A 230686-nucleotide genomic window follows, 5' to 3' on the forward strand; every position below is an offset into this window, starting at 1 on the left:
TGAAGTATAACCTGTGTAGTAGCTATCAGTTGATTCGCTATATATTATGTAGGTATAAAACATATCTAAATAAAAAAGCCCTTGCAGAAAACCGCAAGGGCTAACGAATTTTAGAGTCTGCTCAACGAAGCTCTTTTGAGCGTAGTTGAGCGGGAGACCGGAGTCGAACCGGCGACCTTCTCGTTGGCAACGAGATGCTCTACCGCTGAGCTACTCCCGCTAATATGTCAAATCCTTAAAAAGTTTTTAAACTGTCCTCTGTATCTTTTATGTGAGAGGATCCCGCTTTTCAAAGAGTCCCAAATATAAGGCATTCCCCCTATATATATCAAGAGCAATTAACTATTTTTTGTAAAACTTTTGGAAACCATAACCCTAAAGAACAATGGTCTCTGATCGCTTGGGACCTTTCGATAAAATAGTCAGTTTTACTCCTAAATAATCTTCTATAAACTGCAGATATTCTTTCGCCGCTTTTGGAAATTCCTCAACAGTATTGTAGTTATCCAAAGATTTATTCCAGCCAGACATCGTCTTAAAAACCGGCTCAATATTATCGATATCAGGCAGATCCAACGGAAAGACATCCGTTTCTTTACCATCGATGCGATAGGAAGTGCACAATTTGATCTCCTCAAAATCGTCCAGAATATCGAGCTTGGTTAACGTAAGCTCGTTCATACCGTTTAAGCGAACCGCATATTTTAGGGCGACTAAATCAATCCAGCCACAGCGGCGGGGGCGTCCTGTCGTGGCTCCAAACTCTTGACCAGCTTCGCGTAACTTTTCACCGGCATCATTCGTCAATTCTGTTGGAAACGGTCCGTTACCAACGCGTGTACAATATGCTTTGGTAATACCCATCACTTTATCGACGGCTGTAGGCGGAATAGCTGAACCGGTACAAGCTCCACCCGATGTAGGACAGGAAGAAGTTACAAAAGGATAGGTTCCGTGGTCGACATCCAGCAAACTACCCTGGGCCCCTTCGAGTAAAATCTCATCATCGTTTTCAATTGCATCATGCAACAAGGCAGAGGTATTGGTAACATACGGCCGTAACGTATCGGCGGCTTCCAGCAGATCCTCTATAATGGGCTCAGCCTCAATGGGATCGTGTTTATACACATGCTGTAAAGCCTCGTTAATATCTGCAATATTATCCTGTACTTTTTTGCGCAATGCTTTTGGATGTGAAAGATCCGACATGCGAATTCCCACTCGGGATACCTTACTCACATAAGCCGGACCAATACCTCGTCCCGTAGTACCAATAGCATCGTCACCGCGGTGCTCCTCTTTAACCTGATCCAGCAGCTGGTGGTACGGAAGAATTACATGAGCGGAGCTACTAATCTTCAACCGATTTTTGATACTCCCCCCGATAGCTTCCACTTCTTTGATCTCCTCGAGTAACGAAAACGGATCAACTACTACTCCATTACCGATAATACAAGTAGCATCACCATTAAAAATACCCGACGGAATTAGATGCAATACAATCTTTTTGTCATCAAACTCAAGGGTGTGCCCCGCATTGGCTCCTCCCTGATACCGGACGACGTAATCGGCATCTTTGCTAAGCAGATCAACAATTTTTCCTTTTCCTTCATCGCCCCACTGGGCTCCTACAACAACACGAATGGCCATAATATCTATTTGACATAAAAAAAGGGGTGAACAGTCACCCCTTTCCTAAATTAAATTTAAAATATATTACTCTTCCTCTTTGGAATTGCCGTATGATTTCACCGCTTCTTCAAGCGACTTAAAGTGCTTAAAAACAGTGATCAACTTGGTAACAACCAACAGACTTTCAATTTTATCAGTTGCATTTGCGATACGCAAATCACCGTCTGCTTTACGCATCGTTGTGAGTCCACCAATAAGCATTCCCAAGCCCGAAGAGTTCATAAATTTAACTTTGCCCAAATCGGCAACAACATTCGTTTGATCCTCTTCGATCAGCTCGTGAAGCTTCTCATTGAGTTTAACAGCATCAGGGCCACCCATCACATTGCCCTTAAATTCAATTACAACACAATTATATCGTTCCGTTACATTAAAATTCATTTGGTTGCTCCAAAGTGATTAATATTAGGAGTTAAAATTTAAGCTTTTTCTTTATAGCGTTGAATTTCAATAACTGCTGAACTTGCTACAAATAACGAACTGTATGTACCAATTATAACGCCCAGCATCAATGCAAAGGAAAAGCCTTTAAGAACTTCACCGCCAAATATAAATAGAATGGTTACCACAAAAAAGGTAGTCACTGAGGTAATTACGGTACGACTCAACGTATCGTTCAAGCTCTTATTAACCATCTCATCGTGATCCATCGTTTTATACAGCAAGCTGTTTTCCCTAATACGGTCGAACACTACTACCGTATCGTTAAGTGAATAACCCACAATTGTTAAGAAGGCGGCAATAATCGACTGATCCATTTGCAAACTAAACGGTACAATATCCGACAGGAATGTAAATATCCCCACAACAATTAATACATCGTGAAACAATGCTGCCACGGCACCGGCTGAATAGGTCCAGTTTTTAAACCGGATAAGTATATAGATAAAGATCACGATCAGGGCAAAAATGATAGCATTTAATGCCCCCCGTCTAAGATCATCAGCAAAGCGAGCCCCTACAATATCCGTTTTAATAACGGTATTTGGATTGTCCGGATACACCTCCGACATCTTATCGGTAATGAGTGTTTGTACCTCCGAAATATCCTTCGGATTATCCGTTCGGATCAACACTTCTTCTGGTGATCCATAAAGCTTTACTACCGGGGTGCCATCTAACGGCTCGGTAAGTTCTGAACGGATATCGATTACATCAACCGGCTGCTCAAACTTAAGGACGAACTCTTTACCGCCCTTGAAATCAATACCATACTGTAGCCCTTTGGTTAAGATTCCAAAAATGGAAGCCACAAGTAAAATGCCAGAAACGTAATAACCAATCTTGTGAGCTTTTAGAAAGTCAAAATCAGGATTTTCAAACCATCTCATAATTAAAGTCCCTTTTTATAAATATTAAATTTCTTTTTTAACCGAAGCTGATTTCTGCGGATTTGTCGCGCGTCAGGTAATCTACAATAACGCGGGTAATCACAATCGCGCTAAATAATGATGCCACAATACCGGCCATCAGCGTAACCGCAAACCCTTTAATAGGTCCAACTCCAAAGCTATAGAGAATGATACCTACGAAAAATGTCGTGATATTTGCATCCATAATCGCACTCATGGCATTGGAATAACCGCCCTCAACAGCGGCACGAATCGTCTTACCGGCCCGTTGCTCTTCTCTGATCCTGTCAAATATCAGCACGTTGGCATCCACGGCCATACCAATGGTAAGTACAATACCCGCAATACCGGGTAATGTGAGTGTTGCCTTAAAGGCCGCCAAGATACCCAGTATAAAGATGATATTGAGCATTAACGCAAGGTCAGCGATAGCACCACCGGTTCTGTAATAAACCATCATAAAGAGGGCTACAATAATCAATCCAATAACCGTTGAGTAAAATCCTGCCTGAATTGATTCTTCACCAAGGGTAGCACCAACCGTGCGCTCCTCGACAATATCAAGCGGAGCAGGGAGAGCACCCGAAAGTAATATGTTAACAAGGTCTTCGGCTTCGGTGACACTTCCCAATCCCGAAATGGAAGAACGTCCGTTAGAAATTTTTGTCTCTACATTGGGATAGGAATACACGTATCCATCAAGAACAATTGCAATAGGCTTACCAATATTTGCCCCGGTAATGCGTGCCCAGCGTCGGGCACCTTCGGCGTTCATGTTCATCGATACTCGGGGCTGATTGGTAGCCTGATCAAAATTAACACTGGCTTCAGAAATGACATCTCCGGTCAGCTCTACTTCTGATCGAACACCGATCAGCTCAAATAATTCCTGTCCCTGTTCGGTTTCCGTAAAGGGTGTAGCTCCCCACATTAGCTCAACATTTCGGGGCATCAGCTCCTGCACTTCAGGACGCTGTAATAATTCATTCACCCGAGCAGTATCTCTACCGGTAGTATATCCAAAGGTATAAGGATTCTGACCCCGTGGGTTTAACACTTCAAGCAATGGATTCTGAGTTGCCCTCTGTTCAACGGTATCTGTAGTATCTGATGAAACCTGGTCGTAATAGCTTACCACACGATCTTTTGCGTTGCTGATTTGGTCCGGCTCTCCTACTAATCTAAATTCAAGACGTGCCGTACCCTTCAACAAATCACGAATACGCTGTTTATTAGATACCCCCGGAAGTTCAACCACAACGCGGTTATTTCCTTGTTTAAAAATTGCGGGTTCAGTTACTCCATAACGGTCAACACGCGATCGAATAATTTCCATCGCCCTGTCTACCGCTGATTCCCGCTGTTGAACTAAATACTGCCGTATTTCCTCATTTGTTGATCTCCGCGTGATATTTTCGGTATCAGAGCGATAGTAACGACTTAATCGACCATCCGGATTACGCTCTTCAAACAGCTGAACCATCTCCTCAATAAAATCGGTATCATTTTCGAGCGCACGCTGCTTAGCATCATCAATTACATTAATGAGTGTTGTATCAGCATTTTCGCCCGCTAACTCTTTTAGAAATTGTGCCGTACCAACTTCCAGTGTAACGTGCATACCGCCCTGCAGATCAAGCCCCAGCGACAATGAGTTCTGACGCAACTCTTGCAAACGTTGTGCATTTTCTTCTACATATTCAGCGCGCTCGGCTTCCGGCAAATCTTCAATATAATTTTGCTCCAACGTATTAACCACTGTCGGCCACAAATAATAGATAGTAAGCGCCAGAAAGGCGACAATAAATCCTATTTTAGTTCCATTACCTTTCATAATAAATCATTTTAAAAAATTAAGAATAGAATTTCGTTAAACTGTGAGATACTCGCTCATGCGAGAGATCACTAAAGAACAGAATATCCATGCTCAATTATGGAGCACCGATAGCAATCCCCTCGGTCATCTGTTGCATTGCCATCGTAAAAAACGCTCCAACATCGGCTGTCAAAACACCGATATCCCACAAGTATTCAGGGGTAAGTGATACGGTAGCCGCTGACCCTATCGCTCCCTTTTGATCAAGAACAACAGAAATTAAAGCTTTCGTAACTGACGGAATAGGAATCCCAGCCATAGCGTTACCGGTTTGAAATTGACTCCACTCAATTAGCAACAGCTGATAGAAGTGCATAGAAGCTGTTGATTCCGCAAAAGAAAAATCAAAGTTCTCATTGTTACTTTTTACAAACTGAGAAGCTTCTTTTATAAACTCATTCAAATCACCGGCTGACTTCCGAAGATCATCCAGTTCTTTTTGCAACCCAATACCATCAGAAGCTTTTACTTTGGTATCCAACCAACTCGCAAAGGCCTGCGACGAACGATTTACCTGAACCTGTTGCACCATATACAAGCCAATGCCTGTACATATCACAGCAATTACAGAAATACGAATGATATATGTGCGGAGTCGATTCATCAGTGGCAGAAAATAGGGAGAATGTAAGAACGGGACAAACCTTTTTCTGCTTTCCTAAAATCTCTTCAAAAAAAGCTCTATCGAGTAAAGAACCTACTAAATTATTGCTCCAGCCCCGGCTGATGCTTCCGAAAAAACATATCGTCAAGCCAGCCATAAAATATGGTAAGTATTATCGCGGCAAAGGTAGCAAACAAAATATTGCTCGAAAGAGGCATCTGCGAATAAAGCACACTTTCAAACAGCACTGTTATCAATATGCTCAGAACAACACAAATTGACAGACACTTTGCGAAAAAACTCATATAAACCTCCGATTTTTGTTAGAAGGATGTACGATATTATGTCGAAAGTAATTCAAGCTGCCAAATTTTTCGCGGATAACCTTATCTTCGATATACTTTTACGTTGCCGTCACTCTCTCTTGCTCCTCACGATCAAACTCTTCTTTTAGATACTGGCCCGTAAAACTGTCTTCCATCCGGGCAACCTCTTCAGGCGTTCCCTCGGCAATAATTTCTCCGCCACCGACACCGCCTTCAGGTCCCAGATCGATAATCCAGTCTGCCGCTTTGATGAGATCGAGATTATGCTCGATAACAATTACAGTATTTCCTTTGTCCACCAACTGCTGTACCACATCCACAAGCATACGCACATCCTGGAAATGTAATCCAGTTGTGGGCTCATCCAAAATATAAAGTGTATCGCCCGTGCCCACTTTGGCAAGTTCCCGAGCAAGTTTAATACGTTGCGCTTCACCGCCACTAAGCGTAGTACTGGGCTGACCCAATCGCAGATAGCCGAGCCCGACATCAACGAGCGTACCTAATATTCGATTAATAGCAGGTACCGAATCAAAGAACTCGTGCGCTTCACTGACCGACATATTTAGTACATCGGATATATTCTTGCCCTTGTAATAAATCTCGAGCGTTTCCCGGTTATAGCGTTTACCGTTACATGTTTCGCAGTCCACATACACATCCGGCAGAAAATTCATTTCAATCTTGCGAACACCATCACCATTACAAGATTCACATCGACCGCCCTTCACATTGAATGAAAATCGCCCCTGATCATATCCCCGAATTTTGGATTCCGGCAGCTCGGCAAAAAGCTTTCGGATATGATCAAAAACCTTGGTATAAGTGCCTGGATTTGAGCGCGGCGTGCGTCCGATCGGACTTTGATCCACAGAAATAATCTTATCCAGATTATCGATTCCATGCACTTCATCAAACGGAAGCGGAACCGATTTCGAGTTATAAAACTCCGTCGAAAGGATCGGCTCCAGCGTCTGGTTGATCAGTGAACTCTTTCCGCTACCACTTACGCCCGTAACGCAAATAAACTTACCGAGCGGTATATCCACATCCACTTCTTTTAGATTGTGTCCTCGCGCTCCTTCGAGTTCAACTGATTTTCCATTCCCTTCGCGACGGTCATCCGGATAAGGAACACTTTCCTCATCTTTCAAAAACTTGGCCGTCATCGAATCAGGATCGAGATCTTCAGGCTTGCCCTCGGTAACAATTTCTCCGCCGTATTCACCGGCACCGGGTCCCATATCGATCACGTAGTCAGCCGATTCAATGGTTTCGCGGTCGTGCTCTACCACAATCACACTGTTCCCCAGATCGCGAAGTGTTTCAAGCGAATTAATCAGTTTAATATTATCGCGCTGATGGAGACCAATACTGGGCTCATCCAAAATATAGAGCACGCCAACCAGCTGGGTGCCAATCTGGGTAGCCAGACGAATGCGCTGTGCTTCGCCGCCGCTAAGCGATTGTGCTTCGCGATCCAGCGTCAGGTAATTCAGCCCGACGTTAAGCAGGAAATCTACCCGATCGCGCACTTCTTTTAGTACCTGGCTGCCTATTTTTTGCTGACGCTCGGTAAGATCCAGATTGTTAATAGTATTCCGCAGCGTCGTAATATCCATCTTTACCAAATCATCAATGGTATAGCCATCAATACGATACGAAAGGGCCTCCTTATTTAGCCGACCGCCGTCGCATTCGGGGCAGTCAATTTTACTCATAAATGCCTTGGCCTTGTCGCGCTGCTTATTGGAGCTGCTCTCTTCATACTTTTCATAGATCATATCCCGCAATCCCTTGAAGGAGTGCTTGTATGTGACGTTATCATCGCGAAAATCGTAACTGACATCGTACTTAGTATCACCGCCCCCCTCAAAAAGCAGATCCATTTGCTCGTCGGTAAATTCCTTGATCGGCGTTTCAAAATCGAGTCCCGCCGAATCGAGTACCGCCTTTATCTGCTTGAAAGCAAAAATATCACGGGGCTCTCCAAAATACCGAATAGCTCCCTCCTCGATCGTTTGTTCTTTATTGGGGATCACCAAGTCGCGATTTACATCATAGGTATAGCCCAATCCATCACAATGTTGACAGGCACCGTAGGGAGAGTTAAAAGAAAACATATTGGGAGCGGGATCTTCGTACGCCAACCCGCTTTCGGGGTCAAAGAGATTCTGTGAATAGAGATGATCTTTAAATTCGACCTCCCCGTCTTCTTCTTTGGGAACGGCTAAAATTACATTACCCTCGGCCATCTCAAGTGCCAGTCGTACGCTCTCAGCAATACGTTTCTCACTCTTTTCATTAATCACAAAACGATCCACTACCACTTCAATATCGTGCTTCTTGTAGCGATCCACCTTCATATCCTCTTCGAGATCCAGGAATTCACCATCCACGCGGACTTGTACAAATCCCTGCTTCATCGTCTGCTCAAAAAGCTCTCTATAATGCCCTTTTCGTCCCCGTACCACAGGTGCCAGACAATAAGCCTTGGTACCCTCGGGCATACCCATAATGGTAGACACAACCTGATCGGCCGTCTGCTTTTCCATCTTATTCCCTGACTTCCACGAATAAGGTACGCCAACACGGGCATAGAGTAGCCGCAGGAAATCATAAATTTCGGTAACAGTACCCACCGTTGATCGCGGATTCCGGTTCGTTGTTTTCTGATCGATAGAGATCACCGGAGAAAGTCCGTCAATAAAATCAACTTCGGGCCGCTCCATCATCCCCAAAAACTGTCGGGCATAAGCAGAAAGGGATTCCAAAAATCGACGTTGGCCTTCGGCATAAATAGTATCAAAGGCCAACGATGATTTTCCCGAACCGGAAATACCGGTAATCACGACAAGTTCCTCGCGGGGTATATTAACATCTATATTTTGCAGATTGTGTTCGCGCGCACCGCGAATAACTATATTTTCTCGCAAAGGTAATCCAAATTTTTGGGTTCAATAAAACTTTAAAAGATAAGGATAAATCGTATCTTTTGAAGCCTACATTTGAAACTTATTTTTACTTTCGAAAACCAGAGTAGATAACGGAAAATACTGGCATTTCATTCATTAACTTATGCAGCAGCTTTCTATCGATTTAGCAGCTCTTTTCAAGTTTAGTTTTCAGCAGTACAAATCGTATGCGTCTTTTATTATTGGGGCTGTTCTCACCTTTATTGTTTTGGCCGTAGTTCCGCAGATTTACTTTATGATGCGAGCGCCCGAGAATCCCACTATGCAAACACAGTTTTTTTCGTTTTTATTAACGGCCGTTCAGCTGTTCTTAAGCCTTGGTTTTACTAAATTGATGCTAATGCTTGTACAAGATGCGTATGTTACCGTGGCGGATATGTTCAATAACTTTCGCATCTTTCTCAGTTATTTTGTTGCCAGCTTTATATACGGGCTGGCCGTTTCCATGGGATTGTTCTTACTTATTGCCCCGGGTATCTGGATCGCTATCCGATTTCAGTTCTTTCCCTATTTTATCATTGAAAACGGCGACTCTTCATTTACGGCTCTCCAGAAGAGTTATAATTTGTCACAAGACCTCCTCTTGGAACTCTTTGTGTTCGGAGTTGCAGTGGTATTTCTGAATCTTATAGGGGCCCTGCTGCTTGGAGTAGGTGTGATTTTTACCTATCCCTTAACAACAATGGCTACCGCTATCATCTACAGAAGCTTAATTGAGGAATCAGATACCATCCCTGCCAGCTCCTACCAAACCTGATAGGCTGGACTGTCCTTATAAAAAAGGAACATAGCTTCGCCATCAGAGTTATACAATAACAGACCATTTAACTAAAAAATTAGCAAAATATTACTATGCCAAGGATGATTTGGAAGGGCATTATTGTAGCCGGAATTGCCATATTTTTGACATCATGCAAAGCATCAGAACCTGCAGAGTCTGCCGAAGATTATTTATACCCCTATTTGGAAAATCAGGAGGTGGGCTTTTTAGATAGTACCCTTGAGAAGGAAATTGATCCCCAATTTAAGTTTGTTAACAACAGAATATGGCCTCACACCTTTTCCGAAGGATTAGCAGCCGTTAATTTTTTAGGGACAATTGGTTACATCGATCGGAGTGGAGATATCACCATCGAACCGCAGTTTGATTATGCCCAAGAGTTCAAAAATGGTGCAGCTTTAGTCCAAGATCACGGACAATACGGGTTTATCAACCGGGATGGTGATTACATTATTGAACCTCAATACCAAAACGCCGGTAATTTTAGCAATGGTCTGGCCCCGGTTCAACAGCACAAGAAAAGCAACTGGGGATATATTAATCAAAAGGGAGAGTTCGAAATCCAGCCTCAGTTCGAAATGGCGACTCCTTTCAGTGAAAGTCTGGCCCTTATACAAACGTCAGAACACAAGGAATGGGGATATATAAATCCCTCAGGTGAAATAGTGATCCCCGCAAAATATGAGCGGGCCAAATCATTTTCCGAGGGATTCGCACCGGTACAGTTGGGATATAAACAATGGGGCTACATAAACAAAAACGGTGCTGTCATCATAGATTCAAAATTTTTAGAAGCCCAACCGTTTTCTGAGAATAAAGCAGTTATTGCCATGCCGGTTGATAATAAAAACCTGCAGCAAAAAAAATACGGGTATATCAACAGGCAAGGCGATATTATCATTGAACCTATCTATGAAAAGGCCTTTTCATTTCATGAAGGACGAGCAAAAATTAAAGCTAACGGCAAATATGGATTCATTAATAAACGTGGGCAACTAATTGCAGATCCCATATATGATAACGCCTGGAATTTTAAAGGTGGGTTTGCCATGGTTAAGCTGGGCGAAAAGTACGGCTATATTAACAGGGACGGTGTTTTTGTACTGGAACCAATCAGCTAAAAGATTGGTTATTAGTCCTATCACAAGATTTAACACTCTATAACTTCTGACGATTGCTCCTATCCGTAATTTTCGGTAACCTTAGAGGTTTTATTAGAAGGACAAATAATCGCTCAAGAATTAAATGTACTCCAAAAAATCAGTGACCCCAGAAGCAGTAAATCCCAAAGACTGGTCTCCCCAATCCTGGAAAAAATTTCCGGTTAAACAACTTCCGAAATACCCGGACCAGGCAGCACTGGAGCAGGCTTATAATGAGTTACAAAACAACCCTCCCTTAATTACTTCTTGGGAAGTCGAAGCCCTGAAGAAAAAGCTGGCTGATGTCAGTGCAGGAAACGGTTTCTTGTTACAGGGTGGCGATTGCGCTGAAAGTTTTGCGGATTGTAAATCCCCCAAAATTGTGAACCTGCTCAAGGTTTTACTTCAGATGAGTTTCATTCTCATCCATGAGATGGAGACCTCTGTTGTACGGGTAGGACGTATTGCAGGCCAATATGCAAAACCGAGGTCACGTGATTATGAAATTGTTGACGGAGAAAAAATACACAACTATCGCGGTGATCTGATCAACAGTATTACTCCCACCGAAGAAGCGCGTAAGCCAGACCCCAAACGATTAATTGAGGGATATAACAAGGCTGCGCTTACACTCAACTTCTTGCGAGCACTCTCGGATGAAGGCTTTGCCGATCTGCATCACCCGGAGTACTGGGAACTCGATTTCATGAAAGAAAACGAGTACTACAAAGAGTATGAGGCCATGGTAAACTCCATACAGAAGGCAGTTAACTTTATGGAGACTATTACGCCTAATGAATTTAGCACGACCCAAAAAATTAATATTTATACCTCGCACGAAGGATTGAATTTATATTACGATTCGGCCCAAACTCAGCAAGTTCCTCGTCGTGAAGGCTGGTATAACCTAAGTGCCCACATGGTGTGGCTTGGAAACAGAACACGTGATCTGGGCGGCGCTCATGTAGAATACCTGCGGGGCATTCGCAATCCGATTGGAATTAAAATTGGCCCAAATTATGATCTGGATCATACCCTGAAATTGATTGAGCGACTGAACCCCACACACGAACAAGGGAAAATTGTGCTGATTACCCGCTTTGGAAAAGATGAGGTAGAAAACAGACTTCCCGATCTCATCAAAAATATTAAACATGAGGGCATGCCGGTAGTTTGGAGCTGCGATCCTATGCACGGCAATACGTTTAAGACAGATGAAAACGTCAAAACTCGTAATTTTGATGCCATTGTATCTGAAATCCGAAAGACCTTTGCTATTCACCGCGACCTGGGCAGCTATCTGGGCGGGGTGCACTTAGAACTTACCGGTGATAATGTTACCGAATGTGTAGGCGGTGCCAATGGTCTGCACGAGGGACAGCTTCACAAAAATTACGAAACCTATTGTGATCCACGTCTTAATTATCAGCAGAGTTTAGAAATAGCTTTCCTTATTGCTAAGGAATGGAATCAAAGCTACGGATAAATCTTGGCTATTTGTGAATAGTTATTCGGATTACTCCAAATAACGAATCTCCGAGGAACCATTCACAGAAATATTCTGCCACAAATACAGCGGGGCTGACGGTTTGACTAAGCTGTCTGTGACATTTTTTTCTTACCTGCTGACATCTCTGAAATTTTCGCGCCCCACTATGGCTGAATGACAGGCTTTTTTTACTTATAAGCCCTTGGTACAGCTCTTGCAGCTATAAAAGTGAGTTTGACTCAACAAATATTTTCAACAAAACTCACTTACGAGGTGTCTATTATGACTTTAATGAGATATTCCAAACCCAATAGAAACGCACTGGACAAAAACTTTTCAGACATCATGGATGAATTTTTCAATGATGTTGTAAACGATCAGCGCGGTAATTTTGTGCCCAGTATCGATATATCCGAAACAGAAAATCAGTTTTTAATTACCGCTGAACTTCCAGGTATGAATAAAGATGATATTACCATCAGCCTGGAAAACAGCCGATTGGCAATAAGCGGTGAACGTAGTTTCGAGAATGAAGAAAAAGGCAAAACATTCCATCGCGTTGAGACGAAGTACGGTTCTTTCGAACGCTCTTTCCAACTCCCGGACAATGTTGATGAGGAAAGTATTTCAGCAACCTACGAGAACGGATTGCTAAATATCAGCATTGACAAGAGTGAAGACAAAGTGAAGAAACAAATTCAAATTAGCTAACCGCAGCTAATAAATGATTCCCAATCCCGCGGAAGCTGTGATGAAACACAGCTTCCGCTTCTTTTTCCGATCAGTAACACAATAATTTACTACTCTCATATGTTTATTGAACTGTCATAAATTCAAACATTATTAATCTTGATCTAAACTGAGTTCATTATGGAAAAAATTCGTTCCTCTAATTTGCTATGGGCTTTTTTAGCTGTACTGATTGTTGGTTTTTATACTGTTGATTTACCGACAAACAATGCATCGGTACTTTCATTGCCTGGTTTTTCCTCCGATAAAAAAGTGAAGCAATCGGAAACGCCTCCCTCCAAAACCATTGGCAAACTGAATGATGCCATTGTTGATATCGCTGATAAATCAAAACAAGCGGTCGTAACCGTTAAAGTAACGCAAAAGGTAGAAGCGCGACCAAATCCTTTAAGCCAATTTTTTGGGAATCCGCGTCAACAACCTCAGGAATATCAACGGCGTGGACAAGGTTCCGGTGTTATTGTCTCTAACAAAGGACATATCTTGACAAACAACCACGTTGTAGAAAATGCCAGTGAGGTGGAAGTACAACTCTTCAATGATAAACGATATGATGCTGAAGTCATTGGTTCCGATCCTCTTACTGATATAGCGGTATTAAAAATTGATGCTGAAGAACTGAGTGTCGTAAAACTTGGAAACAGTGAACAATTACGAGTGGGTGAAATGGTATTAGCTATCGGTAGTCCACTTCAAGCAAGTCTGGCACACTCAGTATCTATGGGTATTGTATCAGCCAAAGGACGTTCAGTCGGCATTATCGAACAAGGAGCTGGATATGAAAATTTTATTCAAACTGATGCCGCCATTAATCCTGGAAATTCTGGTGGTGCTCTTGTGAATATGGATGGCGAATTAATTGGCATTAATACAGCTATTGCTTCACGCTCCGGCGGCAGTGACGGTATTGGCTTTGCTGTTCCAATCGATATTGCTAAAAACGTAATGAAGTCAATCATCGAAAATGGACGCGTTGTCCGGGGCTATCTTGGTATTCAAATGGGCGGTGAAGTGGATGCTACTATGGCAAAAGCACTCGGCCTTGACGAGGCTTACGGAATTATAGTTGGCAGCGTACCCGAAGACGGACCTGCAGCAAAAGCTGGTCTTCAGGAAGATGATATCATTCAAACGATCAATGGTGAACCAGTTCGGAGCTGGAGCTCACTGCGTACATCTATCGGTACCTCTCCTCCCGGCACTGATGTAAAACTTGAGATAATTAGGGACGAAGAAAAACAAACTATTACAGTTACATTGGGAGAACAACCCGAAGAAATGATGTCTGCTATGCAGCCGGGTCAGTCTTCAGAGCCTAATATGGAAAAGAAACTCGGCTTTAAAGTTGAAGAACTTACGCCACGTATTGCTCAGGAGCTCGAGCTCAGTCAAAATCAAGATGGCGTTGTGGTTGCTCAAATTTCCCGGCAAAGCGAAGCATACCGACAAGGGTTGCGTCGTGGCCATGTAATTACAGAAGTTAATCGTAGTTCAATCAGCAATAAACGAGATTTTATTGGTGCCATGAATAATATTGTTGAAAAAGAGAAAGAGGTGGCTTTGCTTCGCGTACTTTCGCCCAACGGCAATAGCCAACTTATCGCTTTTGAACTCTAACAGTTTAGCACAATCCCTGATAAAAAGCCCTCCGGTTCGCCGGAGGGCTTTTTTTATGACAAGCTGACGAGGTTCATCCTAATTTTTGACAAAACGTTAGCTTTTGGATTGTGGCACCTTATTTGCTCTATTATTAATGAAATTGAAGAAAAAGATCTATAATGGCACAATTTCATTATGGAATATAAAAACTACTACGACATACTCGGTGTTAGCAAAAATGCCTCTCAGGATGAAATAAAAAAGGCATACCGTAAGAAGGCGGCAAAATATCACCCTGATAAAAACCCGGACGACCCCTCGGCAGAAGAAAAGTTTAAGGAAGTCGGGGAAGCTTATGAGGTACTTAAAGACCCCGAAAAGCGTAAGCTGTATGACAAAGTTGGTAAAGACTGGAAAAAGTATCAGCGTGCGGGCGGATCTGCCGATGGGTTCAACTGGCAAGATTATGCCCGTCAACAAAGCCAAGGACGAGGTGGTTTTAGCGGCCAGCAAAGCTACCAAACAAACTTTGATTTGAATGACCTGTTTGGAGGGGGCGCTCAAAATCGAGGACGAAGCGGTGGCAGGGGCGGTGGATTTTCAAGCTTCTTTGAAACTATCTTCGGAGGCGGTGGAAATCCCTTTGAACAAGCCCAACAACAACGGTCACAAGGGCGACGATATCAGAGTAATACCCGACGAAAAACAAATAACGGGAAGCAAAATATTAAGGCCAATGTAACAATTTCACTCCAAGAGGCCTACGAAGGAACATCACGAACCCTGCGTGTTGGCGGAGAAAAAATGAAAGTAAAAATACCTGCCGGCATTGAAGACGGTCAACGCCTGAAATTAAAAGGCAAAGGCAATAGTGCACTTTCCAAAGGGTCTCGAGGAGATCTCTATTTAACCATAAACATTGATATACCTGAAGGATACGAACGCAAGGGCAGTAACATTTACTATGATCACCCCATTGATCTTTACACTGCCGTGCTGGGTGGAGAAACCGTGGTAAATACGCTGGCTGGGAAAGCCAAGCTAAATATCCCTGCCGGAACATCGAGTGGCAAACTACTCCGATTGAATGGTATGGGCATGTCTAAATTTAAAAACCCATCCAACAAAGGCGATTTATTTGTTCGTATCCAGATACAAGTGCCTGAAAAGCTCTCCAAGAAAGAAAAAGAATTATTCAAGAAACTGGCGGACAGTAAATAAATATTAATACAGATTTCGATTAAAGTAATAACGTACTCCCACGCTGGCACTCCAGCTCAACCTGCGCCGATTTAATTGATTACCGGTTTGATCGTCTCCCTGGTGTGATAGTTGTGAATTCACGTTAACATTCAATGCAAGGCTATTCTCCAAGAAGTAGCTAAGGCTAGAATTCATCAAAACTCGATTATACCATTCCGATATTTCTAACGGTTCTTGCACTACACTCGTTGTTTCTTCAATCTTAGCTCGGCCATAGACATTACGTATCGCCGATCGAAATAAGAAGCGGTCTGTCACATTCCAGAGCCAATTCGCTTCAATTCCAGCGGAAAAATATCTTTGTGTTGCCACAACAGTATTTCGATCTCCTAATGGGTAACTTAGTGTAACATCACCAACCAAGCCCCATTGCTGATTCAGGGATGAGTTATGATACCAGCGCCCATTTATAAATCCGGCAATTTCTTTACTAATGTAAACATCGCGGTTAACCGGATCAATTGGGCTCATCGACTCCTCGGTGCGTTCCAAATCATTCGAATAGTTAAATTCGGCACCTCCCATCAGCTCCCATCCCTCCAATCGGGTTCCAAGAGCTTCATTAAGCACGTCTGTTAAATAAAGCATATCAAAAGTATCTAATGTGCTTAAATCCACATTGGTTTGCTGATCCATATCGCCCCAAAAATGTTTGGAAGGTCGATCATACCGCTGCTGATACCCTTGGTAACGAGTCATATGGTCTGCAGCAGATAAAATATCTTGTTCACTAAAAAATAAGCTACTATTTAAGGCCCCTGCCCTTTCCTTTAATCGTATCGCCCTAATAACTGGATTTACATTACGGACTCTTCCTATTCCTACCCCAAACTTCGGAGTAACCCGAAAGTTACGATCATAGATAAGTCGCTTGTCAGTTAATATCTCATTGTCTTTAGTCTCATCTTTCGTACTGCTGTAATCAAATCGAAACGCTCCTTCACCAAAAATAAAGACCTCGCTATTTATATATTCCCGAATATTGCCAACGATATTAGCCTCCGTCCCAAAACGGTTCAAGGTCTCTTTATTTTCTGTATCAGAAAAATCATTTCTGGACTTAAACAACTGATCTCTATAAGAGAGGTCCAGTGATGTATTGAGGTGTAAAATTCGGGCTTCTGACTCTCTGAATAAGTCATACCTTGGATTAAAAGCGGTGTTAACTTGGTTATTAAACGATTCGTTCCCAAAGTTTTTTGAATCACTTCCTGAATTAGCAGCATCTATATCAAAATAAAAGTTTGAATACCCCCAATCGGGAAGTCGGTAATCCAATAGTGGTTCAATATTTTCGGAGTCTGAAAAACCGACCGTCTGCTGGGCAGAAACAATTCCGACCGGGAACATTAAAAGGATAATACCTGTAATAAATTTCTTCATATTGAAAATATTTTGGTTGGTGTACAATCAACAAATAACAAAACCAATTGCCACTTTCGATAACATATTCATGCTATTAGAATCTTCTTAAACCTATAAGAGGAAATGGGTTATTGCTATTTTTCTTACTCAGCAATAGGCTTTTTTTCGAAATCCCGAAAATTAACATAGATCGATATAAGCAGCGCCATAAAAAAGAGAATCGCTGTTGCGGTATCCACTAACGCTGTACTGAAATCCAATCCCGTCAACAGCTCCACCAAAAACTCAATATAGGAAGTTGGCATCTCGGTGTATCCCAGCTCGCGACGCACCTGCCAGTGCCAATCGGTGCACGGACAGTATCCGAATCCGTACCAAATTCCCAGAATAAACCACGAAAATGCCGTAAACAGTAATGTGGCAAGGTTCCATCGACGGGTCGCCTTCCAGATCCATCCAAAAAGATTAAACAGGATAAGTACGGTGTGGAAGATGATAAAACCAATATCGAGCAAAATATACATCTCAAGAAAATGATGTTAAAAGTCCCAAAAGCATTTACCTTTCTTCTAAAAAGTAGTGATATTCATCTGCCTACAAAACTTTAATACAACTGTTTTAAATTATGGTTTTTATTTTCCTGATTGCTGCCCTCCTGTTCGTTCCCGCAGATGATCTCACAAATAATAATTTATGGGGTCAAAACGGCCATCGCATCGTGGGCGATGTTGCAGCCGATTATCTGACGCCCGAAGCCCGCGAAGAGATTGATCGGGTACTCGGACATGAATCGATGGCTATTGCCAGCACATGGATGGATAAAATAAAATCAGATCCAGCCTATGATCACACGCATGACTGGCACTGGGTCACCATTCCCAATGGGATGAAATATGAAGAAACAGAAAAAAATCCCAATGGCGATCTAATTAATTCCATTCGAACGTTTATTGAGGAGCTTAAAAGCGACAGCCTCTCCGCCAAAGAAGAAAAGAAAAAACTGCGAATGCTTATTCACCTTGTTGGGGATATCCATCAACCCCTGCATGTAGGCAATGGTAAAGATCGCGGTGGAAATGAAACTAAGGTCGAATGGTTTTATGAGGACTCGAATATTCATCGCGTGTGGGACAGTGAGATGATCGACGACACGCAATTAAGCTATACTGAATTTTCTGCAGCGATAAACCATCCTTCCGATCAACAGATTGAAAACTGGCAAGACAAGAGTGTCCTGGACTGGGCATACGAAGCCATGGAACTACGCGCTCAGGTCTATGATCTCCCTGAGGACCGAGAAATCGGCTATGAGTACCAGTACGAAAACCGCGATCTGCTGGATCGCCAATTACTCAAAGGCGGCGTTCGACTGGCAGGCATACTCAACGAGATTTATAGCAGTGATTAGTATTCAACTGGGTTGCAAGGATACGCCACGCCGTATCCTTACAGCTTCCCATTTTACTTTCACCCTTGTTCCGTACCTCCGGTGCGGAACGATATAAAAAGTGTGACTCATAAAATCTACCCAAACACCTCTTCAATCACATCTTCGTGGACCGCAATATCTCCCTCGCTCCAAAGTACAAAGCGAATGAGTGAGACGTATTCCAAGTCACCAACTTGTTCCAGAACTGTTTGAAAAGCAACGCGAGCGGCATCTTTCATCGGATATCCAAATGCACCGGTTGAAATTGCCGGAAATGCAATGCTCTCGATTTGATGATCTTCGGCAAGATCAAGCGCATTTGAATAACAGTTTGCAAGTAATTTCTCCTCCGGTTTGTCCCTTCCATAGACCGGACCCAAACAGTGAATAATGTAGTTGTTCGGCAAATTATGTCCGCCAGAAATAACCGCTTCACCCGGCTCTATTGGTGCCATCGAACGTGTTTGCTCGGTAAGTTCAGGTCCGGCGGCTCGATGGATAGCCCCCGCTACTCCACCGCCAATTCGCAATTCGGCATTTGCTGCATTTACTACTGCATCTACATCCGGCTGATTAGCAATATCTCCTCGCTTTAGCTCAATTGTTGTTCCTGATTGCTTTGCTTCTCTCATAGTCTTTTCAATCTATTCATATTAGCTTTTCAAAACACGAAATGCATGATTCAAATTCAATCAATACATGGGCATATTTATATAAATATAACTTCGCAAAACAATATCCTGACAACCAACTGCCAAACAGACTCCATCCTAATTCTAAATGACAGTTTCACTACCATAATTACAGTAACCGGCAAAAAGCGTCATATTAAAGAGCAAGAACACTGAAATTTAGGCATATTTTGGGGTTCGGTACGGTATTGGCTTTTATAATAGTGAAATAAATAAACAAAGAATTTTCACTAAGTAACTATCTATTATGAACTTAGATAAACTTACACTCAAAGCGCAGGAGGCCATGCAGGCAGCGGTAGAATTGGCTTCTGGAAATAATCATCAGGCCATAAGTCCCACGCACTTGCTCATGGCCTTTCTGTCGGATTCCGACAACGTCATCAACACGATTTTAAATAAACTTGGCGTGCGGATTCCACAATTAAAAACAGAACTCGAACAACGTATAGACAAGCTGCCGGTTGTAAAAGGAGCTTCGGTTTCGGGCCAGTATCTGTCAAATGATTCGAAAGAAGTTTTTGATAACGCCCAGAAATCGGCCGACAATTTAGGCGACGAATATATAAGCTCTGAGCACGTGCTTATTGGAATACTGGAATCAAAAGGCGAAGCCGGCAACCTGCTAAAACAAAATGGCGTAGCCAAAGATGATATCCTTAAAGTGCTTGAAGACGTCCGCGGATCACAGAAAGTAGACGATCCCAATGCCGAAAGTCGCTACAATGCCCTTAAAAAATATGGACGTGATCTGAATGAGCAGGCCGAAAAGAATAAGCTTGATCCGGTAATTGGTCGCGACCAGGAAATCCGGCGTATCATGCAGATTCTATCGCGTCGTACCAAAAACAATCCCGTTCTGATTGGAGAGGCCGGAGTTGGTAAAACGGCTATTGCCGAGGGACTCGCCTTGCGTATCAACAAGGGAGATGTGCCCGAAAGCCTTAAAACCAAGCGTATTGTAGCTCTCGATATGGGCGCCTTGATGGCCGGAACCAAATTCCGTGGTGAGTTTGAAGAACGACTCAAAGCCATTGTTAACGAAGTTCAGGAATCTGAAGGAGAAATCATTCTCTTTATTGATGAGATTCACACCCTCGTCGGAGCCGGTGCTACCGAAGGTGCCATGGACGCGGCTAACATTCTGAAACCATCACTGGCTCGCGGTGAGCTTCATGCCATCGGTGCTACCACGCTGGATGAATATCGCAAGCATATCGAGAAAGACCGTGCTTTGGAGCGACGAATGCAGAAAGTCTTGATTAATGAACCTTCTGTTGAAGATACGGTTTCGATCCTCCGTGGCCTACAAGAACGATATGAGCTCCATCATGGCGTTAAAATTCGGGATGAAGCACTGGTTGCCGCAGCTGAACTCTCACACCGTTACATCAGTGAGCGGTTCCTTCCAGATAAAGCTATTGACTTAATTGACGAAGCGGCTTCTCGCTTGCGATTGGAAATTGACTCGATGCCTGAAGAGCTTGATCAGATTGAACGACAAATTCGTCAGCTTGAAATTGAACGTGAGGGTCTTAAACGAGATCAGAACGATGAAAAAATTGAAAATATTGAGAAAGAGCTCGCTGATCTGGAAGAAACACGCAGCACCATGCGTAACCAGTGGGATACCGAACGCGACCTTATCAAGAAAACGCGTGATCTGAAGAAAGCTATTGAAACGGCTCGCAATGAGGCTGAAAAAGCCGAACGGGAAGGCAAGTACGACAAGGTTGCCGAGTTACGCTATGGTACCATCAATCAGCTTGAAAACGATCTGGAAGAAACCCAGAAAAAGCTCGAAGAGGTACAGGAAGGCCGCGCCATGCTGAAAGAGGAAGTCGAATACGAAGATATTGCTGATATCGTCTCGCGATGGACTGGTATCCCTGTGCGCAAAATGCTGCAAAGTGAACGTGAAAAGCTGGTGCATCTTGAAGAAGAACTGCATAAACGTGTAGTGGGACAAGATCCCGCTGTAGAAACGGTATCAAACGCGGTACGTCGTTCACGCGCGGGACTCCAGGATGCCCAACGTCCTATCGGCTCGTTTTTCTTCCTCGGATCCACGGGGGTCGGTAAGACTGAGCTTGCACGATCACTGGCTGATTTCCTCTTTAATGATGAGGACGCCATGGTCCGCATCGACATGAGCGAGTACATGGAGCGTCACAGCGTCAGTCGACTGGTCGGTGCCCCTCCCGGATATGTGGGATATGACGAAGGGGGTCAACTTACCGAGGCCGTACGACGTAAACCATACTCGGTAATCTTGCTGGATGAGATCGAAAAAGCACATGCCGATGTATTTAACATGTTGCTGCAAGTGCTCGATGAAGGTCGCCTCACCGACAACAAAGGCGTGACTGTTGACTTCACGAACACGATTATTATCATGACCAGCAATATTGGTTCGCACCTTATTTCAGATAAAATTGAAGAAACGGGCGGTGAATTTACGGATAAAGTCTACAGCAAGTTACAAGATCAGCTGATGGAACAACTGAAGAAACAGATTCGTCCGGAGTTCCTGAACCGAGTGGATGATGTAATCGTTTTTCACCCGCTGGCGAAAGAACACATCCGCGAAATTGTGGATATCCAACTTCGACGCGTACACAAGATGCTGGACCAAAAAGACATCAAGCTGTCGGTAGCTGATAACGTTAAAGACTGGCTGGCCGAACGCGGTTACGATCCCGTTTATGGCGCACGTCCACTCAAGCGCCTAATCCAAACAGAAATTATCGACGAGTTGGCTACCGAGCTGCTGAAGCGCGAAGAAGAAGGTAAAACACACTTCGAAGCAACCATCAGCAAAGACGGTGAAAACATCGAATTTGCTGAAGTTTATGAAGATGCCGAAGCCTGGGCAGGATAATTTAGATGACCGTTAACAATCTGGCTGCGTACCTCTGGTGCGCAGCCTTTTAAATTTACTGATTGTTGCTATGGTATAAACCTACCGTCCAGCACCAGAAGTACGGGACGAGATAGAAAATTATACAGATTAACTGCCTCTCTCTGGTAGCGTACCTCTGGTGCGCTACCCTCCTCAACGACGAAAACAAGTAATTTCTAAGCAAGTTTCTTGATCAAGATAATTGCAAATCGATGAGTATTCCCATTTCAACATATCATCAACGTAACCTGCTATAACCGGATTTTTATGAATGTACTCAATTTTTTGAAGCATCATTTTGTCGCCAACTATCTGCTTCGGATGGAATCCGTTTTGCCAAAATTGGTATTCAGACCTATTAGAGATAGAATCCTTTACAACAAAACTTTGTAACAGGTCTTGTTTTGCAGTTTTCTTAAGATAGTCTATGATTTCTCTCGCTGTATAGGATTTAAACAGTCTGACTTTTTTAGATAAATTTTCTCCTGAAGCGATAAAATGAATATGATCCTTCATAATGACATATGCATAAATAGCAACTTGACGCTCTTTTTGTAGAAACATAAATCCATCAAGGATCATCCGGGCAACTTCATGTATATCAAATACTGGTACCCAACCTACGACTGAAGAAGTCATAAAGTAGGGGTACCGCTTTTCATATATTTTATAGCGACTTCTTCCCATTCGGTCTTATCTAATTATATATTTATAAGTAAGACCCGAATAATAGAATTATCTTACAAAATTATTTCATGAAATACGTCCCGAACCAGAGGTACGGGACGAGATCAAAGATTACATATTCATTTGCGCCAATTCGGTTCCGCCCCGGAGGTACGGCACGAGATTTAGAGACAAGGTAGAATACGGAACAGAACGAGAGAAATTAATAATTCAAGCTGGCTGCGTACCTCAGATTTGTAGCCTTTTATATCTCAGCATAGAAACCTATTTCAATAATACCATCTTCTGAATAATCGCCTGATCTTCAAATTCAAGTCGGCAAAAATAGACTCCCGACGCATAACCGGAGGCATTCCAGCTTTCGGAATGGCTATCAGCCTCATAAAATTGATCAGTCACCTCATTGACTTTCCGTCCAGCAATATCCCAGATTGTTATTTGAACATTACCAGCTTTTTCAAGGCTAAAATTAATAGTCGTTGATTCTGAAAATGGATTGGGATAATTGCTCTCCAAGACAAGTTCCCCTTCTGTGTCTGCCGCCTCACCAACTTTGGCATCCACATTTTCGCGGACTTCTGGCAGACGCACGTAAAGATTTTCTCCCGGACATAAGGTACTGCATCCATCTCGGTGCCCACTGATTGTATGTAAGTTTAGTCCACTCGACGAATGATATTCCCGAGCAGAGGGATCGATATTTTTCTCATCGGACTTCCATGCCAACAGCTCCTCAAGGTTTCCCAGAGCTTCCAAAGAAGGACTGGTTTCCTCAAAATTCCCCAGCAGGGCAACGCCCATCGTATTTGAATTAGTGCCACAAAAATGAGCTCCTTGCACCTCATCATCGCCATTGATCCATCCGCGCCCCTGATAAATAACCCCAATCGGATCGATCAGCCAATTATAACCGATATCGCTCCAGCCATTGGTATTAACATGATAATCCCAGATGCTTCGCACCACTGCCGGCCAATCAGACGAGCTGTTAGTACCTGCCGTGTGATGGACAATCTGATGGGTGACATCCGTTCGCGAAACCGATCCGCTTGGATCCTGACCATCCGGACAATCCCAATCTGAGCGAGTTGCATAATCGGGCATGGGATAATCTTCGATTTCTGACTTATTGTGCCGTGGCTGCTGAGATGCTGTTTCTTCCAACGCTTGGAGCGTTTCTGCTGAAGTAGCACCCGGACTGGTAAATGAGAGACGCATTGAACGAAGCAATGAAGAACTCCCTGCGTCATCTATCACAACCCTAAATTGTATGCTTCTTGTATTTTTAGGTAAATACTGTAACCTCCCTACTACAGTATCTTGATGGATCGTAAGATGCTCATCCCTGTGAACTGTCATCCATTCCGACCACTGTTGATAATCTGTGGAGGAGCGTATTTGTAATTGAATATCATCGGACTCCTTTTCGGCCAGCTCCTGTATCAACCGACTACCAACCGCCAAAAATGGGGTGATCCCCTCCACAGGAACTACAATTTCATCAGAAACAAGTATTGCTTGTTGATCAACATCAGCTGCCTGAATCCCTTGGACCGTTTGATTAGCATTATCAACAGATTTTAACTTTTGGGTAGTTCCAAAATCAAAATTGATATACTCAGTTTTAATTTTTGAGGAATCTTCAGCCAAACCGGATTGGTTAGAATTTGCCTGTAGAGCGTCTGCCCCCATAGGCAAAAAAAATATTACTATAAAGCAGAAAAATACTTGGCGTACTAAATCCATATATAAACGGGCCTTTTAAGGATCGTTAAAACGATCATACCTTTTAATGATGCATCCGCTTAGATATTCCGATTGTTCTTCCTCTGGCTGGAACGACAAAAAAATCAAAGCGTTTCTTGGAATACCTATTTATCATCAGCCGCTCAACAAGTTCTCCGGATTCAAACTCTTCAAATCATCCACGATAAACTCGCGTCCCTCACGAATTTTTTCACCATCAAGATACACATCCGCACCTATACACACTAAGTCCCAGTGGATATTGCTCTCATTACCGTTGGGGGCAATCTCATAATCATTACCGAGCGTCAGGTGATTTGACCCGTAAATCTTCTCATCAAACAGGATATCATACATCGGCTCTTCAATGACGGGATTCAAACCAAAGCTGAACTCCCCGAACTGACGTGCCCCTGCATCGGTATCCAAAATATCTTCGAGCGCCTCGTTATTTGAAGAATCGGAATCAATCACCACACCGTCGCGAACTTCCAGCTTTACGTACTCAAACGGCTTGCCCTGGTATACGCTGGGAGCATAGGTAATATGTCCGTTTACGGATGACAGAATCGGTGACGAAAATAGCTCCCCGTCAGGAATATTACGCTTGCCAAAGCAGGGGATCCAGGTTTGATCCTTGACCGAAAATTCGATGTCGGTCCCTTCTCCTTCAAGACGAATCATATCCGTTTCTTCGAGTCTGGCTTGGAGAGGCTCCATGGCTTCTGCCAATTCCGTGTAATCTAACAGACAGGCTTTGTAGTAAAACTCTCGAAATCGCTGGGTTGGCATCTTGGCGTTCATAGCAAAAGCCTCCGACGGATAACGCAGCACTACCCAGTTGGTATTATTGACGCGCTCTTTATAATGTACGGGATCTACAAAATGATCGGCATACGCCTTGTTGGCTTTTTTGCTGACATCAGCCTGCTCGTAAATATTGAGCGCCGCGCGAACCCCCACAAAAGCATCCATCTTTTTCATGAGTGGAAGCTGATCGTTTTCAGCCTGTCCCTTCCAAAACTTCTTGTCTCCGGTTTCTACCAGCATGCGACGAATTTCAGTGTCCTCTATCTGCACATAGGGATTCACCTCCATCTCCCGGGCATGCTCTACCAGCGCTCTGAGCAAACCAATACCATTTAACCCCACCAACTGCAGCATCACATTTTGTCCTTTTTCTAACTCACAGCTAAATTCTAAAATCTTCTTCGCTAATTGACGATCTTCGTTTGAATACATATCTCTATTATTATATTTACTTTCTTTTTTTAATCTGTTCTATCAAAATGTACTGTAGTCCTAAAACAAGTTCAGGATGACACTTTTTCAAAAACGGCATCCCTCACTACTAAAACTAATAATCGTAATTCCATCGCAGATCCACTCCCTGCCGAATATTATTTCCCTGACGCAGAATCAACTTCAGATCTTCTCGAAGCATATACTCCAGCAAGAATCCCGTATCCGGTGTTGAACCCGTTATAACGTTTTGGATTGCAAAGAATACTTTGGGATTCAAATACCAACCGGTCGTTATCGAAGTACCGGTTTCTCCACCAGCACGGGTATTGTCAATCTTTACCACATCGATACCCAATCGCTGAGTCGCAAGAGCTTCCACCCGATCCAAAAGGACATCCAGAGCAACGTCAGCGGCCGTTGTATTACTCCCTGAGCTGGCCACCACCTGTTTCCAGGAATCCAGTGCATAAAAAGGCTGTCCAAATAACGTATAGCTTATAATATTTTCAAGCTCCATCGGGGGTTGACTCTCATACCTGAACTTGGGGTCCTCAACCGTACCTTCAATGATATACCAAATGACAATATCTTCCTGTGTTTGTGGGGGTTCATATTTAGTCCGAATCTGGAGTCCGGGATTCTCTGGGTTCCCGCTAAACGTTACAACGCCCTCTTCAAGATTAAATCGTTTTCCAAAAGGACGCGCATATCCATTGGGGGCACTCATATCCCCAAAAAGCTCCAGATCACTTCCGCTTTTTTTAACTAAATCCAACACCCCGTCTAACTCAAGTTCCATTTCGAGGTAGCGTTTATTCTGGATAAAAAACCGCCGATTAAACCCAACATCCATATCCAAGGCCAGAGAATCATAAATACTAAACGATGACGTTCCCTGATCTTCAGAATCCAACTGCACGCTTTCAACTGATTTTTCCCCAAAATTATCCAACTTAATAAAACCAGTCAGAAAATCTAGACTCCCGGATACTCTTGGACTTGTAACTGTTCCCTGTGTCCGGGCATTAAGATCTATTACGGCATTATACTCAGAGGTATTAGCCACCCGAAAATTCTGAGCATTTACCTTAATATCCATCTCCCCCGGAATCAGTTCTTCCAGGGCAATCGTGCCATCCGCCCGAATATTACCGCCTCCACTCTGTGCTGAGAGCTTTGAAATCCTGATTTCGTTCGGAGCAAAATTAACCGTCGTGGCAACATTATCCACCGTAATTCCAGCCGGCACCAAACGGAACCTTCCCCCTTTTAGTTCCAGATTCCCATCTGTTTTTAAATCTTCCATCGCCCCTTTTACTTGTACAGTCCCATCAAGCCTGCCCCTCACTTCTCTTAACAGCAACGGATCTATAAAATCATTCAGCGCCCTCAAGTTGAACTCATTCGTCTCTATATCGACAGCAATATGATCCTTCTGCTGCGGCAAGTCTACCTGTAAGGTTTTCATATCGATGAACAACGGGAAACGGGCACTAATTTGTGCTACGCGCTGCTTCAGCGACATCACCGAAGCATCCAGTGAAAGTTCCTCATCAATGTGTTGGTAATTTGCACCGGCCGTTATAGAATCGATGGCCACTCCTGATAATACCGCATCTTTCAGGGTCACATCGGCATCAAACTCAGGATCACCGGCCGTACCACCGAGCGTTCCCCAAAATGAAAGAAGACCATTCGTTTCTGTATCTTTCATTCCGCCCAAAAGTGATTGAAAACGCTCAATTGAAATATCGCGCATTCTCAAATCGCCTGATACCGATTCTTCAAAAAAGGTGTCATCAAACGTTTCGGGATCACCTAATTTAAAGGGTAAATCAGCATATCCATTGATAAGTTCATCATCTTCATCATTGAGCGTTAATGTGCCTTTCATCCGCTCTTCGGCAATATCAGCAGTGAGTGATAACGAATCAAAATCCGCCCCCTCAAAATAAATCTCTGATAAGAGCACATCACCTGTTGCCTGCAAGTCGGTTCCCTGTCGATCGATATTAAATTTCCCGGACAACATACCCTCAAAAAAGGCCTCTCCCCACAAGCTGTTCTGAATTGCAGCTGTATTCAGATCATTGACCTCAACAAAGCCACGTTGTTCATCCATGCTAATTAATGGCAAACCAACTTCCATAAATGCTCCATCCCCGGAAGAAATGCGCAACGTATCTACGTGCAAACTGTCATTCTGATACCACACCTCAAAAGACTCTTCGAGAGTTAGCGTACGATAACTGCTGATCAAATTTAATTCACTGGTATTTATTCTGATGGAATCTGTTGCCACCTTATAGGTTCCCGACTGCTCGATACGACCCTCCAAGGGACTTGAAAGCTGTAAGTCGTACTGGCCCTTAGCAATCCCTTCCCCATAATCGCCCTGTGTTTTAAGACTCAAATCCTGGAGCTGAATGCCTGAAAACATCGGTTCCTGTAGGTTTAGATCGGTTAGGTAAAGCAACGTTTCCCCTACATTGATATCTACCGAACCTTGAACGCGTTCAGCTATAAAAAGCGAATCGTATGCAACCTCATTCACATCCAATTTACCCAAAAACCGTAATCCTTCCTTCTCAAAGGGGCTTAAAGTCCCCGTAATATCGCCTGCTGCCTGCACCTCTTCAGCATTTGCCAAAGGGGCCATAGACGATAAATCCTTAAGCTGCAGATCTAAAAATAATTGGTTGTTCACATTATACAGGTCCAGCATATTCAACTGGAGACTAAATGCTCCATCCGCAATACCACTTTGCATCCGCGCACTGTCAACAGTTACAACGCTGTCTCGTACCGAAAAATCAGCAAATACCGAATCGACTCTCTCCCCATTTATAATCGAAGAATCGACCTCCACTGTTGATTGGAGCTGCATATTTGCGGGATCGAACCCAGTTCCCTTTCCGGTGACGGATCCATTTATCGACGTGCTGAAATTCTGTTCCCCTAAAAATGGGCGCAAATCTAATTGTTCCGTCTTCAACTGGTATTCATACGACGGTGTTGTTGTCATCTCCCGAAGCGAAGCAACCAATTCAATGTGTCCGTCATAAAAGTTCATGGCCCCATCTGCTGTGAAATGATTGCTGCTAATCCGGCCACTCACTTCCGAATTTGTGATATCATGGCCCAACATCATTCCCTGCTGCATGGAGAAAGTATACTCCCATGGTTCCTTCTGGGGATACCAATCCCGCCCCTCAAACGTCAAACTAAAACTTAAATTTCCGGCATAGGTCGTATCTTGCACCCAGTGACCCGGATTTATCTTTTTACCCAGAATATTGCCTTGTACCGAAGGCTGTTCCGACCAAATATCCCGGGCCGATAGATCGGCCTCCACCCGTTGCTGTTCTTCAACAGCTTCCACTCTCAAGGCAAGGGATTGGTTTTCGATTGTCGCATTACCCGAAAGCTTTTGCAGCCTATAAGGATTGCCTGCAATCTCAGATGCCGCAAACGACAATTCCCCGGATGTCTTTGTCAAATCAGCAATATTTACCTGACCGTTAAAAGAACCATCTAACTTTTGTAAATGCGGATAAGTCGTATCTGCTAATAGTGTTGCCAGATCTATTGATTCGGCGGTGGCAGTAACCTGCTCTACAATGAACTCAGACTGCCATGCAACACGGCTGTTCATTTCGAACGATCGTATTCCTTCTCCCTCTATAGAAAGTCCAAGGTCAAACTGCTCTGGATTTCCTCGTGCCGAAAACGTTACGTCCAAGTCTTCCCGAACGGGATAGTTTTCCACAATATCTACCATGTCCGACCAATATATTGGAGTAGACGCAATACCAAATTGAAGACTGGTATCAGCTAAATTAGCATAACCATTGGCTTCAATAACCGACTGCCCTGTTGCCAACACCAGCTTTTCGAGTGTCAGGTTTTGCTCGTTAGCCGAAGCTGATGCTTGTACATCCAGAGAGTGTCCCAAGTCAACTTCAGTGAGATTTAAATTAAAGTCACGCAGATCTACCTCATAGGCACTCCCATCATATCCAATACTACTGACAATATTCATTTGGCTAATCTCATAACTTGATCCCAATGGCAGGCTGTCAGATTTAATTGAAACAGTCCCGTTATCCAAAACAAAATTTGAAACGTGAAAGGGTATCATTGCTGACTCTGTTGTATCGGATGATTCGTCAATCATCTGCTCAATATTCCAACCTTCGGCATCCTGTTGCACATTTAATACAGGTCGATAAATCCCCAGATCAGTAACCTCAATTTTTCCGCCCAATAAAGCCCAAATATTGTACGTAGCATGTACAGAATCGATTTGTGCGATAGTATCTTCTTGAGTTACCGTAATTTGAGATAGCGTAATATCCGTCCATAAATCTCCCGACAGTTTTTCTATGGACAGTTCTGCATTGAGCTGTTCGTTTGCTGTTGAAATGAGTGTACTGCGAACCCAATCCTGAATAAAAGCTGTTTTTAAGGATAGGCGCAGAACCAATCCAAGTACAACAATAGATAAACAAAGCCAAAGCAAACGTTTGCCCCAGCGTTTAAAAATGCTATTTCTGTCAGTCTGCTGATCCATTTAAAATGCCTGTCCTATGCTAAAATGAATACCTATACGATTCCATACACTGCCATGGTTCGTTCCCTGGTAAATATCTAAATCCTGATCGGTAGGATTAAGTTTATATCCGATATCAACTCTTACAGGTCCCAACGGGGATTGATAACGAAGTCCGCCACCTACTCCAAATTGCAGGGGACGTTGACGAATACGGGCAAACGTTTCCCAGATTTGCCCTCCATCCAAAAAGGCAGCCATCCCAAGCCCATTAATTAAAAATCCTAACTCCTGGCGAAGTTCCATATTGAATCCAAGCATGGCCCTGCCCCCCAAGGGAACGTACTCATCGAACCCGCTACTGTCGACCCGCACCCTTTTGGGTCCCAATTCATGACGATACCACCCCCGTACCGAATTCGTTCCTCCCAGATAAAAACGAATATTACTGGGTAAAGAATCCGAAGAAGTGTGGTGGAGCCCCCCTCCTTGTACTCGCGTAGCTAATATCGTTGAACTCGAGAGCCTGGTAAAGCGACGGATATCTGCAGACGCTTTTTGAAAGTTAAATGTGGCGAATCCAAAAAATCCCGAGGATTCAAGATAGGGCTGTATCACCCATCCTTCCTGCTGGCGGCCATAACCCTGGCTGTAATAACCGGTTAATTGTAATGATGACAGATCGTACTCCAGTGTTGTATCGGGCAAACTAATATCCCTTTTCCTTGACAACTCCTGGTTTTTAGTGAACTCATACGAGGCCGAGGCCGTCAAATTCTGACTGTATTGATAAATAAAACTATTGGTGACACCCGCACGCAACAGCTCATAATTACTCTCTAACAAATGCTGGCCAAAAGGAGATATAATGAAACTACTTTTGGTATTGAATACATAAGGAAATTGGTACCCAATATTTGCGTACTGCTCAATAAATGAACCCCTTGCCGTCATACTAAAGCGATGTCCGCGATGAGCTACATTCCGATGGGTCCAGCTGGCTTGTCCTCGAAATTTGTCTTCAAGTCCAAATCCCCCCAATAGCTCAACTGAACGCTGCTCATTTTCACGAATACGCATCAGTAAATTCAGCGTAGAATCTTGCGGCTGATCGGGAATGCTAATCGTAGCAAACCGAAATAAATGATGATTAAAGAGCTCTTGTTGCGCCTCCTGTAGCTTCTTAAGACTATATAATTCGCCCCTTTGCAATGCTGCTTCACGCAATACATAATCCTTATCAACTGTTTCAATGCCCTCAACTTCTATCGAGTCTATATATGTTCGTGGCCCTAAATCTACCTGTATCGACACATCTGTAGAAAGGGCTGAAGTATCAATAGCTGCCTCAATATTCACATCCACATATGCGTACCCCAAATTCTTTATTACATCCGAAAATTGTCCCACCACCTCAGGTTCTTTTATCATCTCAAACCGGTTGCCTTGTTGATAAGGATGCTTATTTTGCACTCGGGTAAAAGAAGAGTTATCCCGAACCTGCCTTACATTTTCATCGCCCCCTTCAATCAGGTACTCAACATTCCGTATTCGGATGGGATTATTTTCCTCTATCGTAAAAACTACTTCTTTTTTCCACTCTTTACCCTTTGACTCAATACGATATCCGACCTCAATATTTATAAATCCCCGTCGCTGATAATAATTACGAAGTCGAATTACATCTCGTTTAACATCATTTTCATTTAACTCAAACCCGGTTTTATCCCAAAACTTCAGTTTTTCTCCAATTCCCGGAGACTCTGTAGCAATCTGGTTCTTCAGCACCATCGCGGTATATGTGGTATTACCCTCAAAAGAAATACTCCATACCTGGGGGGTTCTCCCAGAATCATCCGACACATCCTGGGCAACGGCTAATGTGATACCTCCCAAAACCATTAGCATGATAGTACATATATATTTCAACAGGCCAAGTAGCCGCACGCAAATCTTGTTTAAAGGATTGAAAGAGTGAGTCTTAAGATATGATCAAAAAAAGCTAAACAATAATAAAATTCATCTAACCATTAATAAAGAAGTTTAAAAAGATTGCTAAATATCCAATAGTGATTTTAAGTATTTTGAATCGTACTTTCGATCTCTGAGCAAAAGACAACAATTTATTTTCTATGGCAAATCGCATACACACATTTTATTCGGTTCTTGTTTTCCTGCTAATATTACTCCTTTGGGGATGCTCAACCTCCGAGGAGTTTTCGGGCTATTCCTACGATCCGGAAGGCGTTACCGAAACTACGGATAAAGAAACAAACCCCCATTATACACGCGTTATTGGCGTTAATGACGGAAAAATTTGGGTGAGCAATGATTTTTCGGGCGCACGCATGAACGACTTTTATCAGGTTAACGACTCGCTATATCGTGTCACCATCAAACCCGAGCACAACGAAATCAATAACAGTCCCTGGTACGCGTTTCAAATCTGGAGCACTGAACCGGATACCATCAAATTACAGCTGGATTACGAACATGGCAATCATCGATACCTTCCAAAACTCAGCAAAGATGGTGACAACTGGCAATCCATCGACAGTACCAGCTTTTCAACTGATACAACGGAAGGAACCGCTACGTTGACACTCAACCTCAAAGAGGAACCGCTCTGGGTATCAGCACAAGAATTATTTACTTGGGATAAATATAAACCGTGGCTCGACTCGCTGGCTCAAAAATCATTTATAACGCCAGACACCGTCGGCCGTTCGCACAACAACCTTCCAATTATCAAACTAAACATCAGCGAAACAAATACCGATGATCCGCGCGGGGTGATGATCATTACCGGACGCCTGCATCCCCCTGAAGTGACCGGGGCACTTGGGACAGAAGCATTTATTAATGAACTTGCTTCCGATACTGAACTGGCTAAAAAATTCAGGGATAATTTTGAAATATGGGCCTACCCGTTTGCAAATCCTGACGGTGTACAGCAAGGCCACTGGCGCTATAATGCTCGCGGTGTAGATCTCAATCGCGACTGGGAGCACTTCAATCAGCCGGAAACACGTGCTATTCGTAATGATCTGCTTACCCTTAAAAATGATAGTCTTCGCAAAGTGTATTACGGCATAGACTTTCACTCTACGGATGAAAATATTTTCTATCCTATTAATCGCGAAGAAGAAACCTTTCCCGACGATTTCACTTACCAGTGGATCGACTCTCTAAAACAGGAATTTCCCGAATATCCTATTGAAGTAGAACCTTTTCCGCCTAATTCACCCATCACCAAAAACTGGATTTTTCACACTTTCGGGGCCGATGCGGTGACCTATGAAATAAGCGATAACGCACCCCGCGACAGCATGCATACGGTTACCCGTGAAAGCGCTCGGATAATCATGAAGCAATTACTTGAAGAGAAGAAAGAGCATTAACTCCCGAAAATGTTAAAGCTTTTGAAGCGCGGGAAGCTTATTCAAATACAACAACATCTCATGCTGAACTTGTCGTGTCTCGACCATTCGGGATTTCAGTATCTGTCAGACCCTGAAACGAGTTCAGGGTGACACGTGATGTGCATTATCACTTCTTTACATTTACTTAGTATACAGTAATGAGACGGGCACACCGAGTCATTACAAGTTTTCTAAACTCTCCTATGTACGTAATGATAAAAGACATCACCATATAATATTGTTCATGATTTCTTTATCTTCGTTTGCTATAATCTGCATTGCTAAATAATGGGAGTTTAAGTCTCCTCTAACAAATCGAACTTTTTACAGAAATCGATGGCACATTCGCACGACCACGGACATCACCACCACGGCAAAGACCAAACCGAAGGACGTCTGTGGATTTCTATCATCCTCAATTTTATTATTACCGTTGCTGAATTTATCGGTGGAATTATATCCGGCAGTCTGGCGCTTCTTTCCGATGCACTCCACAATCTGAATGATACCACCTCGCTCGGCATAAGCCTCGTCGCCCGGAAAATTTCTAAAAAAGAAGCCAATCGCGAAAAAACGTTTGGCTATAAGCGCGCAGAAATTATTGGGGCTTTTGTCAACCTCGTTACCCTCGTCATTATCGCCCTCTACTTGGTCAAAGAAGGTATAGAGCGATTCTACAACCCACAGCCCATCGACGGCATGGTGATGTTTATCGTTGCCATTATTGGCCTGATCGGCAATGTTATCACCGCTATTCTGCTGTACCGCGATTCCACCGAAAACCTAAATCTCCGCAGTGCCTATATCCATATCCTGTCGGATGCCTTTTCATCGGTAGGCGTTATTATTGCCGGTGTACTAATCCTTTGGTATCAACTATATATTATCGATACCATCCTTACGCTCATCATTGCCGGCTACATTCTCTGGCACAGCTACTATATGCTGCGACAAACCATCAACATTTTAATGGAAAGCACTCCCGCCAATATCGAAATCCCCAATGTGCAACAGGCTATGACCAGTATCAGTGGCGTGCTCGACATTCATCACCTGCACGTTTGGCGACTCGACGAACAAAACATCCTCTTAGAAAGCCACGTCGTGATTGACGAAGAAAATATGGGCCAGATGGAAGCCATTAAATCAGCGCTGAAAGATCTACTAAGTACCGATTTTGATATCCACCACTCCACCCTCGAATTCGAATTTGAACCCTGCGAAGAACACCACGAAAGTCCCTGCAACTAAACATCCGGTCAATCTAACTATGAGTCCTACTCTCAAATCGCTACTTGTTTCGCTTCTCATCATCGCAACCTTCACCGCATGCGGCCCCGATACGCTGTACGACCTCAGTGGCGACACCTTTCAACTCCGTAACTCCGACAGCACCCAAGTCAATTTTCCCGGTGACTTTAAAGGAGACATCTCACTCGTCACCTTCATCTACACCAACTGTCCTGACGTGTGCCCCGTTATCACTGCTAACATGACCAATATCCAGCGTGCGCTCGACGATACCTCCGGAGTCAACTTCATCGAAATCTCCTTCGACCCCAAACGCGATAGCCCGTCCACCCTCAAAGAATACCGAGATTTATACGAACTCAATGAACAGTTTACCATGCTCACCAGTCACCCGAACGACAGCGACGTGCTGCTCGATAAGCTCGATATCGTCGCCGAAAAAGCCATTATCGATTCACTCGGCCACGACAGCACAAACTACGCCATGCGCCACTCCAACACCCTTTACCTGATGGACCGTGACGGCTACATCCGCACCGAATACCCCGCGCACCGCGTCACCCCCGAACATGTTAAAGATGACATCAATTACCTCCGATCAGAATGAAATCAATAACTCACTTTCTGCTAATTTTACTATCCGGCTGCTTACTGTTTTTTGGATGTAGTTCTGAGTCGAATTCTTCGAACGAATCCGACTCCAAAAAAGAAGTCGTTCTCGGAAAAATAGCCCTCGACAACGCCTGGGCACGTCCCGGTTCACAACAAGGCAAAAGCGCTGCATACCTGCGCATCTCCAACGGCACCGCCTCCACAGATACGCTACTTTCATTTAGCAGTAATGCCGCCGAAAGCGTCGAACTTCACAAATCCATTGAAAATGATGACGGCACTACCAGCATGCAACCCGCTGATGAGCAAGTTATTCCATCCGGAGAAAAGCTTCATATTGAACCCGGCGGGCTCCACCTTATGCTTACCAACTTAAAAAGAGATATGGCCGTAGGCGACTCCCTCCAAATTACCTTAGAATTTGCCCGTGCCGGTACCGTGACCACCACCGCCCCGGTACAGATACAGAATTAAAATACCTACCCAAACCAGCAGCTGAACTTGCCCTCTGATGCGTAGAAATCCCAAGGGATGGCATCACTGTAATACATTACATAAATTTGCCTTGGCGATGGAGTTCGCCTTCAACCGCTCCGGCCACCATCGTAGCTGATGACTCCTGTTAACATAGAAGTTCCGTGTCACCCTGAACTTGTTTCAAGGTCTGGCAGATGCTGAAACAAGCTCAGCATGACACCTTACTTAATAAGAATTAATCTTACAGGAGTTATCACATGCTACAATCCATATTAGCAGTCGGCGCCGGCGGATTCTTTGGAAGCATTTTCCGCTACCTTATTAGTCATTATATAACCATCAGCGCCCAATCCACTTTTCCCTTCGGTACGCTCACCGTTAATCTTGCGGGTTCCTTTTTGATCGGAATCATTATTGCGTCTGCGCTCGAAGGAAATCTAAACAAATCCATGCGCCTTCTTTTAGCCACCGGTTTCTGCGGTGGATTTACAACCTTCTCTTCCTTTTCTTACGAATTCTTTTCTCTCCTGCAGCACGAACAAACCGGCTATGCCTTTTTGTACGCCGTGGCCAGCTTTGTATTGGGATTAGCTTTTGTTTGGCTGGGCTTTTCGCTGGTAAAAGTCTAATAAAAAGAACAAAGGCACGATCGGACGTTTGTTCTATACATTGCTAACAGTAATGATATGAGAAAATTGAAACGAGACTCAACCTCCATCCATCGACTAAAAAAACACTTACCCCTGTAAATAGCGCCAATGTCCAATCTTGCTGTTATCAACCGCCTCAAAACCAAATAAAGTCAACCCGAAAAAAATAACATTGTTTTAAAACAACTTTGGTTTTCATTTTTTACTTTAAACGCGCAGCAAAAATACACAGTCAAAAGAATAAATTATGTCAAACTCTGATAACAGCAGTTCTCGAAACGGCATCTCTCGGCGCCAGTTTTTAAAATCCAGTGCTCTTTCAAGTTTGGGACTTGGCACCTTTATGCTGGGTGGGTGCGACACGAACAGTCAAAGCTTCCAGGATAGAGGAGAAGCTAAAAATGTAATTTTCATGGTCAGCGACGGCATGAGCGCAGGCACATTCAATATGGGCGATCTGATCAAAAGGAGGCAGTTCGGAAATCTCAGTCACTGGGTTGATCTCTACAACTCTGACCGGAAGTTCCATCGCGGAATAATGGATATGGCCTCCCTCAATTCTCCGGTAACGGGTTCTGCTGCAGCTGCTTCCTCGTGGGGATGCGGTCATCGTATCAATAACCAAGCTGTAAATACAGGACCGAATGGCGAGGAATATAAACCCATTAACCAAATTTTTAAGGATGCCGGCAAGAAAACAGGACTGGTAACAACTACACGCATCACCCATGCTACACCTGCTGGATTTTCAGTCAGTATCGATTCCCGCGGTAAAGAAGATCAGATTGCCAAAAAATACCTGCAGCGGGAATATGACTTAATGCTGGGCGGCGGTGCACGACATTTCAAGGCCGATAGCCGTGATGACGGACAAGATTTGATTTCAAAATTTTCTGACAAGAACTACACCATTGCCCGTACCAAGCAAGAACTTAGCGAAGCTTCTGTAGATAGTCGGTTATTAGGGCTCTTTTATGATAGCCACCTCCCTTATACCATTGATCATCAAACAATTGATGAACATCAGAAAAATATCCCTAACTTAGCCGAAATGACGGATAAAGCTCTGCAGCACCTCGAGAATCAAAACGGTTTTATTTTACAGGTCGAAGGCGGACGTGTCGATCACGGAGCTCACACCAATGATGCTGCAGGGATGCTCTACGACCAGGTTGCATTTGACGACGCCGTTAAAGTTGCGCTCGATTTTGTGGATCAACGAGATGATACGCTGCTTATCATCACTACTGATCACGGAAATGCTAATCCAGCTCTTAACGCCGCCGGTGATGGCTATAATGATTCCGGCCCATTTTTTGATCGCCTTCAGGATTTTCGACACTCAAACAACTGGATCTTATCCGAATTGGATGAAAATAGCTCCGTTGCAGACATTCGTGAGCGTGTCGAATACGCTACGCAATTGGGCATCGAAAAAGAAGAAGCCCAGACACTGCGAAAGGCCCTCAACGGAAACCTGGAAACTATTTACGATATCAAAAACTATCCGTCCAGCGTTCTCGGATCTATTTTAGCTAATTATACCAGCGTTAGTTTTACCAGTGGAGGTCACACAAGCGATTATGTAGAACTTGCTGCATTGGGCCCGGGTATAGAAAACCTGGATCATTTTACGCGCAATACCGAACTTTTTGATCTTATGGTAAATGCTGCCGGAGTGAATGCAAATATGGCGATAGCATAAGAAAAAGGTTAGCTATAACTAATAGTTTCACATTAAATATCTTCAAAAGATCCTTCGCATCTTTTATCCGAGGTTGCTACACCTCTCATATTAAAAATGATGCTATAATGAATAGAATCAAATGCGTAGGTCGCCATTTTAGGAATTATATTATATCTGATAACCTAAAAGTAACTTTTCCGGTAATTGTGGAATTAGAATTTTGTAAAATAATTTAAATCTATCTGTGTTATAATAAGCTATGGTGACATCAATTATCAATAGGTAAAGAGCAGCATCTTTAATACCTTTATAATTAATTTTATCGGTATCTAAACAACAAACTGCCAAATGATTAACGCCATAAAGCATATTTTCTTTTTTGTGCTTATTTTTGCTGTTGGCAGTGCTATATCCCAGCAAAATATTGCCCAATTGGGTAATATTGGCAGTTCTGAATCAGGTTCAAAAACGCTTTGTCAACAACTTACCAACGGAAGCATTGCAAATCCTTCCGGAGACATTGACTCACTTTTTAAAAACGTGTCTAAATCGAATGCCGATGACGCACAGCCCAAAACTATTACGAGCTGTAATTCTCTGCTGAATATTCTTCCCACAAAAAACAATTTTTCTTTCAGCCCCGGAGAACAACCAATAAATATTGGCTTTTATAATGCCGTACGCTCCTCTCTAATATTTGTATTTCAAGAGCCCGACCCTCCTCGGCTCGGTTGATCCTTTCTGGCTTTCCAGCCCCTTTTCGATAAATTTTTCAAAAGAACACATCCAGCTGGATAGATATTATCCCTGTATCTTTAAGATCAACCTTAACTATGACGTATTTAAAACAACATAAAAAGCTAATCCCATTACTTGCAGTAGCTATACTGCTCGGTATTGCCGGCTATGATTTACTCAGCGAACAACAGGAAAATGCTGCAATCGTTAATTCCCGAAAAATGATTGATCCCTCAACCATAAGCGGCCGAGCAGCCTGTGAGGTTCCCATTCCGGATATTTCAAAACGAGCACAGTCTGAACAACCTGCCTTCGAGGCAAAAGGAATTTCCAACTAACTATTGTATTACTGATTATGAATTTCTCTCGATTTTCAACACATATATTTTTCATTATTCCATTAGCTTTTTCACTAATTGCATGCGGCACCCCAGACGAACAGGCCTCTGCTGATAACGCACAATCATCCGCAGAACAAACAGCCAGCCCCCAGAACTCATCCCAACAGGAATTTAAAGAGGCTCCCGATTTCACCCTTGAAACAATGGAGGGTACCTCCTTTACTTTATCCGATCAACGAGGAAAAGTTATCGTTCTCAACTTTTGGGCAACGTGGTGTGCACCTTGCCGCAAAGAAATCCCCGACTTTATTGAGCTCCACAAAAAAATGAAAGATGACGGAGTACTTTTTGCCGGTATTTCTGTTGATGAAGAAGGCTGGGATGCCGTTCGTCCCTTTGCCAATGATCTGGATATCAATTATCCTATCATGGTCGATAACGGTAGCATATCAAACGAGTATGGACCTATTCGGGCAATCCCAACAACGTTTATAATCAACAAAAAGGGACAAGTAGAATATGTAGCGCCCGGAATGGTTACGAAAGAAAAACTACAGCCTATACTTGAAAAGTTGGCTAATAGATAATTCTATTTAAATACCGGTTAAAACCTATTTACCCTATGAAGTTTAAAACAATCAGACAACTACTTACTACTTTTCTTCTCGTTGCCCTTACCTTTTTTCCTGCTCTTTTACAGGCTCAATCATTTGGAAATCCGGGCGGTTCGGGCGGCACAATTGATAAAGTTTCAGTTGAGGTGATTCCCGGCCAAGAAACCGTCACGGCGGGATCAGAAGTAGCGTTTGCCATCGCCATGGATATCGACGACGGATGGCACTTGAATGCACACAATCCCCCGCTCGATTACCTGATAGGCGTAGAGCTGAAGATGGAAAGCAGTGACCGGGCTATTGTTTCAGAGATTCAGTACCCCAAACCACTGCAGAAGAAATTCAACTTTGCAGAAGAAATTCTGGATGTCTATGAAGGAACATCGCATGTACTTTTAAAAGCAAAAAGCAGTAGTAATCTGGAGAAGGGTACTTATTCGCTTAAAGGTGAATTTACGATCCAGGCCTGCAGCGACGAGGTTTGTCTGCCTCCAAACGATGTTGAACTCGAATTTCCGTTTACCGTAGGTGAAGAGAACATTCCGGCCAACACCGATCTTTTTAGTGATCTCGAGTCTAACCAAGGGGCGGTTTCGCAAGGTAGTGCTAATGAAATTGCTTCGATGTTTAGTGAGCAAGGAGCCATTTGGGCTTTTTTAAGTATTTTCTTGATCGGACTTGCACTTAATTTAACTCCTTGTGTGTACCCCATGATGTCGGTAACTATTTCCCTTTTTGGCGGTACATCAGATAAGAAAACTACCTCAACAGCCCGTACATTTTCTCGCGCATTGGTCTATGTACTTGGTATCGTTTCGATGTATAGCGTGCTGGGAGTGATAGCTGCCTATACCGGCGATCTTTTCGGTAGTTGGATGCAGAGTCCCTGGGTTCTCGGAGGTATCGGCGTTCTCATCCTGCTGCTTTCGCTCAGCATGTTTGGTCTTTATGAGCTGCAACCTCCGGCCTGGATGATGCAAAAGCTCGGTAAAACGCAGCAAACTACCGGCTATATCGGTCACTTTTTATCTGGTTTACTGGTAGGTGTTTTTGCCGCGCCGTGTATTGGCCCGCCCGTTATTGCGCTGCTTGCTTTTGTCGGCGCTCAGGGCAGTCCTGTATTTGGATTTTTTGTTTTCTTCGTGATGGCGCTCGGACTCGGAATTCCATACCTCTTCCTCGGTACTTTCAGCGGATATCTCAACAAAATGCCTAAATCCGGGGTATGGATGGTCTGGGTCAAAAAGCTGTTTGGCGTTGTGTTGGTGGGTGTAGCCCTCTTTTACTTAGCCCTGGCATTTTTCCCACAGTATACCATGTACTCGGTATTGGCAACGCTATTTGCCGGTGGTATTTACCTTGGATTCCTGGAACGCTCTGCCAACGACAAGAAATTTTTCCGGTGGTTCAAATATGCTACCGGTATTGCTGCACTCATCGGCGCCTTCCTTCTATTCCAAAACCTGCAAAAGGAAGGTATTAAGTGGCAAGAATATGATGCAGATTTAATTGAGGAAACAGACAAACCGGTCATCCTCGACTTTTATGCCGACTGGTGCATCCCCTGCATTGAGCTGGAGCGACAGACTTATGTAGATGAGGAAGTCATTGCAAGCACTGAGGACTTCCTTCGGATGAAGGTTGATCTTACACGCTACGATTCTGAACGGGCGGAAAAACTTAGAAAACAGTATGATATCGCCGGAGTACCGACTGTGATGTTTTTAGATTCGGAAGGAAATGAAATCCGCGAGGCGCGCGTAGTCGGCTTTCTTGGACCGGAGGACTTCCTCAAAAAAGTTGAAACGGCCAAACAACAGTAGACTACGTTAACTTAGCCTCATTCCGAAACAATATTAACATAATCAGTTATGAGTAATAAAAAGAAACAAAACAGCTGGAAACGAAGCCTCATCGAGTGGGGGGTTATAGTCGCAGTTGGAGCTACTTTATATGCAACCGGCCTGCATACCGAGGTGCTTGGCACTATGCAACGGGCCATGCTCTGGACCGGCTTTTTTGATGCCGATACATCCGAAATTGCTACCACTGACGGCCCCATGCTATCGGATTCAGACTACCAATTTGCCATGCAAACCACCGATGGAGAAACTATTTCGCTGAGTGAGTTTCGTGGGGATGTGGTATTCGTAAATGTATGGGCTTCGTGGTGCCCACCGTGTGTGGCCGAAATGCCGACAATTGAAACCCTTTACGAGAATGTAAACAGCCACGAAAACATAAATTTTATTTTACTTTCCATGGATGAAAACTCTCAAAAAGCAGTCGATTTCATGGAGGGAAAAGACTTTCCAATGCCTTATTATTTTCCGGCTTCGGGGCTACCCGCTGAGTTTCGAAGTGAGTATTTGCCGACCACGTACATACTCTCAAAGGAAGGGAAAGTCACCTATAAAAAAGAAGGTATTGCCGATTACAGCTCGGCAAATTTTGCGCGATGGATGATAGAATTAGCTGATAAATAAATCATCAGATGGAGAAAATTTCTTGGAAAGCACCCCATCCTGATTAGAACCAGCGACGAACCTCTGATTTATACCTGTGAAACTCGTCATCAAACTTTTCTTCCATCACCCTTTCCTCGGGAATAATCTGGAAGCGATTCATATATCCCACAAACAGTGGAATCATAATGAACACCAATATATTACCAAGATAAAATCCATATCCGATCAAAATCATCAATAGCCCCAAATACATGGGATTTCGCGAGATACTATAAATACCATTTGTAACAAGATTACTTGCTTTCTTTGGTTTATGGGGATCAATGGAGGTTGACGCTTTGTAAAATGCAACCAGCCCCAACAGACCAATCCCACCTCCAATCCCTAAAAAGATAAAACTAACCCATAGCAGGGGATCAAAAATCACCCGGCTAAAATCAAGGTTATTGCCAATCCACCACATGACCGCGGCAATAATCAGGGTCACAACAGCCGGTGGTATTTTGAGCGCTAATTTCATAAGCTTATCTATACTTTAAGTGAGCCGTTAGTAATGCAAAATAGAATAATATTTAGACCTATGCTGTTCAATTATTAAGATAAGAGTAAATACTAAACACGTATTTTCAACCTCACAATACCAGTAACCATGCGGACTGCACAAGAGGCCAAACAATTCTGGGACGATCGTTATTCAAGCGGCAATTATATTTACGGCACGCAACCAAATCGCTTTTTTAAGGACAAAATTGACGAGCTTGAACCCGGTTGGCTTCTATTACCGGCCGAGGGAGAAGGCCGAAATGCTATTTATGCAGTGCGAGAAGGATGGAAAGTTGACGCCTTTGATATCAGTGAAAAGGGTCGTAAGAAAGCGTTGGAATTGGCAAAACGTAATCATGTTACAGTTAATTACTATCTAAGTAATTTTGAAGATTTTGACATTACCAATAAGCAATATGATGCCGTAGCCCTGATCTATACCCACTTGCACAAATCTAAACGGCGTGAAACTCATCGTAAACTCATTACAGGATTAAAACCGGGCGGGCATCTAATACTGGAAGCTTTTTCAAAAGAGCAACTCGGCAACGATTCTGGCGGACCGCAAGATATAGATATGCTTTATAACTTAGACGAGTTGCTTGAAGATTTTGATAATCTTCAAATAAAACATGCCGGCTCCATAGAAATTGAACTTAAAGAGGGCAACCATCACGAAGGGACAGCCAACGTTATTCGAATTTTGGCTATGAAGTCCAAAGGATAATTAGAACAGTAGCAACGAAATATCGTGACTGCGCAAAGCATAGTCACGAGATAAATTCAGGTACAAGTTCCCGGACTTAACATTCTATTTACTGCTCTCTATCCCCGCATTTACCAAATCCTGAAACCCACCGATATTATAGACATTCTTGAAGCCGTTTTCCTTCATCAACTCAACAGCCTGACCACTGCGATTACCCGTTCGGCAGTACAGGTAGTAAGTTTTTTCTTTATTTAGTGAATCCAGGGAAGCCTCAAAATCTCCATTCAATAAATCCAAATGGTCATCAACCATTGCTAAATGTCCCTGATTATATTCCTCCTGAGTACGTACATCAATAACTACACCCGGAGTCTCATCAACTTTTTCCTGAAATTGCTCCGCACTTATTCGCGTATTGTCAGCTTCGGTTTGTGCGCAAGCCTGTCCTACAAAAAGCGTCATTACTGCTACCAATCCAAGGATAAATAAACGTTTCATTATAATATTCCTTTATTTTAAAATTTGTTATTCCTTTTCAAATCCGGCATTTATAAGACTCTCTAACCCACCTACATTATACACATTTTCAAAGCCTTTTCGTTTCATAACCTGTGATGCACGTCCGCTGCGCGCTCCCGTCCTACAATACAAAAAATAGTTTTTATCTTTATCTAACTTTTTGATCTTCTGTTCAAAATCAGAGGAAGATATATCGAAGTTATAGTCCGTTTGCTCTAGATGAGCGCTATTAAATTCATTCTTTGTTCGCACGTCAATAATAACGCCCGGCCCTTCTTGCAACAGTTCTTTGAATTTCTGTGGGGGGATCATGTTTTTAACGTTTCTAAGTTTATTGAGATAAAAAAGAGCTACTGCAACAGCAATTAGTATTATTATTGTTAATGTATCCATCGTCACGATTTTCAGTTCGATATTAAATATTCATATAAATGATATAGACACCCATCACAATAAGAAATATTGCAAACCCCTTTTTGAGCTTTGCGTTCGAAATCTTATCACTCACTTTATTTCCGATTAAACTGCCGGCAGCCCCGATTAAACTAAAGATAATAACAAGCTCCCAGTTTACAGAGAGGCCCAACTCTTGCAATACCTCTAAGTATTTATAAAAACCACTAAAACTTTTAAGTGCGATAATAAATAAACTTGTTCCCACCGCTAACCCCATGGGCAGACCACTAAGGAGCACCAACGCCGGGACAATTAAAAATCCACCACCTACACCTACCAGTCCTGTTAATATTCCAACGAACAGACCCTCAATCGCTATTTTCCACCAGGCGTGGTTAATTTCATGCTCCCCATCAAGCATCAAGTGCGTTTTATCCCGAAACATCATGACAGCTGCCACCAACATTACTGCGGCAAAAAGTAGTAACTGAAAAGTAGCCGAAACATATCCCGCAGAAATGGCCCCTAAATAGGTTCCTGCCATACCGGGTAATCCAAACAATACTACACTACGCCAGTGGACCTGCTTCTTAAGGGCGCATGGAATAAAACCGGCTAAGCTAATAGCTCCGACTATTCCCAGCGATTCAGCTATCGCTACCTTTTCCTGTTCACCGGCAAGGTAGATTAATACAGGTACGGTAAGTATAGATCCGCCGGATCCAAGCAAACCTAATGATAATCCAACCAGTAAAGCCCCAATCCATGCTAAAATCATAACGGGTAAATATACAATAAATTCGGATGGTCGGCTATCAACCGACCATCCGCAGGTTAGGGGATCTATCAAAAGCAGAAGTGCTAACATTATGGTTAATCTCCTGCTTGTTCATGGCAAATTCTTCTTCTTATAGCACTGAATCTGCTTCTGTTACAGCCCCTTACCCAAATCGTTTTATGTGTTAGTTTTTGGCTTTAGCACCACTTTGAGAATTATCTTCCACACCGATACCCAGCTTGGCAAAAATCTGTTCTGCCAGGCACCACCTTGTAAAAGATGACTGAAATAAATTGAGTCCGACAAACAGCGTTAACAGAAACCAGTAGGGACTCACGAAATACCCCAACGCTAAACTTACGGTTACAATGGTACCGGCCAGCATACGTATGGCACGCTCCATGGGCCGCATTGTTGAACAACTTGCGTTTTGATCACTCATAATATTGCTTTGTTGATTATTGATATTAATTCTTTGTTATGCTGATTCTTCAACACTTAATGAATATGCATGCAGCGGATTCTGTTTCTCAGCTCCTGTTTCTTTATTATAGATTTTCACTTCCTCCATAACTCGCTTGACACATTCTTCGTCTTGTATTGAAAAGAACAATGTGGAATATACTCCGTGATCATCCTTTGCAAACCAGTTCGAGATATCCGGCTGATACTCTTCGGTTCTAAAACCATGCACATTGGTTTCGCTGTAAATAGGAACTTTCTGCCGTGCTAAAATTTTGCGAACGTCATCGGTGTACTCTTCGATACTTAGTATGATTAGTAACTTCATAATATGATGTTTTTAATTATTGATAATCACGACCGGGCTCACTATTCCAAACCCCGGCCGTGATACCTGCTTAACCTTACGTTTGCTCTCCTTTGAGCTTCTTTACTTTATTTTCAACCATAAAGTAGATCAGCGGTATCATTACCAGCGTTAATGCTGTAGATGCTACCGCACCGCCCATCAGCGAGATTGCCAGTCCCTGGAATATCGGATCAAACAGTATTACTACTGCACCAATAACCACGGTACCTGCCGTCAATAAAATAGGCATACTTCGCACGGCCCCGGCCTCAATGACCGCCTGCTTAAGCGGTTCCCCGTCGTCAAGCCGTATGTTGATAAAGTCGATAAGTAAAACGGAGTTTCGCACCATAATACCGGCCAGGGCAATCATTCCGATCATGGATGTGGCCGTAAAGAAGGCACCCAGCACCCAATGACCCACGAGAATACCAATCAACGAAAGCGGAATCGCAATCATCATAATGATGGGCACTTTGAAATCCTGGAACCACCCGATGATCAGCATATAGATAATCACCAGCACCACGGCAAAGGCAATTCCAAGATCTCGGAACACCTCGTAGGTAATTTGCCATTCACCATCCCATTTAAGGGTATAATCGTCTGTCATAAACGGCTGACCTGCAAATATCTGTGAGAGGTTATAACCTTTGGACATTTCAATATTATCGATCTCATCACCCGTATCGAGCAAGGCATAGACCGGACTTTCAATTTCTCCGGCTACCTCAGCCAGTACATAGGTTACACGCCGCTGATTTTTGCGGTGAATACTCGATTCAAGGGTATCCTCAGTCACGGTTACCAAATCAGCAACAGGGATCATCGCTCCTGATGCCGATTTCATGTGCAATTGCTTGAGCTTTTCGATATCAGAACGATCAGCCTTTGGTAACTTCACCGTGATGGGTACATCGTTCAATTCTTTTTCACTGTAAAGGCGTGATACATCCTTACCACTCAGTGCCATAGTTACAGTTTGTACCACTTGCTTGGATGAAATACCCGACATCATCGCCTTTTCGGTATTCACATCCAGCTTGTACTTTGTCTGGGGAGCTTCAACCATCCAATCAACATCGACGATCCCTGCCGTTTTCTCGAAAATGTCCTTCACTTTATGACCGACCCGCTTACGCTCATCGGTATCGGGACCGTAAACCTCAGCCACAATCGTAGACTGTACTGGAGGTCCGGGCGGTACCTCAACAACTTTGACGTTGGCGTCATATTTTTCGCCCACCTTTTGAACCATGGGACGCAACCGTTTGGCAATAGCATGACTTTGATCGCTCCGCTCCCCTTTATCAATCAAGTTCAGCTGGATATCTGCCACGTTGGGACCTTTTCGCAAGTCATAGTGCCTTACAAGACCGTTAAAGTTGATCGGGGCATTATCACCGGCATAGATTTGGTAGTCCTTAATCTCAGGCACATCTTTCAGGCTCAACCCCACTTCTCGTGCTACGGCATTAGTCCGCTCCAGCGTAGTGCCTTCCGGCATATCAATGATAAGCTGTACCTCATTCTTATTATCAAACGGTAACATTTTTACCTCTACCATTCGAAAGACGAACAACAACATAGAAGCAAGCAGCAGAACTGTTACTCCACCGATAAACAACCAGCGTTTTGAGATACTTTCAAGCAGCGGATTCATTGTACGCTCATACCATTTGTAAATGAACGTTTCTTTAAGGTCATACTCTTTGTCCTCTCCATTTTCATCCTTTTCTGTATTACCGTGCGGCAGTAAAATGTAGGCCAACCACGGAGTAATAACGAGAGCAACAATCAGCGAGAAAATCATCGCCAACGAAGCGCCTATCGGCATAGGACTCATGTAAGGTCCCATCAATCCCGATACAAAAGCCATCGGCAATACCGCTGAAATTACGGTAAACGTGGCCAGAATTGTCGGGTTTCCAACCTCACTAATCGAGGCGATGGCCGCCTGCTTAAGCGGGAGTTTCTTCATCTTAAAGTGCCTGTGCATGTTCTCGGCAATAATAATCGAGTCGTCAACCACAATACCCGTCACAAAAACCAGTGCAAAGAGCGTAATCCGGTTCAGGGTATATCCTAACATGTAGTACAGAAACAGAGTAAGCGCAAAAGTCACCGGTACCGAAAGAAATACAACCAATCCGCCACGCCAACCGAGGGCCAAAGCCACAACAAACGTCACGGCCAAAATAGCAACCAGCAAGTGCTCAAGGAGTGAAATTACCTTGGCTGATGCGGTCTCTCCATAATTTCGAGTAGTCGTAACATTTATATCGGCCGGAATTAAACTGCCATCAAGCTTATCTACTTTTCGTTGGATCTGTTCGGCAATCGCCATTGCATCGGCGCCCGAACGCTTGGCTACCGAAATAGTGACCGCGGGATACGATTCACCCGCATTTAGACCGGACTGTTGAGCTTTTTGATGGCCAACCCCGTACGATGCATATTCCGAGGGTTCCTCCGGCCCGTCACGGATCTCAGCAATGCTGTGTAAATAAATAGGATCTCCATTCTGCACATCTACAACAACGTTCCGTACATCTTCGGCGGATTTAAAAAAGTCTCCGGTATCCACCAAGTACTCAGTATCGTTACTGCTGAATGATCCGGACGAAAGTTCTTGATTGGCCGCCTGTATTTGCCCGACCACCTGCATTGGATCAATGCCGTAAGAGGACATTTTATTCTTGTCCAGATTTACTGAAACCTGTCGGGCACGCCCGCCGTGGATATCGGTCTGCGCCACATCCTCGACCTGCTTAATCTCCAAGGCCATCTCATCGGCCACGCGACGCAAATCAAAATCACTGTATTTATCACTCCATAACGTCAACGTCATGATCGGGACGTCATCGATGGAGCGGGTTTTCACCATGGGTTGGGTCGCCCCCTCGGGAAACCGATCCATGTTCTTCATGATCTCATTATAGAGCCGAACCAAACTGCGCTCTACATCTTCGCCAACATAGAAGCGGGCAGAAACCATCGCCTGGTCGGGCATAGAAGTAGAATAGACATATTCGACCCCTTCAATATTGGAGAGTACTTTCTCGAGGGGGATCGCAATATTCTTTTCTACCTCCTCGGGCGTTGCCCCGGGATAACCGACAAAAATATCGGCCATCGGTACATCAATTTGCGGCTCTTCTTCGCGCGGTGTCAGATAGGTTCCGTAAAATCCCAGCGCCAGAAACACAATCATCAGCAAAGGCGTCAACTTCGAGTCGATAAACCCTTGCGCTATTTTTCCTGCAATTCCAGTCTTCATAATGGTATATCTAAATAATTTCTATTTACTGCGTATTTACTTTGCGACCTTCGCGTAGCGGCTGATCAACCGAAGCCACATACGATTCCCCTTCCGACAAACCCGATAAGACCTCTATCCCACCGGCACTTTCATCGCCAAGGCGAACCCAGCGAAGCACAATTTCGGAATCATCATTCAGCGTGTATAAACCGGTCAACTGTCCGCGCTCAATGATGGCAGATTTGGGTACGACAATCGAACGATCACTCTCCGTTACCAATCCTACCTGCGCAAACATGCCCGACTTTATACCTGCATTCTTTTCCAGCTCTGGCAGCATCACCTCAACAGCAAACTGTCGGCTACCTCGATTACCAGCCTGATTAATATTTTGAACCACTCCAATACCATCGTTAAAACCAGCGGCTTTTATATCCACCGAAACAGTATCATCATAATTAAACAACGAAATATTGCTCTCCGGAACGGTGATCTTTACTTTCATGATACCCTCCTGCTCAAGCGCAATAATAGGCTGTCCCGGTGAGGCCATATCCCCTTCGGAAGCCATCTTTGAGACTACATATCCATTGAAAGGTGCCGTTAATCTGGTGTACTCAAGCATATCTTCCACTTCCTGTAGCTTGCTCTCCAGCGTTTGTACTTTAGCCTTGGCCATCTCGTACTGCGTGGAAATATCGTCCAGCTCCTTTTGCGTAGCACTTTCCTGCTCATGCAAATTCATAATACGGTTATAATTGGTCTTCGTATTATTCAGTGCGGCTTTGGCTTCAATCAGCCTTGATTCAACCTGGTTTTTCTGCGCCTGCAGATTATCATCTTTAATCTGAATTAACACGTCACCTTTGCTAACGTAATCTCCTTCTTCAAGATCCAGCTGGGCAATACGTCCCATTACTTTGGTACTCATGTTGATCGTACGATCACTGCTTACTGTCCCTGAAAAACGGTGTGATGCCGTTCCCTGCACGTATTCTGCAGTTTGCGTATCTACCGTTACGGGCTGATCATCTGTGGGCTGCTCACTTTCAGAAGAGCTGCACGAGATCCCCACCAACATTAGCACTGCAAGTGCAGATAATAATCTTCCTGATATGTTCATGATGCTATATTTCATTGTTCTATTTGTTTTGTTGTTAAAATCTTATGAGAAAATTAGTAGGGCATTTCGCGCTCAAGCAGCAACTCCAGTGTTGCTACACTTAAATTGTATTGATAGAGCGCATTGAGTCTCTGCAGTTTACTTTGGAGCAACTTGGTTTCGGCTTGCAGTAGATCAGTCATTTTTTCCATGCCCTGCTCATAGCGATTATTCCGGATGCGAAAATCTTCTTCGGCCTGCTCCACTGATGCTTTAGCAAACTGAAGCTGTTCCTGAGCCTGGTCAAGTGAGCGCTGTGCCTGTTGTATTTCCATCTTGTTTTTGAACAGACTGCTTTCGTATGCCAGCTCTGCTTTTTTATACTGAGCTTTCGATTCCATTACCTTGCCCACATTTTCAAATCCTTTAAAAAGATCCCACTTGAGCGTTGCGCCTATCATATAACTGTCACCCTGCGTACCGAACGGCACCTCATCATTAAATTCGTAGCTGCCAAACAGATTTATACTGGGAATGAAGTTGAACTTTGAGGAACGCTGCATCTCTTTTGCGGCCGACAGCCGGTACTTCATAGCCTGCAATTTGGCATTGGTTGAGTTTTCAGCATCAATCATCTCATCCGAAATGCCGGGACGCATCTGCAGGCTGTCCGTAGCCTCAATGGCAATATCCTCTTTGATATTCAGAAGGTAGCGGAAATTATCCTGCACGGTCTTTCGCTGGTCACGAACTTTTGACTGCCGACTTTTTAACTCCAGCACACGCACCTTCGCCGCCAGGTAATCGGCCTTGTTGATCATATTCTGCTCGTAATAGTTCTTGGCCTGACGCTCATTCTCCTGCGCCACCTCCAGTGATTGGGTGATCACTTCGTCCTGCTTCTCCATTAATTGAAGCTGATAATAGGTGTCTTTCACTTTGTAGCGGACATGCTTAATGGTTCCCTCCATCTTCTTTTTTGCCGCTTCCAACTGATTTTTTACCGCTCGGCGCTGAAAAATGGCATCCGCATTAAACAGAGGCTGCTGCGCCTTAAAGGTAGTCGTAAAATTATCGTAGGCATCGGGATCATTTAACCGTGTTGGATTAAAATCGGCCTGCGTCACCGCTTCCTGCTTTAATTTAAAGCCAAAAACATTCAGCGGATCATTTGTTGAAACGCCCGTCTCCTCTATCGAAAGCTGCGGCAAAAACGCGGCATTGGTTTGCCGAAACTGTGAGCGAGTTTTCTCCATATCGGCCTCGGCCATCCGAATTTCGAAACTGGCCTCTTCCGTAATAGCAAGGGCCTCTTGCAGGCTCATCTCCCGAACATCCGTCGTATCAGTAGCATTAGACTGTGCCAGTATCGGCTGAAATGAAAACACCATTACCCCGGCCAACAGCACTAATATTTTGTTTGTCATCTTGTTAATAGTTCGCATTGTATTCCATCTTATTTAATAGTTTCTATCCCTGAGCACTTCAGAGAATATTTTTTAAAATCCGGGTTTACAGCTGATCAATTACTTTTTGCAATTTTGATCGAACCTCATCCGCAATGGGATGCAACTCGTCACTCTCAACCGCTTGCATCGAAGCCACTGGATCTACGGCTGAAACTTCAACCTGTCCGTCCTCGTGCTCTTCAACAATAACATTGCAAGGCAGCATTACTCCTATTTTATCCTCTGCTATAAGTGCCTTGTGAGCAAACTCTGGATTACATGCGCCCAGTATTCGATACTTTTTAAAATCCACGTCCAGCTTCTTTTTCAGCGTATCGGTAACATCAATTTCAGTCAGCACCCCAAACCCTTCATATTTGAGTAGGGCCGTTACCGTTTCAATAGCTTCGTCGAATGATTGATCGGTTGTTGCAGAGTAAAAGTATTTCATAATACTGTTGGTTTGATTGTTTTTGTCATGCATGAATATAGGGACAGAAACTATAGTTGTCAATACAAGTAAATACATATATTCGATAATGTTGATATGCTTTCTCTATATCGGCCTATATAGCATTTATGATGTGCATTCGAAGCAATTATAAATAATACATGTTAATAAACTTGTATTAACAGGTATTTGATTTAAGTATATTTTTATTTAGCTTATGGTAAATATGACTAACAACGAAATGACTATGGATTTAAAGGAAGGCATACCACTGCACAAGCAGATCAGCGACTGGCTGAAACAGGAAATTGAGAGCGGGGCGTTAACATCCGACGAAAAGTTGCCCTCGGAAAATGAGTTAAGCCAAAAATTTGGTGTGAGTCGTGTAACCGTTCGACGGGCCCTGCAAACCCTTGAAAATGAACAGCTTATCTATCGTTGTCAGGGGCTGGGCTCATTTGTTACCGATCAGCGTACACACCAGTCATTTTCTATTCTTAACGACTTTTCTGAAGAGCTCGAAGGGTCGGGCATGGAAGCGAGCTCAAAACTAATTTCATTTGACCAGGTTGACATCGCTGATCGCAGAGATTTACTTTCGTACCTGGATATCGAAAACAAAACGATTGCCGTGCGACTGGAACGCGTGCGTTTGGGAGACGGCGAACCTATCGCCTACGATATTACCTGGATGCCCATCTTTTACGGGCAGCTTATAGAGGGATATGACCTGGAACAAACAACCATTTTCCAGATTTTGGAAGACGAATTTGACATCCCCATAGAGAAAGGGTGCTATCGTTTTGAAGCATCAGCTGCCGATGAAAAACTTTCTAAGCATTTACAGGTTGAACCACATACGCCGTTACTGTTGATGAACCGTATTTCGTACACCATCGGTGAAAAGCCGGTGTACTATCAGCAGCGCTACTACCGCAATGATAAAATGGTTTTTGAGATCATGGCGGAACGACGATCATCTAAGAATACAAGTAGTAACGACAATCTACCCTTTAAAGAAATGGTTCCCGTTTTTAGAGAAAATAAATAGAATCAGACTTCCCCTAACAACTCATGAGGTATAAATTATGAAAAAGAACATGGGCACTATCGACCGATTAACCAGAACACTTATCGCTATTATAGTCGGAATATTGTACTTCACTGATGTTATTTCGGGTACTACGGCTATAATACTTGGTGTATTTGCAATTATCTTTTTAGGTACCAGCCTGATAAGTACCTGTCCCCTCTATATGCCGTTTGGACTTTCAACCCGAAAACAGAAGTAATTTTTACGGTACATCATATTTAAACCTATAAGGCGACCTTTGATGGTCGCCTTATTTATTTTATATCCCTTTCTTCTTTTATTCATAATAATGAAACGTTCCTGTCCTTACCTCAACAAATTAAGCTAAAATGTTATAAAAAAATCTCTTACACTGTTTATCTACAGCGTGAAGTAACCCATTGTGTAAGACCTTTGGAATTATGGCAAGTAACGATCAGCACATATCACTTTCTCCACTCAGAATAACGGTCGTTTATCTTATCGTTGCTGCACTCTGGATTGCCTTTACCGATCGACTGCTTGAATCATTGGTTACTGACGCTCAAGCCCTTTCCATACTACAAACCTACAAAGGCTGGTTTTACGTCTTACTTACGGGTGCCGGCTTATATTGGCTGATACAAAAACACGACCAGCAGCTTCAAAGAAAAGAACGGAAGCTCGAAAACCTGCTAAAAGAAGTACAGTCCGAAAAAGAGCTTAAAGATGTTTTATTTGAACAGATACCAGTTCTGATCACCATCTATGATCCCGACTTGGAGGTATTTGAAGTCAACAAAGAATTCGAAAAGGTAACCGGGTGGTCAAGTAAAGAAATTGAGCAGGACCGCATCAACTTGCTGGAAGCCTGCTATCCTGACTTGGAGACACGCGAAAAAGTTGTTGACTTTATGAATAGTCCCGGTGTTGGGTGGAAGGAGATTGACACAACTACAAAATCGGGAGAAGAAATACCTATCTCATGGACCAACGTACGTCTTACTGATAACACTTCAGTCGGTATTGGCCTTGATATGACCGATATCAAGGCCTCGCAGACAAAAGTTCGGGAATCACGCAAATTACTTAAAAAGATTTTCGAGAGTCTGGAATCAAGCCTCATTGTTGTAGATCCTAAAAACCGTACCATCGTTGACTGCAACAGTGCCACAGAAAAAATATTCGGCTACAGCCAAGATGAGCTTATCGGCAGGCCAACAAGCTTACTCCATATCGATGATGAAAGGTATCAGAAATTTGATGAGATCGGTGCTGAAGTCCTCAACAAGAAAGGTGTTTTTCAAACTGAATACCAGATGCAAATGAAAGACGGTACAGTCTTTCATTCCGATCATACGGTTACACTGGTATATGACGAAGATGGAAACGTCAGCAAAGCCATCAGCGTTATCCGAGATATCACGGAGCGGAAAAACAAAGAAAAAGAACTTAAAAAGCAACAAGAACGGTTACTGCGATCCCAGAAAATTGGGAATATTGGCGACTGGGAATTCAATACCAAAACCGAGAAGATAAGTTGGTCGCCAACGATGTTTGAAATCTTTGAACGCAACCCAGAATTGGGACCTCCTTCCTATGATGAAATCCAAACAAATTACTATGGAGCTGACAGCAAAAAACACAATAAAGCCGTTGAAGGAGCTCTTAAGAAGAAAGAGTCCCATGATATTGACCTGCAAGTACAAACTGACAAAGGCAATAAGAAGTTTGTACGAGTAATAATAGTACCCAAAGAAAATGATAAGGGTGAAGTTGTAAAATTGTTGGGTATTGTTCAGGATATCACCCACCGTAAGTATTATGAACAAAAACTTAAGCAGCGAAATACCTTTATTGAAAATACGATTCAAAATTTACCTATTGGTGTAGCTGTCAATTCTATTGATGATGGGAAAGTCACCATCATGAATAAACAATTTGAGGAAATCTATGGATGGCCCAGAGAGATACTTAAAGACGTAGATAGCTTTTTTGAACACGTCTATCCTCATGATGAATTCCGCCAAAAAATAAGGAATCAGGTCATGCAAGATTTGCAAAGTGGACAAACCGAACGCATGAGCTGGAAAGGAGTTCCGATTACTACACAAGATGGGAAAGATAAAATCGTCAATAATAAAGCCATTCCTCTTCATGAACAAAACTTAATGATTTCAACCGTCATTGATGTCACTAAACAAAAAAAGCTGGAAGAAGAACTAAAAAAAGAAAAACAACGTTTTCAACTGGTTGCACAAACAACCAGTGATGTTATCTGGGATCTTGACCTGACCGACAATACCATCTGGTGGAGTAAAGGTTTTGAAGACCATTTTGGCTATGACAGAAGTAAACTGGCTGATGATCTTTCATCTTGGAGCGACCATATCCATCCAGAGGACAGGACCCGGGCTACTGAAAGTTTGAAAAAAGCCTTACAAGGAGAAGACAAATTTTGGCAAGAACAATATCGGTTTAAGCTGGCCAATGGGTCTATAGCCCACATTATTGATCAGGGAATAATTATTAGAGATGACAACGATAAGGCGATACGTATGGTGGGTACCTTAAATAATATTACCGAACGCATTGAAGCTGAACAGAAGCTCCGCGAATCAGAGAAAAAATATCGGCATCTGTTTGAAAATAATCCCGAACCCATGTGGATTTATAATCCGGAGACGTTAGAATTTGTAGAAGTAAACCAAGCTGCTATCGACCACTACGGTTACACGGAAGAAGAATATTTGAACATGACATTATTAGATATTCGCCCTGAAAAAGATTCCAAAGCATTAAAACAGAATGTAAAAGAAAATGTGGGGAGTGCATCGTATTCAGAAGAATGGGTCCACTTAAAAAAGGACGGAACAGAAATCACTGTTGAACTTTCTGCTGCCGATGTTAAATATGACAAAGACAAAAATTACCGGCTGGTGCTAATCAATGATATTACCAAGCAAAAACAAATGCAGGAAAAGATCATCCAATCTGTAATTGAAGGGGAAGACCGAGAACGAAAACGGATTGCTCACGAGCTACACGACGGACTTGGACAATACCTGGTAGCGGCCAGTATGAACCTGCAATCAGCCAAAATAGATATTGAAAAATTAAACAAAAAACGCCAGAATCAGTTTGAAACCGGGGTATCGCTGCTTAAAAATGCTCTTTCTGAGACTCGTAGTATTGCCCATAACTTAATGCCCAAAGCTATTGCGGATTACGGTCTTCTTGCAGCAATTGAAAACCTCATCAACGAATTTAAAAAAAGCACAGATATTTCGCTTCATTTCGACCATAATTGCCATGATCTGAAACTTAAGGATCAGGCTGAGGTTAATATATACCGTATTTTTCAGGAGATAATTACCAACGCTATTCGCCACTCTGAATGCACCCAAATAGATATTACATTGCAACTGAAAGATGATTCACTTAAACTAATGATCAAAGACAATGGGATTGGGGCACAGCTGGATGAAAAAGATGATGAAGCTGGCTTGGGATTGCAGAGTATAAAAACACGAGTTAACAGCCTGAAAGGATCCCTTGATATTAATTCAGAGCCCGGCAAAGGGATGGAAACGATCATCATCATCCCAGGAGTTAGTAACCTAAAATCTAATAATACGGATCATGGCTGATATCAAAATATTATTAGCGGATGACCACGATATTGTCCGCGACGGGATAAAGATGCTGCTGGAAGATGATGTAGGATTTACCATCACAGCTGAAGCTGAAAATGGGAAAGAAGCAATCGAGGCATGCAAAAATCACGATATCGACCTGATTATCATGGATATCAACATGCCGGAGATGAATGGCATTGAGGCCACCGAAACAATTAAAGAATCATTTCCCGAAATAAAAATATTAGCGCTTACTATGATGGACGAGGATCAACATATTCGTGAAATGATTGAAGCCGGTGCCTCGGGCTATATCCTGAAGAGTTCCGATAAAATGGAACTTGTCGATGCGATTACTACTATCTTGGATGGCAAACACTATTTTAGTGATGACGCGACCCAAAGTGTAATGATGGATATTGTAAAGGGCACCAATCAAAAAGATAACTCCGATCCCGGAAATATTACTAAACGAGAAAAAGAAGTGCTCGAACTGATTGTAGAACAATATACTAATCAAGAAATTGCAGAAGAGCTATATATAAGTACCCGTACAGTAGATGCCCACCGCCGGAATTTGCTACAAAAAACGGGCGCCAAAAATACAGCCGGACTCGTTACTTATGCCATTAAATATGACTTGGTGGATATCGAATAAATTCCGCCCTCTCGCACACTTTATTTATTCCATTTCCTTTCAAATAGATGTGACTCTTCTACTCATAGGCTTTTTTACCTATCACCAAAATAGGCTTTTCAAGTTATATCAAACCTATGTTAAAAATAGTAGGTTAAGATATATCATCTAACTAACACAACGGCATGCAAATATTACTCGTTGGTGAAAAGTCTTCTATTACCACTACTATAAAAACGATGCTTCAATTAATAGAAGACTGGTCGATTCAGCTTTATTCTGATTTAGATAATCTGGGTAATTCAAAAGAGATAAAAGCTGAATTTGACCTCCTGGTTGCCAATATTGAGGATTTTAACCAAGCTTCTACAGAAGTAGTTTCCAAAATATGTGACCAGTTTCCCGACACTCCACTCCTCGTTGTTCATTCATATCTTAACAAAGAACTAATAAAGCCGATGATTACTGCTGGGGCTATAGGATATATCCGAAACGATGTATCAGAAGACAAGCTCATTGAAGCTGTACAAAAAGTTGCCTCAGGGACGAAGTGCATTATAACAGAATCTACCTAATAATTGCTACGCTTTTTGCGTTACTAAAAATATAGGCTTTTAACCTGTTTCCCGGTCTTATACAATTGATGATTTTATGCTCTCATAATCTCATTAACCCAAAAAGACTATGACTAATTCAAGTTTTTCCGATATTAATTTAGATACCACCTTCCTCGATAGCCTGCTTGCCCATGTGGCAATTGTTGATGACAGCGGCACCGTTGTAGATTACAACGAAGCGTGGAACCGGTTCAATGACGAATCTGCTCTCATTAAAAGGGCAGATAGTGGCGTGAATTATTTTAATGTCTTACAACGAGCTATCGAGATGGGGGACGACTATGCTCTTAAATTTTTATTAGGATTAAAGAAAGTTCTAAATCAGGATAAAACCTCCTTCACTCTTACCTATCCTTTAAAAACAGATACCAATTCTTTTTGGTTTAACTTAACCATTCGTCCGTGCAGCGATGATCATTCGTATTTTGTGATGATGCACGAGGATATCACCGCCTCGATGAAAGCAAAATATGAGAAACAGGAAAGTGAGGACCGATTTGAAGTAAAATTTGAACAGAGCATTGACGGTATTTTTATCACTGATAGCGAGGGTAATATCTTAGAAGCAAACCAAACGGCCAGTAATATTTTGGGATGGGATCAGGATGAGCTTGTTGAACTTTCGCTGGATACGGTTATAGATGTTGAAGATCCAAGATATAAAGAGGCTGTTAAACAGCAAGAAAAATCGGGGACTTATTCACTGGAACTTGATTTTATTAATAAGCAGGGCAATACCATCCCTACAGAAGCAACTTCACGAACCTATCGCAATCCGGATGGCAAATTACGATCTATTCTGTCCTTCCATGATATCAGCCGACGTAAGGAAGTTGAGCGCGACCTATTCCAAACCAAGCAATTTACCGAATCTGCCCTGAACAGTATTCCGGGTGTATTTTTTGTAATGGATAGGAATGGGAGCTTCATTCGCTGGAATGAAAATATGGTAACGAAGCTGGGTTACAATGCCGAAGAGCTGGCCCAGAAAAAAGCAAGCGATTTTATTATTGACAAATATAAAGAAAAGGCTCAAAAACAGATTGAACGCTGTATTGAAGAGGGAGAAATATCAGTTGAAACAAAATTAATTTCCAAAAAAGGGCAACTAAAAGAGTATTCTATTTTTGCCAAGCGATTTGTGGAAGATGGCAAAGTGTATATTGTAGCTACCGCCATTGATATTACCGAACGTAAAAAAATTGAGCGCGAAAATCGTAAAAACCAAATTATGCTCGAACAGCTTTTTGATAATTCACCGGTGGGCATCACAATTGTTGATAACGACGATAACATCCAAAAAGTTAACAACAGTTTTGAAGAGATTTTTGGATATACCAAAGATGAAGCTAAAGGGCAAAACATTAATTCCCTCTTAGCTACCGAAGAAAAACAGAGCGAAGCAGAAGCCATTTCTCTGGCCACACAAAAAGGAGAAAGCCTGCAAACAGAAACAATTCGAGTCAATAAAGACGGAAAAGAAGTTCCGGTTTTAATCGGTAGCGTTCCCGTTACCTTAGAGGACGATATTATTGCCATCTATGGTATCTATGTAGATGTATCTACCCAACACAATTACCGCGAAAAAATAAAAGAAGCGTTGTGTGAAAAAGAAGCACTTCTCTCGGAACTGCATCACCGGGTAAAAAATAACCTGGCCCTTATTACCAGTCTTGTAGAACTGCAGCTTTTTGACGCTAACAATGACAAGTTGGAAGAGGAATTGAAGAATATTAAGAATCGTATTATGACCATCGCCTCCATCCATGAGGTACTCTATCAAAATGGTAATCTTACGAATATTCCTTTTACAAACTTTATACAAGAGTTGGTAAATACCCGGATGATTCAAAACCAACGGGATACTAACAACATACTACAGATTAATATCCCTACACAAGAACTCTCCCTAAGCATTAATCAGTCTATTCCCAGCGGACTATTATTAAATGAAATACTATCCCTCATATTCAGTTTCACTGATAAAGAAAAAAGTTCTTCTATAGATATTCAGCTACGCGAATTCGGCAATAAAGTGCATCTTATTGTTGAGGGAGATCGAATTGTAAACTGTCCCGATGAGGTTAAAAACAATAGCTCACTGCACAATATCCTGATAGAAACATTGGCTAAACAGCTTGGAGGAACGCTTATTTGGCCAAATTCAGACAGCGATTATCAAAAGTTTGAGTTCTTTTTTACTAAAGAAAGCGGATCCAGCCCGGCAAGTGAGTATCTTGAAGTGGCCGAATAGCAAGTTTCCTATAGGACCGTGGATCTTTTCTGATCCACGGTCAATTTCAACGGCGAACACAATCCCCATTGTGTTTAAAGGCAGGCCTGACCAAAGGTCTGCCTTTTTTATTTTGATTATGATCCCCCTATATCTCATTTCTCAAGAAAATTTCCTCCAAAATTGGTTTTTATCAGCCAATGTTTATCATAACCCCCATGAATAAATTTATCCGGAAAATTTTAACCTCAAACCTCATTCGCTCTACCTGGCGACGAGTTATCCATCTCTGGAAGCCGATGGTAGCGTGGACCATACTCACATGGGGAATCATTGCTATAATTTTAGCTCCTATTTCGTCTGCCGTACTTGGCCTTGAATTTTTCCGCCGTGGACAACTTATAGTTGGAAATGAACAGCTCATTACCTGGCTGCTATCCCCTGTTGGCATAGGTTATATTTTACTCGGTACTGCCCTCATCCTTACCGGATGGATACTTCGGTTTGCCGGGATATTCCAGATTGTGGCTGATGACCTCTATAACCAAGTGGCAGATTTTCGAAGTATTATATTCCGTATCCTCAGTAAAACTCATCTATTATTTCGGCTGTGTTTGTTTATTGTGACAACAGGGCTACTCCTGTTATTACCGCTGGCTGCAGGCTTGGCTTTGATATATGAGCTATTACTGGATAGCTATGATATTAATTATTACCTCTCGGCAACTCCGATCGAATGGCATATTGCTATCATCATATCGGCAATTTGGTTTTTAACCTGGCTATCGGGAATTGCCTTTTTAGCCGGCCGACTTGTGCTTGCACTGCCAACTTATCTTCACAGTCAAAAATCCATCAGCGAATCGTTACAATATGCCTGGCAAATTAGCACTCAAAGATCAAAAAAGCTTCTAAAATCTATTTTTTCTGCTATCAGCTTTTGGGTAATTATCCGGTTTATAACAGACACTATTCTTTTTGGGGTATCCTTTTGGATTATCGGCTTGATAAGTGATTTCACAAATAGCTTGCGAATCATCGCACTTGCAACAGGAATTTATTTAATGGGCTCTCTCTTTCTTGATGCTATCATATCCTTTTTGGGATTTTCTTACGTATCAACACTTATTACCAAGCTTTACTTTCAGGATGTTCCAAAGATCAATGCTATTTCGGCCCCACCCTCCCGATATAAATTCAAAAAACTCGGATCTATTTTAAAAAAGGTTGTTCAACCAACGTTACTCTTTTCGGTAGTTGGTGGCATTATTTTCATTAGCTTTGTTTTTAGTGGCTATATAATAGAACAGATCCCAGAGACCAAAAACAGCCAAGTTAAAATAGCAGCGCATCGAGCAGGCCCGGCTCCCGCCCCCGAAAACACACTGCAAGCTCTCGACCTTAGCATGCAGACAAAAGTTGAGTGGGCCGAGATTGATGTCCAGCTAAGCCGTGATAGCGTGGTCGTAGTAGCACACGACTTTGATCTTATGCGTATAGCCAATAATCCGGCTCCAATCTCTAAGACAGATTATGATCATCTACAAAAGCTTCTTCAGAAAGCATATTCTAATGGCAAAAGCTCTCAACAAAAAATACATACACTCGATGATTTCTTAGCTGCAAGCCGTGAAAATATCGGGCTGATGATTGAGCTAAAACAATCCACTGAGGCATTAGCTCGTAAAGTTATTGATGTTATTCAAGAAAGAGCCATGGAGAATGATGTTATAATCATGTCACTGGATATCGACACTATACGACTGATACAAAAAAAGGCTCCACAAATTACCGTAGGCTACGTGTCTGCTTTTTCGGTAGGTGATAAAAGTCAATTACCCGTTGATCTTCTGGCGATAAATCACAGAGCTGTTACTCCCTCACTAATCAACCAAACGCAACAACAAAATATTGAAGTCTACGCCTGGACCGTCAATCGTGCAAATATCATGGCAACCATGATTGAATATAATGTGGATGGTATTATCACAGACAAGCCAAAGCTCGCCATTGAGGTACGAGAAGAATTGCAAAATTTATCTGCGACCGAACGACTTTTACTGCAATTCAACCAGCTAATAACTATTGAAATAGATTAGCAAATCAAAAAACTATTGGTTATCGTTTTCGCTCTTATTATAACTTATAATTTACTGATTTTTACGACGTAAATTTGCTTCTGCCTAAAATCTCTTACATAATAGGATTTTAAAAGTACATGACTTTTCAAATAGATATTCATCAATAAGAACTACTCAGACTTATTTCCAATTAACTATCAGATTATGAAAAAGCTATTTCTTACCGTTGTTATCGTATGTTCACTTTTTACTACTTCACTTGCTCAGTCAGATGAGCCTTTTGCCCGATTTCCTTCAATAAGCCCCGATGGCTCTACCATTGCATTTTCGTATCAGGGCGATATATGGACCGTACCAGCTGAAAGCGGGCGCGCCTGGCGGTTAACTCTTCACGAAGCGTATGAGGCCTACCCCCAATGGAGTCCCAGCGGCAACCAAATTGCCTTTACCAGCGACCGTCACGGGAATGATGATGTTTTTGTAGTGGATAAAAACGGCAGCCAAATCAAACGGCTCACCTATCATTCCACCAACGACGAACTAACCGGCTGGACTCCCGACAACAACGTAATATTTACCAGCAACAGGCTATTCAACCAAGTAGAATGGGAACCCGAGATTCATACTGTTAGTGCCGAAGGCGGTACTCCCGACCGCTTTTTTGATTCTTTTGGGATGATGGCAGAAATGAGTCCCGATGGGCGATTTTTAGTATTTGTCAGAGGGTATAATAAAGAATTTCGAAAGCGATACCGTGGATCAGCCAATAAAGACATTTGGCTCTATGATCTGGAAAACGAAAGTTACCATCAGCTTACCGATTTTAAGGGTAATGACATGTATCCCACCTTTACAGACAACCGGACGCTTTACTTTTTAAGCGAAAGAAACGGGGCGCATAATATCCATAAAGTGGAATTAAATGATGACGGTAACCTAAATTATTCTCCGACCGAAGTTACCAACTTCAAAGAAGATGGTATTCGCTATTTTGATATCGATGATGAAGGACAGCGTATCGTATATGAACGCAAATCAGGGCTTTTTACACTTGATCTCCAAGAAGGTAACAGCAAGCCCTTGCATCTGGATGTTACCCAAGACCAGCGATTTTATAATATTGAGCAAAAAACGTTTACTGAAGATGCGCAGGAGTTTGATGTGTCCCCGAGTGGAGATTGGCTGGCATTTGTCATCGAAGGCGAAATTTTTGTTAAGCATAACGATGCGTCCAAACAACGTTCAGTAAAAGTAACTGACCATCCCTACCGTGATCGTGATGTAGCGTTTTTAAATGATTCTACACTGATATTTGCCAGCGATCGCAACGGTCAATATGATCTTTTTTCGATTCGGCCATCACAAAAAGATACCAATGATCTTTTTGAAAGCCTCCAATTCCAGACAAAGCAGCTTACTAATACGGAACTCGGAGAACGCAATCCCGTAGTTTCACCTAACGGGGAGAAAGTAGCTTTCAATCGCGGCCGTGGCCAACTGGTGGTCTCAGAAATTACCGGGCGTGATAGTATTGGAGATGAAACTATTTTAGTGGATAATGGATGGGCAGAAGCCAGTGATGTTGCCTGGAGTCCTGATAATGAATGGCTGGCGTACTCTATGCCGGATCTCGATTTCAACCATGAAATTTATATTCATCCCGCAGACGACTCCCGGGATCCGGTCAACATCAGCAAGCACCCTCGTCCGGATACCGAGCCGGTCTGGAGTCCTGATGGAAACAAATTAGCCTTTCTGTCAAATCGTAATAACGGTAATGATGATGTCTGGTTTGCCTGGCTCAATAAACGTGACTGGCAGCGCACACAACTCGACTGGGATAAAAGTGAAAAGCCTGAAGTGGTAACAGCCGAAGATACCGCTGGCGTAGATGTATCCATCGACTTCGACGGCCTTTACAAACGGTTACATCAAGTTACGTCGATGCCCGGAGACGAATCAAATATTGCTATCTCCAAAGACGGACAAACATTCTACTTTGTGGGTGATGATGCTGATGAGGACATCTACAAAGCAAAATGGGACGGCAGTGAGATTTCCGCTCTTACCGATCAAGGAGTAAATCCCTACGATCTCAGCTTAAATATCGATTTAAATAGCCTCTATTTTATGCAAGGCGGTGGAAAAATAGGACGCTATGATCTGGAGAAAAACAGTATTGAGCAACTGCCTTATCGTGCAAGCATGAAAATAAATCACAATAAACAACGAGAACAGATTTTTGAGGAGGCATGGCGTAAACTGAACGTCAACTTCTATGACCCCAATTTTCATGGCCAGAATTGGACAGCTCTTAAAAACCACTACAAACCATGGGCTATGCAAACATCAACAGATAAAGATTTTGAAGATGTAGTAAATATGATGCTTGGCGAACTTAATGCAAGCCACATGGGCTTTTACGGATCGGATCGCGCTGAAACGCAAGAAACCCGAACCGGGCTTATCGGTGCTGAGGTTGAACCGACTTCAAATGGAGTTCGGGTTGTTCGCGTGGTTCCCAACTCTCCGGCCGACCGAGAAATGAGCACCCTAAATGTAGGTGACGTTATTATCGCCGTTGGTGGACAACAAGTTACCGAAGTAGATAATTATTTCAGCTTACTATCCGACAGAGTTGATACGCCGACCCTGTTACAGGTTCAAAGCTCTAAAGGTGAAACCCGAGACGTTGTTATTGAACCAACCGGTAGCCTTGGAGACCAACTTTATAATGAATGGGTTGAAAAACGCAAAGAACTTACCGAAGAATACTCAAACGGGAGGTTGGGCTACATTCATGTTGAAGGAATGAACTGGCCCAGCTTTGAGCGTTTTGAACGCGAGCTTGTAGCCACTGGCGAAGGTAAGGAAGGGGTAGTTATCGACGTACGATATAACGGCGGTGGGTGGACGACTGATTACCTGTTAACGGTGCTCAAATATCGCCAACACGCCTATACGATCCCACGGGGAGCAACAACCAATATTTCGAAAAACAAAACTAATTTCCGCGAGCACTATCCCTTTGGTGAGCGACTGCCACTATCCAGCTGGACCAAACATTCCATTGCGCTGGCTAACCAGAATAGCTATTCAAATGCAGAGATCTTTTCTCATGCATACAAACAGTTAGATCTTGGCACATTAGTAGGCGAACCAACGTTTGGCGCAGTAATTTCTACCGGGGGGGCCGGCCTAATGGGCGGTTCATATGTTCGACTACCATTCCGGGGTTGGTTTGTTAAAAATACAGATAACAATATGGATCGCGTTCCGGCAGTCCCTGATGTTAAAGTAATCAATCCCCCGGATTACAGAACCGGTCAGGATGTCCAGCTAAAAGAAGCCGTAGACGAACTACTCAATCAAATAGATCAAGAGTAATAATAATCGATTGGGACTTCGGGAAACATCCTCAACCTTTCTCAAATTTTAGAATAACATTAAGAGCATCGATCAATTTTGGTCGGTGCTTTTTTTGTGCATAAATGCGACTGCTGAATGTCAATCACATTGCATATATGCAATACCGGCCAAATCTACTTTAATCGATTGATCCTTTCTCAGGATAAAAAACCCTCCTGTTTATCCTAAAACCTTTGCTGAAATAAATAATCATCAAATGAATACCTATGGCATATCTCTTGCAGTTATATAAAATATAAAAATAGCAATCAGTGCATCCCTAAGAAATTATAATGGATGCCCTCAAACAAAAATGAGAGGTACGTATTATGAAAGCACTTGTTTATCACGGTCCCGGAAATCGCACTTACGAAGACAAACCCAAACCAGCCATTCAGGAAACAACTGATGCTGTCGTCAAGATTACCAAAACAACTATTTGCGGTACTGATCTTCACATTATGAAAGGAGATGTACCTGCTGTTGAAGATGGAACTACACTTGGTCACGAAGGCGTAGGAATTATCGAAGAAGTTGGTGAAGGAGTATCTAATTTTAAAGAAGGAGATCATGTTCTCATCAGCTGTATCACCGCCTGCGGAAAATGTGATAACTGTAAAAAACAGATGTATTCTCACTGCGAGGACGGTGGTTGGATTTTAGGACATAAAATCGATGGTACACAAGCCGAATATGTACGAATTCCACATGCCGACACCAGCCTTTACCACATCCCAGAGGATGCTGATGAAGAAGCATTGGTCATGCTCAGCGATATTTTACCTACCGGTTTTGAAGTAGGGGTACTCAACGGCAAAGTAAAACCCGGTGATGTGATTGCCATTGTTGGAGCCGGCCCCATTGGTCTTGCAGCACTATTGACAGCCCAATTCTACTCCCCTGCTGAAATCATTATGGTTGACCTCGATGACAATCGCCTCGATGTATCAAAAGAATTCGGAGCTACCGACACTGTCAATAGTGGGGACGAAAATGCTATTGATAAAATAATGGAGCTCACCGATGGCAAAGGAGTAGATGTTTCTATTGAAGCAGTTGGTATTCCTGCAACTTTTGATATCTGCCAGGATATCGTTAAAGCCGGTGGACAGGTTGCTGTGGTCGGTGTTCACGGTACCAGCGTAGACTTTAAGCTGGAAGAACTGTGGATCAAAAATATCACCATGACTACAGGATTGGTTGATACCTATACCATTCCCATGCTGATGAAAACAGTAGGATCAGGCAAGCTGGAACCCGAGCAGCTAATTACTCATCATTTTAAATTAGATGAAATAATGGAGGCTTATGACACCTTTGGTAATGCTGCTGAGGAAAAGGCCCTAAAAATTATTCTCGAAAACAAATAACTAACTCTTCAATTTATCTTTATAAAAAGCCCGTACCTTTTGTACGGGCTTTTTTATTTGAAATATTCTCTCTGGGATATCCTTCAGATCTAACCAACAGACCTTTCTTAAGACGTAAATTTACCTCAGATTTTACTTGCTATATAGATTTAATCTAAATAGTTTCGGGCGTGTTATTTAAAAGTGATCTACATAAGGATGGTTGCTATTCAAAAGCAACAAAACGTTCCTTTAGATTTCACTCTCAATAGCAATTAAATCAGAATTGGAAATAATCTACCATTGTAGGATTTACGTCTTATGAACTACCAAAATAATTTTATTCGCGCCACCTTAACTGCACTGCTATTTTTTATTTTTAGCGCTTCTGTATTTGCCCAATCGGCAAAAATTGAAGGACAAGTTACCAATACCGAACAAAAGCCTGTCCCCAATATTAATATTGCATTACAAGGTACTTCGTTTGGAGATGCCAGTGATTCGCAAGGCTATTATTCGATCACTGAAATTCCCGCAGGAGATTATACCTTGGTCGTTTCTGCTGTTGGTTATACCACCCAACGAAAATCCATTTCAATCGAAAGTGAGGAAGAACTATCAGTCAATATTACACTTTCAGACAAAAATGAAGAACTTCAGGAGATTGTTGTTGAGGGCAATCAAATCAACAAATTTTCTACTGAGTTCAGTGGTTATGTAGCTAAACTTCCCGTTCAGGATTTAGAAAATCCGCAGGTTTATAATACAATTAGTGCTGATCTAATAGAAGAACAGGCTTTAACAAGTTTCGAAGACATTCTTAAAAACGCTCCGGGTGTCTTTAAGCTTTGGGAATCAACAGGACGAGGTGGTGATGGAGCAGGCTACTATGCTATACGAGGATTTTCCATACAGCCACAAATGATGAACGGATTACCTTCACTTACCAACGGTTCACTGGACCCTGCCAACATAGAACGTGTTGAACTTATGAAAGGTCCATCTGCCACTCTGTTTGGCACCAGCGTTACTTCTTACGGCGGTCTTATCAATGTAGTAACTAAAAAACCATATGATACATTTGGTGGACAAGTTTCTTATAAGGCCGGAAGTTTTGGGCTAAATCGTGTTACGGCAGATATAAATATGCCCATTAGTTCTGAAGAAAATATTGCTCTGCGTATTAACAGCGCATATCACAAAGAAAATAGTTTTCAGGATGCGGGATTCAGCGAATCGCTCTTCCTTGCACCTTCCCTTTCGTATGAAGTGAATGAAGACCTCTCCTTTCTGATCAATACAGAACTATACCATTCAGAAAGCACTAACCCACTGATGCTGTTCCTTAATCGTGGTGCACCGCTTGAGGCTAACAATCCATCCGAGTTAGGCTATAATAATGAACTCTCATACACTACTAACGATCTGACCATCAACAATCCTGCCTATAGCCTACAGGGTAAAATGACCTATAACCTTTCAGAAAACTGGACTTCAGAAACGGTTCTTTCCCGCAGTTCTGCTAAATCGGATGGCTACTACAGCTATGTATCTACCATCGGATTCCCCGAAAACATCTATAGCCGCCGTATCAGCGATCAGAACTCTACAACCAATGGGACTGATATTCAGCAAAATTTCAAAGGAGATTTTGAACTGGCTGGCCTACGAAACCGTATGGTTATCGGACTGGATTTTTTCCAAGAGAAAGTGATTAACAATAGTACCGGCTATACTTTGTACGATACTATAAACCTCACCAACAACAATCCTACGCCTATCTCCAAGGCTAAGGTGGATACCATGTTGGCCAGTTCTCCAGTAAATAAAAGTAAAACCGAGCAAAAGGTATATAGCGCCTACGTTTCGGATGTCATTGATGTACTACCCCAGGTTTCGGCTATGCTTAGCTTGCGACTGGATCATTTTGTCAATGAAGGGAATGTCCGTACCGAAAACGACGATTATGACCAAACAACCCTTTCACCCAAATTCGGGTTGGTTTATCAACCGTTCAATGAGCAGCTTTCTATCTTTGGAAATTATATGAACAGCTTTAACAACGTTGCCCCAAAAGAGCAGGGAGACGGTACTATCGAAAGCTTTTCACCGGAACGTGCAAACCAATGGGAAGCCGGCGTTAAAACAAACCTTTTTAACGGGCGTTTAAACGCAACCGCCAGTTATTACGACATCACAGTATCAGATGTTGTACGGTCGGATCCGAACCGAGCTAATTATTCTATTCAAGATGGTGAGCTCTACAGCCGTGGTTTTGAGCTCAGCTTAAATGCAGCTCCTATAAATGGGCTAAATATTACAGCGGGCTACAGCCACAATGAAAGTGAATACACCGTAACCAGCACTGCTGGTGAAGAAGGACGTCGACCGAATGATGCAGGTCCCTCTGACCTCATTAACGGTTGGATAAGCTACGAACTTACCAGTGGACCATTAGCAGGAGCTGGACTTGGATTGGGGGGAAATTATGCGAGCGATAATTACGTCACTAATAATTCCCAAATAGGACGATTTACAATTCCTGCTTATACGGTGTTAAACACCTCAGTATTCTATAATACCGACAATTATCGGTTAACTCTTAAGGTGAATAACTTTACTGATGAGGAATACTATAATGGATGGAGCACAGTAAATCCACAGCGTCCGCGTAATATCACTGCGGGATTCACTTATAAGTTTTAACTATAGCCTGAGCCCCTCATTACAGAGGGGCTTTCTTTATTACGTACTCTATGAAAAAAATAGTTCTATCAACTCTTTTCACACTGTTTATCACTTCTCATCTTTTTGCTCATAACTTGTGGATAGAAACGACTTCTACCGGATCTATCGGAGAATCACAAGAGGTTCATGTATACTATGGAGAATATACCTCTGGTTATTACGAAAAAGTCGATGAAAACTTTAAAGATGTCGCAGATTTTGAGTTATGGGTTGTTACTCCCGACGGGAACCGAATACAATTAGATACCACCCCCGGCCAACAAAAATACACGGCAGAATTCACCCCTGAACAATCTGGTGCATATACTGTCTTTCTTAAAAGCGATCAAGCGGACGTTGTAGATTGGCGTGAATATGATCTGGGGATTTTAAAGCCCAACTTTTATGCCTCAACAATAACAGTAGTGGGTAAAAATACATCCAAGACCACCTCCGACCTTACCGAAGCTAATCCTTTGGTAATACATGATAGTAGTGCTCAACCAAAGCAAGCAGGTGATAGCACTCAGCTCACCGTTTTTTATGAAGGAGAGCCACTAGCCGAACAAGAAATCGTTGTTGGCATAGCTGACCAATGGACCAAAACAGTTTCTACCAACGAAGATGGCAATGTTGAATTTGCCCTTCCCTGGAAAGGACAATACGTCATAGAAACCGTTTATACCGAAGACACATCCGGCACCTTCAACAAAACCGACTACGAGGCTACCCGTCACACTTCAACATATACGATAAAAGTACAATAATTCATATTCGAATATTATTATGGATTTTAAGGGAATTATCTTATTTCTGCACCGCTGGCTCGGACTTATTACCGGTCTGATAGTACTTATTTTAAGTATTACCGGGTGCCTATTCGTTTTTCAGCAGGAAATTTCGGAGATCGTTCTCCACGACACCTTTTATGCGGATGAAGTGCCTAAGAGCCAACAACACCTGCCCATAGAGAAGCTCCAAGCCAACGCTGCTGACGCACTGGGCGTCGAACATCTGCCCTCTGGACTAACAACCTACAAAAATCCCGATCGCAACTGGTCGGCCATGCTATATAAAGGCGGTGTAGATTCGTGGACCTACTTTGGTGGTATGGAAACTTACAAAACAGCCTATATCAATCCCTACAATGGAGAGATTGAGGGTATCGTCAACGAGAAAAAAGACTTCTTCCAAATTGTAAAAGGTATCCACTGGAGTCTGTTGCTGGCCACGCCCATTGGTCAACCTATCGTTGTATGGAGCACCGTTATTTTTATCATTCTTTTAATTTCGGGAATGATTCTCTGGTGGCCCAAAAAATGGAACAAAGCTGGGAAACAAAAAAGCTTCAAAATAAAATGGGACTCAACCTGGCGTAGAGCAAATTATGATCTCCATAATGTATTAGGTTTTTACTTTCTGACTCTTTCGCTAATTATTGCCTTTACGGGTCTCTACTGGTACTTCCCTTTTGCGCAAAAAAGCCTTCATTTTTTAGGAACCGGTGATTATCAATTGCCGGATGGCCCCACAGAAAAAGTGGCCTCCACTATTCCTGATACGAAAGCGAACTCCATCCCAATGGAGCAAGCTTATCAACAGGCATGGGCAGAATATCCCAAAGCATATAGTATAGCTTTGATTGCACCAACGGATTCGCAATCAACTATCCGCGCAAATATTCGTCCCGACGGACAAACCTATTACGGAAGAAGTTATCTAAAATTCGATCAATACTCTGGAAAACTCTTGGCTGCCGACCGCTATGAGAATAAAAATACTGGCGAAAAACTGGTTGCCATGAATTACGATATTCATGTCGGAGCTATTGGCGGAATACCGGGTAAAATTATAGCTTTTTTTGCCAGCCTTATTTGTGCCAGTTTGCCTGTTACCGGATTTATTATTTGGTGGGATCGAAAGAAACGCCAATGGAAGCGTGAAAAACAACTTCAAAAACGAAGAGAAAAAGCAGCTCCATCGAAAGAAAGAGTACCAGCGTAATATGGAAAAGACCAACACTATCTTAAGCCGGAGAAAGAACCTCAGTATCGAGCGGTGCAGCTGCTGCGATAATATCATTCTCTACCATAAAAACTTATTACTCAAATTTAGTCCCAAAAGTTTTCAAAAATTCACTTCTACTCTTATCGATCTGGATTTTAATAAACGATCAATAACATTCGCAGATGGGACCGAAAGAATGGTTATAAACACCCAGCAAAAAGAAGTGCAAATGTGTTTTCAGAAATCAGAATTTAAAACGATCTGTTATGCACTTGAAGAGGCCTCGGTAATGCTGGAAGTCAACGACATTTTATATACCTAAAGCTGTGTATCGCTATTATCAATCATGGAGATCTCAAAGAAAAAGATCCTTGGCATTCATAAATGGTTCGGATTAATTGCCGGACTTTTTGTATTGGTTATGGCTGTATCGGGTTCTCTGCTCGTCTTTGATGATGAGATCGAACATTATATTCACCGTGATGTCATTCACTTAGATAGAGCTGAAGGGAGTGTCAATATTGATGCGGCCTACCAATCAATACAACAAAAATATCCAGACTGGAGTGTAAGAATATCTCATATCCCCAAAACACCCAACCGTGCTATTGAAGCCCAGGTCCGAAGACCTGATGAAGGACGACGTATTCTGTACGTTAACCCAACAAACGGAACAATACTGCGAGACCTGCATGGGAACGAAACGTACTCCTATTGGTTACTCAATTTACACTATAAGCTCCATGCAGGTTTTGCAGGTGAACTGGTACTCTTTTTGGCCGGAATCTGCTTTTTAGGTTCACTAATAACCGGATTCTTGTTTTATCGTAAATCCATTTGGCGGGTTCTTACTTTTAAAATTCGTCCTCGATTTCGAAACCTTAAAAGTGGATCCTCTGAACTACACCGCACTGTAGGCGTGTGGGCCCTCTTATTGAACTTTGTTATGGTTCTAACCGGTATTTTTCTATCGCTAATTGTGGTAGGAACCAATACCTATCACTTTATCAAAGGAGAAGAAAATCAGGATCCCAATCCTCCATCCATCAATGTCTCAATCAATAACCTACTTGAGAAATCCCGATCTAATGTGGCGGGCTTCACCCCAACTTACATTGAAATGCCGACTGAGGAGGAAGATGCTATTACCATTTTTGGTCGCATGAATACCGACTGGTCTATCCACTATGAATTTTCAAATCACATCGAATACAATCCACAAACAGGTGCAGAAACAGAGCAATTTTTAATCCGAGAAAAGCACTGGAGTTATAACATTTTGAGTGTTGCTTATCCCCTTCATTTTGGAAACTGGGGTGGTATATTTATCAAGCTACTCTACTGCATAGCCGGATTAGCCCCTCCCATCCTGTCTATTACCGGATTTATTATCTGGCAGCAACGTAGAAAACGACGCAAGGAATTAGCTCAGTTCAATGCTCATTCAACTTCTACTTGTTCGAATCAAGTAGAAGTCACCCACTGATACTCCTCCTCTCTGTTCTATATATTTTCTATCTATTCCAGAAACAGGTTTTTTCGTTAAAAACATGAGGAGTTATACCCAAGCAAGTCTGATCATTACCCCGACCTAACCATTTGGTAATGAGCTTACCAGTGATCACGGTATATCCCCCCTCCAAAGCCGACGATTTATAATTAGGTGTTTAGCTACAATTCAAAAAAGCGAACGTTTTATATCTCGGCCACAAAGATATTTCTGGCAACATCGTTGCCAATCACCTGCTCGTCATTCTCAACAAGAACGGTAACCGGCCCATCAAAAGGAGCTTTTTCTTTTATTTTTACTTTTATTCCGGGCAGCAAACCAACCTTCTCGAGATAACGCAACAACTCCGGGTCTTGGTCCTTTACCCGGCTCACTATATACTCTTGCTCTGCTTCTCCCTCAATAAGAGGTTCTGCATCCATCTCGGGCATTAATCCATCTTTGGTAGGGATGGGATCACCATGCGGATCGTGAGTAGGATCATCAAGCAGTTGGGCAATTTTATCCTCAAACCGTTCCGAGATATGATGCTCCAGCTTTTCGGCCTCATCGTGCACCTCATCCCAAGAATACCCCATCACTTCTAACAGATACAGCTCCAGCAGTCGATGGTGACGTATAATTTCGAGCGCAATCTTCTTGCCTGAATCCGTCAGCCGTGCTCCTTTATACGACTGATAATCAACCAATCCCATCTTGCCCAGCCGCTTAACCATATTAGTGGCCGATGCCGACGAGACATCCAGTGAATTTGCAATCTTCGTGGTTGACGCCCCTTTATTTTCTGTTTCCAGCGTATATATCGCTTTCAGATAATCTTCAACAGCCTGACTCAATACCATCTTGAATACATTTTATGCATCATTTCTGTTACCATAATATATGGAATATCTCAGTGCTATTTTACTCTCAACCTATTAATTAATATCTACTCCATGCTTATTTAAATATTCTTTAAACGATTGCTTACCTGTTAAATCTGACCCTACAAAAGCCACAAGCTTGTCAAAAATATCAGTCGGCAAAAATCCCGGCTGTCTGCCTATGGTGTTACCATCCCGATCCAAAAAAATAAATGTGGGCGTCGAACTAACTCTAAACTGACGCGCCAATTGCCGTTCGGTAAGGGAACGGCCATTAAATACAATTTCGCGATCCGACTCGATATCGACCTTAACCGGATAAAAATATTTGTCTAAACTGTCTTGAACCGTTTGCTTTGGAAACACTTCCTTATGCATTTTTTTGCAATACCCACACCATTCTGCTTCGGCAAACAGCATTACCTTTTTACCATTCTCTTTGGCCAACTCCTGCGCTTCAGAAAGTGAATTCCAATTTATATCCGACTGAGCTGTTGCAGGGAATATTCCAATAAGTAAAACAAATAATCCAATGAATAATCCTCTCACATTCCACAGTAATCTCATTAATAGCACCTATTTTTCTTTCTGATCATTTAACTTTATAACCATTATCGTCATATCATCGTGCTGTTTTGCCTTGCCGATAAAAGACCTAACATCTTGCGCTAACAAGTCTAAAATTTCCTTGGCTGATTTCCGGACATTCTGTTTTATCAACGTATTGAATCGCTTAGTGCCATAAAATCTTTGGGTCTCACTCAATGCTTCAACGATTCCATCAGTATAAAGGACAATTACATTATTCTCTTCTACAGATAATTCAACCTCTTCCAGATGCTCGTCAAAACGATCCCTCGACAATCCAATACCAATTCCTTTGGGTTTTAACTCTTCTAAATTTGTATTGTTACCGTCCACTCTCAAAATCGGATTATGTCCCGCACGAGCAAAACGGAATGTTCTCTCTTTTAGGTCAATAATTCCATAAACCAACGAGATAAAAGTTCCTCGCTGAGCATTATCATAAAATAAACGATTCACCTTCTTTAAAATCTCAGCAGGTGAATCAATCTCACGACAAAGACTATGAAGCATTCCCTTGATAAAGGTCATATAAAATGCGGCCTGAATGCCTTTGCCACTCACATCTCCAATAGTTACTGCAATACGATGGTCATCAAGTTGAACAAAGTCATAATAATCCCCACCCGTCTCGTACGCGGGTTTACAGATTGCGGCTAAATCCAGGTTTTTAAAACGCGGGGTTTCTACTGGTAAGAAAGATTGTTGGACATCACGCGCAATTCTAAGCTCCTGTTTAATGCGTTGTTCTTGTGCCAGCTCTTCAACATAATCCGGCACATAGCCCGAAAGAGACTGCTCTTTCTCTCCCTTGACAATAAATAATACTGCTGCGACAGCATTACCAAACAAGAAAATCAATAACAGAATAAATGCAGGCAGATCCGGCGAACCACTTACAACCCAACCGCTTGAGGATTCAAGCATTAATACAAAAAGAAAATGGGTGAAAAAGACTGTCAGAATATCCCACTTCAGAAAAATAGCGAGGAAAACAATACCTAAAATTCCAAAAAGTACGATCTCCGAAATGACCGGCCCAACATTTTGGAAAGTAGGTATAATTAAAATAACACCAATAACGATCGTTAATGAGGCAAGCCACTTTCTTTTATGAGTGCTATAAAACTGTGTTGCCGCAACGGCAAAGATGCTCAATGCAAATAACAAGCTAAACCAAAAACTGTTTAGAAAAAGATAAATGGGTGCCCAGGCTACTTCGTGAGCAAGAAAAGTACGTTCGATTTCGAGAAACAGATTGGGAGCAAAAGAAAGGGCAACAGTCCATATTCCACACAGCATAAATGCCAGTACCATTGATCGCAGAATCATTTCCCCGATAGGCTTATTAAAAAACTTTCCCTCGCGGAGATAATCATAACTGTACAATTTTTGGGGCCAGTATTGACGCATAATCGAATCACCGACGGCAAATAGGGCAAATACGCCCACCGAGGTAAAAGCACCCGAAAACCCCATTTGCAGCGCCAAGCCAAGCAAGTCCATCGATTGCGCATTTACCCCCATCAACGAACTTGTTCCCCATTCTTGTAAAAAAATAGTCGCCGGTACAATCAGCCCTGTTAAAATACCGGCAATCAATGCTGATCGGGTATCAACTGCGCGGGAACGAATCCGGAAGTAAAACAGGACTATCAGGGTAAGAGTGAAAATCAACACTATCGCTATCCTGCTAATTTCTAATAATCCGGGCATATTTTGTTCCACACCATCCGGATTGTAGGTAGCATCAAGATTTACCAACGCTCCACTGGAGAGAAGACGAACATTAATACGGAGATCTTGTCCCATTATCGGAGTCGAGGCATTTACGACCACATCCGCTACGGCCTGTGAATGAACGGTCTCAATTTGAATATCCGAAAATTCAAATTGTTCGGGATTCCAACCTCCGATTTGAAGATAATAACTTGCTAACCGTTCGATATTAGCCCGTTGAAATGTATGCGAGCGTTCAGTATCAGTGACATCCGCTGTATCTGGAGTCGAATCACTGTTGTAATCCTCATCGAAATCAAATCGCAGCACTCTATCCCAGGCCGAATCAGGCAACGTCTTCCAAAGACTCAAATCAGCATCCGCATCAAAGGCATGGATTAAAGCCCTGCGATGCACAGGACGACCCGGCAGACTATTCTGAGGATTTAGAAATTCGATCAGGCGTCCCTGCTCATCAAGACGTACAACAATATTTTCATTTTGATCGTCTGTAGATTGAGAATTATCTCTAATATTAGAAAATTTGATATTCCAATAATATGGATGTAAGCCTGGGGGAATAGAGTCTGATACTGAATGGATAAATGTCTGGCGACCGTTATCAAGTTGTAAACTGTCAAGTAAGTCGGTATTGCTCTGCAATGTAATTTCCGAAGCTTGTCGATCATCAAGAGAATATCCTAAATCACGAACAACCTGGTTCGCTGTTGCAGCGACCGAATCCTCAGATATTGTTTTTTGTATAACACTGCGTGGTTCCTGTGAGGGATAACTCAAGAAAAATCCAAAAACGCATAACAATCCCACTGCAACGAAAATAAAATCCCCAACCCCAAATGCAGTATTTTTATCAATAATCGACATGCAGTTTTTTACTGTAAGATATTTCTTTTGTTTTCACTCACGAATATGCCAAATTCTTACGTAAATTTCTGCTTTCTACTATAGCCGAACAAAAAATGTGTCTGATTGTATTCTCATATAAACAACATCCCCAATACCCGCTAATTTTTGCCGCTAATCGGGATGAACATTATGAACGACCTTCACGAGCAGCTCAATTTTGGGATGAAAATCCAAACATCTTAGCCGGTAAGGATTTAAAAGCCGGTGGCACCTGGATGGGTGTTAATAAACAGGGAGAATTTTCGGCGATAACAAATTACCGCGATCCTGACATTAAGAAAGAAAATCCGCCCAGTCGTGGCAAGTTAGTGATCGATTTTTTAAAAAATGATCTCAATCCCAAACAACATATTGAGCAACTTCATCCCGATGCAGATAGTTATATGGGTTTTAATCTGTTAGCAGGATCGTTGGATCAGCTGGGCTATTACTCCAATCAACAAGACGATATTCTATTGTTAAATTCGGGATTATACGGTCTCAGCAATCACCTGTTGGAAACTCCCTGGCCGAAAGTACGTCTTGCAAAAAGGAACTTACAGTCCCTCATGAATGATAATACCATTGCCCCCGAACCACTTTTTGACCTATTGGCTGATGATCGAGAAGCCTCGTACGAAGAGCTGCCAGACACCGGAATTCCCAAGGAGGTCGAAAAGAAAATTTCTCCAATTTTCATTAAAAGCGATGGGTATGGCACACGCTGTTCTACCGTTTTATTAGTCGATCATAATAGAGAAGTTACCTTCGCAGAACGTCGATTTAAGCCTGAAACAATGGATGTTGAGAAGGAAAACTCCTACCAGTTTACTATTGAAAAATAGCTAAAAAACAAATCCGTACCAGAGGTTCGGATCGAGACACAGACCTTACTCAAAATAAAATCTCATACATCATCTGGTTCCGTACCTCCGGTGCGGAACCTAAGCCCCAGTCAATATAGATGCTTTAATCCAATGTTGTATTAGCTGCCTCTTTACCCTTAGGCGTATATTCTTCAGGATTTGGAGTTTTACCAAACTGAAAAATAATCGCTACAATAACAGCCACTCCGGCCGGATAGATAACCCATGCAGGAACGCCGAGTACCATAATTGCGATTAAACTCACAATACTAATAGTCCCAACAATCATCGCATAGGGCAACTGTGTGTTAACGTGTTCTACGTGATCGCACTGGGTTGCGATAGAGCTTAGAATAGTCGTATCTGAAATCGGCGAACAATGATCCCCCCAGACCGACCCCGCCAACACTGAACTTACACTCGCATAAATAATTTCGGCCGTAATGGCATAATCCAGCCCGGTATTATTCCCAATTTCCCAAGCCAGCGGCACAACCAGCGGCATTAAAATCCCCATAGTACCCCAGCTCGAGCCCGTTGCAAAAGCAGTTAGAGCTGAAAGTATAAACACAATAGCCGGCAACCAATAGGGGTTTAATGTTTCCCCGAAAACGCTCATCAGGTAATCGGCTGTACCAAGTTCAACGGTAAGCGCACTGAGCGCCCAGGCTAACACCAAAATTAGAAGCCCATCGAACATGGTGTGCATTCCCTCCATCATACCTTCAAGCATCTCATCAACTTCCAATAGTTTTCGAGAAAGCGTCATAATAATAGCTACAGTAACAGAGATAAGCGATCCCCAGAGCAATGCCTTGTAAGAATCGGCAGATTCAATAATGGCCTGAACAGAACTTCCTTCTCCCGTTAGAAATAACCCCCCAACTGTTCCTACGACAAGAGCTATAATTGGAATAACTGCATTTGACCAGTGTGATACCTTTTTAGTCTTTTCGTCGTCTTCAATTTTATCTTTCCAGAGGTTATACGTATCGAGCTCCGGATTATGCTTTGCCTTGTAAAGATTGATCCGGGCCTTAAGCATCGTTGAAAAATCACGTCCCGACCAAGCGATCAGAATCACAAACAGGAGGGTAAAGAAAGCGTAAAAATTATATGGTAACGAGCTCAAAAATACCGCATAGGCTGATTCAGTGAAGTTAGGCATCTTTTCGGATGCATCAGCAATAAATCCAACCATAGCTCCTATCCAAGTGCTTACAAGCGCTATCGTCGCTACCGGGGCTGCGGTAGCATCTACCAAATAGGCCAGCTTAGCTCGCGAAATACGCAGCTTGTCAGTTAATGGACGCATGGTACTGCCTACCACCATGGTGTTGGCATAATCATCAAAAAAGACAACAAATCCCATTAAGGACGTCATCAGTTGTCCCCTCACTTTAGTGCGTACATATTTGGTGATGCGCTCAATAACTCCGCGTGTACCACCATTATCGGTGATAATACCAACCATACCACCAATAAGAATCGTAAAAATAATGATACTCATATGGCTTTCATCAGCCGTGGCAGGCACTATATAACCGTCGAGCGCTGTAAAAAAGCTGGTAAAAATACCGCCGAACGAAAGATCTCCTGCCAAAAAAGCACCGCACCAAATTCCCAGAAATAGGGCAAAAAGTACTTGGCGAAAAATTAATGCAATGCCAATTGCAACGAGCGGAGGCAAAATACTAAACCAACTTCCTGATTCAATCCCTGTTTTAGCCGTTTCCTCAGCAGCTTGGGCAGCGTCGGGAGAAGCATAACCAAAATTAATTAACAGCAATACTGAAAATAATCCGGCTATAACAAACAATGCTTTCCGCTTCATCAAATCAGTTTTTGATTAACTTTATTTCTTGTCCATACCAAACGTACAATTGATCCTTGAAAATACAATCTCTGTAATAATTTGCCAGATTTTTTTTGCAACAAAAACCCTGAGGGTATTGTAGACCCTCAGGGCTTGAAATAAACTAACTTATATTAAGCATAGACACTTATAATAGGTACCAAGCTCCATAAGCAAAAGCTAGCCTAACCTTTCGATCGCTGTATTAATTCGGCGGATAGTTGTCTCTTTGCCAAGTAGTTCAATCGTTGGCGTCAAATCGGGACCATAACCCATGCCCGATACGGCCACACGTAATGGCATCATTACCGGACCAAAGCCAACATCGTACTCTTCAATCACTTCTTTAATTTTATCTTTGAGCGTTTTGGCCTCAAAGTCATCTCCGTCAAGCTCCTCGATCTTTTCTACATATGCTTCGAGCAGCTCAGCACTGTTGTCTTTCCACTTTTTAACTGCCTTGTCTTCGTATTCCTCGGGATCCTCAAAGAAAAACCGTCCCATCGTCACGAAGTCCTCAACCTTGCTGACCCGCTCTTTCATCAACGGAATAATCTGCTTCATATATCCCTCGTCGGGATCAAGATCGTGCTCCTTAGCAATCTCCTGCACACGTGGCCACAGCTCGTCAGCCGGCTTTTCACGTAGGTAGTGCTCATTATACCAGATCAGCTTTTTGTAATCGAACACCGCACCGCCTTTGCTTACGCGATCCAGTGAAAACAGATCACAAAGTTCTTCCAGCGAATGGATTTCCGAATCGTCGCCCGGACTCCATCCCAAATATGCCAGAAAATTAACTAACGCTTCCGGCTCAAACTTCTGCTCGATATAATCTTTGGTATTGATAGGAATTCCCTCGGTCTCAGCTTTCCGCTTTGAGAGCTTGCCTCCACTTGGCGACATAATCAGCGGCAGGTGTGCCATCTTGGGCGGCTCCCAGCCAAAATATTCGTACATCAAAATATGCTTGGGGGTACTGCTGAGCCACTCTTCCCCACGAATAACATGCGAAATTTTCATCAGGTGATCATCCACCACATTCGCCAGGTGATAGGTTGGCATGCCGTCAGATTTAAGCAGAACCTGGTCATCTAACCCCTTGCTTTCAAAGGATACAAAGCCACGCACCTCATCTTCAAAACGAATGGTTTCGCGACGCGGAACTTTTAAACGAATAACATATTCTTCGCCTTCTTCCAGCTTGCGCTCGACCTCCTCTTCTGGAAGCGTAAGGCTGTTTTTCATCGACATTCGGGTAATCGCATCATACTTGGGTGACGGATTTCCCGACTTTTTCAACCGCTCCCGCATCTGGTCCAATTCTTCAGGCGTATCAAAAGCGTAATAGGCATTGCCCTGTTCAACGAGCTGCTCGGCATATTGCTCATACATATCCTTGCGCTCACTCTGACGATAAGGACCAACATCTCCGGGATTTTCGGGACCTTCATCGACCTCCATTCCGGCCCACTTTAATGAACGATGGATATCTTCTTCAGCTCCTTCTACATAACGAGCCTGATCGGTATCTTCAATACGGAGCACAAACGTTCCGTTGTTACCTTTCGCAAATAAATAATTATAGAGTGCCGTCCGGAGTCCACCGATATGCAGCAAACCTGTGGGTGACGGCGCAAAACGTACACGTACACTACCTTCCATAAATCTTGGTAATTGAATTAAAATAATTTCTGTTCAATGCTCCGAAAAATAAGGCTTATACGGCACTTGTGCTAATGTTAACGAGTGATAAGTAATAAGTGAATGGTGATTTTTAATTCTTAATTTTTAATTCTTAATTCCACTCACAGTATTAATAATATCAGTGCACTAAGTGACTTAATAGTAACTCAAAATGAAGCTTGCTCTTTTAACCCCCCAATTTGCACCTAATCTCTACGATCTGGCCGTCATGCTGCAGGCCGACCGAATTATTCTGCAGAATGTAGAACGTTGGTCACGTAAGAGCCGTATTCATCGTGCTCAAATTCGCACGCCCGAAGGCACGCAATGGATTAATATTCCCATCCGTACTGAAGACCGAAAAAAAGCCATCAAAGATGTACGCATGGATCATTCCGACGACTGGGTTACCCCCCTGTTGCGCACGTTGGAATATAACTACCGCAACAGCATCTACTACGATTTTTACGAACCTGAAATTAAAGCTGATTTTAAATCCGCCTACGATTACAGCCACCTGATGGATTTTATCCTATATATCCAAAAACGACTGTTTCGTTTTATGGATATCAGCATTGACTATGAGCTGGCCAGCAAACTTTCAGCTTATGATTCCAATCCCGATTTACTGGCGCAGCGTTTGGGAGCGAATACCCTTTTCCAGGAACACTACAGCCGACATTATCAGCGACAGGCCAAGCAAAAGAGTGATCCCATCTTTGATCACCCCAAATACCATCAGCATTTTGAAGGATTTGAACCTTTGTGCTGTATTTTGGATGTACTCTTTCAATTTGGACCGGAAAGTTTTCGAATTACCGATCAGCTTGTTGAAAAAGTTGAAGGTTGAATATTAAAAGTTTACCCTTAAAAAAACTTCAACATTTAACTTTACAACATTCAATATCAAGATGGACTGTCAGAAACTCCTATTTTCACTGCCCGATGACCATCATTACCTAAACTGCTCCTATTTATCACCGCTGTTACAAAGTGTGGAAGAAGCCGGTATTCAAGGGATTAAAGGGAAAAATAATCCATGGGAAGTAACACCTGATCATTTTTTCGGGGATAGCAATACGCTACGATCTCTATTTGCTAAACTTGTAAATGCACCCAAGGCGAAAGATATCGCTATAATGCCTGCAGTTTCGTACGGACTGTCAACAGTAGCAAAAAATATAAATCCCGCTAAAGGAAGTTCAATCGTAATTTGCGGCAAGCAATTTCCCAGCAATGTATATGCCTGGAAACGGTTTTGTGAGGAACATAACTGTCAGTTAAAGGTTGTTGATCCACCGGAAGGGTTCGATAACCGAGGGCAAAAGTGGAACAAGCGAATATTAGATGCCATCGATTCAGATACGCTACTGGTTGCACTCGGCAATGTGCATTGGACTGACGGTACGTGGTTTGATATAAAAACGATTGGAGCGAAAACTCGAAATAACGACGCATACTTTGTAATCGACGGCACACAGTCTGTTGGGGCAATGCCAATTGACGTGCAAGAAATTCAGGCGGATGCCCTAATCTGTGCAGGATATAAATGGCTGATGGGTCCCTATGCGATAACACTTGGCTATTTGGGGCCAAGACTTCAAAACGGTATCCCCCTCGAAGAAGGTTGGATCGTCCGTAAAAATAGCGAGGATTTCAGCGGACTGGTGGATTATGAGGATGGCTATCAACCGGGTGCCCAACGCTTTGACATGGGTGAACGCAGTAATTTTATTTTAGTACCGATGATGATTGAGGCTATCAAGCAGATTTTAGATTGGAAACCTCAAAATATCCAGAGGTATTGTAAGCAACTAACAGCCGACCTTGAAAAAGATTTACCGGACTACGGATATCAAATTGAGGAGACCGACTGGCGGGCCGGGCATATGTTTGGCATCCGACTGCCAGCATCTGTATCCTTAAAAAAACTACAGCGCCAACTTGATGAACATAACATTCATGTTTCGGTGCGGGGCTCGGCGGTGCGCGTAGCACCAAACGTCTATAATGATGAAAAAGATATTGCTATGTTACATGATGTGCTTAACGATGTGGCGAATGACGCATAATGGGTAACTTTTAAGTCGGAGCAAGTTATGACAGAGAAAGAGTCAGAAAAACCACAACCAAACTATTGGCCTGTTTTTTGGATCGGCCTTGCTTACATCCTGTTGCTGGGGCTATTCACTTACTTCTTTAACTTCCCCATTTAACCGTTATGCACTGGATTGACTGGCTTGTTCTTGTCGCATTTCTGGGATATACCATCTGGGATGGTACTCGTCACGGCAAACAAAGTGAAAATATTGAGGGATTTTTCCTGGCCAACCGATCGATGCCTTGGTGGGCAATGGGATTATCGGTGATGGCAACCCAGGCTTCGGCAATTACGTTTATCGGCACTACGGGTCAAGCGTATGTTGAGGATATGCGATTTGTACAGATCTATCTGGCAGTGCCTTTTGCAATGATCATCCTGTGCCTAACGCTGGTACCCTATTTTAATAAGCTGCAAAACTTTAGTGCTTATGAAGTGCTGGAGGAACGGTTCGGACTTTCCACCCGCCTTTTTACGAGCTTTCTTTTTCTGATGTCACGCGGTCTTGGGTTGGGAATCATTATTGCAGCCCCATCATATGTGCTTGCCATACTGCTGGACCTGCCGCTTTCAACGACCATCCTTATTATTGGGATTACCGCCACGCTTTATACCATGGTCGGCGGTATAAGCGGAGTAATCAGAACCGATGTCAAACAGATGGCGGTGATGATGTTCGGGCTTGGGTTCTGCTTTTACTGGATCCACTATCAGCTGCCGCCCGATGTAGATTTCAGCGACTCGCTCTATCTTGCCGGTACGCTCGGCAAGCTGGATGCACTGGATATCAGCTTCGATATAAGTGAAAAATACAATATTTGGACCGGTGTTTTTGCTGCGCTCTTTTTGATGCTTTCCTATTTTGGAACTGATCAAAGTCAGGTACAGCGTTACCTTACAGCAAAGTCGCTGAATGATGCCCGCAAGTCACTTTTACTTTCAGCTTATGCTAAAGTGCCTATGCAGTTTTTCATTTTACTACTGGGCGTAATGCTCTATGTGTTCTATATTTTTGGATCCGCTCCGATCACCTTTCACAGCACCGATCCGGTGGCCGAAACAGAACAGACTGAACTTGCCGGAGAAATGCTGCAACAGGAGTACAAAGCCACCCATTTACAGCGCAGAGAAGCTGCTTTAAATCTTCTTGAGCAAAAGACACCAGAAAATGCGGAAGCTTTTAGAGAGGCCGACCAGCACCTCAAGGAGGTGCGCGAATCGGAAATGGAACGGCAAGAAAAGATTACCGAATCCAGCCGAAACGACACCAATTATATTCTCCCCTATTTTATTCTCAATGAGATTCCCATTGGCATTATCGGACTTATTGTAGCCGGAATTTTTGCTGCCGCCCTCTCGAGTATCGACAGTGAGCTCAATGCCCTTGCCACCATTTCTATCGTGGATTGGTATAAGCGACTGGATTCCAAGGATCGAAGCGCAAAATGGTATCTAAGATCATCACGATTTACAACCGTACTATGGGGATTACTGGCAACGGGGGCGGCGCTGGCTCTGGGCGAAACACGATCCATTATTGAATTGGTTAACAAAGTCGGTAGTTATTTCTATGGATCTATTCTGGGTGTTTTTGTTCTGCTACTCTATGTAAAACGTGCCAACGGTGTCGGAGCTTTGACCGGACTTATCTCAGGAATGGTGACCGTCTTTTTCTTTGATCGCCTTTTCGAACATCCTGAAACAGGCAGCTGGCAGTTGATCTTTCCTTGGAATGAGACCCCAGAAGGCTTTACCAAAGCTATTGAATATCTGTGGTTAAATCCCGTGGGAACAGTCGTTGTTGTTATTGTGAGCGTTTCCATAAGTATGCTTTGGGATCAGATGAGTGACAAATCTCTACGCTGATAATTCTGACCTAAAACATGAATTATCCCAATAAAAAAAGCCCCGGCTATAAAACCGAGGCTTTTGAAATTAATTCCTTGTTATCGTTTTATTCATCCGGATTAAGAATGTTCTCAATCCGCACTTCGACATCATCTAGATGCGCCTCTGTAGCACGATCTTGTACCCGATTCTGGGTATTCTGAACATCGTCTAACAGTATCTGGAGCTGATCTCGAACGATCGGACGAATATCAGACTGGCTGACATTTACATCCGTCCATCCCAAAAAATCCTTAAATGCATCGGGGATATCCGGGAGTTCTTCAGTCATCAAATGCTCCATACGCTCAATATATGCACGCTGCAGATTACGGCGATGCACTTCAATTGCGCTATTACTATTGAGCTCAGACCAGATTCCATTACGCACATCATCCATCATTTCGAAGGCATCGTAGGTATCTTCTGATGACCGCGCATCGAACTCGATGAGTCGAGCTATTCGCTGCGGATCAGTAAGATCATTTAACACCTGCACCTGAGCGCTTCGCATATCGTCAACAACGGTAGATTGATTAATACGATCAAGGATATCTTCCTCAAGCAACCAATCGGGTGTCATAAAACCATAGTCAATAAGGAAGTCCATGGCCCGTTGCTGAGTTTCTTGAGGGACAAATGTATACACAGGACCTTCTTGATTGTAGGTTTTATGATCTTCGTAAACGCCCCCTACATTTTTAGTCACATGTCCCATATACCGGTTCCATTGACCAACAACGTTATTGTAAAGCTCTTCGAGCTCGGCAAAGTTCTCACCTTCGCGATCAGTCCATTCAACCAAATTAGAGGTAATACGCTTCAAGTTTGCAATACCAAGCTCACTGGCTTTCATTGCGTCATTACCGAGATCTTCGTTCTGTGAACGAGGATCAATTTTGTTGCCGGTTTGTTGACCATAAAAATAACGGGGATCATCTGCACGTTCCCGTGTCCACTCGTTAAGTTTGGCCACCTTTTCCTCTTCACTCATATCCTCGGGGAACCATGTATAGCCCCACTTTATCGACCACTTATCATACTCACCTACGGCAGGATGGAAATCTTCTACTCCGTCACCAGGTTGGGCAATGTAGTTAAAGCGGGCATAGTCCATAATGGAAGGAGCCGTACCGTGCTTTTCGGTAAATATTGGAGATCGTAGCGAATCGACCGGGTATGCATAGCTGGAACCGTAGTTGTGTGGCAAACCAATAGTGTGGCCGACTTCGTGAGCAGAAACAAACCGAATGAGTTCGCCCATCACTTCGTCCTTAAATTGTACAGCTCGCGCATCGGGATTTGCCGCTGCCGTTTGTACGAAATACCAGTTGCGAAGCAGGTTCATCACATTGTGATACCACCCAATGTCACTTTCCAGAATTTGACCGGTTCGCGGATCATGTACATGCGGTCCATATGCATTCTGGATATCAGAAGCGAAGTATCGAATCACCGAATAGCGAACATCTTCGGGACTCCATTCAGGGTTTTCTTCTTTGGAGGGCGGATCTTTTGCAATAATTGCATTTTTAAATCCGGCCGCTTCAAATGCTTTTTGCCAATCTTCGACTCCCTGCTTTAAATAGGGACGCCATTCTTTAGGTGTTGCCGGATCAATATAATAAACAATTGGTTCTTTAGGCTCTACCAGCTCACCATCAAGATAGGCTTCTTTATCACTGGGCACCAGTTTATAACGCGTAATATACTGTACTTCATTTGCCTTGTGACGCTCAGTGCCATAATCAGTTTGCTGAACACTGAAATATCCTATTCGCTGATCATAAGAGCGTGTTTCCCATTTCTCTTCAGGCAGCAGCACCATACTATGGTTAATCTCCATAGAGATTGTTCCCGTTGAAGAACTGGAAGGCGGCTTAGAAGCATCATAGGTCATCCAGCTTCGCGCCTCGATATTTTCCGGGTAACTGTTGATATGCTCAATAAAAGAGCGCTCAGGATCGAGTCGCCTTACCCCATACTCCTCGCGCTGACTGCTTTGCAGGCCAAGGGAAGGGATATCACTGTCATATAATTTCGTTACATCAATAACCACTCCAGACGAATCCTCACCGAGTGATTTAACATCGAAAGAAGCAATAATTGGCTCAAAATTTGAGTTTTGAACTGCTTCATAGACCGGCAGCGAATCACTCGCCACATTCTCGTACGAAACATGTCGCAAAAGAACTTGGTCATCTTTCTTTTGCCAGCGGACAACCTGCGTATTTAGCTTTTCTCCGCCGTAGCCGATCTCGTCTTGAGTTTCAGCAACACGTGAAACAAGCAGCATCTCGCGGCTTAATAGCGAATCAGGAATCTCGTAAAGATAATCTTTATCGACCTTATGAACATCAAATAATCCTGAATCGGTTTCAGCCTTGTCAGTGACAACTTCACTGTACGGCTTGATACCGTTCTCTGATTCCGGCGATGACAGTCCACCGCTTTTTGATTGGTCTTGAGCACTTTGAGTACTGGCGCATGCCCCTAATAAGCCGACACACAACACCATGACACTCAATTGCTTCAATTCCTTGAAGATAGAATAACTCATAGATGGTTTTTTATTTTAGGTTAGTTAATAAGAATTCTTAAAGTGAGAGCTGTAACGAAATGAATCAACTATAAATAGCTAATTAGATGTAAAAAGATATTTCAGTAAAGCTCTCAAGACTCTTCATAATTTCCAAGGTATATTTTAAAGTAATTCCATACACACTGAATTAGTCAATTTGCTTCAGCTTTGTTACCTTCAATTAGCTATCAGTAATCAAAGGAAAATCATTGGAACACCTACTTTATTTTCTAAAAGACTTAAAACGTGTTGGAGCAGTAGCTCCCAGTTCTAAGTTTTTAGCCAAAGATCTTGTGGTCCAGCTACAAAATAAACTTGCTGATACCGATTGCAAGCCGTTAAACATTTTGGAAGTTGGTGCCGGCACAGGCTCGCTGACTAAGCAGATCGCAAAGCATCTTCGTCCGCAAGATTCTTTAGACATCGTAGAGATTCACAAAAAGTTTTACCAAATCATTGGTTCTAAGTATCGTCTCAATGATAATATCCGTATTCATCATGCTGATATCTTAAACTTTCATCCCCAGAAAAATTACGACTTTATATTTTCAAGCCTTCCCTACGAAAATATGCCGGAAGAAATAACAAAGCAGATCTGGGAGAAAAAACTTAGTCTTTGTTCTCAAAGAGCATATATCAGCTATTTCAAGTACTTAAAATTCGGTGATTTTAAAAGTGATTTTGAGGAAAATATTGTTAATACCTACAAGCATGACAAAAAGCTTGTCTTTTTAAATATTCCTCCCGCTAAGATTTATACTCTTGAAATTAAACAACGTGATAAAGAGCAGGCCGCCATTAAAAGCCCCAACGTAGCATAATCAGAAAAACCCCAAATTTAGCACAGCTAACAGCAAGCTAAATAAGAACGCCCATCCGAAGCTTTCTATTTTCATGCCTTCTATCATTTCGTCCGCCAGCATCAGCATTAGAGCATTAATCACAAAAATAAAAAGTCCAAATGTTAATATCGTTATGGGCAGCGTCAGAAAAACCAGGATTGGTTTCACCAGGGTATTTATAATTGCTAATAGTATCGCCACCCCAATTGCCGTTAAGAAACTTTTTATCTGTACGCCTTTTAAGATATAGCCGATTACAAAGATCCCGATACTGTTTACTAATAATGACCAAATCATAAGAGTATATCCGTTTTTGGTGAGAATTTGTCTACAATACGGATAATACTCTCAAAGGTTGTAGCCGTTATGCTTTTAATGCTTCAATTTTATCAGACAACTCTTTCAAAGCTTGCTTATTCAAAGAGCAAAATTCTGATATTTTGTCTCCCAAATCATCAGATATTTTCCCTGTGTTGGCCTGCTCCTCAATATCAAGAATAAGTTCGTGGGCTCGCTCCATCCCCATATATTTTAGATTGGGCTTAATTTTATGGGCTTGTTTGTAGAGCTTCTGCCATTCTCCATCCTTATAATATTTCTGGATGTTTTCAATGGTCGCAGGCGTGTTTTCAAGAAATGCTTCAGTAGCTTCTATAACAATGGAATCGTCACCCATTGCAATTTCACGCAAATAAGAAAGGTCGGTCACTGATTTATTATCCACAGAAAAACGCTTTTATATTATACATTTTGGTATGTTGATTACCACATACCAAATACGCATTTCTGTTATTACAATACAAATTAAACTTTGTAACTAAGCCGTCTTATTATCCTGTTAACATTACAATGCCCACGAGCACCAGTAATGTTATTTTCAGAATTAATGCCTTCCAATCTTTCATTATGATATTCCCACAACTTATTATTACACTTTGTCGGAAAAGCAACTAAGTAATAACCAATCCTTCCTTTAATATCAAGTTATCAACATTGATATATCTATTAATAATCACCAATTACTTCCCGATTGTGCTTTCAAGAGAGATATACCATTATTTTGTTACAAATTTTCTGTATAAACTTTATCCCGTAAGTTTTCCACATAGTTATCCACACATATTTATCACGTTGTGGAAAGGTCTGCTTTTTGCAGTCGTCTGGAGTTGAAAACGACATTGATAGAACTAAAAGCCATGGCAGCTTCAGCCAGCACAGGATGCATCATCCCCATAACAGCAAGAGGGATCATTACCACATTGTAAAAGAAAGCCCAAAAGAGATTTTGTTTTATCTTCTTAAATGTAGCTTCACTTAGCTTTATCGCCTGCACTACTGATTGAAGCTCTCCTTTTACGAGTACGATATCACCCGATTCTATAGCTACATCAGTGCCCGTACCGATGGCAATACCTACATCGGCCTGCGTTAAGGCGGGGGCATCATTAATACCATCACCCACCATAATTACTTTCTTGCCTTCCGATTGGAGACGTTTTATCTCATCAGATTTTTGATCGGGAAGTACACCTGCAATTACTTGCTCAATACCTACTTCGCTTGCCACTGCACGCGCCGTTCGTTCGTTGTCTCCGGTGATCATAACCGGGGTAAATCCCATTTTCTTGATAGTAGCAATAGCCTTTTTACTATCTTCTTTGATAGGATCGGCGATTGCTATCAACCCAACCAGCTCTCCATCTACTCCAACCAAAACCGTCGTCTTAGCCTGGCTTTCATATTCCTCAATATCAGCCTTTGCCTCACTATTGACCGTAATACCCTGTTCTTCAAATAGTCGCTTATTACCAATAATAACTTCCTTTCCTTCAATTTCTGCGCGAATACCTTTCCCCGTAACAGCTTCAAATCCAGAGGCATCCCACAGATCTTTCTCATGTTCTTGGGCATGACTAACAATCGCCTCACCAAGAGGATGCTCAGATCCTCTTTCCGCAGCAGCAGCATATTTAAGAATCGTTTTCTTATCCCAATCTGATACTGCCACAACATCTGTAACAGAAGGCTCTCCCTTGGTAATCGTTCCGGTTTTATCCAATACTATCACATCAGTTTCACGCAAAAGCTCAACGGCCTTGCCCTTGCGGATTAAAATTCCGTTTTCGGCTCCAAGTCCGGTGCCTACCATCAGGGCCGTCGGCGTCGCCAATCCCAATGCACAGGGACATGCAATCACCAACACCGCGATGGCTGCGTAGAAGGCCAGTGCTATTTCTCCCATACCGGGGTTAATCCACGGGATAAAACCCGACGCCCAGACCGCAACCTGTCCGAAAAACTCCGGAAAGATCATCCATGCCGTCCACGTGGCAACCGCCAATCCAATAATGACCGGCACAAACACTGCGGTAATACGATCGGCAAACTCCTGTATGGGCACCTTGGAACTCTGGGCTTCTTCAACCATCCGAATAATCTGGTTAAGAAAGGTCTCGCTGCCCACCTTGGTCGCCTGCACTTTAAGCGTACCATTTTTATTGATCGTCGACCCGATGACTTCATCTCCTTTCTCTTTGCGCACCGGCATCGATTCGCCCGTGGCAAGCGACTCATCCACACTGCTTTCACCGTCAATCACCTTGCCGTCGGTGGGTATCTTTTCGCCGGGACGTACAACCATCACATCGTCGACCTCCAATTCTTTTACAGGGATGGTCATCTCTTTGCCGTTGCGAATGATGGTCGCCTCTTTGGCCTCCAGCGTCATTAAATTCTTTATTGCCTCAGAAGCACGCCCTTTTGCCTTCGTTTCTACATAACGTCCCGTAAGATGAAAGGCCATAATCATGCCCGCGATACCGGCAAAGCTGTGGAATGGCGGCGCCATACCGAAAACATGCAGCAGAGCCACAAATCCCGTTCCCAGCGCTGCCAATGATCCCATGGCAATAAGCACATCCATATTAGGAGAACCGTTGATCGCTGATCTCCAAGCTCCTTTCAGCGTTTCCCAACCGGGATAAAAGATGACAACCGAAGAAAGCCCGATCATCAGCAGCTGATACCCCAACTCTCCACCGAGCGCAAAGCCGGCAAACATTTCGGGAATCATCAGCAAAATAATGGGAATGGTCATTGCCCATGACCACCACATTTTATGATAGGCTACATCAAGTTTTTTTTTACCGGTTATATCTGCATCCTTATCTTCGTCAGCTTCTTCCTTAATATCATAGCCGGCATTTTGCACCGCCTCTTTTAACTTTTCATGCAGAACTTCGCCGTTTTCGAACTCAACAAACGCTTTTTCCGTAGCCAGATTGACCGACGCTTTATCGACTCCCTCTACTTCAGCGAGGGCTTTTTCTACGCTGTTGGCACAACCGGCACAGTGCATACCTTCAATTTGCAGTGATTCTTTCATAGCAGTTTTTACTAAATTTCAAATTACATCCAAGTATAACTGCTTTTAAGCAGACACATCTTACAATACATTAAAAGAAATGTGTAAAATTTTTGGATACAGAAAATTTATACAGCATCCAGCGACTGGCGACTGTTCTCATCAATGTGGCTGCGAAAAGAACTGACTGTTTCTCCGGTTACTTTTTTGAACTGATTGGAAAGATACTGCACGCTACTGTAATTGAACTTCCACGCTATCTCACTCAGCGTCAATTCATCATAGGAAAGCAACTCTTTAACCCGCTCAATCTTCAAGTTAATGAGGTATTTTTCAATCGTCACACCTCCGTAATCTGAAAAATAGTTACTCAAATAACTGTAGTTGTATTGCATATTTTCCTCTAAAAAAGTGGAGACTTTCTCAGGATCTTCAGAGTTTTCGAGATGTTTTAAATAATCAAGAAGTTGAACCTTTATCTGCTCAAGAAGTGCCTTGTCGTTCTTTTTAATAAGCTCAAACCCCTTCCCAACCAATGCTTCACTTATCTTTTCGAGATCTTCAAACCCAACATCTTCGGTAATAACAACTTTCCCGAGGGCAATGGATTCAACTTCATATCCGAGGTCCTTTAACACCTGCTGCACCGTCATGATACAGCGATCGCACACCATATTTTTAATTTGTAATGTCGTCATAGGTCAGTAAAACGTGGCAAATTGGTAAATCGTTTACTCTTTAAATACCTCATAAAAATACAAAAGGGCAAAGCTTTGCAGCCCTGCCCAAAAAAATCTTCGCAAGAAGATAATGTTATTCTACCGTTACACTTTTCGCTAAATTCCGTGGCTGATCCACATTACAGCCGCGATTTACGGCAATATAATAGGAAATCAGTTGTAACGGTATGGTCGTTAACATTGGTGAAAGACAATCCTCGGTCTCGGGAATCGCGCAAGAAAATTCAGAAAGATCAATAACCTCATCATTATCCTCACCAGTTATTGAAATAATACGGCCTTCACGCGCTTTCACCTCTTCAATATTGCTGATCATCTTCTCATTCGTATGCTCCGTAGCAGCAATCACAACAACCGGCATCATCTCATCAATAAGCGCAATGGGACCGTGTTTCATTTCTGCGGCAGGATATCCTTCTGCATGGATATATGAAATTTCTTTAAGCTTCAGCGCGCCCTCGAGTGCCACTGGGAAGTTATACGTTCGTCCCAAGTACAAGAAGTTCGGCGCATAACTGAAAAGCCGAGCCATATCTTTAAGAGAATCGCTGTTATCCAAAATCTTCTGCACTTTCCCGGGAATGCGATCCAGCTCTTCGATCAATCGCGCTGCATATTCTTCATCGAGCACGCCTCGCTTTTGTCCCAACAGAATAGCCATCATAGCCAGTACCGAAACCTGGGTCGTAAATGCTTTGGTGGATGCCACCCCAATCTCCGGACCGGCATGTGTATAGACGCCCGCATCGGTATCACGGGCAATGGTTGATCCTACTACATTACAAACACCAAGCGTAAGTGCTCCACGTTCTTTAGCTGTGCGAAGGGCCGCCAGCGTATCCGCCGTTTCGCCGCTTTGCGAAATCACCAGCATTACATCATCTTCGTCAATAAGGGCTTCGCGGTAGCGGAATTCCGAAGCATATTCTACCTCTACAGACAACTTAGCCAGATGCTCGAACAGATATTCAGCAACCAAGCCGGCATGCCAGCTGGTCCCGCAAGCAGCTATAATCAATCGTTTAGCATTCACCAGCTTATCTAATACATCAGTGATACCACCTAATTGTATAGAGTGGTCTTCTACATTAATTCGTCCCCGCAGGCAATCCGAAATAGCGCGCGGCTGCTCAAAAATCTCCTTGAGCATAAAGTGCGGATATCCGCCCTTCTCAATCTCTTCGATACTCATCGCCAGCTCATGGACTTTCTTTGTAAGCGGCTCATCTTCTATAGTTTTAACATCATATCCCTCCTTGGTAACGATAGCCATCTCACCATCATCCAGGTAAACCACCTTTTTAGTATGCTCAACGATGGGCGAAGCATCCGATGCCACAAACATTTCACCGTCTCCAATCCCCAGCAACAATGGTGATCCTTTTCGAGCTACAATAATACGATTGGGCTCCTCAACATTTAAAATGGCCAATCCATACGTACCTACCACCTGCTGAAGTGCCATTTGCACAGCCTGCTCGAATGTAATTTCTTCGCCATCTCCGTTCTCATAAATCTCTTCGATAAGCTGAGCAATAACTTCCGTATCGGTATCGGTATGAAACGTCCGACCTTTATTCTTCAGCTCTTTCTTTAAGGTATTGTAATTCTCAATAATGCCATTGTGGACAAGCGCGATTTTTCCCGATTCACTTACGTGCGGATGAGAATTAATATCATTCGGCGCACCGTGCGTAGCCCATCGGGTATGTCCAATACCAACGAGACTGTCATTGGGGTTAGCTTTCATTTTTTTCTTGAGGTTCTGGACCTTTCCTTTTCCCTTCTTAATATCCAGCTGACCGTTAAGCAAAGCAATACCTGCAGAGTCATATCCGCGATATTCAAGGCGCTCAAGTCCTTTTACAATGATATCGCTCGCTTTCTTATTTCCTATATATCCAACAATTCCGCACATAGATGTCTTGTATTATTGTATTTGTTTACTGATTCTTATACTGTCTCTCCCAGACTAAGATTTGCACAATACTAAAGTTATCATTCTGGCAGATATTTTGAAACAATTATAATCAATCATTTATAGGTATAACCATGCAGCTGTGTTTCTTTGAAGATGAAAAGCTGACCACTTTTCATCCCCTTACATTAACTCGTCCCACTGACGATCTGCGCATCGGCATTCTAACACTTTCGGAGAAATGGAAACAGGCGTTACATCCTACAAAAACGAATCGCATACTACGACCGGAGCTCAAAGGGCTATTTGAGGCCGATGAAATATCAACGGATGAGAACTGTATCTGGATGAACAGCCGATACCTGCCAACCGAACAACTGGTTACGCAAGTAAACAATTTAAGTGAAGGTCAATATCTTACATACGGAGAGACGATCATTGCCGCCAACGTGGATGGAGGAACATCCCGGCAGTGGCTTGAAAATGGGGAACCCGACTTTAACACCCTTTTTGTGCTGGAATCCAATGATTTCTTATCCCTCAACAACCTCTGGGATCTATTCCAGCTGAACGGCCAGGAAATTGTTCGAGATATCGAGTTGCTGGATATCAATACCAACATAAATGGTACTGTTTCGGATTACGCCGTGCTCGAAAAGCAGGAAAACATCTATATTCAAGAAGGAGCCACCATCGAAGCCGGGTGCGTACTTAACGCTTCAAAAGGACCTATTTTTATCGGCGAAAATGCCACTATCATGTCTGGGGCTCATATTCGCGGCCCGGTAGCCATCTGTGAAAATGCTACTATTAAAATGGGTGCCAAAATTTATGAAGATACCACTATCGGACCGGTCTGTAAGGTGGGTGGCGAAGTAAACAACTCCATCTTCCACTCCTACTCCAACAAAGGTCACGACGGATTTGTCGGCAACTCTATTATTGGCCAGTGGTGCAATTTCGGGGCTGATACCAACACATCGAACCTGAAAAATAATTACAGCAGTGTACGTATTCCCGACTGGTCTAATAGTCAGGAGATTGAAACAAACCAGCAGTTTTTCGGCACCGTAATGGGCGACCATTCCAAAACAGCAATCAACACGCAATTGAATACCGGTACCATCTGTGGAGTTAGCTGTAATATTTTTTCAGATGATTTTCCTCCCAAACTAATCCCCTCATTCAGCTGGGTGGGTTCCAATGTTATTCAAACATACCGCATCGATAAAGCCCTTGAAGCCATGGAAGCCATGATGGCGCGGCGTGACATATCACTTAACGAAGAATACAAACAGATGATGAAAACTATTTTTGATACGAAGAATCATCCCCAATAAACGCCGCCTGAAAAATATTTGGATAATAAATAGGTATTGTCCTCAATTAGCACTACCTTTAATCGTTATATTTAATTACCCACCCAGTAAGTTACTTCTTTGAAACGACGCGTTAATTCAACTCTTTTCATCAGACAGAGCAGACAGGTGTACACAAAGACACAGTTATAGTTATGAAACAAGGAAAAATAAAGTTCTTCGACACTAAAAAAGGATTTGGATTTATTGCACCTGATGAAGGCGGCGATGACATTTTTGTCCACAGAAACAATGTCGAGAACCTCGATTACAACCAAGGACTTGAAGACGGCGAAGCCGTTGAGTTTGAGGTAGAAGAAACTCCCAAAGGCTTAAGTGCTACTAACGTAACCAGCCTGGATTACAAATAGATCCGAGATTTTATATTGGATTTTAGGAGCCCGCTTTTTAGCGGGCTTTTTTATTACACGATATTTTTGCTGTCCATCCTTTTGGTTCCTCCCTTCTAAAATACCTGGCTTCGGGTAACTTTTACACACTTGTAGTTTTTTTGATCCTAATTTATCTACAAAACCCCATTAATACCCTAAAAAAGCTGAGCCTATTCTTTGGCACATTTTTTGGTTCCTTTCTTTATCAATCTCCCTCAGCCCCAAACCAAACTATCGATTCCCCTTAACTAAAAAAGGGCACTGTCCTTATCCTAAAATGTATAGCCCATGCTAACCAATACCTATCAGTCATATTTTTTTATTTTAGGATTCTTCATAACAGCAAGTATGCTCAATGCAGGATGCAGTGATGGAGGCCCACCCGGACTTTCAGAATCACTGGATGAAACGGTCTCTCCAATAGAAGTAATCGATACATTCCCCGAATACGCAGACGAAAATATCGAGCTTGATGTGTCCATTCAGGCTACATTCAGTGCATCAATAGATACCAGCTCTATTAATGACTCAACTTTTATTGTAAGAGAAGGTGGTATAGAAATATCCGGTACGTTTTCCTACTCCGGCAGTACGGTCACCTTCATGCCAAACAGAACATTTGCTCGAAACACCTCCATCAACACCACCATTACTTCACAAGTAGCTGACGTAGAAGGTAATACCATGGATCAGGAATATGAGTGGAATTTCACAACCCGACCGGCAACAACCTACGAAGCTACCCCACCTACCGTTATTGAGACTAATCCCAAAGACGGCGCCACCGACATTTCCGCCAACACCAATATCTCCGCCCGTTTTAGTAAAACCCTGAACCCCGAAACCATCAACAGCAACACATTCTACTTGCGAAACAATAACGGCAGCATCATTCCCGGTTCGCTAAGCTATACCGACTCCACCGCTACGTTTAGTCCCTCGGAATCACTGCCCGATGGGGTTGAGTACACCGCAACGATTACTAACGATATTGAGGACCCATTCGGCAATTCCCCCGACCAAAGCTATAACTGGAATTTTACTACAAAAGAGATCGACCGCACCCCACCTCGCGTTATATCCACTAATCCTGAAAACCATGAAGAGGACGTGGCCTTTGATATTCAAATAACAGCCACATTTAGTGAGCGGATAGATCCAGCTACGATAAACAGCAACACATTTAGGCTGCGGACAAACTTAAATAGCATTTCTGGATCGGTCAGTTATGAGGACTCAACGGCTGTTTTTAAACCCTCGAGTACCCTACAGGATGGAATAGTTTTCACCGCTATCATTACCGATGGCATCCAGGATCTTAAAGGGAATTCACCTCCTAATAATTACAGCTGGAATTTTATTACAAAAGAGATCGACCGCACGCCGCCCCACATTATATCCACTAAGCCTCAGAATGAAGAAGATGATGTACCCATTGATATCCAAATAACAGCAACATTTAGTGAACAGATGAGTAAGTCCACTATAAACGAAGATACTTTCGAGCTATACCAATGGCAGTGGGGACAATACCGAAAGCTTTCAGGATCGGTAAGCTACTCAGGAAGTACGGCCACATTTACACCCGGAACTGACCTCCGCGATGAACAGTATTATACTGTCATAATCAGTTCGGATGTTACTGACCTGGCTGGTAACGCACTCGGTGCAACATACCGCTGGGACTTTGAGACCGAAGACGACTAACTCCAACTGATCAGAACAAGTCGATAGAACCGGGGCGATACCAAATAAAAATCCGAAAGCATGTTTCAAATTAGTGATGAAAACTCCTATATTTGTCACGCTTAAAAATTTGGCGAATATTGCCCAAGTGGCGGAATTGGTAGACGCGCATGCTTCAGGAGCATGTGGGGATCTTCCCCGTGGAGGTTCGAGTCCTCTCTTGGGCACTCAAATCCCTGTAAGTTACTGGCTTGCAGGGATTTAGTATTTTAGGTGCAAATATTATCGTTCTTTAGGAAGTCTTTATTTTTATACATATTGGAATATTATTACTCGGGTGCTAATAATAATTAAAACTCAAGAGTTCTAATATGTTATCACCATATAAAAGGGCCATTGCATACCTATTAATCTTCTCATTCTTTCTAAGTAGTTGTGCTACTATATTTAAAGGTAGTAATGCTGAAGTTCGCTTTAATTCTTCACCTTCCGGAGCAGAAGTTCTGGTAGACGAAATAAATAAAGGTGAAACCCCTACATCAGCCCAACTATCACGCAGTGAAAGCCATATTGTAACATTTCAAAAAGACGGATATGAGGAAGTAAAAGTTAAAGTAAACAGAAATTTTGATGGAGCTACCACTATATTAGGTAATTTGGTTTCGTGGTGGCTTTTAGGAGTTGTAGTTGATGTTGCATCAGGAGCAGCTTATACATTAAGTCCGGCCGATCTACAAGGGAACCTTAATAAACTTGAAGAGGCAGGAGTTATCAATAAAGATGAATTACCTAAAGCTAAAGAGAATACTGTTCACGTATTTATGTTGACCAAAGAGGAATGGCAAGAAATTCAAAAAAGTGAATAGGGAGTACTTTTTAGCTGATTTAGCTTCAATTTGTTAAGCCACAATAATTTTGGGGCTTTAAAATGCTTCCAGAAACACACCCTCCAAGTTACTACTAACCTATCGTAAAGAATAACAAAGGCATTAATCTTTTCCTCATCCACCCGATTATAAAATCCATTTTTACACATTTAGTAATTTATCGTACATTAAAATTCATTTTTTACCATATATATTAGATATATGCGAGCAATCGGTGTCATTCTTATAATTATTACCATTATTTCCTGCGCATCCACGCTTCCGCCTGCGGAACCTTCGGTAAGGATGATGAAAAAAGCTGATACCATCATCCTTGCTTTAAGCGACTCCCCCTCCCAAGCCTATCAAAGTTTTGAAACCCATCTGGGTAATCAGGAATTTACGGTAATACGGTCTAACAAAAAACCGCTTACGCTCGAAACACGGCATAAAAAGTTTGACCCAACCATCCTGAAAGTTTTTGGAAGCTATGCTATGAAGGTAAATGCCACGATAAAAGATTCGACCCTCCACATAACAGGCACCTTGGCCAGCGGTACTCAGGTAGAAAATGCGGGCGGTAAGAAAAGTCCCGTAAAAGATGGATGGAATAAGTTGGTTCAACTGGCAAAAGAATTTTCCCACCAACAGATATACTACAGTAGAAATTAGCGGTTACTGTTGGATATATTTCTATCAGCCAGCTCAAAATAGAGTGTTCTGATTGTCTGCTCGACAGGCTGATCGGTTTGCACGGAAATGAGGTTTTCATCTCCAATTTCGCTTGGCGGACTGTATCGGTTTTTAAGGGTTTCAAAATCTTCTAACCGGGCATCCGATACCACATCATCTTCCCCTTCGCGCTGCTTCAGGCGCGATTTCACCACATCTTCGGCTGCTTTGGCTTCCACAAAAAGATAGTCAGTTTCCAACTCCCCCAATCTCCGGATAACCTTTTCGCGGACTGCCCTGTTGCTAAAGGTAGCATCCAAGATCACGCTTTTTCCCTCACCAATACACTTTTCTATCTTCTCTATAAGCGTTTGGTACGTTTGCTCCGACATCAATTGAGTATACAGCTTATCGCGCTGTTCTGCCGGCGTTCGTTTCTGCAGGTCAAGTCCGGCCATCGATTTTCGGATGCGATCAGAAGAAAATCGATCGATATTAAATTTTTGCTCAAAATGCTTGGCAAGCGTCGTCTTCCCTGTCCCCACACCACCCATGAATATCAGCACGATGGGCTTTGATCCAAGCAGCGCGTATCGCAGGGACAGATCAAAATATTGAGAGGCCTTTTGGGCTGCTTTCTCACGATCGACCTGCGGCACTTCTTCCTCTCCACTCTGCAAACTTTTAACCTTTCCTTTTACATATGCCCGGTAGCACTTATAAAAATCGATAATCTCCAACAGGTCGGGGTCATCCAGTTTCTTGGACATCTCATCAATGAAGTAGCGTTCTTCCTGCCACCTATTGTTGAAGTCGAGATCCATGGCAAGAAACGCTAAATCCACTGCCAGATCCCCGTAGCGGAACCGGTCATTAAATTCTATACAGTCATAAATCTGTACTTTCTCGGGCGTAATATGAATATGCTCCAGGTGCAAATCGCCATGACCGTCTACAATCCGCCTTTGAGCAATCCGCCGTTCAAAGAGTTCACTGCGGTGTTCAAAATATTGATTGGTGAAAGACTGTATGCCCCGGTACATGTTGTCATCAATGGTTTCGCCGACAAAACCTTTGGTCTGCTCAAAATTTTCATCGGTGTTTACTTTGATACTTTCGATTTCTCCGTACTGCAAGACCTGTTCATCGGGCTGCTGAGTATTATAAAAGTCAGCCAGCTTATCTACTACGCGATTGAGGTGCGACTTTTTTAGTGTGCCCTTTTCCAAATAGCTGTGCAAGAAATATTCATCAGGCAGCTGTTTCATCTTTACCGCGTATTCAACTACGGAATCAGTTTGCAGCACCTCATCGGATATTTGAAATGAGTCGCCCTCTTTACTAACCGATACCACCCCCAGGTAAATATCATTCGAGAGCCTGCGGTTCAATTCAACCTCGCGGTGACAGAATTCCTTTCGTTTAGCAAGTGAGCTGTAATCCAAAAAGCCAAAATCTACCGACTTTTTAAATTTGTAAACATATGGAGGAACCAAAAATACATGTGAGATGTGGGTCTGAATATGGGATACCCCTTCCGGATTATGAGGATAGGAATCAGGGGATTTAAGAAAAGCTAACAGCTTGGGATCCATAGCAGTATCCGTGTATTAATGCTGATAATTACAATATTTTTTGGGTTGATATCACAAAGTACAAAATCGCCCATTCAAAATTCAGCCCTTCCTTTTCAATAAGAATAGGAGAAATAATTTTCTTGTAAGTAACTATTTTTACTACAGTTAATGTATGTATTTTGTAGATTATAGTAATGGACAGTAAAAATTAACGGAGAGCATCATGAAAATTCTATCAGGATTACTTATTGCATTACTATTGACAACTTGGAGTATTGACGCAAATGCACAGTTGTTAAACCGACTAAAGAAAAAAGCAAAACAGGCCGCGGAACAGAAAGCCGAAGAAAAACTGGCCGAACAGGTTCAACTATTAGCCGAACGAGCCGTAGAGAAATCATGGAATTCAATTTTTGGAGAATGGGACGCTGACAGTAGTGGCGGGATACACGTTCCGTTCACAATGAGCAGCAATATCAAAACCGAAGACCGTTACTCCTTCCAGACAATAACGACGATGGAAGTACGATCGAGCGATAAAAATGGCCGGGAAGAACCGCCAATGAACGTCGATATGCACTTTAGTGATGACGGCACTTATACGGGCACCAAATTCCGTTCCCAGGAAATGGAAAAACAGGAGGGCAATCTTTTTATTATTTACGACTTAACCAACGAAGCCATGCTTATGCTAATGGAAAATGAGGGCAATAAATTTTCATTTGGCTATAAGTGGGATCAACAGATCACTGAAAATGACAGCCTATCCGATGAAGAGGCCAACTGGGACGAGCTGGAAGAGTGGCGCGGGTATGAAAAGATCGGCAGCAAGAATATATTAGGTTATGGTTGTGATGGATATCGATCTGAAACTGATGAAGAAACCATGGAAATTTGGGTGACCCGCGACGAGGATTTGGGTATGACCCAACTCTTTAAAGCGCAGGCAAACGCCAAACAGATGAGAGGTAAAATTCCCGACGAATATCCTTACGGCATGATTATGGAAATGAAAAATGAGAATAAAAAAACCGGTGAGCAGGTGACTATGAGGGTGACCAACATCAAGAAAAATGAAAATATCTCGTATGTCATGGCCGACTATCCACCCATGAGTTTGGGCAAAACATCATCTAATAAATAACCCATATTTTTATTGATATAAATGGCAGGCATCCCTATCCTCATTGACGCAAAATGTAAGGCTCAAAGAGCGAACTGATATTATGGATGAATTAAAAGTAAAAGGTGAAGTTGCCCAAATTCTGGAAGAACAATCCGGCACGGGTAAAAACGGGGAATGGCGCAAACAGGACTTTATTCTGGAGACGCCGGGAAAGTATCCCAAGAAAATTTGTATTACTCAGTGGGGCGATAAAATTGATCAATTTAATGTTCAGGAAGGCGAAGAAGTGACCGTATATGTGGATCTGCAAAGCCGAGAATACAAAGGCAACTGGTATACCGATGTAAAAGCCTGGAAAGTGGAGCGCGGAGATGGCGACTCACAGGATAATCCCGATGAAAACGTCATTGATATGTCAGATATGGATCACGATGTACCCTTTTAATAACGCTATAAAATAGACATTATCAGGTAGATGCTGATTCCCATTGCCGAGGTGATAAATAAAATAACACCATAGGCTTCAACGGTACTGCTTCCATTTCTTTTCATAGCGGTGACCGTATTTTGCACTGGACCTTTCCAAAGCCAAATCAAGAGAGCTAAACCCAAGCCGACCACCAACAGAATAAGTACCATTTATGTGTCGCTATTCCTTGTCTTGTGCTTGAAGAACCCTAATGCAGAAGCTAAACTTGCAACTTTTGAGGATTCTTCTATTCTTAGTCATGTTAATTCTATTAGGGGTACACAAAAATACAAAAATAAAACAAGGAGAGCTTATGGAATGGTATATCAAAGTATTAAAAAACTATGCAGAGTTTGAGGGCCGTGCTCGTCGTAAAGAGTACTGGATGTTTACGCTGGTTAACTTTTTAATTTATGCAGCGCTACAAACTCTTATGTTTATGCTCGCAGGAATGAATCCAGAATCAAGTGTTGGATTGGTTCTTATGGGTATTTTGGGGCTGTATTCTTTAGCTGTTTTCATTCCCAGTTTAGCAGTAGGCGTCCGCCGCCTCCACGACACGGGACGTAGCGGCTGGTGGCTACTTATTAGTTTAGTACCAATAATTGGAGCTATTGTTATAATCGTGTTTTTGGTACAAGATAGTCAGCCGGGCACCAACCAGTACGGTGAAAATCCTAAAGAAATGGGATCGGCAGCCGTCGCTTAAATTATTTCGGTACTTAAAAAAAGCCGAGCTTGCTAAGTTAATTAGCAGCTCGGTTTTTCTATTTTGGATCAAATTCTATCAAATTACTTTTTAATCCTATCCGCTTCTTCTACTAATTCGGGGTACTTGAACCAGCTTTCGGTTTTAGATTCATTATCAGGACCAATTTTCCCTTTCACCTGCTCTAACAAGTTTTGAGGATTATAAACCTTGCCCGATTTCATCACCAACTGCATATTACGCGTATTGGTAATGTCTTCCAAAGGATTCCCTTTCACCACATACAAATCTGCCAGCTTACCGGTCTCCACAGACCCGAGCAAACTGCTTTTGCCAAGAGCCTTTGCACTATTTAAAGTCCCAGCCTTGAGTGCTGCCTGCTCGGGCAATCCAGCCATCACCATCGTATGCATTTCGCGGTGCGCACTAAAACCCGCCAGGTAATAACCATGACTTGGAGCATCAGTTCCCAATGTAATTAAGTCACCACCCCCTGCTTCGTAAAATGCTTTCGTTGATCGCTTCATAGCCTCATAAAGACCGTCCATCAACTCGCTGGCTTCTTGCTCTTCGCGGGGTGGAAGCTGCTTGCGGACGTAATCTGTAAACAGCGATTGTTCATCTTCCCAATAATCGAATCCATCTTTTAAAGTAGTAAAAAAGACCGGCGCAATAATGGTACCGTCAAAGTATACATTGTGATCTATAAAGTACTGTACGGTCTTTTTGAAATCAGTCGTTGTCGTATCCACTTTGTTCCAAACCGGATAGGCATACTTCGTAGAATCGAGCACAAAACCACCTAAAATATGCTCTACCCGATCGATGCCGTTATCAATAGCAGTGATAGAGTTCGTTGTATTGCGATAGCCCGAACCCAGGTGCCCAGCTACCTTAAGGCCGTGCCAGTGTGCCCGATCCACAAGGTGTTTTACGGTTTCGGGATTACCGCCTTTGGTCTTGAACCCATCAACACCAAGCGCCGCCCAATAATCAACCTGTTCGTAAATTTCCTCTTTGGAAAAATTCTGCCAGTCGGGACGCGCCGTGCCAAAATAGGGCCCCGAAGCCCAAATGCGCGGACCCGTCCATTTTCCAGAGTTCACCAACCGTTTGGCAGCCAACTCCATATAGGGATAATACACGCCGTTGGCAAAGGTGGACGTCACCCCATTGGCCAGATACACCAGCGCATTGTATTTAAATTCATCAATCTCCTCCAATTCCTCAGACCCAAAAGCGTCAATCCGATAATGGGCATGAATATCCACAATGCCGGGCAGTACATACTCATCTTGGGAGAGTTCCACAATTTCATATTCCCCGACTTTTGTCCTGGCCGGGGGCTGTCCCACTCGGTAAAATCTTCCGCCGCGGATCAAAATCCCTTCATTTTCTACCATCTGTTCGGTATGCACATCAAAATAAGACCCGCCCTTTATATATACCGGATCTGACTGTGCCCATGCCGAGGAGGCAAGTACAAAAAGTACAAATGTAAAACTAATCAGAATACGTTTAAATACGTCCATAACTAAATGTGTTCTTGTCAAAATTTATCGTAAAAAAAAGCGAAAACCCGGCTCAATTACGAACCGGGTTTTCGTTATTGAAGGTACAACTATCAGAAATCCTCGAAATTGATTTCTGATTGAGGTCGTGCCATCTGTGTAAAAATAGTTCCTGTAAGCTTATCATTTTGATCAATTTCATCGAGGCGATCGTATCGACGCATATCAATCCATCGGTGACCAAATTCGGCCCACAGCGAATATCGGCGCTGTAACAGAATTTCATCAATCAATGCCTGTTCGTTAAGTGCTCCGCCATAATCAGAGAGATTCCACGTATTACGCACATAATTAATAGCCTCTGCTGCATTAGTATAATTTGCAGCCGTTGCTCCTTCTAAGTTCGTCTGTGCTTCGGCGTAGATCAGGACGAGCTCTTCATTACGAATCAGCGAAAGCGGAGCTCCTACTCCGTCGAAACGATTGTCTTGGTACTTGGCCTCTTCGGGCACATTAGGATTATTGATGGGGGTATCTCGCAAGAAAAACTTGCGATCGACGCGCAAATCCCCAGCCAAAGTATCCTCAATAATAGATGGGTGCACCACCATAATCTCATCTGCTGATGCATTGCGGGGAACATACAACGGGTTGAACGTATCGGGCGGATCACCGTACGACAGGTAAGCACCCTTGTTCATCACGCCTTCTCCTTCGGCCAGTTCAAAAAACGGCTCCGCATTAGAAAGTGCATCTAACGCACCCTGCCAATCTTCGGCATAAACTGCTGCTCGTGCTGCCATAGCTCGATTTAGCTGGGCCATGGTTGCCGGATTATTGAAATCAGCAAATCCATCGGAAAGGTTGAAAAAGAAGCTTCCTCCTGCATTTTGTAAATCTTGATATCCTTCATCAAGTAAGCCTCGAATGCTTGAAAGTGCATCCTCATAGCTTTCGAACTCCCCTAAATTTTGCGGATCGGCCACATCAACCCGAATACCATTTTGATACTGCGTTAGCAGTGGAATTAAGAACTGGTAGGCTTGGATCGTTTTCGCATATCCCCGCACGCCGTTCTTTTCTTCTTCGCTCAGCAGGGCAGTATTGTTGAGGGCCTGCATTAGTAGGTTTGCCTGCTGAATAGCTGCATAAGGGGTATCATAGGCAGCTGCGGATCCAAAAAAGGCTGGATCGGTTTCAGCATTCCCGTCAATACCGAGCCACTCAGTAACAAAACGTCCGTCAATGCTATCGAATCGCCATACTTCACGGCCAAATGATCCCAGCAAGGGGATAAGGCCCCCGGCATATTGTCTATTTCTGAGCTCCAGTCCCGTAACAAGGTTTTGCACCTCGGGCTTGGTGGCATTTTGCAATACCTGTTGCACCGATGGATTATTGGGATCAGTGACATTTTTTGATCCGACCAATGATCCATCACAATTCACCATAAAAAATACCAAGGTGACACTAATAACTGCTATGTAGGTTAATCGTTTCATGAGCAAATAATTTATGGATTGATTAAAAATCGAGTTTGAGATGGAACATGATTTTACGAGCACTTGGATATGCCGCAACTTCAACCCCGGTTCCTATGGCCGAAGATCCAAACTCCGATACCTCCGGATCGTAACTGGGATAATCAGAAAACAGCAGTACATTATTTCCTGATGCTCCAAGACGTACACTTTTGACCGTACCCCCGGTATAACTTTCCAAGAAGCTGGCCGGCACTGAATAATATAAACTTAGCTCTCTAAGCTTCAGATAACCTGCATCCGCTACAAAACGACCTGCACCTTCGCCCGGACGATCAAGTCCATCGGGCGTTCCATCTCCATTACTGTCATTATTCCAGTCTGGTGTTGTCCCCGCGTTATCCGCTAAAAAACGGCGCAGGTTGATAACTTTTTGTCCGTGACTGTAGTGCCAGAAGAAGTTAAACTCCCAGTTATTCAAAAAGTTTATCGTATTTGTCCAAGACATCTGGTAATCAGGCTGGGAATCTCCATAAACGGTAAACCGACCTGCTTCAGTATCGAAGGGTGTACCCACAATGGTGGTGGGCGAAAACCCCTCAGCAATATAGAACGTACCGAGAGCGGCTCCAAAACCACCGGTTGTGAAGGATGGTACTTTTAAATTGGTAATTTCAGCAGTGTTCTTCCACCAATTAACCGTAGAGTTCCAGCTAAATTTATTGGCCTGCACCGGCACCGTTCGCAGCGCCAGCTCAATACCTTCATTTTGCAAGTCCGCGGCATTTGTTGCCATCACCTGTAACCCTGATGAGCTTGGCAGCTCCTGGTCAAGAATCAAGTCACTCACATTCTTGCGGTAGTACGTGGCCTCCAGTGAAGCACGTCCGCCCCGAAGTCCCAAATCAACACCGACCTCCAACTCTTGGGCCGTTTCCGGTTCAAGATTGGGATCGATGGTACGGGTAGAACGGAACGTCCCAAGATTACCGGAAATTAATCCACTATTAAGTGCCTCAAACGTCACCCCGAAGTTGGGCAATCCACCGGTTTCACCGTATGCTGCCCGAAGCTTAAACTGCTCCAGGATATCTGCGCTCCAGAATTCAAAGTTCGTAATATTTACGGCCATCGAGGCTTTGGGGAAGAAATAATACTTATCCTGATCGGCATTAAGCGTTGATTTATCAAAGCGAGCGCCTACGGTACCGATAACCTTGTCATCCCAATTCACTTCTTGCTGAGCCACATAACCTACATCGGTAACATCTACAAAGTACTGATTGTAAATCTCCTGGAGACTGGCATTTTCTACATTCGTTTGACCGGGGACCAGCCCACGACCACGAACCTGCTGTAACTGTCGCTCATTGTGGTAGGTAGTATAACCGGCCTGGGTGGTAAGATTCCACGGCGAATCTTCGCTACCCACCATAGTATTATAGACCAAAAATGCCTGTAAGTTAATATTCAGCACTTTTTCGGCAGAATGTATAACATCTCCGGGATTGGCCTGCGACTGCTGATACTGTAGAAACGGCGGCATGTACGCCATCGTATTGGAATTCATAAAATCAACGCCGCCATCCAGATTAAAATTAAGCGTATGTGCACCTGAGCTATACAATTTAAAGTTAGCTGACAACGACTGTAAAAAACGGTTCACTTCTTGTCGATTTACACCATACTCAATAAGCTCAAGCGGATTCATCTGGAAAAACGGATTGTCGGGATAATCCCCGTTTTCATCCGGCAACAGCTGTGCAAAAGGTGGCGTAAAAGCTACGGCCTGCACAACAGAACCAACTCCACCATTACCGGTCCATCCCCGATTCGTTTCTGTATTGATGTAGTTCGTGCTTGACGATATATCAATATTCTCATTGAGCTGATGATCTATGTTGGCACGTAGCGAGTAGCGGTCAAAACCGGTGTTTTCGATGATACCATTTTCATCCTTAAACGCTCCGGAGACATAAAACTGCGTTTGAGCATCTCCGCCCGAGACACTAATCTGGGTATTAACTTGAGCCCCTTCCCGTCCAAAGATTAGCTCCTCATAGTCCCGGAGTGTACCATTAGCCACAGCATCATTATACATCTGTTTGGCAGATTGTGCAGCAGAAGAACCAGCTCCATAAACCAAGTCAATTTTATCTTCGCTCCACGAAGCGGCACCAATTTTATTCAAGATGCTCGAATATCCCACATCCTGACTAAAACTAACCCTTGTTGCTCCACCGCTTCCACGTTTAGTTTCGATAATAACCACTCCTGCATTCGCCCGGGCCCCGTAAATAGCTGCCGCAGAAGGACCTTTGAGTATTTCTATGGATTCAATTTCATCGGGGTTTAAATCCGCAAGCCGATTGGCCCCATCATCCTGACTGGCAGCTTGCTGGGCACTTACCGCAGAAACGCCCGTTTCAAGCTCATCATTATTAATATAAATGCCATCAACAATAATCAGCGGCTGAGAACTCCCGGCCCCCAACGTACTGATCCCGCGCAGCTTAATATCAACCCCGCCGCCCGGCGCTCCGCCTGAAGAGGTCATGTTGGTACCGACCACCTTACCCTGCAATGCACCATCAACCGTAGCCGGCGTAGTATTACCCGTTAATTCATCAGCATTAATTTTAGTCACCGAATTTGCAAGGTTTTCTCGCTTTACTGACGAAGCTAACCCCGATACTACCACTTCATCGAGCTGCATTGCCGACGGATTCATCACAATTTCAATGGTATTATCCCCTTCGGAAATTTCAATTTCCTCTTCGTAGGTTTCATATCCTACAAACGTAGCCCGAAGCATATACGTACCTTCGGGAACATCTGAAATTTCAAAAGTACCTTCCGCATCAGAAGCGGCCCCGATGTTCAGTTCTGGTATAAAAACATTCACTCCTGGCATTGGTTCTCCGGTAGGTCCATCAATTACTGTTCCTTGTAGTATTCCCTCAAGCGCTTGCTGTTTTTTATCCTTCGAAACAATAATATAGGAACGTCCCCCTTTCCGTTCGTAAGATAAATCGAAAGGCCTCAAAATACTGGCTAACTGCAGCCCCAGATCCCTTTCCGGTTCACGAATACTTGACAGGGATACGGTTTTTCCCTCAATCAACTCTACATCATACAGAAAAACAATATTTCTGTCTTCTTCAATATTGTTCAGAATCTCTTCTAACGATATTGATTGTGATGTATCGTATTGCAGAGAGTTCCTGAGCGACAATATCTCACTATCGTTAGATTGTGCAATACTGCCCTGTACCAACATCGCTGTTACAAAAAACAACGACAGTAAAACCGTGTATCTTTTCTTCATCATTATGATCCCCTTAGTTTAGTGTTTGATTTATAAAGGAGCCTTCAAGCATATTCTGCCTAAAAACAATTTGATCTTCATATTTCACGATTGTTATCTCGAGTGTTCTACTAAGTGCCGACAAAAGCATATCCAAATCCTCATTTTCTATCGATCCCGAAACTTTTTTTGTCATTAACAGCGGGTTGGCAATGACGACCTCTTTGCCAAAAAGTTTTTCTATACGATCTGCAACCACTGTTAACGGGGCCCTTTCAAACTCGAAAAGCCCCTTGGTCCAAGAAGTATAGCGATGGGTATCTACATTCTGGATGGTGATATCAGAAGCCACCCGGCTAAAAACGGCCCGTTCACTTGGCCTTAAAATTGTTTCATCATTTTTCGCAGATAAACCTTTTCGCTGTATTGCCACCTTTCCTTCTTCAAGAACTACTTTTGTGATCTCATCCCAGGTATTCACCATAAAGCGCGTTCCCAATACATGGATATTGCCATCATTTGTTTGAACCTGGAAAACGGGACCTTCACCCGATGCTCGGTGTGTGACATCGAAAAAAGCTTCGCCTTCCAACTGTACCCCAACCGTATCCTCATAAACCCATCCGGCGTGATATGTCACCGAAGAATTAGCATTCAACGTTATCCGTGTCCCGTCATTAAGTACAATAATCTTTTGTTCTCCATAATCGGTAGTGGTAGTTAACAGTTGCGGGACCTGTATCTCATTGTCTTCCAAAGATGGGACAGGCATAAAGTCGGTATATTCGATTGTAAACAACATTGCGATCAATAACAGCACTGTTGCAGCGGCCGTTAGCATCCATCCCAAATAATGGGATGAAGTAATTGAGGAGACCGCTTCATTTACATGACGCCGAGGCATTGTAATACGTTTCTGGAGTTGCTCCCAGCTGTCATACTTTTTATGATGTGGCGGTATTTCTTCCCGACTACCCCGTTCGAGCTCCAACACAATCTTCTTTGCCGTCAAAATATTTTCCCTGCAATCAGCATGATTTGTAATCCAATGCTCCCAACGTTGATTTTCCTTCTCCGCAGCATTTCCGAAACACCAACTGCGAAAAGCCGGATCGGTAATAAGTTGTACAATGATCTTGTTTGAGTCTTTTGCCATAAGCCGTTGTTCAATAGTCTTCGTTGATAAAGAGGAGCAAAAACTATTGCTGTACCCAAACAATTTTTTAATAAAAAGAGCCCTCTAAATACTTATTAGGCCCTTTTTTGCTATTAATGACTCACTAATTATTTCGGAAGGATGAAAATTGTGCGCAGGTTGTGTACTTATATAATAATGAGGAAAAGAAGACCAAGAGCTATTTTAATGCCTTCTTTTTCGAATATTTTCCGCAATCGTTCAATAGCGCGATACATATAATTGCGCACTGTTTGATACTCAAGTCCCAAGATTTGCTCAATCTCTGAATAGCTCATCCCTTCGTAATATTTCAGGAACAACACCTCTCGCTCGCGCTGCGTTAAATCTTCGCAGATCTCTTGAAGTTTTTGATGAAGCTTTGCCTGCTGTTCATTATCAATGAACAGCCCTTCAACACTTACCACCTTCTTCATGTCACTTTTAAAGGAGACCGACCTATAGTTGATATCATTCCTCTTTTTAATCTCTCCCATTAATCGACGCCGAAAACTGATCCAAAGATATCCTTTTACATTTTGGACCTCAGAGAGCGTTGCACGGCTTTCCCAAAGCTGATAAAACAGTTCTTGCAGACAGTCCTCAACCAATTCCTCTTTTGAACACACGGATAATCCGTATGAAAAAAGAGAGTCATAATAACGTAGAAACAGTGTGCGAAGTGATCCTTTTTGCCCTTCCTTCAATTTCGCCCACAGCTCCTCATCTGATTGTGGTATGGAGCGTGTGCTACCCAATTTTTCTTATAGCCCTGAAATAAAAATGTTATCCAAATGTCCTTCTCATTTGGATCTGTTCTTGAAGTATAACATCCACAGGGTAATAGTCAACTCTTTTCTAAAATAAAAACAATTATTTACACCTAATTGTTATAATACCCGTCGAGCAGCCAGAAATCGATTGCGCCAATAACTTTTTCCAAGCTTGCTTATCATTACGCCGCTTGAGGTAGAGGCATGTAAAAACTCCCCACTGTTAACGGCAATACCAACGTGCAGGGTTTTACGACCGGTTTTAAAAAATACCAAATCACCGGTCCGTACCGCAGCCCGGCGTATTTTACTGCCTACATTCAGTTGTTCTTTGGTGTTTGTTGGCACATCAATCCCAAAATAGTCATCAAGCACAATATTCACGAATCGAGAGCAATCGACTCCCTCCTGTGATGTTCCACCCAATAAATACGGCGTCCCTTTCCAATCACGGTAAGCTTGTATTAGTGATGCTTTGGCCTCATCTAATGATGATACAGCTATTGCCGTATTCGATGACGACTGATCAGATGTTGCCGTATCCTCTTCAACAGACGGAGAAGAACTATTCTCTACCGCTTGAGCAGGGTTTTCGTTTCCGCCAGTAACAGCAGGCGGATGCGAAGATCGCGGGACGACCCCGCAGGCCACCGCAAATCCTCCGATCATAAATATTACTAAAACCTTGCGCATATACATTCCCTGCCGTTTCTATATTTTGAACTTACAATCTCCTTTAAATGATCTATATTTAAGGGTTTAAAGATAACATTAAATTAAGTGTTTTATTACAATGCAACTTCTGGTAAATATTGATCACATTGCTACTCTCCGCAATGCACGCGGCGAAGGGTATCCCGATCCCATTGAAGCGGCTAAAGTCTGTGAGCAAGCCGGAGCTTCAGGTATCGTCTTTCACCTGCGAAAAGATCGCCGTCATATCAAAACGGAAGATGTATATCGATTAAAGGAAACTGTTAACGGTAATCTTGATTTTGAGATGGCCGCTACCGACGAAATGCTGACCATCAGCAAAGATGTTAATCCGGAACTGGTGACGCTTGTTCCAGAGAGCCGGGAGGAACTTACCACCGAGGGTGGACTTGATATGGAAACAGTCTTTGAGGATTTTCGCGATCGGGTATTTCCGGTTTATGCCGATACTGATATTGCCATAAGCTTGTTTGTGGATCCCAATAAAAAGGATATCGAACTGGCTGCCGAACTGGGCAGTGATGCTATTGAACTACATACCGGTACCTATGCCAATGCATCCAACGAAGCAGATAAACAAAGTGAACTAAAACGTTTGCGGGATGGAGCCGAGCAGGCTCACAAGCTGGGAATGAACGTTAATGCCGGGCACGGCTTAAATCTCGACAACCTACAGCCTTTGGTCAATGAAGTACCACATTTGAACGATATCAGTATTGGTCATGCCTTAGTTTCATCTGCCTTATTCGATGGTCTTGATGAAACGGTAAAAAAATTCTTACTCATCATGAATACTGCTAACTAATTGTATTAATCTTCGGAGCTGAAATCTCCCAATTTTTATCACCACTATGGAAAATACTAAAGATCATCGTTCGGGATATGTAGCCATTTTAGGAAAACCCAACGCCGGCAAATCTACTCTAATGAACCGCCTGCTGGGTAACAAGATTTCGATCACCACACATAAACCTCAGACCACCCGCCATCAGGTTATTGGAATTCACTCCGAGGAAGATATGCAGATTATATTCCTGGATACCCCCGGCGTCATCGACCCAAAATACGAACTCCAGAAAGCAATGATGAAAACAGTGGATCGTGCCCGCACCGATGCCGATATCCTATTGCTCATTGTCGACGTAAAGGATCACAACATACCGGGACGCATTTACAAGATGTTCTCCTCGATGAAGGGTAAGCAGATATTCCTGATTATCAACAAGATTGATAAAGTCACTGATCAGGAAGCTGAGGGAGTTGCCCGCAAGCTTGAAGATGAGTTCGATTTTGACGACACCTTCTTTGTCTCAGCCCTTAACGGTAAGGGACTTCAAAACCTTATGGATAATATTAAGGAAAATATTAAACCGGGTCCGCCCTTCTATCCCAAGGATATGCTAAGCGAGCAGCCAGTGCGATTTTTTGTGGCCGAGATGGTTCGAGAGCAATTGTTTTTGCTTTACCATCAGGAAATTCCATACTCCTCTACTATTGATATCGTCCAGTATGATGAACGGGACGATCTGGATTACATCAGTGCCGATATTATTGTGAATCGTAATTCGCAAAAAGGGATACTTATTGGAAAGGGAGGAAAAGCGATCAAAAAACTGGGTAAAAACGCCCGTGAAGTCATCGAAGATTTCGTGAATAAAAAAGTCTACCTGGATCTCCATGTAAAAGTACGCGAAAAATGGCGCGAAGATCCAAGCCGAGTGCGACATTACGGTTATTAGTAGTAAACAATCCGCAAAATTTTGTAAACTTTGCGGATTGCCATTAATTTCTTTTATGAGCCTGAATAAAATTTTCTCTCCCGCCAAACCACTTAAATACTTCTTCGCGTTTTAGATTTATTGCCTGCTTGGACAGTAAACTATGATACGAACTATATGGCCAGTCCGTAATATTATCCACAAAACCATGTTTAATAGGGTTTTGATGGATATAGCAGATTAATTGGGTGTAGTAGGAATCTTCAGTTATCGATTTTCTATTAAGATTATCCAGAAATAAACTTCCTTTTCTATCATACATTTTATTAAATGATTTCGCATACGAAATCAGAAAGTTCTTAAACTGATTAGATATTAGATCCGCAAAGTTTTCGAAACTTTGCGGATCTCTATCTGGATACTTCTTCTTAGCAAATCTCAACAAAGCCTCCCTACTTTTTACCCTCACCATAACATGAAAATGGTTCGGCATCAGGCAGTACGCAAAGGTATCTGCAATATGCGGAATATACTTTTGGTATCTCTTTAAAAAGAATGCGTAATTTGTATCTTCTCTGAAGATGAGATCTCCGGCATTGCCATGATTATAGACATGATATATCGCATTCGGCTCAAAAGACTCTCTATTATTCCCCATAACAAGAATAAATCCTGATGAATATTTTAAATAATCTACTTAACGATTTGTTTTTACGAAAATACAGTTTCTGTAACTTACTGGGCCTACTACTTTCGTTAACCCTTCTATTTCCGATTTTAGTAACAGCTCAAGATTCAGGCGTACTTGCTACCAAAAAAGACTCCCTCCGCGGTTCAATAACTGCTGAACGGGATTGGTGGGACGTAGTTTATTACGATTTACATGTTACTGTCCAGCCGGAGGACTCCTCCATCACTGGGTATAATAAGATCACCTATCGCGTTACCAAAGAACCGAAGCGTATGCAGATTGACCTGCAAGATCCGCTCACCATCGATCAGATAACACAAGACGGCCAAACACTTGATTACAGCAGGGCTGAAAACAGTTACGCCTATATGGTCGAAGTACCCGATAATTTTAAAAAAGATTCGCTTTATACCATCTCAGTTTATTATCAGGGTAAACCGAAAGTAGCTGAAAACGCCCCATGGGACGGTGGATTTGTCTGGGAGCAGGACTCTCTCGGCAACCACTGGATTGCAACGGCCAACCAGGGATTGGGCGCCAGCGTCTGGTGGCCCAACAAGGATCATCAGTCTGCAGAACCCGACAGTATGAGCATCAATATCACCGTTCCCGATGAAATTAAAAATGTCTCGAACGGACGTCTTCGTGACACTACCCAACATGATAACGGCATGACCACCTGGAGCTGGTTCGTATCCAATCCTATAAACAACTACAACATAGCCGTTAATGCCGGCAACTACGTAAATTTTAAGGATACGTACGAAGGTAAAAACGGCACGCTGGATCTAAGCTATTGGGTGCTGGAACACAACCTGGGAAAAGCAAAAGAACAATTTCAGCAAGTTAAACCGATGATGCAGTGTTTTGAGGATTGGTTTGGACCGTATCCCTTTTATGAGGACAGTTTTAAGCTGGTGGAAACCCCACACTTGGGAATGGAGCACCAAAGTGCGGTGGCTTACGGCAACGGATATCAAAATGGCTATCGCGGCACCGATCTTTCCGGCTCGGGCTGGGGATTAAAATGGGATTTCATCATTATTCACGAAGCGGCTCACGAGTGGTGGGGCAACAGCATCACCACCAACGATGTGGCGGACATGTGGATACACGAAGGTTTTACCAGTTATTCGGAGTCCATTTATACCGAGTGCCGCTTCGGAAAGGAAGCAGGAGCTGAATACGCCCGAGGCATGCGCGACGGCATTGAAAACAAACAACCTATTACGGGAAAATATGGACTCAACAATGAAGGCTCCGGCGACATGTACAATAAGGCTCACAACATGCTGCACATGATTCGTCAGATCGTGGATAATGACTCTACTTGGAAAAACATACTCCGCGGGATACAAAAAGAATTTCGTCATCAAATTGTAACTGCTGACCAAATTGAGCACTATATCATGGAACAGTCAGGGGAAGATCTGGATGACGTTTTCGATCAATACGTGCATTATGCTAATATCCCTACTTTCGAATATTATATCAAAAATGATGTTCTGTTTTACCGGTGGAAAGCCGACGTCGATCATTTTGACATGCCCCTCAAAGTCACCTTAACCGATGGGAGCTATACATTTATCTACCCATCAACAGATAGATGGAAGCGAAGTAATTTGTCACTTTCAGATACTAATAATTTTAAAATTGACAAGGATTTTTATATAAAAGCAGATTCTATATCATCCCGATAAAATGATACTTGTATCATAACAGATAATCGATTATGTTTGATTTGAAATTCAAAAAACCAAGACATGAAACGAATACAAAAACATATTTGTCGCCTCTGTTGTATGTGCATGTGTATGCCGCACCTGCAACCGGAGGACTGATTCGTTTTACTCTTGTAAAACAGATTCAAAGCCCTTCGGTTAATCCCGAAAGGCTTTTTTAGTTTTTGTACGATTGTTCTTTTGATTTAGTGAGCACTCTTATCCAGAAAAGCTGAGGGATCAGGCCCGAAGACGCTTTGGCAACCGTCCCGCACTTCACCGTGCGGGGAAAAGGTGCCACTTCCTGCTCCGGTAACACGGGGAAAGATGAGAGAACAGGCCAAACTCATTGCGAGTTTTTTAAGCCTCTTCTGAGATCTTTACCCCACCGGTGTAAGATCTTGGAAGAGGCTTTTTTATTTGCATGAAATTTAAAATCCACGGATCAAAAACTCCGAAGAATATTACGAACTAACAACATTATGAAGTCAACATTTAACAACTGGTACGACAAAAAGATGCGAGCGACAGAAGAGCTCAGTGCCGAAACCGATCGCGCCGAGAAAACGCTGGCAAATATATCCACTATCGCTATTGTGGGACTGTCGCGCAGTTTTCATAAAGACAGCCAGTTTGTAGCCCGCTACCTCCAAAATGCCGGATATAACATCGTACCGGTAAATCCCAATGCAGATACCATTCTGGGTAAAGAATCCTATCCGGATCTCAAAAGTATCCCTCATCCCATTGATGCAGTAGATGTATTTCTGCCGTCCGATCATATACATAAAGCAGTTGACCAGGCTGTGGAATTGGAACCAAAGCCGAGAGCAATATGGCTGCAACTGGGAACCGGTGAACAACCTAAAGAAATAGAGAAAGTGAAAGGAACGGGAATTGAGATTTACGAAAACCGCTGCATCAAAGTGGATCACCAATTTTTGATACGACCGAAAAAAGAATCAACCAATAACAACTAATCAATAAATACCAATACCATGAGTACTAACGAAAAAGAAGAACGCAACCTCAAATTTGAAACCCTGCAACTCCATGCGGGACAAGAACCCGATCCCACAACGGGATCGCGTGCCGTTCCCATTTATCAAACGACCTCCTACGAGTTTGATGACACCGAACATGCGGCAACCCTTTTTGCCCTGAAAGAATTCGGCAACATCTACACCCGGATTATGAATCCCACCAGTGATGTGTTTGAAAAACGCATTGCCGCACTCGAGGGAGGTGCTGCAGCTGTAGCCACCGCTTCAGGACAATCGGCTCAATTTATGACCATTGCTACCATTGCACAGGCCGGCGACAATATCGTTTCCACCAGCTTCCTCTACGGGGGAACCTATAATCAATTCAAAGTTACATTACCACGACTCGGTATTGATGTAAATTTTGTTGAGGATGATAAGGTTGAAAGTTACGAGGCCGAAATTGATGAGAATACCAAAGCTATTTATGTAGAATCTATTGGTAATCCCCGCGGCAATGTGCCGGACTTTGATGGCCTATCTGCCCTTGCGGAAAAGTACGGAGTCCCGCTAATCGTCGACAATACCTTTGGTGCTGCCGGTGCTATTGTTCAACCCATTAAACATGGCGCCAACATTGTGGTCGAGTCGGCTACTAAATGGATTGGCGGTCACGGCACCAGCATCGGCGGTGTTATAGTAGACGCCGGAAACTTTAACTGGGGCAACGGTAATTTCCCGGTGTTTACTGAACCATCTCCTGCATATCACGGACTCAATTTCTGGGAAACCTTTGGTCCCGACGGCCCATTTGGCAATATTGCTTTTGCCATCCGTGCACGCGTAGAAGCATTGCGCGATTTCGGATCTGCACAATCACCATTTAACAGTTTCTTGCTACTGCAAGGGCTCGAAACCCTATCACTGCGCACCGAGCGGCACTGCGAAAATGCTCTTGAACTGGCCAAATGGCTACGTGAACAAGATGTTGTGGATTGGGTGAATTATACCGGACTCGAGGATCATCCTTATCACGAACGAGCCAAAAAATATCTGAACGAAGGAAAATTTGGTGCTGTACTAACCTTCGGGGTTAAAGGCGGATTTGAATCTGCACGAACCTTCATTGAAAACGTCGAAGTTTCCAGTCACCTGGCTAATGTCGGCGATGCCAAAACGCTGGTTATCCACCCGGCTTCTACCACCCACCAACAGCTCAGCGAAGAAGAACAGGCTGCCAGCGGTGTAGAATCCGACCTGATTCGCGTTTCGGTAGGCATTGAGCACATCGATGATATTAAAGAAGACTTCGAAATCGCGTTCAGTAAAATCAAGCAACCGGCGTAACCTATTACCCATCGGATGGCTGAATCTGCCATCCGGTGGATTATTAATCAATAATCAAAATCCATCGATCCTGAAACAAGCATTACTACGCCAAGGCTTTGTAGCACAAGGTTCAGGATAACATTGAACACAATGAGCAACAACCAATCACATACATTTGAAAAACCGTTTGTTACCGAGGGCGGAGCTACAATACCTGAGCCAACGATAGCATATCAAACGTGGGGTGAGTTAAATAGCCAACGTGATAATGTCATTCTGGTCTGTCATGCCCTAACCGGCAATACCGCTGTTGACGAGTGGTTCCAGGGAATATTTAGTAAAGGGAAAGCACTTGATCCCAATAAGCACTTCATTATTTGTCCCAATGTTTTGGGCAGCTGCTATGGATCAAGTGGTCCTACTTCGATCAACCCTGAAACCGAAAAACCATACCGGGCTGATTTTCCCAAAGTTACTATTCGCGATATCGTACGGCTGCAACAACAACTTTTTGACGAACTCGATATCAACAAGATAGAACTCGTTATCGGTGGATCAATGGGTGGCATGCAGGCACTGGAATGGTGTATTATGGATGAACGCCCGCAGTCAGCTGTATTAGTTGGGATGGGTGAAAAACATCGTCCCTGGGCGATTGGCATAAGTCATACCCAGCGCCAGGCTATTTATAATGATCCCAGCTGGGACGGTGGATTCTACTCCGAAGACGATCCCCCTAAAAAAGGATTGGCACTGGCACGTATGATTGCGATGAACAGCTATCGGCACCCCTCCGATTTTGATAAAAAATTCGGTCGGCGATTGCAAGAAGGAAAATCCCAATACGAAGTAGAATCGTATCTCAGCTACCAAGGCAAAAAGCTCGTTGACCGGTTTGATGCGGTTTCCTATGTACGTCTCACTCAGGCGATGGATTCTCACGATATCAGGCGAAGTCGCCCCAAAATAAGGAAAACGATTGCCGGTTTAACTATTCCTATTGCGGTTGTAGGCATCGACAGCGACATGCTTTATCCCGCAAAAGAATGTCAGGACCTGGCAAATCAATTACCAAACAGTCGGTACAAAGAAATTACATCGCCGCATGGTCACGACGCATTTTTAATCGAATTCGATCAGCTTAACTCTATTGTAAAATCACTTCAAACAGAACTATCTCAAAAAGCAGTTTAATAGCAATGTCACATTCAGAAACACATATCTTAAAATTCGGCGGTTCTTCACTGAAAAATGCCTCACTCATAAATCAGTCGGCTAACATTGTTGCTGGCCATATGCAAAAGGCACATCCGATTGTAGTTGTTTCGGCCATCGGTGGTGTTACTGATACGCTCATCGAATTAACCAATCTTGATCAAAAAACGGAACACAAATCATGCCGTATTATTAATGATCTGGAACTTAGGCATCGCCGCATTTTCGATGAAGTAGCATCTGTCAGCCACCCTAATCGGGGGGACCTTCAAGACCTATTCGGTCGACTTAGGACCACTTTTGATGATAAAAGCTTAAAAAGTGAGCATTATCAAGCGTGGAAAGACCAAATATTGTCTATCGGCGAACGGGCCTCTGCACTCATATTTTCCGCAGCGTTATCAGAACAGCAGATAGAATCAACTGCTCACGAGTCATCTCATTTTGTAAAGACAGATTCTACATTTGGCAAGGCACGGGTACAGCGTGATGCTACACGAAAATTAATTAGGAAGTTTATCAACCAATCACAGGCTGTACCTGTTATTACCGGCTTTATTGGCTCTAACGAGAAGCAGCAAATTACTACGCTTGGTCGATCGGGCTCGGACTACTCGGCCGGACTTATTGCTGATGCTCTTGATGCCGATCACCTTGAAATCTGGACGGATGTGGACGGAGTTCTCACAGCCGATCCGCGCTGGGTACCGGATGCAGAATCTATTGAACAGCTCAGTTTTGGCGATATTTCCGAACTTTCAGCCCACGGCGCCCGTGTCATTCATCCCAAAACCATACAACCCATCCAAAACAAAAAAACCACCGTGTTAGTTAAAAACAGCTACAATCCTGAGCACCCCGGCACACTCATTACTTCAGATTTTGACACCAATGGGTCACTTAAAACGATCGCCATTACCGGTCCGTTTGTAAGACTGCAGATCGATCAGAAATACGCTTACGATCTGTTTGAAAAACTGAACAAATGGAGCGCTGACAACCCCAATACAAAACCAATAGAATTTAGACAGCAATCAGAATTTGAGGCAGTTCGATTCTCGCTAAAACAATCCTTTTTCGAAGACATCAAAGAACAGCTTTCGGCATGGGCGGCCAAGCAAAATACGCTCTTTAATCTTGATGATAACCTATATAAGGTAAAAAAATTCAGCAACCAGTTTAATAAAGGAGAGCAACTATCAGGACGGGTCATTTCGCTGCTCGCAAAAAACAATATTCAACCGTTACACACCGAACGGAACTACGACGAACGCTTTATCTCCTTCTTACTACCTGAGGATGAAGCCCGTCGGGCAGCGCATTTGATTAACAATGCCATTTCTAAAACTAAGCCTGTCATCGACCTTTTTATAGCCGGCACCGGAGCTGTCGGAAAGACACTGCTTAACCAACTTAACAAGCTAAAAACCACTGATATTGAATTCAGGCTGATCGGCACCTGCAATAGTCGCAATACACTTTGGAATACAGATGGAATAAATTTAGATACAACCCTAAACTGGGATGAAGCCGAACAAACAAACTGGGATACCCTGCTGGACAAACTCACCAAAAACCAACATCGAGATCTTATTTTTGTAGATGCTACAGGAAGCGAAGAAGTGGCACGTCTGTATCCCAAATTGTTTGCCAACACAATTCACGTAGTTACCCCCAGCAAATTAGCTAATACATTTGAGCAGTCATTTTTCGACAAACTGCAAAGCCTAATTCAAAAGCATCATTCCTCCTTCAACTATGAAACGACCGTTGGAGCCGGCCTGCCGGTTATCTCTACGATCGAAGAGTTACAATCGACAGGGAATAAAATTACTGAAATATCGGGCGTAGTTTCCGGAACAATGACCTATCTTTTTAACCAACTCGAACAGGATGTCCCCTTTAGTAAGGCTATAGCTGATGCGCGTAAAAAAGGCTACGCCGAACCCGATCCCCGTGACGACCTCTCCGGGGAAGATGTAGCTCGTAAGTTTTTAACCCTGGCTCGTACCCTTGGTATCAAAATAGAACGGGAGGAATTGCAAGTGGAATCATTAATTCCAAAAGAGCTAAAAGATGTTGATGGCAAAACCTTTTTGGGAAAGTTGTCAGATTATGACAGCGAATGGAAACAACGTATCCGTTCTGCCCAAGAACGTAATGAGACACTCCGTTACACCGGCAAACTTAAAGATGGTAACATAACAATTGGAATAGAATCTGTTCCTCAGGACTCTCCTCTCGGACAGCTTAAAGGAACCGATAACCTCATTCAGATTTATTCTGAATTTTATAATCAAACGCCCTTGGTTATTCAAGGTCCTGGGGCTGGAAAAGAAGTTACAGCAGCCGGTGTGCTTAGTGATATCCTAAAAACTGTGGAGCAGCTAACCTGATACTAATCAACATTTTATAAAAATTTTTAACCAATGTTAGATTGCTCTTAAAAAAATGTTTTTTTGCTCCAAGTTATGTAATGTAGTTGTAGAACAATGACAGTTATGTTTAAGATCTGAACGATCGCAACATTCATCTTGAAAGATAATACTCCAATAAGAGAGTAACTGTTTGCAAGAGTGATTAGGCTCAAATACTCATTAGAGAGTAAACATAACTGGCTGTAATGAATCTGCAGGTGCTTATTACATTTATACCATAGAGTGGCTATTGGGGTAGTCAACTCTGTAAAGACAAGGGACCGATCGGAAGATCGGTCCCTTTTTTATTGTTTATATTTTTTGTGCATAGCTTACCTCTCATTACAATGCTCTGCGTTGTGATTATAAAAGTTCACCACTTATCACCTACAAGCATGAATACTCTTACATGACATAGATATTTTCCTACCGGATATTATCATCAAAATTATATTTTGGCGGTTCCACATCTTTTAAATGTTTCACAAAATAATCCCACCGCATATTCATAAAATACCGGGAGTTGCCAAAACCGTGACCTGCGTTGGGAAATACCATAAGATCAAAGTCTTTATCGGCTTTGATTAAAGCATCCACCATTAATAGCGTATTCGTAGGCGGAACGTTGTCGTCCATCAACCCATGGGCAATTAAAAGTTTTCCTTCCAAGTTTTCAGCCAGTAATTGATTCGCCTGCTTATCATAATTGTCACCCTGCTCATATAAGCCGAGCTCATTTTTATCCACATTCTCTTTCCTTTTCAAAAGTCCGTGCCATTTTTCACCCCAGTCGGCCTCATAATTACGATTATCATGATTTCCGGCACCGGAAACCGCGACCTTATAAAAGTCGGGATGCTCCAATATAGCACGCGTTGAAGCAAATCCTCCGCCGGAGTGTCCCCAGATACCTACGCGCGTAGTATCCATCCAGGAATGACGATCGGCCAACTGCTTAATAGTTGCAATCTGATCAGGCAATCCGTTATCACCCATATCACCGTAACAACTATCGTGGAAAGACTTAGATCTTCCCGGAGTACACATCGCATTTACCTCGACAACGATAAAACCAAGTTCAGCCAGCGACTGTTTATCAGATCGAGAAGCACTAAATCCAAATGTACGAATACTTCCCGATTGCGGACCAGGATACAAGTAGTTTAATACCGGGTAAGATTTGGTCGAATCAAAATTGGTCGGCTTATACATTAGTCCATACAGATCCGTTTCACCGTCACGGGCTTTCACGGTAAACGGCTCAGGAGCCTGCCAGCCATTTTCAATTAATTGACTGACGTTCGCTTCTTCCAATTCCATCACTTTTTCGCCATCTAAATTGCGGATTATTGAAACCGGAGGCGAATCAACTGTTGAGTAGGTATCGGTGAAATATTCTTTATTATCCGACCATGTTATTTGGTGATGCGCATTTCCGGATGTCAGATTCGACAATCCCGACCCATCCAAATTCACCTTATATAAATAGTGGTAATAGGGATTTCCCTCCTCTCGATTTGACCCTGTGAAATAGACCGTTCGGTTTTCTTCATCTACGTGCTGTAGGTCAAGCACCCGCCAATCGCCTTCTGCAATTTGATGCTTCAGCTCACCGCTTTCTAAATCATACAAATAGAGGTGTCCCCAGTTATCGCGCTCCGAAAACCAGATCACTTCGTTGGTTTCCTCAAGCACCGTCCAACTTTCTTCGCTGTATCCCGATTCAAAATAGGTATCAACTTCCTCTTTCAGTACGTCACGCACTTCACCGGTCTCGGGATCGGCCGCGTGCAGCTGGGCTACTTTATGATCACGGGATGAGGACACAAAAAACAACTGCGAACCGTCGGCACTCCATTCGTTATCCAAAAACCGTCCGCCCCAATCGGCAATGTGATCCGAAATCGTAGAGCGGTGAAAATCGGGCTCCATGTCCAGATCGATGACTTTGGGATTTTCCTCATCGGCATGTACAACTACTCGTTCAATTTTGAATACGGTACTATCACCGGGCAACGGATACTTCCACCGCTCCAAATCGGAGTGTCCTACTTTTGTATTATAAAGATACATTTCTCCAACCCCTCGACTATCGTGGCGGAAGGTGGCAATCTTCTCAGAATCAGGTCCCCACAACAATACCGGACGGTCGTTGCGGACCCAGCCGGCGTTGTTGGTTGCATAACCGTAATACTGCTCACCGTCGGTAGTCAGCTGCGTACGCTCATCGGTTTCGGTATTACGCATCCACAAGTTATGATCTTTGATATACACGGCTTTTTTGCCATCAGGAGACAACAGTTCGTCCGTTTTTTGAAGCTCAGGCAGTTTTTCTGTTTTGTAGGATGATAAATCAGTCTCAAACCGCTGTCCGTTCATTTGATAACTCAATTTATTCTCTTCCTCGGAATATGAGACATCGTTCAACGACAAGCTTTGGGCATCAATCTCTTTATCCACTTTTTCAGAAAGCGTATCAGCCACTCGTTGATGATCAAAGGCTTTTTTCTTTTCTCCAGATTCAGGATCAGCCATGACATACTTAACTCCCTCCTCCGCTCGTGTATTATATATAAGAACATCAGATGACCAATTCTGTCCTAATACCGAGTTCAAAACTTTATCATAGGTATTTTGCCACAGAAACTGCTCGGCTCGCTTATAGTCTTTGGCGGTAACTGTCTTTTTCGTTTCAGATTTTTCTTCTATATGCTCCGACGACTCTTGCTGCATAGCGGACTGTTGCGAAGAGCATCCCGCTATTAATAATATAGCGAATAGAAATACTGTAAAAGGAATAGACGTGGGTCGCATCATATCACATTTTTTTCGGCATTTAAATATTAGACGATAAGGATAGCTGAAAAATAACTTGCAGGCAAAAACCACTTCTAAGATTTATTTTTAAGCTATCTTGAAAATCTATCCCACACTCTACCACACTCTTCCCATTTTCTAATATTTCAACATCTGTATATATTCAAAAATCCCTAAATCCATTCCTAAGCAACCTAAACGGCATTTTCCCCATCCAACCTCTAACATCTAACTTTCAGAAATTGATCCCCCTAAATCTTTCTGTAATAAATGCTTGACAAATTACATCCTTTAGGGGTACATTGTGGGGTGAAGTGGGAGAATGTGGGAGTTCTAAATCCACTCGTCGAATTCGATAACATTTGCTGTTAATTCTGGGGACCTTATATGCCAAGTTTCAAAGGTCAATATGAACATAGTGTTGATAATAAAGGACGCGTTAGCTTCCCGGCTAAACTGCGTAAAGCACTCAATCCCCAGGCACAGGAGCGCTTTACTATTTTAAGAGGTCTCGAACCCTGCCTTTATCTATACCCAGAGGATGAATGGCAGAAAGTAGAGAATCAGCTATCCCAGATCAACAGCTTTACCAAAGAGGGGCGCACGGTTAAGCGCAATTTCCTGCGTTTTGCCGAAGATGTGAACCTCGATAATCAGAATCGCATTCCTCTACCTTCACAATTAACTGATTGGGCCGGCATTGATGGCAAAGCCATTTTTATCGGTAGCGGCGAACGTATTGAAATATGGTCGCCCGAAAAACTGGATGAAATTGATTCCGGCCTTGATTTCGAATCGTACCAAGAACTTTTTGAGCGCGTGATGGGTGACGATGACAACCATAATGACGAACAATGATACATATCATGAGCATCAGCCGGTACTGCTGGAAGAATCCGTAGAGTATTTAATTACGGATCCCAGCGGGATCTATATCGATGCTACACTTGGCGGTGGTGGACACAGCCTGGCATTGTTATCTCACCTAAATGACGACGCTCAACTTATTGGTATTGATCAGGATGACGAAGCCCTTGCGGCAGCAAATGCCCGCATCGGCGACGACAAACGATTTTCTTCCATAAAAGGCAATTTCGGTTACCTCTCCAGGCTATTACCCCCAGAACTCCATGGGGAGGTAGCCGGAATCCTTCTTGATTTGGGACTCTCAACACATCAGATAAAAGAAGCCGACCGGGGATTTACATTCCAAAAAGAAGGTCCGCTCGACATGCGCATGAGTAACCTCCGCGGTATTACAGCATACCAGGTGGTGAACGAATACTCCTACGAAGATCTGCGTGATGTGATCTATCATTACGGCGAAGAACGGAACAGTCGAAAGATTGCCAGTGAAATTATTGATCGGCGTCCCATTGAAACCACTACTGAACTCCGCAATGCTGTGGAAGCTGTTGTAAAAGGTCAGTATCAAATAAAAAGTGTAGCCCGCGTTTTTCAAGGGATTCGAATTGAGGTCAACCGTGAGCTGGATATGCTGCGCAAAGTGCTCGAGCAATCGCTTGAAGTACTTAAAATGGATGGACGTATTGTGGCTATCAGCTATCACTCGCTCGAAGACCGTATCGTCAAGAGGTTTTTCAAAGCGGGCAATCATGAGGGAAAAATTGAAAAAGACTTTTACGGCAATCCGCTGACTCCCATAGAAGAAATTTCCGGCGGTATTATTCGTCCCACAGAAGAAGAGATCGAGCGTAACTCTGCGGCACGTAGCGCAAAGATGCGCGTTGCCCAGAAAATAGAAGTTCCGGAGGTGAAGTGATATGCATATAAAATCTCCGATGAAAAAGGATAAAGTTAAAAAGAACCGACGATCTAATAACAAAAAATCGTCTCGCTCATCCAACCGTATCCTTATTAATGGAAGTAACGGGAATAAACGAACTAATGGATCAACAAAAAAGAAAAAGGGAATATCGCTTCCCAAACTGAAACCCTGGAAAGTAATTGCAGGGGCTATAGTATTGGGCCTACTGGGTATCGTTTACCTCAATCATGTTTTTGCGACACAAGAACTATTACGCGAGGTCAACCAGCTTGAGGCTGAATATAATCGTGTTCAGCGAATGCACACCGACTACAAACTTATTTACGATCGGATTATTGGTCCGGCAGAAATTTATGAAAATGCTCAAGAAGCTGGCTTCATTAATGGCGGACCGGCTGAAAAGGTAATTGAGGTGGAAAAGTAGATGGAAAATTCTCGTTCTGCCATATTAAACAGACTCTTTATGGTCTTTGGCCTGGTACTATTAGTACCTTTCGCGATAGGACTACAGCTTTTCCGTGTTAACTTTGTGGAGGGAGATGAGCTACGAAACCTCTGGAACGAACAAGCTATCGACTACATCTCCATACCGGCCCAACGAGGAAATATATATGATCAAAATGGGAGCCTGCTTGCGACAAACAACGTCGAATATAAAGCTGCCATTGATCCCAAGATCGAGGGACTTACAAATACACAAATCGGTCAAGTCTGTGACACGCTGGCCAAATATACCAAGAGGTCTTCAGCTTTTTATCAACAAAAAATAAAACAGGCACCAAACCGGTCGCGATATGTTGTCTTAAATAAAAGTATCGATACCGAAGCCCATGAGGCCCTACGACAACTCAACATTCAGGGTGTCATTCTGGAAGAAGAATATAAGCGAAAGTACAATTTCGGAACATTAGCAGCCCATACCCTTGGATTTGTAAATCACGACCTTAACGGCATGACGGGTCTTGAAAAAGAATATAACAATCAGCTTCGTGGTGAAGATGGCGTACAGCAAGTTCGCCGCGATCGCAATGGACGTATTTATGCTTATTTGGGCGCCCCTCGCAAACAACCACAGCAAGGACATTCACTGCACACCACCATTGACTCTCATATTCAGGCTATTTTAGAAGAAGAACTTAAAGCCGGGATCGACAAAACCAGATCCATCAGCGGTTCTGCTATTGTTATGGATCCCCAAACAGGAGCCATTAAAGCAATGGCCAATTATCCCACATTCAATCCCAATAATCCTGCCTCCCTTAATAGTACGAACCGCAGGAACTTTGCGATCTCGGATATGATCGAGCCCGGCTCTACCTTTAAACTTGTTACATCCATAGCTGCCGTCGAGCAAAAGAAGGTACAATTAAATGAACAGTTTAAAACCCCCGAAGACGGCAAAACACTAATACATGGTCAATGGATGCGTGACCACGAACCGATGGGAACTCTTTCGTTTCCCGAAGTGATCCAAAAATCCTCAAACGTGGCTACAGCACAAATAGCCATGCGGCTGTCAAAAGATGCATTCTACCAATATGCCCGTAATCTCGGATTTGGTACTCCCACAAACATTGATCTTCCCAACGAAGAAAGCGGACGTCTTCCCAAGCCGTACGAATGGAGTCAAGTTACCTTGCCCTGGATGGCAATAGGATACGAAGTACAGGCTACTCCCATTCAGATTGCACAGGCCTACGCTGCCTTTGCTAACGAAGGAACAATGATGCGCCCCTATTTGGTAGAAAAGATTACAAACGGCCGAGATAAAGTTGTTCAGAAAAACAACCAAGTGCCCGTTCGAAAAATTGCCAAAGAATCTACCATCAAAAAGCTGTACCCCATTTTCAAGGAGGTCGTTTCTGATTCGGGAACTGCTGAATACGCACAGGTCGACGGACTCTCTATTGTGGGAAAAACCGGGACGGCTCAAAAATATATCGATGGCCAATATCGTAACGAATATCGCTCTTCATTTGTAGGTGTATTTCCGGCTGATGATCCTAAATATGTATGCCTTATTGTGCTCGATGATCCTGATACCTATCCCCCTTATGGTGGTGTTACGGCGGGACCTATTTTCAGAGAAACCGCCAACCGTATTGCCGGATTGGATAATGAAATCGAAAAACACATTCTGGAAAAAGAGAAAAATGATGAAATATGGGCTTATGCTCCCAATATAAAAGGATTAACAAAGAAGGATGCTAAAGCACTGTTACAGAAACAGCAATTGCCCTACAAACTGCAGGGCAACGGTGATTGGATTACTGATCAAACTCCCGAAAGCGGAACTGAATTAACACCGGACGATAAAATTGAATTAACGCTATCTGACACTATTACTGAAACAGAAGTGCAAGAATTGCCCAACGGATATTCTCGAATTCCTGATGTGGGCGGAATGAGCATGCGCAAAGCAATGGTATTGCTAAATAACCGCGGTTTTGAAACTGAAATAATTGGTTCGGGAACAATATACAGACAGTTCCCACGTCCCGGCGACATGATGAAACAGGGACGAACTGTTACCATTCGCGGTAAAGCAAAACCACTTGAGTCATTAACAACTAATAAATCAACCGAGTGACATTCGATAAACTCATATCGCTTTGTAACCCATCAAACGTCTCCGGACCGGAGCCGAATAGCATTGGTATGCTCCGACAGGATTCCCGCGAGGTAGAAACGGGCGATGTATTTATTGCGATTAAAGGATTTCAGGTTGATGGGCACTCCTTTATTGATGATGCCATTGCCAATGGGGCCTCGGTCATTATCTGTGAAGATTCTTTTTATTCTGATGATGAGGTCTGCGTTGTTGAAGTTTCGGATACCCGATCGCTTATCGGTCCGTTGGCACAAGCATTTTTTAATAATCCTGCTCATAAATTAACGCTTATCGGCATAACCGGTACCAACGGAAAAACAACAGTTGCAAATCTGGTTTATCAGACCCTGCAAAATTTGGGCGCCAAGCCTTCGCTGTTAGGCACGATTGCAAAACGCATCGGCGACCAAGAGGTAGAAAGCAAACTTACAACTTCAGATCCTATTGAATTAGCCAGCGACATGGCTCAAATGGTTGAGGACGGATCAACCCACTTGGTGATGGAAGTTTCATCACACGCACTCGACCAACAGCGTGTTCATGGTATCAACTTTGAGATTGCCGCATTCACTAATCTAAGTCACGATCATCTGGATTATCATGATGACCTGGATTCATATGCAAAATCAAAAAAGAAATTATTCGACAACCTTGATCCCGATGCAACGGCTGTTATTAATGGAGATGATGATTATGCCAGTTTTATTGTAATGGACTGCCCTGCTCGAGTCATCGACTTCAGTTTCAACAAGGCTCTCGAAGTTGATTGCCAGGTACTTTCAAACACAATGGATGGACTGGTCGTCCGTATTGGAAAAGTTATAATCGAAAGTCCGTTAGTTGGCACCTTCAACGCCTACAATCTAAGCCAGGCTTTTTTGATTTGTCGCTCCATGGGATATGAAAATGAAGAAGTGAAAAATGCTTTAGAAGCTTCCACCGGAGCAGCCGGCAGACTGGAACGCGTTGAAGGTTCGGGTGAAGACGAAAATCCCGTTGTACTGGTAGATTATGCGCACACTCCCGATGCCCTGGAAAATGTTGCTTCAACACTGGCTGACATCAAAACTAAGGGCCGAGCGTTGCACATTGTTTTCGGATGCGGTGGCAATCGTGATAAAACAAAGCGACCCAAAATGGCAGAAATTGCTGAAAAGTATGGGGATAAGGTTACTGTCACGTCTGATAACCCGCGCAACGAAGATCCCGATGCTATCATCGATGACATAATACACGGGTTTGATAACCCGGAATCCATCACACGAATTACTGATCGCAAAGAAGCTATCATACAAGCTATTAAGGACGCAGACGCCAATACTATGATTTTAATAGCCGGCAAAGGGCACGAAACCTATCAAGAGGTTGCAGGTGAACGCCATGATTTTGACGACCGTGCCATTGCCCAGGCAGCATTAGGTAACAGAAATTTGAATCCTAAAAACGGGGATACCTAATGCTGTACGAACTCTTACATTGGTTAGAAGTTACTTATCAGCCCCCTGGCTTTGGTGCATTTGAATTTATTACAACCCGGGCTGCCATTGCTGCGGCCATGGCCCTGTTTATCAGTGTAATGATTGGTCGACGTATTATCGAATGGCTTGAAAAGATGCAACTGCGCGAAGTAATCCGCGAAGATATTGGACTGGATACACATCTTGGCAAGGCACACACCCCCAGTATGGGTGGACTAATTATCCTTCTGGCTATTCTTATTCCGGCCGCTTTTTGGATGAAAATGGATAGTATCTATACGTGGATGATTATCCTCGTTACACTTATCCTGGGCGTGGTCGGCTTTGCTGATGACTATATCAAAGTGGTTAAAAAGGATAAGTCGGGTCTAAGCGGAAGGCTTAAAGTAGCCGGACAGGTTTCTGTGGGCTTATTACTCGGACTTACGCTATACTTTTGGCCGGAGTTTCAAGACTTTAATACGCTTTCTACGGTGCCATTCCTAAAAAATGTAAACATCGACTACGCCATATTGGGCGAAGCACTCGGCTGGGTTATTTATATCCCGATGGTCGTTTTTGTAATTACAGCTGTAAGTAACGCTGTGAACTTAACGGACGGCCTTGATGGTCTTGCAGCCGGCACATCAGCTATAGCAGGACTTATCCTCGGCATTTTTGCCTACGTATCGGGACGAACCGACTTCTCTGACTTCCTTGATATCATCTATCTGCCGGGAGCCGGAGAGTTGACCATATTCGCCGCATCACTGGTGGGTGCTTGTATGGGATTCCTGTGGTACAATGCCCATCCGGCTTCTGTTTTTATGGGTGATACCGGATCTCTGGCCTTGGGCGGATCTTTTGGAGCCTTGGCTCTTATGCTGCACAAAGAACTTTTGCTGCCCATTATATGCGGAATCTTTTTTGTTGAAACCGTTTCAGTAATTATTCAGACAACCTATTTCAAATATACAAAGCGGAAATATGGTGAAGGAAAACGGGTCTTTTTGATGACCCCAATCCACCATCACTTTGAGAAAAAGGGACTACCTGAATCTAAAATTGTAATTCGCTTTTGGATTATTGCGGTGCTCCTTGGAATCCTAAGTCTCTTAACCCTTAAGCTACGATGAGAGAAGTTGCTAACAAACATATCGTCGTTGTGGGAGCCGCCCGAAGTGGGCTTGCTGTGGCATCGCTATTGAAGCGAAAAGGAGCTGATGTATTTGTGACTGATCATGGCGCTATTGCCCATTCTGTAAAGAAGAAATTAACCACACTGGATATCGATTTTGAAGAAAATGGACATACAACTAAAGCAGAAGGGGGCGCATTTTTGGCCATCAGTCCCGGGGTACCCACAGAAGCACCTCTGGTACAAAAATATCTAAACAGTGGAAAAGAAGTGTATTCGGAGATTGAAATAGCCAGCTGGTTTAATAAAAGCCCCATTGTGGCAGTAACAGGCAGCAATGGTAAAACAACGGTAACAAACTGGCTGGATCATACTTGGAAAAAAGCCAGCCGTGATCATATAACCGGTGGTAATATTGGATACGCATTCTCTGACAAAGTTGATCAAACATCAGAAAACAGCGAAGCCTTGTTAGAAGTCAGCAGTTTTCAGCTGGATCACATAGATAGCTTCCACCCACATATAAGTGTGTTACTAAATATTACGGCTGATCACCTTGATCGATACAACCATGATTTTTCAAGCTATGCAAAATCGAAATTTCGAATTATTGAAAACCAAACGGGTAACGACTGGTTCATTTACAATTATGATGATCCAACAATTACCGAGTATGTATATTCACTTAAAAAAAAAGAAGAGGGACCCCGGCTTCTACCCTTTTCAACCGACGAAGATCTTTCAGAGGCCAATGGAGCTTTTATTCGAAATCAAAACATCATTTTAAAAATCAACAAACAAGAAGAGGTACTCATGCCAACTCGTGATGTTAATCTTTCTGGTAAGCATAATTTAAGCAATGGACTTGCTACGGCTCTTGCCGCTCGTGCTTCCGAAATTAAAAGTGATGCCATCCGTGAAAGTCTGCGCACTTTTGAAGGCGTGGAACACCGTCTCGAACTGGTGCGCACGGTTAACGGAGTAAAATACATCAACGACAGTAAGGCAACCAATATCAATGCAGTGTGGTATGCCCTCGACAGTTTTGATGTTCCTATGACCATCATCTTGGGCGGACGTGATAAGGGAAATGATTACTCCGAGTTAGTCAATCAAATCCAGGAAAAAGTCCACACAATTATTGCGATAGGCGAAGCTCAGCCAATGATTGAAGAGCAACTAAAATCGATAGTTCCCAATTTTAAAACTGCTAAGGATATGAATAACGCCGTACGATCGGCCAAGGAGGTAGCCAAGCGGGGTGAAGTTGTTTTGCTAAGCCCGGCATGCTCCTCTTTTGATATGTACGACAATTATGAACACCGAGGCAATGAATTCAAAAAAGCAGTAAATCGACTTTAACAACTCAGCCTTGAGTTTTCAGCTATCCACAGTTTGTCAGATAGCTGAAAGCTGAAGACTGAAAACAAAAATTATGCTATACACAACGCCAAATAAAAATATATCATCCATACTGGGTACCAGTCCGGATGACATTGATACGCCCAAGCAAGGGAGTGACCGTATCTTGCTGGTATCAGTAATTCTATTGATGATATTTGGTGTTCTGGCCGTGTATTCATCTATTGCCTTTTTTGCCGAGACCAAACATACTACAGCCGGTAGCCTTGTAGTTGATCATACTGTAAAAGTGGGCATCGCTTTTCTGGCCATGCTCATTGTTTCGAAAATTGACTATCACATCTTGGCCAGATTCAGCCGTTTGGGCGTAGTCTTTAGCTGGATCCTGTTAATTGCCGTCATGGTATTTGGCAATGAGGTATTTGGTGCCAAACGATCACTAAGTATTGGCGGTGTTTCATTTCAGCCGACGTCATTTGCAATACCGGCATTGCTCATTCACATTTCCGTGTTATTGGAGCAGAAACAGGAATACATAAAAGATTTTAAACGTGCGTTCCTACCCATCATGTTTTGGGTGGTCATCACTTGTGGCCTTATCGGAATCGAAGACTTTAGCAGCGCTACCTTGCTGTTTTTCCTGTCACTATTGGTCATGTTTGTCGGACGTATTAGCATGATGCAGCTAAGTACGCTGATACTAATTGGCCTTATGGGGGGCGGAGTTTTAATATGGCAATCTCCTGAGCGGCAGAGTCGTATCGATCAATACGTGGACCAAGTTGTAGAAATAAATAGTACCAAATTTAACACCGAACAAGGATACCAGGCGCAACAGGCCCATATTGCCATTGCACAGGGCGAACTATTGGGCGTAGGTATTGGCAAAAGTACCCAGCGTAATTTCCTTCCGGCACCTTACAATGATTTCATCTTTGCTATCATCGCAGAAGAGTATGGACTATTAGGTTCAGGGCTGGTCATACTGATATTTACAGTCATCCTATTTCGCGGCATTGCAAAAATCGCTAAAAATGCGCCCGATATTATGGGAATGCTTATTGCCGTTGGATGTACCCTTACGATTGTGCTTTACGGATTTATTAATGCCGGCGTAGCCAGCGGGTTACTTCCGGTTACAGGACTGCCCATGCCCTTTGTGAGTTATGGTGGGACCAATATTCTTTTTGCTGGAATTATGATTGGCATTCTTATGAATATTTCGAAATACGACAGCAGTAAAAAAGCAGTGTTTTATGCATAGTGCTGTAACAAAGAACATATCATCACAGGACAAACCAGACTCCGCTGCTATGGGCAAAACAAAAGTACTCATAGCAGCCGGAGGTACTGGTGGTCATGTATACCCGGCCATCGCCATTGCAGATGCGTTGCGGGAGTCCTCTGCCGATACTGAAATTCTTTTTACCGGTACGAAAAATCATATGGAATGGGACACTGTATCCAAAGCCGGGTATAATATTACCAGCATCTGGATTAGTGGATTCCACCGTCGATTTACCCTTAAGAACCTGTTATTCCCTGTAAAACTGGCAACAAGTATTGTTCAGAGCTTTGTTATTATCAAAAAATATAATCCTGATGTAGTCATTTCATGCGGAGGATACGTTGCCGGGCCCGTGGGTTGGGTGGCAACTAAAATGGGTATTCCACTTGTTATCCAGGAGCAAAACAGTTTCCCGGGAGTGACCAACCGTATACTGGGTAAAAGTGCAGCGCTTATTTTTACCGCTTTTGATGATGCTGAAAAACATTTCCCGGAAGAGAAAACTCAATTGACGGGGAATCCCACCAGAAAATCGCTAAGTCAGGCCAACCGCAAAGAGGCAGTACAAGCATTTGACTTTAGCAGCGATAAAAAAACACTGTTGATACTCGGTGGAAGCGGTGGAGCAAAAAAGATTAACAAAGCCATGCAGAAACATATTGAAACGCTGCATAACGATTCCGGTCTTCAAATTATCTGGCAATGCGGAAAGCGCTACTATGACAAACTCCGCAAAGATGTAAAACCACAAAACTTTGAAAACTTACGACTTAAAGATTTTATCCATGATATGCCAGCAGCTTATGCCGCATCAGATTTGGTAATAAGTCGAGCGGGAGCTCTCTCCTGCTCAGAACTTGCTTTAACCAGCAAGCCGAGCATTCTCGTACCATCGCCCAATGTTGCCGGTGATCATCAGACTAAAAATGCACGATCTATGGTTGATGAAGGAGCTGCGAAATTGGTGGCTGATGACGATTTAGAAAGTAGCTTGGCAAATGTAGTTAAAGAAATTATTGATGATGAACAGCGACTTAAAGAAATGAGTAAAGCGGCTAAAAACTTAGCACGGCCTAATGCCGCAGAAGAAATAGCAACCGAAATTTTAAAACTGGTTAAAAACAAAATAACTGCTGTGTCATGCTGAATTGGGTTCAGCATGACATGTTCGAAATAGAATAAGTACAAAATGAGTAAGCAAATACAAACACAACCTATTTTTGGCAGAACCCGCCATATCCACATGGTCGGGATTGGCGGCATTGGCATGAGCGGCATGGCCGAGATATTGCTTCAAAAGGGATATCACATTACCGGTTCGGATGCCAATATGGGTGAAACCATTGAACGACTCCAAGAACTGGGTGCCAAAATCTCCATTGGTCACGATGCTAAAAATATTGAAGGAGCCGATGTGGTTGTGTATACCAGCGCGGTTAAAGCTGAAGAAAATATTGAAACCAGTACCGCCCTCGAACAGGGAATCCCGGTAATTAAACGCGCCGAAATGCTGGCCGAGCTCATGCGTATGAAATACGGCGTAGGTGTAGCCGGAACGCATGGTAAAACAACCACTACAACCATGATTGGACATGTTATACAGGATGGGAGCTTTGATCCGACCATCATGGTAGGCGGCAAAGTACACAGTTTTTCTAAAACCAATGCCGTAGTCGGAAAGGGCGATATCATTGTTGTTGAAGCGGATGAATTTGACCGAACGTTTTTACGACTTACTCCAAGTTTAAGCGTTATCACTAACATCGAGGCCGAGCATCTGGATATTTATAATAACCTCGAAGATGTCAAAGGAGCATTTATCGAATTTGCCAACAAAGTTCCGTTTTACGGTGCTGTAATCCTTTGTCTGGATGATCCAAACGTACGCAGTATTATCCCGGAAATCGAACGAAGAACTATTACTTACGGACTTACGCCCCAAGCTAAAATTCGGGCTGTCGATATTGAGGTTAATCACTTTAACAGCAGATTTACAGTTGTTAAAGAAGGAAAAGAACTCGGTGAGATTAATCTTCAGGCTCCCGGAGAACACAATGTGAAAAATGCATTAGCGGCCATAGCAGTTGGTCTTGAACTTGATATTTACTTCGAAGATATAAAATCCGGATTGGAACGATTTGAAGGAGTATTCCGACGTTTCCAACTGAAGACGGAACAAGATAGCGTAATGGTGATTGACGATTATGCCCATCATCCAACAGAAGTACAAGCTACGCTTGATGCTGCACGACAAGGATGGAAAGATCGTCGTATTGTAGCTGTTTTTCAGCCGCACCTGTATTCGAGGACACAAGAACTTTACAAGGAATTTGGACTCTCATTTTTCGATGCCGAAGTCTGTGTTATCACTGATGTATATCCATCCCGTGAAGAACCCATTGAAGGCGTCACCGGCAAACTCATTGCTGATGTAGCCAAGGAGTACGGGCATCAGAAAGTTCATTATGTGGCAGACAAAAACGACCTACCGGTAAAATTAAAGGATATCATAAAACCGGGTGATGTAGTTATCACCATGGGGGCCGGTGACATTTATAAATACGGCGAACAATTTGTAGAAGCATTGGAGGCAGGAATATCAAAACTGAATCAATAATTACGTGTTAAGCTAAACCTATTTCAGCATCCGCTATAACAAACTAATTGAAAATAGATCCTGAAAGGATTTTAGGATGAGATAAAGTTTAATAAATGACTGAAAACGAGCAACATAACGAATCCCAAAACAGCAAAAACGCCTGGCCTTGGATTGCCGGAGCAGTACTTGTTCTGGGTTTGGCAGTTATGGCCGGCCTGTACTGGAACTCGACGATGAAAGTGGAGCGTGTCCAGTTTGAAGGCAACCATTTTGTATCGGCAGATGACCTGCAACTGGTAGAAGTTCCGACAGGCATGAATCCAGACAGCATGAACTTTGGGGACATCAGAAATCGATTTGAGGAGTTGCCGTATGTCAAACAGGCTGACATCAGTGTAGAACCAAACGGTACCATGAATGTCATTATTACTGAACGCCAGCCGGTTGCTCTGTTAGTAGATAACAAAAAGAAAATTTATGTCGACTCTGAAGGAATCAAACTACCTATTGCACCGGGAAAGACAGTTGATGTGCCAATCCTTTATGGATTTAGCGCTACACCAATGCAGGATACGCTGCAAAGCAAAGCTTTTAAAACCGTTTCTGATTTTCTAACGGCTGTTCGTAGCAATGATGTGGCTGATGCTACCATAAGTGAAATCGCCTGGTCTTCATCGGATGAGGGCATTGTAGCTCTGACGAATCAAAATGGTGTAAAACTTATTTTTGGGAAAGGAAATTTTAATAACCGACTTCGCAATTGGGAAGCATTTTACGGTGAAGTCATCAAACAAAAAGGAATTGAAAAAATGCGTTCTGTCGACCTGAGGTTTGAAGGGCAGGTCGTAACGCGTGAAAATTAAAACAAGAATAATCTCAGATTACTATCTACGCTGATATATGTTCCGAGCGTGGACGCTGAAAACAGCAACAGAATAAGCATAAAACCAAATGTCATGCTGAACTTGTTTCAGCATCTAAAACAGAAAATTGAATGATTACAGATCCTGAAACAAGTTCAGGATGACATAGAAAAGAGATTAATAAATCACAATAGTACGTGGATAACATTATGGAAGAACAAGAAGATAGAATTGTCGTTGGTCTGGATATTGGCACTACCAAGGTATGTGCAATTGTGGCCTCAATCGATCCGCAGGATAGAATCCATATTCTGGGTGTGGGCAAAGCACCCAGCGATGGTCTGAATCGCGGCGTGGTAGTGAATATTGATAAAACCGTCAATGCCATACAAACAGCCGTAGAGCAAGCACAACTGGCTTCGGGCATTGAGGTCAACTCGGTAAATGTAGGTATTGCAGGCGACCATATCCGCAGTATGCGCAGCAAGGGCGTGATTACCATTAACAACCGTGATAATGAAATTACGGTAGATGATGTTGAACGCCTGCTCGAAGATTGCCAGCGCATTATGCTGCCCACCGACCAACAAATCATCCACGTAATACCACAAGAGTTCGTCGTTGACGGACAGGATGGCATCCAGGATCCTGTAGGCATGAGCGGCATGCGCATGGAGGCAGAAGTACACATTATTACCGGACTTGTCTCAGCCGCTAAAAACATTTACCGATGTGTTGAGCGCGCCGGTTACCAAGTGGCTGATATTATTTTGGAGCCGCTTGCCTCGTCCTATTCCGTACTCGATGAAGAAGAAAAAGAAGCTGGTGTAGTGCTGGTAGATATCGGTGGCGGAACTACAGATGTCGCCATCTTCCAGGATAACACAATTCGTCATACGGCCGTGATCGCCATTGCCGGTAAGAAAGTAACCGATGATATCCGGGTAGGATTAAGCGTGCTCGATGATCAAGCTGAAAAACTAAAGCGTGAGCACGGCGAAGCGTATGTGGATATGATAGAGGAAGATGAAGCCATTACCGTGCCCGGAATAGCAGGACGTCCACCAAAGGAAATTACCAAAAGCATTCTTGGCAAAATTATTCAGGCACGTATGGAAGAGATCCTAGAAATTGTTGCCATCGAAGTGAAACGTAGCGGTTATGCCGACAATCTAAGTGCCGGTGTGGTGCTCAGCGGCGGCGGCTCGCTAATCAACAATGTCTGTCCCCTGGCTAACGAGATACTCGGCATGGATGCCAAGATCGGCAAGCCAATTGGGCTCAGCGGCGGACTTATTGAAGAGGTCAATAACCCAATTTATGCAACTGGAGTAGGACTGGTTATGCACGCTATCAAAACCGGTTCCGGTCCTACAAACCAAGCTATCGTCCCGTCATCCACCAAAGGATCGAGCGTGGAGAAAGTAATGAATCGCATCGCCGAGCGGATGAAAAACTGGTTCAAAGAACTTTAAAAAAAATGCCGGCAGCCATATCTGCTGTCACAAAGAGAAAATATATAGCAATCAAATAGCAATAAATAGTACACAGCAATCTAAAAAAGGAGTAAATATTATGTCTAACCTAAACTCTCGTTTTAGTTTTGACATCGACGGTCAAGACAATGCGAAAATAAAAGTGATAGGTGTTGGAGGCGGCGGAGGCAATGCCGTTAACAACATGATCGAAAAAGGCCTGACCAGTGTGGAGTATATCGCTCTTAACACTGATGCACAGGCGCTTAAAAACAGCATGGCTGATCTTACCATTCAAGTGGGGGCCAACCTTACCAACGGACTTGGTGCCGGAGCACGCCCCGAAATTGGCAGGGAAGCCGTGGAAGAGAATCGACACGAAATTGAAGAAGCCATCGAAGGCGCCGATATGATTTTTGTTACGGCCGGCATGGGTGGTGGAACCGGGACGGGTGGCGCGCCTGTAGTTTCTGGCATAGCCAAACGAAAGGGTATCCTAACAGTCGGTATTGTTACTACCCCCTTCGACTGTGAAGGTCCCAAACGGATGAAATATGCGCTTGAAGGAATTACCGAGCTCAAGAAAAACAGTGATACCGTAATTGTAATTCCCAATGAGCGACTGATGGATATCGCCGATGAGGATACTACGCTGCTCGAAGCATTTGAGCAAGCTAATCAGGTCCTCTATAATGCGACACGCGGTATTTCGGATCTCATTCTGATGCCCGGCCTTATCAATCTTGATTTCGCCGATGTGCGTACAACCATGCTCGACGGTGGTGCCGCTATCATGGGGGCCGCCAACGCTACGGGCGAAGATCGCGCCGAAATTGCAGCCCGCGAAGCTATCAATTCGCCACTGCTTGATGGCGTAAGCATCAACGGTGCACGCAATGTATTGGTTAATATTTCATCCGGAGCAAACCTGGGAATGAAAGAAACGAATACAGCAACCAGCATCATCCAGCAAGAAGCGGGTGAAAACGCTGAGATTATTCTCGGTACGGTGCTCGACGAAAGCTTTGATGATGAACTACGGGTCACCGTTATTGCAACTGGATTTGATCTTGCCGAAAGCAATAAGGAAGCGCGCGTAGCTCCCAACGAGAAAAAGAAAGCAGCTCAAAAGAAGGCCGACGATGATAAACTGGATATGCCGAAAGCCAGTGATGTTACCGGACACAGCCGATACTCCGCAACGAACGAACCGTTCTATAAAGGAGAGAAGAATCTCAAGCAGATGGATCAGCCGGCATTCCACCGTCGCGGACTTAAAAATGTGCGTCCCCTCAACGACGATGAGAAAGAGGAAAAGGAAATGCAGGACGAGCAGGAAAAAAGCAATGAGCTGCTCAACAATCGCCGCGAACGAATCGACAAAACTGATTCCGATCAGCCGGCATTTCTGCGCAAAATAATGGATTAGCCGTTGATATGAATCCGATTTAGATTGCTATGTACATAACGGATGGCTGATAACTATCAGTTTCATTCTAATCCCTTTACTCTGGGATTATTGATTGCTATAAACAATAAAGGAGTCCTTTGATCGGGACTCCTTTTTATTTGCCTTCTCTTTAAAACTTTATCTATATAACAAACTTGTAGTACAATCGTATGTAAGAACTGTTTTCCATAAAGAATCATTTTTTGTACTGTTAAAGCCTTAATACTCAACAAAAAGTCATCACAATGCGGTTATCAAAACTTTTTCTTCTTTCGCTTTTAACCTTCCTCTTCTCTTTCCATTCCCTCGCAGCCCAAGATCAAAAGCAGAAACTTGAGCCTGAAGAGTATGATCAATGGCAACACATCTCTTCCACTGAGCTTTCTGCCGATGGGAACTGGTTTTCGTATAACATAAGTCTTGAAGATGGCGACGGATGGTTAATTATCAAGGAGGTTGGAGCAGACTCTACTGAAGAACATAAGTTTATGCATGGCGAACAGGTAGACTTTTCCCAAAACAATAAATGGGCCGCTTTCCTGATTGGAGTCTCCGAGGATCAAAAAGAAAAACTCGAAGAACAAAAAAAGAAAGTTCGCTTCAAGCTGGGACTCATGAATTTGCAAACCGCCAAGGTAGATACTTTTCAAAATATACAGGAATACACCTTCTCTGATGACGGAAGCTATCTGGCTATGAAAAAATATAAGCCTGAAGAAGCCAAAACCGATGGCTCTGATCTGATCCTGCGCGATCTTACCGAGGGTACAAATCAGCTGGTTGGAAATGTCTCGGAATATACCTTTAACGATACCGGTTCACAACTGGCTGTTCTCCTTGATTCAAATGAAAAGCTTGGAAACGGCGTGCATCTTTATGACTTGCCATCCAACCGAGTTACCGTGCTGGACAGTGATACAACAACCTACAAAGAACTTAGCTGGCATGAGGATGAAAACGCATTAGCATTTCTAAAAGCAAAAGAACACAAGGATTTTGAGAATGTCACACACCGCATTTTAGCGTTCAAGAATCTCGGTGGAAATGCCAAAAAGTTTGAATTTTATCAGCAGAAAAATGACGCTTTTCCTGAGGATTTTCGGATCGTTGATTATCGCTCACTGGAATGGTCGGAAGACGGTAACACGCTGTTTTTTGGAATTAAAGAGTGGGAAAAGGCTACCAAGCCTGACACCACCAAAGAAAAATCCAAAGATGAACTAGATCCCACAAATGTAGAAGTATGGCACTGGCAGGATGCTGATATCCAACCTAAACAAGAGGTATTGGTCAATCAACTCAAAGAAGACAACCACCTATCGGCCTGGCATCTTGATGAGAAATCTTTTGTCCAGCTCGGCACCGAACAATTTGATCAGCTTAATTTAACAGGTGACCAGCAACATGCCGTAGCATACGATCCGCATCCCTATGAGCCACAATTTGAGGAAGACTGGCGGGATGTCTATTTAGTAGACGTCACCACAGGTGAATCCCGGCAAATTCTGGAACGTCAAGAGCAAGTACGCACATCTCCCGATGGCAGATACCTGCTCTATTTCAAAGATCAGAACTGGTGGACCTACGATATTGAAAACCGGAAACATCGTAATTTGACAAATGATATTGATACAAGATTTGAAAATCATACAAACGTAAATGGACGCGAACACCGTAGGCCATTCGGAACGGGAGAATGGTCAGAAGACGATTCCTGGATGCTGCTTTATGATCAGTATGACACCTATAAAGTTTGGGCGGACGGCAGCAATTACCAAAAGATTACAGAAGGCAGCAACGACAAGATCCGTTACCGACAGGTTCGCTTTGAGTATGACACTGATGGGATAGCACCTGATGAAAATATTTACTTCTCGATGTACGGTGATAAAACCAAAGATCGCGGATATGCTCGTATCAAAGACAACCAAACTCTCGAGACACTGATTTATGATTCCAAGATGTTTAGCAGTCTTGGCAAAGCCGACTCAACAAAAAATTTCGTATATCAAAAACAGTCGGCTACCGATTCCCCCGATTATTTCTATGTTGATAATGACTTTAATGACCCGATTGCACTTACGTACACCAATCCGCAGCAAGATAAATATTACTGGGCGGACGATGAACTGATTACCTTTACCAACGAAAATGGTAAAGAGCTCGAGGGACGTTTGCTTTATCCGGCGAATTATGATCCCGATAAATCCTACCCGATGATTACCTATATTTATGAAGAACGATCACAGACCATGCATAGCTACAGTCCACCGTCAAAGAAAAGTCCATATAACTTTCGCCGCTACTCTTCGGAAGGCTATTTCGTTTTTCAACCGGATATCAGCTATGAGCTGAGCGATCCGGGTGTATCAGCTGTTGAAAGTGTAGTTCCGGCGGTAGAGGAAGTTATTGACACCGGCATGATTAATGAGGAACAGATTGGTCTTACGGGACACTCTTGGGGAGCTTATCAAACTACCTTTATTATCACCCAGACCAATCTGTTTAGTTCTGCTGTGGCAGGAGCTCCGCTTACCAATATGATCAGCATGTATAACTCGATCTATTGGAATACGGGTACAACCGACGCTAAAATCTTTGAAACAAGCCAAGGACGTTTCCCCGATCCCTGGTGGAAAGAGTGGGATAAATTCGTAGAAAATTCTCCCATCTTTAATATGGAGGGCGTCCAAACTCCATTACTGGTTGAGTTCGGTACCGATGATGGTGCCGTCGATTTTAATCAGGGTGTAGAACTCTATAATACGATGCGGCGCATGCAAAATCCTTTTGTGATGTTAGTTTATGAGGGAGAAAATCATGGCTTGGCACGCGAAGAAAATCAAATTGACTACGCCACTCGCGCTTTTGAATGGCACGAGTATTATCTACTTGCCAAAGAAGCTCCGGAATGGATTACTGACGGACTTCCGTACCTTGAAAGACCGGTGATGAAAGAAAAAGAAGAGCAGGAAACCAAGTAATCTTATAATCTCGTCAGGCGGCAAATCATATCGTCTGACGAACATTCAAACGGGGTGCTTTACGCAATAGGAGTACGTTTCCTTGATTTATTACAGAACATCAATCATGACTGCTTTTGTTATCAAAAAACTTCGACTATTAATTTTATTGCCATAGCGATAGCCAATACCGAAAAGGCATATTGCAAATAACGACGATTAATTTTCAGATTGAATAGTGCCCCTACAAATCCACCTAATAATCCACCCACTGCCAGTGGAAAGGCAGCCCCAAAATCTACATAGCCCCACTGAAATTTCGTAAGCGTACCAATGCTATTGCCGGTAAAACCAAGCTGCAGCCAACCCGACAGAGAAATCAATACAATAGCCAAGGAAGATATACTTACTGATCGAGCAAAGCTTTTCTTAAAAACCAGATTCATCAGCGGTACCATTACACCACCCCCGCCAATTCCAGCCAGGGCTGCCACAAATCCGCCAAGCCCACCGGTAACAAAAGACTGCAGCAATGTTACAGGTGTAGAATTTTGATCAATTCCATTTTTATTTCGCGCACCTCGACGATAAAACATGTAAGCCACATACAGCAGCAACACACTAAAAAAGATGACAAATTCCTGCTGGCTGTAGTATGGTGATGTAATGACAAGCTTGCCCAAATATATTCCACCCGCTCCCATCAAACCAATGGTTATACCCTCTGACCAGTAGAAATTCTTCTGCTGAAATTGCCGAACGGAGCTTCCAAAGGCTGCAATAAAAGTACAAAACAAAGAACTACCGATAGTTAAGATGACGGGATTTTCAATACCGGCATCGCTAAACACAATAAACAAAATCGGGGTGAACAGAATACCACCGCCCAAGCCAAAAAGTCCGGCAACAATGCCTGCCAAGACTCCCAATAGCAAGAGTATCAGTAATTCCATCATATCTCCATCTGCCCTTGTATCACCGTACAGGCTTCACCTGCTATCTCAACACGATCATCCTTATAGTTGCAATATACCGTACCACCGCGACGGGAAACCTGTCGCCCCACCAATTCTTTCTTATTTAATCGCTCACTCCAATACGGAGTCAACATCGTATGGGCCGAGCCGGTCACCGGATCTTCATCAACACCGGCATTGGGAGCAAAAAACCGTGATACAAAATCATAATTATTGCCGGGTGCTGTAACAATAATTCCACGCACATCCGCTTTAGCCATCGCTGGAATATCCGGATCCAGATTACGAACCTGCTCTTCGGTTTTCACTGCGTATAGATAATCCGTATCCCGATAAAGTTCTTGAGCCGAAACACCCACAGCTTTCTCCAAAAAATCAGGAACTTCTGCCCTATTCAGCTTCGCACTTGGAAAGTTCATAACCAAATGGTTTCCTTCTTTTCGTACCATCAATTCGCCGCTGTTGGAATCAAACCGAATGCTTTGCTTACTGTAATCCAGATGTTCAAAAAGTACATGCGCCGAAGCCAGCGTTGCGTGACCACACAAATCCACCTCAGTAGTGGGTGTAAACCAGCGTAGGCGATAGCTCCCATCCTGCTCTACAAAAAAAGCCGTTTCGGAAAGATTATTTTCCATGGCAATATTCTGCATTAACTTGTCAGGCAGCCAGTCATCCAGCGGACATACCGCAGCGGGATTACCTTCAAAAGCTTCGGATGCAAATGCATCCACTTGGTAAATAGGTAGCTTCATATCAATTTCGGTAGTTATTTTTTCCAATTGAATCTCCCCGTGGAATTAAGAATAATTTTACTCTTTTCAAATTCATCATTTCCGCACGAAGAAGCTTATATTACGGCGTATTTAAAACAATCACTTTTTTATAGATCCTGAACCAAGTTCAGGATAACACGAGACATAAACCATAAATGCACTTATACCCGGAACATCTGAGCGAAAAAATTGGATTTGAATCGATTCGTGAGGCCACCGTTAAAAAAGCCCAATCGGGCATGGCACGCGAGCAGCTCAAATCCATGATGCCCTTTTCCGACCGACAGGTTATAGAACGGCGGTTGGCTCAAGTCAAAGAGATGATGGATCTGTTGCTCAATGACTCAGCTTTTCCGCTGCGAAATCTGCATGATGTTCGCAATTACCTCGAAAAAGCTCGACCAGAAAACAGTATTATTCCGCTGGAAGCTTTTGTTGAAATTCTGGAGCTCAGTATTACTGCGCGCGTCGTCAAATCCTATATCGATCAGCGAAAGGAGCACTATCCCGCCCTCAAAAATATTTCAGTAGGTCTTATTCCTCTAAAGGATTTAGAAGAAACACTCCAAGATGTGCTCACCGAAAATGGAGAACTCCGAAGCGACGCCAGTCCCAAGCTGCAATCTATCCGGAAAAAAATAAATAAGCGAAAAAATGATCTGCGCACTTCAATCAACCGGGTGATGGGGCGTCTCTCCAAAGAGGGAATGACATCCGATGAAGGAGCCACGATTCGCAACGGACGCATGGTAATTCCCGTGCAGGCCGAGTACAAACGCAAAGTACAGGGATTTGTCCACGACGTATCTTCATCGGGACAGACGGTCTACCTGGAACCGGTAGAAGCGCTGGACATCAACAACGAAATTCGTCAGCTCGAATCCGAAGAAAAGCAAGAAATAGAGCGCATTCTTCGTGAGCTCACAAGTCATGTGCGGCAACATCGGGATTCCATCCGTCAAAACCTGAAAACACTAACTACGTTCGATATCATTTCGGCCAAAGCACAACTCAGTATCGATCTGGATGGTTTTGTTCCCGTAATTTCGGAAACGTCGCATCTGTATTTGAAAGAAACCTATAATCCATTATTACTTCTTAAAAACCTGCACCTTCCCAAAGAGAAACAGGAGAAAGTCGTTCCTCTGAATATGGAGTTAGCAAAAGATGAACGATGTCTTGTCATTACGGGACCCAATGCTGGCGGTAAATCGGTGGCACTCAAAACACTGGGCTTGTGTAGCATGATGATCCAATCCGGATTTGCCATTCCGGCCCGTGACAGCTCAGAGGTCCCCATTTTCAACAGCATTTTTGTAGATATGGGCGACGACCAATCCATCGAAAATGACTTGAGTACGTTTTCATCGCGTCTTGAATGGATGAAGCACACCTTGGATAATACCAATGACCAAAGCCTGGTTCTTATTGACGAGGCCGCAGCAGGAACGGATCCTGAAGAAGGTGGTGCCCTGTTTCAGTCGCTTATCGAAATGCTGATGGAGCGCAAAGCCAAAACACTGGTAACGACCCACCACGGTACTCTAAAAATATTTGCTCACGATCATGAACACGCCGTCAACGGTTCGATGGAGTTTAATCAGGATACGCTTTCTCCTACTTATCGTTTTAAAAAGGGTGTGCCCGGTAGCAGTTATGCGTTTGAAATTGCCGAGCGGATGGAACTTCAGAACGAGTTACTTAGTCGATCGCGTACGCTTCTCGGCGAAGCTAAAAGCGATATGGAAACGCTGATCACTGAACTCGAAACCAAATCGCAGGAAGCTGAAGAAATCAAAAAGAAATACGATCAGCTTAAATCCAAAACAGAAAAGGAGCGAAATCGTTACCAAGAAAAGCGTTCGGCCATCGAAAAAGAAAAAGAGCAGATTCGAGAGAAAGCGCTCAAAGAAGCGAAAGAAATTATGGACTCTGCCAACCAGAAAATTGAGGAAGCGGTTCAGCGTATTGTCGAGCAGGGAGAAAAAGATGACGAAACGATTAAGGAAGCGCGTGACGAGGTAGAAAGCCATCGCAAAAAAGTAACTTCCGAACTTCAAGAGCTGGAAGAAGATCAGGAACAATATCAGGATTCATCCGAGAAGCCGGAAGTGGGGGACTTGGTTCGATTAAAAGACGCCAACACAACGGGAGAACTAAAAGATATAAATGGTAAAAAAGCAGTTATTTCGGCCGGGGGGCTACGAGTTAAAACCAAATACAACAAACTGATCAAGGTTGAGGATGCCTCGGATCGCAAACCAAAAAAACAGAAGGTGAAAGTCAATTTTGAGGACGGCAACCGATTCAAGATGGTAAAACCTCAACTCAGCATTCGGGGTATGCGTGGCGACGCTGCAATGAAAGAGGTACAACGCTATATTGATGATGCTGTGGCTGCCGGTAAAAGTGACGTGCAGATTATTCACGGCAAGGGCGAAGGTATCCTCAAAAAACTCGTCCATGAATACCTCAACAAGCGAAAAGAGGTTGAAGGATATGAGATGGCTCCTATTTCACAAGGCGGTGCAGGTTGTACAATTGTGAAGTTCCGGTAATTACAATCCCTGAAATTTCCCAATCCTCACAGAAATTCCAATTCCACCAAAAGGCTGTTCGGTGTTAACATTTAAAAAACTATTAATTCCCAACGCAAAAAACCGCACAGGCTGCCACGAAATTTGTCCCCTCAATGGAAATCCAATAGTCGTTTCTATTGAGGTTTTCGTTCCCCTCCCAAATAAATCAGAATATCCATTACCTCCTATTACCGCTACTCCTGTTCCTGCCGAGAGGTAAAAAGAACGATAGTTCATACTTTGTCCATAAATCAAGGCGATATCCCATATTTCGGTCCCGAAGTCAACATCTGTGCTTGTGGTGCTTATTGAAAAAAGGTGGTTGTTGTAATCAACCATTAACTCTGCCTGTAACCCTGTTCCCAGTGTTGTAACCGAGGGACCTCCCTGCACCCAGTAGTCAATATGGGAGTCAGTTTTTTGAACTCCCTGGCTATAGCTTTGCGAAAAGCTTGCAACAAGTATTAAGGGTAATCCCAAACAAATGAACAATAATTTTCTCAATCCCAGCCTGTTGAACCTCAAAATCATATGTTAAAACCTTGTATTCACTACATTCGCAAAATCGGAACCAAATGTATATGACAGTGAAATAGATCCATAAACAGAAAAATCAGTAGCTAATTCTTTTTGTTGTAAAAGAACATCTTCTAACGATGTATCCCCTATGGGTAGGGAGAGCTGATCTTGAATCATCTCAAGCCGGGTATAAAAACTAAGTGAAAGCCCTTCCGTCAATCGAATAGAAATATCTCCAAACATTTCTGCCCGGCGCTGAGCAAAATCATGTAAATAATGAGAACCTTCTACTCCACCCTGTATTTCTCCCCACGGTTGCTTAATCCGTACGGAAGCAGATAACTCCTGATTAACTAAATTTTCATTATTTTTTTTAAATATTGTCTCTTCATAATAATCAGCATATGCATATCCCACCCTATAAGTAAAAGTAAATGATTTTCGGGTCGCCTCCTGATAGGGAAATATATTGTATTCAATTCCCGGAGTTAATCGAAACCGATGTCTATAATTACGGTCATTCCGAGTCAGATAATCCCCAAAGACCCCCAGCGACCAATGATCATCAAGACTCTTGATAACATAGCTGTTGATTCCATGTCTGTGACGTTTGCTTGTTACCGGATCATCCTGTCCCTGCCGATCAATTTCAACAAACTCATAGTTAAAGTAAGGTCGGAATCGAATTTTCCACTCTTCTGTAACATGATCAGCATAAAATCCCCATCTCGAATCAAACTCTTTTTGATTCGATTCTAAGTCCATTTGCAGACTTCCGGCATAAATTTCGAATACCCAATAATTCCAGGGATCTTTGACTTCCCGATCTAAACTTTGATCAGATTCGCTGCCAAGATATTCGAGTCGATATAATGAAGGATCAGAAACTTGTATCACATATCCCGCGAGCCCCGTCTTAATTATTTCGTTTAATCCTTCCCTCCTTTCATCATCAGAAGCTTCTCTGTCTACAATATGATTTAATGTATATTCGATATCTTTAAAGTCTCGTCGTCCAATAAATGTCAGCTCGTACTGTCGCCCCCCACTGCCCGTATTTTCATACGTTATAAAAAGATGAATATCTGCGGGTTGTGGATCCCTCACATAATTAACAAACGTAATTTCACGACGTATGTGATCATAATCACAGGATTGGCAATCTACATAAACACTAAGTTCAGACGATTCTCTGCTATCGGGTATATCTTCTGTGCCTTGGGCATGTATGGCCGGAGAAATGAGTATTACAAAAAGTAATAGCTCCATCCAGAATTTACCGCCGTTTCTAAATAGATTAATAGCAGAAAAATACTCGGTAAACCCGTTATAGAAATTTTTAAATCTTTTTTTATCCACTGCAAATGCCCTAAAATTATCCGCCAGTTTTCCCGAAAAACCATTCTCAATCCTGGCTAATACTTGACTCAATGACTAATCAAAGTAAAAGGTAGGCTGAGGGTAACAAACAAATTAGGATTAATCAGCATTGATTAAATATTAATACAACTTTTGGCAGTTGTTTATATGTTTTTACATACGGCTTTTTCTTTTATTACACTTGCGAGCAATTTTTTAATAAGCACAACTGATTAATCCCAACTATCTGGGCAAACATTCAAATATTATTAGTCAATAATGTTGCTCTAAAATTCTTCATTTATATTCTCCAATATCGAATCCCAACTACCTTCGGCTTCGATATCTGTACTGATCTCTTCTTTTTCCAACTTTTCTGTTACGGCCTTATCACCGGTGATAATTTTTGCATCATTGTAATTCGCATTGGGGAAAGCCGCCAACATTCGGTTCACTGATCGACGGGAGTGAAAAATTATAAACTCCGGTTGATGTGCTGAAAAGTCTTTTCGATACTCTTCTAATTTATTTTCTCCAGGCCCCTCCAGCGTAAACAATATCAATTCATTGACCTCAATATCCAGCTCACGAAGCAGAGCAGGCAGATCTTCGGCTGTTTTATCTCCACAGGGATACAGCGTTTTACCGATGCGCTTAATCCGCAGCATAAATTCCAGCAAGTTAATCGCCTTCCCCTCTGAATGGGGATGCACCGCGGGAATGCCCTGCTCTTCGAGATAGTCCGCCGTATGCTGATTAAGTGCCAAATTCAGCTGATTTCGGGCTTCCTCCATCTTATCAAATTCTTGCAGCCACTCAATCCAAAACTGGGCGTTTCGCTTACTACCGTGAACAATATTCTCATATTCCTCAATATTCTCCAAAGCGTCCAGAATATCCGTATTGTCTTCCACTACTTCATAACGCTCCAGGGGGTAATGCAAGATGGACACGGGTTTCTGCTCCAATTTTGATCGAAAAACTTCGGTGTCTTCTTTTGCTGCTGTTAATAAAACTGATTGACTCATTATTAGTACGGTAGTTGAAGCTTAAAATTACTGTAACGTTTCAGAAAATAATTCGTTTCGAACGACAGATGATAACAGAAGTCAAAACGAATTAAAGATGTCACATTTCTTTACATTTAAAATCCTAAAACATATATCCCACACCGATATAAATACGGTTCACATCCTCAGAAAAACCAATTTCTCCGCGCAAAATAAAATCAGGATTAAATACAGACATTGCGCCACCAAATCCTACAGTTTGATGATATCCCTCAAACAAATCATTTATATCATCTGTTTCCGCAAAAACACGTCCAGCATCGGTAAAAAGTTGACCGCCAAACTTAAGTCCATAAATTTCGGGAAACTTCAGCAGCCACGTTCGTAATTCCAAAGTATAAGCCACTGAACTATTCCCCTTAAAACGATTAAGGGGATAACCGCGAAGTGTATTCTTATCACCGAGCGTAGACAGTTCCCAATAGGGAATATCACCCTCAACATGACGAGCTTCCAACCGATTTGCTACTGTCAGCCAATTAAACAGACGAAAATATTGGTGCATTTCCAAGCGTGCCGTAGTCATACCATAATTTCCAATCCACTTGGGAGCTGCACGAAGTTCCAGCTCAGCCCAGTTTCCTCGATGGGGATCAAATTCACTGTCCCGATTCTCCCAAATAAGTCCCGTATTCAACTTGTTAACCCATCCTCCATCACTACCGTTAGGCGTTTGCAAAGCGAATGATGATTGTGCGTTATTTATATAGGGAATATGATACTCGACAGCAGCCCCCAGCTGTAGATCAAGCTGTTTTCGTCCCTGCTTATAAATTGGATTACGAATCCGATAATCAAAACTAAAGCCTATAGACCTGAAAAAATAGTACTCCTCATCCCACTGCTCATCAGAGAAAGTTGTTTCATTACCAATCCCAAAAAACTGATCCTGCGTATATCGGTAAAAATAGGCATCCGCTATCGACCTAATTTCGCGACCAAAGGTTCGGGTCTGCTCATATCGCGCCTCTACCTCAAAAAAGCCTTTGGTAGTAGCTATAGCTGATGTCTCCAACAAATTTTTAAACGGCTGCTGGTTTCCCCGATAATCATACCGGCTAAAGATTAGCCCCCCCAACAATCCCTCATTCGAACTATAACCCGCAGCCGGCACCAGTGCCGTTGATACCGAATCGGGCCCTACCTGGGGAGCCATCATCTGGGCATTACCCGAAGAACCTATTAAGAACAATATGAGGAATAATAGCGATGTGTAGCGAATCAAAACGGCAATATTTTATGAATCAAGGTGACCTTCTTCTTCCAATATCTCGAGCGTATCCACAGCATGACGCAAATGTGGAATTACGATACTTCCTCCCACAACAAGCGCAACATTCAGGGCATCGATAATTTCATCCTTGGTATATCCGCTTTTAGCACTTTGTTCCAAATGATAATCTATGCAATCATTACAGCGCAGTACTGTTGAAGCCACTAATCCTAACAGCTCTTTGGTTTGGCCCGGGAGTGCTCCATCTTTATAGGTATTATTATCAATATTAAAAAAGCGCTTGATACCTAAATGATCGAGATCAAACACTTTTTCATTTGCTTCTTCGCGCTCTTTGCGAAATTGTTCCAGTCGGTTACTTTCTATTTTGCTCATCCTTTTACTACATTCTGTTTGAAAAAAGACCTGTTAAGATACGACATATAATCAGGAAGTTTAACCATAATTCTAAGCCGGTTAGTTAAAACCCCATTTAATCTGTGAGCAACAAAAACACACGCCCCAAACATAAACTTGTAGTTCTGGGTGATAGCGTCAGTCAGGGATTTCAAAACGGAGGTATTTATCGTACTGATCTCAATTTTCCCAATTTTTTACGCCGGTGCTGGGAACCCAAACCCGATTTTGATCAGCCACTGTTTACTGCCCAGGCAGGTATCCCGCTCAATCTCGAAGTACTGGCTCGGGGGCTTTCGGATGAGTTTGGCGACTCCATCGAATGGACCGAATATTTACCTGCCATTACTCATCTGTATTCAACCCTACGGCGTGTAAAACGCTATTGGGAGGGAAAAATAAAACCCCTAAAACAGGATCGTAACATCCCCTACCACAACCAGTCAACGTGGGGATTTGCGATGAACGATGCCTGGATGATTACAGAACAAAATAGCCGAGAACATATTAAAACCCAACCCGAGACCTATTCAGTGTTTGATATGCTTCCCGATCACGCTATGTATGTTACCGCGCGGCTGGTGCTCAATCCTTCCTTTAGCAAACAGTTTAGTCAGTTTACACAGATCGATAACGTCAGCTACTTGCAGAAGCACGGGGGTATTGAAAATCTGATTGTGACTATGGGACACAATAATATCATTGGGGCCGTATCTGACTTAAAATTTGTACTGTCTGAAGAAGAGGATTTAGATAAATTTCCAACAGAACGTGACTATACAGTCTATCGTCCGGAACATTTTGAACAGGAGTATCGAAAGCTGGCCGAAAGGGTGAGCAAAATCGGGGCTGAACGTGTCATCACCCAAACGATTCCCTATGTCACTATTCCTCCTGTTTCACGCGGTGTAAATTCCGACAAATCCCGAAAAGGACATACCGGCTACTTCGACTATTATACACGATTCTGGATTTGGGATGCGGATTTTGATCCCGACAAACATCCTCACCTCACCAAAGAACAGGCTATTTCACTCGATCAACACGTAGATGAATACAACAATATTATTCGTGAAGTGGCTGATGAGTATGGATGGATTACTGTTCCCCTCAATCGATATGTGAGCGGCATTGCACGACGCAGGCTCGGTCAAAAAATGCGGCTTCCTTATCCTAAGGAATTTTTCAAAGCAATAAAGCGTAATCCTGATACCAAACATCTTGTTGAAAACCCACAAAATCCCAAACTCAGTACCGACTATTTACGCATTGCCCGCGATTCAGGGCAAGTTTACAAAGGAGGTATTTTTAGCTTGGATGGCATTCACCCTACAACCATTGGCTACGGACTGATTGCCCATCTATACAAAGAAACAATGGAGAAACACGGTATTAAATTTCAACAACCGCTGGACTGGGATCATATTATAAAGAGTGATACCCTGGTTACCGATCCGCCATTCATCCTTGTAGAACTCCGTAAGTTCTTGCGTTTCTTATCGCTTGGAAGAAAGGAAAGGTTTTCAATTGTGGGAAATAGCTTGCTTAATGAATTGATGGATATTTTTTCAGACCGAGATTAATCCCAATAAAAAAGCCCGGAGTCACCTCCGGGCTTAAACTACTCAAAAATAATACATTAAATATCGATCTTAATACCCCCCATAACTGTTTGGGGTAACCCGGGGCGTAATCCGGCCGGACGTCTTGAAACGATATACGTGGCATCGGTAATATTACGCATGTTTACGAACACTGTAGCCATATCATTAATTTGATAAGTTGCCGAGCCATCAAATCGCAAGTAAGAATCAGTGCTTTTACTATCTTCAATATCTCCAGCCCCTGCTACAGTACGCATTGCACTTGTTGTATAGGCATCAATATTTAGCGTAACGCTTCCTTTTTCGACTCCAATATTTCCGTTTAACTGATGCTTCGGCAAATAAGGTAGTTCATCACCTTCTTCAACATTGCCCCAAGTATTACTTTCAAAAGTATTTTGAAAATCGGTATCCGTAAACGTGTAACTTATAGAAATAGGAAGATCTAAATCATTATTTTCAGCCAGTAAATTATGCGTCAGTGAAAACTCAACTCCTTTAACATTAATTTCTCCGGCATTGAACTGTTCGGTTGTACCACTTCCACCGCCAGCTGCCAGATCATTCCCCAACAAATTGCTGTAGTCATTAAAGAAACCAACCAACTCTAAATTAAATACCTCTGTAGCATAACGACCGCCCAGCTCGTAATTAATACTTTCTTCAGCATCCGTTTGGTCATCAGCTGAAGGTCCGGGAGGGGTAAATCCTTTGTGAATACCTCCAAATAGATTTAGTTGCTGAGAAACCGCATAATTAATCCCAATACCCGGAACTAATACATCCAGAGTAGTTTCATTAGTCGACAAATCAGTGCCGGTGCGATCAGGGTCATTGCTACCAAAATTTTCGCGCTTCATCTCAATATGCTCAAAGCGCAATCCAGGTGTAACAATCCACCTGCCAAAACTTATTTCATCCTGAATGTACAGTGCCAACGCATTGGCTGATTCAATTCTGTTGCTTTCGGTACCAGGCTCTCCCTGCGAAGTTTGGACCATCACCCCTTCCTGCATGCGATAGCCATTTACCCATTGGTAACGATCCATTTCATCCTGATGATATCGTGCCCCAATTTCCAATTGTGACTCAAACTGGCCTACACCAAAATGATAGTTGAGCGCTGATTGAATACCTTGTGAAAAATAAGCGCGATTATTGTTTTTAAGGCTGAGTGCATTATCGCTGCTTGTGGTACCCGTTATAATATTATAGGCACTGTTGTACTGCTCCGGGTCGGCAAGCAAATCGCTAATTCCAACACCGTTTACATTATCGAGCTTATACCAGTTTCTATTAAATTCATTATAGTATGCCGTTGTAGTCAGATCCAGCTTATTTGAGAACATAGCAAAGTGCCGTACCTGAAACTGAGTATGATCTGCATCCATTTCATCTACTTGCGAAGCCGCGTAGCGGCGGTACGGACTGCGCTCAAAATCATTTTCAGTTAATCCCAAATAGGTCTCATTTGAAATTTCATCATAATATCCAACCTTAAATTCTACCTTTTGGAATACATCAGCTTGTGGATTCGTGCGGAACATCATCTTTCCTAAAAAATCTTTAGTATCAAAACCTGTATTTCCACCTCCATCCAGATTTTTAAATCCATTACTGGCCATCTGGTAGGTCTCAAACATATAGCCAAAGTTTTTATGGGTGTTACCTATAGTGGCATGAACTTTTCGCATACTTGTTTCTCCAAGTGTCAGATCCACATCGGCAGAAAGATCTGCAGGGATTGGCGTTGATCGATAGTTTATTGCCCCACCGTTTGTATTGGGACCATACTTTATTTGAGATGACCCTTTACGAACCTCAAAACTGCTCATGCGTCCCGCCGTTGGAGTATAGTAAGCTGCCGGAGCTGCATAAGGAGCCGGCGCAATTAATACCCCATCTTCCATTAATGTCACCTTCGAACTTCGTGACGTCCCTGTACCCCGCAAACCTATATTAGGACGTAATCCATAACCGTCTTCCTCCTGAATATAGATACCTGGGACTCGACGAAGTATCCGATTGATATCGCTGTACTCCTGTAGTTCAATATCTTTCATCTCTATATAACTTGCCGCACCGGGCAACTCTTTCATCCAAGCGGGTTTGCCTACAACCGTGACCCGATCAAGCATAATATCATCATAGATGGCAAGACTATCTTTTGCTGACTCGGATGGGCTGAGTTGGGCAAATACCGATGTACTAAATAGAGAGGCTATTAAAATCCCAAAAATCGCACTGACACATTTTGTACTACTATGCATTAAGCTGAGTAAAATTTTTATTTCTAATTCTTATTTAGACCGCCTCTAAACTACTCTAAAAGGGATAAGAGTTCAAGAATTATTTAGAATAATTTTAAATAAAAAAGCCCTGCTAATATTGACAGGGCTTTAGGGTGTTCAATCTGAAAATAATTATTAAATAAGTCCTACTTCGCGAAGCAGATTCAATGTCCCTTCCAACTGTTGTAGCTGCTCATAGTCATATTCCGGACTCAACTGCGATGCCTTTTTAGCATCCAGCATATAATCTGGTAACGTGACATTATCCATAACCGGATACTCATTTACAGTTTCAGCAGCATATTCTTGGGCCTGCTTAGAAAGCAGAAAGCTCAAAAACTGCTGAGCCAACTTGGCATTATCGGCTGTTTGAAGCTGCGTAGCTCCAGTAACAAGGGCAAGGTTTCCAATATCACCTTCCTCAAAGTGGTAGGTTTCAATACTTGCATCGGGATTGGGACCTTCATCTCCATAATGCTCGTGGTCCTCAAAATACCCTTCCTTACCTCCATGCTTAGTTTGGATTACGTAGTAATGATTGGTCAGCCCCATATCTACCTCTCCGGCCAACACTGCCTGTACCATGGGAGTGTTTGAGCTATAAGCTTTTGGATTTAGATCCTGCATATTATTCAGCCAGTTTTTAGCAGTTTCATCTCCCTCTGTAAGCCGCAGTGCGGTAATAAAATCATAGAAGCTGGAATAGGTAGGGGTCCATCCAATTCGACCCTCAAACTCTTCCATTTCGGCCAAGTCAAGTATAGAATCAGGCAAATCCGCTGGATCTACTTCATTGGGGTTGTAGGCCAACACGCGAAAGCGAACTGTTACCGGAATCCATTTGCCAGACTTTGACTGATAGGCTGCCGACTTTGAAGTCAACGAATCAGGCAAGGTCGTTAACATTCCTTTCTGTGATGCATTTGCCAATGCCCCCGTTGTGTTAGCCCAATAAACATCCGCAGGGCTTTGATCCCCCTCTTCACTCATTACAGCCAAGAGCTCAGCATCATTCCCGTAACGCACCTCAATATCGATGCCGGTTTGTTCTTTAAAATCCTCAACAATTGGACTTACTAATGCCTGACTTCGGCCAGAGTACACCACTAACTGATCATCGGACGTCTGTCCGCATGAACTCAGAAAAAAAGCAGCAATACCCACTGCTAACATTTTTAATACATTCTTCATAATTGCAAATCCTCAATCTTCACTTATCATTTATATTGGTTACCTATCATTTCTTGTATCCTACACACAAAGACCTTAATTAGATTGAATCTAATTAAGATGCAGAATGTATTGAATTTATGGTACAATGACTAATAAAAAACGATCGGTTGGCATACTTGGGGCAGGCATTTCGGGATTATCAGCAGCATATAAATTATCCAAAAATAATATTGCTATCACCGTCTATGAGAAGGACGATCAAGTAGGCGGAGCCATCAAAACACATAACGAAAACGGTTGGTTGGTTGAGGAAGGACCCAATACGCTGATGGTAAAACACCAACAGGTTTGGGATTTTCTTAAAGAGCTTGATCTCATTAACAAAAGCATTGAAGCCGGGAAAACGGCTAAGAAGAGATTCATTGTCAAAGATGGACAACCAACACCTCTCCCCATGTCGCCAAGTAACTTTCTGACAACCAACCTCTTTTCTGCCAAAGCAAAATTTCGACTGCTGAAAGAACCTTTTATTCCTCAATCAAATAAAGCGGATGAATCTATTGCTGATTTTATCACTCGTCGTTTGGGCAGGGAGCCATTGGACTACGCTGTAAATCCGTTTGTATCCGGAATCTATGCAGGCGATCCCAAAAAATTATCGGTCAAACATACCTTTGAACCGCTCTGGGACATGGAACAGCAACACGGCAGCCTGCTCAAGGGCATGTTCAAACGTGATCGAAACAGCAATCCCCCAAAACGAGCACTACTCTCTTTTGAAAAGGGGAACCAACAATTACCAATGACAATAGCAAATGCCCTGGGTAACACTGTACAGACTGAAACAAAAATACAATCTGTTTTAAAAAGTGGTGAAAGATGGACCGTCGAAGGCCAACAAAAAAACGGCACTTTTACTGATGAGCATGATATCATTTTGTCAACACTGCCGGCCCATTCGCTCTCTGCTATTTTTGAGGATACTATTTTTGCCCCTCTTAATGACCTACCTTATGCCCCACTTTGTGTTGTAGCGCTGGGTTTCTCCGACAATCAAATTGGCCACCCGCTTGATGGATTTGGGATGCTCATTCCTGAAGTTGAAAACTGCAAGACATTGGGAGCACTTTTCTCCTCATCTTTGTTTCCCGGCCGTGCCCCTAAAAACCACCAACTCCTTACTTGCTTTATCGGCGGTGCAAGGAACCCAGAACTTGCGGAAAAATCAGAAAATGAGTTAAGAACTATCGTATTAGACGAAATCAGCAAACTACTGAATATCACCGGGGAGCCGACATATTCCCATTTCCGCTTTTGGCCAAAGACGATTCCCCAATATGAGGTAGGATATGACAAGGTCCTCAACCAAATAGCAGAAATTGAAAATCAGAAAAATGGTCTATTTATTGTAGGTAACTTCCGGGGCGGAGTATCCGTCCCCGACTGTATATTATCCGGATTTGAAACGGCAAAAAAAGTACAAACGTTTTTAAAAGGACGATAATTTTCTCGAAGGCTGAAAACTCCAATTCTGTTAAAAATTTAGTACCTTCATACATAAAATTAGTAAGTATTATTTTCTAAGAAAACCGAAATAAAAGTACCCTATTATTATGGCTAATGCATTTTTTGAAATTCGGGAACCGGAAAATGAGTCGTACAACTCATACGCTCCCGGAACTCCCGAACGCGAAGAGTTACGAGAAGAATTAGATCGACTAAAAAGTCAAGAAATTGAAATCCCAGCAATCATTGGCGGTAAAGAAGTAAAGACCGATCGCCAGCAAGATGTGGTCATGCCCCACAATCACAGCCACAAGCTTGGAACCGTTCATCTTTGTGGTGAAGAAGAAGTGGAAATGGCCATTGAGTCGGCTCTCGAAGCTCGTAAACAATGGGCAGATATGCCATGGCAAGATCGGGCCGCAATCTATCTAAAAGCTGCTGACCTTATTACTGGTCCCTATCGCTACACGATGAATGCTTCAACCATGCTGGGACAATCGAAAACTCCGCATCAATCCGAAATTGAAGCTGTGGGCGAATTTGCTGACTTCCTACGCTTTAACGCTTACTATCTACAAGAAATATACAAAGATCAGCCTTATTCCCCGGATGGTATGTGGAATCAAATGGAATATCGTCCACTTGAAGGATTTGTCTTTGCGGTTACGCCCTTCAACTTTACCGCTATCGCAGGAAACTTGCCACTGGCTCCCGCACTATGTGGAAATGTAGCGCTCTGGAAACCGGCAACTTCCTCTATTTATTCCAGCTACTTCATCATGAAAGTGCTCAAAGAAGCCGGCATGCCCGATGGGGTAATTAACTTCTTGCCGGGCAGTGGTGCAGATGTTGGAGATCCCGTACTTGAAAGCGAACACCTATCAGGATTACACTTTACAGGATCTACCGGCACTTTTCAGCACTTGTGGAAAAGTATTGCCAAAAATATTGAAGATTATAACACCTATCCCCGTATTGTAGGAGAAACAGGCGGTAAAGACTTCATTTTTGCTCACGAGTCGGCCGATGTGGATGCCGTTGTTATTGCGGCTATCCGTGCTGCATATGAATACCAGGGACAGAAATGCTCTGCGGCATCACGTATGTATCTGCCGGAATCTATCTGGCCAGAGTTCCGCGAGAAATTTCTCGACGAAGTCAAGGATGTGAAGTATGGCGACGTAGAAGACTTTACCAACTTCATGGGGGCTGTGATCGATCAGAAAGCATTTGATAACATTACCTCATATATCGATTACGTCAAAGAGTCTGATGACGGTGAAATTCTTTACGGTGGTAATTACGATGATTCGGAAGGATACTTCATCGAACCGACACTGGTTCAGGCACATGATCCTAAGTTCAAAACCATGGAAGAGGAGATCTTTGGTCCGGTGCTTACGGTTTATGTCTATGAAGATAACAAATTTGACGAAACGCTTGAGCTGTGTGATAATACCTCACCATATGCACTGACGGGTGCTATATTTGCGCAGGAGCGTTATGCTCTCAACAAAATGGCAGATTACCTACGTCAGGCAGCCGGAAACTTCTATATCAACGACAAGCCGACTGCAGCTATCGTCAACCAGCAACCGTTTGGGGGAGCACGTAAATCCGGAACTAATGATAAGGCCGGAAGTGCTGCGAACTTGATGCGCTGGATTTCGGTCCGGTCCATTAAAGAAACGACCGTTCCGGCCAAAGACTGGACCTACCCTTATATGGAAGAAGAATAGTCCAAATAAAGAACGTTCCGCACGAGACGTACGGAACGAGCTAAAATTAGATCCTGAAACAATTTGCATTACAGGATCTCATTTAAGTTTTAAAGGCTCCCGACCAGTGGTCGGGAGCCTTTTTTTTAATTAGCAAAATAAGAACTCATCCCGCAGTAGAGCCTACTTCACCAAATCTATGAAGGGCAGACTACGGAGCAAGCAGATAACAGCTTAAAAAGAGATCAAAAAAAATAAATCTGACTAATTTATATCTAAATCAGATTTCAGATCATCAAATGAATCTTCAATACTGTCGAGCCGATCTTGAATATCTGCTTCTAGTTCTTCCCAATTATCATCGGTATTGGCTCGCAGTTCTTCCAGGTCATTTTCGAGTTCTTCTTTTTCATCCTTCAAGTTTTCCCATTTTTCTTGAAGCTCAGACTTTGTTTCCCCGGTAGCTTCATCAATTTTTTGTTTAACCTGATCCATCTCCTCTTCCATTTCTGAAAGCTCTTCATCAATGCTATTGACGAACTTTTCTTTCTCCACATTCATCTCTTTTTGAGCAGATTGTACCGTTTCCTCAACCTCTTCTTGTCCTTGCTGCATGTTATTATCCGATTTCTCGCTGCATCCAACAAGACCAACGCTAACAAATATTACCACTGAGTAAATTATTAATCGTTTCATATTTAAATAGGTTATTTTCTATTTCATTAAGTAGCTTTCGCTATTACTTAAATGCCACTAACCCATAATTTGTTCCAAGAATGATATTGGGACTTTCATTTTAGATATTAAACCGAAATTATTTCATCCAATTTTATCATTATGACAATAAGCATTTTAGGCTGCGGTTGGCTTGGACTGCCTTTAGCCGAACGGCTTCGCGATGAAGGACATCAGATCAAAGGATCTACTACAAGCGAAGACAAACTACAGGTACTTAAAGGCAAAAATATTACTCCCTTTTTATTGAAACTCACTCCCAAACTACAATGCAATGACTGCGATCATTTTTGGGATGCCGATGTGCTGGTCCTCAATATTCCACCCGGTCGAAGCAAAGATAATGTCAAAGAATTTCACCAGCAGCAGATACAAGCTGTTATTGACCGGCTTAAACATTCACCCATTGAATTTGTGGTATTCATCAGCTCAACATCTGTGTACCCCAAGAAAGGAGGTATTGTAAGCGAAGAGGATACCAAAAAAGGAAAGGCCTCCCGCGCATCGGGTAATGCACTTTTGGAAGCTGAAAAAATGCTTCGGAAGGAGTCAGAATTTAAGACTACGGTTATCCGATTTGGAGGATTATACGGTCATGATCGTCATCCTGTAAAATATATGTCCGGACGAAAAGATATATCCAATGGTAATGCCCCGGTAAATCTCATCCACCAAAAAGATTGCATTAATATTATCCAAAAGGTGATCGAAGATGATATAACCGACCAAACGTTCAATGGCGTATCCGATGGACATCCACCTAAAAAGATGTACTACCCTGCAGTGGCCAAAGCGATGGACCTCGAACCCCCTACTTTTGAAGATGACGAAAGTAAAAAGTACAAAGTTGTTTCAAACAGAAAACTCAAGATGATGCTGAATTATAAATTCAGCCATCCCAATCCTATGGATTTTTAGCGTTCGAACCCGGTGGGTTGTAATCCATCGCAACCCACTTTTTATTCTTGCCACTTTCTATTGCTTTATGGATAAAATGCACGCCACGAGCCCCATCCTCTACCGTAGGAAAATCCAGTGCTAACTTATTAGGCTCATCTCCCGGACCACCGCCCACCATTCCGTACCGAACTTTTTTATGCTGATCCATTTACAATGAATTTGGGATTGAACTTTTCTAATCGCTGTAATATATAAATCTTTTGTCCGCTTGACGATCTACTCAAATCATCTATTTTATATATAAAACGAATAAAGGATTTAAGTATCATGGAAAAGAAGATACACAGTTACGAATCAGATGATATTACGGTAGAATTTGATAGTAAGCGGTGCATCCATTCCGCGGAATGTGTCAAAAATTTGCCTTCGGTATTTAATCCGAATAACAAGCCCTGGATTACCCCCGGAGAGGCCTCTGCCGAAAAAATCAAAGAGGTTGTTCAACACTGTCCTACCGGAGCCCTACAGTATAAGAACGGTGAAGAAGAGCTTCCGGCACGGCAAAATACCATCACTATTGTGCCCGACGGACCTCTGTATCTGCGGGGCGATATCGAGATTCAAAATGCGGAGGGAGAAACGCTACTCGAAGACACACGGGTTGCTGTTTGTCGCTGTGGCGCATCCGAAAACAAACCCCTTTGTGACGATACGCACGAAGACGTCGACTTTGAAGCACCGGCTTCATTCGAAAAAGCCAAGCTGCGTCCCACAAAAGACGGAGATCCATCCGAAAGTAAACTGATTCTAAAATTGATGGATGACGGACCGATTTTACTTGAGGGCACTTACCGTGTACACTCTATTGCAAACGAAGCAGTGAACAGCTCAAAAAATGTCGCTCTTTGCCGCTGCGGCCAATCGTCTGACAAACCGTTTTGCGACGGTACGCATAAAGATGTCGGCTTTGAGGGATGAGCTGATTTTCAGCCTATTTTCGGTGCCATCACACATTACCTGCACGACTCCATAAATCAACTTTGTCCTCTCCCTATAATTAGGGAGGTGGCCTTTTTTAATGGTATCTCAGCTTTATCAACGCCCTTTTCTCTATTGGGAGAATGGGAACCTTCATAATAGCTTCATCTGCCATTTTTATATACTGCCAGTCAAAAAAATATAATCAATATTCATTCTAATGAATGTTGATTGGGTCGACGCCAGATAAAAAGTTAAGACTACCTATGCAGAAACTATTTTTGATTATTGGTTCAATTGCTATGACTCTTGCAGTCGGATTAGGTGCCTTTGGTGCTCATGGCTTAAAAGAGATACTTACTGATGAAATGCTGGATATCTTTGAAACCGGCGTCAAATATCACTTTTATCACGCTATTGGATTATTAGCTGTTGGCCTTGTAGCACAACTGATGCCCAACTCATCACTTCTGCAGTGGTCTGGTTGGTTGATGCTTGCCGGAATTATCATATTTTCGGGAAGCCTCTATATTCTTTCGATAAGCGGTATTCGCTGGATGGGAGCCATTACGCCAATTGGTGGCTTATGTTTTATTGTAGCTTGGGTATTACTGGCTATTGCAAGCTGGCAAAATCTATAAGAACTTCGAATCGACTCTCACACAAGCTCAAATAACACTTGCAGTTCCCAATCATTATTATATTTTAAGACTAATTATTAAAAAACGTCTCATATTTCTTGAGACTATCATTTATCACAAATAGACGCACAGTTTTATCACATTAATCGACACAAATTTTTTAGCTTTAAACTTACGTAACGTATAAACTGTAGGCGTTTTCTATAAAACAACTCTTTACCAAGCAATCATTTCACATGAATTTAGAAGACTTCAGAGAATTTTGCCTGTCATTCAATGGTGTAACCAAGGACTTTCCTTTTGATGATGATGAAACACTTGCCTTTAAAGTAATGGGCAAAATTTTTGCTATCACAGATGTTGAGGATTTCGACAGTATAAATTTAAAATGTGATCCGGTAAAGGCTGCTATGCTTCGCGATCTCTACGAAGACGTACAGCCGGGCTATCACATGAATAAAAAGCATTGGAATACCATTAATCCACAAGGCAAACTTGATGATGAGATTATTAAAGAGTGGATTAAAGACTCGTATAATTTGGTGGTAGAAGGATTACCGCGTAAAAAGCAGAAGAAACTTGAAAAGATGGAAGATTAGGAATCTTTTCACTTATTGCTTGTAAAAAGATTCTTAATCCTGTTGAGGCTTTTCTTTTCAAAATTCCATACAAACTCAAACTGCCCTAATACAAAGCCGAACAGTAGAAACAAAAGCTGATAGGCCGGAAATACGATCAGCGCCCACGCTATAATCTCTAACCATAGCGGGGTAGCCGGTCCTATGCCAATCCAGTCAAAAGCCAATTTTCTCACATATAGGGTTGAGAATCCTGTTATCGAAAATATAAACAGGATCAACAGCAGCCCACCGAATGTATCGACGCCCCACCTTTTTTTCATTTTCTCAATAAATTTACCCACAACGACCCTCATGTTATACGTTATCCAGGGCTACTTTTATTGACTCATCAGCAGCTTCAATAGTTTTTCTAAGGTGATCTTCTGTAAGAGAATTAGCTAAGAAAAGAGCCTCGAACGGGGATGGAGGCAGGTAGATTCCATTTTCCAGCATCTGATGGAAATAGGCCTTAAAAAATGCCTGATCGGTTGTATTGGCTGTTTTGAAATCAATAACTTCTTCTTCCTCTGTGAAGAAAACACTCAACATTGAACCCACTTGGTTAAGCACAAAAGGCACTCCGTGTTCTTCCAAGACATCTTTCAGTCCCCTGGCCAGCTTAACAGTCTTTTCTTCCAATTCATCGTAATGCAGTGGATTTTCATATAACTCTGAAAGTAGCGCATAGCCCGCTGCCATCGCCAAGGGATTGCCCGAAAGGGTTCCAGCCTGATAAACATTACCCACCGGAGAAACAACATCCATAATTTCCTGTTTACCGCCAAAGGCCCCTACCGGCAATCCAGCCCCAATGATTTTTCCATAGGTTACAAGATCTGCCGTAACACCGTAACGCTCTTGCGCTCCGCCCATTGCTACGCGAAAACCGGTCATCACTTCGTCAAAAATGAGAACTACATCGTGGGCATCACACAACTCTCGAAGTCCGGACAAAAATCCTTTTTTCGGGGGAATACATCCCATATTCCCGGCAACAGGTTCCAGAATAATTGCGGCGACTTCTCCCTCATATTCATTGAGCAGCTTCTTGACAGAATTCAAATCATTGAAATTAGCGGTCAACGTATCCTTAGCTGTTCCCTCTGTTACGCCGGGGCTACTCGGTTGACCTAACGTCAGGGCACCACTACCGGCGTTAATCAGAAAAGAATCACCATGACCATGATAATTACCTTCAAATTTGATAACCTTATCCCGTCCGGTATACCCGCGAGCCACACGAATAGCACTCATGCACGCTTCTGTTCCGGAATTCACCATTCGAATTTTATCCACTCCCGGTACCATCTGTTTGACAAGCTCGGCCATCTTAACTTCGATTTCAGTCGGTGCCCCAAAAGAGGTAGACTTAGCCGCGGTCTCTTTGACAGCTTCGATCACCGGCTCATAGGCGTGACCTAAAATCATCGGTCCCCACGACCCCACATAATCAATATATTCTTTACCGTCTACATCAGTAAGAATAGATCCCTTGGCTTTTTCCAAGAAAACGGGCGTACCGCCTACTGATTTAAACGCCCGGGCGGGAGAATTTACACCACCTGGGATGAATTGCTGTGCTCGTTCAAATAATTTTTTACTCTTTTCTAACATAATTCTGTCAACAAAATTTAACTAAGATGTCATCCTGAACTTGTCGTGTCCCGACTATTCGGGGTTTCAGAATCTGCAGTTCATCAAAAAAAACATAGATGCTGAAATAAATTCAGCATGACATGAAACATTGTTTACATTTGATTCTTCAATATTTTTGATGCTGCCTTGGCGAAATACGTAGCAATCAGATCTGCACCGGCTCGCTTAAAGCCGACCAATGCTTCCATCATCGCTTCTTCTTCGTTCAACCACCCTTTCTCAGCAGCAGCCTTTAACATAGCGTATTCTCCGGAAACATTATAGACCGAGACGGGCACCGAGACATTTTCTTTAACGGCTCTGATGACATCCATATAAGGCAACCCCGGCTTTACCATCACGATATCGGCCCCTTCCTGTTCGTCAAGCTTCGCTTCTTTGATTGCTTCCTGAACATTGGCGGGATCCATCTGGTACGTTTTCTTATCACCGAATCCAGGCGCCGAATCCAGCGCATCCCGAAAGGGCCCGTAGTAACTGGAGGCGTATTTTGCGCTGTACGCCATGATGCCGGTGTGCTCGTAACCTTCTTTATCCAACGCTTCACGCATGGCACCGATACGACCGTCCATCATATCCGACGGAGCCACCATATCAACACCGGCTTTGGCATGACTCACGGCCATCTCAGAGAGTATTTCCACGGATTCATCATTCAATATCTCACCGTCCTCTACGATGCCGTCGTGACCATAGCTCGAATAGGGATCCATTGCGATGTCAGTCATCACCAGCATTTCGGGGAATTCTTCTTTAATAGCTCGAACTGCCCGCTGCATCAATCCATCGGGATTAAGCGCTTCTGTACCTTTATTATCTTTGAGCTCATCAGGTACCTTCGCAAATACCAATACCGAACGAATCCCAACTTCTTTCAGCTCCCGGATTTCATCCATCAATAGATCCAACGTATAGCGATAATAGTCCGGCATGGATGGAATTTCGACCTTTTTATTTTCTCCATCCATCACAAAAACAGGAGCGATAAAATCAGCCGGTTTAAGATTATGTTCGGCCACCATATCGCGCATAGCTTCCGAAGTTCGCAATCGTCGTCCGCGTATGTATGGAAATTGTCCGTGTGTCATATCAATTAAAACTGTTGGGGCGTATCGCAATACGCCCATGCAAATTTAGTTTCGATTTAAAATTCCTTCTTCTTCACCGTATTCAATCCAATCAATAGGATTTTCAAGTCGATCTAAAAGATATGCCTCTCGGCTGTCTTCTTTGATTTCAAAATCATAATCCCACCGCACGCGTGGCGGTAGACTCATCAATATCGACTCCGTCCGCCCGTTTGTTTTTAAGCCGAATAATGTACCGCGATCATGAATCAAATTAAACTCGACATAACGTCCGCGACGAATCTCCTGAAAGTATCGCTGTTGATCGGAGTATTTTTCGTCTTCTCGCCGTTTGATTATCGGCACATAGCTATCCAAAAAAGCATCCCCCACATCTGTTGTAAAGTTGTACCAGTCCTCAGCAGTCCGTTCTTCATTAGAACGCAAGTAATCAAAAAACAGCCCCCCAATTCCGCGCCCCTCCGACCGGTGATCATTATAGAAGTATTCGTCACACTCCTTTTTAAACTTGGGATATAAATCTTTGCCATGATTATCACAAGCAGCTTTCAACACTTGGTGAAAATGCACCGCATCTTCATCCCACAAATAATAGGGCGTTAAATCCGCGCCGCCGCCAAACCACTGATCACGCACTTCGTTCATCTCAGCATCATCGTAGAGCTCAAAATAGCGGTAGTTAGCATGTACGGTCGGAACCATTGGACTCTTGGGATGGATAACGAGCGAAAGTCCACCGGCCCAGAACCACCCCTCTTCTACTTCAAATCGCTTACGTATCAGCTCGGGAAGTTCTCCGTGCACGCTGGATATATTCACTCCCCCCTTTTCAAAAACGTCGCCTTTTTCGATCACCCGAGTATGACCGCCACCTCCGCCATCGCGTTCCCAATCGTCATGGCGAAATCGTGCCCTTCCGTCAATTGCTTCCAGAGTATCACAAATCTCATCCTGTAACTTACGAATGTAGGCTTCAAATCGATTTTTGATCGAGGTCTCGTCAAAGTCCCCCTTCGAAGGGGGATGATCTTCTACCCATCCTTTAATAGATCGTTCTACATTTTTAAGATCATTCATGACTTCATCATCCGTAAATCGCAATATGGTAAAGCCTTTCTCTTCAAGCTCTTTTTGTCTATCTAAGTCCTCATACCACTGGCGTTCATCCTCATGTGAATACCCATCAACTTCAATGATCAGCTGTAGCTCTTTACACATAAAATCAGCGATATAATTCAATACCGGCCGCTGACGAAGGAAAGTATATCCTTTCATTTTACCCGCTCGCAACACTTCAGACCAAAGCCTTATTTCAGCTTTCGTTGAGTCTTTTCGGAGCTTACGAGCAAGCTCTTTCAAATCTTTGTTATAACCGTAATTATCGTATTCAGTTGACATATTTTGATAGTTACCTTAGGTCATCCCCCTTAATCCCCCTTCAAAGGGGGACTTAAATTTACTTCGAGCCGCGTTAATCTGTAGCTGTGTACTCCTTTACAGTATCAACGAAAACACGGGCATTATCTACGGGAATGTTCGGCAAAATTCCATGGCCCAGATTCGCAATATATTTCTGTGTCCCGAATCGGTCGATCATTCGCTTGGTCTGGCGGCGGATTTCATCTTGCGGCATCATCAGTTTTGAGGGATCAAAGTTGCCCTGCAAAACGACATCTCCGCGCGTAGCATCCCGTCCATATTCAGGAGTGATTGTCCAATCAAGTCCCAGTGCCTGCGCATTGCTCTTAAAACTGAGTCGCTCGAGCGCATACCAGCTACCTTTGGCAAACAGAATCACCGGCACCTCGTCGATGGCATCACAAATCTCCATAAGGTACGGCATCGCCCACTCGTTAAAATCTTCGGGGCTTAACAAACCTGACCAAGAATCAAAAAGCTGTACTACCTGCGCACCGGCCTTTATCTGCGCTTTCAGGTAATCAATCGTTGCCTTGGTTAGCTCTTTCATTACATGCTTGGCCGCATCAGGATGCTGATACATAAAGGCTTTGGCCTTGGCAAAATTCTTGGAGCCTTCGCCCTGTACCATATAGCAGAAGAGCGTCCATGGTGCCCCGGCAAAACCGATCAGCGGCACGCGTCCGTTGAGCTCCTTACGCGTTAGTGTTATTGCCTCCATAACATGATTGAGCTTCCCGGGAATATCCTCAGCCAAAATCGAAAAGGCATCATCCACACTGCTAATGGGGTTTTCCATCACCGGACCTTTGCCTTTAACCAGATCCACATCAATACCAAGTGCTTGCGGAATCGTTAGGATATCCGAAAAGATAATAGCGGCGTCCGGTTCGAGTTCATCAATAGGCTGAATGGTAATTTCACAGGCCAGCTCAGGCGTTTCTACACGTTCAAAAAAAGTGTATTTCTTGCGTAGCTTCATATACTGCGGCAAATAACGGCCGGCCTGACGCATCATCCATACGGGCGGACGTTCAATTTCTTCGCCGCGTAGTGCTCGTAGCAGTAAATCATTTTTTAGTTCCGGAAAATTGTTACTCATAAAATATTTAGTAATTTAAAAAGTGTTGAATCCTTTGAGGTCATTCCCCTTAATCCCTCTCTGAAGGGGACTGTTCAACCTTATTAAAAATATAATCGGCAGTGGTACGCAAAAGTACTTCGGTATCGGGCTGCTTGGCAATTTCTACATGCTGATCTGTACGTTCTTTAAGTGCACCGGCTGTTGTAGGACCGATGGCAAAAAGCGGTGGTAATTCTTGGTCAAATCCGGTACCGCGAGCAAAACCTTCCACCGCACTTGGACTGTAAAATAGGATGCCGCTCACCGGTTTATTTGGCATTTCCACCGGATTAATAATCGTTTCATACACTTCAAGCTCAATCACTTCAATACCATCATCTTGCAATCGATCACTCATCTCATCCCGACTCAAATTTCCATGGAAATAGATGACCGAATTAATCTTTCCTTCTTCAATAATTAGCTCGGCCAAGTGCTTTCCATCCTGTTTTATTGGAATCTTAGCATCAAGTCCTAAATCCTGCAAGGCATCACGCGTTTTCGCTCCCACTGCAAATAGCTGCACTTCAGGTCGAACGCGTAAACCGGCATCCATCAATTCTTCCAGTGCTTTTACACCATTGGCACTGGTAAAAACCCAATCCGATTTAAGATGCTCATTAATCACTTTAAGCACACTATCCCAGTAATCGGGAAAGTTGAACTGCAGCGCCGGTTCAATAATAGGCTCCAGTCCAAGAATACGAGCATATTCAAACTGCTGTGCAGATAAAGGTCGCGTTACTAAAATATTTCGTTTGTCTTGTCTCATTGATAACCAATTATTACGTCATGATAAATTTATTCCAGCATCTATGTTTTTTGATGAACTGCAGTTCCTGAAACCCCGAATAGTCGGGACACGGCAAGTTCAGGATGACATTGAAACTACTCCGATTTCATCTCTTCAATTACCTTAATTGCCCCTTCGGCCAAGAGGGCTTGTGCGGCAGAATGCCCAAGATCACCGGCCTCACCTACCGAGACACGCTCTTCGTAATCGTATTGCTCGCGTCCGTCAAGCATAAGTGCCACAGCTTTAAAATGCACTTCTTCATCCTCAATAAAAGCATAAGCACCAACAGGTGCACTGCAACCGGCTTCCATATCATGCAAAAAATCGCGTTCAATCGTCGTGCAAAGCGCCGTTTCATCGTGATTCAGCTGCGAAACGATCTCCTCCATCTCACTGTCATCTTCGCGAATCATCACTGCCATTGCTCCCTGCGCTGCTGCCGAAACCATCCAGTCCAAGTATTCACTTATATGATGACCGAGATCGATACGTTCCAACCCGGCTGCGGCAAAAATAGCCCCGTCCCAGTTGTTCTTCTCTACTTTTTCGAGGCGCGTATTTACATTTCCCCGGATATTTACAATCTCGTGATGCGGATAACGATGCAACCACTGTGCACGCCGCCGGTTGCTGCTTGTGGCAATAGTCGCTTTATAATCAGGATCATCCAAAAAACCGGTTCCATCGGGCGCAACCAGCGAATCGCGCGCATCGGCACGCTCCATAATAGCCGCCACTTTGAGTGGAAGCGGATTTTCGGTAGGCAGATCCTTGAATGAATGAACTGCGATATCAATTTCATCATTAAGCTGGGCATTATCGAGCGCCTTTGTAAATACGCCCTTACCGCCCATCTCAGTTAGCGGTGTTGTCAGGTCAAGGTCCCCCTCCGACTTAACAAAAATAAGCTCGGTTTCATGGCCGAGCTTTTCTAACTTCTTAGCAACCTGTTTGGCCTGCCACGTAGCTAACTGACTATCACGGGTGCCAATACGAATTGTTTTCTTACTCATCTCCGGGCTTCGTTTCGAGTTTAAACATATCATTAACCACCTTGGTCACCTGCTCAGATTCGTGATGATCACGCAGATGCTCAATAGAATAGGCGGCAATTTTATTTACGATGCGACGAGTTAGGTTTTCTACTTTTTCTTTGTCGGTCTCTGAAATTTTATTTCTAAAAAACTCAAACTCATCTTCGCGGATATTATCAAATTTGTTCGTCAGTGCCTTAATCGTAGGCACCACTTTCTGCTTGCTAAGCCAGTTTTTATAATCGGTTAGCTCATCATCAATAATCTTCTTGACCAACGGGATATTTTCTTCGCGCTTGCGATAGGCCTCATCAGTTACATCCGTCAGAAAATCCATATTTGCCAGATCCACAAATTCCATTTCACCTATCTGGGGATCAATATTACGAGGAACCGACAGATCCACCATTACCTTAAACTTCGGATCGAGCAGTGAAGGCTTCATATCATCCAGTGTAATAACCGGCTCTTTGGCTCCCGTTGCCACAATAACTAAATCGGCTTCGTCTATCTCTTCCGACAACCGTTCCATACCGGCTACCTGTAAGTCATATTTATCCGCCACAAACTCGGCCCGTTCCCGTGTTCGGTTGATAAGCGTGAGCTTCCTGGCACCGAGATTAATCAAATTCTTGCACGTTACCTTGCCGATCTTACCGGTTCCTACCAGCAGAATATTTTTGTCTTTCAAATTATCGAAGGTCTTTACCGCAAATTTTACCGCAGCATAGGCCGTTGTGGCTGCCCCTTCGCCGAGTGACGTTTCATTTCGTGACCGTTTGTGTGCCCGAAAAACGTGCTGCATCAACCGGTGAAGCTCACCGTCCACGGCATCCATATCGCTGGCCAGCTCATACCCTTCTTTCACTTGCTTTACAACTTGCAGGTCACCCAATATTTGAGAGTCAAGTCCCACAGTAACTTGAAAAAGATGCTCAACGGCCTGCTGACCTTCTTTTTCAAATCCATAATTGTGGAATTCATCCAGTGATGCATTGGAGTATGTTACCAGAAGGCGAATCAGCTCTTGGGGAGTAACATCCTGTGCAAAAATCTCTGTTCGATTACATGTCGAAACAACAAACAGGCTATTAATTCCTTCACGTTTGGCACCTTCAATAAGCTCTTTCTTCTGAGCTTTTTTCAGGCTAAACCGCTCCCGCACATCAATGGTTGCCTCCCAGTGGTTGACACCAACAGCACAAAAATCAGTTATTTGAGGTTGCTCTGACATCTATTTAAGCAGAAACTTTTTTAGATTCTTTTTCTTCTTGCGCAACATCGACTTCGTGATCCAATTTGTCTAACACCTGATCGGCTAATGCTTCAATATATCTTGGATGGTCGTTAATACCTTCCATCACTTTCAGGTTTTCAAATTCATACCCATCCTCTTCCAAATCCTCAACCAGTTCAACGCCCAGCTCGAATAACGTTTCCACATGGTCGGTTACAAAAGCAATGGGAATCATGAGGAAATTCTTTATTCCATACTCAATATGACGCTCAACCAGCTCTGCGGTGTTAGGCTGTGTCCACTTTTGCGGGCCCACTTTTGACTGATACCCCAACCAATAATCATGATCGTAGCCGCGCATTTCCATAATAGCTTCCATCGTTTGGTTGATTTCTGTGGTATAAGGGTCACCGCTTCGTACCTCGAGCTTGGGTGTACCGTGTGCACTAAAGATGAAATGCGTTTTATTGCGCGTTTCTTCATCCATCTCGGCCAGTGCTTCATCAATGCGATCATTCATAGCCGAGAGATATTTTTCATCGAGGTGATAATTTTTAACGTGAAATTCTTTCCACGGGGTATCATGACCAAATTTCTCATCGCGCTTGGTCTCCCAATCACGATAACTACTCCCGGTAGTCGTCCACGAGAACTGTGGATAGAGCGGCACCATCACCGCATGAGTGATGTCATCTTCAACCATATCATCCATTGTCGTCTCGGCAAACGGCAGCCAATACCGCATGCAGGTATATACTTTCACAGTATGATCGGGCATTACCTTTCCAAGATGCTTCTCAAGACCGCGCCGTTGCTTTTCCGTCAGACTGTTAATGGGCGAACAACAGGTTGAGGTGATACTCTTTTTCCGATTGATGCAATGCTTGTTACCCATACAGCCCTTGGGGCAGCCGTTGATCTCTTCATAATCTTCCTGCACGCTTGGCGCACGGAATTTTGAAATAATTCTTGCAAACAGATCCTGGATTTTACCGCCGCCCATTTTGATAATATCCTCATCCTTGAACAGGTTATACAAAAATGGTCGAACGGCATAGTCGGCAGTGGGGCCGCCGAGATTCATCAATACTACACCAATTCGTTTCTCTTTATCTGCCATAAAACAAATTCCTTATTTCCAGCCTGTAGGGGCTTATTTTATATTTCGACATTCATCTGATTACAGTCCTCTGTTATCAAGGTGAAGAAAGTCATTCTTTGTGAAGGAAATTTGAAGAAATGCTGGCGAATTCTATTTAGAATGAGTCTAATCGAGATCATCTGAAATAGATGCAAAAAGATGGCAAAATCACCACTCCTGCATTCAGGGTTAACTATGCCAAAGTAGCAAGACTATGTAGGCTTTACTTCGTAGCAAAAATCCAGTAGGAGACATCTGCCCCCCATATTTCTTTAAGTATTTAACTTTTACAAGAAATCTATTTAAAAAATTTCAGGCTAAGCCTTTCGCAACTCAAACCAAAAACGAGTACCTTCACCTACTTCGCTTTCTACCTCAATTTTTGAACCATGAGCATTGAGAATACTCTTAACCACAGCCAATCCTAATCCCGTACCTCCCTTATCGCGTGATCGTGCCTTATCTGTCCGGTAAAAGCGATCAAACAACCGATTCAGATGCTCCTCAGAAATACCGATCCCACGGTCTTCCACCATGATCGTAACTTTGTTTTCAGAATCTTGATACGATAGGTTAACGGTTCCCTCGTTCGTATATTTGATAGCATTTGATACCAAATTATCAAGCACTTGTTCAATTTTACCGGGATCGCCAACGACCCTGCAGCTATGCTGATCAACATTTAGTTTTACATTCTTTTTTGCCGCTTTTTCCTCGTACCATGCCTGCATATGTTCGGTAATATCAGAGAGATCAAACTCCTGCAGTTCAACAAAGTATTCATCGGAATCGTATCGTTGAAGGATCTTTAAATCTTTAAAGAGATGTGAAATCCGTTCGGTCTGTTTCTTTGCCGTAGTAATATATTTATCCTTCTTCTCTTCTGATAACTCATCCAGCTCCAACATATCAAGCGCGCCGGAAATTGTGTGTAGCGGATTGCGAATTTCGTGAGTGATATCTGCAAAAAACTGACGCTGTTTCTCGGCGAATTGTTTAATCTGTTCGGTGTCAGCCCGCAGTTTAGAGGCCATTTGATTAAGTGATGTAGCAAGCGTGCCGAACTCATCACTACGACTAATATCGATCTCCCGATCCACATCTCCGTCGGCGATATCCTGTGCAGCATCCTTAATCTGAGTAATGGGCTTAGTCACATAGCGGGCAATCCATATACTTACGACTACCACTAATCCGATTGAAATAAACATGCCATAATAAATAATCCAACGGATAGTTTTGATGGGTTCATAGATCTGATCCTTAAACTGCGAAGCCTGTAAAAATAAAGTGCCGGCCGTAGAATCAGGAAGCATAATATAGCTTTTCAGAACTTCTGAGTCAGAATCGCGGGGAAGCAGTGGCAGGTTTTCACGTGCCTTCAAACTTTCTATGATGCCTGCATCTAACTTTTGTATCGATGCGATGGTCGTATCGCTGCTCTGATAATGGTTAATTAATTTTCCGGTAGAATCGTAAACTGCCAGCTGATATCCCGAGGTACGCGCAGTCTCTAACAACCGATCATCAAAGTTTTCATCATCTGACAAGTTTGCCGCCGTTACAGCCAACCACCGGGTATCGCGCTCCATTTCTGCACGTCCTTCTTCAAGCAGATAATCCCTGATAAAAACAATGGAATAGCTGCTGATAGAAGTGATCCCAAAAATAAGCAGCAGAATAAATGTCCAAGCAAGCTTTGATCGAATCTTCATATAACTCAAATAACGCTAATTGAGCTGATAATCACTGATTCTATATTCATTATGATCTGTTTCAGCTTTAGAATCTATTTTCTGTTATACCTTTACAACTTCTCGGTTAAGCCCATACCCAATACCGCGGTAAGTTTTAATAACTTCACCGGCATCTCCCATCTTTAGGCGTAGATTTTTTACATGAACATCTACCGTGCGATCAAATACGTATCGGTCATCTTCGGTGATATGTTCTAAAATCTCTTGCCGGGTATACACGCGTTTGGGATTTTGATAAAAGAGCTTGATCAGCGTGTACTCTGTTGAGGTTAGATCAATTTTCTCATCATCCACATACAGTTCTTTAGCATCGGTATCCAGATAAGTATCGCCGTATTGCAGCCAGTTGGCTTTCTGGGGATTTTGGCGGCGAAGCAGCGACTCCACATGTGCCTTTACCAACGGCAGGCTGGCCGGTTTGGGGATGTAATCATCTGCCCCAAGCTCCAACCCCTCGATCTCATCCTCTTCTTCATCTTTGGCTGTTAAAAATATTACGGGAATATCGTTTAACACGGGATGGCTACGAATGTGCTTACAAATCTCCTTACCATCAACATTGGGAACCATAATATCAAGAATGGCCAAATGAATTTCTCCGGCATGTTGCTCAATAAGCTCCAGCGCTCGATTCCCTTCATGGGCTACAAGCACGTCGTAATCATTCATCTCCAGGAAATTAGCCAGCATCTCTGCCGGTTCCTCTTCATCTTCAACTAATAATATGCTATGCTTTGGTCTCACAATAATTATTTTTACTTACAATAATGAGTTGAAAACAGCTTTTACTAACAAATCGTTGATTGTAATAAAATAGCAAACTTTGCAGAGTTTCTGAACAGACCTTTGAAGAACGGTATGCCTACTTGCCAAACTTAACTCGTTTCTGCATTTTGAGCGATATTAAACTGCGCTTGGTTTTATTGATTTATAATTAGTTCTCTTCCGATGTCATTTCAAGATAAAATTGTCTGGATTACCGGTGCTTCCTCAGGTATCGGCGAAGCCCTTGCCTACGAACTCAGCAACCGGGGTGCAAAACTTATTCTATCATCACGACGCAAAGAAGCACTAACGAAGGTCAAAGAAAATTGCCAAAACCCCTCTGACGTTCACATCATTACACTTGACCTTTCCAAAACAGATCAACTCCCAGTCAAAGCAAAAGAGGCTCTCGATATATTCGGACATATCGACTACCTATTTAATAACGGTGGCATAAGTCAGCGATCAGAAGCTATCAATACAAAGCTGGAAGTAATTCGCAGAGTAATGGAAATCAATTTCTTTGGATCTGTAGCATTAACGAAGGCAGTACTCCCCTCAATGACAGAACATCAATCGGGTCATATTGTAATTACCAGCAGTGTAATGGGTAAGTTTGGCACCCGTTTGCGATCGAGCTATGCCGCCTCTAAGCATGCCTTACATGGTTATTTTGATTCCCTGCGTCAGGAGGTTTACGATGATGATATCAAGATATCGATAGTCTGTCCGGGATTCATCAAAACAAACGTCACCAAAAATGCTTTGGAAGCCGACGGCAGCAAACACAATAAAATGGGCAAAGGACAAAAAAACGGTATGCCGGCGGATGAATTTGCTGATAAACTCATCCCAAAAATATTAAAAGAGAAGGAAGAAATTTATATAGGAGGGAAAGAAATATGGGGCGTTTACCTAAAACGCTTTTTCCCTCGTCTGTTCAATAAAATGCTGCGTAATACTGATGTTACATAAAAAAGGCCCTTCTCACCGAAGGACCTTTTTAAATGATAATGGTTTATAAGCAATTCTATCGTTTTACGACTTGATCAACAATATAGACCGTTCCATTAGCAGCAGATTCATCTTTATCTTGAATTTTGACTCCCATTGAGGATTCCACCTTATCGGAAGAAATTTTTCCCTGATACAGATGGCTTTGCACAACTTTCTGAGCCTGATCTCTGTTTTCCTTAGCTGCATCCACATCTACTCCTCCATTTTCAAGAGCTTTATTTGTTGGAGCAAGTACAGTGTAGGTTCCTTGCTGGGTCAGTACCTGGCCAAAACCAGACGCCTCAACAAGTACAGTGAAATCTGATAACTTTTCGTTGCTGTTCATCTTATCAACAACGGTTTCGCCATCCACCTGACCTTGTTGACCAGTATTTTGTGAAACAGCAAAGTTAGCACTAACTGCAAATACCAACATTAGTGCAAGCGAAGCTGAAACGAATCTTTTTATATTAGATCTCATATGTAAAATAATTTAGTTGAAATTATTAAAGAGCTATCCACTCCTATTTTGAGATCTTATAAACATTTAGACTTTGTTGATATTCTATAATAATACTAAACTATTCTACCCCAACCGTTTACGCTTATTTAGGTAGGCCAGCAGTGCCATATCAAACTCGCTTTGCGTATCCAATTGTTCGAAGTCAATCTGGAACTCACTACACGCCATTTTAAATCGGTGAGTCAGCTCCTCAACTTTTTTCTGATAATCCTCGCGAATCTGCGACGGCACCACCTCCATTTGTGATCCCGTTTCCATATCCTGCATTACCAGTCGGCGATCCGGAAAATCAAGCTCACGTTCGCTTTTTTCCTCCAAGACGTTAAAAAGTAACACCTCATGTTTGGAGTGGCGCAGATGCTTTAAGGCTGAGATAAGCTGGTCGTGCTGCTCTACATTTTCAAACAGGTCGGTAAGCACAACTACAAGGCTTCGATGGTTTAGCCGCTCGGCCACTTCGTGCATCGCCTGTGCTGTAGCGGTTTGGCGTTTATTTTCATCTGCATTCTTTTCCTGCTCCAGTAACTTCTCGAACTCCGTAAACAACATTCGGAGATGTGAATGTGACGACTTCGCAGGAATAAAATTATTAATACCTTCATCAAATGTAATCAGTCCGCAAGCATCACGCTGCCGATTCATCAAATACATCAGCGAAGACCCAAAATGGATAGCATAGCGCAGCTTGCTCCATGGACTGAAATATTTATAAAACATCGAACTGCTGGTATCAAGCAATACATAGCAGCGAAGATTTGTCTCCTCCTCGTACTTTTTTACATAAAGCCGCTCGGTTTTGGCATACACTTTCCAGTCGATATGCTTGATTTCATCGCCAGGATTATACGGTCGGTGCTCGGCAAACTCCACGCTAAATCCGTGATGCGGGCTCTTGTGCAGCCCAGAGATAAACCCCTCTACAATTTTTCTGGCGCGCAATTCCAGCGGAGCCAATTGCGAAAGTAATTCGTGATCCAGCAGCATATTCATTGTTTCTTTTTAGTTGAAGCTTTAAACTAATGAATCTTTCTCTAAACCCGTACTTAATAACATCCTGAGATAAAAGCGGGTTTAAAGTTTATTCTTTTGTACAAATGGTTATCTTAGGAGTCCAAATTATGGGAGAACCTTTCTGAAATACTGTAACTAAGCTTAATATTTATGGCGCAAGTAATTACCTCCGCAGATCAAATCGATTTCACCGTTGATGAACGTCCATCCATGCCCTTACCCACCGAGGTACTGATGGTACGGCCGCTGCACTTTTCTGTAGATTATGTTATCAATCCCCACATGGCGGATCAAGTGGGTAAAGTGGATAAAATTGAAGCTAACAATGAGTGGGAACTCGTACGATCGCTGTTCGACCAGGTCGGTATGAACATCCACGTTATCGAAGATCAGGAAGGACTGCCCGATATGGTTTTTTGTGCCAATCAGAGCTTACCCTATATCGACGAAGACGGTAATGAACATGTTTTTATGAGTATCATGCATGCCGATGAGCGCAAAGATGAAGTTCCCTATATTGAGCAGTGGTACCGCCAAAATGGTTATAAAATCCATTTCTTAGATGAAGATAACATCAGCGACTTCGAAGGATGCGGCGACGCCATATGGCATACGGGCAAACGCCTGCTGTGGGGCGGATATGGGTACCGATCGTCATTGGAGGCCTACGAAACTATTTCCGACACTTTTGATGTACCTATTTTAGCCCTTGAGCTTGTCGATGAATCGTTCTACCACCTCGATACCTGTTTTTGTGTGTTAGATGAAGATACAGCTCTTATATATCCCGAGGCCTTTACCAATGAGGGACTCGAAATGATTAACAAAATGTTTGATACCGTTATCCAAGCTTCTAAATACGAGGCCGAGGAACTTTTTGCGTGCAATGCCTCTTGTCCCGACGGACGCAATGTGATCATCCAACAGGGCTGCACCGACGTTAATAAGAACCTGCGTGATAATGGGTTTTCGGTCCACGAGGTAAGCACCTATGAATTCCTCAAAAGCGGTGGCAGTGTCTTCTGCATGAAAATGTTGCTGTGGTAGGGAAGTATTGAGTGATGAATAGTGAGTATTGAGATAACCTTCAGTCACTTGTTCCGTACCTCCGGTGCGGAATATTTCTTCTTCACATTCTGGCACCGTTGCTCTGCGGCGGTGCCTTTTTTATCTCTTAATGATGTAATCTAATCTCCGTGTCATGCTGAACTTGTGCTTCGAAGCCTTAGCGAAGTAGTACTTGTTTCAGCATCTATACTTCGAATAAAAAATTCCAGAACTAACAGCTTTTACTTCCAGACCCTAAAATAAATTCAGGGTGACACGAAGCTTTTTATTGAATATACCATAATTTGTATCTACTGTTACCTCTTACGTTCCGTAGCTCTACCTCGGTACTTTTTAAATTTTTTAACGGATTAAGGAAATTACAGGTAATTCAATTACTCACCACTCGTTACTCAATACGTAAGTGTAATTTCAACACTCACAAACTTACAACTTGATGAAACATAAAGGAAAATCCCAGGGAACTGAATTTCGTTGTGCGTATTGTGGAGAAGTTAACCACACTTTCGTCGATCCCTCCCAAGGTAAGACGCAAAAATATATTGAAGATTGCCAGGTTTGCTGTCGCCCGAATGAACTTTCTGTTTCCTATGATCAATGGAATGAAGAATTCATCATCCAAGGTCGGCAGGCTCAGTAAGTAAACACCTCAAAACTTATAGAAAACTCCCGTTGAAAATAGAGTTTTGGATTTGTATCTTTCCACAGTTTTGCGCTGAAGCTGAATAAAAGCGCACAAATTTTGAAATCTTGATGGTCTAAAAGTACACTTTTGATCTACCAATCTACGAAATTTGAAGTAGGGGGCAGGCTCAACTGCCTCAAAAAGTTTCCGAACGGCACTTCGATTCGGAAATCTCACATTCCATTCCCTTTTTTAAAATCCGACTTTTTGTTAGTCGGATTTTTTTTATGTCTAAACTTTAATTCTACAAAACCAATACACCCTCACTATGTCACTCTATCCCAGAGATAAAGCTATCATTGCTCTATCCGACGGCACCGTCGAACACGGCTTTGCTATCGGCAAAAAAGGCACCACCGGCGGTGAACTTTGCTTTAACACCAGCATGGTTGGCTACCAGGAAATTTTTACCGACCCCAGCTACTATGGTCAGCTTATGATGATGACCTATCCCCATATCGGGAATTACGGCACCATGAGCCGCGACGACGAAGCGCGAAAAGTGATGATTGCCGGACTCATCGTCCGATCATTTTCGTGGGAACACAGCAATTCACAAGCCGACGGCAACCTACAGGAATATTTGGAACGCAACGAAGTGGTCGGTATCACCGGTATTGATACCCGAAAGCTGGTTCGCCACATCCGCAGCAAAGGAGTAATGAATGCCGTTATCTCATCCACTGAACTCGACGAAGACAAATTGGTGGAAAAAGCTAAAAACTGGGATGATATGGTCGGCCTTGAGCTGGCGACTGAAGTTACGCGCCCGGAACCCCAGACGGTTCACAGTGACGGCCCCTTTAAAGTGGCGGCCTTCGACTACGGCATAAAACAAAGTATTATTGACAATTTAGTTGAACGGGGATGCACGCTCCGCGTTTTTCCCGCCAAAGGCGATTTCAAAGAGGAGCTCGACCAATGGAATCCCGACGGATTTTTCTTTAGTAACGGTCCCGGTGACCCCGATGCTACAGCCGAATACGCTTTGGATGCAGTGAACTATGCCAAGGAAACCGGCAAACCTATATTCGGAATTTGTCTTGGCCATCAGCTGATGGCACTATCGGAAGGTATCGAAACAACCAAAATGTATGTCGGTCACCGCGGTGCCAATCACCCGGTTAAAAATATAGACACGGGATTAGTCGAAATCACCACTCAAAATCATGGCTTCGCTGTAGATGAAGAAGCCCTTGACGAATCAAAAGTGGAAGTAACACATAAAAACTTGAATGACGGTACGATTGAGGGACTGCGATTCAAGAATTTTCCCGGCATGTCGGTGCAATATCATCCCGAGGCATCGCCCGGGCCGCATGATTCTCGCTACCTCTTTGACCAATTCCTGGATATGATCAAAGAAGGAAAAGGCGAACCCGTTTAAATCTAATAGATACAGGCGTATCGCAATACGCCTCAACGCTTCAAATTATAATCTATCACGAATAGACCACCACAAGCCAAATGCCACGACGCGACGACATCAACAAAATTCTTATCATCGGATCAGGACCAATTGTAATCGGCCAAGCATGTGAATTTGACTACTCCGGATCACAGGCCTGCAAATCACTTCGCGAAGACGGTTACGAAGTAGTGCTCATAAATTCCAATCCGGCGACTATCATGACGGACCCTATGATGGCCGATGAAATTTACCTGAAGCCGCTTACCGAAGAGTCCATCAAAGAAATTGTGGAAATCGAAAATCCCGATGCCGTACTACCCACCATGGGCGGACAAACGGGACTTAACTTGACCCGAAATCTACAGCAGGAAAATTATTGGACGGAACATAATATTCAAGTGATTGGCGTGGATATTGATGCCGTTGATATCACCGAAGATCGACAACAATTTCGCGATCTAATGGATGAAATCGATATCCCGCAGTGCCGAAGTCGGGCTGCCGAATCGATGCTGGAAGCCAAAGAAATTACGGAAGAACTGGGGGGGCTGCCAATTGTAATTCGTCCCTCCTTTACCATGGGCGGAGCCGGCGGAGGTATCGTATGGAGTGAAGACGAATTTGAACGCAAAGTTCGCCGCGGACTGGAAATGAGTCCGGTACACCGCGTGCTCATCGAAGAATCTATTTTCGGATGGAAAGAATACGAGCTCGAACTACTGCGTGATCCCAATGATAATGTCGTCATTATCTGTACGGTTGAGAATATCGATCCGATGGGCGTACACACTGGTGACTCGGTGACCGTAGCTCCATCCCAAACGCTAACCGACAAGCAGTTCCAGATGCTGCGCGATGCCGCTATTAAAATGATGCGCTCAATCGGAACCTTCGCCGGAGGATGTAACGTGCAGTTTGCCGTTGAGCCGGGCAGTGACCGATTTGTCGCTATTGAAATTAATCCGCGCGTGAGCCGATCTTCCGCTCTCGCGTCTAAAGCAACTGGGTACCCCATTGCTAAAATTGCAACCAAACTTGCGGTGGGATACAACCTCGACGAGCTGCCCAATCCCATTACCGGAAACACTTCAGCCTGCTTTGAGCCATCTATCGACTACGTCATTGTGAAGGCTCCGCGCTTCAACTTCGAGAAGTTCCCCAATGTGGATGAAGAACTTACCACACAAATGAAGGCGGTGGGCGAAGTGATGTCGATCGGACGAAATTTCCCTGAAGCGCTGAATAAAGCCTATCAGTCACTGGAAATTGGTCGTGCCGGATTGGGTGCTGACGGATACAACGAGATTGATCGCAAGGAGGTCCGCGAACGACTCAAGAAGCCGTACTGGGATCGTATGCTGAATATACGCAATGCCTTTAAGTTTGGCGCTTCGGTTGAAGAAATTGCCGATATCACCAAAGTAGACCCGTGGTTTCTGCAGCAAATTCGATACATGGTATCGCTCGAAAATCGCACCGAGGGACAATCGCTTGATACCATCAGCAAAGATGACCTGTTTGAGCTTAAGCAAGCCGGCTTTGGTGATGAACAGATTGCCTGGCTGCTGAGCCAGAGTAATGGCGAAGTCACCCAGAAGCAAGTGCGTAAAAAACGACATGAATTAAATCTAAAACCCTCATTCAAAGTCGTAGATACCTGCGCGGCAGAATTTCCCGCAGAAACTCCCTATTTCTACTCGGCTTACGAAGGTGAAAATGAAAGTGAAGTATCCGACAAGAGAAAAGTGATCATCCTGGGCAGCGGACCCAACCGTATCGGTCAGGGTATTGAGTTCGATTACTCCTGCGTGCATGCCGTGCAGGCCGCGCAGGAAATGGGCTACGAAGCCATTATGATCAACTGTAATCCCGAAACCGTTTCCACTGATTTCGATACTGCGGACAAACTCTACTTTGAGCCGGTATTCTGGGAGCGCGTCATGGATATTTATGAGCACGAACAACCCGAGGGCGTCATCCTTCAGGTAGGTGGACAAACAGCGTTAAAATTGGGCAAAAAGTTTGTCGAAGAAGGGATCAAGATCTTTGGAACTGATTTCGAGATGATCAACTTTGCTGAAGACCGGGGATCGTTCTCCGAATTTCTACGAGATCTCGACATCCCCTTCCCCTCTTACGGAACAGCCGAAGACGTGGAAGGCGCACTCGAAATTGCAGATCGTATTGGCTACCCGGTGCTCATTCGTCCCAGTTACGTGCTCGGTGGACAGGGAATGCGTATTGCCGTTAAGCAAGAAGAGCTCGAATTCTATACCGAACGCGTCCTCGACACCCATCCCGAAAATGCCTTCCTCATCGACAAGTTTTTAGAAAATGCTGTTGAGGTAGATGTCGATGCCGTATACGACGGAGAGGACATGCATATCGCAGGTATCATGCAGCATATTGAACCGGCCGGAGTTCACTCCGGGGATTCAACAGCCGTAATTCCGACCTATTCGCTGAGCGATACAGCCATTGACAAGATCAAAAAGTATCACGAGAAAATTGCCTCAAATATGAACATCAAAGGCTTCTTGAATGTACAGTATGCCGTTAAAGGCGACGATGTGTATGTACTGGAAGCCAATCCGCGATCTACACGGACGATTCCGTTCCTTGCTAAAGCAACAGAACGTCCCGAAGCACAAATTGCGGTAAAGGTTATGCTGGGGGCCAAACTCAAAGACTTTGATAAAGAAGATTTAACCTCCAAACTCCAGAAATGGGCGATCAAAGAACCGGTATTCCCATTTGATAAGTTTCCGGAGGTCAAAAAAGAACTCGGTCCCGAGATGAAATCCACCGGAGAAACGATCTACTTTATGGAGGATTTCAACGATGAACACTTCAAAAAACCATACGAGTTTAAAAACCTTTATCTAAGCAAGTAATAACGTTATATTTACCTATCTTTTTAGCAGATGCCATCGCTCAAATGCGATGGCATCTGTATTCACAGCCTTTATTTTAAAACGGTTTAATAGTAGTAATTAATAACCCACTTTATCTGTATAATCAGATAAATCAGATTTATCAGCGATACATGATCACAGAAGCGCGCAACAAACTTAACAACGTTTTTGGTTTTGAGGATTTTCGTCCCCTGCAGGAGGATATTATTTCAAACGTCATGGACGAGAAAGATACGCTCGTCATCATGCCCACGGGCGGAGGAAAATCGCTTTGCTACCAAATTCCGGCACTCCTTTTTGATGGGTTGACCATCGTTGTATCACCACTTATTTCGCTGATGAAAGATCAGGTTGAGCAGCTCCAACAGTATGATATTCCGGCTATTTATCTCAACAGCTCGCTTACCGAACAAGAATACGAGCACAACATACAGCGATTAAAAAACAAGGAGATAAAAATGCTGTATCTCGCGCCGGAAACGCTTCTAATGGACCGGACACGCAATCTGCTTTCCAATCAAAATATTGACCTGTTTACAATTGATGAAGCTCACTGTATTTCAGAATGGGGCCACGATTTCCGTCCCGACTACCGGGAACTCACCAAAGTTCGGGACGACTTTCCCAATGCTACATGTTTAGCGCTTACGGCCACAGCCACCCCGCGCGTGCGCCAAGACATTAAAGAGGTACTGGAATTTGAAGAGTCCGATACCTTTTTGGCCAGCTTTGATCGCAAAAACCTATTCTTGAAAGTAGCTGATAAAGATGATCCGGTGGAGCAAACACTCGACTTTCTCTATACGCGAAAAAAACAATCTGGTATTATCTACTGCTTTTCCCGTAAACAGGTCGAAGAACTTTTTGTAGAGCTCAAAAAGGCAGGACATTCCGTCAAGCCCTATCATGCGGGATTATCAAAAAAGCTTCGCAATCGTAACCAAGAGCTTTTTATTCGTGATGATATCTCTATTATCGTAGCCACTATTGCTTTTGGCATGGGTATCGATAAATCCAATGTACGCTTCGTGATGCACTACGATATGCCCAAAAATATCGAATCGTATTATCAGCAAATCGGTCGGGCCGGACGTGACGGACTTCGATCGGATTGCCTGCTTCTTTACAGTCGGTCAGATAAGCAAAAGATTCAGTACTTCATCAATCAAAAAGAAGGCAAAGAAAAAGAGGTGGCCGAAAAGCATCTCAAAGATCTTATGAAGTTTTTGGAAACCGATGAGTGCCGTCGTGTACCGCTGATGAAATACTTTGGCGAAACATATGAAAAAGATGAATGCGGAATGTGTGACAACTGCTTGTCGGTGGATGCCGAAGTAGAAGATTTGACGGTCCAAGCACAAAAAATGCTCTCTTGTATTGCCCGTACCAACGAAGAATTTGACGCCTATTATATTGCTGATATTCTGCGCGGATCCACCAAAGAAAAAGTATTAGAAAACGGCCACGATGAGCTCTCAACTTATGATATTGGCAACGAGTGGGCTAAGGAGCACTGGATTCTGCTGGCTCGGTTATTAGTTAAACAGGGATACCTGGGGCGTGAGGAACAACACGGAGCACTGAGTATCAGCGACCAAGGAAAAGCGGTACTGGACGGCAAAGAAAATGTATTTGGAGTACTCGACCGCAGTGATACTGTTGTTGATGATGAGGCTATCGATCGAACCTCAGCCGATGTTGAAAACAATTATGATAAAGACCTGTTTGAGCAACTGAGAAAGAAACGTAAAGAACTGGCCGATGAACAATCAGTACCTCCTCATGCTATTTTCCCGGATACAACACTGATGGAAATGGCATACTACTATCCCCAGTCCAAAGATAATTTAACACCCATTTATGGTGTTGGATCGGTAAAACTAAAAAAATACGCCACTGATTTTCTAAAAATCATCAACAAATATTGTCGTGCCAACGATATCGAAGAAAACACCGAATCGCTGCAGGAGAAAAAAGAGAAACAGCAGGAGTACGGTGAACCACATGAGCGAATCGGCAAAGAATTTAATGCCGGCAAATCAATTGATCATCTGGCCGAACAATTTGGCGTCAAGGATGTCACTATCATCAATCATCTAAAGAAATACCTCAAGGAAGGAAATACGCTTCGTCCGGAAGGCATTGTTAAAGCTTCTTCGCTTTCTACCCGTAAGCGTGATGAAGTACTGGAAGTTATGGATGAAGTTCCCACCCATATGCTGCGAAAAGTTTATACGGAACTCGATAAAGACGTGAGCTATAGCGAACTCCGTATCATCCAGCTATATTACATGGCCAAAAACAACAAGTAACATAACGCTCCGGGCGAAACTCGTTCGCAATTCTTTGGTCTTACCAACCATTTATATCACATCTGAGGTGATCTTTTCTTATCATTCGAGGTGTATTAACCTAAATTTGAATACTGTTCTATGAGTTCTCGCAATCTTGTTGTGGCATTTGGTGGTGTTTCACCGGAGCACGAAGTATCAGTGCTTACGGCTATGCAGGTCATCGCCTCTCTGAAGGAAACCAATTACAACATCATTCCGCTTTATATTTCAAAATCGGGACGGTGGCTGACGGGCGATCTACTTCTGGAAATGGAAAACTACCAGGATCTCGACGAGCTTAAAGAGGAGGCTACCCACTGCACCTTTTCCCATGACAATTTAGGCCAACCCGTACTGTTAGAAACAGAGAAAAAAGGATTATTCAGTTCTCCCGAGAGTTATACTATCCACGCTCTTATTCCGGCATTCCACGGATCGGAGGGAGAAAATGGAGCCTTCCAGGGCACTTGCGAAATGTACAATATTCCATATGCAGGAAGCAACGTTCTTGCTTCGAGCCTGGGAATGGACAAAATAAAAGCAAAAGATATTTGCCGGGCCCATGACCTCCCAATTGTAGAGGGATTCGATTTCTATGAATCAGAATGGGTTAAAGACCAACAATCGATTTTAAAATTTGCCGAACAACTTGGCTATCCCGTCATCTTGAAACCGGTAAATCTTGGCAGCAGTATTGGCGTTTCCAGAGCCGAACACAAAGATGAGCTTATTGAAGCCATAGAAACAGCTTTTAGATACGATGAAAACCTAATGGTAGAAAGGGCTATATCGCCCCTCCTTGAGATTAACTGCTCGGTGTTGGGTACGGCCCATGACCTTCAAACAAGCGTATGTGAGCGACCTCTGGGTGAGGATGAGACGCTTTCTTTTGAGGATAAGTATCAGTCTGACAACGGATCCCAAAAAGGAATGGCTTCGGCCGATCGTGAGATTCCCGCTGATATTTCAGATGAACTGACTCAAAAAATACAGTCGCTGTCAGAAAAGATATTTAAACTATTCAGAGCCTCGGGCATCGCCCGTCTTGATTTCCTGGTTAATGCGGATACCGAAGAACTCTATTTTAATGAAATCAACACCATTCCGGGCTCGTTCTCGTTTTATCTTTGGGAGGAAAGCGGAATGAATATGCGCGAATTAATGCTAAAGTTAATCGATATCGCTACCGAACAGCATAAGAAGAAAGTTGGACGTATTCGCTCTTATGATACAAACCTTCTGAATGAAAAAGCTGTAAAAGGCATTAAAGGCTTAAAAGGAACGCAACAACAAGGGGCTTCGGATAAATAAATTGTTACAAACTACAATTTTCGAATTATGAAATTACTTAGCTCACAGAATTATCTGCCTGTCTTTATTTTATCGTTACTGCTGCTATGGGGATGCAAACAGCCCGAAACAATCGTTATAGAAGATGAACCCACTGTTTCGGCGCCTTCCGATACCACTGAAGAATATCCCACCGGCGATGATGATTCCGATTTCCGACAACTGGTTATCGGGGAATATCAATCCATCACAAGTTTTGATCCCCTGCTGGCAGATAATGGAGCGACGATGCGAGCCCTGCAACTGATTTACGAAGGCCTCGTCCGCCTGGATGCCGATGGAAAAACCATTCCCGCCGTAGCAAAAGGTTGGGAAGTCAACAATGACTCGCTAACCTATACTTTTACCCTCAAGCAAAATATTTACTATCACGACAGTGATGTATTTAACACCGGAACCGGCCGACGCCTTACCGCCCGTGATGTAAAATTTGTTTTTGAGCGAATGGCCAAACTCGGTAACCCTCCCACAGCTGCAAAGTTGTTTTGGGATATCAAAGGTTTTGAGCCCTTTTATCAGGAGCAACACAAGGTTTATGAACTGGAAAAACGGACGCTCTCCGAGGTATCAGGCATTCAAACACCAAATGACAGTACCGTTGTTTTTGAACTCCATGAGCAAGATCCTCAGTTTTTAAAAAAGCTGGCTACTCCCTATGCCGTAATTTATCCGCGGGAGGCTGTGGCTTCCACATCAAATTCTTTTGCTCCCGTTGGCACGGGGCCGTTTACGCTTTCATCACAAACCGCTGATTCGGCCTATATTTTTGCTAAATCCCAGAAATATCATGCAGCCACAACTATTCGCCTAAACAGGGTTGATATTCTTACAAGCAGTTCCAAATCCAAACTAATGCGACAAATAGGGTCGGGTGATATCCAGTTACTCCCTGAACTCGGGCCCAACATGATACAGAATGTTGCCACAGATGAAGGAATGCTTAAAACGGGATTCAATGATCGATATACATTGACAAAACGGGACAACTTTAATGAAATCGTCATCCGCTCTAATCCAAGTGCAGGTATCACTAATGAAGATGCAAACCGCATATCACACTTGGCTTATTCCAATACATCCTCCTACTTTGAACAACTGCCCGGTTCTATTATCACTGTTGATTCGACTGCAAATCAGCAGCAATCAGGTACAACTCTTACTAAAGAGCGTTTATATGCGGCTTTTTCTGAGGATCCGTTTGCCCGAACTTATCTGGCGAACCTTGCAGAAACATTGGGACGCCAAAACGTGGAGCTGAACATGACTAAACTGCGTATCCCTACAAAAAATATTGATCTATGGGTCACACAGCATACTCCCCTCATTCATGATAATAAGGATGGATTAAATAATGATTACCCCGAGCTATTTCATTTTCGAGTACATCCCACCGCACTGCAACGTAATGAAATAGCGGGACTCAATTTTAATCAATACGGTTGGTGGCTTGACTTACGTGGTGTTTTTCTTCCGACTCTCGACAAAATAAATTAGCATCATGAAATTTGCGGTCATAGCAAACCCCCAAAAATATTCCGTTAAAGAACCTTTTATTGACTTGTTAACATGGTCGGATGAACACGAAGTAAAGGTTTACTTCTGTTCAGATTTAAAAGAGTTGTATGACGGTAAAGATCATCCTTCGGTCGTAATAGTTGAAGATGAAGAATCTGCCATCGACAAAGCTGACATTATCATCGCTCTTGGCGGCGATGGCACGATGCTCTACACTGCTCGTCTGATGAAAAGCATACAAAAACCCATTTTAGGCGTCAACAGTGGGCGACTTGGCTTTATGGCCTATACTCAAAAGGAGAATCTACACCAGGCTCTCGACCATCTTGTTAATGATGAGTACCGCATCGAAAAACGTTACCTGCTTGAGGCGAAAGACAATCAGGATAATATCTATCACGCCCTCAATGAATTCCTGTTTTCCAAAAAGGACTCCACATCAATGGTGACCGTGAGTGCTGAGTATAATGGGATGTTTATCAACAACTATTGGGCGGATGGTTTAATTGTCGCCTCTCCAACCGGATCTACGGCTTATAACCTGTCCTCCGACGGGCCTATTGTAATGCCCAATACAGATGTGATGGTAGTAACCCCTATTAATCCCCATACACTTACAACCCGTCCGCTGGTTCTGTCTTCAAACAAATTCCTAAAGGTGACCGTCGAAAAACAAGAACATGAGGTACTGTTTTCTTATGACGGACAAATAAAGGAGATCTCCGATTACCCTTATGAGGTCAAGATAAAGCGTTCCAACTTTACTATTGATTTGATCGAACTGCCCAATCAAAGCTATTTCGAAACCCTCCGCAACAAGCTGATGTGGGGCATGGATTCAAGACAGAAAAGTTAGGGAGTGCTCAAGTATTGAAGTGTTTTGCATATGTAACTTCAGAACTTACCAAACTCTAACACTCCAACACTTCCTCAATCTCCATACTTAAACACTTAGTACGCCTGATATTCAGGAGATAAAACATTATCTTAAACCTGAAATTTTTAACCCCCAAAACTATTAGTCTCATGAAAGTAACAGTAGTCGGTGCCGGCGGTAATGTCGGTTCAACGGTATCAATGGCCGTAGCACAACGCGATTTTGCTAAAGAAGTTGTAATGGTCGATATCGTACAAGAGAAAGACGGAGATAAAATTTATCCATCTAAAGGACGTGCACTTGACCAGTGGGAGTCTTCACCCATTCATCAGTTTGATACCAAACTTACCGGAACAGTTGATTATGAAGATACAGCCGGATCAGACGTTTGCGTAATAACAGCAGGTGTACCTCGTAAGCCGGGCATGAGTCGTGACGACCTGCTTGAAATTAATGCTAATATTGTTCAGGATGTTACGGAAAAGCTCGTAAAGCATTCTCCAAACACAATCATTATTGTTGTTTCCAATCCCCTTGATGTGATGGCACAAGTTGCCCTCGAAACCAGCGGATTCGACTCAAACCGCGTGATGGGTATGGCCGGTATTTTAGATACGGCTCGCTATCGCTCGTTCCTTGCCGAAGAAATTGGTGTATCCCCAAAAGACATTCAAGCACTGTTGCTTGGCGGACACGGAGACACGATGGTGCCCCTTCCCCGCTTCACCACTGTTTGCGGTATGCCAATCACTCAGTTTATTGATGAAGATAAACTTGAAGAAATTGTCGACCGTACCAAAGGAGGCGGCGGTGAACTTGTCAACCTGATGGGTACTTCTGCATGGTATGCACCGGGCGCAGCTGCCGCACAAATGGTAGAAGCGATTATGCTCGATCAAAACCGCGTATTCCCATGTGCAGCTCACTTAAACGGCGAATATGGACAGGAAAATCTGTTTCTTGGCGTACCCGTTAAGCTGGGCGAAGGTGGGATTAAAGAAATAATAGAGGTTGACTTAAACGACGAAGAACAACAACTTTTAGATGAATCGGCTGATCACGTACATTCTGTACTTAAAGAATTCCGTCAGCTGATGGACAAATAAATCGCAATAAATTGAGGACGTAAGGCCCTCACTACTTGCATTTACAAAAAGGACTCTGCCGACCATAGCAGAGTCCTTTTTCATTTTATCCCATATAAGTCCTACGGTTGCCTAAAACAGACCGGTAATAACTCCGTCATCATTCACATCCATATCCTCTGCTGCAGGACGCTTGGGCAGTCCCGGCATAAGCATCATATTTCCACAAATTATTACCAGAAATCCAGCTCCGGCCGATAATTGTACATCCGTTACAGTAAGCGTAAAGTCTTTAGGCGCACCTTTCAATGATGAATCATCGGAAAGCGACGATTGCGTCTTTGCAATGCAAATAGGAAGGTCACCGTATCCAAGCCGCTTATATTTTGCCAGGTTCTTAAGCGCTTTTTTCTCTAAGTAGATATTATCAGCGCCATAAATTTCTGTAGCAATGGTGTAAATTTTTTCTTCCACCGGCTCATCCAAATCATACAGTGTTATCTTCTTCGGATTCAGATTACTCTCAGTAAGGTCAACCGTTTTTTTAGCCAATTCTGTTACTCCTTCACCACCTTTGGCAAATCCTTCGTGGGCCGCACATTCTACGCCCATTTCCTTACAGAATTCATATATGCGATCAATTTCATCCTCGCGATCACCCTCAAACTTATTGACAGCTACTACAATAGGTGTCTTAAACTTTTTCATATTCTCGATATGAGCACGCAGGTTCTCCAATCCTTTTTCAAAAACCTCCGGATCATTATATCCATTCTGAGCCTGCTCTACTGATAATCCGCCGTGGAATTTTATTGCCCTGCAGGTCGCTACAAGTACTACTGCCGATGGCCATATATCAGATGTTCTACAAACAATATCGAAGAATTTTTCTGCACCGAGATCAGCCCCAAAACCGGCTTCCGTCACTACATAATCCGCAAGCTTAAGCCCGATTTTATTACCTAAGATACTACTTGTGCCGTGAGCGATATTGGCAAACGGTCCAGCGTGAATAAGGGCCGGCACATGTTCGAGGGTCTGCACCAAGTTAGGCATTATCGCCTCATTTAAAACAACGGCCATTGCTTTATGCGCTTCCAGATCACGAGCCCTTACTGCTTCACCTGATCGGTTGTATCCTACCACAATTTTACCGAGCCGCTCCTTAAGATCTTCGCGCGAAGTAGCCAATGCCAGAATAGCCATAATCTCTGAGGCCGCCGTAATTAAAAAGCTGGACTCACGAGGCACACCGTTCACCTTCCCACCCAGTCCCACGACGGTATTCCGCAGGGCGCGGTCATTCATATCCATCGCCCGGTTCCAGAGGGTATTCGTTACGTCAATATCCAGCTCATTTCCTTTGTAGATATGATTATCAAGCATCGCCGCCAACAGATTATGAGCCGTTGACAAGGCATGGATATCCCCATTGAAATGAAGATTAATTCGCTCCATCGGTATTACCTGCGAATAACCACCACCCGCGGCCCCGCCCTTAATACCAAACACGGGTCCGAGTGAGGGTTCCCGAAGGGCAACAAGCGGTTTCTTGCCTATTTTTTGTAATCCCTGGCTTAATCCGATAGATGTCAATGTTTTGCCTTCACCCGCAGGTGTTGGTGTCATTGCCGTAACGAGAATAAGCTTACCGTCGGGACGATCTTTGAATTTTTCTAAAACATTCAGTCGAATTTTTCCGGTATACTTTCCGTAAAACTCAAAGTTCTCTTCATCCAGCTCAAGATCAGCCATAAACTGACGCATGTGATTGAGAGGGGCATCCTGCGCTATCTTAATACTTTCTTCCATTGTAATATTGGTTAATTGGGACTCCAATACCACCTGCCTTATTCAAACAATTTCAGGCTTTAGTAGCATGTCATATTATAGACAAAAGAGTCTTTTATTTTAATAATGAGGCTAACAAGAAAAGTATTAAAGCGCAATATTTAATTAGTACCTATTGATTTTAAAACGTCCATCCCCCCCTCACTCGCTCCCATTTTCCCGGGAGTCTATTCTCCCAATAGTTACTCAAAACCAATACTAATAAATTTCATAGACCAGATTACGGAGCTGATATCAACACAATATCTTCAGCTACCAAACCTTTATCATTTTCAACAAGATCGAATTCAAAGATAAGATCGCGGCTGGGTAAAAAATCCGTGTCGAAGTTATCTTCGAATTGAGAGATATGTGCAAAAACCGTACTGTAGGGAGATTCCTCAAAGCGGGAATCGGTGATCCATAGATTTTCTCCTATATCTGTTAGAAAACGCAGAAAACCATAGCCGTCCTCATGAGAGAAATCATAGCAAACTCCCCGCACCTTGGAGCCCGTTTCTCCCCAGCCGTAGGGCGACTCTATCGGCAGAAGACCCGGAATAAGGTAACCGGAAATATAAACATCGGTCTCTTTTTTGAGATTGGCCGACATATCATCGAAACCGATTAGCTCAACACGCGTACCCTTCCGCTGAACAGCATCAACCACACTAACATAACTTCCATTATTTGTCAACAGCACCACTTTATCCAAGTTATCCGCCTGTGTTATAATATCTACTGCCATATCCATATCGACCGTAGATTTCGTTATCGTCTCTTGGGTTTCCTCATCCCTATAATACTGTACAGGCTTTTTTATAACTTTGTACTCAAAATCACGAAGTACTTCACTAAAACGAGTGGTTTTATTTCTATAGTCTTGATCTTCTTCGGCTCGTTGCTCATCAAAAGCCAGATATACATTCATTCGAGATGGAGACATCCCATCACGACATGCAAACTTGCGCAGAACATCGTACCGAAGACCAAAACCGCCGTTCATAGTTACATTTACCGCGTCAACATAGATACCAACTTTGCCCTTCATAATAATATCACCAAATAGTTTTAGGAATTATTTGATCAATAATTTTCAAGCAAGGCAGGAAATCCCATTTAATAATTAAAAAAGACTATACGGGAAAATGGTCTATCTTTTCTTTAAATAATTTGGTAATGCTAACAAGACCATTCCTGCACTCCCTATAATTAACATAAGGAAGCGACTTGTCCATTCCGACTCCATCCATCCTATTGCATAAGGCAGGGCATATAATGAAAGGGCGGCAATCAGCATCATCAGAAATGTGCGCACCAGTTGATAGTTGACGGGATATACTTGTACACTTTTGTAATAGAGCATCATCGCCATGGAAGCATAGCTCAGGAAGGTGGCATAAGCCGATCCCATCATTCCAAAATGAGGAATCAGCAAAAGGTTGGCGACTACGGTTATCCCTGCTCCGATAAGCGTAATAACGGGCAGGATTTTTGTTTCTTCTTCGATAAAAATACCGGCCGAAAAGTTCATATACCAACCCTGAAACCAGTAAGCTCCCAATAACACCGGCACAATGCTAAGGCCTGACCAGTATTGTTCGCCCACCAAATAGACATCGAGCCCCGGTACTTTTATCTGGACGATATGCTGGGCAAACAGGGCCACTACCAAAAAGCATATTCCGGCAACTACGTTAAAGTATCTAAACACATCACGGTAAAGCTCCGGAGCATCGGGATCATCAGATTCACGCAAAAAGAAGGGTTGCCACGCCATCCGAAACATCTGAACCAATAACAGCATGAATACCGACAATTTATAACAGGCACTATAAATCCCCACTACATCATCGGATGTCATATCAGGGCTATATAGCTCGGCTACCGTAGATTGCGACAGGTAATTACCCAAGAAAAAACGGTCCAGCGTTTCATTTATGGCATAACCAAGTCCCGCAGGAACGAAGGGTAATCCAAACCTAAGGGCTTTGCGGAATACGGGTGTATCCCAATTTCCCGAAAGCATAGGGGCTGTGGCAATCCAGAGCGCAATTGCTGTTAAGCCCGAAGCTATAAGACTCGCAAAAAATACTGATTCAATACCCCACCCAAGTCCGAGTATTAAGTAAAACTGTAGTCCGACATTCACCAAAATATTGCCGGTTTTAAAAATAGCAAACAACCACTGGCGGCGGACTAATCGAAGTTCAGCAAAAGGTACCAATACCATCGTATCAAACCAGAGGATACCCAGCATCATCCAGTACAGGTTTTCGCTTCCGGTAGATTCCAGGCTCATCGCCGGCATTAGTACGGGAGCAAGAAAAACGAGTAATACAACCAGCACGGTAGAAAGTGCTCCCAATCCCATCTGCAGAGTTTTGAACACATTTTTGGCTTGGTCACGATCTTTGGCATAACGGAGATAGGCCGATTCCATCCCAAACGTAAACACTACATTCAGGAACGCAAGGCCGGCATACACTAAACTTATTACTCCATACTCCGACGTGGGGAAAACATCGGTATGCAGCGGTACCAACAGGTAGCCAATAAAACGAGCCAGCACACTGCTGATCCCGTAGACAAGCGTATCAGAAAGTAATTCTCGTAACTTTTTCAATGGATACTATTATTTCATAACTCTATTACAGATCCTGAAACGAGTTCAGGATGACACCCTGTTAAAATTTATCACTTTAGATTTTTCGCTTTTGCTCGATATGATATTCACCTATTTATTTAACCAGCTTTTCAAGAGCATGTACCCCAAGCAGATAGCTTTGTTTCCCAAATCCGGTAATAATGCCATCAGCCACTGCTCCTGTTAGCGTGTGCTCCCGAAATTCTTCGCGGGCATGGATATTTGACAGGTGCACTTCTACAATGGGGATATCAATTAAATCCAACGCATCACGAATAGCAACAGAAGTATGTGAAAACCCTCCGAAGTTAACAATGACTCCATCAAAATCACTTTCCATAAACGACTGAATAGCCTCTACCAGCTCCCCCTCCAGGTTACTCTGAAAAAAGGTCATTTCATGCTCCGGAAAAGAATCGATAAGCAACTGCTCAATATCTTCCAGCGTGTCGGTGCCGTACTGCTCGGGATCACGCTTACCCAGCATATTCAAATTGGGGCCGTTAAGAACTGATATTTTCATAGCGATACCTCAGCTGCTATATTCTCTTTCAGCTCAATCATTCGTTCATCGGTAACCGACACATTGTGTCCCAGCGCCATCACCTGATTCTCTTTATATAAGGGGATCAAATGCACATGGGCATGCGGCACTTCCAACCCCTGAACAATAACGCCGGTCCGCAGCGGATTCAAAGCTTTATCAATTGCTTTCGCAATATGCCGGGATACCGCCATGGTGCTTTGCATTAGCTCATCCGACAGATCAAAAAAGTAGTCAACCTCCTTTTTAGTAACCACCAGAGTGTGTCCCTCGGCAATGGGATTAATATCCAAAAAAGCGATATGACTATCGGTTTCAGCTACTTTGTGACACGGAATTTCACCATCAATAATTTTCGTAAAAATCGTAGACATAATTTACGGGTTAGTGGTTAGCAATTACTGGAAGCTTGTTATTACTCCTTCAATTATCAAATTCTTAATTCGTAATTCCTAATTCGTAATCCGATACTCCATTTTTGACTCATCCACTTCGATTACTCCTTCATCAATTCCCCAATCCAGGTAACCCAGCACTTCTGACAAAACAAGAAACAGGGCACCCTTTTGTATAGCATCTTCAAAAATATGATACGACAAATCCAATAACGTCATAGGCTCCTCACGCAACAACTGCTTAATTTTCTGATATCGTTTTTGGTGTTCGCCAAGGTGATGGTCAGCAACGGATGTAGTTTCTTCTATTATTTCTCCATGACCGGGGAGCACCAGCCCTCCCTGCTCGCGGATCCATTCCAGCGATTCACGATACTGCAATAAGCTTCTGTTCCGTTGATCTGTTTCTGAATCAAAATTAATTAAGGCATTGGTGCTGATATGCCCAAGCAATAGATCGCCACCAAAAATTATTCCCTTGTCACTTATATATGATATATGACCGGGAGCATGGCCAGGCGTATGTACAACTTCGAACGAAAGGTCTCCGCTATTAAGCAGCTCGCCATCTTGAACCCATTCAGGTTCAATAGCTAACTGAAATTGTTGCAGCCAATCCAGCTGATTCACCATATTCTGAATATGATCTTCAGGGATACTATGTTTTTGGAAAAAGGCTTCAAATAAGTCGGCATCATTATTACCTCCAAAGTTCGATCTCTCAAGAGGATGTCCGAATACCGTTGCTCCCGCACGATCAGCAAGCCGGGCTGCCTGTCCGTAGTGATCAGGGTGCCCGTGCGTTAGCCAGATCTCATCAATGTTCTCAATTGATAAGCCCTGTTTTTTTAAATGATACCGAACACACTCAAAGGCTTCATCAGTATATTGACCAGTATCGACCAGTACGTTTTTTTCGTCCTTTACCAGGTAACTAAAAACATCGCCCACGGCAAATGGAGTGGGAATTTTAATAGGATAAATGGAATATTTTTTTAAGATATCGGGGCGTAACACACTTATTGATTTAAATTTCAAAATACGTTGAAGGTACCATTTTTTTACCGAAATCGACCAATTTACTCTGCCTTTATTCCAAATTTCAAAGAAATAAAATTTTACTCGTTTTTTCCTTGAAATTAGTTAGTCGAAATCCGTATATTTGGAATCTGTTTTTGACCCGAGAGTCGGTAGCTCAGTTGGTAGAGCAACGCCCTTTTAAGGCGTGGGTCGTGGGTTCGATCCCCTCCCGACTCACAATATGTAAAGAAACTCTCTCTAAGCCTCTGCTGGTTGATAGCCTCAGAGGCTTTTTTTGTATATTCCAGAGTAAAAAAGTAAGACGGTTAAAGAATCTTGGAATTTAAATACCGTTAACTTTCGTTGAATGTGATACATATTTATCCCAACTTTAGTTGATTTCATTTAATTCGTTTTTATGGCCGAGAATAAGAAGAAGCAAAACCCGAACAAAAACGATCAAAAAAAGAATAAAGGACTTAAAGGCCCCGGCGGCAAGCATCAGTATACCTTTTACTGGATTGTCTTAGCAGCACTGTTTGGCTTTTGGCTATTCAGTTCGCAAAGCGGTGGACTCTTTGGTGGACCTCCCACTATTGATTACAGCGAGTTTCGTAATCAAATCACCTCCGGCAATGTCGAGAAGGTTGTTATTCAAGGTGAACAGGTCACCGGAGATCTTAAAGAAGCAACACGTCTCAAAGCCGCCGAAAACGACACTACCCACTACCAAAGTTTCAATACGTATCTTCCTTCTTTTGGGGATGATAAATTAATGAGCATGCTCGAGGAACAGGAGGTTAAGGTAGAAACACGTCCCAAAAGTGACTTCAACTGGTGGACGGTACTGCTCTGGGGATTGCCTCTTATTTTCCTCATCATGATCGGCTTCCAATTCTTCCGACAAATGCGCATGCAGGGACAGAATATGTTCAAGATCGGGGAAAGCAAAGCAAAACTGCAGGATGCCGAAACGGTCAACACAACATTTGATGATGTGGCCGGACTTGAAGGAGCTAAAACGGAACTTCAGGAAGTTGTCAGCTTCCTGAAAGATCCTGAACAATTTGATTCGTTAGGTGGAGAACTCCCTCGCGGCCTATTGATGGTAGGCCCTCCCGGTACCGGTAAAACATTACTTGCACGGGCAGTGGCCGGCGAAGCGGGCGTACCATTTTTTACGATTACCGGTTCTGACTTTATGGAGATGTTTGTCGGTGTTGGTGCCAAGCGTGTTCGCGACATGTTCAACAAAGCCAAAGAAAAAGAACCGGCAATCATCTTTATTGATGAAATTGATTCCATCGGTCGTAAACGTGGTGCCGGACTCGGCGGCGGCCATGACGAGCGAGAGCAGACACTTAACCAATTACTCTCCGAACTCGACGGATTTGAGAAGAATGAAGGCGTAGTAGTAATGGCCGCAACCAACCGTCCCGATATTTTAGATAAAGCATTGCTGCGCCCCGGCCGTTTTGACCGACAGATTACCGTACATCTGCCCACACAGGAACACCGCGAGCAAATTCTGGAAATCCACTCTCAAAACAAGAAAATTTCGGATGATGTAGATATGGAAGAAATTGCCCGTTCAACCCCGGGCTTCAGTGGTGCTGATCTCCAAAACTTACTCAATGAAGCTGCGCTTATTGCTGCCCGATACAAACGGAAAGCCATAGAACAGCAAGATATTGATCAAGCTCGTGATAAAGTGATGATGGGACTGAAACGTGAAGGCATCAGACTTACTGACCATGAGAAAAAACTGTTAGCCTACCACGAAGCCGGCCATGCTATTGTAGCGGCGGTATTACCTAATACCGATCCCATCCACAAGGTAACCGTAATTCCACGGGGTCAGGCTATGGGTGTGACTATGCAGATGCCGGATAAAGAAAAGTATTTGTATGAGAAGAAATACATGCTCGATCGTATGGCTGTGATGATGGGCGGACGTGCTGCAGAAAATCTTATTTTTGATACTGCTACCAGCGGTGCCGAAAATGATCTCAAGCAGATACGAAAACTGGCACGTAAGATGGTGCTCGACTGGGGTATGAGCGATAAATTTAATAACATCGCTTTCGGAAGCCAGCGTGAACAAGTTTTCTTGGGTGAGCAGATGGGTAGTTCCAAGGAGTACAGTGAGAATACCGCCCGTGAAGTAGATGAAGAGGTCCTCAGAATACTCAAAGAGGCGTATGATCGTGCCATGACCGCTATTACAGAACATCGGGGTATCTTAGACAAACTGGCCGATGAACTTATTGAACATGAAGAAGTATCCGGCAAAAAAGTGATGGAATGGCTAAATGGATCAGCAGAAAAAGAAGAAACGGCTGAGACCGAAGAAAGTGATCAAGAGAAAGCAAAAAATGAAACTAAGTTAAAAGAGAACGAGGAACCTGCTGACGAAGAGGAATAACTGATATATTCTTCCTGACTATGGAAATCTGTATGAATGTATTCAGTATTCATTTATGGAATAGCCATCACACGCTGCAAGTATCATGGTACTTTTAAGTAAAAAGCACCTAATATAATGACTGATTATAAAATTATCTTTGAGAGCGGAGTAACTGAAGAAATTACAGTCGGCAGCATTGAGTTAAACGATGTCTTGGATAAAGTTGAGGTGAAAGACGATGAGGGCAAAGAGATGGAACAGGTATATCTCAACTTCGAAGACATTTCTGCTATAATTCCACAATCGTAAATCTACTACTAATTTCACAATCTAAGAAAGACCTTAGCCCCCCTCCTATAGGTTTTTATCCCATCTTTTTGTAAAGTTAATGCTATGAGGGGCTTATCTATTTTTAAATATTTAAAAAAATATGCTAAAAGCGTTTAAAGAGTTTGCCGTCAAAGGAAATGTGGTAGACATGGCTGTGGGTATCATCATCGGGGCAGCTTTTACCAGCGTAGTTCAGTCTCTTGTTAAAGATGTGTTAATGCCTGCGCTGGGTCTGCTGATGGGAGGAGTCGATTTTTCGGAATTTTTTATTGTTCTCAAGGAAGGGAGTATTCCGCCTCCATATACTACCGTATCTGCCGCCCAGAAAGTAGGTGCTGTAACCCTCAATTACGGTCTATTTATAAACACTGCCATCAGCTTTCTCATTGTATCCTTTGCCGTATTTATGTTAATACGTTACATCAACAAGCTAAAGCGGCCGGAGGAAACTCCCGAACCAGTGGCCCCATCTATTAAAAAGTGTGACTACTGCTTTTCTGATATTTCTGTAAAAGCCACGCGTTGCCCACATTGTACCTCGGAATTGGAGGATAGTATTTAAAATTTCATTTTTAAAACCTTCGGAATTGAAAGATCTATCTGGTTATGCAGTATCCAAATTAAGTAGAATTCTTTTACACAAACACGGCAACGATTAGCGTATATAATACAGCGCCTATTCCCGCAGCCGTAAGAGCCAATGGGATCTGTGTTTTTACGTGATCCATCAAATCACTGCCGGTTGCCAATGACGAAAGGATGGTTGTATCAGAAATAGGTGAACACTGATCCCCAAACACACTGCCACCCACGACCGCTCCAAAGCAAAGTGTTATAAAGAATGGATCAGGCAATATAGCCCAGGCCAGCGGCATCGCCACGGGAAAGACTACGGCGTAGGTTCCAAAAGAAGTCCCTGCCGCAAAAGCAATTAACATACATAATCCCATTAAGATGGCAGGCAAAAACGTGGGAGCAATGGAATCACCCACTAACGCCACAACGTACTCAGCAGTACCTACTGATTCGGCAACCTCTTTCAGCGTCACTGCTAAGGCCAGGACAATGGCACCAATAGTTACCCCTTTACAACCATCAATAAAACCATCCATCACAGTTTTTAACTCCATGCCTTTCGCCAAGGCAATAAACATCCCAGCTAACACAGCCAAGACAAATGCTTCGGCAATCAATAACATAGGATCTTCCTTATTACCCATGATATAGAAAGTTGTGATATAGGGAATAATTGCTACCCCAAGCAGCGTACCGATGGGACCAAAGAAATCTATCAACCCAGAATTATAATTTTCCGGAATATCCATCTCTGTCAGTTCTTTCGAAGACATCGGCTCAGAACCATCCCGATCCAGTTTTCCGGTTTCACGAGATCGCTTAATGGCTTCACGCATTTTTTTGCTCGGAATCCATGGAAGCAGCTCCCAGGCAAAAAGCAGGGTCATCAACAGAGCCAAAATACCATAAAAATTGAATGGAATAGCCTGAAAAAAGAATGCCACAGCATCTTGTGTAGTTTCGAAAAGTGGTATCGTTCCCACTACCAACCCTCCGATATAGAGCGGCCAAACATTAAAGGGTATTACCGTAGCGGCCGGCGATGCCGTCGAATCTACCATATAAGAACTTTCCTCGTGCGAAACCCCCTGCTCATCCGAAATGGGTCGAACAGTTGCTCCGGTCAATACGGTACTTATGGTTCCGCCCTGATGAAAAACCAACCCCATCATCCAGGTAAAAAACTTGGCGGATCTTGGTCCGTGCACAACCTTGTTCGCCGCCCATTCTGCAAATCGTTCTGCGCCGCCGGTGCGCGTCCAAATACCAATCAAGCCACCGAGCGACCAAAGATAGACCAACAAAATGAGCGCAAAGTCTTCGGTTCCAATCGACGGTATCAGGTAGGCATCTACAATATTAATATTTCCGGAGATAAAACCTCCTAACACAATACCAACAAACAATGAGCTCACCACCTCTTGGGTCCAAAAGGCCAAGACAATTGCTATAAGCGGTGGTAATACCGACCAAATCCCATAATGGTCATCATATTGCGGAAGCTCTCCGGCAAAAATAACCCCCAATGCGATTATAATAACAGCGATAACAATGTTAATCCGATTGCCCTTGGATAGCTGTGCAAGCATTGAACTGTTTGTATCTGTCATCCTCTGTGTGATTGATATTCAAAAGGTCACCGCAATCTGTATAAAAGCCGTCATCAAATCAAATGACTTATTCTCGTAATAAATCATCATTTTACTATATTAGGCCTCAATATATTAGGCGAAAAGATTTGGGACTTATGAGCTACTCCGATTTCGGCTTTATAGAATATCTCCGCAGCATCCTGGCCATTGCTACATTTTTTCTGATCTTTCTGCTTTTTACCCCAATTATTCTATTTCTTTTATTTATCTCTTTTGGCAAAGCCTCAAACTTTGTTGTTGAAAAGATTGCCCCCATTATGGTACATCCCGTAATGTGGGTCAGCGGTATCTCCTTCAACGTTAAGATGCATACCGATGAACTTGCGAGTCCTGCTGTTTTTATTATCAACCACAGTTCTACTTTGGATGTACTTACCCTTTTGGCGCTGGGATTACCCAAAGTCCGTTTTGTTGCCAAATGGGAATTTCAGTACAATCCCATCTTTCTGATTTTAGGGCGACTTACCGGACAAATTTTTATCAAGCGTGGAAAAACCGAAAAAGCAATCCAAACGCTTAAGAAAACACACCGACGAATTAAACGCGATGAGCTTTCGGTAATGATGGCTCCCGAGGGATCACGCAAACATCCGGGCATCATCGGTCCGTTTAAAAAAGGTCCCTTTCGGATGGCGATGGATTTGGACTACCCCATCGTACCTATCTATTTTGAAGGAAATCGTGACCTCAGCAAAGGTGGAACTATGATCACCAAATCAGGTGAAGTTACTGCCCATATCCACGAAGCTATTGATATTTCTGACTGGACGGTAGATAACTTACCAGACCATATCAAAGAAGTACGGAATCGGTATTTAAATTGGGCCGGGGTTGAGGAGGATGATGTAAGACCAATTTCGTGAAACTTAAATTTCGGTAGTAGAATTCTCTCAAAACGTTAAAATTGGAACGAGATGAGACATAGACTAAGAAAAACTCACAGTTAATGAGTCAAAATCAGGTATCAAATTCACGGTTTTAACAAAGGGCCTTGAATTGTGTAATGACGTCAAAGGATACGTTTGTGGATTTTGTACTGGTGGCCAATATATTGCTGAACCTTCAATACAAAAGACCATCAAAATCCATGTATCCTGCTGACGGAATTGATCTCACAATTCATCGCCTTGATTTTTTAGTACCTTTTGTATCAAGACAAAAGGTACACCTCAATAGTATCCAAGATATTTCATGAAATTACGTGCAATCAATCTCCCTAAATCCCATTTCTCCAAAAGGGACTTTTAGAAATCTTAACGTAGATAATAAATCTTAATGAGTATCCTTAACATCGAAATAAAAGCCCACTGTGATCAGCCCGATCGTATCCGTACAATACTTAATGAGTACAATGCCGATTTCAAAGGCACCGATCACCAAGTTGATACCTATTTTGACGTGCCCGAGGGGAGGCTAAAATTGCGCCAAGGTACCATCGAGAATAATCTCATCTTTTATAAACGGGACAACCAATCCGGTCCCAAAGCCTCAACCATAAACTTAGTACCTGCCAAACATCCCGAAAAATTGCACGCGCTCTTGGATAATGCTATGGGAGTCAAAGTCGTAGTAGATAAAGAGCGCGAAATCTATTTCATCGACAATGTAAAATTCCATATCGATCAGGTGAAAGAGCTTGGCAGTTTCGTAGAGATTGAAGCTATCGATGAAGATGGTACAATTGGAGAAGAGAAGCTCCGCCAACAGTGCCAAAAATACCTTACCCTATTTGACATTTCGGATGATCAACTTATCTCCCATTCCTATTCAGATATGATCCTGTAAAAATAATCTCACTTCTTCATCGATAACATTTTCTTTTCTACCCCTCAGTTGGTTACTTGCATTAACAATTGGTCCGTAAATAACCACTGTTATGAAATATATTTTATCATTAGATCAAGGCACTACCAGTTCTCGGGCCATTCTGTTCGACCGTCACGGCGCCTTAAAGGCCATGGCACAAAAAGAATTTGAACAAATATTTCCACAGCCGGGCTGGGTTGAACACGATCCTAATGAAATTTGGTCATCACAAACCGGCGTTGCTGCTGAAGCCGTTACCAAAGCTGATATTCGTCCCAAAGACATAGCCGCCATTGGTATTACCAATCAGCGCGAGACAACCATCGTTTGGGATCGTAAAACCGGTAAACCCATCTACAATGCAATCGTCTGGCAAGATCGGAGGACGGCCCCGATCATCGATCAACTTAAAGATGAAAATCTTGAAGAAACCTTTCGATCAAAGACGGGACTGGTACTCGACCCCTATTTTTCGGGTACAAAAATTAAATGGATCTTGAATAACGTAGATGACGCCCGTAAAAAGGCAAAGCGTGGCGACTTACTATTCGGCACAGTAGATTCCTGGCTAATCTGGAAGATGACCGCCGGCCAAAAGCACATCACCGATATCACCAATGCCAGCCGAACGTTGCTCTATAATATCCACGACCTCAAGTGGGATGAGGAGCTTTTACAGATACTGGATATCCCTCAATCGATGCTCCCGGAGGTAAAATCATGCAGTGAAATATACGGTCATACGACCGGCAATATTTTTGCGGTTGAAATTCCTATCGCAGGTATAGCGGGTGATCAGCAAGCAGCCCTGTTCGGACAAATGTGTAACCAAAAGGGAATGGCCAAGAATACCTACGGCACCGGTTGCTTTATGCTGATGAATACCGGAAAGCAACCCATCAAATCCCAAAACAAATTGCTTACGACTATTGCCTGGCAAATCAACGGAACTACCGAATACGCGCTCGAAGGGAGCGTTTTCATAGGCGGGGCCGTTGTTCAATGGCTTCGTGATGGACTCGGCATTATCAATGATTCATCAGAAATTGAACAACTGGCTTCTCGAGCTGATAACTCAGACGGCATTTACCTGGTCCCCGCTTTTTCGGGTTTGGGGGCCCCACACTGGGATCCGCATGCTCGGGGAACCATCACCGGTATTACACGCGGTACCGACGCCTCCCATATTGCCCGAGCGGCATTAGAAGCTATTGCGTTTCAATCTGCCGACCTGCTCAAGGCAATGGTCGCTGATTCAGGCATCGATCTCAAAGAACTTCGTGTCGATGGTGGCGCCTCTGTAAATAGGCTACTCATGCAATTTCAGGCTGACATTCTGGGCGTGTCAGTCATCAGACCAAAAATAACCGAAACGACCGCATTGGGCGTTGCTTATTTGGCCGGACTTGGCGTGGGCTTTTGGGATGATATATCCAGCATTGCCAACCAGTGGAAGGCCAACATCATTTTTTCTCCTAATATGAATGACCAAAATATTCAGGAGCATTATGCGGGTTGGCACCGGGCCGTCGAACGCGCTAAAGGATGGAAACAAGAATAATATACACCAAGCATTTTTATTATGGATCGCAATAAACTCCTTCAACAAGTACAAGACGATACCGAGATATGGGATTTCATTATCATTGGCGGTGGGGCCACAGGCTTGGGTACCGCGGTTGAGGCCGCTTCCCGGGGATACAAAACCCTACTTCTGGAGCAGCACGATTTTGCCAAAGGCACTTCAAGTCGGAGCACCAAGCTGGTCCACGGAGGCGTACGCTATCTGCAACAGGGTAATGTAGCGCTGGTGTTGGAAGCTCTTCGCGAACGTGGACTCCTTCGCCAGAATGCACCACACCTGGTGAAAAATCAGTCTTTTATTGTCCCCAATTACGACTGGTGGGAAGGCCCTTTTTACGGTATCGGACTGAAGATTTATGATAAGTTAGCCGGTGACTTAGGATTGGGACCTTCTAAAAATCTATCCAAAGAAGAAACCTTGAAGCATATCCCCACACTTGAATCCGATGATCTTAACGGGGGCGTAATTTATTATGATGCTCAATTCGATGATTCTCGTCTGGCCATCAACTTGATGCAGACCATTTTTGATCACGATGGTGTGGCTCTTAACTATATAAAAGTGACCGACCTGCTTAAAACCAATGGACTGGTTTCCGGGGTTAAAGTCGAAGATCAAGAAGGCAATTATGATATGGAAATTCAGGGGCGTGTTATCATCAACGCCACCGGTATGTTTACGGATGAGATCCGCAGGATGGATAATCCTAAAGCCAAACGGCTCATGAAACCGAGCCAGGGCGTACATTTAGTTTTGGATAAATCCTTTCAACCCGGAGAAAGTGCAATCATGGTACCTAAAACCGATGACGGACGCGTTCTCTTTGCCGTACCGTGGCACGATCGTATTATTGTCGGCACGACCGATACTCCGCTGGAAGAACCATCGCTTGAACCGCGAGCCCAAGAAGAGGAAATTGAATTTCTGCTTACTCACGCGGCCCGATATCTTACAAAAGATCCCGAACCCGAAGATGTACTCAGCGTTTTTGTCGGTATTCGTCCGCTGGTATCTCCCGAGGGTGATGACGATACCGCTTCCATTTCACGTGATCATACGCTACTTATTGATCCATCCGGACTGGTTACCATCACTGGCGGTAAGTGGACGACCTACCGAAAGATGGCCGAGGATACTATTAATGAAGCTTCGGTTGTGGCCGGACTTGATGAGCGCGAATCCGTGACCGAAAACCTGCGCCTGCACGGCTGGCTCAAAAATACCGACGCCGCCGATCCCTATGAGTTGTACGGATCTGACGCTCTTGCCCTTAAAAAAATTGCCCAAGAAAACGATGGATGGGGCGAACCTATTCATCCCAATTTACCCTACACACCTGCTGAAGTTGTTTGGGCCGCTCGCAATGAGATGGCTCGCACGGTCGAGGACGTGCTTTCGCGCCGGACTCGTGCTTTATTGCTTGATGCCCGCGCCAGTATCGAAATGGCTAAACCGGTAGCTGATCTGTTAGCTGAAGAATTAGATCGAGATGACGAATGGAAGCAGCAGCAAGTCGAGGAATATACTGAGTTAGCTAAGGGCTATTTGTTGACTTCATAACTATAATAATGAGCCCCTCCCCTCAAGGGAGTGTTTCAAGTCGATTTAAAATCAGAATATTCATATCCCATCTTTTACCACTCAATATGCTTCTAAAAGAATATTTATATATCTTTTGACGGTTTTTAACTCGGCCTAAGAATTTTGTGGCGCAGGCCAAAGCAGGTAATCGTGTTTTTTGTACCGGTGTTTTATCTCTATAAATATCACAACAGTCAACGGACCATCACAAAACACGCCTGCTGAAGGCCGAAGCTGATTACAAAATTCTCAGCCTTGATCTTTTAGTTCCTTTTGTATCAAGACAAAAGGAACACTGCCAAAAAGGTTTCCGATACGAATAGAGTCGTATATACTACTTCCTTTTTCGCCTTTTGGCTTGACCCAAAAGGCTCGTAAAAACTCAAGAGAAATTTAACTCCTCGGTTCTGACTTCATTTACAAACGCTGATATAACATAAAGCCAGCACCTCGTCAAACAGAAATTTCTCATTCTTCCTTCCTAATCCCTCATTTATGAATGATCATGATATAAAACCTCATTCCCTTAATGAATAACAGCGTTCTAATCACATTAACTATTGGTACATTAAGACCCTCTTTCTATACATAGTATTAGCCGATTTCCCAGACCCCGATTTTTAATCTCTCCGGCATAGGAATTGTGAACGATAGCCAAAGAATACGCTTGTGGATTTTATACCGATTTCTAGTCAAAAACAGGCATTCCTCTTGAAGGATCATTAAAATCCACTTATTCTACAAGATAGAGTGGTTTCACAATTCTAAGCCGGTGAGTTTTTTGGTTACTTTTTTGCTCACTCACTAAAAAAGTATCAGCAGGCCCCACATATAAAATAAAGTAGTTCATATGTACCGTAGCAGAGCTACGGTACGAGATGAGACATTAAAAACAAACTAAACAATTACAGCAAGGTAACTGTAACATTACGTTAGGGGATCTTTTCTTGCCTTTAAATCTTATCAGTTGCGATGGAGTTGTACTCCTGAGCAACAACCTATCTGTATCAATAAGGGAATTTTTCGGGAGTACATCTCCTTAAACTCTGATATCTATTAGAACCATCGGATGCCCAATCCAGCCATCCGATGGTATCACAATTTATCTCGTTGTATTAAGGCCACGTTTTTATATTTTCGATAGTCCTTTAGGAATTTCAGTTTCATTATAGACTTATGGCCAAGATCGATCCCGAAGCAAAGCAAAAACAATCCGAAGAAGACAATCAACGTAAAAAAGACGTCACCTATCATCACAAACCTGATGCCATTGCTGATTATACCATCGATGGCCAGCAGATCAATATACGATCGGAAAATAATATTGAGCTGCAGGTTGCCGTACATACTGATGAAATCATCCAGCTGAAATACGTATTTGAGGGTGATAAACCTTCCAATTTCTCCTACGCCATTGATCCTGAGTTTAACCCCAAAAACCCTGACTTCGCGATACGCGAAACGACTAATCACATAGAGATAGCTACTGATTCCCTAACCTGCCGGGTATCCCGAAAGGATATGAAAGTAAGTTTTTGGGATAGCGACGGTGCTTTGCTGTGTAAGGACAAGAAACCCTTCTTCCGTAAAGACACCATCATGAAGGGTATCACCAAGATCAAAATCACCAAAGAAGCTCCCGAAGGTACACACTACTTTGGGCTGGGTGATAAAATTACCGAGAACGGACTGCGTGGCGAATCTTTCGAGAACTGGAATACCGACTCCTACGCCTACGAGCTTGAAGAGCATCGAGACCCGCTCTACCGAAGCATCCCCTTTTACCATGCACTTAACAGCGATGGCAACGCCTACGGCATCTTCCTCGATAACACCTACCGCTCCCATTTTGACTTTGATTCCAACGACAATAACACCTGTACCTTTTCGGCCGACGGCGGATGCATGAATTACTATTTTATTTATGGTCCAGAGCCAACCACTGTATCCGAGCGCTATGCCAAACTTACTGGAACGCCCCAGATGCCACCGCTGTGGGGACTCGGTTACCACCAGTGCCGCTGGAGCTACTATCCAGAAGAACGCGTACGCAAATTGGCCGATAATTTCCGCGAAAAGGAGATTCCCTGCGATGCCCTCTACCTCGATATCGATTATATGGATGATTACCGGGTCTTTACCTGGAACCGCGACCGCTTTCCCGATCCCAAACAGATGATCAGTGACCTTAAAGAGCAGGGCTTCGAAACCATCGTCATGATCGATCCCGGCATCAAGGTAGATAACGATTATGAAATATATCAGCAGGGATTAGAAAACGACTACTTCTGTAAGCGTCCCGACGGTGAGCTGATGATCGGTCCCGTCTGGCCGCCCAAAACCGTATTCCCCGACTACACCCATCCCGAAGTCCGCGAGTGGTGGGCCGATCTCTACAAAGATCTGCTAACCGAGAAAGGCGTCAGCGGTGTATGGAACGACATGAATGAGCCAGCCGTCTTCGAGGTCAAAGCCAAAACCTTTCCCAATGATATTCGCCACCATTTTGAAGGCGAACAAGTCAGTCACAAAAAAGCCCACAATATCTACGGCATGCAGATGGCTCGTGCCTCCTACGAAGGCATCAAAAAGCATAAGCAAGGCAAGCGTCCCTTTCTGCTAACGCGCGCCAATTTTTCCGGTGGACAACGTTACGCCGCTCTGTGGACCGGCGACAACATCGCCAACTGGGAGCACCTGCGTCACGCCCTTGAGCAATGCGTGCGGCTCAGCATCTCCGGCTACTCCTTCACAGGCACCGACATCGGCGGCTTTATCGAACAACCCAGTGCCGAACTCTTCACCCGCTGGCTACAGCTGGGCGTCTTCCATCCCCTGTTCCGCAATCACACCATGGGCTACGATGCAGAAGGCGCTGAGGTCATCAAAGAAGATCAGGTAGAACAAAAAAAGTTACAGTCCGATGCCGACCAGGAACCCTGGTCCTTCGGCGAAAAACACACCCGCATCAACCGCTCGGTCATCGAACTGCGCTACCGCCTGCTGCACTACCTCTACACCGCATTTTACCAATACATACAGCACGGTACGCCCATCTTGCGTCCCACAGCTTTTGCCCATCCTACCGATTCCAACGCTACCACTTCCCGCGATACCTTTTTGTTTGGAGATAAAATTTTAGTGGCACCTGTTATCAAAAAAGGTGCCCGCGGCAGAAAAACCTACCTCCCTTCGGGCCAATGGTACGACTATCGCACTAATGAACTCCTCAAAGGAGGAAAAACCCACAAGGTGGATGCGCCCGTTTCGGAGATACCGTTTTTTGTCAAAGCCGGTACGGTCTTGCCCCTGCGCGAAGTGATGCAGTACACCCGCGAACGCGACCCCGAGCTATTGGAGCTTAACGTGTACTACGGAACGCAAGTAAGCGAAAGCTATCTGTATGAAGATCAAGGAGAAGGGTTTACTCACAACGAGGGCAACTACCGTCTGACCACATTCCACTTTGAATCGAATCCCCAGGAAAACACGGTGCAGTTAACCGCTAACCGGAACGGATCTTTTGTACCCGAATACCAAACCGTAAAAATAAATCTCATTGGTCTGCCGTTTGTGCCCGAAACCATTACCATAGATGGGCAACCTGTTAAAATGGATCAACCGGCTGCAGAGCAATCCACTTATACTTTCGAAACAGAGATCGGTTTCTCCGAAATAACAATCTCTTGATCTCCCCGATAGTTCAGGTAGGGTTTTCCCTATATCTTTGATCTCAATACCTGTTTATATATAACTGTTTGTTTTAAAAAATAGTTATATCAAAAAAAATAGAGAGGTAGTTATGAGATCACTATATGCAGCACTCATTTGCGTATGCGTTTTGCTGTCATACACGGGCGACGCTTTTGCACAAGAGATGGAAGCCAAAAAGATGGAGGGACACACCTGGCATGAACTGGTAATGGTAAAATTTGAGGCTGGTATGGCAGATTCCGCTATGAAGATTATCGACAACCACTTTATGAAAGCCGGAATGGAGATGGAGTCTGATATGCCTGCACCGCAAATTATGCGTTTAAGATCCGGAGAGTGGGACCTGATGATGGTATGGACGATGGACAGTATTGAAGATATGAACTGGGAAATGTCTCCCGAGGATATCAAATGGTGGGAACAGATGGTTGAGCAGGAAGGAAGTGAGGAAAAGGCCATCAAACTGATGCGCACCTTTGACGATATGATTAGCAATTCCACTTCGTACCTGGCAACTTCGAAACAGCAAACGCCAAGCGAAACTATGGGCGATAATCGTCAGCAGTAAAACTTAATGAGTACTTCCCCTCCGTGGGAGGGGTGCAGTTATCGATTCGGTGTATTTTCGAATCGATGGGGTGGGTAAGAAAGTGTTATTAGAAGACACACCCCGCTCCAGCATAAATTTATGCTGGACCACCCCTCTCAAGAGGGGATTTCCCATGTGCCAACTTCACGGTTTTACCACTCAGGGGGTCTGGGGTGAATCGCGGCAAAGTCAACCACAAAAGCATAAAACGATTTAAACCGACATAAGAATTCTGTGCAGAGGCCAAAGGGTGAACCGGATAATTCTATACCGGTAACATTCCATAAAATATCCTCCTCGCGTAAAGGACCATTAGAATTATCCCACCCGACGGCCAAAGCGAATTCAGAATTCTAAGCCTTGATCTTTTCGTTCCTTTTGTATCAAGACAAAAGGAACACTACATAACACTTCAATGACAAAAATAAATAGCATTACTTAACAACTTTGTATCCAATTAATCAACAATCAATTAATAAACAATTGTTATCAAACATCCCTCCTCCCGAATGTTCGGGACGGCCCTCCCTTCAAAGGGAGAATATTCAGTGTCCATTTTTCGAATTTCAATACTCAATTTATTTTACAGATGTAACAATAGGCAGCTGATAAGTTTAACTTCAATTCCCCATATCCCTATCTTATCAAACAATCGAAACTGAATATTAGCTGTATGCTACGGGTCACCCTTCGATTTTACGGCGATTTAAACAATCTCCTTTTCGGAAGTTTTACCGGTCCAACCGTAGAGCGCCGGCTGACCGTCCCCACCTCCGTCAAAGACCTGATCGAAGGATGCGGCGTTCCCCACACCGAAGTAGATCTGATTTTGGCAGACAATCATCCGGTCAACTTCTCCTATCTCATTCAAGAGGATCAACAAGTCAGCGTATACCCCTTTTTTAGCCAAATTGATATTCCCGAAAGTAAGCGACTCCAAAAACGAACCCCACCCCACAACCGCTTCCTGGCAGATGCCAACTTAGGGAAACTGGCCCGCTATCTCAGAATAGCCGGATTTGATACCGCTTATATTCAAGGACAATCAGACAAGGAAATCATAAACCAAATGCTGGGAGAACAACGTGTACTGCTATCCCGCGACCGAAAGCTGCTGATGCATAAAGTGATAGAATATGGCTACCTGCCGCGGTCGGATGAGCCCGTTAAGCAACTACTGGAGATATTCCGGCGCTTTAATCTTTTTGATGAAACCAATCCCTTTTCGCGATGCCCCAATTGCAACGGCGTGCTGCAATCCGTATCTAAAGAAGAAGTGATCGATCAGCTTGAACCCCTTACAAGAAAGCATTTTGATGACTTCTCCCAATGTCCCGACTGCGGACAAATTTACTGGGCAGGTTCCCATCGCCAGCGACTGGATGAACGGGTGAAGGAGATCTTGGGAATTGGGGGTTAGTGCTTTACTGCCCCTCACCTGTCCTCTCCCTATAATTAGGGAGAGGGACCCTTTAATAATTTGTAGTAATCACCAACGAGTTCTTCCCCCTGCTCTGAGAGAGAAAACAAACCTATCCAACGAAGCTATTTTAGCGTAGTGGTAGAGGCTCAGAACAAAGGAAAATGCAATATAAACCACTTTTCTCACTTACTGATGATATGCACAATACTATGTAATGCGTTTACATAGTACTGTGTAAACAATGTGTATAATACTGTGCGGATCCCTTACACCGTACTGTGTAGTTGGTCTGCATAGTACGATGCAGTATCAGTGCACATAAAAAAAGCCTCCCGCCGGTCAGAGCAAGAGGCTTACACTATGTCTTTAAATGGATTATCCCATTACGGTACCACCACTACCGAATCTAATTGACCCGTTTTTACTTCTGTATTTCCACGGGGAATTGCCCGCACCTCCACCTCATACTCTCCGCTGGTGAGCGTATCGGGCACCATAAATATGAGGTTGGCCGGCTTATTACGCATGATGGTATCGGCCTTGATCTCCGTCCCATCCGAAGCAATAAAGAATACGCCCTGATTGGCATCCGACGGATCCACCTTCAAGTGACTGCCCCGAAGTTCGGCGGCCCCGCCCGGCGTTACGGTATCGTTCTGGGTATCACTGGCAAAATCCTTGAACAGCTCCAGCACCGGCTCTACACGTGTGGCCGCTACCTTTTCGACGGGAAGGTCCTCAGAAATCTCTCCGATACGCGGACCCGGATTCACATTCAGCCGTACGTAGTGACGGGAGCGGTCAAAGCTGTCGGTCTGGTCTTCGAAGACCCCCGATATGGATGCGCTGGTGCGAAACAGCGGGGTATTGATGCTGTCGCCGTCCTCCAGGAACTTGGCAATAACCGCCTGGTATTCCTCCACTACCGAAAGAATGTCTGCTTTGGTAACGGTGGACCCGCGGTCGGCGATCTCATCGATGATATCGTCGATAGTGCGCGAGGTCTGATCTTGCACCACGGCCATGTGATCTTCGGGATCGGAGGTAAGATTGTTCGGGATTAATGAATATTTAATGCTCATAATGGAGTAGTTTTATTTTGTGTTTTCTGTTTTTCTCTTCTCGATGGAGTTTTTTTTAACTCCGCGTTCTATAGTAAGATCTGCTGTGGGGCAAATCCTTACAAAGAAAATTTTAGATATAGCTTTTTCAATAAAAAGCCGTCAACTTTTTCTTACTTTTCGGAGGAATCTCAAAAGGACATTTTGCCTATGGCAGACGTACACGAACCGGAAGTTCGAAGTTACAATATGAGCCAGATCACAGGCAAAGATACCAAGCCTGAGATGATGGTTCGTAAATTTTTACATTCGAATGGATTTCGTTATCGACTTCATGTCAAAGATTTACCGGGCAAACCAGATTTAGTGTTACCAAAGTATAATTCTGTTATATTCGTCCATGGCTGTTTCTGGCATGCGCATGAGAATTGCGAATTTTTTAACATTCCGAAAACAAGAACCGAGTGGTGGAAGGAAAAACTCTATGGGAATAAAGAACGCGATGAAAGAAATATTTAAAAACTTAAAAAAGAGGGCTGGAATGTTATTATCGTTTGGGAATGTGAATTAAAGTCGAACAAAAAAGAAACTTTAAAAAACTTAGTAGAAGATTTAGAAAATAATAAATGAGTATTCCAGTAATTGACGTTTTCGCGGGACCGGGCGGACTTGGAGAAGGATTTAGTTCATTGATGGATGAGAATGGCGACCCTGTTTTTGATATAACCCTTTCCATTGAGATGGATGAAAAGGCCTGTCAGACCTTATTACTTCGAACTTTTTTTAGGCAGTTTAAACACGAAAACGTTCCCGAAGAATACTATGAATTTATCCGTTTGTCTGGTTACGTCGATGTATACAAGCTACGTGAGATGCTAGAAAAAAATAAAAACAAAGAAGGGATTGCCAAATTTGATAAAGCAGATCAAATTGCAAAACAAGCTCAACTTGGGAAAGTTGATGAAAAAAAGCTGGATAGTTGGATTGAAAAGGCGTTAGAGGATAAAAATGGCAATAAGAAGGAAAGCTGGCTACTTGTAGGAGGACCTCCATGCCAAGCCTATTCAGTTGTTGGGCGATCAAGACGTGGAGGCATCAGCGAAGATGATGAGCGGGTCTACCTTTATCGTGAATACTACAGAATACTGGCAAAGCATAATCCTCCCATTTTTGTAATGGAAAATGTAAAGGGACTTCTTTCAGCCGAAGTTAAAGAAAGCCCCATGTTTGAACAGATCCTAAGAGATATTAAAGATCCAGCTTCGGCTTATAGCAAACTAAATGGCGAAGAAGTAGATACCATAGACTGTCCCGGATATCATATTTATTCATTCGTACGAGAAGAAAGAGAAGATCAAGAAGAACTGTTTGAAACAGATGGACCTAACTTCAAACACACTGACTTTGTAATCAAATCTGAAAAATATGGTATTCCTCAATCACGCCATCGGGTTATCTTATTAGGAATCAGAAAAGACTTTGAGCTTAAACCAACCATTTTAGATAAGCAAAAAAAACTTACAGTATCTGATGTTCTGCAAGATATTCCAGAAATACGAAGCAGTCTTTCTAAAAAAAAGGATTCCACTAGAAACTGGAGCAATGAGATATTAAGACTAAAAGAGAATATTAAATTAGAGAAGGGATCTTCTAAACCGGACCTATTCCTAAGAAGAGACAAATATCCTTCACCAAGCAGAAAAGCTATTAGACCATGGCTTAAAAGAGCGTATAAATTAAAAGTTTATTTTGTTCTGGATTCTATAACAAATAAAGAAGTCTTAGAACGAATGAATACAGCTTTGGAGATTATTAAAACCAATCCACCTGAAATCAAAGGAGCTGAATATATACACGAAAAATGTGATATCGGTACTGATGTAAAAGAGCTTAGAGAATGGTACTTAGATCAGAGAATTGCAGGTATTTGTAATCATACTGCAAGAGGTCATATGAGTAGCGACTTACATCGCTATTTATTTGTCTCTTCATTTGGAGAAATTGAAGGGCGCTCTCCTAAGCTTGAAGATTTTCCACTTGAACTATTACCCAATCATGCAAGTGCAAGTAGTGGAGTTTCCAATTCTACTTTTGCTGACAGATTTCGGGTTCAACTCTGGAATGACCAAGCTAAAACAATTACTAGTCATATATCTAAAGATGGCCATTATTATATTCACCCAGATCCAGACCAATGCCGCAGTTTAACTGTAAGAGAGGCTGCAAGACTACAGACCTTTCCTGATAACTATTTTTTCTGTGGTCCCAGAACCTCACAGTATATTCAAGTGGGAAATGCCGTCCCTCCCTTAATAGCCAAAAAAATAGCTGGAATTGTAAATATTTTATTTAAGAAGATCTCAAACCAAACTCACATCCCTAAATAACTCCACCAATACGTATACAGATAAAATATTATCCCTGTATGTATTATATAGCCATATATATTTCTATACAGTTGATATATTATTAATATATGACTATTATGTCTTCTACTTTCAAAGAGTATTAGTATTCTATGGCTTCAAAAAGCAAAAAAAGAAAACGATTTGAAAAGGTTGCGGGCAAACGAGTTCAATTCATTCTTGATAAACTCGAGTTATTGGGGAACTGCGCAAATAGTAGCAACTATGAGTATTCTGAAGATGATGTAAAAAAAATGTTTAGCGCAATAAGGAGTAGAACACGACAAGTGGAGGCTCTATTTCAAGATGAATTATCAAAAAAAGATAATAGTAAATTTAAATTTTAGGAGTTCTTAATATGAAATTGATGTGGGGTGCAGAAACTGAAAATAAAGGCTGGCAAGGACTTAATAATGCAGCAATAAATACATTTAATAGCAATGTAATTAATTCCTTAGTCAGAGAAATGTTTCAAAATTCAATTGATGCACGGAATAAACTGGCTGGGAATTCCCAGATTGGTGATAAGCCTACAAAAATTAAACTAAGAAAGTTCTCTATTGATAAAGAACAGTTCCCCTCGTACCAAGAATACCGTGAAATTTTAGATTTAGTTTCTAATTCTGGGCCTAACAAAAAACATAGAACTTTTTTCAATAATGCATTTAACGAACTCGATAATAAATCTAAAATAACATTATTCGGATTTGAAGATTATCATACTCCTGGCCTTTCGGGAGATGATAATGATCCAGAGTCTTCATTCAGTTCATGTGTATTATCTGAAGGAACTTCCATCAATAAAGATGACACCGCTGGTGGTAGTTATGGAATAGGTAAAAATGCTATTTTTGGTTTCTCAAAAACTAGAACTGTCTTCTACTCATCACTAAATCCACATGATGAATTCATATTCCAAGGTGTAGCAAAACTTGCTTCTTTTAAAGATAAAAATGGTAAGCAATATGGCTACAGGATTTATTGCGGAAAAGGAAATAAACAAAAGTCTATTAGAGATATAAAAGAATTGCCTTCAAACTGTAAAAATATATTTAAAAGAGATGATTGGGGATTATCTCAATATGCCGTCTGCCCAATACTTAGAAAGGGGTGGCAAAAAGCGTTTATTAAAGCAATACTTAGAAATTATTGGATGTTGCTAGAGGAAGGAGAACTTGAAGTTGAAATTTATGACGAAGGAGAAAGGATATTTTTCATTAACAGTGAAAATTTAGAGAAATACCTTTTAAAATATTTTGCCCCAGAGGAATATGCTCCAGAAGACATTGAACCCGATGGAAATCCTTATGATTATTACAAAGCTTTTAAAAAATCCGAGCCAATAATTAAAGAAGTTGATGGTCTTGGCACTGTCCAATTTCATTGCCTTGAATTAGAACATCAAAATACAAATAGAATTGCCTATTTGAGAAATGGTATGACTATTTATACAGACAGTGAATGGGGGTTTGGTTCCATTGGTTATTGTGGTGTTTTTTACTGCTCTAATCAAAAAGGTAATTCTGTATTAAGATTGATGGAACCTCCTACACACGATGCATTTGAACCCGAAAAGCTCGATGAAAGATCAGAAGATTTTACCTTCAAAGATGGTGAAAAAATACTTAAAAAGATTAAAAGTATTGTCAGAGAACCTTTGAAAAAAATTAAAGATAAATACAAGGAACCGGCTGAGGATATACCTTGGTTAGATGATTTGCTGAAATCTATGATTGGAGAGAATAATAGCGGAATTGGGAAGCGTACAGGTGAAAAATCGGAAGAAGAAACAACTCAAAAACTTGGACGTGATATAGATATGGATGTAAGTTTTGAATCCAAAAAGGGTAATACATTTATTAATAACAAAAACGATGACAACACAGATGAAGGTGGAGGTGTAGATGAAGGTTCAGGAGGTGGTAAAAGAAAAGGAGGTAAGAAAACCAAGAACAAAAATAGCAAAGGAGGGGGCCCCTATGGAGAACAACAGACTAATAAAACTAATATAAACAGCCGCATCTTTATCACCGATAAATCCGAACAGATAGATTCAAAAAAATTTAAAAAGTACAAAGTAATTCTAGAGTCTGAAGAAGATTTGAAACCAAACGATTTAATGCTGTCCCAACAAGGTGATAGTGGCGAATTAGTTGATTATGAACTGGGGAAGGTTACTGACATAAACGGAAATAAGTTGAATTTCAAAAAAAACAAAAATAGTAAAGGAGAAATTACATCTTATGTTATCGAAAAAGTCTCTATTCCAAATCAGTTATTTATATATGTAAATGAGCCTTATAAAAGCAGTTTTAAAATCGTAAAAGGTTAATGAACTATGAAAACAGATTTTTCTTTTCCTCACCCAGTCCTTGGATCTAACGATGATATTGAAGGTAAATTTAACGTTAACCTATCAATAACAAGAGAGCCAGAAACTAGGGAAATAGTGTTTAAGTTTGTAAAGCTCGATGTGAATAACGACTATTTTGACCATCTATTAAATAAAGAACTTGCTGGTCCATTTGTTAAAATATATTGCAGTTCAACTTTAAACACATGGACCTTTTATAATCAGGCAACAATGAAAATAAATGAAGATGAAATCATTAATCATGTAGATATTGATGTACGCATTTTATCTCTTGTTGATGGGTTAGAATACTTCCATGAATCTTTTAACAGTCAATATGGGAAACAAAAATTTATAGTAAATAAAAATGATGTTTTAGGTACTTTAGATAAAGAAAGAGTGCCTATACCCAAAGAAGATGAGAAGCTGGGATTAGGAAACATTTTTAAGTTTAAAACCCATGATAATTCAGATAAGGCATTAGAAGTGGATGCTACTAACGATGAATATATAGAAATAACTTATCCACCTTTGAATGGAGAGCATCCTCATACGTACATGTTCAAAACATATCCATGGACTGCCTATAATATATTTATACTGCCTGCTTTAGAAGAAGCTTTCAGATTTATAGATGAGCAAAAAGAAACAGCAAGCCAATTCAAGTGGTTTAATGTGATCGATAAACTCTTACCTGAAAAAGAAAGGACTGGCAATCATTTTATTGACGCACAGATCCTATTAGAAGGTGAAATACCTTTACTTAAATCTTACAAAGAGATATCAAAAAATTAAAAAGAAGCTCCGATATTAAATGAAAGAAAACATTCAAATATTGTCGAAAGAGTGTTGCTCACAATTGTTAGACTTTCAATCATCAGAAGACCTGAGAAAAGAATACAATAAAGCCTCTTTTAATACTAAACATTTAGAATTTTTAAATATACCTACTGACTATTATATAGACAAAAACTTGGAATTACCGACAGGGTCAAAAAAAGATAGATCTACCGCTGACTGTGAAAGTAGTATTAAAATATTTCAAGAATTAAAAAACTTAACACCTGTACAGGCAAACGATAAAAGGCTTTGGTTATCACTTACTCATGATAGATTTTTTAGCTATACCATAAGAAGGTGGGGTATAGATTCTAGTACATCTGCTAATACTATCATAGATAGATTCTTTTTTGAAGGTGCTAGCATAGAAACCAGAATGAGAAATAGTATTTCCAGACTATGGTGGGCGGCAAAATTAACCTATGACCCAAATAGAAAAGATGAATTTGAATTAACAAAATTACTGTGGAGTAAACAGGATCTCTTTCAGGGTTTAGTTGAAAGGACGTTTGGGACGTATGAAAACGTTGTTAAAGCATTTTTACAGATATATGCTGATAACAATCAACTTACTGAAGATCAGCTTCGGGATTTGTACAAAAGCTTGAACAGTATTGGAGGGGTTAAATTGCTATCTGCATTATCATATAAAGAGGTGAAATCAGAGCTACAATTAATTGCAAATCATAAGAATATAGAACTGTATGCATAAAGAATATGCTAAGGCACAGCTTGCAATAGCAAATCTTAAAGGAACTATATATTCATTATTAGAAAATAGTCCTAAAGATAGTCTAAGTAATGCAGAAATTGGTAGAAATCTTGGGATATACTCTGGACATAAAGGTCATGAAGGACATATATCAAGAACGTTACTTGCCATGATGGAAAAAGAAGGTGTAATTGAACAAGATGAAGATACCAAAGAATGGTCTTTAACTTAATTCTTTCAGCATATCCTCTAGAAAATCTCTCTCCTCTTCCCCAACCGCTCCCTCAACACCAAATATAGATTGAATTACACCTCCCTATTTATCTCTTCTAATTGACAGTATTCTATTATATACTGATGTTGCCAAGAAATAATCACTTTGGAACCTTAGTCGACAGGCCATATGAATGCATCCCGTTTTCTAACCATTGTAGCAAAACCCATTTTATTCCTGCTCGAATACCTGTTTAAGCTTGCTGCGGGTGTCATCGGCATGATTGTCTTGGGAGCCGAGGGATCTTTTTTCAGCAAAATGAGTACAGGCTTTAGCTCAATTGGGAACGTCCTGTATCGAATCGCGGAATGGCCTGACAGCCTTACCTATATCGGTACCGTAATTCAGGATTATAACACGCTTACCGCCTCGGCATTTAACGAGCGTTACGGAGGAAATGCGATAAACCGCGTGATGGAATTACTGAATGAAGGCGTGGCCTATGGTCAGGCCGTATACCAAAACCTAACCCGGCAGCCGGTGGCAACGGTCGTGGCTACCCTGCTTGTTTTTCTTCTCTTTTATATCATCGGGCGGGCCTGCCGCTTTTATCGTCAAAGGGGACAAGGATCCTTCCTGGTCAAAAAAGAACGCGAACTTGGGAAACGGGTCTTTGACCAACCGGAGGAAAAAGATTACCAATAAGATACAAAGCTCATTGAGTGAACCAATGGATTAGCAAGAGACACACCCCGACCTCCGCCAAACCCGGCGGAGCCCACCCCTCTCCAGAGGGGACTTTGCCCATCCTTTTAACGTGGACCTCAAGGGGAGAATTCCTACGTACCTATTTCAAGGTTTTCAACTCTGCCATAACGAATAGTGTGCGTAACCCAGAGGGGGGTAAAGAATAATTTTGTACCGGTGATCAACTGCTAAATTATTTCTATAGTTAAAGGACCATCAAAATTATTCCACCTGATGGGTATAGCGTTTACAGTATTCTCAGCCAGACACTTTTTTGAGTTCCATTTTTTCGCCGTTGAAAAATAAGAGGGACTTCGTCCTCCCCGGGTCATTCCCTTCAATGGATTTTTGTCCCGATACATTAAGGTAAAAGAGACACCACTATTTAGATCATAAAAATTGAAGACAAGAAAAAGTTTAAAAGCTATTATAGTTTGAGAATCTTAGCTGCTCGTTTGGGGCCAATGCCTTTAACCGATCGTAGTTCCTCTTCGGAGAGCTTGGTCAGAGCTTCTTTGCTTTTGATTCCCTTCTCCACAAGGTTCTCAGCCACACGGCTGGTAACCCCGTCAATTTCAGTAAGCCGCTCAATGATCTGCTCGGTAGAACCCACCCCGCCTCGTCCCTCGGCGGCCCTTCTCCCGAATGCTCGGGACAGGCTGGGAGGAGATTCGGAAGTTGCTCTATTTTCTTCCGTCGGTTCCGATGGTACTTCGATCTCGGATAGTCGCTTACTTTTTTTGTAGAGCAAGTACCCGCCGATCGGAATAGCGGTGAGAAGTACTATTTTCCAGAAGAATCGCATGGCTTTCGTATTGATTTCAGATGTTCTGAAAAAGTATTATGAGCATTTATATACTTTCCCGCAAGCCTTCCCGTAAAACCTTTCGAGAGTGGATCAGTACATGGTTTTTATGTGCTGAAGCGGGGTGTGTTAGGATAAAGTTATTAATAATCCACCCCATCGCTTCGGCAAGCCCACCGAACCGATAACCGCACCCCTCCCCAGGAGGGGAATTTTTTACGGCAGACTTCACGGTTTTAGGTCCCTCCATATTCATAGGGAGGGATTTAGGGTGGGTCCCAAAATGGGATAACCATAGTGCACTAACTATCAAATGGATTTATACCATGAAAATATGATCCTCCGTTCCGACGCAGAGAATCGAAACGAGATAAGTCTTGACAGCTGAATTCTACAACCTTCAACATTCAACCAAACCCTACTCCACAAATTCAAAATTATCAGCATCGAACAGACCCTTATCGCTTATTTTGAGACTGGGAATTACCAGCAGCGCCATAAAGGAGATCAGCATAAAGGGAGAGTTCAGCTCACTGCCCATCTCCCGGGCCATGCGACTCAGCTTCTCATAATGAGCGGCCACCTCTTCCCCGGGACGGTCACTCATCAGTCCTGCTATCGGAAGGGGCAACACTTCTTCTTTATCAGCCGACACGGCCGATAGCCCGCCCTCATGTTCCATCACCAAGTTCACGGCTTTGCTCAGATATTCGTCGGAACTTCCTACGACAATCACGTTGTGGGAATCATGAGCTACCGATGAGGCAATGGCACCTTCGCGGATACCGAAGTTCTTAATAAATGCGGTGGCGGGCGGGACTTTTTCGTACCGGTTAACAACCGCTACTTTCAGAATATCCCGAGAAAGGTCTGTTTGCAACTTGCCATTTTGTATTGGCAACCGCTCGGTTGATTTCCCGGTAACAAGTTGTCCGTCTTGTGCCACAATTACCGGGTATTGGTCATCCTGACCGGCCTCAATCATAAAATCATCCGGTGTGCAGGTGTTAGAGACAAAGTTATTAATAGGTTTTACATCAACATCGGGAATATGCACGGTTTCTCCGTTCAGCACGCAATGGCCGTTAATCCAGGTTTGTCGTACATGCATTGAATCCGGATCGTCAACAACGATGAAATCAGCGGGGTCTCCTTCCCGCAACAGCCCTACATCAAGGCCGTAATGCTGTACCGGCGTCACGCAGCACGCTTCAAGGGTGTCAAAGAGATCATGGCCCTGATCCAGCGTTCGGGCTACCAGCTCGTTAATATGTCCCACGACCAAGTCGTCGGGATGCTTATCGTCCGAGCAGAACATAATTTTTCCGGCATAATCATCCAGCAACGAAATGAGCGCATCGTAATTTTTGGCGGCACTGCCCTCACGGATTGCAATCTTCATGCCGTGTTTCAACTTATCGAGGGCTTCCTCTTTGGTATAGCATTCGTGATCGGTGGTGATACCAGCTTCAGCATATTGTGCCGCTTTCTCTCCCTTTAGTCCGGGAGCGTGACCGTCTACCGGTTTCCCGCGATCAAGTGCCGCACTAATCTTGGACTGCACTTCTTTATCACCGTTCAGCACACCCGGCCAGTTCATCATCTCCGCGAGGTACAGAATGTCATCGCGATCCAACAGCTCACTTACGGCCTCCGTATCGAGCTCAGAACCCGCGGTCTCAAACGGAGTGGCGGGCACACACGACGGTGCCCCGAAATAGAATTTAAAAGGCACCTTCTTCCCGTTCTTGATCATAAAATTTACGCCGTCTTTACCACAGACGTTGGCAATTTCGTGGGGATCAGAGACCGTAGCTACGGTACCGTGGCGTACCGCCAGCCGGGCAAAAGCCGAAGGCACCAGCATAGAGCTTTCGATATGGATATGGGAATCCACAAAGCCGGGCATGATATACTGTTCGGGCACTTCACCATCGACTTCACGCACCACATTAATCACTCCTTCTTTCAGTTCCACTTCGCCGTTAAAACGCCGATGGTTAATGACGTCCAGAACAATACCTCGTATTTTCTCCATTCTTTTAGTTTATCTTTTCTCGAAAAAATCCCATGAGTCCGCCTATTGTAGCCGCAGCACCACCGACAATCATCCAGATAGCTTTATCGGAGCCCGATCCCCCAAATAGTTGATCCACTTCTGAACTAAACGACTGGTATTCCTGATATCCGAAATAGAGTAAAAGAATACCGCCTACTAATAATATGGCCGAAATTATTTTTCTCATGATAATCCCTATTAAATGAATATTCTGATGGTTTTCCGAATAACAAAATGGAGCAAAGATTTTAAATATCCCAAAATCAGGCTAAAATATTTTCGTTGCCTGAGTCTGCTACAAATACGCAGGCCGATTGGGTAGTTTCCACATACGATCTAAGCTGTTCCAGGTCCGGATCATTAGGTAATCCCATAAGATCAAGATCGGCTTGCGGGGCGTTCTGCAATGCTTCGTTAAAAGTCCCAACCTCCACATGTTTGAGAACATCCGGCAAACGGGCCGCATCCAGCAGGTTATCAAGATAGCGATAGGCTTCTTCAACCTGCGAATCTTCCACCACCGTAATCACTCTCATCTGTGCCTTCCAGTTCATCTTTAATTTATAGGCCGTCAACAGGGACAGATCTACATTACCAAGCTCCATACTCAGGTCCCAGTCGGGGCTCTGTTCTCGTATCCATACATTGATGGCAGAACTCCGGCCCAGCTGTGCTATAGGATCCTCAACATACAGCTGTATCCCCATGTTATTGTGCCGTGCCTCATTAATTATAGAGTGGATCTCCTCGTCGTATCGTTTGTGGCTTGGCAATCGCAGGAAAAGTATATTAGGCTTGAAAAATGTACCTTGCAACGTCTGCAACGAAGTCAATACCGCCTGTCTAAAATCATCCGAATCAATAATACTCCATCGGGTATATACATTTTCCCGGCTGAACGACATTGCAAAATCCATTAGCGATTCCCCGAATTTACTGTGGTCTTTGGTACCTCCCATACCTACCAGTTTTACCGATCCCTTGGGATACACCAGGTTGCGGATAAGACTAAAGCTGCCTCGTAATTCACGGGCACTGCGCACCGGCACTAATAGGTTAGCTTTCCAGGCTCGTTCGTTATTTTCGGGAAGCAGTGAAACACGTTTGGCCGCCCATTCTGCTAACGAAACAAAAAGACCGCTTCGCATATCCCCGTAGGGTACCTTGAGTTTCCTGTTGGTAAGATATAGGTAGATAAGAATTACCAGGCTAAGAGCGATAAGGCCAAAGGTGGAGTTGATGATAAACATGGTGAATAAACACCCCGCGGTTCCCAAAAAGGGAACAAGTTTGGGGATGGAAAACGTCGGACGAAAACTGATCATGTCCATCTGCTGCTCAATAAACACCACTAAATTGATCATCATATAGGTAATCAAGAAGAACATAGTGATGAGCGGAGCAATGGTATTTAAATCCCGAAGCAGTAACGTAACTAATACCAATCCACCGGTAAGCAAGATAGCATTGCGGGGCTCCCCGTTTTCCGCAAGTTCCGAAAAGATATCTCCGCCGGGAAATATTTTATGATGACCCAGTGCCTGCAGAATACGCGGTGCCCCCACAATAGAGGCCAATGCCGAAGAAAAGGTAGCGCCCAGCAATCCTCCCAGTACCGCCGGTGCCCACAACGCATAGTCGATCATCACGTTATAGTTGCTTACCAGCTCATCAACCGGGGCGACCCTTGCCATCCAATAACCACTGGCCATATAAATAATATAGCTAATCGCGATGGCCGACAACGTACCAATCGGAATACTTTTCTTGGGATTCTTGAGCTCACCCGACATATTTGCTCCCGCCATAATACCCGTAGCCGCTGGAAACAGAACGGCAAAGACGACCCAGAAACTTACCCCTTCAAAATTATTTTCGGGCGCACCCGGGAACGCTCCCCACCACTGGATGCTGTGCTCCATCGCGCCTGTAAATACTGTGGCTCCCACCGATATCAGCGCGCCCATAATTACGGCCAGAATAATATACTGAATACGAAATGCCAGCTTGGCGCTTAAAAAGGCAATGATAAAAAGGGTGGCAAATACCGCTATGTCCACTAAAATGGCATAATGGTCGGGAAAGATATACAGCCACCCTTCCCTGAAACCGAAAATATACATGGTGATGGCAAAGGTCTGCGCCAGATATAAAGGCACCCCCACGCTGCCTCCCACTTCTAAACCCAGCGACTGTGATATAATCGAGTAGGCTCCGCCCGCTTTAATACGAATATTGGTTGTAATACACGACATAGAGAGGGCTGTAAAAGTCACAATCACAAAAGCGAGTGTGATAATAAGCCATCCCCCCATCAGGCCGGCGTTCCCGATAACCCAGCCTTGGCGCAGAAACAAGATAACGCCCAAAATGGTAAGTAAGGTTGGAACAAATACTCCCCCAAACGTCCCGTACTTTTGCTGCACGGTGGACTCTCGTTCTTCAACCTGTTCTTGCAGCGTTGCTTCTCCCGGAGTTTGCTCAGCCATACGCAATCAACTATTTATTTTAGCTTGACTTCGAAATAACAATAAACAAAACTTCAAAAAAATGTTATAACTTTACTTAATTTTTTTTGAAAAAAATGAATACCTCAATCGTTTCAATAGGTTGTTTTTCTATCTTGAATATAAATTCTTACTCAGTATAATTCGAAAGTCTTACCCAAAACCGTACCTTTAGGTATTGTATAGATCTCGAACTCCCATCTTATCCCATAATTCATGAGAAACGACGACGTTATCCAAAGCATTCGCTATATGCTTGATCTTAACGATAATGAAATAGCTCATATCCTAAAGCTTCGGGGATACAAACCCGAACGAGGGGAAGTAGCCCAGATTTTTAAGAGTCAGAACCTGCCCGACGATGAAAAGGGAGAAGATTGCAGTCACGTTCTCATGGCTCATTTT

The 230686-nt window shown here is 43.1% G+C and carries 186 protein-coding genes, 3 tRNA genes, 1 pseudogene and 2 riboswitches (2 of these 192 only partly in view); of the genes and pseudogenes, 107 read left to right on the forward strand and 83 right to left on the reverse strand.

The features are described 5' to 3' along the window. The 9 genes from CK503_RS16440 to uvrA form a co-directional block, all read right to left on the reverse strand. Positions 1 to 63: the 5' portion of a GIY-YIG nuclease family protein gene (locus CK503_RS16440; RefSeq protein WP_095605939.1), read on the reverse strand. 213 nt of this gene lie to the left of the window's left edge; the window shows 63 of its 276 coding nt (coding positions 1–63); the start codon lies at positions 61 to 63; its stop codon lies off the left edge, out of view. A gap of 85 nt (positions 64 to 148) precedes the next feature. Continuing rightward, positions 149 to 220, reverse strand: a tRNA-Gly gene (locus CK503_RS06240). A gap of 155 nt (positions 221 to 375) precedes the next feature. Next, on the reverse strand, positions 376 to 1650 hold the full coding sequence (locus CK503_RS06245) for an adenylosuccinate synthase (RefSeq protein ID WP_095605940.1): 1275 nt from the start codon (positions 1648 to 1650) through the stop codon (positions 376 to 378). A gap of 66 nt (positions 1651 to 1716) precedes the next feature. Then, complete coding sequence (locus tag CK503_RS06250; protein ID WP_095605941.1) at positions 1717 to 2073, reverse strand: STAS domain-containing protein; 357 nt, start codon at positions 2071 to 2073, stop codon at positions 1717 to 1719. 38 nt (positions 2074 to 2111) lie between these two features. After that, positions 2112 to 3023 (reverse strand): protein translocase subunit SecF, encoded by a 912-nt coding sequence (gene secF / locus CK503_RS06255; protein WP_095605942.1) that lies wholly within the window; start codon positions 3021 to 3023, stop codon positions 2112 to 2114. A 37-nt stretch (positions 3024 to 3060) separates the two neighbouring features. Next, positions 3061 to 4878 (reverse strand): protein translocase subunit SecD, encoded by a 1818-nt coding sequence (gene secD, locus CK503_RS06260; protein WP_095605943.1) that lies wholly within the window; start codon positions 4876 to 4878, stop codon positions 3061 to 3063. A gap of 97 nt (positions 4879 to 4975) precedes the next feature. Then, complete coding sequence (locus CK503_RS06265; protein WP_141239894.1) at positions 4976 to 5524, reverse strand: hypothetical protein; 549 nt, start codon at positions 5522 to 5524, stop codon at positions 4976 to 4978. A 101-nt stretch (positions 5525 to 5625) separates the two neighbouring features. Then, positions 5626 to 5829 carry a hypothetical protein gene (locus CK503_RS15985; RefSeq protein ID WP_141239895.1) on the reverse strand — a complete coding sequence of 68 codons (204 nt, stop codon included), beginning with the start codon at positions 5827 to 5829 and terminating at the stop codon, positions 5626 to 5628. 98 nt (positions 5830 to 5927) lie between these two features. After that, complete coding sequence (gene uvrA / locus CK503_RS06275; protein ID WP_095605946.1) at positions 5928 to 8786, reverse strand: excinuclease ABC subunit UvrA; 2859 nt, start codon at positions 8784 to 8786, stop codon at positions 5928 to 5930. Positions 8787 to 8928: 142 nt separating this feature from the next. On the opposite strand from uvrA, the gene CK503_RS06280 reads away from it, so the two are divergent. From CK503_RS06280 to CK503_RS16325, 6 genes are all read left to right on the forward strand, one after another. Further along, a complete protein-coding gene (locus CK503_RS06280; protein WP_095605947.1) occupies positions 8929 to 9582 on the forward strand; it encodes a hypothetical protein in 654 nt (217 codons plus the stop codon). Positions 9583 to 9677: 95 nt separating this feature from the next. Further along, entirely contained in the window at positions 9678 to 10727 is a 1050-nt protein-coding gene (locus CK503_RS06285; protein ID WP_095605948.1) for a WG repeat-containing protein, read from the forward strand. 124 nt (positions 10728 to 10851) lie between these two features. Further along, positions 10852 to 12234: a 3-deoxy-7-phosphoheptulonate synthase class II gene (locus tag CK503_RS06290; protein ID WP_095605949.1), complete on the forward strand. Its 1383-nt coding sequence runs from the start codon at positions 10852 to 10854 to the stop codon at positions 12232 to 12234. 294 nt (positions 12235 to 12528) lie between these two features. Beyond that, positions 12529 to 12948: an Hsp20/alpha crystallin family protein gene (locus CK503_RS06295; protein WP_255233348.1), complete on the forward strand. Its 420-nt coding sequence runs from the start codon at positions 12529 to 12531 to the stop codon at positions 12946 to 12948. Positions 12949 to 13107: 159 nt separating this feature from the next. Beyond that, on the forward strand, positions 13108 to 14604 hold the full coding sequence (locus CK503_RS06300; RefSeq protein WP_095605951.1) for a Do family serine endopeptidase: 1497 nt from the start codon (positions 13108 to 13110) through the stop codon (positions 14602 to 14604). 177 nt (positions 14605 to 14781) lie between these two features. Then, positions 14782 to 15807: a DnaJ C-terminal domain-containing protein gene (locus CK503_RS16325; protein WP_095605952.1), complete on the forward strand. Its 1026-nt coding sequence runs from the start codon at positions 14782 to 14784 to the stop codon at positions 15805 to 15807. Between the two features lie 3 nt (positions 15808 to 15810). Here the strand turns inward: CK503_RS16325 and CK503_RS06310 are convergent, their stop codons facing one another. Then, a complete protein-coding gene (locus CK503_RS06310; RefSeq protein ID WP_095605953.1) occupies positions 15811 to 17232 on the reverse strand; it encodes a hypothetical protein in 1422 nt (473 codons plus the stop codon). A gap of 125 nt (positions 17233 to 17357) precedes the next feature. Then, complete coding sequence (locus CK503_RS06315) at positions 17358 to 17738, reverse strand: DUF2784 domain-containing protein (protein WP_095605954.1); 381 nt, start codon at positions 17736 to 17738, stop codon at positions 17358 to 17360. 101 nt (positions 17739 to 17839) lie between these two features. On the opposite strand from CK503_RS06315, the gene CK503_RS06320 reads away from it, so the two are divergent. After that, on the forward strand, positions 17840 to 18622 hold the full coding sequence (locus CK503_RS06320; protein WP_095605955.1) for a S1/P1 nuclease: 783 nt from the start codon (positions 17840 to 17842) through the stop codon (positions 18620 to 18622). A 116-nt stretch (positions 18623 to 18738) separates the two neighbouring features. Here CK503_RS06320 and CK503_RS06325 read toward each other — a convergent pair whose 3' ends face one another. Then, positions 18739 to 19275, reverse strand: a complete 537-nt coding sequence (locus CK503_RS06325) for a macro domain-containing protein (protein WP_095605956.1) — start codon at positions 19273 to 19275, stop codon at positions 18739 to 18741. 307 nt (positions 19276 to 19582) lie between these two features. On the opposite strand from CK503_RS06325, the gene clpB reads away from it, so the two are divergent. After that, on the forward strand, positions 19583 to 22216 hold the full coding sequence (gene clpB / locus CK503_RS06330; protein ID WP_095605957.1) for an ATP-dependent chaperone ClpB: 2634 nt from the start codon (positions 19583 to 19585) through the stop codon (positions 22214 to 22216). 174 nt (positions 22217 to 22390) lie between these two features. Here clpB and CK503_RS06335 read toward each other — a convergent pair whose 3' ends face one another. The 5 genes from CK503_RS06335 to CK503_RS06355 all read right to left on the reverse strand — a co-directional run bounded on the left by CK503_RS06335 (position 22391) and on the right by CK503_RS06355 (position 32414). Beyond that, complete coding sequence (locus tag CK503_RS06335) at positions 22391 to 22924, reverse strand: REP-associated tyrosine transposase (protein ID WP_095605958.1); 534 nt, start codon at positions 22922 to 22924, stop codon at positions 22391 to 22393. 264 nt (positions 22925 to 23188) lie between these two features. Further along, complete coding sequence (locus CK503_RS06340) at positions 23189 to 24616, reverse strand: N-acetylmuramoyl-L-alanine amidase (protein ID WP_176466233.1); 1428 nt, start codon at positions 24614 to 24616, stop codon at positions 23189 to 23191. 189 nt (positions 24617 to 24805) lie between these two features. Next, positions 24806 to 25912, reverse strand: a complete 1107-nt coding sequence (locus CK503_RS06345; RefSeq protein WP_095605960.1) for an aminopeptidase — start codon at positions 25910 to 25912, stop codon at positions 24806 to 24808. 115 nt (positions 25913 to 26027) lie between these two features. Next, complete coding sequence (locus CK503_RS06350) at positions 26028 to 30488, reverse strand: translocation/assembly module TamB domain-containing protein (protein WP_095605961.1); 4461 nt, start codon at positions 30486 to 30488, stop codon at positions 26028 to 26030. Further along, entirely contained in the window at positions 30489 to 32414 is a 1926-nt protein-coding gene (locus tag CK503_RS06355) for a BamA/OMP85 family outer membrane protein (RefSeq protein WP_141239896.1), read from the reverse strand. 185 nt (positions 32415 to 32599) lie between these two features. Here CK503_RS06355 and CK503_RS06360 point away from each other — a divergent pair, with 185 nt between their 5' ends. From CK503_RS06360 to CK503_RS06415, 11 genes are all read left to right on the forward strand, one after another. Further along, positions 32600 to 33868, forward strand: a complete 1269-nt coding sequence (locus CK503_RS06360) for a M14 family metallopeptidase (RefSeq protein ID WP_095605963.1) — start codon at positions 32600 to 32602, stop codon at positions 33866 to 33868. Positions 33869 to 34225: 357 nt separating this feature from the next. Next, positions 34226 to 35140, forward strand: a complete 915-nt coding sequence (locus CK503_RS06365; protein WP_095605964.1) for a cation diffusion facilitator family transporter — start codon at positions 34226 to 34228, stop codon at positions 35138 to 35140. 19 nt (positions 35141 to 35159) lie between these two features. Next, positions 35160 to 35747, forward strand: a complete 588-nt coding sequence (locus tag CK503_RS06370) for an SCO family protein (protein ID WP_095605965.1) — start codon at positions 35160 to 35162, stop codon at positions 35745 to 35747. Beyond that, entirely contained in the window at positions 35744 to 36226 is a 483-nt protein-coding gene (locus CK503_RS06375; protein ID WP_095605966.1) for a copper chaperone PCu(A)C, read from the forward strand. Before CK503_RS06370 ends, CK503_RS06375 begins: the two co-directional genes overlap by 4 nt. 84 nt (positions 36227 to 36310) lie before the next feature. Continuing rightward, positions 36311 to 36381: riboswitch (Fluoride riboswitch) on the forward strand. 105 nt (positions 36382 to 36486) lie between these two features. After that, the gene (crcB, locus tag CK503_RS06380; RefSeq protein WP_095605967.1) at positions 36487 to 36858 is read left to right on the forward strand and encodes a fluoride efflux transporter CrcB; all 372 of its coding nucleotides are present in this window, start codon (positions 36487 to 36489) and stop codon (positions 36856 to 36858) included. A gap of 268 nt (positions 36859 to 37126) precedes the next feature. Then, complete coding sequence (locus CK503_RS06385) at positions 37127 to 38584, forward strand: alkaline phosphatase (protein ID WP_095605968.1); 1458 nt, start codon at positions 37127 to 37129, stop codon at positions 38582 to 38584. 330 nt (positions 38585 to 38914) lie between these two features. Further along, a complete protein-coding gene (locus tag CK503_RS06395) occupies positions 38915 to 39301 on the forward strand; it encodes a hypothetical protein (RefSeq protein WP_095605970.1) in 387 nt (128 codons plus the stop codon). Positions 39302 to 39399: 98 nt separating this feature from the next. Next, complete coding sequence (locus CK503_RS06400; protein ID WP_095605971.1) at positions 39400 to 39642, forward strand: hypothetical protein; 243 nt, start codon at positions 39400 to 39402, stop codon at positions 39640 to 39642. A 17-nt stretch (positions 39643 to 39659) separates the two neighbouring features. Beyond that, the gene (locus tag CK503_RS06405; protein ID WP_095605972.1) at positions 39660 to 40232 is read left to right on the forward strand and encodes a TlpA family protein disulfide reductase; all 573 of its coding nucleotides are present in this window, start codon (positions 39660 to 39662) and stop codon (positions 40230 to 40232) included. Positions 40233 to 40267: 35 nt separating this feature from the next. Next, positions 40268 to 42082: a protein-disulfide reductase DsbD family protein gene (locus tag CK503_RS06410; RefSeq protein WP_095605973.1), complete on the forward strand. Its 1815-nt coding sequence runs from the start codon at positions 40268 to 40270 to the stop codon at positions 42080 to 42082. A gap of 48 nt (positions 42083 to 42130) precedes the next feature. Next, positions 42131 to 42745, forward strand: a complete 615-nt coding sequence (locus CK503_RS06415; RefSeq protein WP_095605974.1) for a TlpA family protein disulfide reductase — start codon at positions 42131 to 42133, stop codon at positions 42743 to 42745. A gap of 43 nt (positions 42746 to 42788) precedes the next feature. Here CK503_RS06415 and CK503_RS06420 read toward each other — a convergent pair whose 3' ends face one another. After that, positions 42789 to 43247 carry a methyltransferase family protein gene (locus tag CK503_RS06420; protein WP_095605975.1) on the reverse strand — a complete coding sequence of 153 codons (459 nt, stop codon included), beginning with the start codon at positions 43245 to 43247 and terminating at the stop codon, positions 42789 to 42791. 129 nt (positions 43248 to 43376) lie between these two features. Here CK503_RS06420 and CK503_RS06425 point away from each other — a divergent pair, with 129 nt between their 5' ends. Next, on the forward strand, positions 43377 to 43997 hold the full coding sequence (locus tag CK503_RS06425) for a class I SAM-dependent methyltransferase (RefSeq protein WP_095605976.1): 621 nt from the start codon (positions 43377 to 43379) through the stop codon (positions 43995 to 43997). Positions 43998 to 44081: 84 nt separating this feature from the next. On the opposite strand, the gene CK503_RS06430 is transcribed toward CK503_RS06425, so the two are convergent. The 9 genes from CK503_RS06430 to CK503_RS06470 form a co-directional block, all read right to left on the reverse strand. Beyond that, positions 44082 to 44477 (reverse strand): rhodanese-like domain-containing protein, encoded by a 396-nt coding sequence (locus tag CK503_RS06430; protein WP_217988353.1) that lies wholly within the window; start codon positions 44475 to 44477, stop codon positions 44082 to 44084. A gap of 27 nt (positions 44478 to 44504) precedes the next feature. Next, the gene (locus tag CK503_RS06435; protein ID WP_217988354.1) at positions 44505 to 44891 is read right to left on the reverse strand and encodes a rhodanese-like domain-containing protein; all 387 of its coding nucleotides are present in this window, start codon (positions 44889 to 44891) and stop codon (positions 44505 to 44507) included. 22 nt (positions 44892 to 44913) lie between these two features. Then, a complete protein-coding gene (locus tag CK503_RS06440; RefSeq protein ID WP_095606180.1) occupies positions 44914 to 45672 on the reverse strand; it encodes a sulfite exporter TauE/SafE family protein in 759 nt (252 codons plus the stop codon). Positions 45673 to 45856: 184 nt separating this feature from the next. After that, positions 45857 to 46114 carry a YgaP family membrane protein gene (locus CK503_RS06445; protein WP_217988355.1) on the reverse strand — a complete coding sequence of 86 codons (258 nt, stop codon included), beginning with the start codon at positions 46112 to 46114 and terminating at the stop codon, positions 45857 to 45859. A 36-nt stretch (positions 46115 to 46150) separates the two neighbouring features. Further along, positions 46151 to 46462, reverse strand: a complete 312-nt coding sequence (locus CK503_RS06450) for a hypothetical protein (RefSeq protein ID WP_095605977.1) — start codon at positions 46460 to 46462, stop codon at positions 46151 to 46153. Positions 46463 to 46538: 76 nt separating this feature from the next. After that, positions 46539 to 49763 carry an efflux RND transporter permease subunit gene (locus CK503_RS06455; RefSeq protein WP_095605978.1) on the reverse strand — a complete coding sequence of 1075 codons (3225 nt, stop codon included), beginning with the start codon at positions 49761 to 49763 and terminating at the stop codon, positions 46539 to 46541. Between the two features lie 25 nt (positions 49764 to 49788). Beyond that, positions 49789 to 50883: an efflux RND transporter periplasmic adaptor subunit gene (locus CK503_RS06460; RefSeq protein WP_095605979.1), complete on the reverse strand. Its 1095-nt coding sequence runs from the start codon at positions 50881 to 50883 to the stop codon at positions 49789 to 49791. Between the two features lie 38 nt (positions 50884 to 50921). Continuing rightward, entirely contained in the window at positions 50922 to 52274 is a 1353-nt protein-coding gene (locus CK503_RS06465; RefSeq protein WP_176466234.1) for a TolC family protein, read from the reverse strand. 85 nt (positions 52275 to 52359) lie between these two features. Further along, positions 52360 to 52746 carry a DUF302 domain-containing protein gene (locus CK503_RS06470; protein ID WP_095606182.1) on the reverse strand — a complete coding sequence of 129 codons (387 nt, stop codon included), beginning with the start codon at positions 52744 to 52746 and terminating at the stop codon, positions 52360 to 52362. Between the two features lie 247 nt (positions 52747 to 52993). On the opposite strand from CK503_RS06470, the gene CK503_RS06475 reads away from it, so the two are divergent. The 14 genes from CK503_RS06475 (at position 52994) to CK503_RS06540 (ending at position 73980) form a co-directional block, all read left to right on the forward strand. After that, positions 52994 to 53797 carry a GntR family transcriptional regulator gene (locus CK503_RS06475; RefSeq protein WP_217988356.1) on the forward strand — a complete coding sequence of 268 codons (804 nt, stop codon included), beginning with the start codon at positions 52994 to 52996 and terminating at the stop codon, positions 53795 to 53797. A 37-nt stretch (positions 53798 to 53834) separates the two neighbouring features. Then, positions 53835 to 54038 carry a YgaP family membrane protein gene (locus CK503_RS06480; RefSeq protein ID WP_095605982.1) on the forward strand — a complete coding sequence of 68 codons (204 nt, stop codon included), beginning with the start codon at positions 53835 to 53837 and terminating at the stop codon, positions 54036 to 54038. Between the two features lie 202 nt (positions 54039 to 54240). Next, complete coding sequence (locus CK503_RS06485) at positions 54241 to 57447, forward strand: PAS domain-containing sensor histidine kinase (RefSeq protein ID WP_095605983.1); 3207 nt, start codon at positions 54241 to 54243, stop codon at positions 57445 to 57447. Further along, entirely contained in the window at positions 57440 to 58093 is a 654-nt protein-coding gene (locus CK503_RS06490; protein ID WP_095605984.1) for a response regulator, read from the forward strand. The genes CK503_RS06485 and CK503_RS06490 overlap by 8 nt, the downstream gene beginning before the upstream one ends. 164 nt (positions 58094 to 58257) lie before the next feature. After that, on the forward strand, positions 58258 to 58647 hold the full coding sequence (locus CK503_RS06495) for a response regulator (RefSeq protein ID WP_095605985.1): 390 nt from the start codon (positions 58258 to 58260) through the stop codon (positions 58645 to 58647). 109 nt (positions 58648 to 58756) lie between these two features. Beyond that, positions 58757 to 60943, forward strand: a complete 2187-nt coding sequence (locus tag CK503_RS06500) for a PAS domain S-box protein (RefSeq protein ID WP_095605986.1) — start codon at positions 58757 to 58759, stop codon at positions 60941 to 60943. A gap of 179 nt (positions 60944 to 61122) precedes the next feature. Next, positions 61123 to 63021: a glycerophosphodiester phosphodiesterase family protein gene (locus tag CK503_RS06505; RefSeq protein WP_095605987.1), complete on the forward strand. Its 1899-nt coding sequence runs from the start codon at positions 61123 to 61125 to the stop codon at positions 63019 to 63021. 186 nt (positions 63022 to 63207) lie between these two features. Then, positions 63208 to 66390, forward strand: a complete 3183-nt coding sequence (locus CK503_RS06510) for a S41 family peptidase (RefSeq protein WP_095605988.1) — start codon at positions 63208 to 63210, stop codon at positions 66388 to 66390. Positions 66391 to 66740: 350 nt separating this feature from the next. Next, complete coding sequence (locus CK503_RS06515) at positions 66741 to 67781, forward strand: zinc-dependent alcohol dehydrogenase family protein (RefSeq protein ID WP_095605989.1); 1041 nt, start codon at positions 66741 to 66743, stop codon at positions 67779 to 67781. Between the two features lie 300 nt (positions 67782 to 68081). Further along, on the forward strand, positions 68082 to 70466 hold the full coding sequence (locus CK503_RS06520; protein ID WP_095605990.1) for a TonB-dependent receptor: 2385 nt from the start codon (positions 68082 to 68084) through the stop codon (positions 70464 to 70466). Positions 70467 to 70516: 50 nt separating this feature from the next. Further along, positions 70517 to 71254: a DUF4198 domain-containing protein gene (locus tag CK503_RS06525; RefSeq protein WP_095605991.1), complete on the forward strand. Its 738-nt coding sequence runs from the start codon at positions 70517 to 70519 to the stop codon at positions 71252 to 71254. Positions 71255 to 71273: 19 nt separating this feature from the next. Next, a complete protein-coding gene (locus CK503_RS06530; protein WP_095605992.1) occupies positions 71274 to 72491 on the forward strand; it encodes a PepSY-associated TM helix domain-containing protein in 1218 nt (405 codons plus the stop codon). Position 72492: 1 nt separating this feature from the next. After that, positions 72493 to 72816, forward strand: coding sequence for a DUF6686 family protein (locus CK503_RS06535; protein WP_095605993.1), 324 nt, complete (start codon positions 72493 to 72495; stop codon positions 72814 to 72816). Positions 72817 to 72840: 24 nt separating this feature from the next. After that, on the forward strand, positions 72841 to 73980 hold the full coding sequence (locus CK503_RS06540) for a PepSY-associated TM helix domain-containing protein (protein ID WP_095605994.1): 1140 nt from the start codon (positions 72841 to 72843) through the stop codon (positions 73978 to 73980). A gap of 209 nt (positions 73981 to 74189) precedes the next feature. On the opposite strand, the gene CK503_RS06545 is transcribed toward CK503_RS06540, so the two are convergent. From CK503_RS06545 to CK503_RS06555, 3 genes are all read right to left on the reverse strand, one after another. Beyond that, complete coding sequence (locus tag CK503_RS06545) at positions 74190 to 74846, reverse strand: metal-dependent transcriptional regulator (protein ID WP_095605995.1); 657 nt, start codon at positions 74844 to 74846, stop codon at positions 74190 to 74192. 75 nt (positions 74847 to 74921) lie between these two features. After that, complete coding sequence (locus tag CK503_RS06550; RefSeq protein ID WP_095605996.1) at positions 74922 to 75434, reverse strand: thioredoxin family protein; 513 nt, start codon at positions 75432 to 75434, stop codon at positions 74922 to 74924. A 9-nt stretch (positions 75435 to 75443) separates the two neighbouring features. Then, positions 75444 to 78056, reverse strand: coding sequence for a PP2C family protein-serine/threonine phosphatase (locus tag CK503_RS06555; protein WP_095605997.1), 2613 nt, complete (start codon positions 78054 to 78056; stop codon positions 75444 to 75446). Positions 78057 to 78151: 95 nt separating this feature from the next. Between CK503_RS06555 and CK503_RS06560 the strand changes: the two genes are divergently transcribed. Next, complete coding sequence (locus CK503_RS06560; RefSeq protein WP_095605998.1) at positions 78152 to 78922, forward strand: NRDE family protein; 771 nt, start codon at positions 78152 to 78154, stop codon at positions 78920 to 78922. A gap of 124 nt (positions 78923 to 79046) precedes the next feature. Here the strand turns inward: CK503_RS06560 and CK503_RS06565 are convergent, their stop codons facing one another. Then, positions 79047 to 80777 carry a Na+/H+ antiporter NhaC family protein gene (locus CK503_RS06565; protein ID WP_095605999.1) on the reverse strand — a complete coding sequence of 577 codons (1731 nt, stop codon included), beginning with the start codon at positions 80775 to 80777 and terminating at the stop codon, positions 79047 to 79049. 201 nt (positions 80778 to 80978) lie between these two features. Beyond that, entirely contained in the window at positions 80979 to 82463 is a 1485-nt protein-coding gene (gene gltX, locus CK503_RS06570; RefSeq protein ID WP_095606000.1) for a glutamate--tRNA ligase, read from the reverse strand. 193 nt (positions 82464 to 82656) lie between these two features. On the opposite strand from gltX, the gene CK503_RS06575 reads away from it, so the two are divergent. From CK503_RS06575 to CK503_RS06585, 3 genes are all read left to right on the forward strand, one after another. Then, entirely contained in the window at positions 82657 to 83334 is a 678-nt protein-coding gene (locus CK503_RS06575; RefSeq protein WP_095606001.1) for a WbqC family protein, read from the forward strand. Positions 83335 to 83395: 61 nt separating this feature from the next. Beyond that, the gene (locus CK503_RS06580) at positions 83396 to 84556 is read left to right on the forward strand and encodes an aminotransferase class V-fold PLP-dependent enzyme (protein WP_095606002.1); all 1161 of its coding nucleotides are present in this window, start codon (positions 83396 to 83398) and stop codon (positions 84554 to 84556) included. A gap of 149 nt (positions 84557 to 84705) precedes the next feature. Beyond that, on the forward strand, positions 84706 to 86451 hold the full coding sequence (locus tag CK503_RS06585; RefSeq protein ID WP_095606003.1) for a sodium:solute symporter family protein: 1746 nt from the start codon (positions 84706 to 84708) through the stop codon (positions 86449 to 86451). Between the two features lie 88 nt (positions 86452 to 86539). On the opposite strand, the gene CK503_RS06590 is transcribed toward CK503_RS06585, so the two are convergent. Continuing rightward, a complete protein-coding gene (locus CK503_RS06590; RefSeq protein WP_095606004.1) occupies positions 86540 to 89032 on the reverse strand; it encodes a zinc-dependent metalloprotease in 2493 nt (830 codons plus the stop codon). A 230-nt stretch (positions 89033 to 89262) separates the two neighbouring features. Between CK503_RS06590 and CK503_RS06595 the strand changes: the two genes are divergently transcribed. Next, positions 89263 to 89874 carry a class I SAM-dependent methyltransferase gene (locus CK503_RS06595; protein ID WP_176466237.1) on the forward strand — a complete coding sequence of 204 codons (612 nt, stop codon included), beginning with the start codon at positions 89263 to 89265 and terminating at the stop codon, positions 89872 to 89874. Here CK503_RS06595 and CK503_RS06600 read toward each other — a convergent pair whose 3' ends face one another. The 5 genes from CK503_RS06600 to glmS all read right to left on the reverse strand — a co-directional run bounded on the left by CK503_RS06600 (position 89875) and on the right by glmS (position 95917). Next, entirely contained in the window at positions 89875 to 90192 is a 318-nt protein-coding gene (locus tag CK503_RS06600) for a phage holin family protein (protein ID WP_095606006.1), read from the reverse strand. A 67-nt stretch (positions 90193 to 90259) separates the two neighbouring features. Next, on the reverse strand, positions 90260 to 90619 hold the full coding sequence (locus CK503_RS06605) for an Hpt domain-containing protein (RefSeq protein WP_095606007.1): 360 nt from the start codon (positions 90617 to 90619) through the stop codon (positions 90260 to 90262). 402 nt (positions 90620 to 91021) lie between these two features. After that, positions 91022 to 93280, reverse strand: coding sequence for a heavy metal translocating P-type ATPase (locus tag CK503_RS06610; RefSeq protein WP_095606008.1), 2259 nt, complete (start codon positions 93278 to 93280; stop codon positions 91022 to 91024). A 107-nt stretch (positions 93281 to 93387) separates the two neighbouring features. After that, positions 93388 to 93957: a helix-turn-helix domain-containing protein gene (locus CK503_RS06615; RefSeq protein ID WP_095606009.1), complete on the reverse strand. Its 570-nt coding sequence runs from the start codon at positions 93955 to 93957 to the stop codon at positions 93388 to 93390. Positions 93958 to 94072: 115 nt separating this feature from the next. Continuing rightward, positions 94073 to 95917, reverse strand: a complete 1845-nt coding sequence (gene glmS / locus CK503_RS06620; RefSeq protein ID WP_095606010.1) for a glutamine--fructose-6-phosphate transaminase (isomerizing) — start codon at positions 95915 to 95917, stop codon at positions 94073 to 94075. A 134-nt stretch (positions 95918 to 96051) separates the two neighbouring features. On the opposite strand from glmS, the gene CK503_RS06625 reads away from it, so the two are divergent. From CK503_RS06625 to CK503_RS06655, 6 genes are all read left to right on the forward strand, one after another. Then, complete coding sequence (locus CK503_RS06625; protein ID WP_095606011.1) at positions 96052 to 97257, forward strand: GlmU family protein; 1206 nt, start codon at positions 96052 to 96054, stop codon at positions 97255 to 97257. Positions 97258 to 97430: 173 nt separating this feature from the next. Next, entirely contained in the window at positions 97431 to 97646 is a 216-nt protein-coding gene (locus CK503_RS06630) for a cold-shock protein (protein WP_095606012.1), read from the forward strand. Positions 97647 to 97955: 309 nt separating this feature from the next. Continuing rightward, positions 97956 to 99374, forward strand: coding sequence for an Ig-like domain-containing domain (locus tag CK503_RS06635; RefSeq protein ID WP_095606013.1), 1419 nt, complete (start codon positions 97956 to 97958; stop codon positions 99372 to 99374). Between the two features lie 121 nt (positions 99375 to 99495). Next, positions 99496 to 99580: transfer RNA gene (locus CK503_RS06640), tRNA-Leu, on the forward strand. Between the two features lie 144 nt (positions 99581 to 99724). After that, entirely contained in the window at positions 99725 to 100219 is a 495-nt protein-coding gene (locus tag CK503_RS06645; protein ID WP_095606014.1) for a PEGA domain-containing protein, read from the forward strand. A gap of 306 nt (positions 100220 to 100525) precedes the next feature. Then, complete coding sequence (locus tag CK503_RS06655) at positions 100526 to 100891, forward strand: hypothetical protein (RefSeq protein ID WP_217988357.1); 366 nt, start codon at positions 100526 to 100528, stop codon at positions 100889 to 100891. On the opposite strand, the gene CK503_RS06660 is transcribed toward CK503_RS06655, so the two are convergent. Next, a complete protein-coding gene (locus CK503_RS06660) occupies positions 100888 to 102486 on the reverse strand; it encodes a bifunctional aminoglycoside phosphotransferase/ATP-binding protein (protein ID WP_095606017.1) in 1599 nt (532 codons plus the stop codon). The two genes, CK503_RS06655 and CK503_RS06660, sit on opposite strands and share 4 nt — an antisense overlap. A 205-nt stretch (positions 102487 to 102691) precedes the next feature. Here CK503_RS06660 and CK503_RS06665 point away from each other — a divergent pair, with 205 nt between their 5' ends. From CK503_RS06665 to CK503_RS06680, 3 genes are all read left to right on the forward strand, one after another. Next, positions 102692 to 103612, forward strand: a complete 921-nt coding sequence (locus tag CK503_RS06665; protein ID WP_095606018.1) for a DUF4412 domain-containing protein — start codon at positions 102692 to 102694, stop codon at positions 103610 to 103612. Between the two features lie 82 nt (positions 103613 to 103694). Further along, positions 103695 to 104039 carry a DUF3127 domain-containing protein gene (locus CK503_RS06670; RefSeq protein ID WP_095606019.1) on the forward strand — a complete coding sequence of 115 codons (345 nt, stop codon included), beginning with the start codon at positions 103695 to 103697 and terminating at the stop codon, positions 104037 to 104039. 337 nt (positions 104040 to 104376) lie between these two features. Further along, entirely contained in the window at positions 104377 to 104772 is a 396-nt protein-coding gene (locus CK503_RS06680) for a DUF805 domain-containing protein (protein ID WP_095606183.1), read from the forward strand. An 83-nt stretch (positions 104773 to 104855) separates the two neighbouring features. On the opposite strand, the gene CK503_RS06685 is transcribed toward CK503_RS06680, so the two are convergent. The 6 genes from CK503_RS06685 to CK503_RS06710 all read right to left on the reverse strand — a co-directional run bounded on the left by CK503_RS06685 (position 104856) and on the right by CK503_RS06710 (position 113711). Continuing rightward, a complete protein-coding gene (locus tag CK503_RS06685) occupies positions 104856 to 106304 on the reverse strand; it encodes an amidohydrolase family protein (protein ID WP_095606021.1) in 1449 nt (482 codons plus the stop codon). Between the two features lie 92 nt (positions 106305 to 106396). Then, positions 106397 to 107785 (reverse strand): RagB/SusD family nutrient uptake outer membrane protein, encoded by a 1389-nt coding sequence (locus CK503_RS06690; RefSeq protein ID WP_217988358.1) that lies wholly within the window; start codon positions 107783 to 107785, stop codon positions 106397 to 106399. Positions 107786 to 107807: 22 nt separating this feature from the next. Continuing rightward, positions 107808 to 111095, reverse strand: a complete 3288-nt coding sequence (locus tag CK503_RS06695) for a SusC/RagA family TonB-linked outer membrane protein (RefSeq protein WP_095606022.1) — start codon at positions 111093 to 111095, stop codon at positions 107808 to 107810. 10 nt (positions 111096 to 111105) lie between these two features. Beyond that, a complete protein-coding gene (locus CK503_RS06700; protein WP_095606023.1) occupies positions 111106 to 112227 on the reverse strand; it encodes a FecR family protein in 1122 nt (373 codons plus the stop codon). A gap of 167 nt (positions 112228 to 112394) precedes the next feature. Next, complete coding sequence (locus CK503_RS06705) at positions 112395 to 113003, reverse strand: RNA polymerase sigma factor (RefSeq protein WP_095606024.1); 609 nt, start codon at positions 113001 to 113003, stop codon at positions 112395 to 112397. A gap of 132 nt (positions 113004 to 113135) precedes the next feature. After that, positions 113136 to 113711: an NlpC/P60 family protein gene (locus CK503_RS06710; RefSeq protein ID WP_176466238.1), complete on the reverse strand. Its 576-nt coding sequence runs from the start codon at positions 113709 to 113711 to the stop codon at positions 113136 to 113138. 100 nt (positions 113712 to 113811) lie between these two features. Here CK503_RS06710 and CK503_RS06715 point away from each other — a divergent pair, with 100 nt between their 5' ends. Next, positions 113812 to 114537 carry a pyridoxine 5'-phosphate synthase gene (locus CK503_RS06715; protein WP_095606026.1) on the forward strand — a complete coding sequence of 242 codons (726 nt, stop codon included), beginning with the start codon at positions 113812 to 113814 and terminating at the stop codon, positions 114535 to 114537. 46 nt (positions 114538 to 114583) lie between these two features. After that, the gene (era, locus tag CK503_RS06720; RefSeq protein ID WP_095606027.1) at positions 114584 to 115471 is read left to right on the forward strand and encodes a GTPase Era; all 888 of its coding nucleotides are present in this window, start codon (positions 114584 to 114586) and stop codon (positions 115469 to 115471) included. A 43-nt stretch (positions 115472 to 115514) separates the two neighbouring features. Here era and CK503_RS06725 read toward each other — a convergent pair whose 3' ends face one another. Further along, a complete protein-coding gene (locus CK503_RS06725) occupies positions 115515 to 116108 on the reverse strand; it encodes a hypothetical protein (RefSeq protein ID WP_095606028.1) in 594 nt (197 codons plus the stop codon). Positions 116109 to 116125: 17 nt separating this feature from the next. Here CK503_RS06725 and CK503_RS06730 point away from each other — a divergent pair, with 17 nt between their 5' ends. The 5 genes from CK503_RS06730 (at position 116126) to CK503_RS06750 (ending at position 123785) form a co-directional block, all read left to right on the forward strand. Next, positions 116126 to 117841 (forward strand): M1 family metallopeptidase, encoded by a 1716-nt coding sequence (locus tag CK503_RS06730; RefSeq protein ID WP_095606029.1) that lies wholly within the window; start codon positions 116126 to 116128, stop codon positions 117839 to 117841. Positions 117842 to 118078: 237 nt separating this feature from the next. Next, a riboswitch (SAM riboswitch) is annotated at positions 118079 to 118196 on the forward strand. A 148-nt stretch (positions 118197 to 118344) separates the two neighbouring features. Next, positions 118345 to 118842, forward strand: coding sequence for a CoA-binding protein (locus tag CK503_RS06735; RefSeq protein WP_095606030.1), 498 nt, complete (start codon positions 118345 to 118347; stop codon positions 118840 to 118842). Between the two features lie 18 nt (positions 118843 to 118860). Continuing rightward, positions 118861 to 120192, forward strand: coding sequence for an O-acetylhomoserine aminocarboxypropyltransferase/cysteine synthase family protein (locus CK503_RS06740; protein WP_095606031.1), 1332 nt, complete (start codon positions 118861 to 118863; stop codon positions 120190 to 120192). Positions 120193 to 120324: 132 nt separating this feature from the next. Next, positions 120325 to 121368 carry a homoserine O-acetyltransferase MetX gene (gene metX, locus CK503_RS06745; protein ID WP_095606032.1) on the forward strand — a complete coding sequence of 348 codons (1044 nt, stop codon included), beginning with the start codon at positions 120325 to 120327 and terminating at the stop codon, positions 121366 to 121368. Between the two features lie 5 nt (positions 121369 to 121373). Then, on the forward strand, positions 121374 to 123785 hold the full coding sequence (locus tag CK503_RS06750) for an aspartate kinase (protein WP_095606033.1): 2412 nt from the start codon (positions 121374 to 121376) through the stop codon (positions 123783 to 123785). A 447-nt stretch (positions 123786 to 124232) separates the two neighbouring features. Here the strand turns inward: CK503_RS06750 and CK503_RS06755 are convergent, their stop codons facing one another. Then, positions 124233 to 126623, reverse strand: a complete 2391-nt coding sequence (locus tag CK503_RS06755; RefSeq protein WP_217988359.1) for a S9 family peptidase — start codon at positions 126621 to 126623, stop codon at positions 124233 to 124235. A 387-nt stretch (positions 126624 to 127010) separates the two neighbouring features. On the opposite strand from CK503_RS06755, the gene mraZ reads away from it, so the two are divergent. The 14 genes from mraZ to CK503_RS06825 all read left to right on the forward strand — a co-directional run bounded on the left by mraZ (position 127011) and on the right by CK503_RS06825 (position 145639). Then, complete coding sequence (gene mraZ / locus CK503_RS06760) at positions 127011 to 127481, forward strand: division/cell wall cluster transcriptional repressor MraZ (RefSeq protein WP_095606035.1); 471 nt, start codon at positions 127011 to 127013, stop codon at positions 127479 to 127481. Further along, complete coding sequence (gene rsmH, locus CK503_RS06765; protein WP_095606036.1) at positions 127468 to 128406, forward strand: 16S rRNA (cytosine(1402)-N(4))-methyltransferase RsmH; 939 nt, start codon at positions 127468 to 127470, stop codon at positions 128404 to 128406. The genes mraZ and rsmH overlap by 14 nt, the downstream gene beginning before the upstream one ends. A 19-nt stretch (positions 128407 to 128425) precedes the next feature. After that, on the forward strand, positions 128426 to 128836 hold the full coding sequence (locus tag CK503_RS06770) for a hypothetical protein (protein WP_255233351.1): 411 nt from the start codon (positions 128426 to 128428) through the stop codon (positions 128834 to 128836). Further along, the gene (locus CK503_RS06775; protein WP_095606038.1) at positions 128837 to 131002 is read left to right on the forward strand and encodes a peptidoglycan D,D-transpeptidase FtsI family protein; all 2166 of its coding nucleotides are present in this window, start codon (positions 128837 to 128839) and stop codon (positions 131000 to 131002) included. It begins immediately after the preceding gene. Further along, entirely contained in the window at positions 130999 to 132480 is a 1482-nt protein-coding gene (locus tag CK503_RS06780) for a UDP-N-acetylmuramoyl-L-alanyl-D-glutamate--2,6-diaminopimelate ligase (RefSeq protein ID WP_095606039.1), read from the forward strand. Before CK503_RS06775 ends, CK503_RS06780 begins: the two co-directional genes overlap by 4 nt. After that, the gene (gene mraY, locus CK503_RS06785; RefSeq protein ID WP_095606040.1) at positions 132480 to 133616 is read left to right on the forward strand and encodes a phospho-N-acetylmuramoyl-pentapeptide-transferase; all 1137 of its coding nucleotides are present in this window, start codon (positions 132480 to 132482) and stop codon (positions 133614 to 133616) included. Before CK503_RS06780 ends, mraY begins: the two co-directional genes overlap by 1 nt. Next, positions 133613 to 134980 (forward strand): UDP-N-acetylmuramoyl-L-alanine--D-glutamate ligase, encoded by a 1368-nt coding sequence (murD, locus tag CK503_RS06790; protein WP_095606041.1) that lies wholly within the window; start codon positions 133613 to 133615, stop codon positions 134978 to 134980. Before mraY ends, murD begins: the two co-directional genes overlap by 4 nt. A gap of 73 nt (positions 134981 to 135053) precedes the next feature. Then, complete coding sequence (locus CK503_RS06795; RefSeq protein WP_095606042.1) at positions 135054 to 136244, forward strand: FtsW/RodA/SpoVE family cell cycle protein; 1191 nt, start codon at positions 135054 to 135056, stop codon at positions 136242 to 136244. A gap of 49 nt (positions 136245 to 136293) precedes the next feature. Continuing rightward, positions 136294 to 137415 carry an undecaprenyldiphospho-muramoylpentapeptide beta-N-acetylglucosaminyltransferase gene (gene murG / locus CK503_RS06800; RefSeq protein WP_095606185.1) on the forward strand — a complete coding sequence of 374 codons (1122 nt, stop codon included), beginning with the start codon at positions 136294 to 136296 and terminating at the stop codon, positions 137413 to 137415. Positions 137416 to 137484: 69 nt separating this feature from the next. After that, a complete protein-coding gene (murC, locus tag CK503_RS06805) occupies positions 137485 to 138885 on the forward strand; it encodes a UDP-N-acetylmuramate--L-alanine ligase (protein ID WP_491523059.1) in 1401 nt (466 codons plus the stop codon). A gap of 95 nt (positions 138886 to 138980) precedes the next feature. After that, positions 138981 to 139730 (forward strand): cell division protein FtsQ/DivIB, encoded by a 750-nt coding sequence (locus CK503_RS06810; RefSeq protein WP_095606044.1) that lies wholly within the window; start codon positions 138981 to 138983, stop codon positions 139728 to 139730. Positions 139731 to 139939: 209 nt separating this feature from the next. Beyond that, positions 139940 to 141205 carry a cell division protein FtsA gene (ftsA, locus tag CK503_RS06815; protein ID WP_095606045.1) on the forward strand — a complete coding sequence of 422 codons (1266 nt, stop codon included), beginning with the start codon at positions 139940 to 139942 and terminating at the stop codon, positions 141203 to 141205. Between the two features lie 100 nt (positions 141206 to 141305). After that, a complete protein-coding gene (gene ftsZ / locus CK503_RS06820) occupies positions 141306 to 142634 on the forward strand; it encodes a cell division protein FtsZ (RefSeq protein WP_176466239.1) in 1329 nt (442 codons plus the stop codon). A gap of 266 nt (positions 142635 to 142900) precedes the next feature. Continuing rightward, positions 142901 to 145639, forward strand: coding sequence for a S9 family peptidase (locus tag CK503_RS06825; RefSeq protein ID WP_095606047.1), 2739 nt, complete (start codon positions 142901 to 142903; stop codon positions 145637 to 145639). A 122-nt stretch (positions 145640 to 145761) separates the two neighbouring features. Here the strand turns inward: CK503_RS06825 and CK503_RS06830 are convergent, their stop codons facing one another. Both CK503_RS06830 and CK503_RS06835 read right to left on the reverse strand, forming a co-directional pair. Next, positions 145762 to 146574 (reverse strand): sulfite exporter TauE/SafE family protein, encoded by an 813-nt coding sequence (locus CK503_RS06830; protein ID WP_095606048.1) that lies wholly within the window; start codon positions 146572 to 146574, stop codon positions 145762 to 145764. Beyond that, positions 146571 to 147350: a PhzF family phenazine biosynthesis protein gene (locus tag CK503_RS06835; RefSeq protein WP_095606186.1), complete on the reverse strand. Its 780-nt coding sequence runs from the start codon at positions 147348 to 147350 to the stop codon at positions 146571 to 146573. The genes CK503_RS06830 and CK503_RS06835 overlap by 4 nt, the downstream gene beginning before the upstream one ends. A 176-nt stretch (positions 147351 to 147526) precedes the next feature. Between CK503_RS06835 and CK503_RS06840 the strand changes: the two genes are divergently transcribed. Continuing rightward, positions 147527 to 149929, forward strand: coding sequence for an endonuclease MutS2 (locus CK503_RS06840; RefSeq protein WP_095606049.1), 2403 nt, complete (start codon positions 147527 to 147529; stop codon positions 149927 to 149929). On the opposite strand, the gene CK503_RS06845 is transcribed toward CK503_RS06840, so the two are convergent. From CK503_RS06845 to CK503_RS06865, 5 genes are all read right to left on the reverse strand, one after another. Further along, positions 149930 to 150430 (reverse strand): hypothetical protein, encoded by a 501-nt coding sequence (locus CK503_RS06845; protein ID WP_095606050.1) that lies wholly within the window; start codon positions 150428 to 150430, stop codon positions 149930 to 149932. It abuts the gene before it with no gap. 54 nt (positions 150431 to 150484) lie between these two features. Continuing rightward, entirely contained in the window at positions 150485 to 151900 is a 1416-nt protein-coding gene (locus CK503_RS06850; RefSeq protein ID WP_095606051.1) for a hypothetical protein, read from the reverse strand. A gap of 215 nt (positions 151901 to 152115) precedes the next feature. After that, positions 152116 to 152856: a uroporphyrinogen-III synthase gene (locus CK503_RS06855; RefSeq protein ID WP_095606052.1), complete on the reverse strand. Its 741-nt coding sequence runs from the start codon at positions 152854 to 152856 to the stop codon at positions 152116 to 152118. Positions 152857 to 152980: 124 nt separating this feature from the next. After that, complete coding sequence (locus CK503_RS06860; protein ID WP_141239897.1) at positions 152981 to 154123, reverse strand: BamA/TamA family outer membrane protein; 1143 nt, start codon at positions 154121 to 154123, stop codon at positions 152981 to 152983. A 12-nt stretch (positions 154124 to 154135) separates the two neighbouring features. Then, positions 154136 to 154507 (reverse strand): carboxymuconolactone decarboxylase family protein, encoded by a 372-nt coding sequence (locus CK503_RS06865; RefSeq protein WP_095606054.1) that lies wholly within the window; start codon positions 154505 to 154507, stop codon positions 154136 to 154138. 104 nt (positions 154508 to 154611) lie between these two features. Here CK503_RS06865 and CK503_RS06870 point away from each other — a divergent pair, with 104 nt between their 5' ends. Continuing rightward, positions 154612 to 156111, forward strand: a complete 1500-nt coding sequence (locus CK503_RS06870; RefSeq protein ID WP_095606055.1) for a hypothetical protein — start codon at positions 154612 to 154614, stop codon at positions 156109 to 156111. Positions 156112 to 156167: 56 nt separating this feature from the next. On the opposite strand, the gene CK503_RS06875 is transcribed toward CK503_RS06870, so the two are convergent. Together CK503_RS06875 and CK503_RS06880 are read right to left on the reverse strand one after the other, a co-directional pair. Next, entirely contained in the window at positions 156168 to 158402 is a 2235-nt protein-coding gene (locus CK503_RS06875; RefSeq protein WP_095606056.1) for a TonB-dependent receptor family protein, read from the reverse strand. Positions 158403 to 158558: 156 nt separating this feature from the next. Next, positions 158559 to 159614, reverse strand: coding sequence for an iron ABC transporter substrate-binding protein (locus CK503_RS06880; protein ID WP_217988361.1), 1056 nt, complete (start codon positions 159612 to 159614; stop codon positions 158559 to 158561). A 127-nt stretch (positions 159615 to 159741) separates the two neighbouring features. Here CK503_RS06880 and hemG point away from each other — a divergent pair, with 127 nt between their 5' ends. Then, positions 159742 to 161100 (forward strand): protoporphyrinogen oxidase, encoded by a 1359-nt coding sequence (gene hemG / locus CK503_RS06885; RefSeq protein WP_095606057.1) that lies wholly within the window; start codon positions 159742 to 159744, stop codon positions 161098 to 161100. A gap of 109 nt (positions 161101 to 161209) precedes the next feature. Continuing rightward, positions 161210 to 162841: an L-glutamate gamma-semialdehyde dehydrogenase gene (gene pruA / locus CK503_RS06890; protein WP_095606058.1), complete on the forward strand. Its 1632-nt coding sequence runs from the start codon at positions 161210 to 161212 to the stop codon at positions 162839 to 162841. A 243-nt stretch (positions 162842 to 163084) separates the two neighbouring features. Here the strand turns inward: pruA and CK503_RS06895 are convergent, their stop codons facing one another. Then, complete coding sequence (locus CK503_RS06895; RefSeq protein ID WP_095606059.1) at positions 163085 to 163516, reverse strand: sll1863 family stress response protein; 432 nt, start codon at positions 163514 to 163516, stop codon at positions 163085 to 163087. Positions 163517 to 163657: 141 nt separating this feature from the next. On the opposite strand from CK503_RS06895, the gene CK503_RS06900 reads away from it, so the two are divergent. Then, positions 163658 to 164473, forward strand: a complete 816-nt coding sequence (locus CK503_RS06900; protein ID WP_095606060.1) for an SDR family oxidoreductase — start codon at positions 163658 to 163660, stop codon at positions 164471 to 164473. Here CK503_RS06900 and CK503_RS06905 read toward each other — a convergent pair. After that, a complete protein-coding gene (locus CK503_RS06905) occupies positions 164460 to 164663 on the reverse strand; it encodes a hypothetical protein (RefSeq protein ID WP_095606061.1) in 204 nt (67 codons plus the stop codon). The genes CK503_RS06900 and CK503_RS06905 overlap by 14 nt on opposite strands. A 119-nt stretch (positions 164664 to 164782) precedes the next feature. Between CK503_RS06905 and CK503_RS06910 the strand changes: the two genes are divergently transcribed. The 3 genes from CK503_RS06910 (at position 164783) to CK503_RS06920 (ending at position 166673) form a co-directional block, all read left to right on the forward strand. Further along, entirely contained in the window at positions 164783 to 165433 is a 651-nt protein-coding gene (locus tag CK503_RS06910; protein ID WP_095606062.1) for a CDGSH iron-sulfur domain-containing protein, read from the forward strand. Positions 165434 to 165699: 266 nt separating this feature from the next. Next, complete coding sequence (locus CK503_RS06915) at positions 165700 to 166074, forward strand: DUF423 domain-containing protein (protein ID WP_095606063.1); 375 nt, start codon at positions 165700 to 165702, stop codon at positions 166072 to 166074. A gap of 236 nt (positions 166075 to 166310) precedes the next feature. Continuing rightward, the gene (locus CK503_RS06920; RefSeq protein ID WP_095606064.1) at positions 166311 to 166673 is read left to right on the forward strand and encodes an MmcQ/YjbR family DNA-binding protein; all 363 of its coding nucleotides are present in this window, start codon (positions 166311 to 166313) and stop codon (positions 166671 to 166673) included. Between the two features lie 8 nt (positions 166674 to 166681). Here the strand turns inward: CK503_RS06920 and CK503_RS06925 are convergent, their stop codons facing one another. The 11 genes from CK503_RS06925 to CK503_RS06975 form a co-directional block, all read right to left on the reverse strand. Next, positions 166682 to 166975 (reverse strand): DUF6787 family protein, encoded by a 294-nt coding sequence (locus CK503_RS06925; protein WP_141239898.1) that lies wholly within the window; start codon positions 166973 to 166975, stop codon positions 166682 to 166684. A 34-nt stretch (positions 166976 to 167009) separates the two neighbouring features. Further along, positions 167010 to 168308, reverse strand: coding sequence for a glutamate-1-semialdehyde 2,1-aminomutase (gene hemL / locus CK503_RS06930; RefSeq protein ID WP_095606066.1), 1299 nt, complete (start codon positions 168306 to 168308; stop codon positions 167010 to 167012). Between the two features lie 134 nt (positions 168309 to 168442). Further along, positions 168443 to 169477: a porphobilinogen synthase gene (hemB, locus tag CK503_RS06935; protein ID WP_255233352.1), complete on the reverse strand. Its 1035-nt coding sequence runs from the start codon at positions 169475 to 169477 to the stop codon at positions 168443 to 168445. Between the two features lie 6 nt (positions 169478 to 169483). Further along, a complete protein-coding gene (gene hemF / locus CK503_RS06940) occupies positions 169484 to 170836 on the reverse strand; it encodes an oxygen-dependent coproporphyrinogen oxidase (RefSeq protein WP_095606067.1) in 1353 nt (450 codons plus the stop codon). Positions 170837 to 170909: 73 nt separating this feature from the next. Then, a complete protein-coding gene (gene hemE, locus CK503_RS06945) occupies positions 170910 to 171959 on the reverse strand; it encodes a uroporphyrinogen decarboxylase (protein ID WP_095606068.1) in 1050 nt (349 codons plus the stop codon). 49 nt (positions 171960 to 172008) lie between these two features. Further along, positions 172009 to 172752: a uroporphyrinogen-III synthase gene (locus CK503_RS06950; RefSeq protein WP_095606069.1), complete on the reverse strand. Its 744-nt coding sequence runs from the start codon at positions 172750 to 172752 to the stop codon at positions 172009 to 172011. Between the two features lie 116 nt (positions 172753 to 172868). Next, the gene (hemC, locus tag CK503_RS06955) at positions 172869 to 173789 is read right to left on the reverse strand and encodes a hydroxymethylbilane synthase (RefSeq protein ID WP_095606070.1); all 921 of its coding nucleotides are present in this window, start codon (positions 173787 to 173789) and stop codon (positions 172869 to 172871) included. Next, the gene (gene hemA / locus CK503_RS06960) at positions 173782 to 175044 is read right to left on the reverse strand and encodes a glutamyl-tRNA reductase (RefSeq protein WP_095606071.1); all 1263 of its coding nucleotides are present in this window, start codon (positions 175042 to 175044) and stop codon (positions 173782 to 173784) included. Before hemA ends, hemC begins: the two co-directional genes overlap by 8 nt. A gap of 4 nt (positions 175045 to 175048) precedes the next feature. Next, positions 175049 to 176167, reverse strand: a complete 1119-nt coding sequence (hemH, locus tag CK503_RS06965) for a ferrochelatase (protein WP_095606072.1) — start codon at positions 176165 to 176167, stop codon at positions 175049 to 175051. 338 nt (positions 176168 to 176505) lie between these two features. After that, positions 176506 to 177903, reverse strand: a complete 1398-nt coding sequence (locus CK503_RS06970; protein WP_095606073.1) for a sensor histidine kinase — start codon at positions 177901 to 177903, stop codon at positions 176506 to 176508. 84 nt (positions 177904 to 177987) lie between these two features. Then, on the reverse strand, positions 177988 to 178689 hold the full coding sequence (locus CK503_RS06975; RefSeq protein ID WP_095606074.1) for a response regulator transcription factor: 702 nt from the start codon (positions 178687 to 178689) through the stop codon (positions 177988 to 177990). A 204-nt stretch (positions 178690 to 178893) separates the two neighbouring features. Here CK503_RS06975 and CK503_RS06980 point away from each other — a divergent pair, with 204 nt between their 5' ends. Next, a complete protein-coding gene (locus CK503_RS06980; protein WP_095606075.1) occupies positions 178894 to 179685 on the forward strand; it encodes an SDR family oxidoreductase in 792 nt (263 codons plus the stop codon). 55 nt (positions 179686 to 179740) lie between these two features. Here CK503_RS06980 and CK503_RS06985 read toward each other — a convergent pair whose 3' ends face one another. Together CK503_RS06985 and CK503_RS06990 are read right to left on the reverse strand one after the other, a co-directional pair. After that, positions 179741 to 180187 carry a fasciclin domain-containing protein gene (locus CK503_RS06985; RefSeq protein ID WP_095606076.1) on the reverse strand — a complete coding sequence of 149 codons (447 nt, stop codon included), beginning with the start codon at positions 180185 to 180187 and terminating at the stop codon, positions 179741 to 179743. Between the two features lie 105 nt (positions 180188 to 180292). Further along, positions 180293 to 181213: a DUF58 domain-containing protein gene (locus CK503_RS06990; protein WP_095606189.1), complete on the reverse strand. Its 921-nt coding sequence runs from the start codon at positions 181211 to 181213 to the stop codon at positions 180293 to 180295. A 177-nt stretch (positions 181214 to 181390) separates the two neighbouring features. On the opposite strand from CK503_RS06990, the gene CK503_RS06995 reads away from it, so the two are divergent. The 9 genes from CK503_RS06995 (at position 181391) to mdh (ending at position 194500) form a co-directional block, all read left to right on the forward strand. Next, on the forward strand, positions 181391 to 182287 hold the full coding sequence (locus tag CK503_RS06995; RefSeq protein WP_095606077.1) for a dimethylarginine dimethylaminohydrolase family protein: 897 nt from the start codon (positions 181391 to 181393) through the stop codon (positions 182285 to 182287). Between the two features lie 457 nt (positions 182288 to 182744). After that, the gene (locus tag CK503_RS07000) at positions 182745 to 182948 is read left to right on the forward strand and encodes a CPXCG motif-containing cysteine-rich protein (protein ID WP_095606078.1); all 204 of its coding nucleotides are present in this window, start codon (positions 182745 to 182747) and stop codon (positions 182946 to 182948) included. Between the two features lie 313 nt (positions 182949 to 183261). Beyond that, positions 183262 to 184380 carry a glutamine-hydrolyzing carbamoyl-phosphate synthase small subunit gene (gene carA / locus CK503_RS07005; RefSeq protein ID WP_095606079.1) on the forward strand — a complete coding sequence of 373 codons (1119 nt, stop codon included), beginning with the start codon at positions 183262 to 183264 and terminating at the stop codon, positions 184378 to 184380. A gap of 80 nt (positions 184381 to 184460) precedes the next feature. Beyond that, positions 184461 to 187298 (forward strand): carbamoyl-phosphate synthase large subunit, encoded by a 2838-nt coding sequence (gene carB / locus CK503_RS07010; RefSeq protein ID WP_095606080.1) that lies wholly within the window; start codon positions 184461 to 184463, stop codon positions 187296 to 187298. A 152-nt stretch (positions 187299 to 187450) separates the two neighbouring features. Continuing rightward, positions 187451 to 189631 carry a DNA helicase RecQ gene (gene recQ / locus CK503_RS07015; RefSeq protein ID WP_095606081.1) on the forward strand — a complete coding sequence of 727 codons (2181 nt, stop codon included), beginning with the start codon at positions 187451 to 187453 and terminating at the stop codon, positions 189629 to 189631. Positions 189632 to 189751: 120 nt separating this feature from the next. Further along, positions 189752 to 190963, forward strand: coding sequence for a D-alanine--D-alanine ligase family protein (locus tag CK503_RS07020; protein ID WP_095606082.1), 1212 nt, complete (start codon positions 189752 to 189754; stop codon positions 190961 to 190963). 27 nt (positions 190964 to 190990) lie between these two features. Next, positions 190991 to 192496 (forward strand): ABC transporter substrate-binding protein, encoded by a 1506-nt coding sequence (locus CK503_RS07025; protein ID WP_095606083.1) that lies wholly within the window; start codon positions 190991 to 190993, stop codon positions 192494 to 192496. A 4-nt stretch (positions 192497 to 192500) separates the two neighbouring features. Continuing rightward, a complete protein-coding gene (locus tag CK503_RS07030; RefSeq protein ID WP_095606084.1) occupies positions 192501 to 193373 on the forward strand; it encodes an NAD(+)/NADH kinase in 873 nt (290 codons plus the stop codon). 170 nt (positions 193374 to 193543) lie between these two features. Beyond that, positions 193544 to 194500 (forward strand): malate dehydrogenase, encoded by a 957-nt coding sequence (gene mdh / locus CK503_RS07035; RefSeq protein ID WP_095606085.1) that lies wholly within the window; start codon positions 193544 to 193546, stop codon positions 194498 to 194500. Between the two features lie 111 nt (positions 194501 to 194611). On the opposite strand, the gene CK503_RS07040 is transcribed toward mdh, so the two are convergent. The 6 genes from CK503_RS07040 to CK503_RS07065 all read right to left on the reverse strand — a co-directional run bounded on the left by CK503_RS07040 (position 194612) and on the right by CK503_RS07065 (position 200933). Continuing rightward, a complete protein-coding gene (locus CK503_RS07040; protein WP_095606086.1) occupies positions 194612 to 196291 on the reverse strand; it encodes a formate--tetrahydrofolate ligase in 1680 nt (559 codons plus the stop codon). A 259-nt stretch (positions 196292 to 196550) separates the two neighbouring features. After that, positions 196551 to 197360, reverse strand: coding sequence for a LabA-like NYN domain-containing protein (locus CK503_RS07045; protein WP_095606087.1), 810 nt, complete (start codon positions 197358 to 197360; stop codon positions 196551 to 196553). A gap of 102 nt (positions 197361 to 197462) precedes the next feature. Continuing rightward, on the reverse strand, positions 197463 to 198935 hold the full coding sequence (locus tag CK503_RS07050; RefSeq protein ID WP_095606088.1) for a lipopolysaccharide biosynthesis protein: 1473 nt from the start codon (positions 198933 to 198935) through the stop codon (positions 197463 to 197465). A 115-nt stretch (positions 198936 to 199050) separates the two neighbouring features. Continuing rightward, positions 199051 to 199479, reverse strand: coding sequence for a type II 3-dehydroquinate dehydratase (gene aroQ / locus CK503_RS07055; RefSeq protein ID WP_095606089.1), 429 nt, complete (start codon positions 199477 to 199479; stop codon positions 199051 to 199053). After that, a complete protein-coding gene (locus CK503_RS07060; protein ID WP_095606090.1) occupies positions 199476 to 199874 on the reverse strand; it encodes an HIT family protein in 399 nt (132 codons plus the stop codon). The genes aroQ and CK503_RS07060 overlap by 4 nt, the downstream gene beginning before the upstream one ends. 78 nt (positions 199875 to 199952) lie before the next feature. Beyond that, the gene (locus CK503_RS07065; RefSeq protein ID WP_176466240.1) at positions 199953 to 200933 is read right to left on the reverse strand and encodes an MBL fold metallo-hydrolase; all 981 of its coding nucleotides are present in this window, start codon (positions 200931 to 200933) and stop codon (positions 199953 to 199955) included. Between the two features lie 146 nt (positions 200934 to 201079). On the opposite strand from CK503_RS07065, the gene CK503_RS07070 reads away from it, so the two are divergent. The 4 genes from CK503_RS07070 to mscL all read left to right on the forward strand — a co-directional run bounded on the left by CK503_RS07070 (position 201080) and on the right by mscL (position 204214). Continuing rightward, positions 201080 to 201152, forward strand: a tRNA-Lys gene (locus CK503_RS07070). A 181-nt stretch (positions 201153 to 201333) separates the two neighbouring features. Further along, entirely contained in the window at positions 201334 to 203340 is a 2007-nt protein-coding gene (gene ftsH / locus CK503_RS07075) for an ATP-dependent zinc metalloprotease FtsH (protein WP_095606092.1), read from the forward strand. A gap of 117 nt (positions 203341 to 203457) precedes the next feature. Further along, on the forward strand, positions 203458 to 203631 hold the full coding sequence (locus CK503_RS16090) for a hypothetical protein (protein WP_176466241.1): 174 nt from the start codon (positions 203458 to 203460) through the stop codon (positions 203629 to 203631). A 121-nt stretch (positions 203632 to 203752) separates the two neighbouring features. Continuing rightward, entirely contained in the window at positions 203753 to 204214 is a 462-nt protein-coding gene (mscL, locus tag CK503_RS07080) for a large-conductance mechanosensitive channel protein MscL (protein ID WP_095606093.1), read from the forward strand. Positions 204215 to 204287: 73 nt separating this feature from the next. On the opposite strand, the gene CK503_RS07085 is transcribed toward mscL, so the two are convergent. After that, positions 204288 to 205838 carry a Na+/H+ antiporter NhaC family protein gene (locus CK503_RS07085; RefSeq protein WP_095606094.1) on the reverse strand — a complete coding sequence of 517 codons (1551 nt, stop codon included), beginning with the start codon at positions 205836 to 205838 and terminating at the stop codon, positions 204288 to 204290. A 137-nt stretch (positions 205839 to 205975) separates the two neighbouring features. Between CK503_RS07085 and CK503_RS07090 the strand changes: the two genes are divergently transcribed. From CK503_RS07090 to CK503_RS07125, 7 genes are all read left to right on the forward strand, one after another. Further along, positions 205976 to 206743 (forward strand): lysophospholipid acyltransferase family protein, encoded by a 768-nt coding sequence (locus tag CK503_RS07090; RefSeq protein WP_095606095.1) that lies wholly within the window; start codon positions 205976 to 205978, stop codon positions 206741 to 206743. 412 nt (positions 206744 to 207155) lie between these two features. Then, positions 207156 to 207665, forward strand: a complete 510-nt coding sequence (locus CK503_RS07100) for a class IV adenylate cyclase (RefSeq protein ID WP_095606097.1) — start codon at positions 207156 to 207158, stop codon at positions 207663 to 207665. Positions 207666 to 207756: 91 nt separating this feature from the next. Further along, positions 207757 to 209247, forward strand: coding sequence for a glycerol kinase GlpK (gene glpK / locus CK503_RS07105; RefSeq protein WP_095606098.1), 1491 nt, complete (start codon positions 207757 to 207759; stop codon positions 209245 to 209247). Positions 209248 to 209268: 21 nt separating this feature from the next. Then, a complete protein-coding gene (locus CK503_RS07110) occupies positions 209269 to 210831 on the forward strand; it encodes a glycerol-3-phosphate dehydrogenase/oxidase (protein ID WP_095606099.1) in 1563 nt (520 codons plus the stop codon). Positions 210832 to 212028: 1197 nt separating this feature from the next. Beyond that, a complete protein-coding gene (locus tag CK503_RS07115; RefSeq protein WP_095606100.1) occupies positions 212029 to 214542 on the forward strand; it encodes a glycoside hydrolase family 31 protein in 2514 nt (837 codons plus the stop codon). A 112-nt stretch (positions 214543 to 214654) separates the two neighbouring features. Further along, a complete protein-coding gene (locus tag CK503_RS07120; protein WP_095606101.1) occupies positions 214655 to 215134 on the forward strand; it encodes a hypothetical protein in 480 nt (159 codons plus the stop codon). Between the two features lie 694 nt (positions 215135 to 215828). Continuing rightward, on the forward strand, positions 215829 to 216575 hold the full coding sequence (locus tag CK503_RS07125) for a Mut7-C RNAse domain-containing protein (RefSeq protein ID WP_095606102.1): 747 nt from the start codon (positions 215829 to 215831) through the stop codon (positions 216573 to 216575). A 386-nt stretch (positions 216576 to 216961) separates the two neighbouring features. On the opposite strand, the gene CK503_RS07130 is transcribed toward CK503_RS07125, so the two are convergent. Continuing rightward, positions 216962 to 217660, reverse strand: a complete 699-nt coding sequence (locus CK503_RS07130) for an HU family DNA-binding protein (protein ID WP_095606103.1) — start codon at positions 217658 to 217660, stop codon at positions 216962 to 216964. A 189-nt stretch (positions 217661 to 217849) separates the two neighbouring features. Here CK503_RS07130 and CK503_RS07135 point away from each other — a divergent pair. The 8 genes and pseudogenes from CK503_RS07135 (at position 217850) to CK503_RS07170 (ending at position 224868) form a co-directional block, all read left to right on the forward strand. Beyond that, positions 217850 to 218269, forward strand: a pseudogene (locus CK503_RS07135) (very short patch repair endonuclease). Beyond that, a complete protein-coding gene (locus tag CK503_RS07140; protein ID WP_095606104.1) occupies positions 218266 to 220026 on the forward strand; it encodes a DNA cytosine methyltransferase in 1761 nt (586 codons plus the stop codon). Before CK503_RS07135 ends, CK503_RS07140 begins: the two are co-directional and overlap by 4 nt. 131 nt (positions 220027 to 220157) lie before the next feature. Further along, positions 220158 to 220391 carry a hypothetical protein gene (locus tag CK503_RS07145; RefSeq protein ID WP_095606105.1) on the forward strand — a complete coding sequence of 78 codons (234 nt, stop codon included), beginning with the start codon at positions 220158 to 220160 and terminating at the stop codon, positions 220389 to 220391. An 11-nt stretch (positions 220392 to 220402) separates the two neighbouring features. Continuing rightward, positions 220403 to 222376, forward strand: a complete 1974-nt coding sequence (locus CK503_RS07150; RefSeq protein WP_095606106.1) for a hypothetical protein — start codon at positions 220403 to 220405, stop codon at positions 222374 to 222376. A gap of 6 nt (positions 222377 to 222382) precedes the next feature. Next, positions 222383 to 223192, forward strand: a complete 810-nt coding sequence (locus CK503_RS07155; protein WP_095606107.1) for a hypothetical protein — start codon at positions 222383 to 222385, stop codon at positions 223190 to 223192. A 19-nt stretch (positions 223193 to 223211) separates the two neighbouring features. Then, the gene (locus CK503_RS07160) at positions 223212 to 223949 is read left to right on the forward strand and encodes a DUF6339 family protein (RefSeq protein ID WP_095606108.1); all 738 of its coding nucleotides are present in this window, start codon (positions 223212 to 223214) and stop codon (positions 223947 to 223949) included. Continuing rightward, positions 223942 to 224181, forward strand: a complete 240-nt coding sequence (locus CK503_RS07165; protein ID WP_095606109.1) for a hypothetical protein — start codon at positions 223942 to 223944, stop codon at positions 224179 to 224181. The genes CK503_RS07160 and CK503_RS07165 overlap by 8 nt, the downstream gene beginning before the upstream one ends. A gap of 171 nt (positions 224182 to 224352) precedes the next feature. Beyond that, a complete protein-coding gene (locus CK503_RS07170) occupies positions 224353 to 224868 on the forward strand; it encodes a hypothetical protein (protein ID WP_095606110.1) in 516 nt (171 codons plus the stop codon). Between the two features lie 469 nt (positions 224869 to 225337). On the opposite strand, the gene CK503_RS07175 is transcribed toward CK503_RS07170, so the two are convergent. The 4 genes from CK503_RS07175 to CK503_RS07195 form a co-directional block, all read right to left on the reverse strand. Beyond that, a complete protein-coding gene (locus tag CK503_RS07175) occupies positions 225338 to 225715 on the reverse strand; it encodes a helix-hairpin-helix domain-containing protein (protein WP_095606111.1) in 378 nt (125 codons plus the stop codon). Positions 225716 to 226133: 418 nt separating this feature from the next. Beyond that, on the reverse strand, positions 226134 to 227753 hold the full coding sequence (gene ade, locus CK503_RS07185) for an adenine deaminase (RefSeq protein ID WP_095606113.1): 1620 nt from the start codon (positions 227751 to 227753) through the stop codon (positions 226134 to 226136). Positions 227754 to 227757: 4 nt separating this feature from the next. Continuing rightward, positions 227758 to 227961, reverse strand: a complete 204-nt coding sequence (locus CK503_RS07190; protein WP_095606114.1) for a DUF3185 family protein — start codon at positions 227959 to 227961, stop codon at positions 227758 to 227760. A 76-nt stretch (positions 227962 to 228037) separates the two neighbouring features. Continuing rightward, positions 228038 to 230263: an amino acid permease gene (locus CK503_RS07195; protein WP_095606115.1), complete on the reverse strand. Its 2226-nt coding sequence runs from the start codon at positions 230261 to 230263 to the stop codon at positions 228038 to 228040. Between the two features lie 234 nt (positions 230264 to 230497). Between CK503_RS07195 and CK503_RS07200 the strand changes: the two genes are divergently transcribed. After that, positions 230498 to 230686: the start of a YehS family protein gene (locus CK503_RS07200; RefSeq protein WP_095606116.1), read on the forward strand. 282 nt of this gene lie beyond the right edge of the window; 189 of the gene's 471 nt are visible here — the first part of the coding sequence; its start codon is at positions 230498 to 230500; its stop codon lies off the right edge, out of view.

The organism is Fodinibius salipaludis (assembly GCF_002287075.1).
Lineage (GTDB): Bacteria > Bacteroidota > Rhodothermia > Balneolales > Balneolaceae > Fodinibius > Fodinibius salipaludis.

Bases quoted from the DNA above. Each gene is read 5' to 3' on its own strand.
- CK503_RS06245 (WP_095605940.1), bottom strand. From the start codon at position 1,650: ATGGCCATTCGTGTTGTTGTAGGAGCCCAGTGGGGCGATGAAGGAAAA.
- CK503_RS06250 (WP_095605941.1), bottom strand. From the start codon at position 2,073: ATGAATTTTAATGTAACGGAACGATATAATTGTGTTGTAATTGAATTT.
- secF (WP_095605942.1), bottom strand. From the start codon at position 3,023: ATGAGATGGTTTGAAAATCCTGATTTTGACTTTCTAAAAGCTCACAAG.
- secD (WP_095605943.1), bottom strand. From the start codon at position 4,878: ATGAAAGGTAATGGAACTAAAATAGGATTTATTGTCGCCTTTCTGGCG.
- CK503_RS06265 (WP_141239894.1), bottom strand. From the start codon at position 5,524: ATGAATCGACTCCGCACATATATCATTCGTATTTCTGTAATTGCTGTG.
- CK503_RS15985 (WP_141239895.1), bottom strand. From the start codon at position 5,829: ATGAGTTTTTTCGCAAAGTGTCTGTCAATTTGTGTTGTTCTGAGCATA.
- CK503_RS06280 (WP_095605947.1), top strand. From the start codon at position 8,929: ATGCAGCAGCTTTCTATCGATTTAGCAGCTCTTTTCAAGTTTAGTTTT.
- CK503_RS06285 (WP_095605948.1), top strand. From the start codon at position 9,678: ATGCCAAGGATGATTTGGAAGGGCATTATTGTAGCCGGAATTGCCATA.
- CK503_RS06290 (WP_095605949.1), top strand. From the start codon at position 10,852: ATGTACTCCAAAAAATCAGTGACCCCAGAAGCAGTAAATCCCAAAGAC.
- CK503_RS06295 (WP_255233348.1), top strand. From the start codon at position 12,529: ATGAGATATTCCAAACCCAATAGAAACGCACTGGACAAAAACTTTTCA.
- CK503_RS06300 (WP_095605951.1), top strand. From the start codon at position 13,108: ATGGAAAAAATTCGTTCCTCTAATTTGCTATGGGCTTTTTTAGCTGTA.
- CK503_RS16325 (WP_095605952.1), top strand. From the start codon at position 14,782: ATGGAATATAAAAACTACTACGACATACTCGGTGTTAGCAAAAATGCC.
- CK503_RS06310 (WP_095605953.1), bottom strand. From the start codon at position 17,232: ATGAAGAAATTTATTACAGGTATTATCCTTTTAATGTTCCCGGTCGGA.
- CK503_RS06315 (WP_095605954.1), bottom strand. From the start codon at position 17,738: ATGTATATTTTGCTCGATATTGGTTTTATCATCTTCCACACCGTACTT.
- CK503_RS06320 (WP_095605955.1), top strand. From the start codon at position 17,840: ATGGTTTTTATTTTCCTGATTGCTGCCCTCCTGTTCGTTCCCGCAGAT.
- CK503_RS06325 (WP_095605956.1), bottom strand. From the start codon at position 19,275: ATGAGAGAAGCAAAGCAATCAGGAACAACAATTGAGCTAAAGCGAGGA.
- clpB (WP_095605957.1), top strand. From the start codon at position 19,583: ATGAACTTAGATAAACTTACACTCAAAGCGCAGGAGGCCATGCAGGCA.
- CK503_RS06335 (WP_095605958.1), bottom strand. From the start codon at position 22,924: ATGGGAAGAAGTCGCTATAAAATATATGAAAAGCGGTACCCCTACTTT.
- CK503_RS06340 (WP_176466233.1), bottom strand. From the start codon at position 24,616: ATGGGGGCAGACGCTCTACAGGCAAATTCTAACCAATCCGGTTTGGCT.
- CK503_RS06345 (WP_095605960.1), bottom strand. From the start codon at position 25,912: ATGTATTCAAACGAAGATCGTCAATTAGCGAAGAAGATTTTAGAATTT.
- CK503_RS06350 (WP_095605961.1), bottom strand. From the start codon at position 30,488: ATGGATCAGCAGACTGACAGAAATAGCATTTTTAAACGCTGGGGCAAA.
- CK503_RS06360 (WP_095605963.1), top strand. From the start codon at position 32,600: ATGGCAAATCGCATACACACATTTTATTCGGTTCTTGTTTTCCTGCTA.
- CK503_RS06365 (WP_095605964.1), top strand. From the start codon at position 34,226: ATGGCACATTCGCACGACCACGGACATCACCACCACGGCAAAGACCAA.
- CK503_RS06370 (WP_095605965.1), top strand. From the start codon at position 35,160: ATGAGTCCTACTCTCAAATCGCTACTTGTTTCGCTTCTCATCATCGCA.
- CK503_RS06375 (WP_095605966.1), top strand. From the start codon at position 35,744: ATGAAATCAATAACTCACTTTCTGCTAATTTTACTATCCGGCTGCTTA.
- crcB (WP_095605967.1), top strand. From the start codon at position 36,487: ATGCTACAATCCATATTAGCAGTCGGCGCCGGCGGATTCTTTGGAAGC.
- CK503_RS06385 (WP_095605968.1), top strand. From the start codon at position 37,127: ATGTCAAACTCTGATAACAGCAGTTCTCGAAACGGCATCTCTCGGCGC.
- CK503_RS06395 (WP_095605970.1), top strand. From the start codon at position 38,915: ATGATTAACGCCATAAAGCATATTTTCTTTTTTGTGCTTATTTTTGCT.
- CK503_RS06400 (WP_095605971.1), top strand. From the start codon at position 39,400: ATGACGTATTTAAAACAACATAAAAAGCTAATCCCATTACTTGCAGTA.
- CK503_RS06405 (WP_095605972.1), top strand. From the start codon at position 39,660: ATGAATTTCTCTCGATTTTCAACACATATATTTTTCATTATTCCATTA.
- CK503_RS06410 (WP_095605973.1), top strand. From the start codon at position 40,268: ATGAAGTTTAAAACAATCAGACAACTACTTACTACTTTTCTTCTCGTT.
- CK503_RS06415 (WP_095605974.1), top strand. From the start codon at position 42,131: ATGAGTAATAAAAAGAAACAAAACAGCTGGAAACGAAGCCTCATCGAG.
- CK503_RS06420 (WP_095605975.1), bottom strand. From the start codon at position 43,247: ATGAAATTAGCGCTCAAAATACCACCGGCTGTTGTGACCCTGATTATT.
- CK503_RS06425 (WP_095605976.1), top strand. From the start codon at position 43,377: ATGCGGACTGCACAAGAGGCCAAACAATTCTGGGACGATCGTTATTCA.
- CK503_RS06430 (WP_217988353.1), bottom strand. From the start codon at position 44,477: ATGAAACGTTTATTTATCCTTGGATTGGTAGCAGTAATGACGCTTTTT.
- CK503_RS06435 (WP_217988354.1), bottom strand. From the start codon at position 44,891: ATGGATACATTAACAATAATAATACTAATTGCTGTTGCAGTAGCTCTT.
- CK503_RS06440 (WP_095606180.1), bottom strand. From the start codon at position 45,672: ATGATTTTAGCATGGATTGGGGCTTTACTGGTTGGATTATCATTAGGT.
- CK503_RS06445 (WP_217988355.1), bottom strand. From the start codon at position 46,114: ATGAGTGATCAAAACGCAAGTTGTTCAACAATGCGGCCCATGGAGCGT.
- CK503_RS06450 (WP_095605977.1), bottom strand. From the start codon at position 46,462: ATGAAGTTACTAATCATACTAAGTATCGAAGAGTACACCGATGACGTT.
- CK503_RS06455 (WP_095605978.1), bottom strand. From the start codon at position 49,763: ATGAAGACTGGAATTGCAGGAAAAATAGCGCAAGGGTTTATCGACTCG.
- CK503_RS06460 (WP_095605979.1), bottom strand. From the start codon at position 50,883: ATGAAATATAGCATCATGAACATATCAGGAAGATTATTATCTGCACTT.
- CK503_RS06465 (WP_176466234.1), bottom strand. From the start codon at position 52,274: ATGACAAACAAAATATTAGTGCTGTTGGCCGGGGTAATGGTGTTTTCA.
- CK503_RS06470 (WP_095606182.1), bottom strand. From the start codon at position 52,746: ATGAAATACTTTTACTCTGCAACAACCGATCAATCATTCGACGAAGCT.
- CK503_RS06475 (WP_217988356.1), top strand. From the start codon at position 52,994: ATGGATTTAAAGGAAGGCATACCACTGCACAAGCAGATCAGCGACTGG.
- CK503_RS06480 (WP_095605982.1), top strand. From the start codon at position 53,835: ATGAAAAAGAACATGGGCACTATCGACCGATTAACCAGAACACTTATC.
- CK503_RS06485 (WP_095605983.1), top strand. From the start codon at position 54,241: ATGGCAAGTAACGATCAGCACATATCACTTTCTCCACTCAGAATAACG.
- CK503_RS06490 (WP_095605984.1), top strand. From the start codon at position 57,440: ATGGCTGATATCAAAATATTATTAGCGGATGACCACGATATTGTCCGC.
- CK503_RS06495 (WP_095605985.1), top strand. From the start codon at position 58,258: ATGCAAATATTACTCGTTGGTGAAAAGTCTTCTATTACCACTACTATA.
- CK503_RS06500 (WP_095605986.1), top strand. From the start codon at position 58,757: ATGACTAATTCAAGTTTTTCCGATATTAATTTAGATACCACCTTCCTC.
- CK503_RS06505 (WP_095605987.1), top strand. From the start codon at position 61,123: ATGTTTATCATAACCCCCATGAATAAATTTATCCGGAAAATTTTAACC.
- CK503_RS06510 (WP_095605988.1), top strand. From the start codon at position 63,208: ATGAAAAAGCTATTTCTTACCGTTGTTATCGTATGTTCACTTTTTACT.
- CK503_RS06515 (WP_095605989.1), top strand. From the start codon at position 66,741: ATGAAAGCACTTGTTTATCACGGTCCCGGAAATCGCACTTACGAAGAC.
- CK503_RS06520 (WP_095605990.1), top strand. From the start codon at position 68,082: ATGAACTACCAAAATAATTTTATTCGCGCCACCTTAACTGCACTGCTA.
- CK503_RS06525 (WP_095605991.1), top strand. From the start codon at position 70,517: ATGAAAAAAATAGTTCTATCAACTCTTTTCACACTGTTTATCACTTCT.
- CK503_RS06530 (WP_095605992.1), top strand. From the start codon at position 71,274: ATGGATTTTAAGGGAATTATCTTATTTCTGCACCGCTGGCTCGGACTT.
- CK503_RS06535 (WP_095605993.1), top strand. From the start codon at position 72,493: ATGGAAAAGACCAACACTATCTTAAGCCGGAGAAAGAACCTCAGTATC.
- CK503_RS06540 (WP_095605994.1), top strand. From the start codon at position 72,841: ATGGAGATCTCAAAGAAAAAGATCCTTGGCATTCATAAATGGTTCGGA.
- CK503_RS06545 (WP_095605995.1), bottom strand. From the start codon at position 74,846: ATGGTATTGAGTCAGGCTGTTGAAGATTATCTGAAAGCGATATATACG.
- CK503_RS06550 (WP_095605996.1), bottom strand. From the start codon at position 75,434: ATGAGATTACTGTGGAATGTGAGAGGATTATTCATTGGATTATTTGTT.
- CK503_RS06555 (WP_095605997.1), bottom strand. From the start codon at position 78,056: ATGTCGATTATTGATAAAAATACTGCATTTGGGGTTGGGGATTTTATT.
- CK503_RS06560 (WP_095605998.1), top strand. From the start codon at position 78,152: ATGTGTCTGATTGTATTCTCATATAAACAACATCCCCAATACCCGCTA.
- CK503_RS06565 (WP_095605999.1), bottom strand. From the start codon at position 80,777: ATGAAGCGGAAAGCATTGTTTGTTATAGCCGGATTATTTTCAGTATTG.
- gltX (WP_095606000.1), bottom strand. From the start codon at position 82,463: ATGGAAGGTAGTGTACGTGTACGTTTTGCGCCGTCACCCACAGGTTTG.
- CK503_RS06575 (WP_095606001.1), top strand. From the start codon at position 82,657: ATGAAGCTTGCTCTTTTAACCCCCCAATTTGCACCTAATCTCTACGAT.
- CK503_RS06580 (WP_095606002.1), top strand. From the start codon at position 83,396: ATGGACTGTCAGAAACTCCTATTTTCACTGCCCGATGACCATCATTAC.
- CK503_RS06585 (WP_095606003.1), top strand. From the start codon at position 84,706: ATGCACTGGATTGACTGGCTTGTTCTTGTCGCATTTCTGGGATATACC.
- CK503_RS06590 (WP_095606004.1), bottom strand. From the start codon at position 89,032: ATGAGTTATTCTATCTTCAAGGAATTGAAGCAATTGAGTGTCATGGTG.
- CK503_RS06600 (WP_095606006.1), bottom strand. From the start codon at position 90,192: ATGATTTGGTCATTATTAGTAAACAGTATCGGGATCTTTGTAATCGGC.
- CK503_RS06610 (WP_095606008.1), bottom strand. From the start codon at position 93,280: ATGAAAGAATCACTGCAAATTGAAGGTATGCACTGTGCCGGTTGTGCC.
- CK503_RS06615 (WP_095606009.1), bottom strand. From the start codon at position 93,957: ATGACGACATTACAAATTAAAAATATGGTGTGCGATCGCTGTATCATG.
- glmS (WP_095606010.1), bottom strand. From the start codon at position 95,917: ATGTGCGGAATTGTTGGATATATAGGAAATAAGAAAGCGAGCGATATC.
- CK503_RS06625 (WP_095606011.1), top strand. From the start codon at position 96,052: ATGCAGCTGTGTTTCTTTGAAGATGAAAAGCTGACCACTTTTCATCCC.
- CK503_RS06630 (WP_095606012.1), top strand. From the start codon at position 97,431: ATGAAACAAGGAAAAATAAAGTTCTTCGACACTAAAAAAGGATTTGGA.
- CK503_RS06635 (WP_095606013.1), top strand. From the start codon at position 97,956: ATGCTAACCAATACCTATCAGTCATATTTTTTTATTTTAGGATTCTTC.
- CK503_RS06645 (WP_095606014.1), top strand. From the start codon at position 99,725: ATGTTATCACCATATAAAAGGGCCATTGCATACCTATTAATCTTCTCA.
- CK503_RS06655 (WP_217988357.1), top strand. From the start codon at position 100,526: ATGATGAAAAAAGCTGATACCATCATCCTTGCTTTAAGCGACTCCCCC.
- CK503_RS06660 (WP_095606017.1), bottom strand. From the start codon at position 102,486: ATGGATCCCAAGCTGTTAGCTTTTCTTAAATCCCCTGATTCCTATCCT.
- CK503_RS06665 (WP_095606018.1), top strand. From the start codon at position 102,692: ATGAAAATTCTATCAGGATTACTTATTGCATTACTATTGACAACTTGG.
- CK503_RS06670 (WP_095606019.1), top strand. From the start codon at position 103,695: ATGGATGAATTAAAAGTAAAAGGTGAAGTTGCCCAAATTCTGGAAGAA.
- CK503_RS06680 (WP_095606183.1), top strand. From the start codon at position 104,377: ATGGAATGGTATATCAAAGTATTAAAAAACTATGCAGAGTTTGAGGGC.
- CK503_RS06685 (WP_095606021.1), bottom strand. From the start codon at position 106,304: ATGGACGTATTTAAACGTATTCTGATTAGTTTTACATTTGTACTTTTT.
- CK503_RS06690 (WP_217988358.1), bottom strand. From the start codon at position 107,785: ATGAAACGATTAACCTACATAGCAGTTATTAGTGTCACCTTGGTATTT.
- CK503_RS06695 (WP_095606022.1), bottom strand. From the start codon at position 111,095: ATGATGAAGAAAAGATACACGGTTTTACTGTCGTTGTTTTTTGTAACA.
- CK503_RS06700 (WP_095606023.1), bottom strand. From the start codon at position 112,227: ATGGCAAAAGACTCAAACAAGATCATTGTACAACTTATTACCGATCCG.
- CK503_RS06710 (WP_176466238.1), bottom strand. From the start codon at position 113,711: ATGCGCAAGGTTTTAGTAATATTTATGATCGGAGGATTTGCGGTGGCC.
- CK503_RS06715 (WP_095606026.1), top strand. From the start codon at position 113,812: ATGCAACTTCTGGTAAATATTGATCACATTGCTACTCTCCGCAATGCA.
- era (WP_095606027.1), top strand. From the start codon at position 114,584: ATGGAAAATACTAAAGATCATCGTTCGGGATATGTAGCCATTTTAGGA.
- CK503_RS06725 (WP_095606028.1), bottom strand. From the start codon at position 116,108: ATGGGGAATAATAGAGAGTCTTTTGAGCCGAATGCGATATATCATGTC.
- CK503_RS06730 (WP_095606029.1), top strand. From the start codon at position 116,126: ATGAATATTTTAAATAATCTACTTAACGATTTGTTTTTACGAAAATAC.
- CK503_RS06735 (WP_095606030.1), top strand. From the start codon at position 118,345: ATGAAGTCAACATTTAACAACTGGTACGACAAAAAGATGCGAGCGACA.
- CK503_RS06740 (WP_095606031.1), top strand. From the start codon at position 118,861: ATGAGTACTAACGAAAAAGAAGAACGCAACCTCAAATTTGAAACCCTG.
- metX (WP_095606032.1), top strand. From the start codon at position 120,325: ATGAGCAACAACCAATCACATACATTTGAAAAACCGTTTGTTACCGAG.
- CK503_RS06750 (WP_095606033.1), top strand. From the start codon at position 121,374: ATGTCACATTCAGAAACACATATCTTAAAATTCGGCGGTTCTTCACTG.
- CK503_RS06755 (WP_217988359.1), bottom strand. From the start codon at position 126,623: ATGATGCGACCCACGTCTATTCCTTTTACAGTATTTCTATTCGCTATA.
- mraZ (WP_095606035.1), top strand. From the start codon at position 127,011: ATGCCAAGTTTCAAAGGTCAATATGAACATAGTGTTGATAATAAAGGA.
- rsmH (WP_095606036.1), top strand. From the start codon at position 127,468: ATGACGAACAATGATACATATCATGAGCATCAGCCGGTACTGCTGGAA.
- CK503_RS06770 (WP_255233351.1), top strand. From the start codon at position 128,426: ATGAAAAAGGATAAAGTTAAAAAGAACCGACGATCTAATAACAAAAAA.
- CK503_RS06775 (WP_095606038.1), top strand. From the start codon at position 128,837: ATGGAAAATTCTCGTTCTGCCATATTAAACAGACTCTTTATGGTCTTT.
- mraY (WP_095606040.1), top strand. From the start codon at position 132,480: ATGCTGTACGAACTCTTACATTGGTTAGAAGTTACTTATCAGCCCCCT.
- murD (WP_095606041.1), top strand. From the start codon at position 133,613: ATGAGAGAAGTTGCTAACAAACATATCGTCGTTGTGGGAGCCGCCCGA.
- CK503_RS06795 (WP_095606042.1), top strand. From the start codon at position 135,054: ATGCTATACACAACGCCAAATAAAAATATATCATCCATACTGGGTACC.
- murG (WP_095606185.1), top strand. From the start codon at position 136,294: ATGGGCAAAACAAAAGTACTCATAGCAGCCGGAGGTACTGGTGGTCAT.
- CK503_RS06810 (WP_095606044.1), top strand. From the start codon at position 138,981: ATGACTGAAAACGAGCAACATAACGAATCCCAAAACAGCAAAAACGCC.
- ftsA (WP_095606045.1), top strand. From the start codon at position 139,940: ATGGAAGAACAAGAAGATAGAATTGTCGTTGGTCTGGATATTGGCACT.
- ftsZ (WP_176466239.1), top strand. From the start codon at position 141,306: ATGTCTAACCTAAACTCTCGTTTTAGTTTTGACATCGACGGTCAAGAC.
- CK503_RS06825 (WP_095606047.1), top strand. From the start codon at position 142,901: ATGCGGTTATCAAAACTTTTTCTTCTTTCGCTTTTAACCTTCCTCTTC.
- CK503_RS06830 (WP_095606048.1), bottom strand. From the start codon at position 146,574: ATGATGGAATTACTGATACTCTTGCTATTGGGAGTCTTGGCAGGCATT.
- CK503_RS06835 (WP_095606186.1), bottom strand. From the start codon at position 147,350: ATGAAGCTACCTATTTACCAAGTGGATGCATTTGCATCCGAAGCTTTT.
- CK503_RS06840 (WP_095606049.1), top strand. From the start codon at position 147,527: ATGCACTTATACCCGGAACATCTGAGCGAAAAAATTGGATTTGAATCG.
- CK503_RS06855 (WP_095606052.1), bottom strand. From the start codon at position 152,856: ATGAGTCAATCAGTTTTATTAACAGCAGCAAAAGAAGACACCGAAGTT.
- CK503_RS06865 (WP_095606054.1), bottom strand. From the start codon at position 154,507: ATGAGCAAAATAGAAAGTAACCGACTGGAACAATTTCGCAAAGAGCGC.
- CK503_RS06875 (WP_095606056.1), bottom strand. From the start codon at position 158,402: ATGCATAGTAGTACAAAATGTGTCAGTGCGATTTTTGGGATTTTAATA.
- CK503_RS06880 (WP_217988361.1), bottom strand. From the start codon at position 159,614: ATGAAGAATGTATTAAAAATGTTAGCAGTGGGTATTGCTGCTTTTTTT.
- hemG (WP_095606057.1), top strand. From the start codon at position 159,742: ATGACTAATAAAAAACGATCGGTTGGCATACTTGGGGCAGGCATTTCG.
- pruA (WP_095606058.1), top strand. From the start codon at position 161,210: ATGGCTAATGCATTTTTTGAAATTCGGGAACCGGAAAATGAGTCGTAC.
- CK503_RS06895 (WP_095606059.1), bottom strand. From the start codon at position 163,516: ATGAAACGATTAATAATTTACTCAGTGGTAATATTTGTTAGCGTTGGT.
- CK503_RS06900 (WP_095606060.1), top strand. From the start codon at position 163,658: ATGACAATAAGCATTTTAGGCTGCGGTTGGCTTGGACTGCCTTTAGCC.
- CK503_RS06905 (WP_095606061.1), bottom strand. From the start codon at position 164,663: ATGGATCAGCATAAAAAAGTTCGGTACGGAATGGTGGGCGGTGGTCCG.
- CK503_RS06910 (WP_095606062.1), top strand. From the start codon at position 164,783: ATGGAAAAGAAGATACACAGTTACGAATCAGATGATATTACGGTAGAA.
- CK503_RS06915 (WP_095606063.1), top strand. From the start codon at position 165,700: ATGCAGAAACTATTTTTGATTATTGGTTCAATTGCTATGACTCTTGCA.
- CK503_RS06920 (WP_095606064.1), top strand. From the start codon at position 166,311: ATGAATTTAGAAGACTTCAGAGAATTTTGCCTGTCATTCAATGGTGTA.
- CK503_RS06925 (WP_141239898.1), bottom strand. From the start codon at position 166,975: ATGAAAAAAAGGTGGGGCGTCGATACATTCGGTGGGCTGCTGTTGATC.
- hemL (WP_095606066.1), bottom strand. From the start codon at position 168,308: ATGTTAGAAAAGAGTAAAAAATTATTTGAACGAGCACAGCAATTCATC.
- hemB (WP_255233352.1), bottom strand. From the start codon at position 169,477: ATGGGCGTATTGCGATACGCCCCAACAGTTTTAATTGATATGACACAC.
- hemF (WP_095606067.1), bottom strand. From the start codon at position 170,836: ATGTCAACTGAATACGATAATTACGGTTATAACAAAGATTTGAAAGAG.
- hemE (WP_095606068.1), bottom strand. From the start codon at position 171,959: ATGAGTAACAATTTTCCGGAACTAAAAAATGATTTACTGCTACGAGCA.
- CK503_RS06950 (WP_095606069.1), bottom strand. From the start codon at position 172,752: ATGAGACAAGACAAACGAAATATTTTAGTAACGCGACCTTTATCTGCA.
- hemC (WP_095606070.1), bottom strand. From the start codon at position 173,789: ATGAGTAAGAAAACAATTCGTATTGGCACCCGTGATAGTCAGTTAGCT.
- hemA (WP_095606071.1), bottom strand. From the start codon at position 175,044: ATGTCAGAGCAACCTCAAATAACTGATTTTTGTGCTGTTGGTGTCAAC.
- hemH (WP_095606072.1), bottom strand. From the start codon at position 176,167: ATGGCAGATAAAGAGAAACGAATTGGTGTAGTATTGATGAATCTCGGC.
- CK503_RS06970 (WP_095606073.1), bottom strand. From the start codon at position 177,903: ATGAAGATTCGATCAAAGCTTGCTTGGACATTTATTCTGCTGCTTATT.
- CK503_RS06980 (WP_095606075.1), top strand. From the start codon at position 178,894: ATGTCATTTCAAGATAAAATTGTCTGGATTACCGGTGCTTCCTCAGGT.
- CK503_RS06985 (WP_095606076.1), bottom strand. From the start codon at position 180,187: ATGAGATCTAATATAAAAAGATTCGTTTCAGCTTCGCTTGCACTAATG.
- CK503_RS06990 (WP_095606189.1), bottom strand. From the start codon at position 181,213: ATGCTGCTGGATCACGAATTACTTTCGCAATTGGCTCCGCTGGAATTG.
- CK503_RS06995 (WP_095606077.1), top strand. From the start codon at position 181,391: ATGGCGCAAGTAATTACCTCCGCAGATCAAATCGATTTCACCGTTGAT.
- CK503_RS07000 (WP_095606078.1), top strand. From the start codon at position 182,745: ATGAAACATAAAGGAAAATCCCAGGGAACTGAATTTCGTTGTGCGTAT.
- carA (WP_095606079.1), top strand. From the start codon at position 183,262: ATGTCACTCTATCCCAGAGATAAAGCTATCATTGCTCTATCCGACGGC.
- carB (WP_095606080.1), top strand. From the start codon at position 184,461: ATGCCACGACGCGACGACATCAACAAAATTCTTATCATCGGATCAGGA.
- recQ (WP_095606081.1), top strand. From the start codon at position 187,451: ATGATCACAGAAGCGCGCAACAAACTTAACAACGTTTTTGGTTTTGAG.
- CK503_RS07020 (WP_095606082.1), top strand. From the start codon at position 189,752: ATGAGTTCTCGCAATCTTGTTGTGGCATTTGGTGGTGTTTCACCGGAG.
- CK503_RS07025 (WP_095606083.1), top strand. From the start codon at position 190,991: ATGAAATTACTTAGCTCACAGAATTATCTGCCTGTCTTTATTTTATCG.
- CK503_RS07030 (WP_095606084.1), top strand. From the start codon at position 192,501: ATGAAATTTGCGGTCATAGCAAACCCCCAAAAATATTCCGTTAAAGAA.
- mdh (WP_095606085.1), top strand. From the start codon at position 193,544: ATGAAAGTAACAGTAGTCGGTGCCGGCGGTAATGTCGGTTCAACGGTA.
- CK503_RS07040 (WP_095606086.1), bottom strand. From the start codon at position 196,291: ATGGAAGAAAGTATTAAGATAGCGCAGGATGCCCCTCTCAATCACATG.
- CK503_RS07045 (WP_095606087.1), bottom strand. From the start codon at position 197,360: ATGAAGGGCAAAGTTGGTATCTATGTTGACGCGGTAAATGTAACTATG.
- aroQ (WP_095606089.1), bottom strand. From the start codon at position 199,479: ATGAAAATATCAGTTCTTAACGGCCCCAATTTGAATATGCTGGGTAAG.
- CK503_RS07060 (WP_095606090.1), bottom strand. From the start codon at position 199,874: ATGTCTACGATTTTTACGAAAATTATTGATGGTGAAATTCCGTGTCAC.
- ftsH (WP_095606092.1), top strand. From the start codon at position 201,334: ATGGCCGAGAATAAGAAGAAGCAAAACCCGAACAAAAACGATCAAAAA.
- CK503_RS16090 (WP_176466241.1), top strand. From the start codon at position 203,458: ATGACTGATTATAAAATTATCTTTGAGAGCGGAGTAACTGAAGAAATT.
- mscL (WP_095606093.1), top strand. From the start codon at position 203,753: ATGCTAAAAGCGTTTAAAGAGTTTGCCGTCAAAGGAAATGTGGTAGAC.
- CK503_RS07085 (WP_095606094.1), bottom strand. From the start codon at position 205,838: ATGACAGATACAAACAGTTCAATGCTTGCACAGCTATCCAAGGGCAAT.
- CK503_RS07090 (WP_095606095.1), top strand. From the start codon at position 205,976: ATGAGCTACTCCGATTTCGGCTTTATAGAATATCTCCGCAGCATCCTG.
- CK503_RS07100 (WP_095606097.1), top strand. From the start codon at position 207,156: ATGAGTATCCTTAACATCGAAATAAAAGCCCACTGTGATCAGCCCGAT.
- glpK (WP_095606098.1), top strand. From the start codon at position 207,757: ATGAAATATATTTTATCATTAGATCAAGGCACTACCAGTTCTCGGGCC.
- CK503_RS07110 (WP_095606099.1), top strand. From the start codon at position 209,269: ATGGATCGCAATAAACTCCTTCAACAAGTACAAGACGATACCGAGATA.
- CK503_RS07115 (WP_095606100.1), top strand. From the start codon at position 212,029: ATGGCCAAGATCGATCCCGAAGCAAAGCAAAAACAATCCGAAGAAGAC.
- CK503_RS07120 (WP_095606101.1), top strand. From the start codon at position 214,655: ATGAGATCACTATATGCAGCACTCATTTGCGTATGCGTTTTGCTGTCA.
- CK503_RS07125 (WP_095606102.1), top strand. From the start codon at position 215,829: ATGCTACGGGTCACCCTTCGATTTTACGGCGATTTAAACAATCTCCTT.
- CK503_RS07130 (WP_095606103.1), bottom strand. From the start codon at position 217,660: ATGAGCATTAAATATTCATTAATCCCGAACAATCTTACCTCCGATCCC.
- CK503_RS07140 (WP_095606104.1), top strand. From the start codon at position 218,266: ATGAGTATTCCAGTAATTGACGTTTTCGCGGGACCGGGCGGACTTGGA.
- CK503_RS07145 (WP_095606105.1), top strand. From the start codon at position 220,158: ATGGCTTCAAAAAGCAAAAAAAGAAAACGATTTGAAAAGGTTGCGGGC.
- CK503_RS07150 (WP_095606106.1), top strand. From the start codon at position 220,403: ATGAAATTGATGTGGGGTGCAGAAACTGAAAATAAAGGCTGGCAAGGA.
- CK503_RS07155 (WP_095606107.1), top strand. From the start codon at position 222,383: ATGAAAACAGATTTTTCTTTTCCTCACCCAGTCCTTGGATCTAACGAT.
- CK503_RS07160 (WP_095606108.1), top strand. From the start codon at position 223,212: ATGAAAGAAAACATTCAAATATTGTCGAAAGAGTGTTGCTCACAATTG.
- CK503_RS07165 (WP_095606109.1), top strand. From the start codon at position 223,942: ATGCATAAAGAATATGCTAAGGCACAGCTTGCAATAGCAAATCTTAAA.
- CK503_RS07170 (WP_095606110.1), top strand. From the start codon at position 224,353: ATGAATGCATCCCGTTTTCTAACCATTGTAGCAAAACCCATTTTATTC.
- CK503_RS07175 (WP_095606111.1), bottom strand. From the start codon at position 225,715: ATGCGATTCTTCTGGAAAATAGTACTTCTCACCGCTATTCCGATCGGC.
- ade (WP_095606113.1), bottom strand. From the start codon at position 227,753: ATGGAGAAAATACGAGGTATTGTTCTGGACGTCATTAACCATCGGCGT.
- CK503_RS07190 (WP_095606114.1), bottom strand. From the start codon at position 227,961: ATGAGAAAAATAATTTCGGCCATATTATTAGTAGGCGGTATTCTTTTA.
- CK503_RS07195 (WP_095606115.1), bottom strand. From the start codon at position 230,263: ATGGCTGAGCAAACTCCGGGAGAAGCAACGCTGCAAGAACAGGTTGAA.